Source organism: Micromonospora sp. WMMD558, from assembly GCF_049315255.1.
Taxonomy (GTDB): Bacteria; Actinomycetota; Actinomycetes; order Mycobacteriales; family Micromonosporaceae; genus Micromonospora.
Genome location: NZ_CP186061.1, coordinates 2,539,367 through 2,767,104, shown reverse-complemented (window position 1 = coordinate 2,767,104; position 227,738 = coordinate 2,539,367). Strand labels below are relative to the sequence as shown.

Annotated in this window: 205 protein-coding genes, 1 tRNA gene and 7 pseudogenes (2 of these 213 running past the window's edge); 87 read left to right on the top strand and 126 right to left on the bottom strand. The window is 73.3% G+C overall.

Features of this window, described 5'->3' with window-relative positions:
- The 6 genes and pseudogenes from ACN26Y_RS13475 to ACN26Y_RS13450 form a co-directional block, all read left to right on the top strand.
- Window positions 1-338 carry the 3' portion of a class I SAM-dependent methyltransferase gene (locus ACN26Y_RS13475; protein ID WP_155330616.1) on the top strand. The gene continues 484 nt to the left of window position 1, outside the view, so 338 of the gene's 822 nt are visible here — the last part of the coding sequence; its start codon lies beyond the left edge, outside the window; it ends in the stop codon at window positions 336-338.
- A gap of 7 nt (window positions 339-345) precedes the next feature.
- A complete protein-coding gene (locus tag ACN26Y_RS13470; RefSeq protein ID WP_422734778.1) occupies window positions 346-738 on the top strand; it encodes a VOC family protein in 393 nt (130 codons plus the stop codon).
- Window positions 739-856: 118 nt separating this feature from the next.
- Window positions 857-2,080: pseudogene (locus tag ACN26Y_RS13465) on the top strand (sensor histidine kinase); the annotation flags it as partial.
- A gap of 33 nt (window positions 2,081-2,113) precedes the next feature.
- Window positions 2,114-3,292, top strand: a complete 1,179-nt coding sequence (locus ACN26Y_RS13460; RefSeq protein WP_155334069.1) for a hypothetical protein — start codon at window positions 2,114-2,116, stop codon at window positions 3,290-3,292.
- Complete coding sequence (locus tag ACN26Y_RS13455; protein ID WP_155330614.1) at window positions 3,265-3,978, top strand: response regulator transcription factor; 714 nt, start codon at window positions 3,265-3,267, stop codon at window positions 3,976-3,978. The genes ACN26Y_RS13460 and ACN26Y_RS13455 overlap by 28 nt, the downstream gene beginning before the upstream one ends.
- Window positions 3,979-4,076: 98 nt before the next feature.
- Window positions 4,077-4,799: a hypothetical protein gene (locus ACN26Y_RS13450; RefSeq protein ID WP_155334068.1), complete on the top strand. Its 723-nt coding sequence runs from the start codon at window positions 4,077-4,079 to the stop codon at window positions 4,797-4,799.
- Here the strand turns inward: ACN26Y_RS13450 and ACN26Y_RS13445 are convergent.
- From ACN26Y_RS13445 to ACN26Y_RS13425, 5 genes are all read right to left on the bottom strand, one after another.
- A complete protein-coding gene (locus ACN26Y_RS13445) occupies window positions 4,681-5,661 on the bottom strand; it encodes a GlxA family transcriptional regulator (protein ID WP_155330613.1) in 981 nt (326 codons plus the stop codon). The two genes, ACN26Y_RS13450 and ACN26Y_RS13445, sit on opposite strands and share 119 nt — an antisense overlap.
- Window positions 5,662-5,665: 4 nt before the next feature.
- Entirely contained in the window at window positions 5,666-6,334 is a 669-nt protein-coding gene (locus tag ACN26Y_RS13440) for an isochorismatase family protein (protein WP_155330612.1), read from the bottom strand.
- A 128-nt stretch (window positions 6,335-6,462) separates the two neighbouring features.
- A complete protein-coding gene (locus ACN26Y_RS13435) occupies window positions 6,463-7,191 on the bottom strand; it encodes a lysophospholipid acyltransferase family protein (RefSeq protein ID WP_155330611.1) in 729 nt (242 codons plus the stop codon).
- Between the two features lie 117 nt (window positions 7,192-7,308).
- The gene (locus ACN26Y_RS13430; RefSeq protein ID WP_155330610.1) at window positions 7,309-9,369 is read right to left on the bottom strand and encodes a glycogen debranching N-terminal domain-containing protein; all 2,061 of its coding nucleotides are present in this window, start codon (window positions 9,367-9,369) and stop codon (window positions 7,309-7,311) included.
- Window positions 9,369-9,740, bottom strand: coding sequence for an SCP2 sterol-binding domain-containing protein (locus ACN26Y_RS13425; protein WP_155330609.1), 372 nt, complete (start codon window positions 9,738-9,740; stop codon window positions 9,369-9,371). The genes ACN26Y_RS13430 and ACN26Y_RS13425 overlap by 1 nt, the downstream gene beginning before the upstream one ends.
- A gap of 186 nt (window positions 9,741-9,926) precedes the next feature.
- Here ACN26Y_RS13425 and ACN26Y_RS13420 point away from each other — a divergent pair, with 186 nt between their 5' ends.
- Complete coding sequence (locus ACN26Y_RS13420; protein ID WP_155330608.1) at window positions 9,927-10,703, top strand: DNA glycosylase AlkZ-like family protein; 777 nt, start codon at window positions 9,927-9,929, stop codon at window positions 10,701-10,703.
- A 143-nt stretch (window positions 10,704-10,846) separates the two neighbouring features.
- Here ACN26Y_RS13420 and ACN26Y_RS13415 read toward each other — a convergent pair whose 3' ends face one another.
- The gene (locus ACN26Y_RS13415) at window positions 10,847-11,263 is read right to left on the bottom strand and encodes a CBS domain-containing protein (protein WP_155330607.1); all 417 of its coding nucleotides are present in this window, start codon (window positions 11,261-11,263) and stop codon (window positions 10,847-10,849) included.
- 75 nt (window positions 11,264-11,338) lie between these two features.
- Window positions 11,339-11,809 (bottom strand): PPOX class F420-dependent oxidoreductase, encoded by a 471-nt coding sequence (locus ACN26Y_RS13410; protein ID WP_155330606.1) that lies wholly within the window; start codon window positions 11,807-11,809, stop codon window positions 11,339-11,341.
- Between the two features lie 53 nt (window positions 11,810-11,862).
- Between ACN26Y_RS13410 and ACN26Y_RS13405 the strand changes: the two genes are divergently transcribed.
- Complete coding sequence (locus ACN26Y_RS13405) at window positions 11,863-12,663, top strand: helix-turn-helix domain-containing protein (RefSeq protein WP_155330605.1); 801 nt, start codon at window positions 11,863-11,865, stop codon at window positions 12,661-12,663.
- Between the two features lie 46 nt (window positions 12,664-12,709).
- Window positions 12,710-13,168: a VOC family protein gene (locus tag ACN26Y_RS13400; RefSeq protein WP_422734777.1), complete on the top strand. Its 459-nt coding sequence runs from the start codon at window positions 12,710-12,712 to the stop codon at window positions 13,166-13,168.
- Between the two features lie 13 nt (window positions 13,169-13,181).
- Here ACN26Y_RS13400 and ACN26Y_RS13395 read toward each other — a convergent pair whose 3' ends face one another.
- The 3 genes from ACN26Y_RS13395 to ACN26Y_RS13385 all read right to left on the bottom strand — a co-directional run bounded on the left by ACN26Y_RS13395 (window position 13,182) and on the right by ACN26Y_RS13385 (window position 17,278).
- Window positions 13,182-14,207 carry an aspartate-semialdehyde dehydrogenase gene (locus ACN26Y_RS13395; RefSeq protein ID WP_155330603.1) on the bottom strand — a complete coding sequence of 342 codons (1,026 nt, stop codon included), beginning with the start codon at window positions 14,205-14,207 and terminating at the stop codon, window positions 13,182-13,184.
- Window positions 14,208-14,642: 435 nt separating this feature from the next.
- Window positions 14,643-15,989 carry a M16 family metallopeptidase gene (locus ACN26Y_RS13390; protein WP_155330602.1) on the bottom strand — a complete coding sequence of 449 codons (1,347 nt, stop codon included), beginning with the start codon at window positions 15,987-15,989 and terminating at the stop codon, window positions 14,643-14,645.
- The gene (locus ACN26Y_RS13385; protein WP_422734776.1) at window positions 15,986-17,278 is read right to left on the bottom strand and encodes a M16 family metallopeptidase; all 1,293 of its coding nucleotides are present in this window, start codon (window positions 17,276-17,278) and stop codon (window positions 15,986-15,988) included. The genes ACN26Y_RS13390 and ACN26Y_RS13385 overlap by 4 nt, the downstream gene beginning before the upstream one ends.
- 152 nt (window positions 17,279-17,430) lie before the next feature.
- On the opposite strand from ACN26Y_RS13385, the gene ACN26Y_RS13380 reads away from it, so the two are divergent.
- Window positions 17,431-18,174: a phosphodiesterase gene (locus ACN26Y_RS13380; RefSeq protein WP_422734775.1), complete on the top strand. Its 744-nt coding sequence runs from the start codon at window positions 17,431-17,433 to the stop codon at window positions 18,172-18,174.
- Here ACN26Y_RS13380 and ACN26Y_RS13375 read toward each other — a convergent pair.
- Window positions 18,149-18,364, bottom strand: a complete 216-nt coding sequence (locus ACN26Y_RS13375) for a hypothetical protein (protein ID WP_422734773.1) — start codon at window positions 18,362-18,364, stop codon at window positions 18,149-18,151. The two genes, ACN26Y_RS13380 and ACN26Y_RS13375, sit on opposite strands and share 26 nt — an antisense overlap.
- A gap of 95 nt (window positions 18,365-18,459) precedes the next feature.
- Window positions 18,460-19,614, bottom strand: a complete 1,155-nt coding sequence (locus ACN26Y_RS13370) for an alkaline phosphatase PhoX (RefSeq protein WP_155330598.1) — start codon at window positions 19,612-19,614, stop codon at window positions 18,460-18,462.
- Window positions 19,615-19,918: 304 nt separating this feature from the next.
- On the opposite strand from ACN26Y_RS13370, the gene ACN26Y_RS13365 reads away from it, so the two are divergent.
- The 3 genes from ACN26Y_RS13365 (at window position 19,919) to ACN26Y_RS13355 (ending at window position 21,676) form a co-directional block, all read left to right on the top strand.
- Entirely contained in the window at window positions 19,919-21,016 is a 1,098-nt protein-coding gene (locus ACN26Y_RS13365) for a 3-deoxy-7-phosphoheptulonate synthase (protein WP_422734772.1), read from the top strand.
- A 145-nt stretch (window positions 21,017-21,161) separates the two neighbouring features.
- Window positions 21,162-21,407 (top strand): hypothetical protein, encoded by a 246-nt coding sequence (locus ACN26Y_RS13360; RefSeq protein WP_422734771.1) that lies wholly within the window; start codon window positions 21,162-21,164, stop codon window positions 21,405-21,407.
- Window positions 21,408-21,478: 71 nt separating this feature from the next.
- Window positions 21,479-21,676: a hypothetical protein gene (locus tag ACN26Y_RS13355; protein ID WP_155330595.1), complete on the top strand. Its 198-nt coding sequence runs from the start codon at window positions 21,479-21,481 to the stop codon at window positions 21,674-21,676.
- Window positions 21,677-21,729: 53 nt separating this feature from the next.
- On the opposite strand, the gene ACN26Y_RS13350 is transcribed toward ACN26Y_RS13355, so the two are convergent.
- The 3 genes from ACN26Y_RS13350 to ACN26Y_RS13340 are packed head-to-tail and all read right to left on the bottom strand — an operon-like array spanning window position 21,730 to window position 22,934.
- Complete coding sequence (locus tag ACN26Y_RS13350; RefSeq protein WP_155330594.1) at window positions 21,730-22,260, bottom strand: DUF1360 domain-containing protein; 531 nt, start codon at window positions 22,258-22,260, stop codon at window positions 21,730-21,732.
- A 33-nt stretch (window positions 22,261-22,293) separates the two neighbouring features.
- A complete protein-coding gene (locus ACN26Y_RS13345; RefSeq protein ID WP_155330593.1) occupies window positions 22,294-22,614 on the bottom strand; it encodes a hypothetical protein in 321 nt (106 codons plus the stop codon).
- On the bottom strand, window positions 22,614-22,934 hold the full coding sequence (locus ACN26Y_RS13340; protein ID WP_155330592.1) for a DUF6158 family protein: 321 nt from the start codon (window positions 22,932-22,934) through the stop codon (window positions 22,614-22,616). Before ACN26Y_RS13340 ends, ACN26Y_RS13345 begins: the two co-directional genes overlap by 1 nt.
- Before the next feature lie 123 nt (window positions 22,935-23,057).
- Here ACN26Y_RS13340 and ACN26Y_RS13335 point away from each other — a divergent pair, with 123 nt between their 5' ends.
- Both ACN26Y_RS13335 and ACN26Y_RS13330 read left to right on the top strand, forming a co-directional pair.
- Window positions 23,058-23,483, top strand: coding sequence for a hypothetical protein (locus tag ACN26Y_RS13335; protein ID WP_155330591.1), 426 nt, complete (start codon window positions 23,058-23,060; stop codon window positions 23,481-23,483).
- Window positions 23,484-23,508: 25 nt separating this feature from the next.
- Entirely contained in the window at window positions 23,509-23,847 is a 339-nt protein-coding gene (locus tag ACN26Y_RS13330) for a DUF3817 domain-containing protein (protein WP_155330590.1), read from the top strand.
- Between the two features lie 6 nt (window positions 23,848-23,853).
- Here ACN26Y_RS13330 and ACN26Y_RS13325 read toward each other — a convergent pair whose 3' ends face one another.
- Window positions 23,854-24,381 carry a DUF6232 family protein gene (locus ACN26Y_RS13325; RefSeq protein WP_155330589.1) on the bottom strand — a complete coding sequence of 176 codons (528 nt, stop codon included), beginning with the start codon at window positions 24,379-24,381 and terminating at the stop codon, window positions 23,854-23,856.
- 486 nt (window positions 24,382-24,867) lie between these two features.
- On the opposite strand from ACN26Y_RS13325, the gene ACN26Y_RS13320 reads away from it, so the two are divergent.
- The gene (locus tag ACN26Y_RS13320) at window positions 24,868-25,839 is read left to right on the top strand and encodes a C40 family peptidase (protein ID WP_155334067.1); all 972 of its coding nucleotides are present in this window, start codon (window positions 24,868-24,870) and stop codon (window positions 25,837-25,839) included.
- Window positions 25,840-25,989: 150 nt separating this feature from the next.
- Here the strand turns inward: ACN26Y_RS13320 and ACN26Y_RS13315 are convergent, their stop codons facing one another.
- From ACN26Y_RS13315 to ACN26Y_RS13305, 3 genes are all read right to left on the bottom strand, one after another.
- Window positions 25,990-26,979 (bottom strand): sigma-70 family RNA polymerase sigma factor, encoded by a 990-nt coding sequence (locus tag ACN26Y_RS13315; RefSeq protein ID WP_196255847.1) that lies wholly within the window; start codon window positions 26,977-26,979, stop codon window positions 25,990-25,992.
- A 416-nt stretch (window positions 26,980-27,395) separates the two neighbouring features.
- Complete coding sequence (gene murQ, locus ACN26Y_RS13310; RefSeq protein WP_155330588.1) at window positions 27,396-28,340, bottom strand: N-acetylmuramic acid 6-phosphate etherase; 945 nt, start codon at window positions 28,338-28,340, stop codon at window positions 27,396-27,398.
- Entirely contained in the window at window positions 28,337-29,251 is a 915-nt protein-coding gene (locus ACN26Y_RS13305; protein ID WP_155330587.1) for a MurR/RpiR family transcriptional regulator, read from the bottom strand. The genes murQ and ACN26Y_RS13305 overlap by 4 nt, the downstream gene beginning before the upstream one ends.
- Before the next feature lie 307 nt (window positions 29,252-29,558).
- Here ACN26Y_RS13305 and ACN26Y_RS13300 point away from each other — a divergent pair, with 307 nt between their 5' ends.
- A complete protein-coding gene (locus tag ACN26Y_RS13300) occupies window positions 29,559-30,248 on the top strand; it encodes an SDR family NAD(P)-dependent oxidoreductase (RefSeq protein WP_155330586.1) in 690 nt (229 codons plus the stop codon).
- 7 nt (window positions 30,249-30,255) lie between these two features.
- On the opposite strand, the gene ACN26Y_RS13295 is transcribed toward ACN26Y_RS13300, so the two are convergent.
- Complete coding sequence (locus ACN26Y_RS13295; protein WP_422734770.1) at window positions 30,256-30,972, bottom strand: dTMP kinase; 717 nt, start codon at window positions 30,970-30,972, stop codon at window positions 30,256-30,258.
- A gap of 157 nt (window positions 30,973-31,129) precedes the next feature.
- Here ACN26Y_RS13295 and ACN26Y_RS13290 point away from each other — a divergent pair, with 157 nt between their 5' ends.
- The 9 genes from ACN26Y_RS13290 (at window position 31,130) to ACN26Y_RS13250 (ending at window position 39,009) form a co-directional block, all read left to right on the top strand.
- Window positions 31,130-31,714, top strand: coding sequence for a nucleotidyltransferase family protein (locus ACN26Y_RS13290; RefSeq protein WP_155330584.1), 585 nt, complete (start codon window positions 31,130-31,132; stop codon window positions 31,712-31,714).
- On the top strand, window positions 31,711-31,986 hold the full coding sequence (locus ACN26Y_RS13285; protein WP_155330583.1) for a hypothetical protein: 276 nt from the start codon (window positions 31,711-31,713) through the stop codon (window positions 31,984-31,986). The genes ACN26Y_RS13290 and ACN26Y_RS13285 overlap by 4 nt, the downstream gene beginning before the upstream one ends.
- Before the next feature lie 10 nt (window positions 31,987-31,996).
- Window positions 31,997-32,761, top strand: coding sequence for a metallophosphoesterase family protein (locus ACN26Y_RS13280; RefSeq protein ID WP_155330582.1), 765 nt, complete (start codon window positions 31,997-31,999; stop codon window positions 32,759-32,761).
- Between the two features lie 2 nt (window positions 32,762-32,763).
- Window positions 32,764-32,907 carry a GPGG-motif small membrane protein gene (locus ACN26Y_RS13275; RefSeq protein WP_168215290.1) on the top strand — a complete coding sequence of 48 codons (144 nt, stop codon included), beginning with the start codon at window positions 32,764-32,766 and terminating at the stop codon, window positions 32,905-32,907.
- Window positions 32,908-33,073: 166 nt separating this feature from the next.
- Window positions 33,074-33,568, top strand: coding sequence for a TspO/MBR family protein (locus ACN26Y_RS13270; RefSeq protein ID WP_155330581.1), 495 nt, complete (start codon window positions 33,074-33,076; stop codon window positions 33,566-33,568).
- 231 nt (window positions 33,569-33,799) lie between these two features.
- Complete coding sequence (locus ACN26Y_RS13265) at window positions 33,800-35,152, top strand: ABC transporter substrate-binding protein (protein ID WP_155330580.1); 1,353 nt, start codon at window positions 33,800-33,802, stop codon at window positions 35,150-35,152.
- A 100-nt stretch (window positions 35,153-35,252) separates the two neighbouring features.
- A complete protein-coding gene (locus tag ACN26Y_RS13260; RefSeq protein ID WP_155334065.1) occupies window positions 35,253-36,194 on the top strand; it encodes a carbohydrate ABC transporter permease in 942 nt (313 codons plus the stop codon).
- A complete protein-coding gene (locus ACN26Y_RS13255) occupies window positions 36,191-37,105 on the top strand; it encodes a carbohydrate ABC transporter permease (RefSeq protein WP_155330579.1) in 915 nt (304 codons plus the stop codon). The genes ACN26Y_RS13260 and ACN26Y_RS13255 overlap by 4 nt, the downstream gene beginning before the upstream one ends.
- A gap of 140 nt (window positions 37,106-37,245) precedes the next feature.
- Window positions 37,246-39,009, top strand: coding sequence for an alpha-amylase family glycosyl hydrolase (locus tag ACN26Y_RS13250; RefSeq protein WP_422734769.1), 1,764 nt, complete (start codon window positions 37,246-37,248; stop codon window positions 39,007-39,009).
- 54 nt (window positions 39,010-39,063) lie between these two features.
- Here ACN26Y_RS13250 and ACN26Y_RS13245 read toward each other — a convergent pair whose 3' ends face one another.
- From ACN26Y_RS13245 to xylA, 4 genes are all read right to left on the bottom strand, one after another.
- Window positions 39,064-40,485: an MFS transporter gene (locus ACN26Y_RS13245; protein WP_155330577.1), complete on the bottom strand. Its 1,422-nt coding sequence runs from the start codon at window positions 40,483-40,485 to the stop codon at window positions 39,064-39,066.
- 354 nt (window positions 40,486-40,839) lie between these two features.
- The gene (locus tag ACN26Y_RS13240; RefSeq protein WP_155330576.1) at window positions 40,840-41,100 is read right to left on the bottom strand and encodes a hypothetical protein; all 261 of its coding nucleotides are present in this window, start codon (window positions 41,098-41,100) and stop codon (window positions 40,840-40,842) included.
- Between the two features lie 267 nt (window positions 41,101-41,367).
- On the bottom strand, window positions 41,368-42,804 hold the full coding sequence (xylB, locus tag ACN26Y_RS13235) for a xylulokinase (protein ID WP_155330575.1): 1,437 nt from the start codon (window positions 42,802-42,804) through the stop codon (window positions 41,368-41,370).
- On the bottom strand, window positions 42,804-43,991 hold the full coding sequence (xylA, locus tag ACN26Y_RS13230) for a xylose isomerase (RefSeq protein ID WP_155330574.1): 1,188 nt from the start codon (window positions 43,989-43,991) through the stop codon (window positions 42,804-42,806). Before xylA ends, xylB begins: the two co-directional genes overlap by 1 nt.
- A gap of 75 nt (window positions 43,992-44,066) precedes the next feature.
- On the opposite strand from xylA, the gene ACN26Y_RS13225 reads away from it, so the two are divergent.
- Together ACN26Y_RS13225 and ACN26Y_RS13220 are read left to right on the top strand one after the other, a co-directional pair.
- The gene (locus ACN26Y_RS13225) at window positions 44,067-45,308 is read left to right on the top strand and encodes an ROK family protein (protein WP_230688980.1); all 1,242 of its coding nucleotides are present in this window, start codon (window positions 44,067-44,069) and stop codon (window positions 45,306-45,308) included.
- 192 nt (window positions 45,309-45,500) lie between these two features.
- Window positions 45,501-47,147: a PP2C family protein-serine/threonine phosphatase gene (locus ACN26Y_RS13220; protein ID WP_230688979.1), complete on the top strand. Its 1,647-nt coding sequence runs from the start codon at window positions 45,501-45,503 to the stop codon at window positions 47,145-47,147.
- A gap of 101 nt (window positions 47,148-47,248) precedes the next feature.
- Here ACN26Y_RS13220 and ACN26Y_RS13215 read toward each other — a convergent pair whose 3' ends face one another.
- Window positions 47,249-47,770 (bottom strand): MarR family winged helix-turn-helix transcriptional regulator, encoded by a 522-nt coding sequence (locus ACN26Y_RS13215; RefSeq protein ID WP_155330572.1) that lies wholly within the window; start codon window positions 47,768-47,770, stop codon window positions 47,249-47,251.
- A gap of 98 nt (window positions 47,771-47,868) precedes the next feature.
- Between ACN26Y_RS13215 and ACN26Y_RS13210 the strand changes: the two genes are divergently transcribed.
- Entirely contained in the window at window positions 47,869-48,999 is a 1,131-nt protein-coding gene (locus ACN26Y_RS13210; protein WP_155330571.1) for a PP2C family protein-serine/threonine phosphatase, read from the top strand.
- A 4-nt stretch (window positions 49,000-49,003) separates the two neighbouring features.
- Here ACN26Y_RS13210 and ACN26Y_RS13205 read toward each other — a convergent pair whose 3' ends face one another.
- The 9 genes from ACN26Y_RS13205 to ACN26Y_RS13165 form a co-directional block, all read right to left on the bottom strand.
- Entirely contained in the window at window positions 49,004-50,488 is a 1,485-nt protein-coding gene (locus tag ACN26Y_RS13205; protein ID WP_155330570.1) for a sugar transferase, read from the bottom strand.
- 215 nt (window positions 50,489-50,703) lie between these two features.
- Window positions 50,704-52,464 carry a substrate-binding domain-containing protein gene (locus tag ACN26Y_RS13200; RefSeq protein ID WP_155330569.1) on the bottom strand — a complete coding sequence of 587 codons (1,761 nt, stop codon included), beginning with the start codon at window positions 52,462-52,464 and terminating at the stop codon, window positions 50,704-50,706.
- Between the two features lie 134 nt (window positions 52,465-52,598).
- The gene (locus ACN26Y_RS13195; protein WP_155330568.1) at window positions 52,599-53,636 is read right to left on the bottom strand and encodes a lactonase family protein; all 1,038 of its coding nucleotides are present in this window, start codon (window positions 53,634-53,636) and stop codon (window positions 52,599-52,601) included.
- A 166-nt stretch (window positions 53,637-53,802) separates the two neighbouring features.
- A complete protein-coding gene (locus ACN26Y_RS13190) occupies window positions 53,803-54,405 on the bottom strand; it encodes a GTP-binding protein (protein WP_155330567.1) in 603 nt (200 codons plus the stop codon).
- Entirely contained in the window at window positions 54,386-54,772 is a 387-nt protein-coding gene (locus ACN26Y_RS13185) for a DUF742 domain-containing protein (protein ID WP_155330566.1), read from the bottom strand. Before ACN26Y_RS13185 ends, ACN26Y_RS13190 begins: the two co-directional genes overlap by 20 nt.
- The gene (locus ACN26Y_RS13180; RefSeq protein ID WP_196255846.1) at window positions 54,762-55,187 is read right to left on the bottom strand and encodes a roadblock/LC7 domain-containing protein; all 426 of its coding nucleotides are present in this window, start codon (window positions 55,185-55,187) and stop codon (window positions 54,762-54,764) included. Before ACN26Y_RS13180 ends, ACN26Y_RS13185 begins: the two co-directional genes overlap by 11 nt.
- Complete coding sequence (locus tag ACN26Y_RS13175; protein ID WP_422734767.1) at window positions 55,184-57,697, bottom strand: nitrate- and nitrite sensing domain-containing protein; 2,514 nt, start codon at window positions 57,695-57,697, stop codon at window positions 55,184-55,186. The genes ACN26Y_RS13180 and ACN26Y_RS13175 overlap by 4 nt, the downstream gene beginning before the upstream one ends.
- Window positions 57,698-57,968: 271 nt before the next feature.
- On the bottom strand, window positions 57,969-58,295 hold the full coding sequence (locus tag ACN26Y_RS13170) for a hypothetical protein (RefSeq protein WP_155330563.1): 327 nt from the start codon (window positions 58,293-58,295) through the stop codon (window positions 57,969-57,971).
- Entirely contained in the window at window positions 58,292-58,468 is a 177-nt protein-coding gene (locus tag ACN26Y_RS13165) for a hypothetical protein (protein ID WP_155330562.1), read from the bottom strand. The genes ACN26Y_RS13170 and ACN26Y_RS13165 overlap by 4 nt, the downstream gene beginning before the upstream one ends.
- Before the next feature lie 226 nt (window positions 58,469-58,694).
- On the opposite strand from ACN26Y_RS13165, the gene ACN26Y_RS13160 reads away from it, so the two are divergent.
- From ACN26Y_RS13160 to ACN26Y_RS13140, 5 genes are all read left to right on the top strand, one after another.
- Window positions 58,695-59,492: a helix-turn-helix domain-containing protein gene (locus tag ACN26Y_RS13160; protein ID WP_155330561.1), complete on the top strand. Its 798-nt coding sequence runs from the start codon at window positions 58,695-58,697 to the stop codon at window positions 59,490-59,492.
- Window positions 59,479-59,667, top strand: a complete 189-nt coding sequence (locus ACN26Y_RS13155; protein ID WP_155330560.1) for a DUF397 domain-containing protein — start codon at window positions 59,479-59,481, stop codon at window positions 59,665-59,667. Before ACN26Y_RS13160 ends, ACN26Y_RS13155 begins: the two co-directional genes overlap by 14 nt.
- A 241-nt stretch (window positions 59,668-59,908) precedes the next feature.
- Window positions 59,909-60,619 carry a hypothetical protein gene (locus ACN26Y_RS13150; protein ID WP_230688978.1) on the top strand — a complete coding sequence of 237 codons (711 nt, stop codon included), beginning with the start codon at window positions 59,909-59,911 and terminating at the stop codon, window positions 60,617-60,619.
- A gap of 10 nt (window positions 60,620-60,629) precedes the next feature.
- A complete protein-coding gene (locus tag ACN26Y_RS13145; protein ID WP_422734766.1) occupies window positions 60,630-61,709 on the top strand; it encodes a hypothetical protein in 1,080 nt (359 codons plus the stop codon).
- 106 nt (window positions 61,710-61,815) lie between these two features.
- Window positions 61,816-62,199 (top strand): hypothetical protein, encoded by a 384-nt coding sequence (locus ACN26Y_RS13140; RefSeq protein WP_155330558.1) that lies wholly within the window; start codon window positions 61,816-61,818, stop codon window positions 62,197-62,199.
- Between the two features lie 163 nt (window positions 62,200-62,362).
- Here ACN26Y_RS13140 and ACN26Y_RS13135 read toward each other — a convergent pair whose 3' ends face one another.
- On the bottom strand, window positions 62,363-64,156 hold the full coding sequence (locus tag ACN26Y_RS13135) for a glycoside hydrolase family 6 protein (protein WP_422734765.1): 1,794 nt from the start codon (window positions 64,154-64,156) through the stop codon (window positions 62,363-62,365).
- A gap of 536 nt (window positions 64,157-64,692) precedes the next feature.
- On the opposite strand from ACN26Y_RS13135, the gene ACN26Y_RS13130 reads away from it, so the two are divergent.
- Window positions 64,693-65,847 carry a hypothetical protein gene (locus tag ACN26Y_RS13130; protein ID WP_422734764.1) on the top strand — a complete coding sequence of 385 codons (1,155 nt, stop codon included), beginning with the start codon at window positions 64,693-64,695 and terminating at the stop codon, window positions 65,845-65,847.
- Between the two features lies 1 nt (window position 65,848).
- A complete protein-coding gene (locus ACN26Y_RS13125) occupies window positions 65,849-66,598 on the top strand; it encodes a class F sortase (RefSeq protein WP_155330555.1) in 750 nt (249 codons plus the stop codon).
- Window positions 66,599-66,656: 58 nt separating this feature from the next.
- On the opposite strand, the gene ACN26Y_RS13120 is transcribed toward ACN26Y_RS13125, so the two are convergent.
- Window positions 66,657-71,711, bottom strand: coding sequence for an NAD-glutamate dehydrogenase (locus tag ACN26Y_RS13120; protein WP_422734763.1), 5,055 nt, complete (start codon window positions 71,709-71,711; stop codon window positions 66,657-66,659).
- 288 nt (window positions 71,712-71,999) lie between these two features.
- Here ACN26Y_RS13120 and ACN26Y_RS13115 point away from each other — a divergent pair, with 288 nt between their 5' ends.
- Entirely contained in the window at window positions 72,000-73,958 is a 1,959-nt protein-coding gene (locus ACN26Y_RS13115; RefSeq protein ID WP_422734762.1) for a penicillin-binding transpeptidase domain-containing protein, read from the top strand.
- A 507-nt stretch (window positions 73,959-74,465) separates the two neighbouring features.
- Here the strand turns inward: ACN26Y_RS13115 and ACN26Y_RS13110 are convergent.
- The 5 genes and pseudogenes from ACN26Y_RS13110 to ACN26Y_RS13090 all read right to left on the bottom strand — a co-directional run.
- A pseudogene (locus ACN26Y_RS13110) lies at window positions 74,466-75,554 on the bottom strand (arginase family protein); the annotation flags it as partial.
- Window positions 75,555-75,623: 69 nt separating this feature from the next.
- The gene (locus ACN26Y_RS13105; RefSeq protein WP_155330552.1) at window positions 75,624-76,538 is read right to left on the bottom strand and encodes a tetratricopeptide repeat protein; all 915 of its coding nucleotides are present in this window, start codon (window positions 76,536-76,538) and stop codon (window positions 75,624-75,626) included.
- 187 nt (window positions 76,539-76,725) lie between these two features.
- On the bottom strand, window positions 76,726-78,414 hold the full coding sequence (locus ACN26Y_RS13100) for an acyl-CoA mutase large subunit family protein (RefSeq protein ID WP_155330551.1): 1,689 nt from the start codon (window positions 78,412-78,414) through the stop codon (window positions 76,726-76,728).
- 102 nt (window positions 78,415-78,516) lie between these two features.
- Window positions 78,517-79,518 (bottom strand): methylmalonyl Co-A mutase-associated GTPase MeaB, encoded by a 1,002-nt coding sequence (meaB, locus tag ACN26Y_RS13095; protein ID WP_155330550.1) that lies wholly within the window; start codon window positions 79,516-79,518, stop codon window positions 78,517-78,519.
- A gap of 100 nt (window positions 79,519-79,618) precedes the next feature.
- Window positions 79,619-80,818: an acetyl-CoA C-acetyltransferase gene (locus ACN26Y_RS13090; RefSeq protein WP_155330549.1), complete on the bottom strand. Its 1,200-nt coding sequence runs from the start codon at window positions 80,816-80,818 to the stop codon at window positions 79,619-79,621.
- Between the two features lie 62 nt (window positions 80,819-80,880).
- Between ACN26Y_RS13090 and mce the strand changes: the two genes are divergently transcribed.
- The 5 genes from mce (at window position 80,881) to ACN26Y_RS13065 (ending at window position 88,535) form a co-directional block, all read left to right on the top strand.
- Window positions 80,881-81,345, top strand: coding sequence for a methylmalonyl-CoA epimerase (gene mce, locus ACN26Y_RS13085; RefSeq protein WP_155330548.1), 465 nt, complete (start codon window positions 80,881-80,883; stop codon window positions 81,343-81,345).
- A 292-nt stretch (window positions 81,346-81,637) separates the two neighbouring features.
- Complete coding sequence (gene ccrA / locus ACN26Y_RS13080; protein ID WP_155330547.1) at window positions 81,638-82,993, top strand: crotonyl-CoA carboxylase/reductase; 1,356 nt, start codon at window positions 81,638-81,640, stop codon at window positions 82,991-82,993.
- 289 nt (window positions 82,994-83,282) lie between these two features.
- A complete protein-coding gene (locus ACN26Y_RS13075) occupies window positions 83,283-84,527 on the top strand; it encodes a DivIVA domain-containing protein (RefSeq protein ID WP_155330546.1) in 1,245 nt (414 codons plus the stop codon).
- A 166-nt stretch (window positions 84,528-84,693) separates the two neighbouring features.
- Complete coding sequence (locus tag ACN26Y_RS13070; RefSeq protein ID WP_155330545.1) at window positions 84,694-86,994, top strand: hypothetical protein; 2,301 nt, start codon at window positions 84,694-84,696, stop codon at window positions 86,992-86,994.
- Between the two features lie 386 nt (window positions 86,995-87,380).
- The gene (locus ACN26Y_RS13065; protein WP_422734928.1) at window positions 87,381-88,535 is read left to right on the top strand and encodes an AI-2E family transporter; all 1,155 of its coding nucleotides are present in this window, start codon (window positions 87,381-87,383) and stop codon (window positions 88,533-88,535) included.
- A 58-nt stretch (window positions 88,536-88,593) separates the two neighbouring features.
- Here the strand turns inward: ACN26Y_RS13065 and ACN26Y_RS13060 are convergent, their stop codons facing one another.
- From ACN26Y_RS13060 to ACN26Y_RS13040, 5 genes are all read right to left on the bottom strand, one after another.
- The gene (locus ACN26Y_RS13060) at window positions 88,594-89,400 is read right to left on the bottom strand and encodes an alpha/beta hydrolase (protein ID WP_422734761.1); all 807 of its coding nucleotides are present in this window, start codon (window positions 89,398-89,400) and stop codon (window positions 88,594-88,596) included.
- A 70-nt stretch (window positions 89,401-89,470) separates the two neighbouring features.
- Window positions 89,471-89,797, bottom strand: a complete 327-nt coding sequence (locus ACN26Y_RS13055; protein WP_155330543.1) for a hypothetical protein — start codon at window positions 89,795-89,797, stop codon at window positions 89,471-89,473.
- A 115-nt stretch (window positions 89,798-89,912) separates the two neighbouring features.
- Window positions 89,913-91,703: a 3-hydroxyacyl-CoA dehydrogenase family protein gene (locus tag ACN26Y_RS13050; RefSeq protein ID WP_155330542.1), complete on the bottom strand. Its 1,791-nt coding sequence runs from the start codon at window positions 91,701-91,703 to the stop codon at window positions 89,913-89,915.
- A gap of 231 nt (window positions 91,704-91,934) precedes the next feature.
- Window positions 91,935-93,005 (bottom strand): alpha/beta hydrolase, encoded by a 1,071-nt coding sequence (locus ACN26Y_RS13045; RefSeq protein WP_196255845.1) that lies wholly within the window; start codon window positions 93,003-93,005, stop codon window positions 91,935-91,937.
- 100 nt (window positions 93,006-93,105) lie between these two features.
- Complete coding sequence (locus ACN26Y_RS13040) at window positions 93,106-93,588, bottom strand: FHA domain-containing protein (protein WP_155330540.1); 483 nt, start codon at window positions 93,586-93,588, stop codon at window positions 93,106-93,108.
- Window positions 93,589-93,874: 286 nt separating this feature from the next.
- On the opposite strand from ACN26Y_RS13040, the gene ACN26Y_RS13035 reads away from it, so the two are divergent.
- The gene (locus ACN26Y_RS13035; RefSeq protein ID WP_155330539.1) at window positions 93,875-95,371 is read left to right on the top strand and encodes an aldehyde dehydrogenase family protein; all 1,497 of its coding nucleotides are present in this window, start codon (window positions 93,875-93,877) and stop codon (window positions 95,369-95,371) included.
- A 9-nt stretch (window positions 95,372-95,380) separates the two neighbouring features.
- Here the strand turns inward: ACN26Y_RS13035 and nucS are convergent, their stop codons facing one another.
- Window positions 95,381-96,040 (bottom strand): endonuclease NucS, encoded by a 660-nt coding sequence (gene nucS / locus ACN26Y_RS13030; RefSeq protein ID WP_155330538.1) that lies wholly within the window; start codon window positions 96,038-96,040, stop codon window positions 95,381-95,383.
- A 126-nt stretch (window positions 96,041-96,166) separates the two neighbouring features.
- Between nucS and ACN26Y_RS13025 the strand changes: the two genes are divergently transcribed.
- Entirely contained in the window at window positions 96,167-96,784 is a 618-nt protein-coding gene (locus ACN26Y_RS13025; RefSeq protein ID WP_155330537.1) for a DUF4126 domain-containing protein, read from the top strand.
- A gap of 117 nt (window positions 96,785-96,901) precedes the next feature.
- Here the strand turns inward: ACN26Y_RS13025 and ACN26Y_RS13020 are convergent, their stop codons facing one another.
- Entirely contained in the window at window positions 96,902-97,492 is a 591-nt protein-coding gene (locus tag ACN26Y_RS13020) for a hypothetical protein (RefSeq protein ID WP_422734927.1), read from the bottom strand.
- A gap of 460 nt (window positions 97,493-97,952) precedes the next feature.
- Between ACN26Y_RS13020 and ACN26Y_RS13015 the strand changes: the two genes are divergently transcribed.
- Both ACN26Y_RS13015 and ACN26Y_RS13010 read left to right on the top strand, forming a co-directional pair.
- The gene (locus ACN26Y_RS13015) at window positions 97,953-98,894 is read left to right on the top strand and encodes a polysaccharide deacetylase family protein (RefSeq protein WP_230688977.1); all 942 of its coding nucleotides are present in this window, start codon (window positions 97,953-97,955) and stop codon (window positions 98,892-98,894) included.
- Between the two features lie 62 nt (window positions 98,895-98,956).
- Complete coding sequence (locus ACN26Y_RS13010; RefSeq protein WP_155330536.1) at window positions 98,957-99,256, top strand: DUF1540 domain-containing protein; 300 nt, start codon at window positions 98,957-98,959, stop codon at window positions 99,254-99,256.
- Between the two features lie 63 nt (window positions 99,257-99,319).
- Here ACN26Y_RS13010 and ACN26Y_RS13005 read toward each other — a convergent pair whose 3' ends face one another.
- Window positions 99,320-101,326: a protein meaA gene (locus ACN26Y_RS13005; RefSeq protein WP_155330535.1), complete on the bottom strand. Its 2,007-nt coding sequence runs from the start codon at window positions 101,324-101,326 to the stop codon at window positions 99,320-99,322.
- A 151-nt stretch (window positions 101,327-101,477) separates the two neighbouring features.
- Here ACN26Y_RS13005 and ACN26Y_RS13000 point away from each other — a divergent pair, with 151 nt between their 5' ends.
- Both ACN26Y_RS13000 and ACN26Y_RS12995 read left to right on the top strand, forming a co-directional pair.
- The gene (locus ACN26Y_RS13000) at window positions 101,478-102,326 is read left to right on the top strand and encodes an ABC transporter ATP-binding protein (RefSeq protein ID WP_155330534.1); all 849 of its coding nucleotides are present in this window, start codon (window positions 101,478-101,480) and stop codon (window positions 102,324-102,326) included.
- Complete coding sequence (locus ACN26Y_RS12995) at window positions 102,323-103,168, top strand: ABC transporter permease (RefSeq protein WP_155330533.1); 846 nt, start codon at window positions 102,323-102,325, stop codon at window positions 103,166-103,168. The genes ACN26Y_RS13000 and ACN26Y_RS12995 overlap by 4 nt, the downstream gene beginning before the upstream one ends.
- Window positions 103,169-103,258: 90 nt before the next feature.
- On the opposite strand, the gene ACN26Y_RS12990 is transcribed toward ACN26Y_RS12995, so the two are convergent.
- Both ACN26Y_RS12990 and murA read right to left on the bottom strand, forming a co-directional pair.
- On the bottom strand, window positions 103,259-104,107 hold the full coding sequence (locus ACN26Y_RS12990) for a 3-hydroxyacyl-CoA dehydrogenase family protein (protein WP_155330532.1): 849 nt from the start codon (window positions 104,105-104,107) through the stop codon (window positions 103,259-103,261).
- Window positions 104,108-104,201: 94 nt separating this feature from the next.
- Window positions 104,202-105,629, bottom strand: coding sequence for a UDP-N-acetylglucosamine 1-carboxyvinyltransferase (murA, locus tag ACN26Y_RS12985; RefSeq protein WP_155330531.1), 1,428 nt, complete (start codon window positions 105,627-105,629; stop codon window positions 104,202-104,204).
- On the opposite strand from murA, the gene ACN26Y_RS12980 reads away from it, so the two are divergent.
- A complete protein-coding gene (locus ACN26Y_RS12980) occupies window positions 105,628-106,200 on the top strand; it encodes a cob(I)yrinic acid a,c-diamide adenosyltransferase (RefSeq protein ID WP_155330530.1) in 573 nt (190 codons plus the stop codon). The two genes, murA and ACN26Y_RS12980, sit on opposite strands and share 2 nt — an antisense overlap.
- Before the next feature lie 47 nt (window positions 106,201-106,247).
- Window positions 106,248-106,616, top strand: a complete 369-nt coding sequence (locus ACN26Y_RS12975) for a VOC family protein (RefSeq protein ID WP_230688976.1) — start codon at window positions 106,248-106,250, stop codon at window positions 106,614-106,616.
- Window positions 106,617-106,625: 9 nt separating this feature from the next.
- Here the strand turns inward: ACN26Y_RS12975 and ACN26Y_RS12970 are convergent, their stop codons facing one another.
- The 13 genes from ACN26Y_RS12970 to glyA all read right to left on the bottom strand — a co-directional run bounded on the left by ACN26Y_RS12970 (window position 106,626) and on the right by glyA (window position 117,610).
- Window positions 106,626-107,081, bottom strand: a complete 456-nt coding sequence (locus ACN26Y_RS12970) for a DUF2550 domain-containing protein (protein ID WP_155330528.1) — start codon at window positions 107,079-107,081, stop codon at window positions 106,626-106,628.
- A 13-nt stretch (window positions 107,082-107,094) separates the two neighbouring features.
- Window positions 107,095-107,379, bottom strand: a complete 285-nt coding sequence (locus ACN26Y_RS12965; RefSeq protein WP_155330527.1) for a F0F1 ATP synthase subunit epsilon — start codon at window positions 107,377-107,379, stop codon at window positions 107,095-107,097.
- A gap of 87 nt (window positions 107,380-107,466) precedes the next feature.
- Window positions 107,467-108,609: an LCP family protein gene (locus tag ACN26Y_RS12960; RefSeq protein ID WP_422734760.1), complete on the bottom strand. Its 1,143-nt coding sequence runs from the start codon at window positions 108,607-108,609 to the stop codon at window positions 107,467-107,469.
- A gap of 241 nt (window positions 108,610-108,850) precedes the next feature.
- Window positions 108,851-110,290 (bottom strand): F0F1 ATP synthase subunit beta, encoded by a 1,440-nt coding sequence (gene atpD / locus ACN26Y_RS12955; protein ID WP_155330525.1) that lies wholly within the window; start codon window positions 110,288-110,290, stop codon window positions 108,851-108,853.
- The gene (locus tag ACN26Y_RS12950; RefSeq protein WP_155330524.1) at window positions 110,290-111,219 is read right to left on the bottom strand and encodes a F0F1 ATP synthase subunit gamma; all 930 of its coding nucleotides are present in this window, start codon (window positions 111,217-111,219) and stop codon (window positions 110,290-110,292) included. The genes atpD and ACN26Y_RS12950 overlap by 1 nt, the downstream gene beginning before the upstream one ends.
- 2 nt (window positions 111,220-111,221) lie before the next feature.
- Window positions 111,222-112,874, bottom strand: a complete 1,653-nt coding sequence (gene atpA / locus ACN26Y_RS12945) for a F0F1 ATP synthase subunit alpha (protein WP_155330523.1) — start codon at window positions 112,872-112,874, stop codon at window positions 111,222-111,224.
- An 89-nt stretch (window positions 112,875-112,963) separates the two neighbouring features.
- Complete coding sequence (locus tag ACN26Y_RS12940; protein WP_155330522.1) at window positions 112,964-113,785, bottom strand: F0F1 ATP synthase subunit delta; 822 nt, start codon at window positions 113,783-113,785, stop codon at window positions 112,964-112,966.
- Window positions 113,785-114,324 carry a F0F1 ATP synthase subunit B gene (locus ACN26Y_RS12935; RefSeq protein ID WP_155330521.1) on the bottom strand — a complete coding sequence of 180 codons (540 nt, stop codon included), beginning with the start codon at window positions 114,322-114,324 and terminating at the stop codon, window positions 113,785-113,787. Before ACN26Y_RS12935 ends, ACN26Y_RS12940 begins: the two co-directional genes overlap by 1 nt.
- 30 nt (window positions 114,325-114,354) lie before the next feature.
- Window positions 114,355-114,597, bottom strand: coding sequence for an ATP synthase F0 subunit C (locus tag ACN26Y_RS12930; protein ID WP_155330520.1), 243 nt, complete (start codon window positions 114,595-114,597; stop codon window positions 114,355-114,357).
- A 69-nt stretch (window positions 114,598-114,666) separates the two neighbouring features.
- Window positions 114,667-115,464 (bottom strand): F0F1 ATP synthase subunit A, encoded by a 798-nt coding sequence (atpB, locus tag ACN26Y_RS12925; RefSeq protein ID WP_155330519.1) that lies wholly within the window; start codon window positions 115,462-115,464, stop codon window positions 114,667-114,669.
- Window positions 115,465-115,475: 11 nt separating this feature from the next.
- Window positions 115,476-115,712, bottom strand: a complete 237-nt coding sequence (locus tag ACN26Y_RS12920) for an AtpZ/AtpI family protein (RefSeq protein ID WP_155330518.1) — start codon at window positions 115,710-115,712, stop codon at window positions 115,476-115,478.
- Window positions 115,713-115,890: 178 nt separating this feature from the next.
- Window positions 115,891-116,325: a hypothetical protein gene (locus tag ACN26Y_RS12915; protein WP_370463326.1), complete on the bottom strand. Its 435-nt coding sequence runs from the start codon at window positions 116,323-116,325 to the stop codon at window positions 115,891-115,893.
- The gene (gene glyA, locus ACN26Y_RS12910) at window positions 116,318-117,610 is read right to left on the bottom strand and encodes a serine hydroxymethyltransferase (RefSeq protein ID WP_422734759.1); all 1,293 of its coding nucleotides are present in this window, start codon (window positions 117,608-117,610) and stop codon (window positions 116,318-116,320) included. The genes ACN26Y_RS12915 and glyA overlap by 8 nt, the downstream gene beginning before the upstream one ends.
- 35 nt (window positions 117,611-117,645) lie before the next feature.
- Here glyA and ACN26Y_RS12905 point away from each other — a divergent pair, with 35 nt between their 5' ends.
- Window positions 117,646-119,121 carry an SDR family oxidoreductase gene (locus tag ACN26Y_RS12905; RefSeq protein ID WP_155330517.1) on the top strand — a complete coding sequence of 492 codons (1,476 nt, stop codon included), beginning with the start codon at window positions 117,646-117,648 and terminating at the stop codon, window positions 119,119-119,121.
- A 10-nt stretch (window positions 119,122-119,131) separates the two neighbouring features.
- On the opposite strand, the gene ACN26Y_RS12900 is transcribed toward ACN26Y_RS12905, so the two are convergent.
- From ACN26Y_RS12900 to prmC, 4 genes are all read right to left on the bottom strand, one after another.
- Window positions 119,132-121,243 (bottom strand): transglycosylase domain-containing protein, encoded by a 2,112-nt coding sequence (locus tag ACN26Y_RS12900; protein WP_422734758.1) that lies wholly within the window; start codon window positions 121,241-121,243, stop codon window positions 119,132-119,134.
- A 93-nt stretch (window positions 121,244-121,336) separates the two neighbouring features.
- Entirely contained in the window at window positions 121,337-121,948 is a 612-nt protein-coding gene (locus ACN26Y_RS12895) for a phosphotyrosine protein phosphatase (protein WP_155330515.1), read from the bottom strand.
- The gene (locus ACN26Y_RS12890; protein ID WP_155334058.1) at window positions 121,949-122,593 is read right to left on the bottom strand and encodes an L-threonylcarbamoyladenylate synthase; all 645 of its coding nucleotides are present in this window, start codon (window positions 122,591-122,593) and stop codon (window positions 121,949-121,951) included.
- Window positions 122,593-123,540, bottom strand: coding sequence for a peptide chain release factor N(5)-glutamine methyltransferase (prmC, locus tag ACN26Y_RS12885; protein WP_155330514.1), 948 nt, complete (start codon window positions 123,538-123,540; stop codon window positions 122,593-122,595). Before prmC ends, ACN26Y_RS12890 begins: the two co-directional genes overlap by 1 nt.
- Before the next feature lie 73 nt (window positions 123,541-123,613).
- Between prmC and ACN26Y_RS12880 the strand changes: the two genes are divergently transcribed.
- Complete coding sequence (locus tag ACN26Y_RS12880) at window positions 123,614-125,164, top strand: GGDEF domain-containing protein (protein WP_155330513.1); 1,551 nt, start codon at window positions 123,614-123,616, stop codon at window positions 125,162-125,164.
- Between the two features lie 99 nt (window positions 125,165-125,263).
- On the opposite strand, the gene prfA is transcribed toward ACN26Y_RS12880, so the two are convergent.
- Together prfA and rpmE are read right to left on the bottom strand one after the other, a co-directional pair.
- Window positions 125,264-126,352, bottom strand: coding sequence for a peptide chain release factor 1 (gene prfA / locus ACN26Y_RS12875; RefSeq protein ID WP_155330512.1), 1,089 nt, complete (start codon window positions 126,350-126,352; stop codon window positions 125,264-125,266).
- 151 nt (window positions 126,353-126,503) lie between these two features.
- The gene (rpmE, locus tag ACN26Y_RS12870; RefSeq protein ID WP_155330511.1) at window positions 126,504-126,728 is read right to left on the bottom strand and encodes a 50S ribosomal protein L31; all 225 of its coding nucleotides are present in this window, start codon (window positions 126,726-126,728) and stop codon (window positions 126,504-126,506) included.
- A gap of 242 nt (window positions 126,729-126,970) precedes the next feature.
- Here rpmE and ACN26Y_RS12865 point away from each other — a divergent pair, with 242 nt between their 5' ends.
- A complete protein-coding gene (locus tag ACN26Y_RS12865; RefSeq protein ID WP_155330510.1) occupies window positions 126,971-127,867 on the top strand; it encodes an AAA family ATPase in 897 nt (298 codons plus the stop codon).
- 160 nt (window positions 127,868-128,027) lie between these two features.
- On the opposite strand, the gene ACN26Y_RS12860 is transcribed toward ACN26Y_RS12865, so the two are convergent.
- From ACN26Y_RS12860 to argS, 9 genes are all read right to left on the bottom strand, one after another.
- Entirely contained in the window at window positions 128,028-131,525 is a 3,498-nt protein-coding gene (locus ACN26Y_RS12860) for a phosphodiester glycosidase family protein (protein WP_155330509.1), read from the bottom strand.
- A gap of 170 nt (window positions 131,526-131,695) precedes the next feature.
- The gene (rho, locus tag ACN26Y_RS12855) at window positions 131,696-133,690 is read right to left on the bottom strand and encodes a transcription termination factor Rho (RefSeq protein ID WP_155330508.1); all 1,995 of its coding nucleotides are present in this window, start codon (window positions 133,688-133,690) and stop codon (window positions 131,696-131,698) included.
- Between the two features lie 293 nt (window positions 133,691-133,983).
- Complete coding sequence (thrB, locus tag ACN26Y_RS12850; protein WP_155330507.1) at window positions 133,984-134,928, bottom strand: homoserine kinase; 945 nt, start codon at window positions 134,926-134,928, stop codon at window positions 133,984-133,986.
- Window positions 134,929-134,999: 71 nt separating this feature from the next.
- The gene (locus ACN26Y_RS12845) at window positions 135,000-136,244 is read right to left on the bottom strand and encodes an MFS transporter (RefSeq protein WP_155330506.1); all 1,245 of its coding nucleotides are present in this window, start codon (window positions 136,242-136,244) and stop codon (window positions 135,000-135,002) included.
- Between the two features lie 252 nt (window positions 136,245-136,496).
- The gene (locus ACN26Y_RS12840) at window positions 136,497-139,811 is read right to left on the bottom strand and encodes an efflux RND transporter permease subunit (protein ID WP_155330505.1); all 3,315 of its coding nucleotides are present in this window, start codon (window positions 139,809-139,811) and stop codon (window positions 136,497-136,499) included.
- Between the two features lie 124 nt (window positions 139,812-139,935).
- On the bottom strand, window positions 139,936-140,985 hold the full coding sequence (gene thrC, locus ACN26Y_RS12835) for a threonine synthase (protein ID WP_422734756.1): 1,050 nt from the start codon (window positions 140,983-140,985) through the stop codon (window positions 139,936-139,938).
- A 111-nt stretch (window positions 140,986-141,096) separates the two neighbouring features.
- A complete protein-coding gene (locus ACN26Y_RS12830; RefSeq protein ID WP_196255903.1) occupies window positions 141,097-142,410 on the bottom strand; it encodes a homoserine dehydrogenase in 1,314 nt (437 codons plus the stop codon).
- 8 nt (window positions 142,411-142,418) lie between these two features.
- Entirely contained in the window at window positions 142,419-143,804 is a 1,386-nt protein-coding gene (gene lysA, locus ACN26Y_RS12825; protein ID WP_422734755.1) for a diaminopimelate decarboxylase, read from the bottom strand.
- A 3-nt stretch (window positions 143,805-143,807) separates the two neighbouring features.
- The gene (gene argS / locus ACN26Y_RS12820) at window positions 143,808-145,472 is read right to left on the bottom strand and encodes an arginine--tRNA ligase (RefSeq protein WP_155330501.1); all 1,665 of its coding nucleotides are present in this window, start codon (window positions 145,470-145,472) and stop codon (window positions 143,808-143,810) included.
- Window positions 145,473-145,572: 100 nt separating this feature from the next.
- Between argS and ACN26Y_RS12815 the strand changes: the two genes are divergently transcribed.
- The 4 genes from ACN26Y_RS12815 to ACN26Y_RS12800 all read left to right on the top strand — a co-directional run bounded on the left by ACN26Y_RS12815 (window position 145,573) and on the right by ACN26Y_RS12800 (window position 148,294).
- Window positions 145,573-146,358: a DUF3105 domain-containing protein gene (locus tag ACN26Y_RS12815; protein WP_155330500.1), complete on the top strand. Its 786-nt coding sequence runs from the start codon at window positions 145,573-145,575 to the stop codon at window positions 146,356-146,358.
- A gap of 8 nt (window positions 146,359-146,366) precedes the next feature.
- Window positions 146,367-147,035: a DUF305 domain-containing protein gene (locus tag ACN26Y_RS12810; RefSeq protein WP_155330499.1), complete on the top strand. Its 669-nt coding sequence runs from the start codon at window positions 146,367-146,369 to the stop codon at window positions 147,033-147,035.
- A 198-nt stretch (window positions 147,036-147,233) separates the two neighbouring features.
- On the top strand, window positions 147,234-147,926 hold the full coding sequence (locus ACN26Y_RS12805; protein ID WP_155334057.1) for a winged helix-turn-helix domain-containing protein: 693 nt from the start codon (window positions 147,234-147,236) through the stop codon (window positions 147,924-147,926).
- A 293-nt stretch (window positions 147,927-148,219) separates the two neighbouring features.
- Window positions 148,220-148,294, top strand: a tRNA-Arg gene (locus ACN26Y_RS12800).
- 83 nt (window positions 148,295-148,377) lie between these two features.
- Here ACN26Y_RS12800 and ligD read toward each other — a convergent pair.
- Both ligD and ACN26Y_RS12790 read right to left on the bottom strand, forming a co-directional pair.
- Window positions 148,378-149,337 (bottom strand): non-homologous end-joining DNA ligase, encoded by a 960-nt coding sequence (ligD, locus tag ACN26Y_RS12795; RefSeq protein ID WP_155330498.1) that lies wholly within the window; start codon window positions 149,335-149,337, stop codon window positions 148,378-148,380.
- 85 nt (window positions 149,338-149,422) lie between these two features.
- Window positions 149,423-150,886, bottom strand: a complete 1,464-nt coding sequence (locus tag ACN26Y_RS12790; protein ID WP_155330497.1) for an MFS transporter — start codon at window positions 150,884-150,886, stop codon at window positions 149,423-149,425.
- Window positions 150,887-150,966: 80 nt separating this feature from the next.
- On the opposite strand from ACN26Y_RS12790, the gene ACN26Y_RS12785 reads away from it, so the two are divergent.
- From ACN26Y_RS12785 to ACN26Y_RS12775, 3 genes are read left to right on the top strand one after another with little or no spacing between them, the layout of a single operon-like run.
- Entirely contained in the window at window positions 150,967-151,407 is a 441-nt protein-coding gene (locus ACN26Y_RS12785; protein WP_370463324.1) for a winged helix-turn-helix transcriptional regulator, read from the top strand.
- A 60-nt stretch (window positions 151,408-151,467) separates the two neighbouring features.
- Complete coding sequence (locus tag ACN26Y_RS12780) at window positions 151,468-152,016, top strand: TetR/AcrR family transcriptional regulator (protein ID WP_155330496.1); 549 nt, start codon at window positions 151,468-151,470, stop codon at window positions 152,014-152,016.
- 32 nt (window positions 152,017-152,048) lie between these two features.
- Window positions 152,049-154,265, top strand: a complete 2,217-nt coding sequence (locus tag ACN26Y_RS12775; protein ID WP_155330495.1) for an MMPL family transporter — start codon at window positions 152,049-152,051, stop codon at window positions 154,263-154,265.
- A 62-nt stretch (window positions 154,266-154,327) separates the two neighbouring features.
- On the opposite strand, the gene ACN26Y_RS12770 is transcribed toward ACN26Y_RS12775, so the two are convergent.
- Window positions 154,328-155,584, bottom strand: a complete 1,257-nt coding sequence (locus ACN26Y_RS12770) for an erythromycin esterase family protein (protein ID WP_422734754.1) — start codon at window positions 155,582-155,584, stop codon at window positions 154,328-154,330.
- Window positions 155,585-155,654: 70 nt separating this feature from the next.
- Here ACN26Y_RS12770 and ACN26Y_RS12765 point away from each other — a divergent pair, with 70 nt between their 5' ends.
- On the top strand, window positions 155,655-155,846 hold the full coding sequence (locus ACN26Y_RS12765) for a DUF2795 domain-containing protein (protein ID WP_155330493.1): 192 nt from the start codon (window positions 155,655-155,657) through the stop codon (window positions 155,844-155,846).
- 52 nt (window positions 155,847-155,898) lie between these two features.
- Here ACN26Y_RS12765 and erm read toward each other — a convergent pair whose 3' ends face one another.
- Both erm and ACN26Y_RS12755 read right to left on the bottom strand, forming a co-directional pair.
- Window positions 155,899-156,693, bottom strand: a complete 795-nt coding sequence (erm, locus tag ACN26Y_RS12760) for an ErmE/ErmH/ErmO/ErmR family 23S rRNA (adenine(2058)-N(6))-methyltransferase (protein ID WP_155330492.1) — start codon at window positions 156,691-156,693, stop codon at window positions 155,899-155,901.
- A gap of 425 nt (window positions 156,694-157,118) precedes the next feature.
- Window positions 157,119-158,021, bottom strand: a complete 903-nt coding sequence (locus ACN26Y_RS12755) for a Gfo/Idh/MocA family protein (RefSeq protein ID WP_196255902.1) — start codon at window positions 158,019-158,021, stop codon at window positions 157,119-157,121.
- 202 nt (window positions 158,022-158,223) lie between these two features.
- On the opposite strand from ACN26Y_RS12755, the gene ACN26Y_RS12750 reads away from it, so the two are divergent.
- Window positions 158,224-158,619 carry a hypothetical protein gene (locus ACN26Y_RS12750; protein WP_155330491.1) on the top strand — a complete coding sequence of 132 codons (396 nt, stop codon included), beginning with the start codon at window positions 158,224-158,226 and terminating at the stop codon, window positions 158,617-158,619.
- Window positions 158,612-159,110: pseudogene (locus ACN26Y_RS12745) on the top strand (hypothetical protein). The gene ACN26Y_RS12750 and the pseudogene ACN26Y_RS12745 overlap by 8 nt, the downstream one beginning before the upstream one ends.
- Here the strand turns inward: ACN26Y_RS12745 and fabG are convergent.
- Both fabG and ACN26Y_RS12735 read right to left on the bottom strand, forming a co-directional pair.
- Window positions 159,083-159,841: a 3-oxoacyl-ACP reductase FabG gene (gene fabG / locus ACN26Y_RS12740; protein WP_155330489.1), complete on the bottom strand. Its 759-nt coding sequence runs from the start codon at window positions 159,839-159,841 to the stop codon at window positions 159,083-159,085. The pseudogene ACN26Y_RS12745 and the gene fabG overlap by 28 nt on opposite strands.
- A gap of 67 nt (window positions 159,842-159,908) precedes the next feature.
- A complete protein-coding gene (locus ACN26Y_RS12735; RefSeq protein ID WP_155330488.1) occupies window positions 159,909-161,561 on the bottom strand; it encodes an alpha-amylase family protein in 1,653 nt (550 codons plus the stop codon).
- A 196-nt stretch (window positions 161,562-161,757) separates the two neighbouring features.
- On the opposite strand from ACN26Y_RS12735, the gene ACN26Y_RS12730 reads away from it, so the two are divergent.
- The gene (locus ACN26Y_RS12730) at window positions 161,758-162,438 is read left to right on the top strand and encodes a DedA family protein (protein ID WP_155330487.1); all 681 of its coding nucleotides are present in this window, start codon (window positions 161,758-161,760) and stop codon (window positions 162,436-162,438) included.
- Window positions 162,439-162,491: 53 nt separating this feature from the next.
- On the opposite strand, the gene ACN26Y_RS12725 is transcribed toward ACN26Y_RS12730, so the two are convergent.
- The 4 genes from ACN26Y_RS12725 to ACN26Y_RS12710 form a co-directional block, all read right to left on the bottom strand.
- Window positions 162,492-163,895, bottom strand: coding sequence for a chitinase (locus ACN26Y_RS12725; RefSeq protein WP_422734753.1), 1,404 nt, complete (start codon window positions 163,893-163,895; stop codon window positions 162,492-162,494).
- 154 nt (window positions 163,896-164,049) lie between these two features.
- The gene (locus ACN26Y_RS12720) at window positions 164,050-165,477 is read right to left on the bottom strand and encodes a carbohydrate-binding protein (protein WP_422734752.1); all 1,428 of its coding nucleotides are present in this window, start codon (window positions 165,475-165,477) and stop codon (window positions 164,050-164,052) included.
- An 82-nt stretch (window positions 165,478-165,559) separates the two neighbouring features.
- On the bottom strand, window positions 165,560-166,273 hold the full coding sequence (locus ACN26Y_RS12715; protein ID WP_155330484.1) for a YidC/Oxa1 family membrane protein insertase: 714 nt from the start codon (window positions 166,271-166,273) through the stop codon (window positions 165,560-165,562).
- 81 nt (window positions 166,274-166,354) lie between these two features.
- Window positions 166,355-166,684, bottom strand: coding sequence for a DUF6412 domain-containing protein (locus ACN26Y_RS12710; RefSeq protein ID WP_230688975.1), 330 nt, complete (start codon window positions 166,682-166,684; stop codon window positions 166,355-166,357).
- A 146-nt stretch (window positions 166,685-166,830) separates the two neighbouring features.
- Between ACN26Y_RS12710 and ACN26Y_RS12705 the strand changes: the two genes are divergently transcribed.
- The 3 genes from ACN26Y_RS12705 (at window position 166,831) to ACN26Y_RS12695 (ending at window position 170,970) form a co-directional block, all read left to right on the top strand.
- Complete coding sequence (locus ACN26Y_RS12705) at window positions 166,831-167,967, top strand: carboxylate-amine ligase (protein WP_155330483.1); 1,137 nt, start codon at window positions 166,831-166,833, stop codon at window positions 167,965-167,967.
- Window positions 167,968-167,993: 26 nt separating this feature from the next.
- The gene (locus ACN26Y_RS12700) at window positions 167,994-169,373 is read left to right on the top strand and encodes an FAD-dependent oxidoreductase (protein WP_155330482.1); all 1,380 of its coding nucleotides are present in this window, start codon (window positions 167,994-167,996) and stop codon (window positions 169,371-169,373) included.
- 175 nt (window positions 169,374-169,548) lie between these two features.
- Window positions 169,549-170,970, top strand: coding sequence for a WGR domain-containing protein (locus tag ACN26Y_RS12695; RefSeq protein WP_155330481.1), 1,422 nt, complete (start codon window positions 169,549-169,551; stop codon window positions 170,968-170,970).
- A 19-nt stretch (window positions 170,971-170,989) separates the two neighbouring features.
- On the opposite strand, the gene ACN26Y_RS12690 is transcribed toward ACN26Y_RS12695, so the two are convergent.
- The gene (locus ACN26Y_RS12690) at window positions 170,990-171,799 is read right to left on the bottom strand and encodes an Fpg/Nei family DNA glycosylase (protein WP_422734751.1); all 810 of its coding nucleotides are present in this window, start codon (window positions 171,797-171,799) and stop codon (window positions 170,990-170,992) included.
- A 140-nt stretch (window positions 171,800-171,939) separates the two neighbouring features.
- Between ACN26Y_RS12690 and ACN26Y_RS12685 the strand changes: the two genes are divergently transcribed.
- From ACN26Y_RS12685 to rocD, 3 genes are all read left to right on the top strand, one after another.
- A complete protein-coding gene (locus ACN26Y_RS12685) occupies window positions 171,940-172,674 on the top strand; it encodes a thrombospondin (protein WP_422734750.1) in 735 nt (244 codons plus the stop codon).
- Window positions 172,675-172,994: 320 nt separating this feature from the next.
- Window positions 172,995-173,810, top strand: a complete 816-nt coding sequence (gene ddaH, locus ACN26Y_RS12680; protein ID WP_422734926.1) for a dimethylargininase — start codon at window positions 172,995-172,997, stop codon at window positions 173,808-173,810.
- On the top strand, window positions 173,807-175,021 hold the full coding sequence (rocD, locus tag ACN26Y_RS12675) for an ornithine--oxo-acid transaminase (RefSeq protein WP_155330477.1): 1,215 nt from the start codon (window positions 173,807-173,809) through the stop codon (window positions 175,019-175,021). The genes ddaH and rocD overlap by 4 nt, the downstream gene beginning before the upstream one ends.
- A 58-nt stretch (window positions 175,022-175,079) precedes the next feature.
- Here the strand turns inward: rocD and ACN26Y_RS12670 are convergent, their stop codons facing one another.
- From ACN26Y_RS12670 to ACN26Y_RS12640, 7 genes are all read right to left on the bottom strand, one after another.
- The gene (locus ACN26Y_RS12670) at window positions 175,080-176,231 is read right to left on the bottom strand and encodes an FHA domain-containing protein (RefSeq protein WP_155330476.1); all 1,152 of its coding nucleotides are present in this window, start codon (window positions 176,229-176,231) and stop codon (window positions 175,080-175,082) included.
- Window positions 176,228-176,521, bottom strand: a complete 294-nt coding sequence (locus ACN26Y_RS12665; RefSeq protein ID WP_155330475.1) for a 4a-hydroxytetrahydrobiopterin dehydratase — start codon at window positions 176,519-176,521, stop codon at window positions 176,228-176,230. Before ACN26Y_RS12665 ends, ACN26Y_RS12670 begins: the two co-directional genes overlap by 4 nt.
- An 85-nt stretch (window positions 176,522-176,606) precedes the next feature.
- Entirely contained in the window at window positions 176,607-177,680 is a 1,074-nt protein-coding gene (locus ACN26Y_RS12660) for a fatty acid desaturase family protein (protein ID WP_155330474.1), read from the bottom strand.
- Window positions 177,681-177,863: 183 nt separating this feature from the next.
- Window positions 177,864-181,637, bottom strand: a complete 3,774-nt coding sequence (locus ACN26Y_RS12655; protein WP_422734749.1) for an SCO7613 C-terminal domain-containing membrane protein — start codon at window positions 181,635-181,637, stop codon at window positions 177,864-177,866.
- Between the two features lie 170 nt (window positions 181,638-181,807).
- Entirely contained in the window at window positions 181,808-182,128 is a 321-nt protein-coding gene (gene cutA / locus ACN26Y_RS12650) for a divalent-cation tolerance protein CutA (RefSeq protein WP_155330472.1), read from the bottom strand.
- A 9-nt stretch (window positions 182,129-182,137) separates the two neighbouring features.
- Complete coding sequence (locus ACN26Y_RS12645; RefSeq protein WP_155330471.1) at window positions 182,138-183,154, bottom strand: 1-acyl-sn-glycerol-3-phosphate acyltransferase; 1,017 nt, start codon at window positions 183,152-183,154, stop codon at window positions 182,138-182,140.
- On the bottom strand, window positions 183,154-183,984 hold the full coding sequence (locus ACN26Y_RS12640) for a patatin-like phospholipase family protein (RefSeq protein WP_155330470.1): 831 nt from the start codon (window positions 183,982-183,984) through the stop codon (window positions 183,154-183,156). The genes ACN26Y_RS12645 and ACN26Y_RS12640 overlap by 1 nt, the downstream gene beginning before the upstream one ends.
- A 119-nt stretch (window positions 183,985-184,103) precedes the next feature.
- Here ACN26Y_RS12640 and ACN26Y_RS12635 point away from each other — a divergent pair, with 119 nt between their 5' ends.
- Window positions 184,104-185,618: a protein kinase domain-containing protein gene (locus tag ACN26Y_RS12635; protein ID WP_422734748.1), complete on the top strand. Its 1,515-nt coding sequence runs from the start codon at window positions 184,104-184,106 to the stop codon at window positions 185,616-185,618.
- A gap of 61 nt (window positions 185,619-185,679) precedes the next feature.
- On the opposite strand, the gene ACN26Y_RS12630 is transcribed toward ACN26Y_RS12635, so the two are convergent.
- From ACN26Y_RS12630 to ACN26Y_RS12595, 8 genes and pseudogenes are all read right to left on the bottom strand, one after another.
- A complete protein-coding gene (locus tag ACN26Y_RS12630) occupies window positions 185,680-186,744 on the bottom strand; it encodes a glycosyltransferase (RefSeq protein WP_155334053.1) in 1,065 nt (354 codons plus the stop codon).
- Window positions 186,745-186,912: 168 nt separating this feature from the next.
- Window positions 186,913-187,581 carry a BON domain-containing protein gene (locus ACN26Y_RS12625; protein WP_155330468.1) on the bottom strand — a complete coding sequence of 223 codons (669 nt, stop codon included), beginning with the start codon at window positions 187,579-187,581 and terminating at the stop codon, window positions 186,913-186,915.
- A 176-nt stretch (window positions 187,582-187,757) separates the two neighbouring features.
- Complete coding sequence (locus tag ACN26Y_RS12620) at window positions 187,758-189,341, bottom strand: S1C family serine protease (protein ID WP_155330467.1); 1,584 nt, start codon at window positions 189,339-189,341, stop codon at window positions 187,758-187,760.
- Between the two features lie 62 nt (window positions 189,342-189,403).
- A pseudogene (locus ACN26Y_RS12615) lies at window positions 189,404-190,615 on the bottom strand (HAMP domain-containing sensor histidine kinase); the annotation flags it as partial.
- A 179-nt stretch (window positions 190,616-190,794) separates the two neighbouring features.
- Window positions 190,795-190,960: pseudogene (locus ACN26Y_RS12610) on the bottom strand (two-component sensor histidine kinase); the annotation flags it as partial.
- The gene (locus tag ACN26Y_RS12605) at window positions 190,957-191,658 is read right to left on the bottom strand and encodes a response regulator transcription factor (RefSeq protein WP_155330465.1); all 702 of its coding nucleotides are present in this window, start codon (window positions 191,656-191,658) and stop codon (window positions 190,957-190,959) included. The gene ACN26Y_RS12605 and the pseudogene ACN26Y_RS12610, both read right to left, overlap by 4 nt.
- A 65-nt stretch (window positions 191,659-191,723) precedes the next feature.
- Window positions 191,724-192,632, bottom strand: a complete 909-nt coding sequence (locus tag ACN26Y_RS12600) for a lysophospholipid acyltransferase family protein (protein WP_422734747.1) — start codon at window positions 192,630-192,632, stop codon at window positions 191,724-191,726.
- Window positions 192,629-193,402 (bottom strand): GNAT family N-acetyltransferase, encoded by a 774-nt coding sequence (locus tag ACN26Y_RS12595; RefSeq protein ID WP_155330463.1) that lies wholly within the window; start codon window positions 193,400-193,402, stop codon window positions 192,629-192,631. Before ACN26Y_RS12595 ends, ACN26Y_RS12600 begins: the two co-directional genes overlap by 4 nt.
- 175 nt (window positions 193,403-193,577) lie before the next feature.
- On the opposite strand from ACN26Y_RS12595, the gene ACN26Y_RS12590 reads away from it, so the two are divergent.
- From ACN26Y_RS12590 to ACN26Y_RS12580, 3 genes are all read left to right on the top strand, one after another.
- Complete coding sequence (locus ACN26Y_RS12590; RefSeq protein WP_422734746.1) at window positions 193,578-194,252, top strand: hypothetical protein; 675 nt, start codon at window positions 193,578-193,580, stop codon at window positions 194,250-194,252.
- 186 nt (window positions 194,253-194,438) lie between these two features.
- On the top strand, window positions 194,439-195,374 hold the full coding sequence (locus ACN26Y_RS12585) for an ABC transporter ATP-binding protein (protein WP_155330461.1): 936 nt from the start codon (window positions 194,439-194,441) through the stop codon (window positions 195,372-195,374).
- Entirely contained in the window at window positions 195,371-196,192 is an 822-nt protein-coding gene (locus ACN26Y_RS12580; RefSeq protein ID WP_155330460.1) for an ABC transporter permease subunit, read from the top strand. The genes ACN26Y_RS12585 and ACN26Y_RS12580 overlap by 4 nt, the downstream gene beginning before the upstream one ends.
- Before the next feature lie 72 nt (window positions 196,193-196,264).
- On the opposite strand, the gene ACN26Y_RS12575 is transcribed toward ACN26Y_RS12580, so the two are convergent.
- Window positions 196,265-196,672 carry a hypothetical protein gene (locus tag ACN26Y_RS12575; protein ID WP_155330459.1) on the bottom strand — a complete coding sequence of 136 codons (408 nt, stop codon included), beginning with the start codon at window positions 196,670-196,672 and terminating at the stop codon, window positions 196,265-196,267.
- Window positions 196,673-196,972: 300 nt separating this feature from the next.
- Here ACN26Y_RS12575 and ACN26Y_RS12570 point away from each other — a divergent pair, with 300 nt between their 5' ends.
- From ACN26Y_RS12570 to ACN26Y_RS12555, 4 genes are all read left to right on the top strand, one after another.
- Window positions 196,973-200,692, top strand: coding sequence for a multifunctional oxoglutarate decarboxylase/oxoglutarate dehydrogenase thiamine pyrophosphate-binding subunit/dihydrolipoyllysine-residue succinyltransferase subunit (locus ACN26Y_RS12570; protein ID WP_422734745.1), 3,720 nt, complete (start codon window positions 196,973-196,975; stop codon window positions 200,690-200,692).
- A gap of 78 nt (window positions 200,693-200,770) precedes the next feature.
- Window positions 200,771-200,950: a DUF6104 family protein gene (locus ACN26Y_RS12565; RefSeq protein ID WP_155330457.1), complete on the top strand. Its 180-nt coding sequence runs from the start codon at window positions 200,771-200,773 to the stop codon at window positions 200,948-200,950.
- Window positions 200,951-201,001: 51 nt separating this feature from the next.
- Window positions 201,002-203,089, top strand: a complete 2,088-nt coding sequence (pta, locus tag ACN26Y_RS12560; protein ID WP_155330456.1) for a phosphate acetyltransferase — start codon at window positions 201,002-201,004, stop codon at window positions 203,087-203,089.
- The gene (locus tag ACN26Y_RS12555; RefSeq protein WP_422734744.1) at window positions 203,086-204,207 is read left to right on the top strand and encodes an acetate/propionate family kinase; all 1,122 of its coding nucleotides are present in this window, start codon (window positions 203,086-203,088) and stop codon (window positions 204,205-204,207) included. The genes pta and ACN26Y_RS12555 overlap by 4 nt, the downstream gene beginning before the upstream one ends.
- Before the next feature lie 9 nt (window positions 204,208-204,216).
- Here the strand turns inward: ACN26Y_RS12555 and ACN26Y_RS12550 are convergent, their stop codons facing one another.
- Entirely contained in the window at window positions 204,217-204,384 is a 168-nt protein-coding gene (locus ACN26Y_RS12550) for a hypothetical protein (protein ID WP_196255844.1), read from the bottom strand.
- Window positions 204,385-204,542: 158 nt separating this feature from the next.
- On the opposite strand from ACN26Y_RS12550, the gene ACN26Y_RS12545 reads away from it, so the two are divergent.
- Together ACN26Y_RS12545 and ACN26Y_RS12540 are read left to right on the top strand one after the other, a co-directional pair.
- Complete coding sequence (locus tag ACN26Y_RS12545; RefSeq protein WP_155330454.1) at window positions 204,543-205,433, top strand: alpha/beta hydrolase family protein; 891 nt, start codon at window positions 204,543-204,545, stop codon at window positions 205,431-205,433.
- 95 nt (window positions 205,434-205,528) lie between these two features.
- On the top strand, window positions 205,529-206,500 hold the full coding sequence (locus ACN26Y_RS12540) for an alpha/beta hydrolase family protein (protein WP_422734743.1): 972 nt from the start codon (window positions 205,529-205,531) through the stop codon (window positions 206,498-206,500).
- An 11-nt stretch (window positions 206,501-206,511) separates the two neighbouring features.
- On the opposite strand, the gene ACN26Y_RS12535 is transcribed toward ACN26Y_RS12540, so the two are convergent.
- The 3 genes from ACN26Y_RS12535 to ACN26Y_RS12525 all read right to left on the bottom strand — a co-directional run bounded on the left by ACN26Y_RS12535 (window position 206,512) and on the right by ACN26Y_RS12525 (window position 209,221).
- The gene (locus ACN26Y_RS12535) at window positions 206,512-207,474 is read right to left on the bottom strand and encodes a zinc-binding dehydrogenase (RefSeq protein ID WP_155330452.1); all 963 of its coding nucleotides are present in this window, start codon (window positions 207,472-207,474) and stop codon (window positions 206,512-206,514) included.
- A 77-nt stretch (window positions 207,475-207,551) separates the two neighbouring features.
- On the bottom strand, window positions 207,552-208,727 hold the full coding sequence (locus ACN26Y_RS12530; protein WP_155330451.1) for an NAD(P)-dependent malic enzyme: 1,176 nt from the start codon (window positions 208,725-208,727) through the stop codon (window positions 207,552-207,554).
- A gap of 143 nt (window positions 208,728-208,870) precedes the next feature.
- The gene (locus tag ACN26Y_RS12525; RefSeq protein ID WP_155330450.1) at window positions 208,871-209,221 is read right to left on the bottom strand and encodes a S24/S26 family peptidase; all 351 of its coding nucleotides are present in this window, start codon (window positions 209,219-209,221) and stop codon (window positions 208,871-208,873) included.
- Window positions 209,222-209,305: 84 nt separating this feature from the next.
- Between ACN26Y_RS12525 and sodN the strand changes: the two genes are divergently transcribed.
- Window positions 209,306-209,710: a superoxide dismutase, Ni gene (sodN, locus tag ACN26Y_RS12520; RefSeq protein WP_155330449.1), complete on the top strand. Its 405-nt coding sequence runs from the start codon at window positions 209,306-209,308 to the stop codon at window positions 209,708-209,710.
- Window positions 209,711-209,903: 193 nt separating this feature from the next.
- Window positions 209,904-210,311, top strand: a complete 408-nt coding sequence (locus ACN26Y_RS12515) for an ATP-binding protein (protein WP_155330448.1) — start codon at window positions 209,904-209,906, stop codon at window positions 210,309-210,311.
- Window positions 210,312-210,346: 35 nt separating this feature from the next.
- Here the strand turns inward: ACN26Y_RS12515 and ACN26Y_RS12510 are convergent, their stop codons facing one another.
- On the bottom strand, window positions 210,347-210,736 hold the full coding sequence (locus ACN26Y_RS12510) for a hypothetical protein (RefSeq protein WP_155330447.1): 390 nt from the start codon (window positions 210,734-210,736) through the stop codon (window positions 210,347-210,349).
- A 43-nt stretch (window positions 210,737-210,779) separates the two neighbouring features.
- Here ACN26Y_RS12510 and ACN26Y_RS12505 point away from each other — a divergent pair, with 43 nt between their 5' ends.
- Complete coding sequence (locus ACN26Y_RS12505) at window positions 210,780-211,730, top strand: diacylglycerol/lipid kinase family protein (RefSeq protein ID WP_155330446.1); 951 nt, start codon at window positions 210,780-210,782, stop codon at window positions 211,728-211,730.
- Between the two features lie 444 nt (window positions 211,731-212,174).
- Window positions 212,175-212,432 carry a WhiB family transcriptional regulator gene (locus ACN26Y_RS12500; RefSeq protein ID WP_007072794.1) on the top strand — a complete coding sequence of 86 codons (258 nt, stop codon included), beginning with the start codon at window positions 212,175-212,177 and terminating at the stop codon, window positions 212,430-212,432.
- A 110-nt stretch (window positions 212,433-212,542) separates the two neighbouring features.
- Here the strand turns inward: ACN26Y_RS12500 and ACN26Y_RS12495 are convergent, their stop codons facing one another.
- The 6 genes from ACN26Y_RS12495 to ACN26Y_RS12470 form a co-directional block, all read right to left on the bottom strand.
- Entirely contained in the window at window positions 212,543-213,277 is a 735-nt protein-coding gene (locus tag ACN26Y_RS12495) for a sirohydrochlorin chelatase (protein ID WP_155334052.1), read from the bottom strand.
- 86 nt (window positions 213,278-213,363) lie between these two features.
- Window positions 213,364-214,125, bottom strand: coding sequence for a phosphoadenylyl-sulfate reductase (locus ACN26Y_RS12490; RefSeq protein WP_155330445.1), 762 nt, complete (start codon window positions 214,123-214,125; stop codon window positions 213,364-213,366).
- Window positions 214,122-214,280: an IS1 family transposase gene (locus ACN26Y_RS12485; protein ID WP_196255843.1), complete on the bottom strand. Its 159-nt coding sequence runs from the start codon at window positions 214,278-214,280 to the stop codon at window positions 214,122-214,124. The genes ACN26Y_RS12490 and ACN26Y_RS12485 overlap by 4 nt, the downstream gene beginning before the upstream one ends.
- Window positions 214,277-215,989, bottom strand: coding sequence for a nitrite/sulfite reductase (locus tag ACN26Y_RS12480; protein ID WP_155330444.1), 1,713 nt, complete (start codon window positions 215,987-215,989; stop codon window positions 214,277-214,279). The genes ACN26Y_RS12485 and ACN26Y_RS12480 overlap by 4 nt, the downstream gene beginning before the upstream one ends.
- Window positions 215,990-216,306: 317 nt before the next feature.
- Window positions 216,307-217,941 (bottom strand): PAS domain-containing sensor histidine kinase, encoded by a 1,635-nt coding sequence (locus tag ACN26Y_RS12475; protein ID WP_155330443.1) that lies wholly within the window; start codon window positions 217,939-217,941, stop codon window positions 216,307-216,309.
- A 25-nt stretch (window positions 217,942-217,966) separates the two neighbouring features.
- Window positions 217,967-218,998 (bottom strand): SIS domain-containing protein, encoded by a 1,032-nt coding sequence (locus ACN26Y_RS12470; protein WP_155334051.1) that lies wholly within the window; start codon window positions 218,996-218,998, stop codon window positions 217,967-217,969.
- A gap of 184 nt (window positions 218,999-219,182) precedes the next feature.
- Here ACN26Y_RS12470 and ACN26Y_RS12465 point away from each other — a divergent pair, with 184 nt between their 5' ends.
- Window positions 219,183-221,012, top strand: coding sequence for a tetratricopeptide repeat protein (locus ACN26Y_RS12465; protein ID WP_155330442.1), 1,830 nt, complete (start codon window positions 219,183-219,185; stop codon window positions 221,010-221,012).
- Window positions 221,013-221,221: 209 nt separating this feature from the next.
- On the opposite strand, the gene ACN26Y_RS12460 is transcribed toward ACN26Y_RS12465, so the two are convergent.
- The gene (locus tag ACN26Y_RS12460; protein ID WP_155330441.1) at window positions 221,222-222,802 is read right to left on the bottom strand and encodes an MDR family MFS transporter; all 1,581 of its coding nucleotides are present in this window, start codon (window positions 222,800-222,802) and stop codon (window positions 221,222-221,224) included.
- Window positions 222,803-222,908: 106 nt separating this feature from the next.
- On the opposite strand from ACN26Y_RS12460, the pseudogene ACN26Y_RS12455 reads away from it, so the two are divergent.
- Window positions 222,909-223,669, top strand: a pseudogene (locus tag ACN26Y_RS12455) (TetR/AcrR family transcriptional regulator).
- Here the strand turns inward: ACN26Y_RS12455 and ACN26Y_RS12450 are convergent.
- A complete protein-coding gene (locus ACN26Y_RS12450) occupies window positions 223,573-224,076 on the bottom strand; it encodes a GNAT family N-acetyltransferase (RefSeq protein WP_155330439.1) in 504 nt (167 codons plus the stop codon). The pseudogene ACN26Y_RS12455 and the gene ACN26Y_RS12450 overlap by 97 nt on opposite strands.
- Window positions 224,073-224,288, bottom strand: a complete 216-nt coding sequence (locus tag ACN26Y_RS12445; protein WP_155330438.1) for a biotin/lipoyl-binding carrier protein — start codon at window positions 224,286-224,288, stop codon at window positions 224,073-224,075. The genes ACN26Y_RS12450 and ACN26Y_RS12445 overlap by 4 nt, the downstream gene beginning before the upstream one ends.
- Before the next feature lie 266 nt (window positions 224,289-224,554).
- Between ACN26Y_RS12445 and ACN26Y_RS12440 the strand changes: the two genes are divergently transcribed.
- Window positions 224,555-224,629, top strand: a complete 75-nt coding sequence (locus tag ACN26Y_RS12440) for a 50S ribosomal protein bL37 (protein ID WP_369752275.1) — start codon at window positions 224,555-224,557, stop codon at window positions 224,627-224,629.
- A 90-nt stretch (window positions 224,630-224,719) separates the two neighbouring features.
- Here ACN26Y_RS12440 and rsrA read toward each other — a convergent pair whose 3' ends face one another.
- From rsrA to ACN26Y_RS12415, 5 genes and pseudogenes are all read right to left on the bottom strand, one after another.
- Window positions 224,720-225,007: a mycothiol system anti-sigma-R factor gene (gene rsrA / locus ACN26Y_RS12435; RefSeq protein WP_155330436.1), complete on the bottom strand. Its 288-nt coding sequence runs from the start codon at window positions 225,005-225,007 to the stop codon at window positions 224,720-224,722.
- Between the two features lies 1 nt (window position 225,008).
- Window positions 225,009-225,827, bottom strand: coding sequence for a sigma-70 family RNA polymerase sigma factor (locus tag ACN26Y_RS12430; protein WP_155330435.1), 819 nt, complete (start codon window positions 225,825-225,827; stop codon window positions 225,009-225,011).
- Between the two features lie 364 nt (window positions 225,828-226,191).
- Window positions 226,192-226,851, bottom strand: a pseudogene (locus tag ACN26Y_RS12425) (alpha/beta family hydrolase); the annotation flags it as partial.
- A 167-nt stretch (window positions 226,852-227,018) separates the two neighbouring features.
- Window positions 227,019-227,414: a WhiB family transcriptional regulator gene (locus ACN26Y_RS12420; RefSeq protein WP_422734741.1), complete on the bottom strand. Its 396-nt coding sequence runs from the start codon at window positions 227,412-227,414 to the stop codon at window positions 227,019-227,021.
- Between the two features lie 194 nt (window positions 227,415-227,608).
- Window positions 227,609-227,738 carry the end of an SOS response-associated peptidase gene (locus ACN26Y_RS12415; RefSeq protein WP_155330433.1) on the bottom strand. 590 nt of this gene lie beyond the right edge of the window, so only the last 130 of its 720 coding nucleotides appear in the window; its start codon lies beyond the right edge, outside the window; its stop codon occupies window positions 227,609-227,611.

The following is a 227,738-nucleotide window of genomic DNA, read 5'->3' as shown; positions in this document are numbered from 1 at the left end:
GGCAGGGCCGGGTGGACGACCGCACCCGGCCGGCCCTGCTAGCCGCCTACGAGACCGGCGTGAACGACCCGGTGAGCGGCTTCACCACCGCCTACTTCCACCGCCCCGACGAAATCGTCGACGAGATCCGCGCCGCCGGGCTGCCAGCGCCGCGACGGTACGGGATCGAGGGCCCGCTCTGGCCGCTGCTGCCGGTGACCGGCGGGCCGGATGAGGACGGGCCGCTCTTCGCGGAGGTGCTGCGGTGTGCGGCGCTGACCGAGTGCGACCCGGAGGTGCTCGGTGCCAGCTCACACCTGCTCACCGTTGCCCGGCTCCCCCAATCCCGCCCGGCATGATGGCCGCATGGCACATCTGGGACTGGTCGCGCTGGTGGTGCGCGAGTACGACGAGGCGATCGCCTTCTACACCGAGCGTGTCGGCTTCGAACTGGTCGAGGACACGCCCCGGCCGGACGGCTCCCGGTGGGTGGTGGTGCGGCCGCGCGGCGCACGAGAGACCGCAATCCTCCTCGCCCGCGCGTCAACGCCCGAGCAGCGGACGCGCGTCGGGAACCAGACCGGCGGACGGGTGGGGCTGTTCCTGTACACCGAGGACTTCGCCGCCGACCACGCCCGGATGAGCGCCGCCGGCGTGCGGTTCCTCGAGGAGCCACGGCACGAGGCGTACGGATCGGTCGCCGTCTTCGAGGACCTGTACGGCAACCGGTGGGACCTGATCCAGCCGCGAGGGAACTGACCGGCCGGCGACACCACGCATACGGTGGGTGATCGCGGAGCCTCGGGCATGCTATTCTCCGGCGTCGATTTCTGCCGACCGGACCCGTATCGGTCGTTTCGGAAGGACGTCTCGCCCGATGCCGGCCGTTCCCGCCGCGACCGCGCCACCCGGCACCGCACAAGCCGCCGCGACCGCGCTGCCCGGCACCCAAGCCGGCATCATCGCGGCACCCGGCACTCTGGACACGCCGGCCGGCGGCGCCCTCACCCTTATCTTCGCCACGATTCCGGCCCTGCTCCGGCTCAGCTGCGGCGTGGTGGGCGCGATCGTGGCGCTGTGGGTGCGTACGCCGCCGGTCGAGCCGGCGCTGCTGCTGCCGGCCGTCGCCACACTGACCGCCTGGTCGGTCTGGTACGCGGTCCGCGGGCTCCGGCACGGGGTCACCGCACCGCTGGTGGCCGGTGACGTCGCGCTGACCACGATCGCCTGCCTGGCCATCCCCGTGCTGGTGGCACCGGAGGTGCTGCCCGGCGAGGGGAGCTGGATCGCGGTCCTCGCGAGCACCACGATCATCAACGCCCAGGCGACCGCCCCGGCCCGCTGGTCGGTCCCGGCGGGGCTGCTGGTGACCGCCGCGTACGCGACCGGCGCGCACGCTGCGGGTGATCCCGTCGAGGCGGGCGCCCACGCGGCGACGCTGCTGGCGCAGACCGGCTGCACGGTGGTGATGGCCGTCGTCATGCGCCGCCGGATCGGCCGCGCGGACCGGGCGTTCGTGGACCATCAGCGGCTGACGCGGGAGAGCCGGGTCGCCCGGGCCACCCGGGAGGCCGAGCGGCAGCAGAACCGCGACCTGCACGACACCGTCCTGGCCACACTCACGATGGTCGGCCTCGGCGCGGTGTCCGGGTCGTCGGCGGCGCTGCGCGACCGGTGCGCCGGCGACCTGCGGACCCTCGACGCCCTCGCCGACGGCCGTGCGGCGGAGGGTGACGGCCGGTTGGACGAGCGGCTGCGGCAGGTGCGGGCCCGGCTCCCGGAGCTGCCGGTCACAGTGGAGCTGGCCGCGTGCGAGGTGCCGACGGCCGTCGCCGAGGCCCTCGCGGAGAGCACGTACGCGGCACTGTCCAACGTGGTCCAGCATGCGCCGGGTGCGACGACCACGCTGCGCCTGGCCCGGGCCGGCCGCGCCGTCGTGGTCGAGGTGGTCGACGACGGTCCCGGCTTCGATCCGGCGACGGTCCCGGCTCACCGGTACGGGTTGCGCGAGTCGGTCCACGGCCGGATGGCCGCTGTCGGCGGGCGGGCCGAGGTCCGCTCCTGCCCCGGGGCGGGCACGCGGATCCGGCTGGAGTGGACCGTCTCCGGGCTGACGGCACCACCGGTCACGGCGGTGCCCCTACCGCGTACTACCAGGGAGAGCCGGACCGGCGCGGACGCGGCGGCCGCGGTGGCCCGCGCCTCCGACCGCGGCGCGCGGATCGTCGTGGTGGTGATCGCGCTGGCGTGGCACACGGCGATCGGTCTGCCGGCGGTGCTGTCGGCCCGCGCGGACCTGGCGGCACCGGCGGCGGTGCTCGGCGGTTGGCTGCTGGTCGCGGGTCTGGGCGGTATCGCGGGGACGGGCCTGCTGCGCGGCGCCCCGTTGCCGGCCTGGCCGCTGGCGGCGATGCTGCTGGCCGTCGACGCGGTCGTCTTCGCCGCGGCGGACGAGCGGCAGCTCTTCACCGCCGCGAACTGGGTGTGGGGCACCATCGCCTGGTTCTTCGTGCTGGTCCTGTGGGGGCGCCGGCTGGTCGGGCTGCTGCTCCTGCTCACCGCGCACTCGACGATCGCGCTGGTGGCCGTCCTCGGGTACGGCGCGACCGCCCCCGCCGACCTGGCCCGCTGCGCGATGTACGTGTACGGCACGTCCTCGCTGCCGGTCGCCGTGTTCGCCGGTGGCGCGGCGATCGCCGCGCTGGCCCGGCAGCGGGCCGCGACGGCGGCCGCGGCGTACGCCCTGGTGGCCGAACGCGAGGCGGCCGAGCTGGCCCGGCGGGAGCGGCGCGAACGGCTCGCCCTGGCCGGCGCCGCCGCCCGGAAGGTCCTCGCCGAGCTGGCCGACGGCCGGGCCGACCCGGCGGACGCGGACGTGCAACGCCGGTGCGTGCTGGCGGCGGCGCGGCTGCGCCGGCTCATCGCCGAGTCCGACGACGTGCCCGACCCGCTGTTGCACGAGCTGCGGGCGGCGGCCGACCTGGCCGAGCGGAACGGCCTCCCGATCGATCTGGTGACCATCGGCACGCCGCCACCGCTGCCGGTGGAGATCCGCCGCCGACTGGCCGACCCGCCGACCGCGACCCTGGCCGGGGCCCGGGACTGGGCCCGGTTGACCGTCGTGGCCGGGCCGGACGAGGTGGCGGTCAGCCTCGTCACCCCGGACGGCGAGCACGCCGACCATCCCTCCGACGACAGGTCACCGGCAGCCGGCGGCGGTGTTCCGGCGCCGGACGGCGGTGGCGGCCGAGTGGAGCACCTCGACGAACGGGACGGGGAGATCAGATGGACGCAGACCCGGTGGCGGCGGTGAACGCGCACCGGCCGGTCGGGGTGGCGATCGTCGACGACCATCCGGTGGTCATCGACGGCGTACGGGCGTGGCTCGCCCCCGAGCCGGGCCTGGAGGTGGTCGCCACCGGGGACGACCCGGACGAGGTGCTGCGCGAGGCCCCGCACGCCGACGTCGTCCTGCTGGACCTGCGGCTGCACGGCCGGATGGCGCTGGACAAGCTGGCCGAGCTGAGTGCGGCGGGCCGGCGGGTGGTCGTCTACTCCGAACACTCCGACCCGGCGACGATGCTGGCGGCGCTCGACGCCGGAGCGGTCGCGTTCCTCGCCAAGCACGAGGGGCGGGAGCACTGCGTGGCGACGGTGCTGGCCGCCGCGAGCGACCGGCCGTACGTGTCGCCGGCGCTGGCCGGCGCGATGGTCGGCGACCCCCGGCCGGACCGGCCGGTGCTGTCCGACAAGGAGCGGGAGGCGTTGCTGCTGTGGTTCCAGTCGATGTCGAAGGCGTCGGTGGCCCGCCGGATGCGCATCAGTGAACACACGGTCAAGCAGTACGTGGACCGGGCGCGGATCAAGTACACCCGGGCGGGGCGGCCGGCCGCCACGAAGGCGGCTCTGCTCGCCCGCGCGATCGAGGACGGCCTCGTCCGGCCGGAAGAGATCGGCACCTATCGGTCGCAGGCGTGGTACGACCGGCCGACCCCCTAACGGGCGTCATGACAGTGGTGCCGGGGGTCGGCGAGGCTGCACGGTGAACCAGGGGTGATCCGGCCGCCCCATCGCCGTCTGCACGAGAGGTCGTGACGATGCACGATGACGCGTCCCCCTTCTTCATCGCCCCGCACCGGTTCGACGCGCCGGACGACACCGGGCCGGTACTGGACCGGCGACACGAGCTGGTCCCCGAGCCGGGCGAGCGGGTGCTCGGCCGGTACCGGTTGCCCGCGGCGGGCTACCTGCTGGGCCCGACCGAGGCCTGGCGGCGCTGGACGCTGCCGGGGACGGTCGCGGTGACGGTCACCGACCGGCGGCTCGCGTACGTCGGGACGGCCTCGCAGCTGTCGGTCGTGGGCGTCGGCGCGGGCGAGCCCCGCCACCGGCGCGGGGTGCGGGTGCCGGGCCTGGTCAGCGGGCAGGTCCGCTGGCAGTGGCCGTCCCGGCTGGAGGTGGTGCCACCCGGTCCCGGGCGGCCGGGGCAGGTGCTGGTCGTCTGCGACGCGCTGCGGACGATCCACCAGCCGGCGCTCGCCCTCGCCGCCCCGGAGGGGGTCGTCGACCTGGCCCGGCAGATCCGCCGGGCGGTGGCCGCGTTCCGGCTGGCCCACCCTGAGCTGGTGGACCTGTCGCCGCCGGAACGTGACGTGTTGGCGCTGCGCGCCAACGCCGGCCCGCTCACCGTCGAGGGGCGGGTCACCCTGCCCGGGTCGCTGCCGGTGGAGTTCCGTTCGCGGGACGACTACTACCGGCGGGAGGGGTCCGAGGGGGTGTGGCCCGGGACCGCAGCCGGCGCAGCATCCGGGCATCGGTGAACCCGACCGCGCGGGCCGCCGACTCGACGGTCGTCCCGTGCCCGATCAGGTGTTCCGCGCGCTCGACCCGCAGGAGCTGCTGGTAGCCGAGCGGGGTCAGGCCGGTGGTCTGCCGGAACAGCCGGGTGAGGGTCCGCTCGGCCACCCCCACCTCGGCGCAGAGGTCGGCGAGGGGCAGCGGCCGGTCGTACCGGGCGTCGATCAGGTCCTGCGCCCGGTGCACCGCGTCGGAGAGGTGCGACCGGTGCCGCATCATCGCGCTGGCCTGCTGTTCGTGGCCGTTGCGGCGGGCGTACACGACCAGGACGCGGGCGATGCGGGCGGCCGCGGCGGGCCCGTGCCGGGTGGCCATCAGGTGCAGCGCCACGTCGATGCCGCTGGCGATGCCGGCCGAGGTGACCACCCGGTCGTCCACCACGTACAGCACGTCGCGGACCACACGCGCCGCGGGGTGGCGGCGGGCCAGGTCGTCCTGCACCTCGTGGTGGGTGGTGCAGCGCCGGCCGTCGAGCAGCCCGGCACGACCCAGGGCGTACGCCCCGGCGCACACGCTGGCCACGGTGCCGCCGGCCGCGTGGTGGGCGGCCAGCCGCCGCAGGTCCTCCGGGCCGACCGGCCCCTCCGGGCCGTGCGCGCGGGGCCGCCATCCGGGTACGACCACCAGGTCGTCGCGGGTCAGCTCGGGCCACTCGCGCCCGGCCACCAGCGGTACGCCCTGCACGGTCGGCACCACCTCACGGTCGGCGACGTAGTGCAGGTGGTAGTCGTACCCGAGGTCGGCGGCGGTGGAGAAGACCTGGGCCGGCCCGGCGAGGTCCAGCAGGTGCAGCTGCGGGACGAGCAGGAAGACGACCCGGGCCATGCGGTCAGCCTCGCACGCCGACGGGTTCGGGCCGCGACGCGCCCGTGCCGGTACCCGCCGCGGCGGCGTCGGCGGCCCGGTCCGGGACCGTGCCGGTCACCTCGTCGACGGTACGGACGGCGGCGAAGCGGCCGGCGAGGGCGTACTCGGTACGCGCGGTCATCTCCTCGACCGACAGGGTGCGCGGGTCGGCGAGGATCTCGGCGAGGGTGGCGGTCGCCGGCAGGTCCCGGTGCGGCGTCGGGAAGGTGACGGTCGCGTCGGTCACGAACGTCATCTCGTACCCGAGGTCGCAGCCGACCCGGGCGGTGGTCTCCACGCACTGCTCGGTGCGGATGCCGCAGACGGTGATCTCGCGGGCGCCGGCGAGGGTCAGCAGTTGCTGGAGGTTGGTCGTGGTGAACGCGTTGTGCGACGTCTTGACCAGCGTGGGCTCCCCGGGGACGGGAGTGAGACCGTCGATCAGCCGCACGTGGCCGTTGGCCGGGTCGAAGACGCCGCCGGTGCCGGGCTCGGCGTGCAGGACCCAGACCACCAGGTCGCCGCGGCGCCGGGCGGCGGTGACCAGCCGGTCGACCTGGCCGACGATGTCCGGCTGCGAGGCGTACGCCCAGATGTCGCGCTGCCGGAAGGACTCCTGGACGTCGATGACGACGAGTGCTGCTCTGTTCATGACCTGACTCTGCCGTCCGGCAGCCCACCGGCACGAGACACCATCCCGCCCGACACCGGACCGATCCGGCCACGAGCGCCACCACCCCGTGCCGCGTGTCCCCAGCCGCATCCGGGTCGCGGGGAGGGTCAGGCGCGGTCGAGAGCGGCGGCTTCCGCCGGGGTCGGGGCGGTGCCGCCGAGGTGGGCGGGGAGCCACCAGGTGTCGTCCGGGCCCGACGGGCGGTCCGGGTACTCGCGCTGCACCCGGTCGACCAGGGCGGCCAGCCGGGTCCTGAGGTCGTCGGCCATCGTGGTGGCGTCCGGGTAGCCGGCCGGGTCCATCGGCTCCCCCACCAGGATGGTGATCGGCGTGTGCCGCCTGGTCAGCGTGCGCGGGCGGCCCTTCGTCCAGAGCCGCTGGGTGCCCCACAGCGCCACCGGCAGCACCGGCACGCCGGCGTCGCGGGCCATCCGGGTGGCCCCGCTCTTGAGGTCCTTGACCGTGAACGAGCGGCTGATCGTGGCCTCCGGGAAGACGCCGACCACCTCACCGCGCTTCAGCGCGCCGACCGCCTCGGCGAACGAGCCGGCGCCGGCCCGCCGGTCCACCGGGATGTGCCGCATGCCACGCATCAGCGGGCCGGAGACCTTGTGCGTGAAGACGGACTTCTTCGCCATGAACCGGACCAGGCGCTTCGACTGGCGCGCGCCCAGCCCGCAGAAGATGAAGTCCAGGTAACTGACGTGGTTGCTGGCCAGCACCGCCCCGCCGGTACGCGGGACGTGGTGGGCGCCCTCCACCGTGATCTTCAGGTCGAGGACCCGGAACATCGTCTTGGCGGCGGCGATCACGGGCGGGTACACGAGCTCCGGCATCCGGCGACTTTACCCCGAGTAAGTTACGCCACCGTAGGGCGGAGCGCCGGGGAGTCCCGGCTGCGGAAGGGCCCCGTCCCGAGGGTCGACATCGGGGAAGGAGCCCTCCCGCACCGCTCAATCCGAGAGCTGGTGCAGGTCGAGGCGACCGCGGGCGAACGCGTCCACCCGGCCCCACCGGCCCGGGATGTCCAGCACCTCGATCCGGCCCATGCCGACCGGCAGGCGCGGCTCGACGGCGAGGTGGCCCTCGTGCGGCTCCAGGCCGAGCATCGTCCGCAGAAGCAGCAGCGGCGCCCCGGTGGACCAGGCCTGCGGGCTGCACGCCGTGGGGTACTCGACCGGGAACTTCGTCAGCTCCCGCGGGTAGCCGCCGAAGGCCTCCGGCAGCCGGCCGTCGAAGTACCGGGCCGCGTCGAGGATGCCGTTGGCGATGGTCGCCGCCTCGTCGGCGAAGCCGTAGTTACGCAGGCCCCACGCGATGAAGGAGTTCTCGAACGGCCAGATCGTGCCGTTGTGGTAGCCGATCGGGTTGTAGCGGACCTCACCCTCGGCGAGTGTCCGCACGCCCCAGCCGGAGAAGAGCCGCGGCCCGACCAGGTGCTGGGCGATCTTCCCGGCGCGGTCGGCGTCGACGATGCCGCTCCACAGCAGGTGGCCGACATTCGAGCTGAGCACGTCGCACTGCCGGCCGTCCGGGTCCAGGGCGAGCGCGTAGTACTCGCCGTCCTCCACCCACCATTCCCGGTTGAACCGCTCCTTCAACGCGGCCGCCTCCCGCTCCAGCCGGTCGGCGAACTCCGGGTCGCCCCAGAACTCGCGCGCCAGCCGGGCGGCCCGCACCTTCGCGTCGTACGCGTACCCCTGCACCTCGCAGGTCGCCCGCGGGAACGGGGGCAGCTTGCCGTCACGGTAGGAGATGGAGTCCCAGGAGTCCTTCCAGCACTGGTTCTCCAGGCCCGTGTCGGTGTTGCGCCGCTCGTACCAGATGTAGCCGTTGCCGACCAGGTCGGCGTAGTTGTCGATCCACTTCAGCGCCGCCCGGCACTCGGCCTGCAGTTCCACGACCAGCGCGGCGTCGCCGCTCCACTTCTCGTACTCGTCGAGCAGCACGATGAACAGCGGCGTCGCGTCCACCGAGCCGTAGTACGGCGAGTGCGGCTGTTCCTCGAAGGCCGCGGTCTCGCCGTACCGCATCTCGTGCAGGATCCGGCCCGGGTCCTCGTCCCGGAAGTCGTCGAACCGGGTGCCCTGGAGGGCGGCGAGGATGCGGAGCGTCGTCTTGGACAGCTCCGGCGTGAACGGCAGCACCTGGAGGCAGGTCAGGATGCTGTCCCGCCCGAACATCGTCATGAACCACGGCAGACCGGCCGCCGGCAGCGTCGCCCCGCCCAGCGACAGCGGTGAGAAGCGCAGCGCCGCCAGGTCCACGAGACAGCGGCGGTACGTCGCGGCCAGGTCCTCGTGCTCGGTGTTGACCTTCGGCGCGTTCGCGATCCACTCCTCCAGATCCTGCTGGAGGGCGAGCCGCTCCGTGCCGTGGGCGCGCACCCCCATCCGCAGGTCCCGGCCCCCCGGGCCGACCGCGTGCGTCTGCACGTCGACCTGGGCCATCCACTGCTCGTTGGGTTCGAGATGGACGGTGTACCCGAAGCCGCCCTTGTCGTACCGGGCCGGCACCGACGACGCGATCACCGTCTCCCGCCGGAAGCTGCCGCGCCGGTAGCCCAGCCGCAGCCGGTCCGGCTCGACCTCGGTGTAGATCTCGCCCTTTTTGTTGAGGATCTCGTCCTTGACCTGGAACAGGTCGGCGAAGTCGGACGCCGCGTCCATCCGGATCTCCAGGTCGACCGGCTTCTCGTCGTGGTTGAGGATGGTGACCGTCTCCCGGAAGCTGCCGCCCACCGCCCGTTCCCGGACGATCGACAGCTTGGCATCGATGTAGTGCGTCGCCAACCCCGGCACCAGGAAGAACCGCGCCTCGTAGTACTGCAGGTCGTCGTACGAGAGCGGGTTGAGCCGCTCCCCGTTGACGGTCAGCACCCAGGTCGACAGGAAGCGGGTGTCCAGGGAGAAGAGTCCCGTCGGCTCGGTCGGCGTGGCCTCGATGTCACCGGTGTCCTCGGAGACGACGAAGGTGTTTCCGTCCAGGATCCGGACGTGGTTGCTCTTCGACATCAGACCACCTCCCGGTGGAAGGCCCGGCGGGGGCCTCGGGAGTCGGGGTCACCGGGGAAGAGGCGCTCGACCTGGACGATCAGCCGCGGGTCGCCGGCGACCGTCACGTCCCCGCGCAGGATCGCCGCGATCCCGTGCTCGCGCCCCGAGGCGAGGTCCTCGAACAGCGCCGGACTCGTCCCCACCACCGTGTCCGCGTCCCGGTCCTCCTGGGTCACCCGCAGGTTTCCCCGGTCGATCCTGACCATCCAGTGGTGCGTGTGCGCTCCCTCGTGCAGATCGAAACGCAGGGTCCCCGAGGTCTTCGCCAGCAGGGGTTCGTACCCCCTCCGGTCGAGATCCTCGAAGAACCGCGTGGTCGCGTCCGCCATCGGGTCCTCTCCTCCCCGTCGGTCGTGTCCCTCACCGACCGGCGCGACGGCTCCCGCCCGGTCGGTGACTCGACGTCCGGACACGGGTCCCCGTCCGCGGCCCGGTCAACCTCGCCCGGATCGGGTGAGCCGGCGGGCGGAACCGTCCGACGGCGGCGGTAACCTGCCGACGACGGAGGGGATGCGATGACCGAGGTCGACCGCCGGCGGGTCCTTGGCTACCGGGCTGCCGCCCAGGAGCTGCACCGGCCGGGCGGCCGGGCGGCCGACCTGGCGGTGGCGGGGCTGGGCGTGCAGGACACGCCGTACGGGTCGGCGCGGCTCGCGCTCGCCGCCCGTGGAGTGCCACCGGAGGACGACCGGCTGGAGCTGATCTGGTCGATGCGTGGCGCGCCGCACCTGCACCGCCGCACGGATCTGCCCGCGCTCGCCACCGCCCTCTGGCCGCTGTCCGACGCCGACGCCACCCGGCGGATCGCCGGTCAGATCCGGACGGGTGCCGCGCTGGGCATCGCCGCGTTCACCGCCGCTGCCATCGCGTTCGCCGAGGTGGTCACCGGGCCCGTGCCCAAGGGCGAGGCGAGCCGGGCGGTCAGTGACCGGGTGCCGCCCGAGCTGACGTACGACTGCGGGCCGTGCGCCGCGCGGCACATCTCCGGGTCGCTCTTCCAGCAGGCGGGCCCCTTCCTCGCGGTCCGCGACCGCGGGGTGCTCGTGCCGGAGAAGGCCCACCAGGCGCAGGTGTGGCGGATCATCGGCAACCCGGGTGCGGTGCTGGTGGACGGTGACGTGGCCGGGACGTGGCGGGCCAGGCAGGCGGGCCGGAAGACGCTGGAGATCACGGTGACCCCGTTCGCCGGCCGGCTGTCCGCCCGGGTGCGGGGTCAGCTCGACGCCGAGGCCGCCCTCGTCGCCGGGGCACGCGGCGCCGCCGAGGCCCGCGTCGAGGTGGCAGCGACGTGACGCCCCGGCCCCCGGAGCGGCGGCACGAGCCGACCGGCCGGGCGGCGGGACCCCCGGACCCACCCTGACCGGCGGCACGGCGGCTCCCGGACGGCGTGCCGCCGGCCCCCGCGGTACGGGAGCCGGCGCGTCCGCGGCGGACGTCAGTTGTTGGGGTCGTCGGCGCTGATGTCGGCGAGCACGGACTGCGGTTCGCGCTCCACCGCCAGGTCGCCCATCGACACCAGGCCGACCAGCCGCCCGTCGTCGACCACCGGCAGGCGGCGCACGGCGTACGTCCGCATCAGGTCCGCGGCGGCCACGGCGTCGTCGTACTGGCTGACCGTGATGACGTCCTTGGTGGTGATCTGGTTCAGCTTCGTCGAGGCAGGGCTCATGTTCTCCGCCACGGCCCGGACGGTGATGTCGCGGTCCGTCACGATGCCGACCACGTTGTCGCCGTCGGTCACCACGACGTCCCCGATCGCGCTGTCCCGCATCTCCTGGGCCGCCGCGACCAGCGTGTCGTTGCCGTCCATGGTCACCAACCGGGTCGTCATGAACTCTCCGACCGTTGTCATGGTGCTCCCCTCTCGGTGTCGGCACCGCGGTCTACCCGCGCCCGGACGGCAGGTAACGCCGCGCGGAAGGGGCGGTCAGCCGCGCGGAGGCACGCCGTAGACGCGTTCGACGTGCAGGCGCAGCACCAGCCGCCGCTCCGCCACCATCGCCCGGCGGTAGTCGTCCCAGTCGGGGTGTTCGCCGCCGATCGCCCGGTAGAGCGCGACCAGTTCCCCGACCGTCGGGTCGTCCGGGCGCTCCGCCACCGGGGTCAGCTCGGCGCGCGCCTCGACCACCGCGTACGCCCAGCCGTCCTCGCTGCTGACGTGGAAGCTGGCGCGGGGGTCCCGGCGCAGGTTGGCCGTCTTGGCCCGGCCGTCGGTGACCGACACCCGGACGACGCCGGCCGCGCGGTCGTACGCGTAGACCACGTTGGACAGTTGGGGCCGCCCGTCCCGCTTGAGTGTCGCCAGCACGCCCAGCCGGCCGGCGGCGACGAGATCGGTCAGTGCCGCCTGGCTCCGGTCGTCGGACACGGCACCCTCCCTCGTCGAGTCACCACCCATCCAAGCACGCCGAGCGGATCGCCGGCGTCCTCCGGCGGTGGGAGGATGCGGTGGTGCCGCGGGAACTGGTGCCGCCCGGCGGGGCGCTCGCCCCGTACCTCGCCGGGCTCGGCTGGTGGGCGACCGACCTGCCGGCGGGTCGGGAGCGGCGGCTGCCCACCGGCGGGATGCAACTGGTGGTCAACCTCGCCGCCGACGAGGTCCGCTGGTACGACGCCGACGGCCGGGAACACCGGCGCGGCGGCGCCGTCGTCTGCGCGGCCACTCCCGGTCCGGTCACCATCGACACCGCCGACCAACGGATGGTGATCTGCGTGCCGTTCCGGGCCGGCGGCGCGTATTCCGTGCTCGGCGTGCCCGCGACGGCGCTCGACGAACCGGTCGTGGAGCTGGCGGCGCTCTGGGGCCGCACGGCCGTGACCCTGCGCGAACGGCTGCTGGCTGCCGGCGGGCCGAGCGCGGCCGTGTGGGAGCTGCGCCGGACGCTGACCCGGCGGCTGGGCCGCGGGCCGGGCCACGATCCGGCGGTGCCCGCCGCGGCGGCCGCCCTCGATCGTGGGATGGCGGTGGCCGACGTGGCGGACCGGCTCGGCCTGACGGCGGCCGGCCTGCGCCGCCGCTTCGCCGTCGGGACCGGGCTCACGCCGAAGCGGTACGCCCGGATCCGGCGGCTGCAACGGCTGCTGCGTCACCTGCCGGACGCACCGGTGGACTGGTCCGCGGTGGCCGTCGGGGGCGGGTGGTACGACCAGGCGCACCTGATCCACGACTTCCGCGAGTTCACCGGTGGCACCCCGGGCGCCTACCAGCCCCGGTCAGCGACGGAACCGAACCATCTCCCGGTGGTGAGGTGACGATTCTTCCAATCCGGGTGCGGACCGCGCGGTGAGGATGGGCGACATGACCACGTTCCGAGGCGTCTCGCCGTACCTCTACTACACCGATGCCGCCGCCGCGCTCGACTGGCTGGCGCGGGTCTTCGGCTTTGTCGAGCAGGTCCGTTACCTCGACCCGGACGGTGTCGTCCGTGAGGCGGAGATGACCGTCGGTGACGTGCCGATCCACCTCTGCGGGCTCGACCCCGACCACTGGCAGCGGCAGGGCCTGCCGGGCCCCACCGGCCAGCTGACGATCGTGTACGTCGACGACGTCGACGTACACCACGCCCACGCCGTCGCCGCCGGGGCCGTCGCCGACCCACCCGAGACGAAGGACTACTCCGCGCGGACCTACCTGGTCCGCGACCCGGGCGGCAACAGCTGGTGCTTCTGGCAGCCGCTCGACCGCCCGGTACGGCTACGCGACGGCTGGAGCGAGACGCGCCCCGAGCCCGTCACCGCCCGCCGGGGCGACCGGTGACGGGCGTGCGGCCCTACCGGCGTTCGGCGGCGACCAGTTCGGCGAGCTGCACCGCGTTGAGCGCCGCTCCCTTGCGCAGGTTGTCGTTGGAGCAGAACAGGGCGAGCCCGTGCTCCACGGTCTCGTCGGCCCGGATCCGCCCCACGTACGTCGGGTCCTGGCCGGCGGCCTGGAGCGGCGTGGGCACGTCGGAGAGTGCCACGCCGGGCGCGCCGTCGAGCAGGTCGCGGGCGCGCTGCGCAGTGATCGGGCGGGCGAACCGGGCGTTGATCTGGAGCGAGTGACCGGTGAAGACGGGCACCCGGACGCAGGTGCCGGAGACCTTCAGCCCGGGGATCTCGAGGATCTTGCGGCTTTCGTTGCGCAGCTTCTGCTCCTCGTCGGTCTCGTCGGAGCCGTCGTCGACGATCGAGCCGGCGAGCGGGAGCACGTTGAACGCGATGGGCCGGGCGAACGAGCGCGGCGCCGGGAACTCCACGGCGGCACCGTCGAAGGCGAGGCCGCTGGCCTGCTCGGCGACCTTGCGGACCTGCTCGTCCAGCTCGGCGACACCGGACAGGCCGGCGCCGGAGACGGCCTGGTACGTCGACACGACGAGCCCGACGAGCTCCGCCTCGGCGTGCAGCGGACGCAGCACCGGCATGGCGGCCATCGTGGTGCAGTTCGGGTTGGCGATGATGCCCTTCGGGCGGGCCGCCGCGGCGTGCGGGTTGACCTCGGCGACGACCAGCGGCACCTCCGGGTCCATCCGGAACGCGGACGAGTTGTCGATGACGACCGCGCCGGTCGCGGCGACCCGGGGGGCGAGTTCCCTGGCGGTGCCCTTGCCGGCCGAGAAGACGACGATGTCCAGCCCGGAGTAGTCGGCGGTGGCCGCGTCCTCCACGGTCACCTCCTCGCCCCGCCAGGGCAGGGTGCGCCCCGCCGACCGCGCCGAGGCGAACAGCCGCACCTGCTCCGCCGGGAACTTCCGCTCCGCCAGCACCTGCCGCATCACGCCACCGACCTGGCCGGTGGCCCCCACAATGCCGATCCTCATGACCGCGAGGCTACCCAGCGGGACGAGCCGACGGGGAACGCTTTCCCACCGCCCGGGCCACCGTCACACCGCCCGCCAGGGGCCCGGGCCTGGTCAGGGCGGCGCCGCCGACCCGCAACCCCACCGCCGATCGGCCGTCCCGACCGGAAGATCCCGGGCACCGGGCCCACCTGACCGCAGCATCGCCGACCGGCCCGGGGCCCACGCCACCCCCACCAGAACCGCTCCCGTTCCCGGGGACGCGACCGACATCACACCGGCCGCCGCTGGAGCGACCGCCACCCACCGCCGGGGGCAACCGCCACCCGCCGCGCCGCCGGAGTGGCCGCACTTTCACGGAAAGAGTGGCCTCGGGGCGCGGAATGAGCACTCTTTCCGGGAAAGTGCGCGAATCTTGGGGGCGCGTGCGCAGCCGCGGCGTGGCGCTGCGTCCCCTCACGGGGCTGTCGTGACGATCTCCCCCAGACCGGTAGCCATGAGGTCGTCGCGGATGAGGGCCGCGTCGCCCTCGATCACCAGCGTCAGCGACCCGGGGTGGAGGTGGGTGGCGGCGGCGGCCGAGACCCGGTCGACGTCGGCGGCCAGCAGCTCCTCGCGCAGGCGGGCGTGGTAGTCGTCGGGCAGGTCGTGGACGACCAGGGTGGCCAGCGCCCCGGCGATCGCGCGCGGGGTCTGCAACTCGACCGAGAGCTGCCCGGCCCGCCAGGACCGTGCGACCGCGAGCTCCTCCTCGGTCACCCCGGTCTCCTGGGTACGGGTGATCTCACCGACCGCCTCGACCAGGGCGGGTGCGGTCACCGCCGTCTGCACCCCGGAGGCGACCGCGAACCGCCCGAACCGGCGGGACGCGGCGAAGTCCCCCCGGATGCCGTACGTGTAGCCGCGCACCTCGCGGATCAGGTGGTTCAGCCGGGAGGTGAACGCGCCGCCGAGCACGGTGCCGGCGAGGGTCGTCGGCACGTGGTCGGGGTGGGCGCGGTGCGGTGACGGGTGGCCGAGCCGCAGCGTCGACTGCACCGAGCCCGGCCGGTCGACGAGGACGATCCGGCGCCCGTCGCGCCGGGTCACCGGGATCGGTCCGCCCCGGTCCACCGGCCCGCCGCCGGTGCCGGCGAAGGCGGCCGCTCCGAGGACGTCCAGGTCGAGCCGGTCCAGGTCGCCGGCGACGACCAGGGTGCCCGGCCGGATGAACCACTCGGAGTGGAAGACCCGTACGTCCTCGACGTCCAGCGCCGCGACCGAGTCCGGGTCACCGTAGAGGGGGCGACCCCAACGGTTCCCGGCACCGAACAGGTCGGCCCGCAGCGCCGCGTCCGCCCGCGGGCCCGGGTTCGCCCAGTCCATGCGCAGCGCGGTGGCCTCGTCGTCGCGGACCCGCCGGACGTCGTCCGGGTCCAGCCGGGGGGTCCGCACCGCCTCGGCGAGCAGCTCCACCGCGGCGGGCAGCCGGTCGACCGGCACCTGCACGCTCACCTGGAACGAGTCCCAGTCCAGCCCGGTCACCAGCTCGGTGCCCAGCGCCTCGATGGCCAGGGCGTACGCGGTCGCGTCGCGCTGGGCCGTCCCCTCCTCCAGGGCCTTGGCGAGCACCCCGCCGAGCCCCTCCTTGCCGCCCGGTTCGCGCCCGGCGCCGGCGTCGAGCAGCAGCAGCGCGACGGCGAGGGTCTGCCCCGGCAGGTGCGCGGCGACCACCTGCCCACCGGCCACGGTGCGCCGGACCACCTGCGGGAACCGGTACGGGCGGGCGGCTCCCGCGCCGGGACGGGTGGTGATCAGCGTCATGAGGTCTCCTCGGACACGTAGGTCAGGGTCACCCGGTCGGGACCGGCGAGCACGTCGGCGGCCACCTCCGCGATCTGCTCGGCGGTCACCGCCAGCCAGGCCGGCAGCCGCTCCGCGGCCTTCCTCGGGTCGCCGAACTGGGTGGCGTACCGACCGAGCACGTCCGCCCGGCCCTCCACACTGGACATCTGCCGCCACCAGGCCGTGCTGAGCAGCGCCTTGGCGCGGTCCAGCTCGGCGGCGGTGACCGGCACGGAGGCCAGCTCGTCGACCACCTCGGCGAGCCCGGCGGTCAACCGCTCGGCGGTCACGCCGGGCCGGGCGGTGGCGGTGGCGATCAGCGGTGCCGGGGCGTGGGCCAGGTCCACCCCGTACGCCCCGACCAGGTCCGGCTGCGCGATCCGCTCACCCTCGGCGAGCCGCTGGTAGAGGCGGCTGCCCCGGCCGCTGCCGAGGACGGTGGCGAGCACGGTCACGACGTCGTACCCGGGGCTGCCGAAGGGGTGGGTGCGGTGCGCGACGTACACGCGGGGCGCGGGCACGTCGGTGACGACGCTCTCCACCGCCGGCACGCCGGGGGCCGGGACGTGCCGGCCGTCCGGCGCGGACGGGATCTCCGGCCGGGGCGGGATCGCGCCGAAGTACTTCTCGGCGAGGGCGTACACCTCGGCGGCGGAGGCGTCGCCGACCACGGTGAGCACCGCGTTGTTCGGGGCGTAGTAGGTCGCGTGGAACGCCTGGAACGTGGCGAGGCCGGCGGCGTTCAGGTCGGCCATCGAGCCGATCGTCGCGTGGTGGTACGGGTGCCCGGGCGGGTACAGCAGCGGCAGGAGTCGCAGCCACGCGTCGCCGTACGGGACGTTCTCGTAGCGCTGCCGCCGCTCGTTCTTCACCACGTCCCGCTGGTTGTCCAGCGTCTCCTGGGTGAGCGCCGGGATCAGCCCGCCCATCCGGTCGGCCTCCAGCCAGAGCGCCAGCTCCAGGTGCTCGGCGGGGACGGTCTCGAAGTAGTTGGTGCGGTCCGGGTTGGTGGTGGCGTTGAGCGACCCGCCGCAGCCCTGCACCAGCTTCATGTGCTCGGTCTTGGCGACGTTGACCGAGCCCTCGAACATCAGGTGCTCGAAGAGGTGGGCGAAGCCGGTCTGCCCCTCCGGCTCGTGGCGGGAGCCGACGTCGTACCAGAGGTTCACGGCCACGGCGGGGGCGGTGCGGTCCTCGCTCACCACCACGCGGAGGCCGTTGTCCAGTCGGGTCGTCTCGATGGGCCAGGGGTAACCGCTGTCGGGCATGGCACGACGCTATCCGATCTCGCGGGCGGAAACGCGACACGCCGGTGCGGGGGGCTCGGCCCGGTGTCGCCGGATCGGCGGTCTCGCCGGGGACGGCGGGCGGCGCGGTGGGCGGCAGGTATCGACGGCCGGCCGTCGGGTACCGGAGGGGCATGTCGCCTGCCGCCGCCCTGGACCGGGCCGCCCTCGTCGTGGACGGGCTCACCACCGCTCTGACCCGGCTGCGCCGGGCGCGGTTGCTGCATCCGCGGGGCCGCTCGTTCACCGGCGAGGTGACGGTCTGGGGGTTGCCGGGGCCGCCGACCGGGGTGCCGCTGTTGGACCGGCCCGGTCGGTACCCGGCGGTGGTGCGGCTCTCCAAGGGGGTGCCGACCCCGGACGGCTGGCCGGACGTGCTGGGGCTGGGGGTCCGCGTGCGGCACGGCGCCGACCGACCCTTCGACCTGCTGGTCAGCTCGGCCGGGGCGGCGCCGGTGCTGCGTCACGTCCCACTGCCCCGACGCCGGGTCGCCGGGACCTACACGACGGTCATGCCCTACCGGGCGGGGCGGCGGCGGCTGTTCCTAGCGGCGCTGGCCGATCCGGAGTCGGTGGACCTCGGTCGTGACCTGGCCGAGGTGACCGCCGCGCCCCGCTCGGACGCGCCCCGCCTGGTGCTCGCGGTGGCGTCGGCGGTCGGGCCGTGGCGGCCGTTCGGCCAGGTGAGCATCGGCACCCAGGTCGGTGCCCGGGAGGACGCCGCCCTCGCGTTCGATCCGATCGGGAACCTGCCGCCCGGGCTCCGGGCGGTCGGGCCGCTCGCCTGGCTGCGCCAGGTCACCTACCGCGCGTCCCAGCGGACGCGGGGGGCGGCGCCGACATCGGGGCGGGTCAGTCCGGGGGCTCGCTCGGGGTGACCGTCTGGTCGGAGGTGCGCTGCTTCAGCACGGTGTCGGGGGCGGCGTTCCGGTCGGCCTCGCGGATGTCCGACTCGGCGAGGATGGCGTCCGCCTGCGCGTCCGGGTTGTCGCTGCCGACGCTCGCCTCCTCCGGCAGCAGGTGCGCGCGGGACTCGATCCGCTCCTGGTCGCTTCGCTCGTCACTCATGCCGGCCCTCATACCCCCCGCCCACCCCGTGCACGCGTGAAAGGAAGGGCCCCTTGTTAACGCCTGGCGTAGCGAAAGGGACCCTTCCTAACAGCTCAGGAGCGGAACGGCCCGCGCACCTCGTACGTGATGCCGCCGGACGACGAGCCGGACGTGCCCCGCTGCGACGAGAAGTAGAACCGGGTGCCGTCGGGCGAGAACGCCGGGCCGCAGATCTCCGACGAGGACTGGCCGGTGATCCGCAGGAACGGGGCCACCACCTCGCTGGGCGTGATGATGTTGATCTCCATGTTGCCGCCGTCCTCGGCGACGAAGAGGTCACCGGAGCGGGAGCCGGTGATGTTGTCCACGCCGGTCAGCGGCGCGGTCCCGGAGACGAGCGAGTCGTCGTACGCGAGGTCGATGCGCTGGTTGACCGCGTCGTACGCCCAGACCCGGTTGTCGCCCTTGGTGGTGAACCAGCAGGTCCCGTCGGCGTACCAGCAGCCCTCGCCGCCGTTGAACTTCTTCGCCCCGGAGACCTGGTTGCGCGTGTACGTCGGTGAGCCGTCCGGGTCGGGTACCCGGGCCCAGGTCACCGGCCCGCTGGTGGCGGTGCCGGCCACCAGCACCTCCAGGGTGCCGCTGGAGAGGTTGCCCCAGGTGGTCGGGCGGAACCGGTAGAAGCAGCCGCTGCTCTCGTCCTCGGTCAGGTAGATCACCTGACGGTCCGGGTCGCAGGCGGCGGCCTCGTGCTTGAACTGGCCCATCGCGGCTCGCCGCACCGCGGCCGTGCCGCCCTGCGGGTACGTCTCGTACACGTAGCCGCGGCTGACCTCCTCGCAGGAGAGCCAGGTCCCCCACGGCGTCGCACCGCCCGCGCAGTTCTGCCGGGTGTTGGACAGGATCCGGTACGCCGAGGCGATGCTGCCGTCGGAGTTGAACCGCACCGCCGACGCACCACCCCCGGGGTTGATCTCGGAGTTGGAGACGTAGATCCAGCCGGTGCCGGCGGCGAAGCAGGCACCGCCGTCGGGTGCGTCGTGCCAGGTGTACGACGTGCCGGTGACGGCCTGCCGGGACCGGGCGATGATCCGGCTGGTGAAGCCCGCGGGCAGTTGGATGCCGCGGGCGTCGGCCGGCTGGAGCGGGCCGTAGGGGCTGGCGCCGGGCTGGGCCGGGGCGGCCATCGCGGCGCCGGCCCAGAGACTGCCGGAGAAGGCGGCGGCGCCGCCGGCGACGCCGGCGCGCAGGAGAGTACGACGGTCCATCGGGAACCTCCGTGGGAGCAGCGAGCGGTGGCGCTGAAGTTACCGCCCACTCCATCGACGGAGGTGAACGTGAGGCGAGGCTTTCCGGACGTCCGGGTGAGCCCTCGCCGTCGGATCGGGTACGCTGGCCGACGTGACGCGGTCGTATCGATGGTTTAGGCAGCCGGCTCGCCAGCCGGTGACCTCATCGTGATCTGACGTCACCGCACACGAGCCGGCCGGGCAGGAGCTTGAAGTTCCTGCCCTTTCGCGTACGAGCAGCCGGCTCGTCCCGGGCACCGGCCCCGGCACGGTCGGCGGAAGGATGCCCACCGTGACGACCCCGGAGACGGACCGGGTCAGCGATCAGCGGATCGACCGCGTGGTGCCGCTGACCACCCCGGCACTGTTGCACCACCACCTGCCCCTGGACGACGAGCTCGCCTCGGCCGTGCTCACCGGCCGACGCGCGGTCGGCCGGGTGCTGGACCGCGCCGACGACCGCCTGCTGGTGGTGGTCGGCCCGTGCTCGGTGCACGACCCGGCCGCCGCCCTCGAGTACGCTCACCGGCTCCGCGAGGTCGCCGAGCGGCTCGCCGACGACCTGCTCGTGGTGATGCGGGTGTACTTCGAGAAGCCGCGGTCGACGGTGGGCTGGAAGGGCCTCATCAACGACCCGGGGCTGGACGGTTCCGGCGACGTGAACACCGGCCTGCGGAAGGCCCGCGCGCTGCTGCTCGACGTGCTGCGGCTGGGGCTCCCGGTGGGCTGCGAGTTCCTCGACCCGATCACCCCGCAGTACATCGCCGACACGGTGGCGTGGGGTGCGATCGGCGCGCGTACGGTCGAGAGCCAGGTGCACCGGCAGCTCGCCTCCGGCCTGTCCATGCCGATCGGCATGAAGAACCGCCCGGACGGCAGCATCTCCACGGCGGTCGACGCCATCCGGGCGGCCGGCGTGCCGCACGTGTTCCCCGGCATCGACGTCTCGGGCACCCCGGCGATCATGCACACCCGGGGCAACGCGGACGGTCACCTGGTGCTGCGCGGCGGCGGCGGCCGGCCGAACTACGACGCCGGGTCGGTGGCGGGCGCGCTGGAGCTGCTGCGCGCTGCCGGGCTGCCCGAGCGCCTGGTCATCGACGCCAGCCACGCCAACAGCGGCAAGGACCACCGCAACCAGCCGCTGGTCGCCGCCGACGTGGCCGCCCAGCTCGCGGGCGGGCAGCGCGGCATCGTCGGCGTGATGCTGGAGAGCTTCCTGCTTTCGGGCCGCCAGGACCTGGACCCGACCCGCGAGCTGACCTACGGCCAGTCGATCACCGACGCCTGCATCGGCTGGGACACCACGTCGGAGGTCCTGCGGGACCTGGCGGTGGCGGTCCGTTCCCGCCGCCGCACCCCCGCCCCAACCGCGGCCTGACCGCCCCGCCTCCCCCGCGCGCCGCGCCGCGCCCTGTTGATCAAGAGGTTCTGGTCACTACACGCCGGACCTCAGCACGAAACCCTCTTGATCGACAAGGCCGGCGCGGCGGGCGGAGGCGTTTGGGGGCAACGGCGGCGGGTAGGTGGGCGGCGTGACCGATAACCCACCTGTGACCCAGGCCCCGGGGACCGAGTCGGCCGTCCGGCGCCTCGACGACCTGCTCGAGGACCTCTACCGCGGTCAGGAGCGGATCAGCCAGAGCGACATCCACCGGCGGGCCGTCGCCGCCGAGTTGCCGGCGGAGCTGCTCACCCGGATCTCCGCGCTGCCTCAGGGCGAGTACTCGGTCGACGAGGCGGCCGACCTCCTCGGCGGCTCGGTCACCTGACGCCACGGCCCGCTCCCCGTCGGCGGGACCGTACGGACCCCCACCCCCAGCTCGGCGCGAAGGAGAGCGACATGTCGCACCACGAGGAGCAGCACGAGAAGCTGGCGGCGCTCGGCCAACCGCCGGGCGGCCGGGACACGCTGCCGGAGCCGGACTTCGCCAACGAGCACGACCGCACGGCGGTCGACCGGGACATCATCACCGGCGACGAGGACGAAGAGGAGCACGAGGAGGAGTCGCCGCGTGGCTGGTCCGGCGAGGAGAGCTGACCGATACACGTGGACGGGGGCCGGCGCGCCGACGCCGGGCCCCCTTCCACGTCTCAGTCCTCGTCGTCGCCCTCGGCGGCCTGCTGGGCGACCGCGTACGCCATCTGGAGGAAGTCGGACGCCGCCACGGCGGTGAGCGCGGTGGCGACGAGGCGGGTCAGCCGGGGCGCCAGCACCAGCCCGCCGGTGAGCCCGGTCGCCACCCACACGGCGAGGCAGAACGGGCAGCTCAGCAGCTCCCCGACCGCGTGCCGGGTGCCGCTGCCCGAGTCGCGGACCTCCTCCATCACCTCGCCGCTGCCGATCGGCCGCTCGTACCGCGTGAACGGCGCCCGCAACGGGCTCGTCACCGCGTCCTTCGACAGCAGCCGGCTGAGCTTGTGCGTCGCGATGGACAGCAGCACCACGTCGGCGGGCGCCGGACGCTCCGGCACCGGCCGGCCGGCGCCCTTCACCACCGCCGCGATCGTCGCGGCCACCCCGGCGTAGGTGCCCATGGCCACGAGGTAGCCACCGAGCGGTCGGTGCTCGTGCGGCGCGTACGCCCGGCGTAGCCGCGCCACCTTCTCGTTCAGGTCGGTCACCGGTCTCCCTCCGTACTGGTTCCCCGCACCGGCTCAGCCGGCCTGGAGGTTGTCCGCCACCTCGCGGGCGAGGCTCTCCAGGGCCTCGTCGGCGAGCCGGTCGGCGGTGTCGTCACCGGTCACGTCGAGCCGGGTCCGGGCGCCACCGGCATCGGCCGGATCGACCCGGAGCTCGGCGGTCCACTCCCCCGCGGCCCGCCAGCGGGCCGTCAGCTCCTCCTCGCTGACGTGCTCGGCCGGCGTCCCGTCGCCGCGCAGCGGCTCGGGGAGCCACGCCGACGCCCGGTCCGGGTCGGTGGCCGTGTTGAACACCACCTCCGGCGGCGCCGACATGCCCCGCTCGGCGGACGCCATCAGGCGTCCCTCAGCCGGCTCGGGTCGACTTCCCGCCCCGGGTGCCGGGCCAGGTACTCGGTCTCCAGCTCGGCCGTGCGCCGCAGGTGGTTCGCGAGCGCCGAGTCGGTGGCGTGGCGCAGGGTGTCGAGCCGGGTGCGGTGCAGGCTGTGCATCTCGCGGATCAGGTCGTCGTCGCCGAGCTCAGCGGGGTCGATGCCGACCAGCTCACCGTCGGTGTCCACGTCGCCGCTGGCCATGTCGTGCACATGGTCCCCGTCCCACTCGGGCATCCGCTGCTCCGGGCTCGGAAATTCGTCCTGTCGTACGGATCCGGTCATCGTCGCCCCCCTGGTCTGGTTTGGGCTGGCGTCTAGACGGTTGCCCACACCGGGTGCCACCAAACCCGCCCCGACTACGACACCGCGTCGGAGACCGTCTCCGGCCCCGGTACCCTCGATGCCATGAAGCGGCTCTGGACCCCGGCGTGGATCGCGCGCCACGTGGCCATGGTCGTGCTGGTCGGGGCCTTCCTCGGCCTGGGCTGGTGGCAGCTCAGCCGCGCGGCCGGCGGCAACGCGATCAGCTGGGGCTACGCCGTGGAGTGGCCGGTCTTCGCCGGCTTCGTGGTCTTCGTGTGGTGGCGGGAGGTCCGGCACGCGTTGCGTGACCCGACCGGGCCGTCCGAGGAGCCGGCGGCCGCCGACCCGCGGCCGGCCGGGGAGTCCCCGGCCGCCGTGACGCGTCCAGCGGTACGCCGACCCGTGCGGGTCCCCCGCACCACGGTTCCCGTGCCCGGGGGCGAGGACGCCGACCTCGCCGCCTACAACCGCTACCTGCGATGGTTGACCGACAACCCGGGCGCCCGGCCCGGCGACTACCCCGGTTGAGGCCGGGTCGGAAGGACGGACGACGGTGGGCGCAGCCCTGACCCGGTACCGAGTGATCGCCTGGATCGTCGGCGTGGCGCTGATCCTGCTGGTGGTGATCGGCATGCCGCTGAAGTACGGCTTCGACAACCCGGTCGTGGTGGAGACGGTGGGCCAGGCCCACGGCTTCCTCTACATGGTCTACCTGGTGGCCACGTTCGACCTGGCCCGGCGGGCGGGCTGGCCGCTGAAGCGCATGATCCTCGTGATGCTGGCCGGTACCGTGCCGTTCGTCTCGTTCTTCGCGGAGCGACGGGTGAGCACCTGGGTGACCGAGCGCGTCGAGTCGACCCCTGAGCCGGTCGCCGGCGCGCCCACTTCCTGACTCGGGTCAGCGCACCGGCCGCCACGGGTCGGCGGAGGCGAGCGGGTCCTCCCAGCCGCCGTACCGGTTCATCTCCACGGCCCGGCGCAGCGCGCGGGTCACCTGTCCGAACTGCCGCTCGTCGTCGCTGGAGAAGAGCAGTTCGTCGGCGCCACGGCGCCGGCCCCACAGCTCGTACGCGGGCGGCCGCCAGCGGTCGCCCACGATCGCCAGCAGCACCGGCAGCAGGAACACCGCCCCCAGGATCAGGTAGGCCCCGGCGGTGAGCCGGTGCAGGCCGCCGGTGAAGCCCACGAGCAGCCCGACGCCGGTGACCATTCCGCCGGTGACGACGACGGCCCGGACGGCGACGCGGTCGTGCGGCCCGCGGGTGGTGTGCAGGTGGGTGAGTTCGGCCACCGGCCAGCTGCTGCGGCCGACGGTGAACCGGTCGACGGTGACGACGATCCCGGGCCGGGCGTAGAGCAGCGTGGAGCGCGGCCGGGCGGCGCCGGTGGGTGACTGCTTCGGTCGGGTGCTGGTGTTCGGGTCCACGGCTGTCCTCCCGCGGCTCGGGGGCCGGGTCGGGGTGACACCCGCCGTATGCGGTATTGCCCGTCGACGGGACTCCCGGCTCCGGGGCCCATTGTGTGGCCCCTCCGCCAGCAGCCGGATCGGATTTGCCGAGGCTGGCGTCGTTTCGGATGGTGGCCGCCGCCGGATACGAGCCGGCAAGTCCGTCTTATCCGGCATAGCGCGCCAGGCACCGACAGCATCCGCCGAGAACGACGAAGGCGACACATCCGGCTCACCGGACAAGCCGCTCGCAGCCGTCCCGCGCGCCAAGCACGTACCGTGACGACACTCATGTTCACTTGCTGCTGTTTCGCAACATTCGCCCCTGCTTCCACTGCGGACGACTCCTGCCCCGGGTTAGGTTGTCCGGGTTGGCCTGTCGACCGCCGTCCATCCGGACGGCACGGGCCGGCGCCACCGGGGCCTCAGCACACCCTGGTGGCGGTGGGAGAGGAGCTCACGCTCTTGTCGTCCATCCGGAACACGCTGCGCGCCCTCGCGGTCGCGGTGGTGTCGGCCGCGCTGGTCGCACCGGCCGTGCCCGCCCGGGCCGAACCGACCCCCGCCGAGTTGACCCGGCGGATCGAGAAGGCCTCCGCGGACCTGGAACGCGTCGTGGAGGCGTACAACGCCGTCAACGAGCAGATCAAGGCGAACGAGAAGACGGTGGCCCGATTACAGGACCGGATCGGGCCCCTGCAGGAGCAGGCCGAGCGGAGCCGCGCCGACGTCAGCGAGCTCGCCGTTACCGCGTACAAGACCGGCAACCTCGACACCGCGGCGGCGCTGCTGCGGCCGGGCGACGCCTCGTCGCTGGTGGACCGGTTGGCGACCGTCGGGCACCTCACCCGCGAGCGGCAGCAACGGATCGCCGCGTTCACCGACGACCAGCGCCGCCTGATCGAGGAGAAGACCCACCTGGACGTGACGCTGGAACGGCAGGCGGCACAGGCACGGGAGCTGACCAACGCCCGCAAGCGGATCGAGCGCGACCTGGCGTCGCTGTACGAGCTGCGCCGGCAGGCGTACGGGCGGGCCACCGAGGCTCCGGCGGCACGCCGGGACAGCGCCCAGCAGGCGCCGGCGATCGCCGGGTCCGCCGGTGTCGCGGTCCGCTACGCGTACGGTGCCCTGGGCAAGCCCTACCGGTGGGGCGCGGACGGCCCCGACGGGTACGACTGCTCGGGGCTGACCTCGGCGGCCTGGCGCTCGGCCGGGAAGTCGTTGCCGCACAACACCCGGATGCAGTGGGGTGCGGTGGCCCACATCGGTCGCGGCGACCTGCGCCCCGGCGACCTGGTCTTCTACAGCGGCCTGGGGCACGTCGCCCTGTACGTCGGCGGCGGTCAGATCATCGACGCGCCCAGTGCCGGCCGAAACGTGCTCAAGCGGGACATGAACATCATGTCGATCGTGGGCTACGGCCGGGTCCGCTGATCCCGTCCCGGTACGACGAACGGCCGGCGTCCCCCTATCGGACGCCGGCCGTTCCCCGTCATTCCTATCAGTTCACCTGGTCAGAAGCCTGTCGTCCCAACTAGGCGGCCTGGAGCCGCGCGGCCTCGGGCGGCCTGGAGCCGCCCGGCCTCAGGCGGCCTGGAGCCCCTCGGCCCGCGCCAGCTCGCGCAGCCGGCCGAGAGCCTGGATCTCCAGCTGCCGGATCCGCTCCCGGGAGAGCGAGAACCGCGAGGCCACCTCGGTGAGCGAGTGCTCCCGGCCGTCCTCGAGGCCGTACCGCGCCCGCATGATGCCGGCCGAACGGTCGTCGAGGTGGTTGAGCAGACCCTCGATGCGCTGCCGCTCCAGCCCGGTGAGGACGATCTCCTCCGGCGACGGCGCGTCGCTGTCGGCCACCAGGTCACCGAGGTTGGTGTCGCCGTCGTCGCCGACCGGCGTGTCCAGGGACACGGTGTCCTGCGACCAGCGCACCAGCTCGTTGACCCGCTCGACGGTGACGCCGAGCGCCGCCGCGATCTGCTCCGGCTCCGGGTCGCTGCCCAGCTCGCGGGTGAGCTGCCGGGCCACGTTGCGCATCCGGTTGACGTCCTCCACGAGGTGCACCGGCAGGCGTACGGTGCGCTCCTGCTGGGCGATCGCCCGGCTGATGGCCTGACGGATCCACCAGGTCGCGTAGGTGGAGAACTTGAAGCCGCGCTCGTAGTCGAACTTCTCGACGGCCCGGACCAGGCCGGTGTTGCCCTCCTGGATCAGGTCCAGCATGGGCATCCCGGAGCGGACGTACCGCCGGGCGATCGACACGACCAGCCGCAGGTTGGCCCGGATGAACAGGTCCTTGGCCCGATCACCCTCGGCGACCACCCGCTCGAGCTCCTCCCGCTCGACACCGGCCGGGACGCGGTCCTCGTCGAGCAGGTGCTCGGCGTACAGACCGGCCTCGATCGCCTTGGAGAGGTCGACCTCCGTGGCGGCGTCCAGCAGCGGCGTCCGGGAGATCTCGTGAAGGTAGACGCCGACCAGGTCGCGCTCCTCGGCGACCTCGTCGGTACGCATGCCGATGTTCTTGTCCACGTTGCCCACGGTCCCCTCGCTCGCGCCGGTTGCCCGGTTCCTTGCCATCCCCACGTCCGTCAGCTCCCTCCCCGTAACTTCCGCTGTGCCCATCGGTGCTGACACCTACACAACAGATGAGACGCGTCGGGGATTCCATGTCGTGAGTCGAAAGTGTCACGAATGCCTGATAATCAGCTGAGAGCGCGGTCCATGTTTGCTGTCAGCGCCCATGTGGCGGCTCTCCGGCGGGTACCACGTACGGGATGATGGATCGACGGTTCACCGTCCCCCTGCGGTCCATGGCAGCACTGCCCGGCCCAGGGGCACAGCGACCCGGGTCACCACCGAGCTGCGATCCTGGTCACTGCCAGATACGCGTCGGTGGACCGGTCGGTTCATCCACACCCGTGGTAATACCCCACGCCCCGATGAACAATCCGGGGGGTCGATCTATGCCCGGCGCCGCGCGGGCCGGCGTGGGCTCAGGACGCGAGCAGCGCGAGGGCGTCGCGGACGTGGTGCTCCGAGCGGGCGAGAGCGGCCCGTGCGGCGCTGACGCCGGCCCCGGACACGAGCGAGACCAGGGCGGTCTTCAGGTCACCGTCGGCCTCGTGCAGCGCCCGCCGGGAGATCTCCTCGCTGCACCCGGTGGCCTCCATCAGGATCGAGATCATCCGGCCCCGCAGCTTGGCGTTGGTGGCCACCATGTCGATCATGAGGTTCGAGTAGACCCGGCCCAGACGGACCATCACCGCCGTGGAGAAGGTGTTCAACACCAGCTTCTGCGCTGTGCCCGCCTTCATCCGGGTCGACCCGGTGACGACCTCGGGTCCGGTGTCCACCCCGATGAACACGTCGACCGACCGGGCGGCCTCGGCCTCCGGGTTCGCGCAGAGCAGCACCGTCGCGGCCCCCTTGGCCCGAGCCGCGGCCAGCGCACCCAGCACGTACGGGGTGCGCCCGCTCGCGGCGAGCCCGACCACGACGTCACCGGCGTCGACACATTCGGCCACCTCGGCCGCCCCGCCCCGGTCGTCGTCCTCGGCGTTCTCCACGGCGCGCCACATCGCCTCCGTCCCGCCGGCGAGGTGCGCGCAGAACCAGTGCCGCGGCGAGTTGAAGGTCGGTGCGAGTTCGGCCACGTCGAGGACGCCGAGGCGGCCCGAGGTGCCGGCGCCGAAGTAGTGCACCCGGTGGCCGGCACGCAGCGCGGCCACCGCCAGGTCCACGGTGGCGGCGATCTGGTCGAGGACCCCGGCGACCGCGGCCGGTACCCGCCGGTCGGCCTCGTTGATCACCGTGACGACGTCCCGGGTCGTCATCAGGTCCAGGTCGACACTGCGCGGGTTGCGTCGCTCGGTGGGCGCGCCGACCCGGATCGCCGGGGGTGCCGTATCGGTCACCTCGTCCGGCTCCACCGCGGTCATGCCCGCCTCCGGGCCGAGCCGACCCGGTGCGACTGGACCGCGTCGGCGGTCACCTCCAGCGCCTTGCGGGCCCGGGCCCGGTTGCGCGCCGCCACGCCGACGAACAGGCAGTCGACGACGGTGAGCTGTGCGAGCCGGCTGGCCATGGCACCCGAGCGGTACGTGGTCTCCCGCGCGGCGGTGGTCAGGACGAAGTCGGCGACATCGGTGATCGGCGAGCGGGGGAAGTTGGTCAGGGCCACCGTGGCCGCGCCGCGGGCACGGGCCTGCTCCAGCACCTCGATCACGTCCGACGTGGTGCCGGTGTGCGAGATGCCGACGGCGATGTCGCCCCGCCCGAGCAGCGCCGCCGACGTGAGGGCCGTGTGCACGTCCGGGAAGTAGAAGGCGGTCCGGCCGATGCGGTGCAGCTTCTGCTGGAAGTCGGAGGCGACGAAGCCGCTGGCGCCGGCGCCGTAGACGTCGATGCGGCCAGCGGCGGCGATCGCCTCGACGACCTGCTCGCAGACCGCGGGGTCCAGTTGCTCCGCCGTCTCCTCGACGGCACGGGCGTCGTTGAAGGCGATGGTGGCGATGATCTGCGCCAGGTCGGCTCCGGGCGGGATGTCACCGCCGACGACGCGGGCGTCCGGCGGCTCGACCCGGCGGGCGGCCTCGGCGGCGAGGCGGATCCGCAGCTGCGGGTAGCCGTCCATGCCGACCGAGCGGCAGAACCGGATGACGGTCGCCTCCGAGGTCTCGGCGGCGGTGGCGAGGTCGGTGATCGTCCGGCGTGCGGCGTCGGCCGGGTCGGCCACGACCAGCCGGGCGACCCGCTGTTCCGCGGGGGACAGCGACGGCAGGAGCCCGCTGATGTGGACGATCAGTCCACCGGGCTCGTGACTCGCAGAAATCTTCGGACTCTTCGCCACGGATGAAACTTACTTTCATGAGGCGTGAGCGTCAACCACCACCGCCCGTGTCGGGCGAAGTACCGCCGATCACGGGACGTCGCTCGTGGCCCAGCCTGCCACCTGCCCGGTGCCGGCGCCTCCGCCGGGCGGCCGGCCGGGGCTGCCGGACCGGCCGTGCGACCAGGCCCGGAGGACACCTCCTCCGGCCGACTGAGTGCGGCCGGCCCCCGGAGGCGTCGACCGGCGGGCCCCCGGACGCGTCGATACGACGGTACCGCCGGGGCCCGGCACCCGGGACCCCGGGCGCGGCACTAGCGTGTGGCACATGGCGGATCGGAGTGTGCTGATCACCGGAGGCACCGGCGGGCTCGGTGGGGCGGTCACCGCCGCCTTCGTCGAGGCGGGCTGGCGGGTGGTCGTACCGTCGCGGGCGAGCGCGCCGGAGCCGGCCCCGGCGGCCGGCGACGTGGTCCGGCTGACGGCGGACCTGGCCGACCCGGCGGACGTCCGGCACGCGGTCGAGGTCGCGGCCGGCGACGCGGCCGCGCCACTGCGCGCCGTGGTCAACCTCGTCGGCGGTTACGCGGCCGGTGGCCGGGTGCACGAGACCCCGGTGACGGAACTGGAGCGCATGCTCACCCTCAACCTGCGACCGACCTGGCTGGTCACCGGCGCCGCCCTGCCGCACCTGACAGCCGGCGGCGGCGCCGTGGTCTGCGTCTCGTCCCGTGCGGCGGTCGCCCCGTTCCGCGGAGCGGCGGCGTACGCCACCGCGAAGGCAGCCGTGCTCGCGTTCGCCAACGCGGTGGCGGTGGAGTACCGGGCGGACGGGGTGCGGTGCAACACCGTCCTGCCGAGCGTGATCGACACCCCGGCCAACCGGGCCGCCCAGCCGGACGCCGACCACTCCCGCTGGGTCACGCCGGCCGAGATCGCCCCCGTCGTCCGGTTCCTCGCCTCCCCCGAGTCGGCACCGACCAGCGGCGCGAGTGTGCCGGTGTACGGCCGCGCCTGAGCCGCCGTCAGGCCCGCAGCGGCACCGGCTCACCGTCGGCGGCGCGGGGCGGCACGGGATCCGCCGGGGCGACCGGCTTCGCCCGGCCGGCGGCGGCCAGCCAGGCGTCCAGGTGCCCCCGGATCTGCCGGGCCACCTCGTCGGCGGGGCGACCCGCGTCCACCAGGACGAACGTCGGGTACTCCGGCAGCGTCCGGTACGCGCGGTCGGCCGCCCTCAGGTAGGCCATGCTCTCGTGGTCGGTGCCGCGCCGCTCGATCCGCCGGTACGCCTCGGCCGGGTCCACCGACAGCAGGAACGTCACCTGGGGTCGGGGGAACATCCGGTAGCCGAGCCGGGCCAGCCGCTCCCAGCGCTGCCCGCCGTGCGCACGGATGCTCGCGTACTGGCAGACGGCGTACCGGTCCATCACCGCGATCCGGCCGGTCAGCAGGCGACTGAGCAGCGCGGTGACGATGGCGAGCCAGCGCAGCACGGACTCCGCGGCCAGCAGGCCGGTCCGTCCGAGCAGGCGCTGGGCGTCCGCACGCCCGAGCCGCTGCGCCACCCGGCCGAGGAACCGGCGGCCGCCGGCGTTGCGGTGGTAGGTGGCGGGGTGACCCACCGCGGTGAGCGCCTCGGCGAGCCGGTGCGCCTGGGTCGTCTTGCCCGAGCCGTCGATGCCGATCAGGGCGACGGCACGCAATCGGGCCCTACCGCGCCGCGCCACCTTCGATCTGGCCACCCTGCCCAGGTTATCCGACCCACGCTCGCCGCTCCGGCGATATGTCGTGTTTGGGAATGGTTGCTAGCTACCCGCGCGCCTGCCAGGTGTGGCCGACGGCCATGCCGGGTACCCGACTTCGAAGCCTTCCCCCTGACCACCACGACGGGAGATCCAGATGGCCGAGCGCGGGGACGAGACCCTGTTGCACACCTTGAAGAAGGTCGCCGCCGTGCTCAAGCAGGAAGACATCCCCTTCGCCCTCGGCGGCAGCTTCGCCGTGTACGCCCACGGCGGCCACTCGAGTGAGCACGACGTCGACTTCCTCATCCGCGAGGTGGACGTCGACCGCGCCCTGGAGTCCCTCGTGGCGGCCGGGTTCACCGCCGAGCGCCCGCCGGAAGACTGGCTGGTCAAGGTCTTCGACGACGGCCGCATGGTGGATCTCATCCACCGCCCCATCGAGACCCCGGTGACCGACGAGACGTTCGGCGACACCGTGATCCGCCCGGTCGACGCGATCCACATGCCGGTGCTCTCGGCGACCCAGTTGATGGTGCACAAGCTGCTCAGCTTCTCCCAGCACTACTGCGACTTCGCCCGCGGCCTGCCACTGGCCCGGTCCCTGCGGGAACAGATCGACTGGGAAGGGGTACGGAAGGAGACGCAGCACTCGCCGTACGCCGAGGCGTTCCTGGTGCTGCTGGACCGGCTGGAGGTGGTGCCGTACGCCGGCACCCCGGAGGGAGAGGGGACACCGTGACCGAGCATCGCGACGTCGCCACGGGACCACCCGACGAGTACGTGGAGGCGGAGATCCACCGGTTGCTCACCGAGGACCCCGCCGTCGCCGAGCAGGGGATCACCGTGGCCCGCAAGGAACGCGGTCTCGTGCTGTCCGGCGAGGTGGAGAGCCCGCACCGCCGCGAGGAGATCCTGCGCCGGGTGGCCGAGCGCTTCCCGGACGTGCCGATCACCAGCGACATCGGGGTGATCCGCGCGCAGGCGCCCACGCAGATCGAGCAACTGCCCTGAGGGAGGCACGATGGTGATCCGGATCGCCGCCGTGGGAGACGTGCATCTGGACGAGGACGTCGTCGGCCGCTTCCGGCCGGCCCTGGAGGAACTGTCCGACTGCGCCGACGCGCTGCTGCTCGCCGGGGACCTGACCCGGCACGGCACCGAGGCCGAAGCGCGGTGCGTGGCACAGGAGTTCGGTGGGCTGGGCGTGCCGGTGGTGACCGTGCTCGGCAACCACGACCACCAGTGCGACCAGGTGCCGCAGGTGGTCAAGGTACTGGAGGACGCCGGGATCACCGTGCTGGAGGGCACCGGCGTGGTCCTCGAGTGCGCGGGCGGGCGGCTCGGCATCGCCGGGGTGAAGGGGTTCGGCGGTGGGTTCGCCGGACGCTGCGCGAGCGACTTCGGGGAACCGGAGATGAAGGCGTTCGTCCGGACCACGACGGACAGCGCCGACGCGCTCGGTGCCGCCCTGCGCTCCCTCGACTGCGACGTGCTGGTGGCCCTCACCCACTACTCACCGGTTCCGGACACGCTGGCCGGCGAACCGCTGGAGATCTACCCGTTCCTCGGCTGCTACCAGTTGGGGCAGGCGATCGACTCGGCAGACACCGCACTGGCCCTGCACGGGCACGCGCACCACGGGACCGAGCGGGGAACGACGCCCGGCGGCGTACGGGTCCGCAACGTGGCGCACCCCGTCATCAAGCAGGCGTACAGCGTGTTCCACCTGGGTGACCATCTCGATCAGGGCGAGGTTTCCCGGATCGCTGCCTCGGGTACTCGATGACCATGGAGCTGATTCTCTGGATTCTCGCAGTCGTGCTTGTGGTCGCCGGCATCCTCGCGCTGTTCCGGCGGCAGATTCTCTGGGGCGTCGTCCTCATCATCGTCGGGCTGCTGGTCGGGCCGGGTGGTGTCAGCATCTTCAGCTGAGCCGGCGTCGGCCGCCGCGCGCGCCGGCCGACGCCGCCGACCGAGGGACCCGCCGGGGTCGTCGCGACCGGAAGCTCCGTCCTCCCGACAGGAGCAGGCCGGACGCGGCGACCCCGGCGTCGTCGGTTCGGGTTTCGCCCCTCTCCAGGACGGAAACATCTCGATGATGGAGATTTCTCGGAGCGACCGGCGCGCTGACGACGCCCGGCAGTGGTGGGTTCTGCTCGGCTTCGGCGCGGCCGTGTTCGTCGCCGCCGCGATCGGCGGTCTGGGCGTCCGCGGCACCGCCGCCGAGTACGCGAACCTCGACCAACCCTCCTGGGCCCCGCCGTCCGGGCTGTTCGGGCCGGTCTGGACGGTGCTCTACGCGATGATCGCCCTGGCCGGCTGGCTGGTCTGGCGCCGGGCCGGCTTCGGGCCGGCGCTCTGGGCCTGGACCGCCCAGCTCCTGCTCAACGCGATCTGGACCCCGCTGTTCTTCGGCGCGGGCCGGTACGGGCTGGCGTTCGCCGACCTCGTCCTGCTGTGGCTGACGATCGGCGTGACGGTCGCCCTCTTCTGGCCGGTCTCCCGGGCCGCCACGGCGCTGATGCTCCCGTACTGGGCCTGGGTGACCTTCGCCGGAGCCCTCAACCTCGCCATCTGGCAACTCAACAGCTGACGCCCGAAACCCCACCTCACTGCCGCCCGCGGTCGCCCGCCGACTGCGGGCGGCGGCGCGTCCGGCGACGCTCCGCCCCTGCACAATGGCCAAATCGTTACCGATCCGATCAACCTTTCACCGTTGCGCCACAACCCTGTAACGGATTGACTGACGGCCTCGAACTCCTCTGTCCGAGGCCGGCGGTGATCCCCCGGCCCGGGCGGCGCTTGACGAGAAAGGAAGGGCCCCATGCCATTTCGTGCCACGAAGTCGCGCCTCGCGGCTGCGTCGGCCGGCGTTCTCGGCCTCACGCTCACTCTCACCGCCTGCGGTGGCGGCTCCGACAACGACACCTCGGCGGACGCCCCGTCCGTCGACTGCGCGCAGTTCAGCCAGTACGGCGACCTGAAGGGCAAGACCGTCACCGTCTACGCCGGCATCGTCACCCCCGAGGACAAGGCGTACGTCGACTCGTACAAGCCGTTCGAGGAGTGCACCGGGGCCACGATCAAGTACGAGGGCGACAAGTCCTTCGAGACGCAGATCCTCGTCCGGGCCAAGGCCGGCAACCCGCCGGACATCGCGATCGTCCCGCAGCCCGGTCTGCTGGCGCAGCTGGTCGAGACCGGCCGGGTCAAGGCGGCACCGCCGGAGGTGGGCGCCAACGTCGACAAGTTCTGGGGCGCCGACTGGAAGTCGTACGGCACCGTGAACGGCACCTTCTACGCCGCGCCGTCCGGCGCGAGCATCAAGTCGCTGGTCTGGTACTCCCCCAAGGAGTTCAAGGACAACGGCTACCAGGTGCCGAAGACCCTGAACGAGTTGGTTCAGCTCTCCGACAAGATCGCCGCGACCGGCAAGAAGCCGTGGTGCGCCGGCATCTCCAGCGGTGAGGCCACCGGTTGGCCGATCACCGACTGGATGGAGGACATGATGCTCCGGCTCAACGGGCCGGAGACCTACGACAAGTGGGTCAAGCACGAGATCCCGTTCAACGGCCCCGAGTCGACCGCCGCGCTCGACGAGGTGGGCAAGTTCCTGAAGAACGACAAGTACGTCAACGGCGGTCTCGGCGACGTCAAGAGCATCGCGACGACGACGTTCCAGGACGCCGGGCAGCCGATCCTCGAGGGCACCTGCTCGCTGCACCGGCAGGCCAGCTTCTACGCGGCCAACTTCCCGGAGAACACGAAGGTCGCCGAGGACGGGGACGTCTTCGCCTTCTACCTGCCGGGCAAGGACGCCAACTCCAAGCCGCTGCTCGGTGGTGGCGAGTTCAACGTCGCCTTCGCCGACCGGCCTGAGGTCAAGGCGTTCCAGACGTACCTGTCCACCGACACGTGGGCGAACGTGAAGGCGCAGGTCTCGCAGGGCTGGGTGAGCGCCAACAAGGGCCTGGACGTCGCCAAGGTGAGCAACCCGATCGACAAGCTCGCCGCCGAACTCCTCCAGGACCCGAACTCGGTGTTCCGCTTCGACGGCTCGGACCAGATGCCGGGCGCGATCGGCTCGAACGCGTTCTGGAAGCAGTCCACGAGCTGGATCACCGGGCAGAGCACCAAGCAGACCGTCGACAACATCGAAGCCGCCTGGCCGAAGTGAGCTGACGGTCTCGGGGCCGGCCGGAGCGGACGCTCCGGCCGGCCCCGAACCGTCGGAGGGAGGTGAGTTCCGGGTGACCACCGCTGAGAAGTTCCTCGAGATGGGCATCGCGATCGGGCTCTTCGTGGCGATCGTGGGCGTCATTCTCTTCGTCGCCGGCCGGATCGGTGGCGGGCGCGGCGACCGCTGGGTCGCGTACCTCTATCTCGCGCCCGTCGTGCTCATGCTCGCCGTCGGGCTGATCTACCCGGCTGGCCGCACCATCTGGCAGTCCTTCTTCGACGCCGCCGGCACCTCGTTCGTGGGGATCGACAACTACCACACGATCTTCACGTCCCCCGATCAGCTCACGGTGCTGCGCAACACCGTGCTCTGGGTGGTGGTGACGCCGTTCGTGGCCACCGCCGTCGGCCTGCTCTACGCCGTCCTGGTGGACAAGGCGCGGCTGGAGGCGTTCGCCAAGGCGCTGATCTTCCTGCCGATGTCGATCTCGTTCGTCGGCGCGTCGATCATCTGGAAGTTCGTCTACGAGTACCGGCCGGACCAGCCGGGCGTACGGCAGATCGGCCTGCTCAACCAGCTGATCGTGTGGGCCGGCGGCACGCCGCAGCAGTGGCTGGTGGAGTCGCCGTGGAACACGCTGTTCCTCATCGCGGTGATGATCTGGATCCAGGCCGGCTTCGCGATGACGGTCCTGTCCGCCGCGATCAAGGCGATCCCGGACGACGTGGTCGAGGCGGCCCGACTGGACGGCGTCAGCCCGGTGGGCATGTTCCGCTACGTGACGCTGCCCAGCATCCGCCCCGCCGTGGTGGTCGTCCTCACCACGATCGGCATCGGCACCCTGAAGGTCTTCGACATCGTGCGGACGATGACCGGCGGCCAGTTCGACACGAGCGTCGTGGCGAACGAGTTCTACAGCCAGAGCTTCCGCAGCGGCAACGAGGGGCTGGGCGCGGCCCTGGCGGTGCTGCTCTTCGTGCTGGTCATCCCGATCGTCGTCTACAACGTCCGGCAACTGCGCGCAGCGGAGGCGTCATGACCGCGACCAGCACCCCACTGTCCACCACGCCGCCGGTCAAGCCGACCCGGACCAGCACCGCCCGCGCCCGCAAGCGGCTCACCTCGCCGTGGGCGTCCCTCGCCGCGGTGGTCATCGCCGTGCTCTGGACGCTGCCCACGTTCGGCCTGGGCATCTCCTCGCTGCGGCCGGAGCGGGAGATCAAGACCACCGGCTGGTGGACCTTCTTCACCGAACCGACGATCACGCTCGACAACTACCGGGACGTGCTGGCGGCCGAGGGCTCGGAAGGGCTGGGCGCCTTCTTCGTCAACTCGTTCATCATCACGATCCCGTCGGTGATCATCCCGATCTGCCTCGCCGCGCTGGCCGCGTACGCCTTCGCCTGGATCCGCTTCCCGGGTCGCAACGTCCTGTTCGTGGCGGTGTTCGCGCTCCAGATCGTGCCGATCCAGGTCACGCTGATCCCGCTGCTCACGCTCTACGTGGACGCGGGCCTGGTCGGGTCGTTCTGGACCATCTGGCTCTCGCACTCGATCTTCGCGCTCCCGCTGGCGATCTTCCTGCTGCACAACTTCATGCGGGAGATCCCGGCCGGGTTGCTGGAGGCGGCCCGGGTGGACGGGGCCGGCCACGTCCAGATCTTCTTCCGGGTGCTGCTTCCGCTGCTGACCCCGGCGCTGGCCGCGTTCGGCATCTTCCAGTTCCTGTGGGTCTGGAACGACCTGCTGGTGGCCCTCACCTTCGCCGGTGGCGGCGACGAGGTGGCCCCGATCACCGTGGCGCTGGCCAACCTGAGCGGCACCCGGGGCACGGCCTGGCACCTGCTGTCCGCGGGCGCGTTCGTCTCCATCATCGTGCCGGTGGTGGTCTTCCTGCTGCTCCAGCGCTACTTCGTGCGCGGCCTGCTGGCCGGCGGCCTGAAGGGCTGAGCCCGGCGCACCGCGCCCGGCAGCCGCTCGGCGGCGGGCGCACCGACGGCGCGGTGGCGGGTGCGCACCGACGGCGCGACGGTGATCCGCGGCATACCGGTCCGCTGTCCACCCGGCGGCACGCCGCCGGGGGCCGGACAATGGAACGCGCAGATGGTCCGTCCGTCCCGGGGATCCGGGGCGGGCGGGCCGCGGACCGCACCGGACCGGCACGAGACACGGGAGTAGACCTGAACACGCACCCGACGCACCCGGACCCGACCGAGGCGCCGGTCACCGGCTGGTGGACCGAGGCCGTCATCTACCAGATCTACCCGCGCTCCTTCGCCGACGCGAACGGCGACGGGATCGGTGACCTGCCCGGCATCACCGCCCGGCTCGACCACCTGGTGGAGCTCGGCGTGGACGCCGTGTGGCTCTCCCCCTTCTACCCGTCACCCCAGGCGGACGCCGGGTACGACGTCGCCGACTACCGGGGCGTCGACCCGCTGTTCGGCACGCTCGCCGACGCGGACAAGCTGATCACCGAGGCGCGCTCGCGGGGCCTCCGGGTCATCGTCGACCTCGTCCCGAACCACACCTCGTCGGCGCACCGGTGGTTCACCGCCGCCCTCGCCGCCGGCCCCGGCAGTCCCGAACGCGACCGGTACGTCTTCCGGGACGGCAAGGGCGCCGACGGCGACCAGCCGCCCAACGACTGGCAGAGCGTCTTCGGTGGGCCGGCCTGGACCCGGGTCACCGGGGCCGACGGCCGCCCCGGTCAGTGGTACCTGCACCTGTTCGACCCGGGTCAGCCCGACCTGAACTGGGACAACCCGGAGGTGCGGGCGGAGTTCCTCGACGTGCTGCGGTTCTGGCTGGACCGGGGCGTCGACGGGTTCCGGGTGGACGTGGCGCACGGTCTGATCAAGCAGGCCGACCTGGCCGACTGGCAGGAGCCGCAGGAGATCCTCTCCGGCCGGGAGGTCGACAAGCCACGACCGCCGATGTGGGACCAGGACGGCGTACACGAGATCTACCGGGACTGGCGGGCGCTGCTCGACAGCTACCCCGGCGAGCGGATCCTGGTCGCGGAGGCCTGGGTCGAGCCCGCCGAGCGGCTGGCCCGGTACGTGCGCCCGGACGAGATGCACCAGGCGTTCAACTTCGAGTACCTGCTCGCCTCGTGGACCGCGCCGGCCCAGTACGCCGTCATCACCCGCTCGCTGGAGGCCACCGACGGGGTCGGCGCACCGACGACCTGGGTGCTGTCCAACCACGACGTGGTCCGGCACGCCTCCCGGCTCGGCCTGCCGGTCGGCACCCCCCGACCGCACGGGATCGGCATCGGCGACGAGCAGCCGGACGCCGCCCTCGGCCTGCGCCGGGCGCGGGCGGCCAGCCTGCTGATGCTGGCCCTGCCCGGCTCGGCGTACCTCTACCAGGGCGAGGAACTGGGCCTGCCCGAGCACACCACGATGCCGGACGAGGCCCGGCAGGACCCGACGTGGGAGCGCAGCGGCCACACCCTGCGCGGCCGGGACGGCTGCCGGGTGCCGATCCCGTGGGAGGCCGACGCGCCGTCGTACGGCTTCGGGCCGACGGACGCGAGCTGGCTGCCCCAGCCGCCGGTGTGGGCGGAGTTCGCGCTGGACCGGCAGCGCGGGGTGCCCGGCTCGACGTACGAGCTGTACCGCACGGCGCTACGCCTGCGCCGGGAGCACGGGCTGGGCCGGGGCACGCTGGCGTGGCTCGCCACCGGGGACGAGGTGCTGAGTTTCCGCAACGACGGGCTGACCGTGCTGACGAACTTCGGCGGGGTCCCGGTGCCGGCGCCGGCGGGCGAGGTGGTCGCCGCGAGCGCCCCGCTCACCGACGACGGCCGGGTGCCCACCGACGTCACGGTGTGGGTGCGCTCCGCCTGACAGTGTTGAGAGGGGCCCCTTGTACAACGCCAGGCGTTAACAGGGGGCCCTTCCTTACAGCCGCTCGGCGCGGGTGTGCAGGAGGTCGCGTACCTCGGCGATGTCGCGCGGTGAGGTCCGCGCCGCCAGCCAGTACATGATCCCCGTGGGCACGAAGAAGAGCTGGAAGGCCGCGAGCCCGACCGCGTAGTTCAGCGGCGGTGGGAACGCGACCCGCAGGCCGTGGAAGGCCACCCCGACCAGTCCGTTGCCGGCCGCCCGCCCGACGCCGTTGACCAGGTTGCCCAGGCTGTAGACGGTCCCCCGGTGCTCGGGCGGGTTGACGTCGGCGATCAGCGCGAACCAGTTGGGCGAGTTGGCGGAGGTCAGCGCGAGCGCCAGCAGCGCCGTGAGCAGGCTGAGCCCGACCGTCGGTTCGGTCAGCACGCTGGCCAGGACCGCACGGACCACGGCGCCGGCGCCGGCGCCGTCGGGCACGTCGATGCGGATCGGCACGAAGAAGAGCACCAGGTAGAACGGGAGCGCCGCGAGGATGCCGACCGCCGCGACCAGCGCCCGGCCGGAGGGCGTACGCCGTTGCAGCGCGTCCCCGACCAGCCCGCCGACGATGGAGAAGACGCCGCCGAGCTGGAACAGGGTGGCGAAGACGCTGCCCACCACGACCGCGGTGGCGGTCGAGTAGCCCTGGGCCTCGGCCCGCTCGGTGAAGAGCACGGGCAACCACACCAGCGATCCGAACGCGGCCTGCGCGGTGAGCCCCTGCAGGATCAGCCAGCGGTTCGTCCGCCGGCCCACGATCCGCGGTAGGTCGGCCCGGCTGATCCGGTAGTCGTACTCGGCGCCGCCGGCGAGCACCTCGGCGAGTTCCGGTTCGCTCTGCCCGCGCCGGATGTCGTACGTGAACAGGTAGGCCGCGGTGGCGGCGAGGCCGACCACGGTGAGCACCACGAAGGGCCGGCGCCAGTCCGCCGCGCCGAGCAGCCCGCCGACCAGCGTGCCGGCGAGCGTACCGACGCCCTGGGACAGCCCCCAGAAGCTCATCACCAGGCCCCGCCGGCGGGGCGAGATGAGGTCGGTGACCACGGAGAACCCGACCGACCCGACCGCGCCGAGCCCGACCGCCCCGATCAGCTGGGCGGCCAGGAACGCGGGGTACGTCCCGGCGACCGCGCTGCCACCGGTGCCCACCGCCCAGATCAGGGTGCCCAGCATGAGCAGCGGCTTGCGGTTGGCACGGTCCCCGACGTACGCCCAGCCGACCGCCGCCACCGCGCTGACCAGGAAGCTGACGGCGGTGACCAGACCGAGCAGGCGCGGCGGCACCTCGAACGCCGCGGCGATCGAGCCGTACAGCGGGGGGACCAGGCCGATCGCCACGTTGTCCAGCGAGGCGAGCAGCACGAACACCACCACGCTGTAGATCCGGTGCGTGCGGCCGCCGCCCCACGCCCGTGGGCTCGGCCCGATCAAGGTCATGACCCGCAGCCAACCAGGACCAGATAACAACCGGGTGACTTCCCCGAGCTACCGGTAGCCGAGCCGGCCTCGCCGGCGCGCGGGGCGGGCCGACGTACGCGAGGCCCTTCCGCGGCCTGGCCCCGAGAACAACCAGGTGCTCTCCTCGACGGCCGGCGCCAGGCGGTGGTCTCCCGGCACCAGGTCGTCGCGGGGACAGTAAGAAGGCAAGCCCCGACTCTCCTGATGTGAATGCAGTTTTCGCATCCACTGCCGAGTCAGCTCGGACGCCCAGCATTCCCGAACAAAGCAAGGAGAAAGCCGCGCTTCACTCACGCGGCTTTTTCCTTTACCGTATTCCGCGGCGGCGCTATTTCAGCGTCGGTCGTAGCCGCTCGACGTAAGGTACGGGTACGTCGAGTTGCAGTAGGCGTCCGACCAGCCCCCACCGACTGAGATCCAGGGACCGTATCGCCAGGTGCCCTTGTTGTAGTCGTTCAGGCAGTAGACCTTGGCACGGTACTGGCCGGTGCCGTTGTAGCACTTGACGGTGGCGCCCTGGGGTTGCGAGTACCAGGTGCCGGTGGAGCAGTTGCTGGGGATCGCGAGCGCCGGGCCGGCAGCCACTCCGATCACACCCAGGCTCGTCGTGGTGGTCAACAGTGCGGTTGCGGCAAGCAGACGTAGTGCCTTCTGAGGGCGCATGTTCGCCACGAATTGCCGTCCTCTCCCCGTGGTCGCCGCCGCCTTACGCTGCGACGTTCACCTATTTCTATCGTATGGCAAATACGTCGCGCAAGAGCCGATCACGCAGTCTGCTCTCACGACCGGTATTCCGGCGCCACGGGCTACCACCACGCTCGTCGCACCCGCCCCCTTATTCACCACTAATGTCCGTCACGCTCAATTCGTGGCGTCTCGGCACTCGGCGTACCTGGCGCGGACGGCGGGCAGCGGTTCGCCGTCGTACCGCTCGCCGGCGCCGCTGGCCCAGACGGGCGGTTCCGCATCCCCGAGGGCGACCCAGGCGGCCTGGCGGGCGGCGCCGTCGGCGACGTATTCGCCCGGCGGCGGAACGACCACCGGGACACCGAAGACCTGCGGGGCGATCCGCCGTACCGCCGCCGAGCGGGCCCCACCGCCGACCAGGATCACCCGGCGCACGGTGGCGCCCTGCGCGACCAGCGCGTCCAGGCCGTCGGCGAGGGCGCAGAGCATCCCCTCGACCGCCGCCCGGGCCAGGTGCGCCGGCGTCGACGTGCGCAGGGTGAGGCCGTGCACCGAGCCGGTGGCATCCGGTCGGTTCGGGGTCCGCTCCCCCTCCAGGTACGGCACCAGGACCAGCCCGTCCGCCCCGGGCGGCGCGGTGAGCGCCAGCTCGGCCAGTTCGTCGAGGCCGACCCGGAGCAGCGCGGCGGCGGCGTCGAGCACCCGCGCGGCGTTGAGCGTGCAGACCAGCGGCAGGAAGCGGCCGGTGACGTCGGCGAAGCCCGCGACGATGCCACTCGGGTCGGCCGCCGGGGTGTCCGCGACGCTGAAGACGGTGCCGGAGGTGCCGATCGAGACGACCACGTCGCCGGGGCCGGCGCCGGCCCCGAAGGCCGCGGCGGCGTTGTCGCCGGCCCCGGGACCGAGCAGCGCCGCCCCGGCGCGCACCGGGACGGCGCCCGCGAACACCGACCGGTCGAGGTGACCGGCGGTCTCGGCCGGGCCGAGCACCCGGGGCACCGTCACGACCCGGCCGAGCGCACGTTCCAGCAGGTCCGGGCGGTACGCGCCGGTCGCCGGGGACCAGTAGCCGGTGCCGCTGGCGTCGCTGCGGTCGGTGCGCAGCGCGTCGAGGCCGGGGGCGCCGGCCAGCCGCCAGGTCAGCCAGTCGTGCGGCAGGCAGACCGCCGCCACCCGGGCGGCGTTCGCCGGCTCGTGCCGGGCCAGCCAGCGCAGCTTGGTGACGGTGAAGCTGGCCACGGGCACCGCGCCGACCGCGTCGGCCCAGAAGCGGCGGCCCTCCTCCCCGCCCCCGGCCTCGGCGACCAGGTCGGCGGCGGCACCCGCCGACCGGGTGTCGTTCCAGAGCAGCGCCGGGCGGACCACCTCGCCGGTCTCGTCGAGGCAGACCATCCCGTGCTGCTGTCCGGCCACCGAGATCGCCGCCACGTCGGCGAGCCCGCCGGCCGCCGTCACCGCCTCCCCGAGCGCCGACCACCACGCGGCGGGGTCGACCTCCGTGCCGTCCGGGTGCGGCGCCCGGCCCTCGCGGACCAGGGCGCCGGTCTCCGCGTCCCGGACGACCACCTTGCACGACTGGGTCGACGAGTCGACCCCGGCTACGAGCGGCATCAGCGGGCGCCGAGCAGGTGCTCGACGGCGAGCTGGTTGAGCCGGACGAAGCCGAAGCCGCGGGCGGCGGCGGCGTCGACGTCGTACTCCTCGAAGGCGGACCGGTCGGCGAGCAGGTCGGTGTAGCTCTCGCCGTCGGCCAGCGTCGGCGTGGCCAGGTCGCCCACCCGGCTGGCGGCGAGGGCCTCGGCCACCTCCGGGTCCGCCCGGAAGGCGGCGGCCCGCTCCTTGAGGAGGAGATACGTGCGCATGTTCGCCTCGGCCGAGGCCCACACGCCGGTCATGTCCTCGGTGCGGGAGGGCTTGTAGTCGAAGTGGCGGGGACCGTCGTACGCCGGGCCACCGTTCGGGCCACCGTGCTCCAGGAGGTCGACCAGGGCGAACGCGTTGAGCAGGTCGCCGTGGCCGAAGACCAGGTCCTGGTCGTACTTGATGCCACGCTGGCCGTTGAGGTCGATGTGGAACAGCTTGCCCTGCCAGAGGGCCTGCGCGATGCCGTGGGCGAAGTTCAGCCCGGCCATCTGCTCGTGACCCACCTCCGGGTTGAGGCCGACCCGCTCCGGGTGCGCCAGGGTGGAGATGAAGGCGAGGGCGTGGCCGACGGTGGGCAGCAGGATGTCGCCGCGCGGCTCGTTCGGCTTGGGTTCGAGGGCGAAGCGCAGGTCGTAGCCGCGGTCGACGACGTACTGGCAGAGCAGGTCGACGGCCTCCCGGTACCGGTCCAGGGCGGCGCGCACGTCCTTGGCCAGGTCGTACTCGGCGCCCTCCCGGCCGCCCCACATGACGAAGGTGCGGGCGCCCAGCTCGGCGGCGAGGTCGACGTTGCGGAGCACCTTGCGCAGCGCGTACCGCCGCACGTCGCGGTCGTTGCTGGTGAAGCCGCCGTCCTTGAACACGGGGTGGGTGAAGAGGTTGGTGGTGACCATCGGCACCACCAGCCCCGTCTCGTCCAGCGCCTTGCGGAAGCGGGTCAGGTGGGCGTCCCGGGTGGCCGCGTCCGCGCCGAAGGGCACCAGGTCGTCGTCGTGGAACGTGATGCCGTATGCGCCGAGCTCGGCGAGCCGGTGCACGGCCTCGACGGCGTCCAGCTCGGGACGGGTGGCGTCGCCGAACGGGTCACGGGCCTGCCAGCCCACCGTCCAGAGGCCGAAGGAGAACTTGTCGGCAGGGGTGGGACGGGGTGCCATGACAGACCTCCGGGGTGTCGTCCACTATTTGTTCAGTGGTTGAATTATTTGACCGGCATATGGCACTGTCAAGGGGTGAGCCGCACCGCCGCCGTACCCGCCGGGGCCGCCCGGCAGGGCAGCCTGCGCGAGCTCAACCTCGCGCTCGTGCTCGGCCGCATCGCCGACGCCGACCGCCCGCCCTCCCGGGCCGACCTCGCCGCCCACACCGGGTTGACCCGCGCCACGGTCTCGGCGGTCGTCGAGGACCTGCTGCTCGGCCGGCTGGTGACGGAGGTGGAGCCGGCGCCGCGCGCCGGCGCCGGGCGGCCCGCGCGCGGGCTGGTCCTCGCCGGCGACGGCCCGGCCGGGCTGGGCCTGGAGGTGAACGTCGACTACCTCGCCGTCTGCGTGGTCGACCTCGCCGGCCGGGTACGGCACCACACCGTCGAACGGGCCGACCTGCGCCCGGTCCCGCCCGCCGAGGCGCTCGACCGGCTCGTCGCCCTGGCGACGACCGCCCGCGCCGACGCGGCCGACCAGGGCCTCACGCCGGCCGGCGCCGCGCTCGCGGTGCCCGGGCTCGTGGACGACGCCGGCCTGGTCCGCCTCGCGCCGAACCTGGGCTGGCGGGACGTGCCGGTGGCCACGCTGCTGGCCCGGCACCCGGCGCTGACCGAGCACGTCGACGGCGTACCGCCGCTGGTGGTCGACAACGAGGCCAACCTCGCGGCCCTGGGCGAGCTGCACGCCGCCCCGTCCGGGGCGGCGAGCTTCCTGCACATCTCCGGCGAGGTGGGCATCGGCGCCGGCATCGTCCTGGACGGGACGCTGTTCCGGGGAACGCGCGGCTGGAGCGGCGAGATCGGCCACGTCCCGGTCCGTCCGGACGGGCGGCCGTGCCGCTGCGGGGGGCGCGGCTGCCTGGAACGGTACGCGGGCCAGGAGGCCGTCCTCGCCGCGGCCGGCCTGGCCGGGGCCGACCTGCCGGCCGACACCGCGGCGTACCACCTGGCCGAACTGGCGCGGGCCGGCGACCCGGCGGCCCTGGCCGCGCTGCACGACGCCGGGACCGCGCTCGGCGTGGCGGTGGCCGGCGTGGTGAACCTGCTCGACCTGGACACCGTGGTCCTCGGGGGCGGATATGCCCCGCTCGAGCCGTGGCTGCGCCCACCGGTGCTGGCCGAGATTGCCCGCCGGGTGCTCACCGCCGCGTGGTCGCCGGTGACCGTACGACCCGCGACGCTCGGCACCCAGGCGGCGGCCGTCGGGGCGGCCGGTTCGGTGGTCCGCCGCATCCTGGCCCGGCCGGGCGGCTGGCTGGCGCACCGGTCCTGACCGCACGGGCCGGCCGCCGGGCCACGGCCGGGCCGGCGCGGTCGGGGCCCACGACGCCCACCGGCCCGGACTCCGGCGCGGGCGTCCCGCCGCCCGCCTCGGTACCCTTGTCGCCGAGCAACGACGTCCAGCCGAGGAGTGCACGACCAGCATGCGGACAGGTCGACGGACCCGGGCGCCCGGCGCCGCCCGGTGACCGGGCCCCCGCGCGAAGGCGTCACCGGGCCGGTCGGCACCCGTGGGCAGACCACCCGCCGCGACGCCCCGCCCTCCCCCGGGACACCCCAGCCGGCCGGTACCCAGCTGGCGCGGGAACTGCTGGACGGGCTCGCCGACGCCGTGCTGACGACCGACGGCACCGGTGTCGTGACGTTCGTCAACGCGAGGACGGCCGAGCTGCTGCCGGAGATCGTCCCCGGCACCGACCTGTCCGCCAGCGCCCTGCCCGCCCTCGCGGCGGCGGAGACGTTCGACGCCGAGCACCGCGGCCGGCGGCTGCGGGGAGTACGGCGATGCCTCACCGGCGGCCGGTACGCCTGGTACGTCCGGGACGTCAGCGAGGAGTACGCGCGGACCACCGCCCTGCTGGCGGAGCGGTCGCGGACGGCGTTCCTCACCCGGGCCGGCAGCCGTCTCGGCATGTCGCTGCACCGGGACCACGCGTTGCGTACGGCGGTCACGCTCGCCGTTCCCCACCTCGCCGACCTGGCGCTGGTCGTGCACCGGCCGCCGGCACCGACGGAACACCTGCCGCACTGGCTGCGGTACGCCGACGGCGACCCCGCCCCGGTCGCCGGCGTCGCCCCGTGGGCCGTGACGAGCGCCCTGCCCGGCCTCCCGGAGGCCTTCGCCGGTGACACCAGCGACCCGGGCCCGTGGCCCGACGCCGACCTGACCGACCTGCTCCCGGCCGGGTTCGGCCGGCCCGGCGCGGTGCTGGTCAGCCCGGTGCTCGCCGCCGGGCGACCCGCGGGGGCGCTGGTGCTGGTCCGCCGGGTCACCACGTTCGACCCGCGCGACGTGGAGGTGGCCCGGGAGTTCGCCGCCCGGGCCGGCGCCGCCCTCGCCACCGCCGACCTGTACGGGGAAAAGGCCCACCTGGCACGCGTCCTGCAGGCCAGCCTGCTACCGCCCGAGCTGCCCGCCGTGCCGGGCATCGCCCTCGCCGGCGGCTACCGCGCCGCCGGGGACACCCTGCGGATCGGCGGCGACTTCTACGAGGTCTTCCCCACCGCCCGGGGCGCCCTGTTCACCCTCGGCGACGTGTGCGGCAAGGGTGTCGGCGCCGCCGTCCTCACCGGCCGGGTCCGCCAGTCCCTCCAGACCCTGCGCCTGGTCGAGCAGCGCCCGGCGGAGCTCGTCCGGCTGCTCGACCGGGCGCTGCTCCACACCCCGGACGCGGCCCGCCGCAGCCAGTTCACCACGGTGCTGCTCGGGACGCTGGACCGCGAGCCGGACGGCGGGGTACGGGCCACGATCGCCGGCGGCGGACACCCCTCGCCGCTGCTGGTGCGGCCGGACGGCACCGTCGAGCCGGTCCCGGTCGGCGGGATGCCGGTGGGTGCGCTCGCCGCCGCCCGCTTCGGTCGGGCCACCGTCCGGCTGGCCCCCGGTGAGCTGCTCCTCGCCTACAGCGACGGGGTGATCGAGGCGCGCGGCGGGCCCCGCGACGTCGAGATGTTCGGCGAGGGCCGGCTGCGCCGCGCGCTCGCCTCCGCCGTGGGCCTGCCTCCGGCGGCGCTGGTCGATCGCCTGCTTCAACTCGTCGACGAGTGGCTGGGCGGCCAGAGCCAGGACGACGACATCACGATGCTCGCCATGTCCGCTTCGCCCGGCTGACCAGGGCACCGGCCACGATCCCCGCCGGGCGCGTGCGCGGGGCGTACGGCCGCCAGGAAGGTGTCGGCCACCCGGCGACGGCCGGTGCCGCCGGGAGCCGCTCAGGCCGTCCGGGCCGCCGGCGGCTCGTCCGCCGTCCACTCCGCCGGTGGCGGCTCGACGTCCCCGAGCGGCCAGGGACCGGGCGGTTCGGCGTACGGGATCGACTCGTCCTGCCGGCGCGCCGCCTCGTCGAACTCGCGCAGGCCGCGCAGCAGGGCCTCGCGGCCCTCCGGGCTCATCCCGGCGAGGATCTCGGTCAACCGGCGCCGCCGGTGCTCGCGCAGCTCGGTGAGGAGACGGCGGGACTCCACCGTCAGGTGCAGCGCGATCTCCCGCCGGTCGAGGCGGCCCGGCTCCCGTTCCAGCATCCCGGCCGCCACCAGCCGGTCGCAGAGCCGGCTGGCCGAGGAGAGCAGCATGCCGAGACGGTTCGCCAACCTGCGCAGGTTGATCCCGTCGTGCTGCTCCACCACCATGACCACCCGGAGCTGCGCCCCGGAGACCCGGCTGGTCGTGCTCTCCCGCGCCGTCTCCCAGACGGTCAGCAGCGCCTTCGCCGCGGCGTCGACCTCGGCAGCCATACTCGTCTGTGGTCCCGGTGGACCCTGTACTTCGACCATGGTGGGCCCGAGCGTACTCCGCCTCGGGAGGAAAGCGGACCTGCGATCAAGGAGCGGTGATGAGCGAACCGGTCAACCGGGCACGAAGGGCGCTCAGCCAGGCACCCGCCGACCTCCTCCTGGACAAGGTCGCCGAGGTCATCGGGCGGGCGTACGGCATCGAGGACGTGGAGCTACTCCAGGTCGACTACCGCCTGTCGGTGCTGCTGCCGCTGACCGGCGGTGAACCGGTCAGCGGTCCGGGGCACCCGGCGTGGCGCTGCTACGACCACCAGGTCCCGCTCGTCGCCGACGGCTACGCGTACCTGCCGGTCTCCATGCGGGGCGAGCGCCGCGGGGTGCTGCGGGTGGGCCCGGCGCCGGACGACGGCGCGGTCCTCGCCGAGCTGGCGGAGATCGCCACGGTGCTGTCGCACGAGATCTCCGCCGTGACCGACGGCACGGACGTGTACCGGGTCGCCCGGCGCAGCCGGCGCCTCACCCTCGCCGCCGAGATGCAGTGGGAGCTCCTGCCGGGCCGCAGCCGCGTCCGCTCCACGTTCAGCCTGGCCGGGCAGTTGGAGCCGGCGTACGCGGTGCGCGGCGACAGCTTCGACTGGTCCGACGACGGCGACCGGGTGTGGGTCGCCACGATCAACGGGTCGGGCACGGGCGTGGCGGCGTCGCTGCTGACCTCGCTGGCCACGTTCGCCCTGCGCAACGCGCGGCGGGCCGGCCTCTCCCTGGCCGACCAGGCGGCCCTGGCGGACCAGGCCGTGTACGAGGTGCACCGGGGCGAGCGGCACCTCGCCGTGCTCCTGATGGAACTCGACCTGCACTCCGGGGTGCTGACGGTGGTCGACGCCGGGTCGCCCCGCCTGGTGCTGCTGCGCGACGGCGAGGTTCACGACCAGCCGTTGGAGAAGCAGTTTCCGCTCGGCATGTTCGAGGACACCGACTACCGGGAGCAGCACTTCGCGCTCCGCCGTGGCGACCGGCTCTTCGTGGTCAGCGACGGCGTGGTCGAGGCGACCGGCCACGACACCCGGTACGGCGAGACGGCGCTGGACCGCTTCCTGCGGCGCACCGGGCCGATGCAGCCGCTGGACGCGGTCCGCTCACTGATCGGCGACCTGCGCGCGTTCGTCGCCGGCGACCTGGTGGACGACGCGGTGGTGGTGTGCCTGGACTGGACCGGGCCCCGGAGCTGACGGGTCAGTACGCGCCGCGGCTGTTGAGCACCGCACCGAAGGTCTTCCACAGGATCGTCAGGTCGGCGGCGAGCGACCAGTTCTCCACGTAGTAGAGGTCGAGCCGGATCCCGTCCTCCCAGCTCAGGTCCGACCGGCCGCTGACCTGCCACAGGCCCGTCATTCCGGGCTTGACCAGCAGGCGGCGCGCCACGTCGCCGTCGTACCGGGCGACCTCCGACGGCAGCGGCGGGCGCGGACCGACCAGGCTCATCTGCCCGAGCAGGACGTTGACCAGCTGGGGCAGCTCGTCCAGCGACCACTTGCGCAGCAGCCGGCCGATCCGGGTCACCCGCGGGTCGTCGCGCATCTTGAACATCAGGCCGTCGGTCTCGTTGCGGGTGGACAGCTCCGTCAGCAGGGCGTCCGCGTTCACCACCATGGTGCGGAACTTCCAGACGCCGAACTCCCGGCCCCCCTGCCCCACCCGGGTCTGCCGGAACATGACCGGGCCCCGGCTGTCCAGCCGGATGGCGGCCGCGATGACCGCCAGCAGCGGCAGCAGCACCGTCAGCGCGAGGAACGCCGCGGACCGGTCGACGAGGCCCTTGACGAGCTTGCGGGCGCCCCGGAACTCGGGCGCCTCGACGTGGATCAGCGGCAGGCCCGCGACCGGCCGGGTGTGGATGCGCGGGCCGGCGACGTCGGTCAGCGCCGGGGCGACCACCAGGTCGACACCGGTGCCCTCCAGCTGCCAGCCGAGCCGGCGCAGGCGGGTGGCGGTCAGCTCACCGGAGGCGGTCACGGCCACGGTGTCCGCGCCGATCGCGGTGGCGGCCTCGGGGATGCCCCGGAACGAGCCGACCACCGGCACGTCGCCCAGCCGCTGCGGGACCGGAGCGAGCAGCGCGTCCGGGATGCACGCGCCGACCACCTGGTAGCCCGCGTACGGCTCGCGGCGCAGCGTGTGCACCAGTTCCAGCACGTGCGCGGTGTCGCCGACCACGAGCACCTTCCGGGACCAGCCGCTGCCCCGCGAGCGGGCCCGGTGCAGGCTCTTGCGGGCGGTGAACCGGGCCACCTCGAGCCCGAGCGTGCCGACCGCCACCGAGATGCCGAGGAACCCGCGCGAGACACCGACGTCGAAGATGTAGCCGGCGATCGCGATGCCGCCGGCGAGCCGCAGGCTGGCCGAGCTCACCCGCCGGTACTCGTCGGCGCCGTACCCGAGGACACGGTCGTCGTAGCACCGCAACGCCTTCAACGAGACCAGCCAGGCCAGCACCAGGCCGGGGGCCACCACGACGTACGGGATCTCGGCGCCACGCGGCAACTCGTCGCCGAAGCGGGCAACGTAACCCACCAGGACGGCGACGATCAGCACGGTGGTGTCCAGCACCACCAGGGCGCGGACGTAGGACCGTTCAGCGGCGCGTGCCGCGGGCCGGGACGGCGGGCCGCCCGCGGCCGACGACGACCGGGCGGGGGTCATCAGCGTCGCCGACGTCACCGGCCCCTCCCCACTTCACCGTCACCGGCCGCGAACCGGCCGGACCGGAGTCGACCCGGTCGCCGTCCGGAGCACGACGCCATCCTGCCCCGAGAATTATGGCGGCCGATTGCTTCGGACGTATTGCCGTCACTTTTCCCGGCTCGCAAGGAGCCGGAAAGGGGCCTGTCGTACGGAATTCACCGCCACGACAGGCCCCGTCGCTGAGCGGCCGGTCAGGCGCCGGTCTTCCGGAGCGCGATGGCCTTCAGGAAGATCGTGCTGATACCGGTCGGATCCTCGGTCACGAACGACCCACCACCGGTGATGTCGGTGATCGACTTCAGCTCGGCCTTGCTGACGTCCCGGCCGATGCCGATCAGCACGACCTGCACCGGGCGCTCCGGGTCCTTGATCCGCTCCAGCTCGGCGAGCAGCTGCTGCTGGCTGATGCCGCTGTCGTCGTCGTTCTTGCCGTCGGTGAACAGCACGAACGAGTTGACCTGGCCCGGGTCCCAGTCGTTCTGGACCGCCTTGTACGCGGCGAGCACCGTGTCGAACAGGCCGGTGTCGCCGTTCGACGACTGCATCCGGGCCAGCGCCTGCTCCAGCGGGGCGCGCCGGGTGGTCAACGGGCCGATGTCGACCAGCTTCCGGTAGTCGCGCGGACCGTCCAGGTTGGTGGAGAACTCCCAGAGGCCGATCTCCCAGCGGTCGTCGAACAGGTTGAGGCCACGCCGGGCCGCGTCGATCGTGACCTGCTGGCGGGTGGCGCCGTTGGCGCTCGCCACCTTCTCCTTCATCGAACCGGAGACGTCGATGACGCAGAGCATGCGGCCGGACGCGGTGGCCACCGACCAGCTCGTCACCGCCCGGTCCACCGCCTGCGGGTCGAGGTCGCCGGCCGCGTTGCCGCCGCCGGCCTGCTGGGCCGACGCGCCGCCGGCCTCCGGGCTCGGGGCGCCCGGCGGGGCGCTGAACCCGACGCCCCAGTTGCCGTCCGGGGCGCGCAGCGACAGCGGCGCCAGCCGGTCACGGAAGGATGCGGTGGTGAGCCCTTCCTCGAACAGCACCCGGGCCGCCGACGCCTTGGCCGGCTCGATGCCGGGCAGCACCGCGTACGGGTAGTCCAGCGGCATCGCCGCCGGCTGGAGGTAGAGCGCCGCCAGCGGGACCGCCGGCTTCTTGCTGTTGTACGAGATCACGTCCTCCTCCGACAGCGCCGCGGCACCGAGGCTGCGAGCCACCGTGGTGGGGTCCGCGGCCGTCGGGAACTTGGCGAGGAGGTCCTGACGCAGGTTGGAGCTGCCCGTCGACAGTGCGCGCAGCGCACCGACCGTGTCCTTCTGGGCGTCCTTGCTGGCGGCGGCCGCGGCCGTGGTCAGCGAGAGCAGGCCGGAGAGGCCTGCGGCGTCACGGGTCGGGTTGACGATGCCCGCCTTCAGCGGCTTGGAGTTGTTGACCTGGCCGACGAGCTGCGCCCAGGTCAGCTCCTTCTGCGGCCAGCCGAGCCGGGAGGCGATCGGCTCCGGCATCGCCACGACCACCGGGCTGCGGGCGATGGACGCCCCGTTGCCCGGGTCGAACGCCGTCGCGCCACCGGTCTTCAGCCGCAGCAGCCACGTGGACGAATCCGGCACCCAGACGTCCGGGCTGACCGCCGTGCCCGGGGCCTGCCCCACGCCGGCGAGGATCGCGCCGTGCTTCGCGGCCACCGTGGCGGCCACCTCGACCGGGTCGGACGCGGACACGTTCACGTCGATGCAGGTGCCACCGACCGCCGCGCCCTTCTCCTCCCACTCGGTCGCGGCGGCGTCGACCGCCGGAGCGAGCTCCGTCGCCACGGCGACCGACAGCTCGATCTTGCCGGAGCAGTCGGGCGACGCGAGCTGCTGATAGCCGAAGTACCCGCCGGCAGTGACGACGAGTACGCCGACGGCGGCTGCGGCTCCCGCGGCATGGATATTCGTGCGCATACGATGGCGGCCTGCTGACACGGAGACCATCTTGCGGATCCGATGCGGGCGCCGCCACGTCCGTTCGGACGAAAGTTACGCAGAAGCAACAGTTGATCGCAGATTTGTGACACTGTGTAGCCAGTCAGCCTCAGGCCGTTGCCCTGAACGGCGGCTCAGGGTAGGACGCACGTCGGACTCGGCACCACCACGGGCTCGCCCACCGGGGCCGGCACACCGCTCGTGGGGTCCACCAGGAAGACGCGGATCATGTCCGCCCGCTCGTCGGCGACGTACAGGTGCTCACCCGTGAACGCGAAGTGCCGGGGCCACTCCCCGCCCGTGTCGACCTCGGCCACCGGTCGCGGCAGCGTGCCGTCGAGGGCGAAGACCGCGATCGTGCCGACCCCCCGGTTGGCGACGTAGAGGAAACGTCCGTCCGGGCCCACCGCGATCTCGGACGGCTGCACGTGGCCCGGCCGCTCGCTGGCCTCCACGCGACCCCGCTGGCGCATGCCGCCGTCGGCGGTCAGCTCGTACTCGACGACCGAGGCGTCGAGTTCCCCGACCAGCCAGCAGCGCCGCCCGTCCGGGTGGCGGGCCAGGTGCCGGGGACCCGCCCCGGCGGGCGTCCGCACCCGTGGCGCCCGGGGCATCAGCCGTCCGGTCGCCGGGTCGAGGTCGTACCGGTAGACCGAGTCGGTGCCGAGGTCGACCGCGAGCAGCGGGCCGCCGCTCCGGTCCGGGTTGACCATGTGGGTGTGGGCGTGCTCCTGCCGGTCCGGATCCGGGCCGTGCCCCTCGTGCCGGACCAGGTCGCTGCGCTCGCCGGGGATGCCCTGCTGGTCGAGCGGGAACACCGTCACGCTCCCGCCGCCGTAGTTGGCCACGAAGAGGTGCCGGCCGTCCGGGGCGACCGCGAGGTGGCACGGCTCGGCACCGCCCGTGGGCCGCGCACCGAGCAGGCTCAGGTCGCCGTCGGGGGCGACCCGGAACGCGCTGACCTCACCGGTGGTCAGCTCGTTGACCGCGTACAGCACGGGCACCCGGGGGTGCCGGGCCAGGAACGACGGCGACGGCGTGACCGCGACGGTGCCGAGCGGTGTGAGCGCGCCCGAGGCGGGATCCCGCCGGGCGGCGACGATGCCGGTGCCCCGCCCGCCGCTCGCCGCGGTGTAGCCGCCGACATGGACGATCACGCCCTGACCTGTCACGGGTCCGCCCTCCGCCGATTGTTCCCCGATCAAACCAGAGGCTTCCCGATCCGCCGCCTTGTCACGCCCGAAGTCCACCCTCGATTTCCGACGGGTGGCCGGCGGCGGGGCGGCCTCAGGCCGACGGCGGGCCGGCCTCAGGCCGACGGCGGAAGCGGGGGCCGCCTCAGGCGGTCGGCACCGGCTCGCCACGCTGGCGCGCCACGTGCTCGACGAGCGCGATCAGCGCCTGCTTGCCCGACTGCCGGTCCCGCGCGTCGCAGAGCAGCAACGGCACGTCCGGGTCCAGGTCCAGCGCCTGGCGTACGGTCTGCAGGCCGAACCGGCGCGCCCCGTCGAAGCAGTTGACCCCCACCACGAACGGGATGCCGCGCTGCTCGAAGTAGTCGATCGACGGGAAGCAGTCGGCCAACCGCCGGGTGTCGGCGAGCACCACCGCGCCGAGCGCCCCGAACGCCAACTCGTCCCAGAGAAACCAGAACCGGTCCTGCCCCGGCGTGCCGAACAGGTAGACCTGGAGGTCCTCGTTGATGGTGATCCGACCGAAGTCCATCGCCACCGTCGTCGTGGACTTCGTCTCCACGCCGGAGAGGTCGTCGGTGCCGATGCCGGCGCCGGTCAGCACCTCCTCCGTCTGGAGCGGCCGGACCTCGCTCAACGCACTCACCAGCGTGGTCTTCCCGGCGCCGAAGCCCCCGGCGATGAGGATCTTCAGCGCGACCGGGATACGCGTACCGGTTCTCGCCAGGTCAGAGCGCACGGAGTCCACTGACCACCGCCTTGAGGATGTCGTTGTCGGGCAGGTACGGGGCGGTCGGGGGCTGGTGCACCGTCACCAGTCCCCGGTCCACGAGGTCGCCGAGCAGCACGCGGACCACCCCGACCGCGAGGTCGAGGTCGGCCGCGAGTTCCGCCACCGGCACCGGGCGACCGGCCAGCGCCACCAGCCTCCGGTGCTCGGGGTGCAGGTCCGGGTGCGCGGCCGGGTCGGCGTCCGGCTCGGCCACCACGTACGCGACCAGGTCGAAGCCGTCGACGGCGGACCGGACGCGACCCCCGGTCAGGGTGTAGGGGCGCACCACCGGGCCGGCGTCGTCGTCCAGCCACTCGTGGCGTCTGCCCCCCTCAGCCCGCATCGCCGGTGCCCGTCGTGGACCGGGCCGGGGCGCTCATGTTCTCCCCGACGCGGGTGACGAGCATCGCCATCTCGTACGCCACCAGCCCGATGTCGGCGTCGGCGTCGCTCACCACCGCCAGGCAGGCGCCCTGCCCGGCCGCGGTCACGAAGACGTACGCCGACTCCATCTCGACGACCGTCTGCCGGACCGGGCCACCCGCGACGTGCCGGCTCGCGCCCCGGGCCAGGCTGGAGAAGCCGGACGCCAGCGCGCAGAGGTGCTCCGCGTCCGCCCGCTCCTGCCCGGCGGACGCGCCGAGCAGCAGCCCGTCGGCGGAGAGGACCACCGCCTGGCGCGCGGACGGCACCCGCTCCACCAACTCGTCGAGCAACCAGTCGAGACCGGCACTCTGCCTCGTCGAATGCAGCATCACGCGTCCCTCTCAGTCACGGTCGGGTGTTCAGGGTCCGCCGACGCCGCGCCCCGGGGGCCGGCGGCCGCCCGTCCCCGGGCGGTGCCGGCCTGCAGGGCCGACATGACCCGCCGCGCCTCCTCCGGGGTTCGCGGGGTCGGGTCGGCCACCGGCGCCCACCAGGCGGGGCCGCCGACGGCGGGTTGCCGGAGCGTGGGACCGTCCACCGCCGGCCGGCGGACCTCGACGGTCGTCCCGCCCGGATCCGTCACGTCCGCGGCGGTGGTCGGCGCCACCCCGCCGCGCGGGGCGCCGTCGGCCGGCGGGTCGCCGCCCTCGTGCCCGGGCGGGGCCGTGGTGACCGTCGGGTCGGGCACACCGGCTTCGCCGTGGTCCGTCACGTCGCCGGCCGTCCGTTTCCGGACGGGGGCACGGAGTGGCGTGACCGGGCCGCGGTGGCGGACCCGGCGGGGCAGCCCGTCGATCTCACCGGCCACCTCCGCCCGAGCCGGGCCGCCACCGGGCTGGGCGTCGGCGGGAAGGGACGTGGCCGCCTCCGGGGCACGCGGGCGCGGGGGACGCGGGAGCGTCTCCCGCCGGCCGGCCCGCCGCCCGTCCCGCCCCGGGTCCGACGACTTTGCGGGCAGCAGCGGCGGCTCCTCGGTGACCAGGTCGTTCGGGACGAGGACCACGGCGGTCAGGCCGGCACCGTCGGACGGGCGGAGCCGGACCCGTACCCCGTGCCGGGCGGCCAGCCGGGCCACCACGAACAGGCCGAGGCGGGCCGTGCGGGTCGGGTCGAACTCGGGCGAGGACGCCAGGCGGCGGTTGGCGTCCTCCAACGCCTCGCTCGGCATGCCGAGCCCCCGGTCGGTGACCTCCACGGCGTAGCCGTTGGGCAACCGCTGGCCGGAGACCAGGACCCGGGTGCCCGGTGGGGAGAACGCCGTCGCGTTCTCGACCAGTTCGGCGAGCAGGTGGATCAGGTCGCCCACGACGCGGCCGGTCACACCCGCGGGCTGGACGTCGGCGATGTCCACCCGGTCGTACGCCTCGACCTCGGAGATCGCCCCCCGGATCAGGTCGACCATCGCGACCGGGTTGCGCCACCCGCGGCCGGGCGCCGCGCCGGCCAGGATCACCAGGTCCTCGGCGTGCCGGCGCAGGCGCGTCGCCAGGTGGTCGACCCGGAACAGCTCGGCCAGCTCGTCCGGGTTCTCCGTACGCCGTTCCATCCGGTCGAGCAGGGCGAGCTGCCGGTGCACGAGGCCCTGGCTGCGCCGCGCGATGTTCAGGAACACCTCGTTGAGGCCCCGTCGCAGGTTGACCTCGTCCTCGGCGGCCCGGATGGCGGTCCGCTGCACGGAGGTGAACGCCCGCCCCACCTGGCCGATCTCGTCCGCGCCGTACTCCAGCGACGGCGCCTCGCGGGCGACGTCCACCTCCTCGCCGCGCCGCATCCGCGCCACCACGCCGGGCAGCCGGCGTTCCGCCCGTTCCAGCACGGTGCGGACGCGGACGAGCCGGTACGCGAAGGAGCGACCGACCCGCAGCGCCACGACGAGCGAGACGACGACGGCGACCAGGCCCAGCACCCCGGCGGCCGCGAGCCGGACCAGGATGCCCACGGCGGTGGGCACCGACCGTTCGGCGAGGCCGTCGGCCTGGGTCAGCTCGAACTCGCGCAGGGACTGCTGGACGGTGTCGTAGTCGGTCCGCCAGGCGTCCGCCGCCACCTGGGGGCGGCGGCCATCGGTGGTGACCAGCGCGTCCTGCATGGCGCGCAGCCGAGAGAACGCCGCCTGCTCGGTCAACCGCTGGTACGCCCTGTGAGCCGCCTCGGGCAGGTCCGCCACCGCGGCCTCCACCAGCAGCCGCTGGTTGCCGATGGTCTGCACGAGCCGGGTGTGCTCGTCGTCGGCGAGTCGACCGGAGACGAACGCCCCGGCCAGCAGAGCGTCGGTCTGGCCGAGCAGTTCCCGGGCACGGCCGAGCGCGGTGATCGCCAACGCCTGGCGGTTGAGTTCCGGGTCCGGCAGCGCGGCCATCCCCTCGTACGCGAAGAACGCCGACGAGATCATGCCGCTGTAGAGGCCGAGCGCACCGGAGCGGTCCACCGCCCGCCGGTCGATGAACTCACGACCGGCGGGCAACGCCTCCAGGGCGACGACGAGATCGTCCAGGCGCTCGTCCAGCAGGTCGTCGGCGGCGTCGCGCAGCTCCTCACCGTTGATCCGGCGGAGCAGCTCGGAGACCGCCCGGTCGGTCCGGCGCCGCTGCTCCGCGAGGCCGGGCTGGGCCTGGTCGGTCGACAGGTGGATCACCGAGAGGCGGCGCTCGCGTTGCAGCTCGACCACGACGGCGTCACCGGGCCGGCCGAGGTCGTACAGGAGCGTCCGGGCGGAGAGCAGGTCCAGCGCGGGCCCGAAGGTGAGCGTGACGGCGAAGATCCAGAGCGCGAGCAGGGCGGTCACCGGCACCACGACCAGCGCGGTCAGCTTGGAGCGGATCGGCCAGTCGCGGGTGTTCACTCAAGACCTCGCCCGGAAGGTGTGGCTGCGGGGGTGCCGGCGCCGGCCGGGCAACGCCCGGCGCAGCGCACCCGGCGGTGGCGCCGGGACGCCATCGACGGACGCCTTGGGCAGGATACGTAATCAGCGCCGGTTGCACTACCGTCCGTCCATCGTGCCGCAGCGGTACGGACTCGCGGCTGTCCCCCGGCGCGCGACTCCGCACCGTGGACGGTGCCGGCGGGTCAGCTCCGACGGCCGCCGACCGAGGAGACGCTGGCTGTCCTCTCCCCTAAACGCCCGACCTGCGGAACGGCCCCCACGCGACGAACCGGTCGAACAGCTCGCGCGGGCGTGGCCCGTCGTGCGGGTTGAGGTGGTAGAGGTCGTGCATGGCCTCGTAGAGCAGACCGGCGAGATAGATGGAGAGGCTGGGCATCCTGCCCTCGAACTCGGCCTTCAGCAGGAGCCGGGCTTCGGCGCACGGCCACGGCTGACCGCACGACCGGCACGCCCACATCGGTCGCAACGGGATGTGCGGGGGTCTGGTTTCGGTGCGGTAGCGGGGATGCTCGGGGTGCGGCCCGAGTCGGGGCTGCGGAAGCTGGGCGAAGATCACCACCGGCCTCCGTTCGCCCGCCACCGCTGGGCGGGGGTCAGCCAGCCGGCGCGGCCGGGCCGGGGGTACGCCTGGGTCGGCTCGGTCATCCAGGCCGGCAGGTTCCGGCCCCGAACCCGTTGCGGCAGCTCCGGCGGTTCTCCGCTCCGGCACCGGAACCAGCTGATACGCACATCGACCTCCTCGACGGTGGGAAGGGCCGCCCCGCCTGGGGGTGCGGGGCGGCCCCGGCAGGACCCGCCCCACCTCACCCCTCGGCGGAGCGGGTCCGCATGGGTGACAGTCTGCTGAGGACACCGCTACCCTCGAAAGGCATCGACGCAGGTCACGGCGGGGGTCTGGGGATCACCCGCGCCGACTGGCGACGGCTGGCGATCTTGACGGCTCTCTGGAGGTCCGGTGGAAGGCGAGCAGAACGCCGATCTGATCCGCGCCCAGCTCCGTAGGCAGCGGACGCTGGTCGGCATGAACCAGGAGGAGTTCGGCAAGCGCGCGAACTACTCGGCGTCGACGGTGTCCGCTGTGGAGACCGGAACCCGGCCGATCGACCTGCCGTACGCCCGGCGGGCCGACGAGATCCTGGGAACGGGCGGCCTCTTCGAGTCCCTGCTGCGGTCGGCGCAGCGGGACAGCCTGCCGACCTGGTTCAAGCCCTGGCTGGAAGCCGAGCGCGAAGCCCAGCAGCTCCGGTATTTCAACCCACTGTTGATCCCGGGCCTGTTCCAGACGGAGAACTACGCCCGCGCGGTGTTCCGGCTCGTCGACACCCGCCCGGAGCAGGAGGTCGAGCAACACCTGGCCGCCCGGCTGGAGCGGCAGGAGATCCTGAACCGGGAGCACCCGCCCCAGGTCGTCGCCGTGATCGACGAGTCCGTGCTGCGCCGGGCCGACGCCATCATGGGGGAGCAGCTCGCCCACCTGCTGCGCATGGCCGAGCTGCCCTACGTCCACATCCATGTCGTCCCGGCGGGCGCCGGCCTGTACATCGGCCTGGACGGGCCGCTGGCTTTGGCGATGCTGCCGGACGGCGGCTGGGTCGGATGTCTCGACCACCAGGCCGGCAGTGCGGCGGTTGGCACCGAGGAAAAAGTGGCTACGCTTCTGGCCAGGTGGGAAGGCGTGCGCGGCGCGGCCCTTCCCGAAGCGATGTCGGTCGCCCTGGTCAAGGAAGTAGAGAGCCAGCATGGACCTCAGTAACGCCCGGTGGCGGACGTCCACGCGGAGCACCTCGGCAGGCGGCGAGTGCGTCGAGGTGGCTGACAACCTGCCCGGCGTGGTGGCCGTCCGCGACAGCAAGGACCCGGCGGGCCCCGTGCTCGCCTTCGGGCCGGCGACCTGGAGGGCGTTCGTCCGGTTCGCCAAGCAGCACTGACCGAACCGCACGGACAGGCCCCCAAGCGCGAGGCTGGGGGGCCTCTCCATGCCAATCGGAAGATCTTGGAAGATTTCGGCCCTTCCAGGGGCCGTTTCCCTCCAAGATCCCGACACGAGACGGCCGCGCCCGGCTCCGGAAACGCCCGGAGCGGGACGTTTCACCGCTCGGCGAGGAAAGTGCCCCGGATCGGGATTGGCGATCAGCAGGAAGAGGGAATACCGGGGGCGAAGGAGGAGCCATGTCGCCCACGCAGGTAATCGTCATAGTCGTCGTCGTACTGGTGATCGTGGCACTGGCCGTCGCGGGCCGGACGTACGCCCGCCGCCGGGCTTTGCGGTCCCGGTTCGGTCCCGAGTACGACCGTCTCGTCGCGGAACAGGACAGCCGCACGGCCGCCGAGCGGGAGCTACGCGACCGGGAGCGCCGCCACGCCGAGCTGACCCTCGTCCCCCTCTCCCCCGAGAACCGGGCCCGGTACGCCGCCGCCTGGGAGGAACTCCAGGTCCGCTTCGTCGACTCCCCGGGGGAGACCGTCGGCGAGGCGGACGAACTGGTCACCCGGCTCGTCGCCGAGCGGGGCTACCCGACCGGTGACTTCTCCGACCAGATCGCCCACCTCTCCGTCGAGCACGCCCGCACGCTGACCCACTACCGCGACGCCCACGAGATCCACCTGCGCAACTCGCGTGGCGAGGCGAGCACCGAGGAGCTCCGCCAGGCCGTCGTCCACTACCGGGCGCTCTTCGCCGACCTGCTCGGCGAGGACCCGGTCGGGCAGGGCACGACCACCGACGAACCCGACGGACACCGCCCTCACGCCGAACAGCCGGCCGCGCAGCGCACGACCACCGACGAGCCGGACGGACACCCCGCCCACGCCGAGCAGCCGGCCGGGCACCGCCTGCCGGAGCAGCGGGACCCCGAGCGCCCAGACGTCACGAGCCGCTGAGGAGACCACCATGCGTCAGGACGAGCAGCAGGCGACCGACCACCCGGAGGCCGTACGCTCCGCACCCGTACCGGTGCCACCGCCGGATGACAGCGCCGGCAAGACCGACACGGGCGGCAAGGCCGACCCGGCGGACCGGACGGAGGTGCCCGAGGACGCCCTCGACGACCGCGGGACGTTCGACGATCCGCGGGTCACCGGCGACCGGGACACGGGCGACGACGACCGGAACGCCGGCGACCGCGACCGGGACCGGCGGGCCGATGCCGAGAGGCGCCCGGAGTTCCACGAGCCCGGTCCGGTGCCGACCGCCTTCGGCGCCACCACCGTGGGCGGTGCGGTCGCCGCGTCCGCCCTGGCCAGCGGCCGGCCGGAGGACGAGCCGGACCCGCGGACGGAATCGACCGCCCGGCCCGGCGACGGCGCCGAGAGGGGCGAGCGCGAGGGTTGGCGCGCGGACCCGACCGCCGAGTTCCGCGGTGGCCCGGGCTGGGAGGAGCGCCGGCACGAGCGGGCGGCGGCGTTCGACGGTGACGGGGCGACGGGCACGGCGACCGTGGTGCCGCCGGGCGCCACCGAGGGCCGGCCGGAGCGGCGCGCCGACCTCACGACCTGGGGTGGCGACCCGGACGCCGCCGCGGCCGGCGCGACCGGGTACGGCAGCGCGAGCCCGAGCATGGTCGACCCGGACTCCGTCTCCCCCGACGCGGACCCGACGCTGGCCGGCACGAGGGCCGACATCGACGCCGCCGGTGCCGGCACGACCGGCTCGCTCGGGGCGGCCGGGACGGCCCGGCCGGCCGGGTCGACGGTGGCGGCCGAGCCGGCGACGCTCTTCGACACCGGCGAGGCGCAGGGTTTCCGCGACCGCTGGCGGGACGTCCAGCTACGCTTCGTCGACGACCCGCGCGCGGCGGCCGGCGAGGCCCAGGCGCTGGTGGACGAGGCCATTCAGGCGCTCGCCTCGGCCCTGTCGGCGCAGAAGCAGAAGCTCGGTGCCTGGCAGGACGCCGGCTCGGCGGACACCGAGCAGCTGCGGATGGCGGTACGGCAGTACCGGGACTTCCTGGACCGGGTGCTCGGCCGCTGAGGTGTCGCGGCATGCGCGGACCGGCCGGGCCGGTCCGCGCATGGCGTCCGCCGCACGGGGTACGCGAGGAGGTAGCGAACGCGCGTGCGGACAGGAGGGCGACACCATGACCGATCGTGACCGGGACCGACCGCTGGAGGAGAGCCCCGAGGTGGCCGCGGCGGTCGAGGACGACACGGGGGTCCCCCAGTTGATGACGGGCGGCGCCGCCGATCGGGACAATCCGGCCTTCACCGAGCCTGGCGACCGCCCGATCGGAGGTGGCGGGCCGGACGACATCATCGGCGACCCGTACGCCGCCGGCACCGGCGCGACCGGCACCGGCACGGGCGCCGGCGCGGACAACATCCGCACCGGCGCCGAGCAGCCCTGGGAGCCGGAGGACCTGGTGGCCGCGCGCGGTCAGGACCTGACGCCGGAGAACATCGAGAAGGCCCGCCGGGATCTGGCCGAGCTGGGCCAGGCGGCGATCGAACGTACGGTCCCCTGACCGGCCGGGCCACGCCCGCCGGCAGGCCGCGGCCGGCGCCGGTACCGGCGGGCCGGCACGCACGAGGGGGCCCCTGGCCCGACCGGGACGGTCGGACCAGGGGCCCGGGGAACCTGCCGCTGGAGCGCCTCACCTGAGTCCAGCGGCGGGTGGGCGCCGGAGGTCAGGACAGCGGCGGGTACGCGTTCTGCATGAGCTGCTGGAACTGCGCCGGGAACCAGGCCCCGGAGATCGGCGCGTCGGGCAGCGCGCCGGTCGCGTTGTTGCCGTTGCGGGGGTTGCCGCCGTACGTCGGGTCGCACATGCGGTCGAAGCCCTTGCCCTCGTTGTTCGGGATCTCCTTGCTGGAGCCGTCCGACTCGCCCGGGGGCTTGACCCACACGTACGCGTCGATGCCCGGCTCCGGCGCGGCCTTCGGCCGCTCGCCCAGTCCGGCGCCGGACTGGTTGCACCAGTTGCCGGCGTGGATCCGGCGGTCGACCCGGCCACCGTCGACGTACGCGTCCACGCTGGTCGACGGGCCGGGGCCGGTCGGCCGGGCGGTGCCGCCCCAGCCGTTGCGGGACGTGTCGATCAGCATGCCGATGTTGGCGTCGAAGCCGACCTGGACCAGCTTGTTCCGGAACGCCTGGGCGAACGACAGCTCGTCGACGTACTGGTTCCAGTCCACCCACTTGGACTGCCGCACCGTCTGACCGTTCACCGTGTCGGTGATCCGGACGTACGGCTCGCGCAGCGCCGAGTAGTTGGCGGTGTTGACGATGAAGCCGTGCACGTTGGCCACGGTGCTGCCGGAGGCGACGGCCGCCGACTTCAGCATGTCGGCGGTGGGGCCGAAGTTGCTGTCCCAGCCGATCCAGCCGTGGTGCGCGGCGTCGATGTAGTTGTAGACGTTGGGGACGGCGCCCAGCTTGGCGAGGGCGTACCCGACGCCGTTGACGTACGCGCCGTTGGCCTTCACGGTGTCGCACATCGCGGTGCCGCCCGGGTTGCCGGAGGTGTTGGTCACCAGGTTCGGCAGCGAGTCGATCTCGATGATGTTGATGATCCGCAGGTTCCGGTACTTCGCGTCACCCTGGATCGCGGCGATCGGGTCGATGTACTCGGCCTTGTAGCGCGGCAGTTCGTCCGGGCCCAGTTCACCGTTGGAGGCCAGTGCGGCGCAGTCCCGGCCGGGCAGGTTGTAGATGACGAACTGGATGTAGCTGGCGCCCTGTGCGAGCGCCGCGTCCAGGTGGTCCCGCACACCCATGGCGCCGTTCGAGCTGCTGTCGGGCGTGCCGTTGATGGCGGCGATCCGGTCCAGCCAGACGGCGGTCGGGTTGTTCGAGACCCGGTTGCCGCCAGACACCGACTCGGCCTTGGCCTTCCACTCCGGGTTCACGTACCCCCGGGCGTTCAGGTACGGGTTGTCGACCCGGGGACCGCCGGGCGGCGGTGTCGTGGGCGGCGGGGTGGTCGGCGGCGGCGTCGTGGGCGGTGGGGTCGTCGGCGGAGGGGTGGTGGGCGGCGGGGTGGTGGGTCCGCCACCGCCGTTGCAGGTGACCCCGTTGAGGGTGAACGAGGTCGGCTTCGGGTTGCTGCCGCTCCACGAGCCGTTGAACCCGATGCTCACGGTGGCGCCACTGGCCACCGAGCCGTTGTACGACTCGTTCTGCGCCGTGACGTTCTGGCCGGACTGGGCGTACCGGGCCGACCAGCCCTGCACCACCCGCTGCGAGCTGTTGGGGAACGTGAAGCCGAGCGTCCACCCGTTGAGCGCGTCACCGATGTTCCTGATGTTGACGGTCGCGGTGAACCCACCCGGCCAGTCGTTGGTCGTGTACGACACCTCGCACTGCGTCGCCGCGTGGGCCGTGGTGACCGGTAGCGTCACCAGCCCGCCCGCGACCAGGGCGCCCGCGCCGGTGAGCGCGAGGGCCCGGCGTGGGCCGGAGAGCCTTCTCCACACATTCATGCCACAGATCTCCTTGGGCGAGACCGGGACCGCAAGCGGCCCGGCGGAACGGCCCGGCGGGCACGGACGGCCTACCGGCGCCATCGGGGATGTGTTCGGGGGTGCCCGACCCGGACGGGCGGTGGTGGTGTGCCGGACCGGCGACGCTACGACGGTCGGCCGGCGGGATCGTCGTCCGGCGGACCGGTTGCCCTCGACTCCCTGCCGATGCGCGGTGCGTGGCTCCCCGCGTTCGACGATTCTTGCATGGGAGCGCTTCCATAGCAATGCCCCGATGGCTGTCGGTCCGGTGGCGCGGGGACGTTTCCCCCATCCGCCCCGGCCGGCGTCGGCACCTCCCAACAGGTCTGGAACGCCCCGGGAACCGGCAACATCGGCGGTCGGTCCCGGTACCGGTCGTACCGGCCCTACCGCCCGTGACCTCCACAAAGTGGAAAAGACGAATCTTTCCCTTCATACGTCGTGAATCGGTCTAACGTCGGGCGTAGCTCGGTTGTCGCCGAGTCCAGGACAAGAGGGATGGAGTGACGCAGGTCATGGCAAACAAGATGCTCGGGAAGGTCGTAGCGGGTGCCGCTCTCGGTGGCGCCTCCCTGCTCGTATTCACGCCAGGGATCGCGTTCGCGGACGACCACGACCACCACCGCAACGACAAGGACGGCAAGGTCATCGCCAAGCCGCACGTCGTCAAGCCGGGTGAGAAGGTCAAGCTGCTGCAGATCTGCGAGGAGCCGCAGAAGCACGCGTTCGCCTGGTCGAAGGTGACCGGCAAGGTCAAGCTCGAGCCGGTCAAGCACGACAAGGACGACAAGCGGCACGACGACGACAAGCGCCACGACGACAAGCGCCACGACGACAAGCGGCACGACGACGACAAGCGCCACGACGGCAAGCGCCACGACGACGACAAGCGGCACGACGACGACAAGCGCCACGACGACAAGCGGCACGACGACAAGCGGCACGACGACAAGCGGCACGACGACAAGAAGGACGACTGGAAGAAGGACGACCACCGCAAGGACGGCAAGGACGACAAGCGTCCCGAGCCGGACGAGACCATCACCATGCGGCCCGACGGCTACGGGGGCGGCGCTGCCGACGACTCGGAGCACGGGAAGGACCGCAAGGACTGGAAGGGCGACGAGTACGGCCAGGACGCGGAGGGCCGTGACTGGAAGGGCCACGAGGACGACAAGAAGCGCGAGGACGACAAGCGTCACGACGACGACAAGCGTCACGACGACAAGCGGCACGACGACGACAAGCGGCACGACGACAAGCGGCACGACGACGACAAGCGGCACGACGACGACAAGCGGCACGACGGCAAGCGGCACGACGACGACAAGCGGCACGACGACAAGCGGCACGACGACGACAAGCGCCACGACGACGAGAAGTCCAAGGACCACGGCAAGGACCGGTGGGAGCACAAGAAGGACTTCGTCTACTACGGCGAGGCCAAGGTCGACAAGTGGGCCAAGCCGGGCGTCTACAAGATCGAGGGCTCCTGCGGCGATGGCAAGCTGGTGGTATTCCCCAAGGGCGGGGTCGACGGCGGTGACGGTGGCATGACCGCCGGCACCGACCAGGGCCTGGCCGCCGGTGGGGCGGGCCTGCTCGGTGCCGCCGCCCTGGGTGGCCTGGTGCTGCTGCGCCGGCGTCGGACCGACGGTGCTCTCGTCTGACATGACGACGACACGCGCCGGCGGCCGTCACGGGTTTCCGTGGCGTGCCGCCGGCGCCGCGGTCGTCGTCCTGCTCGCCATGGTGGGCTCGGGCCTGATCGGGGCCTCGCTCAAGGACGCCCCCGCTCCCCGGCCCCCACAGCCGCTCGCCCAGGCCGGACCCGCCTCCAGCGGCCCGGTCGAGGCCGAGCCCGACGCCGCCGGCCCGATCGAGGCCGACCTTCCGGCCGAGGGCGGCGATCCGGCCGAGGGCGGCGATCCGGACGTGGTCGCTGCGCCGACCCCCGCCGGACTGCCCCGGTCCGCCCCCACCCGGATCGCCATTCCCCGGATCGACGTCGACGCGTCGATCATGAAGCTCGGGACCAACCCGGACGGAACGGTCGAGGTGCCTCCTCTGAAGCAGGCACACCTGGCCGGCTGGTACGAGCCGGGACCCAGCCCGGGCGAGGTCGGCAACTCGGTGATCGTCGGGCACGTCGACTCGGCCGCGATGGGCCCGGCGGTCTTCTTCTCCCTCGGCGCATTGCAGCCGGGTGACCGGATCGACGTCACCCGGGCCGACGGGCGGCAGGTCGGCTTCACCGTCGAGTCGGTGAAGGCGTACCCGAAGACCGCCTTCCCCACCGAGCAGGTCTACGGCCCCACCGACAAGGTCGGGCTACGGGTGGTGACCTGCGGCGGCATCTTCGACCGGACCGCCGGCAGCTACCCCGACAACATCGTCGTCTTCGCCAGCCGGGCGGAATGACGCGCGGTGCGACGCGGCCCGGCGGTCGGACGAGCCGACCGCCGGGTCGCGTGCGGCATCACGAGGCCGCGGAGGTTCGCACCAGCGTCCGGATCTGGCGCAGCAGCACCGACAGGGCCGCCAGGTCGGCGCGGGATTCGTCGAACTCCCCCATCGCCCGTTGTGCCCGGTGGATGGAGGTCGCGTTCGACTGCTCCCACTGGTGCACCCTCTCGTGCGGCGGCAGGGTGTCCGGCGTGGAGTCCAGCACCTCGGCGGTGAGCGCGGCCAGCGCCGCGTACAGGTCGTAGCGCAACGCCATCCGCGCGAGGGTCTGCCAGCGGTCCTCCCTCGGCAGCAGGGAGATCTTCGACAGCAGCGAGTCCACCCGGAACCGGTCGGAGAGCACGAAGTAGACCGACGCCACCTCGCCCACGTCCCGGCCACTGCTCGCCGCCGTCTCCACCACGTCGAGCAGGCCGAAGCTGTACATCAGCCGGACGGCGTGCTCGGCGAGGTCCCGCGGCAGGCCCTTGGCGGCCATCGAGTCGATGTGCGCCGCGATGGCCTCCCGCTCGCTGCCGTAGAAGAGGGTCTCCATCCCGGGCAGGAGGCGGGCCACCCCGTCGCGCAGACGGGCGATCTCCGCCGGCACGTCGATCGGCGACCGGCGGTTGGTCACCAGCCACCGCACCGCCCGGTCGAGCAGCCGCCGGGTGTCCAGGTAGACACCCGTCTGGAGCTCGGGGGCGATCCTGTCGTCGAGGGCCTCCACCGCGGCCCACAGGTCACGCAGCCCGAACACCTCGCGGACCACGACGTACGCGCGGATCACGTCGGCGGCGCTGGCGGCGGTCTCCTCGACGACCCGGAAGACGAACGAGATGCCGCCCCGGTTGATCGCCTCGTTGACCAGCAACGTCGTGACGATGTCCCGGCGCAGCCGGTGCCGGCCCATCCGGTCGGCGAACCGCTCCCGCATCGGGGTGGGGAAGTAGTTGACCAGGACGTCGGTCGTCCACTCCTCGTCCGGGAGCCCCTCGGTCAGGATCTCCTTCTCCAGCGCGATCTTCACGTACGCGAGCAGCACCGCGAACTCCGGCGCGGTCAGGCCCGACTCGGTCCGGATCGCGAGTTCCTCGTCCGGCGGCAGGGCCTCCAGCGCGCGGTCCAGCGCCCCGGATCGCTCCAGCTCGCTGATCATCCGCCGGTGCACCGGGAGCAGGGACGCGGCCTGGGCCTGGGCGTTGTTGATCGCCCGGGCCTGGTCGTAGTTGTCCCGCAGCACCAGGTCGGCGACCTCGTCGGTCATCTGGGCGAGCAGCTCGTCCCGCTCGGCGACGGTCAGCTCCCCGTCGGCGACCGCCGTGTTCAGCAGGATCTTGATGTTCACCTCGTGGTCGGAGCAGTCCACCCCGGCCGCGTTGTCGATGAAGTCGGTGTAGATCCGGCCGCCCGCCAGGGCGTACTCGATCCGCCCGTGCTGGGTGAAGCCCAGGTTGCCGCCCTCGCCGATCACCCGGCAGCGCAGGTCCTTGCCGTTGACCCGGATCGCGTCGTTGGACTTGTCGCCCACCTCCGCGTTGGTCTGGCTGGACGCCTTCACGTAGGTGCCGATGCCGCCGTTCCAGAACAGGTCGACCGGCGCGGTCAGGATCGCCTTCATCAGCTCCTGCGGCGACATCTGGGTGACGTCGTCGTCGAGGCCGAGCACCGCCCGGACCTGCGGCGTGATCGGCACGGACTTGGCCGTACGCGGGTGCACCCCGCCGCCCGCCGAGATCAGCTCGGGGTTGTAGTCCTCCCAGGACGACCGGGGCAGGTCGAACAGCCGCTTGCGCTCCTCCCAGGAGGTGGCGGCGTCCGGATCCGGGTCGAGGAAGATGTGCCGGTGGTCGAACGCGGCCACCAGCCGGATGTGCTTCGACAGCAGCATCCCGTTACCGAACACGTCGCCGGACATGTCGCCGACGCCGACGGCGGTGAAGTCCTGCGTCTGGGTGTCGTGCCCCAGCTCACGGAAGTGCCGCTTCACCGACTCCCACGCGCCGCGGGCGGTGATGCCCATCTTCTTGTGGTCGTAGCCGGCGGACCCGCCGGAGGCGAACGCGTCGCCCAGCCAGAAGGTGTGCGCGGTGGAGATCTCGTTGGCGATGTCGGAGAACGTCGCCGTGCCCTTGTCGGCGGCGACCACCATGTACGGGTCGTCGCCGTCGTGCCGGACCACGTCCTCCGGCGGCACGATCTCGCCGCTGACGATGTTGTCGGTGACGTCCAGCAGCGCGGAGACGAACTCCTTGTAGCAGACCACCGCCTCGTCCCGGTCGCCCGGCTTCTGCTTGAGCACGAAGCCGCCCTTCGCGCCGACCGGCACGATCACCGCGTTCTTCACCATCTGCGCCTTGACCAGGCCGAGCACCTCGGTCCGGAAGTCCTCGCGCCGGTCGGACCAGCGCAGACCGCCACGGGCCACCGGCCCGAAGCGCAGGTGCACGCCCTCGAAGCGGGGCGAGTACACGAAGATCTCGAACTTGGGCCGGGGTGCCGGCAGGTCCGGGATCGCCTGCGGGTCGAGCTTCACCGCCACGTACGCCTTCGGCCGCCCGTCGGCGCGCTTCTGGTAGAAGCTGGTCCGCAGCGTGGCCTGCATCAGCGTCAGGAACGACCGGAGGATCCGGTCCTGGTCGAGGCTGGCCACGTCGTCGAGCGCGGCGTGGATCTCGCTCACCAGCTCCTTGCTCTGCTGCTGGCGCTGCTCGGCACCCATCGCCCCCGGCGCGAACCGGACCTCGAAGAGCCGCACCAGCAGGGCCGCGACCCGCGGGTACGCGATGAAGGTGGACTCCATGTAGTCCTGCGAGAAGACCGTGCCGGCCTGCCGCAGGTACTTTGCGTACGCCCGCAGCACGACCACCTGCCGCCAGGTGAGGCCGCCGCGCAGGACCAGCTCGTTGAACCCGTCCACCTCGGCCTCGCCGCGCCAGGCCGCCGCGAACGCGTTCTCCACGTGCGGGCGCACCTCGGCCAGGTCGTGGTGCCCCTCGGGCAGTCGCAGGCCGAAGTCGTACAGCCAGATCCGGCCGTCGACGCGCTCCACCTCGTACGGGTGCTCGTCGACCACCTTCACGCCGAGCGAGTGCAGCACCGGGAGCACCGCCGACAGCATCATCGGCTCGCCGTACCGGTAGACCTTGAACCGCACGTCCATCGACTCGTCGACGTCCGCGCCACGGCCGGCGCGCGGCGCCACCTGCTTGCGGAACAGGTGCATCTCCAGCTGGCCGGGCTCCTCCAGCAGCTCCAGCTTCGCCAGGTCCTTCATCGCCTCGTACGGCGTGTGCCCGTCCTTGTAGCCCTCGGGGAAGGCGTCGGTGTACCGGGCGAACAGGTGCTTGGCCTGCTCGTCGCCGAGCTTGCGCTCCAGTACCAGCCGGTAGTCGTCGTCCCAGAGGCGGGTGGCGTCGGCCAGCTCCTCGGCGAGCAGGTCGGCGTCGATGTCACCCGGCGGCTTGGTCGGGTCGGTGCGGACGATGAAGTGCACCCGGGCGAGCATCGACTCGGTGACCCGGGTGGTGTAGTCCACCCCGACACCGTTCAGCTCCCGCAGCAGGATGTCCTGCATGCGGAGGCGGTTCTGCGTGGTGAACCGGTCCCGGGGCAGGTAGATCAGGCAGGAGATGAACCGGCCGTACGCGTCCCGCCGCAGGAACACCCGCAGCTGCCGACGACCGGCCATGCGCAGCACACCGATCACCGCGTGGTACAGGTCGTCGGTCTTGATCTGGAACAGCTCGTCGCGCGGGTAGGTCTCCAGGATCTGGAGCAGGTCCTTGCCGGAGTGGCTGCGCTGGCTCAGGCCGGACCGGTCGAGCACCTCCGCCACCTTGCGCCGGACCACCGGCAGCTCACGCACGCTGGTGCGGTACGCGGCGGTGGAGAACAGGCCGAGGAAGCGGCGCTCCCCGACCACCTCGCCGGCCTCGTCGAACACCTTGAAGCCGATGTAGTCGAGGTACGCGGAGCGGTGCACGGTGGCCCGCGAGTTCGCCTTGGTGATGATCAGCAGGCGCTTCTCGGTGACCTTCTCGTGCGCCTCCGGCGTCATCGACGCCAGCGCCCGGGCCTCCGTGGAGTCCGAGCGCAGGATGCCGAGGCCGGTGCCGAGGACGGCCTGCAACGCCTTGCCGTCGCCCGCGCCGGGCGCGTCCACCAGGCGGTACTCCCGGTACCCGAGGAACGTGAAGTGGTCGTGGGCGAGCCAGCGCAGCAGCTCGACCGAGTCGGTGATGTCCTTCTCCGGCACCGGCGGTCGGTTGTCGCTGGTGCGGGCGGCGGCCAGCTCGTCGGCGAGGGCCAGGGCGCGCTGGCGCATCTTCGGCCAGTCCTCCACCGCCTCGCGCACGTCGGTCAGCACCCGCTGGAGCTCCCGGCGCAGCGTGTCCCGCTCGCCGGCGTCCCGGACCGGGTCGATCTCGATCCGCATCCAGCTCTCGACCAGGTCACCGGCGATCGCGTCGTCGGGCTCCACGTCGGCGGCCACCTCGACCAGCCGGCCGAGCGGCTCGCGCCGGACCACCAGCAGCGGGTGGACCAGCAGGTGCACGTCGAGGTGGTGCGAGTTGAGCAGGGCGGTCACCGAGTCCACCAGGAACGGCATGTCGTCGGTGACGATCTCCACGACCGTGTGGTGCTGGTCGGTGTCGGGTGAGTGGATCCGCAACTTCAGCTCGCCCGGTACCCGCTGCTCGGCCAACTCCCGGTGGGTGCGGGCCGCGTCGATCATCTCCTCGGCGGTGAAGCCGATCAGCTCCTCGTCCGGCGCGAACCGCCAGTAGCGGCTGACCAGGGTCGCCAGGTCATGATCGTCGCCGGCGAGCGCGACCGCCTGGGCCACCAGGCGCTCCGCGTTGGGTACCGGTTCGTCGAGTTCCGCGTCCTCCACGTCCTCGGCCAGCGCGTCGGCGGGCAGGCCCAGGTCGTAGATCGTGTCGACGCTCGAACCGGTCAGACCGGTCACGCCGGTGTCGACCTCGCCGTAGCCGTCGGAATCGGTTGCCGAATCGAAGTTGTCGTCCCGGCTGGTGTCAACCTGCCGGAGATCGGGTCCCGGTTTAGTAGCCGGACGCCGGTCCATCGGTGCCACTCCCCTCGACCCACCGCGTTGTGGGTCACTCTGCCGCCAGCCTAGGCCCTGCCGAAACGCGCCTTGGTCGGCGGACCACAGTGCGGACGTCCGGATCGGGACTGTCGTCCTTTCACCTGGTTGCGGGTACGCGGTTGGCCCGTCCCGGGATACCCCGCCGCGGGTTGTTCATCACACCGTCACGGGTCCGTCTTTCCGCCAACCCGCCCCGAGCGGGGACGATGCGGACGGCGGGGGCGTACTACGGTGCAGGAAGTCCAGACCTCGGGGGATCGTTCCATGCGCCTGTCGTACCGCCGCCGTCACCATCCGTCACGTTCTTCGTACGCGCTCCTCACCGCAGCCCTGCTCGTCGCCGGCGGGCTCACCGCCTGCTCGGGCGAGGACGGGCCGGCCCGCAGCGTGGACGCCTTCCTGAAGGGCTGGCGTTCCGGGGACCTCCAAGCCGTCGGCTTCGTCGACGCCACCGGCGCGCGGGTGCCGGCCGCCGACGTCACGCGGGAGATCAAGGAGCTCTCCGGTGAGCTGGCGGCCACCCCGCCGGAGCTGCGCCGTACCGGCGAGCCGACGGTCACGTCGGGCACCGCGACCGCCACCGTACGCGTCGAGTGGACGCTGCCCGGCGACACCCGCTGGGCGTACGACCGTCCGGTGCGGCTCGCCCGGGGCGGCGACGACGAGTGGCAGGTGATCTGGGAGCCGCAGGTCGTCCACGAGCAGCTCACCCGGGGCGACCGGCTGGGGCTGCGCCGGGAGTCCGGTCCCCGGGCGACGGTGCTGGACGCGGCCGGCCAGCCGCTGGTGGCGCCCCGGCCGGTGGTCCGGGTCTCCCTCGTGCCGCAGGAGGTGAAGGACGTACCCGGCGTGGTCCGGAAACTCGACGCGGCGTTCAAGGCGATCCGGCCGGCGCTCGTCCCGCCGGTGGACCTGTCCGACCTTCCGAAGCGCCTCGCCGAGGCCAAGCCCGACGCGCGGGTCGAGGTCGTCACGCTGCGCGACGAGGCGTACCGGCAGATCAAGCCCCGCATCTACGAGCTGCCCGGCACCCGCTTCCCGACCGACAAGCTGGACCTCGCGCCGACCCGCGAGTTCGCCCGCGCGGCGCTCGGCACGGTCGACCCGGCGCAGGCCGACGACCTGGCCAAACACCCCGACCGGTACGCGCGTGGCGACCTGGTGGGCCACGGCGGCCTCCAGGGCCGGTACGACGAGCGGCTGCGCGGCACCCCGGGCCTCACCGTCGTCGTCAACCGCCCCGGCCCGGAGGGCACCCTGACCCCCACCGGCACCGAACTGTTCCGCCGGGAGTTCCGCCCGGGCGAGCCCCTGAAGACCACGCTCGACGTCGCGACGCAGAAGGCCGCCGACACCGCGCTGAGCGCCGAGAAGCGACGCGCGGCCCTGGTGGCGGTCCGCATCAGCGACGGCGCCGTGCTCGCCGCCGCCAACGGCCCCGGCCCGGCCGGGGAGAACCTGGCCTTCACCGCCCAGGTCCCGCCCGGCTCCACCTTCAAGATGGTCAGCGCGCTGGCCCTGCTCGACCGGGGCGCGGTCACGCCGGACCAGCCGGTGGAGTGCCCCAAGACCCGCGAGGTCGACGGCCGGTCCTTCAAGAACTCGGACGACTTCGCGCTCGGATCGGTCCCGTTCCGCACCGACTTCGCGAAGTCCTGCAACACGGCCTTCGTGGCGCTGGCGCCGCAGCTCGGCGCCGACGGGCTCGCCGTCACCGGCCGCGCGCTGGGCCTGGAGGGCACCTGGGACGTCGGCCTGGACGCGTTCTCGGGCAAGGTCTCGGCGAACGGCGGCCCGACCGAGCAGGCCGCCGCGGCCATCGGCCAGGGCACCACGGTGGTGAGCCCGCTGGCCATGGCCTCCGCCACCGCGGCGGTCGCCCGCGGCCGGTTCGTCCAGCCGAAACTCGTGCTCGACCCGGCCCCGGCGAAGCCGGCCGCCGACGGGCCGGAGCTGAAGGCCGAGTCGCTGACCGCGGTACGGGCGATGATGCGCGAGGTGGTCACGGCCGGCAGCGGCAGTGCCCTGGCCGACGTGCCGGGCGGCCCGGTCCACGGCAAGACGGGCACCGCCGAGTACGACGACAACCCGGCGAACACGCACGCCTGGTTCGTGGGCTGGCAGGGCGACGTCGCCTTCGCGGTCTTCGTCGAGCGGGGCGGCTCCGGCAGCGGCACGGCGGCCCCCATCGCCGAGCGCTTCCTCCGCGCCCTCCCCCGCTGACCGCCGGCCCGACGACCGGGTCCCCGCCGCCCGACGGCGAGGACCGGGTCGGCGCTGCCCGCCGGCGAACGGCGGTCCACACCGTGCCGCCGGTACGGCGGTGTCCCACGCGGGGGACACCGCCGTGCCGGCGGCGTCGAGTCGATCATTCCGCCAGCGGCGGACGGAGAGCGGTCAGACGGCGCCGGCCGCCGCCTGCGGCGGGTCGTCGTCGGTCGCCGGCCGGCCGTCACCGCCCGGGTCGAAGCCCGGCGGCAGCGTACGGCGCAGCAGGCCGGGCCCGGCCGAGGCGGGCGGCCCGACCGGCTCCAGCCGGTCGGCGGGCGGGATCTCCGGCACGCCGGGCCGCTCCCGCCGGTCGTCCTTGGGAACGGCCGGCTGCTCCCGCCGGTCGGAGCGCAGCCCGGCAACCGCCGGCAACGTCCGCGGGTCGACGCGAGGCTCGGGAACGGCCGGTGACTCCCGCCCGTCGACACGCGATTGGGGAACGGCCGGCGACTCCCGCCCGTCGGCGCGCGGCTCGGGAACGGGCGCCGACTCCCGCCGGGCGTCCTCCCGGTCGCCCAGGAGCCCGGGCCCGGGCGCGGGCAGGGATTCCGGGTCGGCCGTGGGCCGGGCCGTACCCCGCCGTGGGGCGGGAGCGGCGGGTGCCTCGGGCAGCAGCCGGGGCGGCACCGATCCCGGCGCGGAGACCGGCCGCAGACCGGCCACGAGAGTGTTGACGATCTCGGCGGCGTACGACCCGTCCGGGTCGTAGTCGGGGTCGAAGACGGTCAGCTCGACGCCGAGGCAGTGCGGGGTGTCGACCAGGCCGGCGAGCAGGATCTCCAACTCGGCGAAGGCGATGCCGCCGGGATCGGGGGCGTCGACCGCCGGCAGCACCGCCGGGTCGAGCACGTCCACGTCGACGTGCACCCAGTAGCCGGCGCAGTCGGCGAGTTGCTCGTGCGCCCACTGGGCGGTGCGGGCCGCGCCCTCGGCGCGCAGCGCCGGCACCGGCCGGGTGGTGATCCCGGCGGCCTGGAGGTCGAGCCGGTACTCGTCCTGCGCGCGGATGCCCAGCACCACCACGTCGATGTCCCGGAAGTACGGGCGCCGCCCCTCGATGGCCGCCAGGTCGGCCTGCCCCCGGCCGGTGACCAGAGCCAGGTCCTCGCCGGCCGCCGCGCCGACGTACGAGGCGTTGCCCGGGTGCCGGAAGTCGGAGTGGCCGTCGACGAAGACCAGCCCGATCCGGCCGCCGACCGCCTCGCCGAGCCGGTGCATCGCCAGCGCCGAGCCGAGCAGCACCGAGCAGTCGCCGCCGAGCACCAGCGGGAACTCCCCCCGGTCGATGATCGCCCCGATCCGTTCGGCGAGCGCCACCGAGTAGTCGGCGATCTCATGGGCGTGGCACACGCCGTCGCCGGGCCGCCAGTCGCCGGGGTCGTACCGGGGCGGGGTCAGGCAGCCGGCGTCACGCGCGCGGAGCCGGGCGAGCAGCCCGTGGTCGCGCAGGGCGCCGGGGGCCTTGGCGCAGCCCGGCACCGAGGTGGGCGTGGGCGGGCGCAGGCCCAGGTTGCTGGGCGCGTCGAGGACGGCGATCCGGCGCATCATGGGCTCCCGTCCTCGAGGTGTCGGAGCGGGCCGGCCGGGGTGCACCGGCCCGCGCTGGCGTGGTCAGGGTCAGAAGAGGGCGCTGGCCAGTGCCCGGCGGGCCGAGGCCACCGCGGGGTCGTCGGGGCCGGCGATGGTGAAGAGGCCCACCAGGTGCTGGCGAACCTTCTCCCGGTCGTCACCGGCGGTGCGGCGGACCAGGCCGACGAGGCGCTGGTAGGCCTGCTCGGCCATGCCGCTGAGCACCTCGATGTCGGCGGCCAGCAGCTGCGCGCCGACGTCGTCGGGGTCCGCGGCCGCGGCGGCGAGCGCCGCCTGCGGATTCGCGCCGGCGACCCGGCGGGCCAGCCCGACCTGGGCGAGCCCCGCCTCCGCCGCGACGTCCGACGGGGTCTCGGCGAGGATCTTCCGGTACGCGCGCTCGGCGGCGTCGAGGTCGCCGCTCATCAGCGCGTCGTCGGCCTCGTCCAGCCGGGGGTCGGCGGGCTCGGCCACGGCCACGCCGCCGGCCTTGAGGATCGCCTGGATCCACTGCCGCAGCTGGGCCTCCGGCACCACTCCGGAGAACGCGTCGACCGGCTGGCCGCCGACGACCGCGTACACCATCGGGATGCCCTGCACGCGGAACATCTGCGCGAGCCGGGGGTTGGCGTCCACGTCGACCTTGGCGAGCACCCAGGCGCCGCCACCCTCGACGGCCAGCCGCTCCAGCACCGGGGAGAGCTGCTTGCAGGGCTCGCACCACTCGGCCCAGAAGTCGACCACGACGGGTGTGCTGAGCGACCGTTCGAGGACCTCGGCCTGGAACGTCGCCTCGGTCACGTCGACGACTGTGACGGCGCTGGCGGGGGCGCCGCCGGGCGCGCCGGCCGGTGGGCCGGACTGGACGGGCGCGGAGGCCGGGGTGGGGGCGGGGGTGCGCAGCGCGCTGAGGTCGACCGCGCCGCGGGTGAAGATCGACGAGGTGATCCGTGGGTCGCTCATGGTTATCTAGTCTCGCACGCGCTACGCCGATCTCCCTTCATCGGCGAGGCCGAAGGTCACAGTTCTCACCCCAGCTCAGGGCCCGTCCCACCGCACCCCCGCGATGGTGCGCTTCCGGTCGCCGGTTCGCGGCTTACGGGGGCTTTCGCCTCGGCAGCAAGGGCACGATCGCGGGGGCGCAAGGGGGTCAGAAGCGCGCGGGCTCCCGGTAGACGCCCCATTCGGCGCGGAGGGCGTCACAGATCTCGCCCAACGTGGCCTCGGCGCGGACCGCGTCGAGCATCGCCGGGATCATGTTCTCGTCGGTACGGCTGGCCGCCACCATCCGATCGAGCGCCGTCTTGACGGCCGCCTCGTCCCGGGTCGCCTTCCGTTCGGCGAGCACCCGGCGCTGCTCCAGCTCCACCTCGTGCGAGATGCGCAGGATCTCCAGGTCCTTGGCGACCGTGCTGGTGTGGCAGTTGACCCCGACGATCTTCTTCTCGCCCTTCTCCAGCGCCTGCTGGTACGCGAAGGCCGACTCGGCGATGTGCCCGGTGAACCAGCCGTCCTCGATGCCGCGCAGGATGCCGGACGTCATCGGCCCGATCTGGTGCGGCCCGTCGCCGCCGAGCTGCCTGATCCGGGCGAAGATCTCCTCCGCCTCGGCCTCGATCCGGTCGGTGAGCGCCTCGACGTACCAGGACCCGCCGAGCGGGTCGGCCACGTTGGTCACCCCGGTCTCCTCCATCAGCACCTGCTGGGTACGCAGGGCGATCTCGGCCGACTCGTCGGTGGGCAGCGCGAGGGTCTCGTCGAGGGCGTTGGTGTGCAGCGAGTTGGTGCCGCCGAGCACCGCCGCGAGGGCCTCCACGGCCGTACGGACGACGTTGTTGACCGGCTGCTGGGCGGTCAGCGAAACGCCGGCCGTCTGCGTGTGGAACCGCAGCCACTGAGCCTTCTCGCTGGTGGCGCCGTAGACGTCGCGCAGCCAGCGGGCCCAGATCCGGCGGGCCGCCCGGAACTTGGCGATTTCCTCGAAGAAGTCCACGTGGGAGTCGAAGAAGAAGCTCAGGCCCGGCGCGAAGACGTTCACGTCCAGCCCGCGCGAAAGGCCCAGCTCGACGTACCCGAACCCGTCGGCGAGGGTGTACGCCAGCTCCTGCGCGGCGGTCGAGCCGGCCTCGCGGATGTGGTAGCCGGAGACGGAGAGCGGCTTGTAGCGCGGGATCTCCCGGGCGCAGTACTCCATCAGGTCGCCGATGAGGCGCAGGTGCGGCTCGGGGTCGAAGAGCCACTCCTTCTGCGCGATGTACTCCTTGAAGATGTCCGTCTGGAGCGTGCCGTCCAGCTTCGACAGGTCGGCACCCTGCCGCTCGGCGGCGACCAGGTACATGCAGAACACCGGCACGGCGGGCCCGGAGATGGTCATGCTCGTGGTGACGCCGGCCAGGTCGATGCCGTCGAAGAGCACCTCCATGTCGGCGGCGCTGTCGACGGCGACGCCGCAGTGCCCGACCTCGCCGAGCGACTGCGGGTCGTCGGAGTCGCGGCCCATCAGGGTGGGCATGTCGAACGCGACGGACAGGCCACCGCCGCCCGCGCCCAGGATCATCTTGTAGCGCTCGTTGGTCTGCCGCGCGTTCCCGAAGCCGGCGAACTGCCGGATCGTCCAGGCCCGCCCGCGGTAGCCGGTCGGGTGCAACCCCCGGGTGTACGGGAATTCGCCCGGCCAGCCGATCCGCTCGAAGCCCGGCCAGGCCACTCCCTCCGGCGGCCCGTAGACCGGGTCGACGGCCATCCCGGAGAGGGTGGTGAAGTCGGCGTCCCGCTTGCGCGCGGCGTCGTAGCGGGCCTGCCAGCGTGCCCGTCCGGCGGCGATCTCGTCGGCGTTCATCCGCGGGGCTCCTCCTCGAGTCCTCGACTGCACCCCGAGTGTAGAGCCCCGACCTGAACGATCGCTAAGGAAGTTCGTACCGGCGGGTAACGTGCCCCCTCGTCAGGAGGCGATCTGGGTCAGCAACTGGTCGGCCGCCGCGTACGGATCCAGGGACCCCTCCGCCACCTTGGCGGCGAGCGCCGGCAGCTCCGTACCGTCGCGCAGTGAGCCGATGCGGTCGCGCAGCGCGCCGAGAGCGATCGCCTCGATCTCGGCGGCGGCCCGCGCCTCCTGCCGGCGGCGCAGCTCGCCGTGCTCGACCAGCCAGCCGCGGTGCTTGTCGATCGCGGCGGCGATGTCGTCGATCCCCTCGCCGCGCGCGGCGACCGCCCGCACCACCTGCGGCCGCCACTGCCCCGGCCCCCGCTCGCCCAGGGCGATCATGCCCTGGATGTCGCGGACCGTGGCGTCGGCGCCGTCCCGGTCGGCCTTGTTGACCACGAAGACGTCGGCGATCTCCAGGATGCCGGCCTTCACCGCCTGGATGGCGTCGCCCATCCCGGGCGCGAGCAGCACCAGCGTGGTGTCCGCGAGCGAGGCGACCTCCACCTCGGCCTGCCCGACGCCGACGGTCTCCACCAGCACCACGTCGCAGCCGGCGCCCTCCAGCACCCGGACCGCCTGCGGCGTGGCCGCCGAAAGCCCGCCCAGGTGACCGCGGCTGGACATCGAGCGGATGTAGACGCCGGGGTCGGTGGCGTGGTCCTGCATGCGGACCCGGTCGCCGAGGATCGCCCCGCCGGTGAACGGGCTGGACGGGTCGATGGCCAGCACCCCGACCCGGTGGCCACGCGCCCGCAGCGCCCGGACCAGCTCGTTCGTGGTCGTGGACTTGCCCACGCCGGGCGAGCCGGTCAGGCCGACCACCTGGGCCTGACCGGCGTACGGCGCGAGCGCCGCCGCGATGCGCGGCAACGCCTCGTCGCCGGACTCGACCAGCGTGATGAGCCGGGCCACCGCGCGGGGGTCACCCGCGCGGGCCCGCTCGACGAGCATGGGTACGTCCCGGCTGCGGCGCACCGGCGTCGCCGCGGCCGGGGCGTCGTCGACGGCGTCAGTCACCGCACCTCTTCCGTTCACGACTGCGGGCTCGGTGGGCCCGATTCACTCTCGCCCACCGTGCCCCTTCCGGATCAGGCCCGCGGGGCTCGCGGGACCGTGCTCACTCCTGGCTCTCGGCACCGGCCGGAACGTGGATGATCAGGGCGTCGCCCTGGCCGCCACCGCCGCAGAGCGCCGCCGCGCCGGTGCCGCCACCACGCCGCTTCAGCTCCAGCGCCAGGGTCAGCACCAGCCGCGCGCCGGACATGCCGATCGGGTGGCCCAGCGCGATGGCGCCGCCGTTGACGTTGACCTTCTCCGGGCTGATCCCGAGGTCCCGCGTGGACTGGATGCCCACCTGGGCGAACGCCTCGTTGATCTCGATCAGGTCGAGGTCGTCGACGCCCAGGCCGGCCTTGCGCAGCGCGTGCTGGATCGCGTTGGACGGCTGCGAGTGCAGCGAGTTGTCCGGGCCGGCGACGTTGCCGTGCGCGCCGATCTCGGCCAGCCAGGTCAGCCCCAGCTCCTTCGCCTTGGCCTTGCTCATCACCAGCACGGCGGCGGCGCCGTCGGAGATCGGGGACGAACTGCCGGCGGTGATGGTGCCGTCCCTGGTGAAGGCCGGGCGCAGCTTGGCCAGGGACTCGGCCGTGGTGTCCGGGCGGATGCCCTCGTCCTCGCTGACCACCAGCGGGTCGCCCTTGCGCTGCGGAATGACCACCGGGGTGATCTCGTCGGCGAAGTGGCCGTTCTTCTGGGCGGCGGCGGCGCGCTGGTGGCTGGCCGCGGCGAAGGCGTCCTGCTCCTCGCGGCTGATGCCCTTCGTGGTGCCGTGCCGCTCGGTCGACTCGCCCATCGAGCAGCAGTCCCAGGCGTCGGAGAGACCGTCGAGCGCCATGTGGTCCTTGATCACCACGTCGCCGTACTTGTAGCCGCCGCGCTGGCCGAGCAGCAGGTGCGGGGCGTTGGTCATCGACTCCATGCCGCCGGCCACGACGACGTCGAACTCGCCGGCCCGGATCAGCTGGTCGGCCAGCGCGATCGCGTCCAGGCCGGAGAGGCACACCTTGTTGATGGTGAGGGCCGGCACGGACATCGGGATGCCCGCCTCGACGGCCGCCTGGCGGGCCGGAATCTGGCCGGCGCCGGCCTGGAGCACCTGCCCCATGATCACGTACTGGACCTGCTCGGGGGCGACGCCGGCGCGCTCCAGCGCCGCCTTGATGGCGATGCCGCCGAGCCTGGTCGCGGGGAGGTCCTTGAGGTTGCCCAGCAGGCGCCCCATGGGGGTCCGAGCGCCGCTGACGATCACCGAAGCCATACCTGCCTCCGAGGGGGGTGCCGACCTGTACGCCTTAACGATTGTTCGGCCAGACTAGCGCCATGGCTGAGAACTCCCCCGTCGAGTCCGCTGCGGACTACATCACAGACATCGGGCTGCGCCGCATCGACCACGTCGGCGTCGCCGTCCCCGACCTGGACGCCGCGATCGACTTCTACCAGCGCACCTTCGGGATGCGCTGCGTGCACACCGAGACCAACGAGGAGCAGGGCGTCCGCGAGGCGATGCTGGCGGTCGGCCCGACCACCGAGGGCGGCTGCGTGCAGCTGCTCGCCCCGCTGAGCCCGGAGAGCACCATCGGGCGGTTCCTCGACCGCAACGGGCCCGGGGTGCAGCAGGTGGCGTACACCGTGGCCGACATCGACGTCGCCTGCGCGAAGCTGCGCGAGCGCGGCGTCCGGCTGTTGTACGAGGAGCCGAAGCGGGGCACCGCGAACTCCCGGATCAACTTCGTCCACCCCAAGGACGCCGGCAACGTCCTGGTCGAGCTGGTCGAACCCGCCTGAAAGGAAGGGCCCCTTGTTAACGCCTCGTGCATAGCAGGGGGCCCCTCTTAACACCCCGCCGAGCACGGCGCTGCGCGGTTCACCGCTCACCCGGGCAGCTTCACGCATCGGCCGATGCGGTTTTTCACAGAGGACTTCCGACTCTAGCTACCGTTCAGTAACGTCCGGCCCCACAGCAGCGCGGCCGGTGCCGGATGTGTCGGATGCCGACATGGTGGAGCGGCCGCACCGGCGCCGACGATGGCAGCACCCGTGCCCGCGACGCGCGGGTGCGGACGAACGGGAGGTCGACGTGCAGGACATCCTCGAAGCGATCATGGCGGCGGAGGGCTCGGCGCAACCGGAGCGCGAGCTGGCCGGCGTCGCCGGACTTCCGGTACCGGAGTCCTACCGGGGCGTCGTCGTGCGCGCCGACGAGGCGCGGATGTTCGACGGGATGACGTCCCGGGACAAGGACCCACGCAAGGCGCTGCACGTGCAGGAGGTGCCCACCCCGGAGCTCGGCCCCGGTGAGGCGCTGGTCGCCGTGATGGCGAGCGCGATCAACTACAACACCGTCTGGACCAGCATCTTCGAGCCGGTGTCGACCTTCAAGTTCCTCCAGCGCTACGGCCGGCTCTCCGAGCTCACCAAGCGGCACGACCTCCCGTACCACGTGGTCGGCTCGGACGCGGCCGGCGTCGTCCTGCGGACCGGCCCGGGCGTGACCCGGTGGAAGGCGGGCGACGAGGTCGTCGCGCACTGCCTCTCGGTGGAGCTGGAGGACGCGGCCGGTCACGACGACACGATGCTCGACCCGCAGCAGCGGATCTGGGGCTTCGAGACCAACTTCGGCGGCCTCGCCGAGCTGGCCGTGGTCAAGGCCAACCAGCTCATGCCGAAGCCGCGTCACCTGAGCTGGGAGGAGGCGGCGAGCCCGGGCCTGGTCAACTCCACCGCGTACCGGCAGCTCGTCTCCCACCACGGCGCCAACATGAAGCAGGGCGACGTCGTCCTGATCTGGGGCGCCTCCGGCGGCCTCGGCAGCTACGCCACCCAGATGGCGCTGAACGGCGGCGCCATCCCGGTCTGCGTGGTCTCCTCGCCGGACAAGGCGGAGCTGTGCCGGAAGATGGGCGCCGAGCTGGTCATCGACCGAGCCGCCGAGGGCTTCCGGTTTTGGAAGGACGAGCAGACCCAGGACCAGGACGAGTGGCGCCGCTTCGGCGAGCGGATCCGGGAACTGACCGGCGGTGAGGACCCGGACATCGTCTTCGAGCACCCGGGCCGGGAGACCTTCGGCGCCAGCGTCTACGTGACCAAGAAGGGTGGCACGATCGTCACCTGCGCCTCGACCAGCGGCTACCAGCACCAGTACGACAACCGCTACCTGTGGATGCACCTGAAGCGGATCGTCGGCAGCCACTTCGCCAACTACAAGGAGGCGTGGGAGGCGAACCGACTCATCGCGCTCGGCAAGATCCACCCCACCGTCTCGAAGACGTACGCGATGGAGCAGACCGGCCAGGCCGCGTACGAGGTGCACCGCAACGCGCACCAGGGCAAGGTCGGCGTCCGCTGCCTCGCCCCGGCCGACGGGCTCGGCGTCCGCGACCCGGAGTTCCGCGCGCGGCACGAAGAGCGCATCAACCGGTTCCGCGGCCACTGACCGTACGGACGAGGCGCCGGCGACCATTGCGGTGACCGGTGATTGCCTTTCCACCGGCCGCGCCGGCCGCCATTCGAGTGGTACGAGGTCACGACGAGAAAGGGCCGCGGGGTCTTCTCCGCGGCCCTTTTCCGTGCCCCGCCGCAGGATCTCCGCCGCGGCCGGGAGCTGCCAAGATCGCCGGCCGGTCCGGCCCCTCCGGACGCCACCGAGTTGACCATGTAAAGAGGACACGAAAGCTCGCGGACGCTCTTGCGAAGGACCCCGGGGCGTCTGCCAGTATGTCCCAATGCCCCAGCAACAGTCCTCCCCTCTTGCGTTCTTCGATAACGCGAACACCCAGCCCGATTTCACTGTCGGCCTCCGCGGTTACAACACCGGCCAGGTGGACGACTTCATCGGCCGGCTGACCGCCGCACTGACCCAGTCGGAGCAGGCGCGGGCCGAGGCCGAGCAGCGGATGAACGACGCCCAGCGCCGGCTTCGCCAGGCCGAGCAGCGCATGGGCGCCCTGGAGCAGAAGCTCACCGAGACCAACAAGCAGCTCGAGGAGAACAGCCGGCCGACCCTCTCCGGCCTGGGCACCCGCGTCGAGCAGATCCTCCGGCTCGCCGAGGAGCAGGCCAACGACCACCGCAACGACGCCAAGCGGGAGTCCGAGGGCATCCTCTCCGCCGCCCGCCTCGAGGCGCGGGAGATCACCGACAAGGCGCGCGCCGAGGCGGCGGCGATGAAGGCCACCGCGGAGCGCGAGGCGGGCAACGTCCGCACCGCCGCCGAGCGGGAGGCGGCCGAGGTCCGCGTCCAGGCCCGCCGCGAGGCCGAGACGCTGCGCGCCGACGCCGAGCGGGAGACCAAGCAGCTGCGCACGGTCACCGCGCACGAGGTCGCCGAGCTGAAGTCGACGGTCGAGCGGGAGGTGGCCACGCTCCGCGCGACGGCCGAGCGGGAGATCACCCAGCAGCGGGCGAAGGCCGCCCGCGAGGCCGAGGAGAAGCGCGCCGAGGCGACCAAGCTCCTCACCGACGCGCGGGACAAGCGCGACAAGGACCTGCAGGCCCTGGAGCTGCAGCTCGCCGAGCGCCGCGAGAAGGCCGAGCGTGAGGAGTCGGAGCGGCACGCCACCCAGGTCGCGCAGACCCAGAAGCTGGTCAGCGAGGCGGAGCAGCGGGCGCGGGCCGCGCAGGAGCGGGCCAAGGAGATCGAGCAGCGGGCCGAGGCCCGCCGGGTCGAGTCGGAGCGCACCGCCACCGAGACGGTGGAGAAGGCGAGGGCGCACGCCGAGAAGACCCTCAGCGAGGCGAAGGCCGAGGCGCAGCGCCTGCTGACCGAGGCCCGCACGGAGGCCGAGCTCACCACGCAGGCGGCGCGCCGCGAGGTCGAGGACCTGACCCGCCAGAAGGACGCCGTCACGTCCCAGCTCGGTCAGATGCTGTCCGGGCTCGCCGGCATCGTGCCGGGCGTTCCGGCCGCGAAGCCGGAGGCGAAGACCGAGGGTACGGAGGCGCGGGCGACCGCCGAGGCGTCCAGCTGACCGGCCCGACCGGGGCATGATCTACGGCGCGGGGTGACACCGGGTGACCGGTGCCACCCCGCGCCGTTACGCGTTTCCCAACAGGTGAAACCGGCGCGGTGAAGCCGCTCCTATCCGACGCGTCCGTATCGCCCCAGGAGGGGCCGTTGCGTGTGAGGATGGGGGCATGTCGCACGGCGAGGAACTGTTCGCTCTCGGCGGGGATGTGACCACGGAGCCCAGCTTCGAGTCCGCGCTGCGGGGGTACGAGAAACGACAGGTCGACCGGTACGTCGCTCGCGCCGAGCACGAGATCGCCACCCTGACCGCCGAACGGGAACAGGCCTACACCCAGATCCACAAGCTTGCCGGCCAGGTCGAGGTGCTCCAGCGGGATCTCGCCCAGGTACGCAAACAGGTCGGCGTCGTCGACCGCGCCGCGTTCCGCCACCTCGGCCCGCGGGTCGAGCAGATCCTGACCCTGGCCGAGGAGCAGGCCGAGGACATCCTCGCCGCCGCCAACGAGGAGATCGAGGCCCGTCGGGCGGCCGCCGAGCACATCATCGACGAGGCGCGGGAACAGGCGGCCAAGGCCCTCAAGGACTTCGAGATCGCGCTCGCCGCCCGGCGCGCCGAGGAGGACCGGCAGACCGCCGCCCGCAGGGCCGAGGCGGACGCCGCGGTCAAGGCCGCCACCGAGGAGGCGGCCCGGCTGCGCAAGGCCGCGCAGGAGGCGCTCGCGAAGGCCCAGCAGGAGGCGACCCATCTGCGGGACACCGCGAAGGAGATCCACACGCGGGCCCAGCAGGAGGCGACGAAGCTGCGCGAGGCCGCGAAGGAGACGCACGCCAAGGCCCAGCAGGAGGCGACGGAGCTGCGCGAGGCCGCGAAGGAGGTGCACGCCAAGGCGCAGCAGGAGGCCAAGCGCCTCGTCGAGCAGGCCACCGAGGCGAGCCGGGCCACCCACGCCAAGGCCCAGCAGGAGGCCAAGCAGATCATCGACGACGCCAGCACCGCCGGCCGGGCCACCCGCAACAAGGCCCGCCAGGAGGCGGAGCGGCTCACCACGCAGGCGGCGGAGGCCGCGAAGCGCCAGCGCGCGGAGACCGACGCGTACGTCCAGCGGATGCGCACCGAGACCGAGGCGTACGTGCAGCACGCCCGCGCCCAGACGCAGCAGGAGCTGGGGGCCTGGCGGGCCGGCGTGGAGAAGGAGGTCAACAGCCGACGCGAGGCGGCCGACCGCGAGCTGAGCCAGCGGCGTGCCGCCGCCGACCACGAGTTCGCCGAGCGCCGCGACGCGCTGGAGAAGCAGTACAAGACGCGGCAGGTCGAGCTGGAGAAGCAGCACCGGTCGCGCCAGCAGGAGCTGGAGTCCGGCTTCACGGCCCGCCGCACCGAGCTGGAGTCGGGCTTCGAGACGCGCAGCGCCGAGCTGGAGTCCGGCTTCGAGACCCGGCGCGCCGAGCTGGAGTCGCGGTACACCGCCCTGAAGAACGAGATCGAGGGTGCGGCCGCCGACATCCGCCAGGCCGCCGAGCAGGACGCCCTGACCATGCGCCGCGAGGCTGAGGAGGAGGCGACGGCGCTGCTCAGCCGGGCCGAGGCGGAGGCCACCGAGAAGCGGCGCACGGCCGACGAGCACGTCGCGACGTCCCGGCGGCAGTTCGAGGAGTACGCGGCCACGACCCAGCAGGCCCTGGCCACCACGCAGCAGCACCTCGCCGCCACGCAGCAGGAGGCGGCGGCCGGCCGCCAGCAGCTCGCGCAGGTGATGCTGGAGATCGCCCAGGCCCAGCAGCAGCTCGCCGACCTGCGGCAGGAGACCTGGCGTTCGCGGCAGGAGTCCGACGAGCTGCAGCGGCAGGTGACCGAGCTACGGCTGGAGCTGTCGGGCGCACCGACCGGCGCCGGGAGGCCCGGCTCCGACGGCGTGACGGCGGCGGTCACGGTCCGGCCCCCGACGCCGGTCTCCGGCGACGGTGCGGGCCCGGCGAAGGCCACCGCGGCGCCGGTCACCGGCAACGGTGCGGGGCCGGCGAAGGGGTCCGCGGCACCGGTCACCGGTGACGGTGCGGGTTCCGCGAAGGGCTCTGCGGCGGTAGCGCGTGCCGGGGCCGCCACGACGTCGCCCACCGACGTGCGGGGCATCTCGACGTCGCAGCCGGAGGCGGCTGACCGGGGCCGGTCGGACGCCGGCAAGGTCGAGCCGGCCGAGGCCGGCCAGCCCGCCCGTGGGCGGATGGAGCCGACCACCGGAGCACCGGACCGGGACAAGGTGGCGTCGGTGACCACCAAGGACGGCGGCGGCACCGCCAGCGCCGGGGTGGACGGCGAACCGACCGTCGCGGCCGTGCCGGGCGAGGGCGGCCGGGACGCCGCACGCGCGAAGATCACCAGCGCCGGTGAGAACGGCAACCGCCCCGCGAAGCCGACCACCGACGAGCGCGGCGCCAAGCCGAGCAAGGTCGTCGTCGAGAAGGACTGACCGGCCCGGACGGGCCGCTCCCCGGGGAGGCCGGGCGCGCCACGATCTGCTGCCGGCCGGCCGGGGCGGCTACGCTCCCGGTGGGACCCGCAGTCGCGGGCCGGTGTCGGGGTTCTCCGGCGGTCGCCGGAGCCTGATCCTCGGGAGGTCCGGTGGCAGAGCGCGAACCGGGGTCGCACGAGCCGGCCGACCGCCCCGATCGTCGGCCGCCGGGGCCGGACGGCGTCACCGACCCGAACGCCCGGTCCGGGCCCGACGACCCGCCGCACTCCGACCCAGGCCCAGGCCCAGGCCCCGGGCCCAGCCCCGGCCCCGGCCCCGACCCCAGCCCCGGCCCCGACCCCAGCCCCGGCCCCGACCCCGGCCCGGACGACCCCGGCCCGACGCTGCCGGACGGCCCCGGCCCGGACGACGACCCGGGCGCAACGCGCGCCGGCGGCTCCGCGCCCACCGGTTCGGACGCTCCGGACGACGCCCCGCCGGACAACGGCTCGGGACGGTTCGGCACACCGGGGCGGCCGTTGCGGCGCAGCAGCTTCCTGGTCGGCTTCACCGGCGGGCTCGGCGTTCTGCTGGCGTACGCGCTCTTCCTGGGGCTGCGCAACGCCGCCGGCGTCCTCGTCCTGGCGGTGATCGCCCTCTTCCTCGCGGTCGGGTTGTACCCGGCGGTGGCGCGGCTGCGCCTGCTCGGGCTGCCGCACGGCCTCGCGGTGACGGTGGTCGCCCTGACCGTCCTGCTGCTGCTCTGCGGTGGCGTGTTCGCCCTGGTGCCGCCGGTCGTCACCCAGTCCGGCCAGTTCGTCGAGCAGTTCCCGAGCTACCTGGAGTCGCTGCGGCGCAACGAGACGATCAACGAACTCGTCGAGCGGTACGGCCTGATGGAGCGGGTGCGGAACGCCGCGAGCGCCGACGTGGTGGGGCGGGCGCTCGGCGGGGTGCTCGGTGGCGCCCAGCTCATCTTCGGCACCGTCTTCCGGACGCTGACCGTGCTGGTGCTCACCATCTACTTCCTGGCGTACTTCAACCGGCTGCGGGCACTCGCGTACGCGCTGGTGCCCCGGTCCCGTCGGCAGCGGGTCCAGCTCATCGGCGACGAGATCATCACGAAGGTCGGCGCCTACATCGTCGGCGCGCTCGCCATCGCGGTGCTCGCCGGGACGTCCACGTTCGTGTTCGCGTTGATCGTGGGGCTGCCGTACCCGTTTGCGTTGGCCGTGGTGGTGGCGGTGACCGACCTGATCCCGCAGATCGGCGCCACCCTCGGCGCGGTGATCGTGACCGTGGTCGGCTTCGCCACCGGCCTCCCGGTGGGGATCGCCTGCGCGGTCTTCTTCCTGATCTACCAGCAGTTGGAGAACTACCTGATCTACCCGAAGATCATGCGCCGGTCGGTTCAGGTCAACGAGGTGGCCGCCCTGGTCGCCGCGCTGCTCGGGGTCGCGCTGGTGGGCGTGATCGGAGCCCTCATCGCGATCCCGACGGTCGCGGCGATCCAGTTGGTCCTGCGGGAGGTGGTCCTCCCCCGCCAGGACCGGCGCTGAGCCGATCGACAGCGGCTGCCGGAGGCGCTGTCCCCGGTTCGGCCGCCAGCGTGGGTCGTCAGTCGGTGCCGGTCTCCGGGCGGGGCACCGGACGGTCCGCGAAGGCGGCGACGGTGCGGTCGGCGTACGCGCTGACGTCGCCCGTCTCCATCGGGCCGTCCCAGGTGGTCGGCAGCGGCACCGGCACGGCCGGGTTGACCCGCCGGACGATCTCGTCGAGCACGGTCTCGGCGTCGCCGACCCAGAGGTGCTTGGCACCGGGCACGCCGACCACCTCGGCCTGCGGCACGGCCCCGAACCGCTCGCGGGCCTCGTCGGGCCGCAGGTAGTCGTCGAACTCCGGGACCAGCGCGGTGAGCGGCTTGCCGGCGCCGGCCCACCGGGCCAGGTCCTCCGCGGTGGAGTACCGCAGCGGCGGGGAGAGCAGGATCGCTCCGGTCACCGCCGGGTCGCAGCCGTGCTTGAGGGTCAGGTCGGTGCCGAACGACCAGCCCAGCAGCCAGATGTCGGGCAGCTCGTGGAACTCCGCGTACTCGATGGCCGCGGCGACGTCGTACCGCTCGCCGACGGCGTTGTCGAAGGCGCCCTCGCTGGTGCCGCGCACGCTGCTGGTGCCCCGGGTGTTGAACCGCAGCACCGCCAGGTCGGCCAGGGCCGGCAGACGCCAGGCGGCCTTGCGGAAGATGTGGCTGTCCATCATCCCGCCGTGCGTGGGCAGCGGGTGGAGGCAGACGAGCGTCGCCACCGGCTCGCGGTCGGCCGGGCGGGCCAGGTCACCGACCAGGCGCAGGCCGTCGGCGGTGTGCAGCTCGATCTCCTCCCGGCGGCCGGGCAGGATCGACGAGGCGCGGATGGGTGTGCTCACCCGTCCAGTCTCCCGCGCCACCGGCGCGGCCGCCCGTCCGGGCGGAAACACGGTGATCCAGATCGCCCGCTCACCCGTGGCGGGGCGCGCTGCGACCGCGCTGCACGACCGGCGAACGCCGGTCCCGGGCCCGCCAGCAGCCGCTGTGCCAGTGCCGGCGGTCGGTCAGGTCGCCCCGCCCGTCCGCCGGCCAGGCCACGACGTGCGCCACGCCCGGCCGGATCTCCTGGTCGCAGCCGGGGCAACGGTACGTCTTGACCGACGCCCCGCCGCTGATGCCCCGAACCTGCCAGTCGCCGTCCCGCCACTGCTGGACCGACGCGACGCCCTGGCGTACCCGCTCGGAGTCCAGGTGTGCGGTCTCGTCACGGCGGGGTCGGTTGCGACGGGGACTCACGCATCCCAGCGTACGGCCGGGCCGGCGGCGGCCCGCTCACCGGCCGGCGCGCTGCGGTGTTAAGAAGGGCACCTTCACCTACACCAGGCGTTAACAGGGGGCCCTTCCTTACACCTCAGCGGCGGGTGTGGTCGCGGAAGCCGCGGCCGGTCTTGCGGCCGAGGTACCCGGCGGTGACCAGGTGCTCCAGCAGCGGTGCGGGCGCGAAACCGGGCTCGCGCAGCTCCAGGTACAGCTCCCGCTGGATGGCCAGCGACACGTCCAGGCCCACCACGTCGAGCAGCTCGAACGGGCCCATCGGGTAGCCGCAGCCCAGCTTCATCGCGTGGTCGATGTCGTCGGCCGTCGAGTAGCTGGCCTCCAGCATCTTCACCGCGTCGTTCAGGTACGGGAAGAGCAGCGCGTTGACGATGAACCCGGACCGGTCCCCGCAGACGACGCCGGTCTTGCCCAGCTTCGCGCAGACCGCCTTGGCGGTGGCGGTGGTCTCCGGCGAGGTGCGGATGGTCTGCACGATCTCCACCAGCGGCATGATCGGCGCGGGGTTGAAGAAGTGCAGGCCCACCACGTCGGCCGGCCGCTGGGTGGCCATCGCCACGTCGATCACCGGCAGCGACGAGGTGGTGGTGGCCAGCACCACGCCCGGCTTGCAGATCTCGTCCAGGCTGGCGAACAGCGCCTTCTTGACGCTGAGTTCCTCGACGACGGCCTCGACCACCAGGTCGACGTCGGCCAGGTGCTCCAGGGTGGCCGACCAGGTGATCCGGCCCAGGGCGGCGTCCCGGTGGGCCTCGCTGAGCTTGCCACGCACGACACCCTTGTTGAGCGAGGTCTTGACCGCCTCGAAGACCTTGGCGGACTTCTCCGCGCCCCGGGTCACCGAGACGACCTCGTACCCGGCCTTGGCGAACACCTCGATGATGCCGGTGGCCATCGTGCCGGAGCCCACCACGCCGACCTTCGCGGTGCCGCGGGCGCCGTCGGCGAGCGCCGACTCCGTGGTCACGGGCGTCTGCTCGTCGGGTACGACCACCGGCGAGCCCGGCCGCTCGTAGGTGTAGAAACCGCGGCCGGACTTGCGGCCGAGCAGCCCCGCGGTGACCATCTGCTTGATCAGCGGCACCGGGGCGTGCCGGCGGTCCCGGCCGCCGCGCCGGTACATCGTGTCGAGGATCTCGTACGCGGTGTCCAGGCCGATCAGGTCCATCAGCGCGAGCGGCCCCATCGGCAGGCCGCAGCCGAGCTTCATCGCGGCGTCGATGTCCTCGCGGGTGGCGTACCGCGACTCCAGCATGCTGACGGCGTGGTTGAGGTAGCCGAAGAGCAGCGCGTTGGCGATGAACCCGGCCCGGTCGCTGATCGTCACGTCGACCTTGCCCAGCCGCTCGCAGAGCGCCTCCACGTCGGCGACCACCTCCGACGAGGTGACGACGGTGCGGACGATCTCGACCAGCTTCATGACCGGTGCCGGGTTGAAGAAGTGGATGCCGATGACCTGGTTGGGGCGCGTGGTCGCCACCGAGATCTCGGTGACCGAGAGCGACGAGGTGTTGGTCGCGAGGATGGTCTCCGGCTTGCAGACGCGGTCCAGCTCGGCGAAGATCCGCTGCTTCAGGTCCAGGTGCTCGGGGACGGCCTCGATCACCAGGTCGACCGAGCGCAGCGCGTCCAGCCCGACCTGCCAGTTGACCCGGGCCAGCAGGGCGTCGCGGTCGGCCTCCGCCAGCTTGCCCTTGGCCACCGCCCGGTCGGTCGAGCCGGTCAGGGTGACCCGGCCGCGCTCCAGCGCGGTCTCGGACACCTCGACCGCGACGACGTCGATGCCGTTGCGGGCGAAGACCTCGACGATGCCGGCACCCATGGTGCCCAGACCCACCACACCCACACTGGTGAACTCGCGCGCCACGACCGGCCTCCCCTGGTTCGCTCCGCGCAGCCGACATGAACGGCCGCTAAGTTAAGCGGAGTCTGCCACGTGACGCATGGTTGTCGAGACGCCGTGGGATATTTCACGGCTCCGCCGCCGTCGATGGACGCCGGCCGTGCCGGCCGGTTCCGGGCGGCGCCGCCGGCCGCTCTCCGGTCGCTCTCCGGTCGCCTCGGCGCGGCCGTCGCCGCCGATCACGGACGGTGGGCGTCAGCGCCGGCGGTCGACCAGGGCGAGCAGTTCGGCGACGAACTCGGCCGGCCGCTCGATGTGCGGGCTGTGGCCGCAGCCGGGCAGCACCACCTCCCGGTACGCGCCGCCGGCCGCCACGTACCGCTCCAGCACCGCCCGGGTCTGCCCGACCATCGGCTGCGGCGGGCAGTCCGCCTCCCCCGGCCAGCCGGGCACCACGCCCAGCGCTCCCAGGTGCGCCAGGTCGAACAGCGAGGTGTCCGAGACGATCACGTCGGCGTCGCCGCGTACCCAGGTGACCGGCGGCTTCCCGGGGACGGCGACCAGTTCGTCGGCGATCCGGAAGTACGCCGGTGCCAGGGCGTTCAGTACTCCGCGCCGGCCGGGGGCGGTCCCCGGCCAGTTGGTGGACGGCTCGGCGGTTCCCGGGTAGTTGTCCTCGCCGGTGGCGGTGGACAGGACGGTGTCCAGCAGCAGCTCCTCGTCGTCGCCGAGCGAGGCGGGATCGGCGACGTACGCGCTGCGTAGTACCGCCCGCGGGCTGGTCGGGGCGTCGTCGCCGCGGTCCTTGCCGGCCAGCCGGCGGACGAAGTCCGAGTTGGCGGTGCCGGCACCCGTGCCCGCGAAGTCGGGCGTGGTCGGGGTGCCGTCGAGGTCGCGGGTGCCGCCGAAGCCGTACGGCGAGACGGGTGCCTCCAGCAGCAGCCCGGCCACCCGGTCGGGGTGGTCGACCAGCAGCCGCATGGCCACTCCCGCGCCCAGCGAGTGCCCGACGACGACCACCGGCCGCGCGCCGGCCGGCAGGAGTGACCCGTGGTCGAGCAGGGCGGCGACGTCGTCCGCGAGGTCGGCCAGCCCTCGCGTCGCGTCGACCGGCGCGGTGTCGGTGTCCCCGTAGCCGCGCAGGTCCGGCGCGATGACCCGCAGGTTGCCCGGCAGCCGGCGCACCAGGGGCTCCCAGAAGAGGGCGGACGAGCAGTTGCCGTGGATCAGCAGCACCGGTACGCCGTCCGGCGGCCCGGCCACCCGCACCGCCTGGGTGATCCCGTTCGCCGTGACGACCTGCTGCTGGCTCTCCATCCGCGGCATGCTGCCAGGCCGTCCACCCGCCCGTCCATGGGCCGCACCGACATGACGCGGTCGTCGGACGTGTGGCGTCCTCACCCGGCCAACCGGGTTCCGCCGCTGCTCAGGCGGGCACGGCGTCGGCCGGCTCCGGGACGGCGGCCACCGGCTGCGCCGCGGCCGGCAGTTCGGGAGCGACCGGACGCTCCGGAGTGGCGATCGGCAGCGGGAGGGTCGGCCGGTGGTCCCGGCGCGCCAGGCCGAAGGTCAGCCCGACCGGGTCGGTCAGCGCCACCCCCGGGTCGTAGACCCGGAGTTCGGTACGGCCGATCCGGATCACGTCGCCGTCGGCGAGCCGTTCCACCCCGATGATCCGCCGGTCGTTGAGCCAGGTGCCGTTGGTCGACCCGAGGTCGGCCACCGATGCTCCCTCCGGAGCGAGCCACATCTCGGCGTGCCGTCGGCTCAGGTGCGCGTCGGTCAGGACGACGTCCGCCGTCGGCGCCCGTCCGATCACCAGCCGGCCCCGCCCGAGCCGGAAGCTCAGCCCCCGCATCGGCCCGCCGGCCACCGTCAACAACGGCAGAAACTCCGGATGCTCCTCCATGGACAGTCCGCCCTCCACCCCGCACGGTCACCCCACGCGTCAGCCTGCCACCACACGGTAGTCGTCTTCACCGCCCGGGCGGCCATCTCCCTGTCGCCAGCCGGACACCTCGTGTTCCGTTTTTCGGTCTCCGATGTCCGGTATCGAGGGATGTGCACCTCACCCGTCGCGGCCCCGCCCCGTGACACGGGTCAGGTGCCCGCTCCGTTCAACGGCTCGGTGCCGCCGGCGTCACCACCCCGCACGACCCCTACCGGCGAGTAATCCTCGGGTCTAGACTTCCGCCATGACGGCTGTGCATGTCCCGGGGACCCCGATCATCGAGGACGGGCGGCTCGTGTCGACGAGCCCGGCGACCGGCGCGGAGGCCGGGCGCCTGCCCGTCGCCAGCGTGGCGGATGTCGAGGCGACGGTTGCCCGCGCCCGCGCCGCGGCCCCCTGGTGGGCCGGGCTGGGCTTCACCGGTCGCCGGGAGCGGCTGCTGCGCTGGCGCGCGCTGCTCGCCAAGCGGATCGAAGAGCTCGCCGAGCTGGTGCACGTCGAGGGTGGCAAGCCGCTCGCCGACGCGATCGTCGAGATCGTCACCGCCGTCGAGCACGTCGACTGGGCCGCCCGCAACGCCCGGCGGGTGCTCGGGCCGCGCCGGGTACGGTCCCGACTGGTGCTGGCGGAGTTCTCCGCCCACCTGGAGTACCAGCCGCACGGCGTGGTGGGCGTGATCGGCCCGTGGAACTACCCCGTCTTCACCCCGATCGGCTCCGTCGCGTACGCGCTGGCCGCCGGCAACACCGTCGTGCTCAAGCCCAGCGAGTACACGCCGGCCGTCGGGCAGTGGCTGGTCGACACGTTCGCCGAGGTCGTCGACGAGCAGCCGGTGTTCAGCGCGGTGCACGGGCTCGGCGACGTCGGCGCGGCGCTGTGCCGGTCCGGTGTGGACAAGGTCGCCTTCACCGGCTCGACCGCCACCGGCAGGAAGGTGATGGCCGCCTGCGCGGAGTCGCTCACCCCCGTCCTGATCGAGGCGGGTGGCAAGGACGCGATGATCGTCGACGCCGACGCCGACCTGGACGCCGCCGCCGACGCGGCGGTGTGGGGCTCGCTCACCAACGCCGGCCAGACCTGCATCGGCATCGAGCGGGTGTACGCCGTCGAGCCGGTCTTCGACGCCTTCGTCGACAAGGTGGTCCAGCGGGCCGGCCGGCTCACCGTCGGCGCCGACGGCGCGGACATCGGGCCGATCACCATGCCGAGCCAGCTCGACGTGATCCGCCGGCACATCGACGACGCGCTGGCCCGGGGTGGTCGCGCGGTGCTCGGCGGCGCCGAGGCCGTGCAACCGCCCTACGTCCGGCCGACCGTCCTGGTGGACGTCCCCGAGGACTCGGCCGCCGTCCGCGAGGAGACCTTCGGCCCGACGCTGACCATCAACCGCGTACGCGACGCCGACGAGGCGGTGACGCTCGCCAACGCCCTCCCGTACGGCCTGGGGGGTTCGGTCTTCGGCCGGCGGCGGGCCGTGGCGCTCGCGCGCCGCCTGCGCTCCGGGATGGCCTCGGTGAACTCGGCCCTGACCTTCGCCGGGATGTCCACCCTGCCCTTCGGCGGGGTGGGCGACTCCGGCTTCGGGCGCATCCACGGGGAGGACGGGCTGCGCGAGTTCGCGCGGGCCAAGGCCATCACCCGCCGCCGGGCCCGGTCGCTGCTGCCGGCGATGACCTTCGACCGCACCGACGCCGACGTCGCCCGCCTGGTCAAGGTCATCAAGATGATGTACGGCCGCTGAGCCGCCGGCTCAGAAGAGGGTCAGCTCGTCGCGTTCGATGCCGCGGAGCTTGTCGTAGTCGACGACCACGCAGCGGATGCCGCGGTCGGTCGCGAGAACGCGCGCCTGAGGCTTGATCTCCTGTGCCACGAAGACGCCGCTGACCGGTGCGAGCAGCGGATCCCGGTTCATCAGCTCCAGGTAGCGGGTGAGCTGCTCCACGCCGTCGATCTCACCGCGGCGCTTCACCTCGACGGCGACGGCCGCGTTGCTGGCGTCCCGGCAGAGCAGGTCGACCGGCCCGATCGCCGTCATGTACTCCCGGCGCACCAGCGTGAAGCCCTCGCCCAGCGTCTCCGGGTTGGCCGCCAGCAACTCCTGCAGGTGCGCCTCCACGCCGTCCTTGCGCAGCCCCGGGTCGACCCCCAGGTCGTACGACGTGTCCTGGAAGACCTCCTCCAGGGTGATCCGCAGCTCCTCGCCGGCCTTGTTGACCACCCGCCAGACGCCCGGCGCCTCCTCCAGCCGGCACGGCGGGCTCATCCAGTTCAGCGGCTTGTACGCCCGGTCGTCGGCGTGGATCGACACCGACCCGTCCGCCTTCACCATCAGCAGCCGGGTGGCCGGCGGCAGGTGGGCCGAGAGCCGTCCGACATAGTCCACCGAGCACTTCGCAATCACCAACCGCACCCGACGAGGGTAGCGGAGGGCCGGCCCGGAGGCTGTCGGGCAACCCCGGGGCGAGCGAGGTTTCCCGTCCGCCGCCCGCCGCCGACGCAGCGAGCGCCACTGGCGTGCCGGTGCGATGCTGAAACGGTGCTCGAAGTGCTCACCGGTACCGGCCTCGCCGCCTCGGCGGGGCTGAACGCGTACATCCCCCTGCTCACCATGGGTCTGCTGGCCCGCTACACCAGCCTGATCGACCTGCCCTCGGGGTGGCAGTGGCTCGGCAACGGCTGGGTGCTCACCATCCTGGCGGTGCTGCTCGCGATCGAGGTGGTGGCCGACAAGGTCCCGGTGGTCGACCACGTCAACGACGTCGTCCAGACCGTGGTCCGGCCGACCGCGGGCGGTCTGGCGTTCGGGGCCGGCGCGAGTTCCGAGACGGTGACGGTGAGCGACCCGGCGAGCTTCTTCTCATCGAACCAGTGGGTGCCGGTGGTGACCGGCGTCCTCATCGCGCTCGGCGTTCACCTGCTCAAGTCCGCGGTTCGGCCGGTCGTCAACGCGACGACGGGCGGGGTCGGTGCGCCGGTCGCGAGCACCGCCGAGGACGCCACCAGCGTGGTGATGTCGGTGGTCGCCATCGTCCTGCCGGCTCTCGTTCTGGCGTTCCTGCTGGGCCTGGCGCTGGTCGGCTTCGGGTTCCGTCGCCGCCGCGCCGACCGCCGCCGCGAGCGGGAGGCGGCCCGCGCCGCGGGCTTCCGCGTCTGATCCGGTACGCGGCCGGCCGGTGCCCCCGTCGGGAGCGCCGGCCGGGCGTGGAGACGCCGCTGGCCGGCACCCGGGTTCGGGTGCCGGCCAGCGGCTTGGTTCCCCCTATGAGGAAAGTCAGTTCCAGTGCTCGGCGACGAGGTCGGCGGCCTGGGTCTCCCACTGGGCGTAGTGGAACGGGTAGGCCGACACCTGCACCGTCTGGGCGGCCTTGGTCAGCGGCATGTCCTGCCAGCCGTCGACCTGCTTGAGACCCTTCAGGAACGCCAGCGTGGAGTATTCGGGGTCGGTGATCTGCTCGACCGTGCCCCACCCGCTGGACGGGCGCTGCTGGAACAGGCCCTGCGAGTCGTGGTCGTTGCGCTCACCCAGGTGACCCAGGTTGACCAGCTTCGACTCCTGCAACGCGGTGGCGATGGCCACCACGGCGGCCCGCTCGTCCATGTCGGCCTTCTTCGTCGCCGCGATGATCGCCTTCACATTCGCGGTCTGCTCGTCGTCCAGGTCGATACGCGACTGCTTGCCCTGCACACCGTGCGGGATCAGCGTGTTCTTGTCCACCGTGTCAGCCTGCACGGTGGCGGCGAGCGACGTGGTGCCGACCGTGCCGGCGGTGGTGGTGTCGTGGTTCAGCGGGCCGGCGGCGAGACCACCGGCGACGGCCAGACCAGCGATACCGAGAACGCTCTTACGCAGCATCGTGTTCATCACGAGAAGCTCCATTCGGGGGAAGGGCACCCGCGCCGACAAGAAGGGGGGATCAGCGAACGGATGCGACGTCCGGGCTCGCAGGCACGGTCCGAGGGGGTCGGACCGGCGATGTCCCGGGTGTCCGGACCGGCGACCACGCGGGGCGGGGGGCCCTCACGGCGCCGGGACCATGTGTAACGACCGCCGGGCCGCCATCATTCCGGCCGGTGGGCCGGGGATCGCGCCCGCTCGGGGCGGCGGCCCTGCTCGATCGTCCAGGTGATGTAACGACCCCGGCCCGGCCACCATTCCGCCGCGACGGTGCCGCCGGTCACCCGCCGAACCGGACATCCGGCACACCGGGCGACAGCCGACTCGGGCGAATCGGTCATCGCACCCGTGACGTGGAAAAGGTCTCGGAGTTCAGAGCGGGCGCCCGGGGCCCCCGCGAGACCGGTGATGTTGGGATCATCTCCCGGTGCCCGTGAGAATCTCCCGCGTTCCGCTCGCCGCGACCCTCACCGCCGTGGTCGGCGCGGTCGTCCTGCTCACCGTCCCGGCCCACCTCCGCGAGCCGGTGAACGCCAGCATCCTCTGGGTGCCCGCCCCGAGTGGGCCCGCGGGCACAGGGACGCCCTCGAGGCCGACCGACGGGCCGGTCGACACTGCGGAGAGCCGGCCCTCGCCGACGGTTCCCGCGACGCCGCCGGACGCCCGCACCCTGCCCGGCGCGACGCCGCCGGGGACGCGACCGCCGGTCGTCGACCATGGTCCACGGACCGGCAACAAGGTGGCCCTCACCTTCGACGCGGACATGACCGACGCCATGCGGTACCAGTTGCGCAGCGGCGCCGTGCGGTCGTACGCGAACCTGAGGATCCTCGACCTGCTGGAACGGGAACGCGTGCCGGCCACCTTCTTCCTGACCGGCAAGTGGGTCGAGCAGTACCCGCAGGTGACCCGCCGACTCGCCGCCAACCCGCGCTTCGAGTTGGCCAACCACACGTACGCGCACCTGGCCTTCACGTCCGACTGCTACGGCCTTCCGCGGTTGCCCCAGCGGCAGATGACCGCCGACGTGGCCCGTACGTTCGACATCGTGGCGCCGTACGGCGGCCGGCAGACCCGGTACTTCCGCTTCCCCGGGCTCTGCCACGACCGTGCGGCGCTGGACGCGCTGGCGCCGCTGGGCGTCACGGTGGTGGACGGGGACGTGGTGAGTGGGGACCCCTTCGCCACGTCGTGGCGGCCGATCGTCCGGGCCGTGCTGGACGGCGTACGCCCCGGCTCGGTGGTCGTCCTGCACGTCACCGAGGCGAACGCACCGATGACCGACGAGGCGCTGCCGCACATCCTGGCCGGCCTGGCCGAGCGCGGGCTGGAGCCCGCCCCGCTGTCGGAGGTTCTCCAGCACCGCTGAACCTCGCTCACGAACGCCGGCAAAAGCCTAAAATCGGGGCAAGACTCTAGAGGAGGTCGGCGATGACCGCAGCGATCGAGATGCCCCGCGTGCAGGAGTGCGTGGTCACGGCGTGCGGGTACAACCACACCGGCGACTGCCACGCCTTCGCGATCACGATCGGCAGCATGGATCACGCCCACTGCCACACCTTCATCGAGATGCCCGCGGTCCGGGCCGGGGTGGACGGCCTGATCGCGCAGGTCGGCGCCTGCCAGCGGGCGGACTGCCAGCACAACGACCAGTTGGAGTGCCACGCACCGGGCATCAAGGTCGGCCCGGACAATGACATGGCCGACTGCCTGACGTACGCCAGCCGCTGACCGCCTCAGCTGTTAGGAAGGGACCCCTGTACCACGCCAGGCGTTAACAGGGGTCCCTTCCTTTCACTTCAAGCCGTTGGCTTCGCGGACAACCGTGACCAGTTCGTCGATGATCCCGGTGAGAGCGAAGTCCTTCGGCGTGAACACGCGCGCCACGCCGGCCCTCCGCAGCGCCTCGGCGTCGACCGCCGGGATGATGCCGCCCACCACCACCGGCAGGTCGCCCCGGCCGGCGGCGCGCAGGCCGTCCAGCACCGCCGGCACCGCCGCGAGGTGCGAGCCGGACAGCACCGACAGCCCGACCAGGTCGACGTCCTCCTCGACGGCGGCGGCCACGATCTGCCCCGCGGTCAACCGGATGCCCTGGTAGACGACCTCGAAGCCGGCATCGCGGGCGCGTACCGCGATCTGCTCCGCGCCGTTGGAGTGCCCGTCCAGGCCGGGCTTGCCGACCAGCAGCCGCAGCCGGCCGCTGCCCAACTCCCGGGCGGTGGCCGTGACCCGCTCACGCACGGCGGCCAGGGTGGCGTCCCCGCCCACGCCGGCAGCGCCGGACAGGCCGGTGGGTGCCCGGTACTCGCCGAAGACCTGCCGCAGCGCGCCCGCCCACTCGCCGGTGGTGACGCCCGCGCGCACGCACTCCAGCGTGGCGGGCATCAGGTTCGTCGTGGTCGCGGCCTCCGCGCGGAGCCGGGCCAGCGCCGCGTCCGCGGCCGCCGGGTCCCGGCCGGCCCGCCACTCGCGTACGCCGGTAGCGGCGGCCTCCTCCACCGCCGGGTCCACCTGCTCGATCGCCTCGGCGCCGGCCGCGGTCAGCGGGGACGGCTCGGTCTCCACGAACCGGTTCACACCGACCACCACGTCGGTGCCGGCCTCCATCCGACGGCGCCGGTCCGCGAGCGAGGCCACCAGGGCGCTCTTGAGGTAACCGGTCTCGACGGCGGCCACCACGCCGCCCATCTCGAGTACCTTCTCCAGTTCGACGCGGGCCCCGGTGACGATGTCGTCGACGAGCGCGGTCATCACGTGCGAGCCCTCGAACAGGTCCGGGTACTCCAGCAGGTCCGACTCGTACGCGAGCACCTGCTGCATACGCAGTGACCACTGCTGGTCCCACGGGCGGGGCAGGCCGAGCGCCTCGTTCCACGCCGGCAGTTGGACCGCGCGGGCCCGGGCGTCCCGGGAGAAGGTGACGCCGAGCATCTCCAGCACGATGCGCTGGATGTTGTTCTCCGGCTGCGCCTCGGTCAGGCCCAGCGAGTTGACCTGCACGCCGTACCGGAAGCGGCGCTGCTTCGGGTTCTCGACGCCGTACCGGTCGCGGGTGATCTCGTCCCAGAGCGCGCCGAACGCGCGCATCTTGGCGATCTCCTCGACGAAGCGGACACCGGCGTTGACGAAGAAGCTGATCCGCTGGACGACGTCGCCCATCCGCTCGGCGGGCACCTGGCCCGAGTCGCGGACCGCGTCGAGCACCGCGACCGCGGTGGCCAGCGCGAAGCCGACCTCCTGCACCGGGGTCGCCCCGGCCTCCTGCAGGTGGTAGGAGCAGATGTTCACCGGGTTCCACTTCGGCATCTCGCGCAGCGTGTACGCGATGACGTCGGCGGTCAGCCGCAGCGACGCCGCCGGCGGGAAGATGTACGTCCCCCGGGACAGGTACTCCTTGATGATGTCGTTCTGCGTGGTGCCGGCGCAGCGGGCCAGCTCGGCGCCCTGCTCGGTGGCGACGGTGCCGTAGAGGCCCAGCAGCCACATGGCCGGTGCGTTGATGGTCATCGAGGTGTTCATCTCGGCCAGCGGGATGCCCTCGAAGAGCGCCCGCATGTCGCCGAGGTGCGCCACCGGCACACCCACCCGGCCGACCTCACCGGCCGCCAGCTCGTGGTCGGGGTCGTACCCGGTCTGGGTGGGCAGGTCGAAGGCGACCGAGAGCCCGGTCTGCCCCTTCGCCAGGTTGCGGCGGAAGAGCGCGTTGGTCGCGGCGGCCGAACTGTGCCCGGCGTAGGTGCGCATCACCCACGGGCGGTCACGCTCGGGCAGCCGACCCGGGAGAGCCTTCTCGTCCATGGCCGGAGTTTAAGTTACCGTTCAGTAAAACGGGTTGTGGAAAACCACACAGGTCCATGTCGCGGACGCCGGGTCGGGAAGCGCCCGGTATGGCCGCAACCGCCACACCCCGGACGGCCGCCGCCGGCGGCCAGGCCGCACACTTGACGGCATGGATGACGAGCTCGCGATCTCCGTCCGGGGGCTGCGCAAGGCGTACCGGGAGACCGTCGCCGTGGCGGGGGTGGACCTCGACGTCCGCCGGGGCGAGGTGTTCGCCCTGCTCGGCCCGAACGGCGCCGGCAAGACCACCACCGTCGAGATCCTCGAGGGGTACCGCAAGCGCGACGCCGGCGAGGTCTCGGTGCTCGGCAGCGACCCGGCGGCCCCCGCCCCCGACTGGCGTTCCCGGGTCGGGATCGTGCTCCAGGGCACCGGCGAGTTCGACGAGCTGACCGTCTCCGAGGTGGTGCGCCACTTCGCCGGCTTCTACGCCGACGCCGAGGACCCGGACAAGGTGATCGCCCGCGTGGGGCTGGCCGACAAGGCGAAGGCCCGTACGCACAGCCTCTCCGGCGGCCAGAAGCGCCGCCTGGACGTGGCGCTCGGGATCGTCGGCCGCCCCGAGCTGCTCTTCCTGGACGAGCCGACCACCGGCTTCGACCCGGAGGCGCGGCGCGAGTTCTGGGAGCTGATCCGGGACCTGGCGGCGGCCGGCACGACGATCGTGCTGACCACGCACTACCTCGACGAGGCGGAGGCCCTGGCCGACCGCGTCGGGGTGATCGCCGGCGGGCGGCTGGTCGAGGTCGCCGTACCCGAGCGGCTGGGCGACCGGCACGAGGCTCTCGCCACGGTCTCCTGGCGTACGCCGGAGGGGGCCGTGGAGAGCGTGGCGAGCGCGACGCCGACGGCGCTGGTGGCGGAGCTGGCCGCGCGCTTCGGCGGCGAGGTGCCCGGCCTGACGGTGACCCGGCCGACGCTGGAGGACGTCTACCTGAGGATGATCGGACACAGATGAGCACCACGATGACGCCGGCCACGCCGGCCACCGCGACACCGCGGCGCCGGCCGGGCCCGGTCGCCCTGGGCCTGCGACAGGGTCGGCTGGAGATCACCCAGTTCCTGCGCAGCCGGGAGTCCGTCGTCTTCACGCTGGGCTTCCCGGTGATCATGATCATGATCTTCGCGTCCATCTTCGACGGCGAGATCGCGCCGGGCGTGCGCTTCACGCAGTACTTCGTCACCGGCATGATCGCGACCGGTCTGATGACGGTCAGCTTCCAGAACCTCGGCATCTGGATCCCGATCGAGCGGGACCGGGGGGTGCTGAAGCGTTACCGGGGCACGCCGATGCCGAAGTGGGTCTACTTCGCCGGCAAGGTGATCCTGGTGGTGGTGGTCGGCGTCGCCGAGACCGCGCTGCTGCTCGCCGTCTCGGCCGCCCTGTTCGACCTGGAACTGCCCGGCACGGCAGCCAAGTGGCTGACCTTCGGTTGGGTCTCCGCGCTCGGGATCACCGCCTGCACGCTGTGCGGCATCGCGATCTCCTCGCTGGCGCGCAGCTCGCGCAGCGGCTCGGCGGTGGTCACCCCGGTCGCCCTGGTGCTCCAGTTCATCTCCGGGGTGTTCTTCGTCTTCACCCAGCTGCCGAGCTGGATGCAGCAGGTGGCGGCGCTCTTCCCGCTCAAGTGGATGTGCCAGGGGCTGCGCTCGGTGTTCCTGCCGGACGCCTTCGGCGCCCAGGAGCCGGGCGGCTCCTTCGAGCTGGGCCGGGTCGCCCTCGTGCTGGGCGCCTGGTGCGTGATCGGCCTGCTGCTCTGCCTCGGCACCTTCCGCTGGACGACCAACCGCGACGGCTGACGTGCAAGGAAGGGCCCCTTGTTAACGTCTGCGGTAGAGGAGGGGCCCCTTGTTAACACAAGCTGTCAACAAGGGGCCCCTCCTTGCATCTCAGTACGAGTAGAAGCCCTTGCCCGTCTTGCGGCCCAGGTCGCCGGCGGTGACCATGCGCTGGAGCAGCTCCGGCGGGAAGAACTTCTCGTCGGCGGTGTCGGTGTAGATGTTCTTCGCGGCGTGCAGCAGCACGTCCACGCCGGTCAGGTCGGTGGTCGCCAGCGGGCCCATGGCGTGACCGAAGCCGAGCCGGCAGGCCGTGTCCAGGTCCTCCGCCGAGACCACGCCGGACTCGACCAGCTTGACCGCCTCCACCACCAGCGCGGCGATCAGCCGGGTGGTGACGAAACCGGCGATGTCGCGGTTCACGACCACCACGGTCTTGCCGATCTCCTCGGCGAACGCCTTCACGGTGGCGAGGGTCTCGTCGCTGGTCTTGTAGCCGCGGACCAGCTCGCAGAGCTTCATCATCGGCACCGGCGAGAAGAAGTGGGTGCCGACGACCGCCTCCGGGCGCTCGGTGACGGCGGCGATCTGGGTGACCGGGATGGCGGAGGTGTTGGTGGCGAGCACCGCGTCCGCCTTGCAGATCTTGTCCAGCGCGCGGAAGACCTCGTGCTTGATCTCCAGGCGCTCGAAGACCGCCTCGACGACGATGTCCGCGTCGGCGACCGCCTCCAGGTCGGTGGTGGGGGTGATCCGGCCGAGCGTCACCTCGACGTCGGACGCCGGGATCTTCCCCTTCTCGGCGAACTTCTCCAGCGACTTCCGGATGCCGTCCACGCCGCGCTTCGTGGCCGCGTCGTCCAGGTCCCGCAGCGTCACCTGCCAGCCCGCCTGCGCCGCCACCTGGGCGATGCCCGAGCCCATCAGCCCGGCCCCGACGACCGCGAGTCGACCCGCCATCTGCTCACTCCCTCGCCTGATTGGGTGTCTGCCTGCACCCTAGTCGGCGGGCCTGAACGAGTGCTAAGGGCGGTGCCCGGCGCAGCCCGACCCGTCAGATGGTGACGGCCGGCTCGTCGGGCGCGGTGTCACGCTCGACCTCGACGCCGAGCGCCCGCAGGTCCGCCACGAAGTCGGGGTAGCCCCGGTCCACGTGGTGCACGTGGGAAACCTCGGTGACCCCGTCGGCGCAGAGCCCCGCGATGATGAGGCCCGCCCCGGCCCGGATGTCCGTCGCGTGCACCGGCGCCCCGGAGAGGCTGTTCCGGCCCCGGACCACGGCGTGGTGCCCGTCGGTCTTGATGTCCGCCCCCAGCCGCATCATCTCGTTGGCGAACATGAACCGGCCGTCGAAGATGTTCTCGGTGATCAGGGAGGCGCCGTCGCTGACCGCGGCGAGCCCGATCGCCATCGGCAGCAGGTCGGTGGCGAATCCCGGGTACGGCAACGTCACCACGTCGACGGCGCGCGGCCGGTCGTCCATCCGCATCCGGAAGGCGTCCTGCCGCGTCTCCACCAGCCCACCCGCGGACACCAGCTTGTCCAGGGCCAGCTCCAGGAACGCCGGGGGCACCCCGGTCACGGTCACGTCCCCGCGGGTCATCGCCGCGCCGAAGGCCCACGTGCCGGCGACGATCCGGTCCCCCACCGTGGCGTGTCGCACCGGGCGCAGCCCGGGGACCCCGACGATCGTCAGGGTCGACGTGCCCGCGCCGTCGATCAGCGCCCCCATCTGGTTGAGCATCGTGCAGATGTCGACGATCTCGGGCTCGCGGGCGGCGTTGTCGATGACCGTGGTGCCCTCGGCGAGGACCGCCGCCATCACCAGGTTCTCGGTGGCGCCGACGCTGGGGAAGTCCAGCACGATCTCGGCGCCGCGCAGGCCGTGCGGGGCCGAGGCGATCACGAATCCGTGCTCGCCGGCGATGTCGGCGCCCATCCTCGTCAGCCCCGAGATGTGCATGTCCAGCCCGCGTGAGCCGATCGCGTCGCCGCCCGGGTGCGCGACCCGGACGCAGCCGCGCCGGGCGAGCAGCGGACCGAGCACGCAGATCGACGCGCGCAGCCGGCGGACCAGGTCGTAGTCGGCCTCGGCGCCGGGCAGCTCGGGCACGTCGATGGTGACCGAGCGGGACCGGGCCACACCGCCGTACGCCACCATCGGGTCCACCGGGTCGTCCGCGTCGAACCGGACGTCGCAGCCCAACCGGCGCAGCACCTCCCCCATGATGGCGATGTCGGTGATCCGCGGGACGTTCGTGATCACGCTGCGGCCCGGCGCGAGCAGGGCGGCGGCCATGAGTTTCAGGGCCGAGTTCTTCGCGCCGACCACGTGCACGGTGCCGGCCAGGCGGGCGCCGCCGCGGACCCGGATGACGTCGACGGCGTTGGCCGCCGGGTCACCGGGCCCGACGCCGGCCGGCCAGGCGGGCTCCGGCCGGGCCGGGATGGTCAGGTCCGGTATCCGTAGGCTGTGCGTCATGGCCGTCCACCTCACGCGCATCTACACCAAGGCCGGCGACGCCGGCATGACCAGGTTGAGCAACAACGAGCAGGTGCCGAAGACAGATCCCCGGATCGCCGCGTACGCGGACGTCGACGAGTGCAACGCGGCGATCGGCGTCGCACTCGCCCTCGGGCAGCTCGACGAGGAACTGCGCGACGTGCTGGGGTCGATCCAGAACGACATGTTCGACGTGGGCGCCGACCTGGCCACCCCGGTCGAGCCGGATCCGAAGTACCCGCCGCTGCGGGTCACCGAGGAGTACGTCGAGCGCCTCGAGGGCTGGTGCGACGAGTACAACGCACGCCTCAGCAAGCTCGACTCCTTCATCCTCCCCGGCGGCACCGCGGGCGCGGCGCTGCTGCACGTGGCGCGGACGATCGCCCGACGCGCCGAGCGTGCGGCCTGGGCCCTGGTCGCACACGACCCTGATCGGACCAGCCCCCTCCCGGCAAAGTATCTCAACCGGCTCTCCGATCTGCTCTTTATCCTGGCAAGAACGGCAAATCCGGCGGGAGATGTGCTATGGGTGCCCGGCGGTAACCGCTGACCGGGCGACCGCCGCCCGCCCGCACCGGCGCGCTGCACCACGTCGAGGTGTGGGTCCCCGACCTGCCCGGCGCCGTCCGCAGCTGGGGATGGCTCCTCGGGGAACTGGGCTGGAAGCCGTTCCAGGAGTGGCCGGCCGGCCGCTCCTGGCGGCTCGGCCCCACCTACCTGGTGCTGGAGGAATCGCCCGCGCTGTCCGGCCGGGTCCACGACCGGCTCGCCCCGGGCCTCAACCACCTCGCCTTCCACGCCGGCCCGCCGGCCGCCGTCGACCGGCTGGTCGCGGCGGCGCCGGCGCACGGCTGGTCGCTGCTCTTCCCCGATCGCCATCCCCACGCCGGCGGCCCGGAAACCTACGCCGCCTACCTCAGCGACGGTCAGGGGTACGAGGTGGAGCTGGTCGCGGCGATCGGCTGAGGGGGTGCCTCAGGCGGCGGGCCAGTCCTGGGAGGCCAGACGCGGCGAGACCGCCCCCGGAGGGGCGGCCTCGAGCCAGGAGAGGAACCCGGTGACGGTGGATCGCGCCATGGCGATCTCGACCGGAGCGTGATGACTGGTACAGCGGAGGATGACCCAGTCGGCGGGCATCGCGAAGCGCTCCTGCCCCTCGGGCAGCCGGCGACGCTCCACCGCCAGACCCTTCCGGGAGAGGACCCGCTTCGGGCGGAGGGCGAAGCTGAACATCCGGTACCACCGGAGCTCGTCACCCACGAAGCGGCCGAAGCCGGGAGCCCAGCCTCGGCCGTCGAGCATGGTGGAGGTCCGGACGCTGAGCCGGATGATGCCTCCGCTGCGGGTGACCAGTGCCCGCCGGACGAAGAGAATCAGGAGCGCGCCGAGGAGGACGGCGACGCCGATCCCGATCCCTTCGACGATCTCCATCTCCGGTGTCGGCTCAGCGACCGTGCGCGGCGGAGACCGGGGTGGCGCTCTCGGCCAGGACGGTGACGCCCTCGGCGCTCACCGACAGGAAGCCGCCGGCCACCTCGTACGCGACCTGCTCACCGCCGGCCAGCTTGATGCGGACCTGGCCGGGCTCGGCGAGCTGGCCGAGCAGCGGCGCGTGCCCCGGCAGCACACCCAGCTCGCCCTCGGTCGTCCGCGCGACGACCATTTCGGCCTCGCCGGACCAGACCTTCTCCTCGACGGCTACGAGCTCGACGTGAAGCTGCTGTGCCACGCTGTCTCCTTGCTGCGGCGGCGGTGTGCCGAAAGTCTAATCGCGCCGCCGGCCCGCCCGTAACGCGGGTGGCGAGACCTGCCTCACTCAGCTCGCCTTGTTCTGGAATTCCGGGTGCTCCAGCAGGAAGGCGTCGAGCTGCTCGTTCTTCAACGACGCGAAGAAGTCCTGTACGGCGGGCTCGAAGCGCTCGCCCAGGTACTTCCCGTTCTCCATGATGCCGCCGCCCGGCAGCTTGATCATCTGGATGTTGTTCGGGCGCAGGTTCTTCAGCGCCAGGCCGTAGTCGACGACGCTGTGCCCCCGGCCGTTGAAGACCAGGGACTGGCCGGCCGCCCGGAGCACCTTGTCCAGCTTGATCGGGTTGGTCACCACGTCGGCGCTGAACGCCTGGCTCGCCATCGCCTTGACGAACTGCTGCTGGTGGCGCTGCCGGCCGTAGTCGCCGTCCGGCACGCCGTTCTTCGGGTAGCGCTGCCGGACGTAGTCCAGCGCCTGCCAGCCCTTGAGGTGCTGGGTGCCCTTCTTGTACTCGGCCTGCGGTCCCAGGTAGCCCCCGCCGCCCGGCCTCAGCTCCCGGTGCGTGCCGTCCGGCCTACGGTGCTCGGAGCGCACGTCGCGCTCGATGTTCATCGTGACGCCGCCCATCGCGTCGACGATGCGGATGAAGCCGCTGAAGTTGATGATCGCACCGGCGTCGAACCGCTCGATGCCGGTCACCTGCTCCACGGTCTTCGACAGAAGCTGGAAGCCCTGCGCCGCGTCCGGGTTCTGCCCCTGCCTGCGGCTGCCGTGCGACATCGCCGCATTCAGCTTCTCCCGGCCGCCGTTGTAGCCGGCCTGGCTGAACGCCGGGATGTCGACGTAGAGGTCCCGGGGCAGGGAGAAGAGGTACGCGCGGTCGAGGCCCGCCGGCACGTGCAGCACCATGACCGAGTCGGCCAACGGCGGCTGCTCCGCCTTCCGGGGGTCGACGCCGACGAGCAGGATGTTGAGCGGGCCCTTGATGTCGCTCTTGCGCTCCTTGGCGCCGGCGGCCTGGTCGCCGAAGAGGTCGGCCTTGCCCACCGCGCCCTCGTAGCGGGCCATCAGCGCCTCGGTGCCCACCAGGACGGCGCCGCTGAGGAACATGAGGACGGCACCGAAGACGGTGCACACCCGGGCCCACCGCGGCACGCCTGCCCACACGGACGGCTTCCCACCGCCCTTGCCGGCCTTACCCACGATCATCTCCGTTCGTCACGCCCACGATGAGGAGACGGGCGTACGCAGCCGTTGGTTGCACGGTTCCGCGCGCAATCGGGGGAGCGCGCGCATGAACGGTACCTCGCGTGCCGGATGATTGCCGACCGCGTGGAACCGGGCAGCGGCGATGCTAGGTCCTGAAGATGAACGAAAGGCCGCCCCGGCGTTAACCGGGACGGCCTTTCATGTCGTCGACGGGCGAGCCCGACGACGGTCGGCAGCGGGCTCAGCCCTGCGCCATCAGCTCCTTGGCCTTGCGCTCCAGGTCCTCCAGGCCGCCGCACATGAAGAAGGCCTGCTCGGGGAAGTGGTCGTACTCGCCCTCGCTGATCTTCTTGAACGCCTCGATGGTCTCCTTGATCGGGACCGTCGAGCCCGGCACGCCGGTGAACTGCTCGGCGGCGTAGGTGTTCTGCGACAGGAACCGCTCGATCCGCCGGGCACGGCCGACGGTCAGCTTGTCCTCCTCGGAGAGCTCCTCGATACCGAGGATGGCGATGATGTCCTGCAGGTCCTTGTAGCGCTGCAGGATCCGCTTCACCTCGGTGGCCACCGCGAAGTGCTCCTGGCCGACGAACTCCGGGGCGAGGATCCGGGACGAGGACGCCAGCGGGTCCACGGCCGGGTAGATGCCCTTGTCGGAGATCGACCGCTCCAGGTTGGTGGTCGCGTCGAGGTGGGCGAACGTGGTGGCCGGCGCCGGGTCGGTGTAGTCGTCGGCGGGCACGTAGATCGCCTGCATCGAGGTGATGGCCTGGCCCCGGACGGAGGTGATCCGCTCCTGGAGCTCGCCCATCTCGTCGGCCAGGGTCGGCTGGTAACCCACGGCGCTCGGCATCCGGCCGAGCAGGGTGGACACCTCGGAACCGGCCTGGGTGAAGCGGAAGATGTTGTCGATGAAGAGCAGCACCTCCTGCTTCTGCACGTCGCGGAAGTACTCCGCCATGGTCAGCGCGGAGAGGGCGACCCGCAGCCGGGTGCCCGGCGGCTCGTCCATCTGGCCGTAGACCAGCGCGGTCTTGTCGATGACGCCGGACTCGGTCATCTCGGCGATGAGGTCGTTGCCCTCGCGGGTGCGCTCACCCACGCCGGCGAAGACCGAGGTACCACCGAAGTTGCGGGCGACACGGGTGATCATCTCCTGGATGAGCACCGTCTTGCCCACGCCGGCACCGCCGAACAGGCCGATCTTGCCGCCCTTGACGTACGGGGCGAGCAGGTCGATGACCTTGATGCCGGTCTCCAGCATCTCGGTCTTCGGCTCCAGGTCCGCGAAGGCCGGGGCCTTGCGGTGGATCTGCCAGTGGTCGTCCGGGCTGAGCGTCTCGCCCTCGGTGAGGTTGAGGCACTCGCCGATCGCGTTGAACACGTGGCCCTTGACCGCGTCGCCCACCGGCACCTTGATCGGCGAGCCGGAGTCGCGCACCTCGGCGCCGCGGACCAGACCGTCGGTCGGCTGCATCGAGATGGCACGGACCACGTTGTCACCCAGGTGCTGGGCGACCTCGAGGGTCAGCGTCTTCTCGCCGCCGGAGAGGGTCACGTCCACGTTCAGGGCGTTGAACAGTTCCGGCATGGCGTCGCGCGGGAACTCGGCGTCGACGACCGGGCCGATGACCCGGACCACGCGACCGGTGGCCGTCTTGGTCTCTACTGGGGCAGTCATCACACTTCACTTCCCGACGCGGCCAGCGCGTTCGCGCCGCCGACGATCTCGCTGATCTCCTGGGTGATCCCGGCCTGGCGGGCCGAGTTCATCTCGCGCGTGTACTTCTCGATCATCTCTTCGGCGTTGTCGGTGGCGCTCTTCATCGCCCGCCGCCGCGCCGCCGACTCGCTCGCCGCCGACTCCAGCAACGCCGCGTAGATCCGCGTGTTGATGTACTTCGGCAGCAGCGCGTCGAGCAGCGCATCCGCCTCCGGCTCGAACTCGTACGCCGGGAGCAGGCCCTCGGACCGCGGCCGGTCCTCCACCTGCATCGGCCCGATGATCTTCGCGACCGGGTTCTGGGTCATCAGGGACTTGAACTCGGTGAAGACGATGTGCAGCTCGTCGACACCGAGCACGCCGTCCGCCCCCGCACTGCCGTCCACGTCGTCCGCGCCGGCCGAGAACGCCTTGATCAGGGTCTCGCCCACCTCGCGGGCGTCGGCGAACGTCGGCTGCTCCGAGAAGCCCGTCCAGCTCGCCGCGATCTCCCGGTTACGGAACCGGTAGAACGACACGCCCTTGCGCCCGATGACGTAGAGCACCGGCTCCTTGCCGTCGGCCTTGAGCCGGGCGACCAGCGACTCGGCGGTCCTGATCGCGTTGGAGCTGTACCCACCGGCCAGGCCCCGGTCGCTGGTGATCAGCAGGACACCGGCCCGCCGGACCTGGGGACGCGGCGTGAGCAACGGGTGGTCGATCCGCGCGTTGGACGCCAGCGCCGTGAGCACCCCGGTGATGGCCTGGGCGTACGGCAGCGACGCCTCCACCCGGGCCTGGGCCTTGGCGATACGGCTCGTCGCGACGAGCTCCATCGCCTTGGTGATCTTCTTCATCCCCTTCGCCGAGCGGATCCGCTGGCGAAGGACGCGCACCTGGGCGGCCATCGTCAGCTCTCAGCCGGGCGGTCGGTCGTGCTCTCGCGGAACCGGGTCACCGTCTCGCGGCTCTCCTCGCCCTCCAGCGGCTGGGCCGCGGGCTCGTTGATCCGCCGCTCCTCCTCCTTGCCGAGGAAGAGCTTCTTGAACTCGGTGATCGCCGAGTCGAGCGACCCGACGATCTCGTCGTCCCACTTGTTGTCCGCGATCGCCGCCAGGACGCCCTCGTGCTTGTGGCGCAGGTACTGGAGGAACTCGGACTCGAAACGCCGGATCTCGCCGACCGGGATGTCGTCCAGCTTGCCCTCGGTGCCGGCCCAGACCGAGACGACCTGCTCCTGCACCGGGTACGGCGAGTAGTTCGGCTGCTTGAGCAGCTCGACCAGGCGGGAACCGCGCTCCAGCTGGGCCCGGGAGGCCTTGTCCAGGTCGGAGGCGAAGGCGGCGAACGCCTCCAGCTCGCGGTACTGGGCCAGGTTCAGCCGCAGCGAACCGGCGACCTTCTTCATCGGCTTCACCTGCGCGGCGCCACCAACCCGGGAGACCGAGGTGCCGACGTTGATGGCCGGCCGGACGCCCTGGTTGAACAGGTCGGTCTCGAGGAAGATCTGGCCGTCGGTGATGGAGATGACGTTGGTCGGGATGAACGCCGAGATGTCGTTCGCCTTGGTCTCGATGATCGGCAGACCGGTCATCGAGCCGCCGCCCATCTCGTCCGAGAGCTTCGCGCAGCGCTCCAGCAGGCGGGAGTGCAGGTAGAAGACGTCACCCGGGTACGCCTCACGGCCCGGCGGGCGGCGCAGCAGCAGCGACACGGCCCGGTACGCCTCGGCCTGCTTGCTCAGGTCGTCGAAGACGATCAGGACGTGCTTGCCGCCGTACATCCAGTGCTGCCCGATGGACGAGCCGGTGTACGGGGCGAGGTACTTGAAGCCGGCCGGGTCGGAGGCCGGCGAGGCGACGATGGTGGTGTACTCCATCGCACCCGCCTCCTCCAGGATGCCCTTGATCGAGGCGATCGTGGAGGCCTTCTGACCCACGGCGACGTAGATGCAGCGGACCTGCTTCGTCGGGTCGCCGGAGCGCCAGTTGTCGCGCTGGTTGAGGATGGTGTCCAGGGCGACCGTGGTCTTGCCGGTCTTCCGGTCACCGATGATCAGCTGCCGCTGGCCCCGGCCGACCGGGGTCATCGCGTCGACGGCCTTGATGCCGGTCTGCATCGGCTCGAAGACGGACTGGCGGGCCATCACGTTCGGGGCCTGGAGCTCCAGCTCGCGGTAGCCCTCGTTCGGGATGTCGCCGAGACCGTCGATCGGCTGGCCGAGCGCGTTGACCACGCGGCCGAGGAAGGCGTCGCCGACCGGCACCGAGAGCACCCGCTCGGTGCGCTTGACGCGCTGGCCCTCCTCGATCCCGGCGAAGTCACCGAGGACGACGACACCGATCTCCCGGACGTCGAGGTTCAGCGCCACACCGAGGGTGCCGTCCTCGAACTCCAGGAGCTCGTTGGTCATGGTCGAGGGAAGGCCCTCGACGTGGGCGATGCCGTCGCCGGCGTCAGCGACGGTGCCGACCTCCTCGCGGGAGACGCCGGCCGTGTAGGAGGAGACGTAGCGCTCCAGGGCGCCGCGGATCTCCTCCGTCGAGATGGTCAGCTCGGCCATCCTCTGCTTCCTTAAGTTTCAGGGCCCGGGATACCTAGTACCGACCGGTCCGAATGGCGTCTAGTCAGGGCGCTGCGCGGCGGGGCCGCTCAGCGCTTCGCGAGCGCGTTGCGGGTCTCGTTGAGGCGGCGCAGGACGGTGCCGTCGTACAGGTCGGAGCCGACCCGCACGCTCACCCCACCGAGCACCTCCGGGTCCACCGTCTGCTTGACGGAAACCTCTCGACCGTACATCTCGGAGAGGCGGGCGCCGAGGCGTCGCTCCTCCTCGTCACTCAGCGGGGCCGCGACGGTCACGTACGCGACCTGCCGATCCCGCCGGTCGGCGGCCAGCTCGACCAGCCGGGTGAGCGCGCCGACGAACGAGCGCCCCCCGAACCCGCCGAGGGCCACCTCGACGAGGCGGACGGTGACCGGACGGGCCTTGCCGGCCAGCAGCTCGCGGGCCAGCTCGGCGCGCTGGGCGACCGGGGCGATCGGGTCGGAGAGCGCGTTGGAGAGCGCCGACTGGCCGGCGACGACCTGACCGAAGCGGAACAGCTCGTCCTCGACCTCGCCCAGGTCCCCCGCCTTGTCGGCGGCGGCCAGCAGGGCCTCGACACCGAGCCGCTCGGTGCCGTCGAGGAGCTCCGACGGGGCCGACCAGCGACCGGAGACCAGCGCGGTCAGCAGGTCGAGCGCACCCGCGCCGACCTTGCCGCCCAGGATCCCGGTGAGCAGACCGGCGCGGTCCGCACCGGAGCGGGCCGGGTCGGAGAGCGCCCGGCGCAGCCGCGGCTCCCGCCGCAGCAGGTCGGCGACGGAGAGGAGCTCGTCGGCGGTGGAGGCCACCGCCGACGGCTCCGCGCCACGGACGTACGCGTCGAGGCGCTCGGCCGCGACCTTGTACGACTCCCGGCTGGCGGCCTGCATCAGCGGGCCCCCGCGCTCTCGAGACCGCTCAGGAACCGGTCGACGGTGCCCTTGCGACGCGCCTCGTCGGCGAGCGACTCACCGACGATCTTGCTGGCCAGGTCCACCGCGAGGGTGCCGACCTCGGTGCGCAGCTCGCGCACGATGGTGGCGCGCTCGGCGGCGAGCTGCTCCTTGCCGGCGGCGATGATCCGGTCGGACTCCTCCCGCGCCTTGGCGAGGATGTCCTGGCGGATGCCCTCCGCGTCGGCCCGGGCGTCGTCCCGGATCTTGGCGGCGTCGGTACGCGCCTCGGCGAGCTGCGCCCGGTACTGCTCGAGCAGCTGGTTCGCCTCGGCCTGCGCGGCCTCGGCGCGCTTGATGCCACCCTCGATCGCGTCGACCCGCGCCTGGAACGTCTGCTCCATGCGGGGGAAGACGAACTTCATCAGCACGACGGCGAGCAGGATGAAGGCGATGCCACCGACAACGATCTCCTGCCAGATCGGAATGATCGGGTTGTGGGCGGACTCACCACCCTCAGCGGCGAGGTAGAACATGGAAGACCTCCCGGTCAGAGGGGGGCGAAATTACTGGATCGGGCCCTGCCAGATGAAGCCGAACGCGATACCCAGCAGCGCGAGCGCCTCGATGACGGCGAAGCCGATCCAGACGTACGGCAGGGTCATCCGGGACGACTCCGGCTGGCGGGCGGTCGACTGGATGTAGGCGGCGAAGACCAGGCCGACGCCGATGCCGGGGCCGATGGCGGCGAGGCCGTAGCCGATGGCGGCGGTGCTGCCCTCTACCGCGGCGAGAACGCTAGCGTCCATTGGTGTGGTTCCTCCTGGTTATCACGCGTGACGGTCACGCGGGACGACAACGGGTTGGTGCTGGGTGGATCAGTGTTCCTCGGCGAGCGCGCCCTGGACGTAGCTCGCGGTCAGGACCGTGAAGACGTAGGCCTGCAGGACGATCACCAGGAACTCGAGGAAGGTGAGCGCGACGGTCATCGCCCAGGACAGCACCGAGACCGGCGCCAGCCAGACATTGGCGTTCAGCATCGCGAAGCCGCCGAGCGTGAAGACCAGCAGGAGCATGTGGCCGGCGAACATGTTCGCGAAGAGACGGACGGCCAGCGAGAACGGCCGGACGAGGAAGGTCGAGAAGAACTCGATCGGGATCAGCAGCGGCAGGATGTACCAGGGCGCCGGCGGGATCAGTGAATTCTTGAAGAACTTCCCGGCGCCGTGGTGGCGGATGCCGACCCAGATGAACATCACGTAGCTGATCACGGCGAGGAACGCCGGGAAGGCGATGTGCGAGTTCGGTGAGATCTGCAGGAACGGAACGATCGCGAAGAAGTTGGTCAGCAGGATGAAGCAGAAGAGCGTGGTGAAGTACGGCGCGAACCGCACCCCCGCGTGCCCGATCATGTCGACCGCGATGTTGTTCCGCACGAAGCCGTAGATCGACTCGGCGTACCACTGCTTCTTCGTCGGCACCAGCTGCGGGTTCCGGTAGCTGGCCAGGAAGAAGATGATCAGGACGCCGACGGCGAGCCACACCATCGCCGTGATCTTGGTGAACCAGTAGGAGTTCTCCGCACCCCACGGCAGGATGCTGGGCAGGTAGAAGTCCTCCACGCTGGGAGGGAATACCGCCTCGCCCTGTGCCAGGACGTTCGCCTGTCCGAACACCGCGTCCCTTCCTATTTAGGCGTGCCGAGCTTGCGGACGACCAGGATGATCCCCCCGGCCATGCCGAGCACGACGCCGATCCCGGTGGCGACGCCACCGGTGCCGAGCCACCGGTCGACCAGCCAGCCGATGACCCCCCACACGAGCATGCCCGCGATCAGGTAGGAGAGCGCGGTCCAACCCTGGCCGGCACCGGACGGAACATCGTCCGGGCCGCCGCTGGGTCGGGGGGTTTGGTCACCAGCCATGACGGGGCGAACGATATCAGCCGGGAAGACGAGGCTGTGCCTCACCCCCCGCACAACCGTCGTTGTGTGGGCGTCCGGCGGGCAGCGTCGTCTGTGGGCACGCTACTCCCGTTCGGCCAGCCAGGAAATGACCCATGCCGGACACATTTTGCCGGCGTCCGAGGTGTGGGACGGCGACCTAGCGTGACCGGCGAGCGTGGACGGTCGTCAGCCACCAGATGTGCACGCCGGTCCAGACCACCACGCCGGCGGCGATGCCGAGGCAGAGCGGGACCAGCCCGGCCCAACCGGTCGAGGCCACGCCGACCATCACCACGCCGAGCAGGGTGAACTTGGCCGCGTACAGGCCGAGGCCGAACGGCAGCACGAGTTGCGGGTTGACGCTGTCGGCCCAGGCCAGCACGACGGTGGTGAGGGTGTAGCTGGCGGCGGTCACACCCACCCCGAGCGCGGCGCCGAGAGCCGCGTCGGGGCCGCCGGTCAGCGCGCCGACCACCGCGGCCGCCGCCGCGAGCAGGCCGGTCGCCGCGAGCAGCAGCGGCAGGTGCCGCAGGCGCCACCGCCGGTCGCCGCCCGTCCGCGCCACCGGCTCGCGCACCCCGCGCTCAGCCACGGGGGTACGCCGGGAAGGCCCCGACCAGCTCAGTCACCTCGGCCGCCACCCGGCGCAGCGCGTCGCCGCCGCCCGGGGCCTCCGGATCGGTGCGCACCGCGCGCGCGATCAGGTCGGCCACCCGCCGCATCTCCGGCTCGCCCATGCCCTGGGTGGTGACGCTCGGCGTGCCGACCCGGATCCCGGAGGCGGTCATCGGCTTCTGCGGGTCGTACGGGATGGCGTTCTTGTTGAGCGTGATGCCGGCGGCGTCGCAGCGGGCCTCGGCCTGGGCGCCGGTCACGCCGACCTCGCGCAGGTCGAGCAGGGCGAGGTGGGTGTCGGTACCGCCGGAGACCGGACGCATCCCCTCGTCGGCGAGACCGGCCGCGAGCGCCTGGGCGTTGCGGACCACCTGGGCGGCGTACGCCCGGAACGCCGGCTGGGCGGCCTCGCGCAGCGCGACCGCCTTCGCCGCGACGGCGTGCATCAGCGGGCCGCCCTGGGTGAACGGGAAGACGGCCTTGTCGATCCGCTGGGCCAGCGGCTCCCGGCAGAGGATCATGCCGCCGCGCGGGCCGCGCAGCACCTTGTGGGTGGTGAGGCAGACGACGTCGGCGTACGGCACCGGCGACGGGATGGCCCCGCCGGCCACCAGGCCGATGAAGTGGGCGGCGTCCACCATCAGGTACGCGTCGACCTCGTCGGCGATCTCGCGGAAGCGCGCGAAGTCGATCAGCCGGGGATACGCCGTCGCCCCGCAGATGATCATCTTGGGTCGGTGGGCGAGCGCCAGGTCGCGCACCTCGTCGTAGTCGATCAGCTCGGTGTCCCGGTGGACGGTGTAGCCGACCGTGGCGAACCACTTGCCGGAGAAGTTCACCCGGCTGCCGTGGGTGAGGTGACCGCCGTGCGGCAGGTCCATGGCGAGCACGGTGTCCCCCGGCTGGACCAGCGCGGCGTACGCGGCCAGGTTGGCGCTCGCGCCGGAGTGCGGCTGGAGGTTGGCGTGCTCGGCGCCGAACAGCTCCTTCGCCCGGGCGATCGCGATCTCCTCGGCGCGGTCCACCTCCGCGCAGCCGCCGTAGTAGCGGCGGCCGGGGTAGCCCTCGGCGTACTTGTTGGTCAGCGTCGAACCGAGCGCCGCGAGCACGGCCGGGGAGGTCAGGTTCTCGCTGGCGATCAGCTGGAGGCCGCCGCGCAGCCGGGCCAGCTCGCCGAGCACGACGTCGGCGATCTCCGGGTCGGTCGCCCGCAGCTGGTCGAAGTCCGGCCCCCAGAAGGTCGGCGTCCTCTCGATGTCCACAGCGCCAGAGTCTATTGGGCCGCAGACTGGAGGCCGTGCGATGCCTGGTGACCGGAGCGACGGGGTACATCGGCGGGCGGCTGGCGCCCCGCCTGCTGGAAGAGGGGCACACCGTACGCTGCCTGGCCCGCAAGGCCGGACGGCTGCGGGACGTACCGTGGGCGTCCCAGGCCGAGATCGCCGAGGGCGACCTGCGCAGGCCGGACACGCTGGCCGCCGCGTTCGACGGCGTCGACGTCGCGTACTACCTGGTGCACTCGCTCGGCCAGTCCGGGTTCGAGGCCGCCGACCGGGAGGCGGCCACGCACTTCGCCGAGGCGGCGCGCGCCGCGGGCGTACACCGGATCGTCTACCTGGGCGGGCCGGAGCCGACGGCGGAGGCGGGCGTCTCCTCCCCCCACCTGCGCTCGCGGGCCGAGGTGGGGCGGATCCTGCTGGCGAGCGGGGTGCCGACGGTGGTGCTGCGGGCCGCGGTGATCATCGGGTCCGGATCGGCCTCGTTCGAGATGCTGCGCTACCTGACCGAGCGGCTGCCGGGCATGGTCGCGCCGCGCTGGGTGCGCAACCAGATCCAACCGATCGCCGTCCGGGACGTGCTGCGTTACCTGGTCGGCTGCGCGACCCTGCCGCCGGAGGTGAACCGGGCCTTCGACATCGGCGGGCCCGACGTGCTGACCTTCCATGACATGATGCAGCGGTACGCCCGGGTGGCCGGGCTGCGCCGGCGGATCATCCTGCCGGTGCGCGCGCTGAGCCCGTCGCTCTCCTCGTACTGGGTCGGCTGGGTCACCCCGGTGCCCAGCTCCATCGCCCGGCCGCTGGTGGAGAGCCTGATCCACGAGGCGGTGGCGCGCGAGCAGGACATCGCGGCCTACGTGCCCGACCCGCCGGAAGGGCTGACCGGCTTCGACCAGGCGGTCGCCCTGGCGCTGGCGAAGGTGCGCGACGCGCAGGTCGAGACCCGCTGGTCCACCGCGAGCGGGCCGGACGCGCCGGCCGAACCGCTGCCCACCGACCCGAAGTGGTCCGGCGGCACCGCCTACACCGACGTCCGGGAGCGGACGGTCGATGCTCCGCCGGAGCGGCTGTGGCAGGTGATCGAGGGCGTCGGCGGCGAGCACGGCTGGTACTCGTTCCCGCTGGCCTGGTCGGTGCGCGGCTGGCTGGACCGGCTGATCGGCGGGGTGGGCCTGCGCCGGGGCCGGCGCGACCCGCACCGCCTCCAGGTCGGCGAGGCGCTGGACTTCTGGCGGGTGGAGGAGATCGTCCCCGGCGAACTGCTGCGGCTGCGCGCCGAGATGCGGCTGCCCGGCCGCGCCTGGCTGGAGATGCGGGCGATACCGGCCGGCGACGGCCGGAGCCGGTACCACCAGCGGGCGGTGTTCCTGCCGCGCGGCCTGTCCGGTCACGCGTACTGGGGCGCGGTGGCGCCGTTCCACGCGGTGGTCTTCGGTGGGATGGCCCGCAACATCGCCAAGGGCGCCGAGACCGCCGACCCCGCCCTCCGGTGACCCGGGCCCGCTAGTCGCCGGTCCGGGCGCCGGTGATCTCGTGGGCGGTCACCTCGCTCGGTGGGACGAAGTCGCGCACCGGCTGCCCGCGCAGGGCGAACGACATCAGCTCCGCCACCGCGTCCACCATCCGCGCCTGCACCGTCTTGCCGACCGCGTCCCGCGGGTCGTCCGGGTTTGTGGCGATGGCGGCCACCGCCAGCTGCGGGGTGACGGCGACGACGGTCTCCGTGCCGTACCCCTCCGAGCTGCCGGTCTTCCCGGCGACCGGGCGGCCCACCTTCTCCCGCAGGCCCTCCGCGGTGCCGCCGTCACAGCCCCCGTACATCGACCGGTCGCCGACCGGGCAGCGCGCCGCGTCCGCCGCCGCCCGGGCCACGTCCCGGTCCACCACCTGGCGGCAGTCCGGCTGGGCGGCGGCGACCGGACGCCCGGCGGCGTCGGTGATCGACACCACCGGCAGCGGCGCGCACCAGCTCCCCTCGGCCGCCACCGTGGCGTACGCGTTCGCCAGGTCCAGCGGCGTGGTCGCCGAGACGCCGAGGGTGAACGGCCCCCACTCGCGGGCCCCGTGCCGGGCCAGCCGGGCGTCGTCCTCGGCCCGGAACACGATGCCGAGCCGCTCGGCCATCTCCACCACCCGGTCGGCGCCGACCCGTTCGGTGAGCCAGGCGAAGTACGTGTTGACCGACCGGCCGAACGCGCTCCACATGGTGTGCCGGCCGTCCATGGACGAGTTGGCGTTACGCGGGCACCAGTACCCGTCGCAGCTCCCCGGGCCGCTCGCCGGGTAGTCGCTGAGGATCCGCTCGGGTGCGTCGAACTCGGTGTCCAGCGGCAGGCCCGACTCCAGCGCGGCCAGCACGGTGAACAGCTTGAAGGTGCTGCCGGCCTGGTAGCCCTGGATCGCCCCGCCGCCGGCAACCAGCTGGTTGACCGTGTTCGGGTGGTTCTTCCACCCGCGCGGGTTGGCCTCCACGCTGTAGTTCCGGTTCACCGCCATGGCCAGCACCCGCCCGGTGCCGGGCTGGACCACCGCGGTCGGCATGGCGTACCGGTCGTCCGTCGCGTAGATCCGCCGCACCTGCTCCATCGCGGTCCGCTGCACCGCCGGGTTGAACGACGCCACGATCGAGTAGCCGCCCCGCCGCAGGGCGAGCTGCCGCTCGTCGACCGTCGACCCGAACGCCTCCTGCGAGTTCCACCAGCGCGTGAACCAGTCGCAGAAGTAGCCCCAGTCCTTGTGCGCCTCGGGCACCGCCGTGCAGTCGTTCGGCGTCTCGCTGGTTCGCAGGGCGAGCGGCTGGGCCTTCACGGCGGCGGCCTGGGCGGCCGGGACCTGGCCGGACTCCACCATCTGGTCCAGCACGTACCCCCGGCGCCGCAGCGCGGCGTCCGCGTCGCCGTTGATCGGGTCGTCGCTGTGCGGCGAACGGACCAGCCCGGCCAGCAGCGCCGACTCGGCCAGCGTCAGCTCGGCCGGCGACTTGGAGAAGTAGCGCTTGCTCGCCGCCGCCACCCCGTACGCCCCGGCGCCGAAGTACGCGATGTTGAGGTAGCGGGCGAGGATCTCGTCCTTGCTCAGCTCGCGTTCCAGGGCGAGCGCGTACCGCATCTCCTGGACCTTGCGGGTGGTGCTCACCTCCGTGGCCGCGCGGCGCTGGCGCTCGGTCAACCGCGGGTCGTTGGAGAGCACGTTACGGACGTACTGCATGGTCAGGGTCGAGGCGCCCTGCCGCGTCGTGCCGCCGCTCCGGTTGACGGTGAATGCCCGGACGACGCCGCGCAGGTCCACCCCGCTGTGCTCGTGGAAGCGCACGTCCTCGGCGGCGATGATCGCCTGGCGCATGACGGGGGCCACCTCCGCCAGCGGCACGTCCACCCGGTCCTCCTGGTAGAAGGAGGTGATCAGGGTGGTGCCGTCGGCGGCGTACAGGTTGGACCGCTGCGCGCTCGGCGGCGTCCGCAGCGTGTTGGGCAGCTCCGAGTAGGGCGCGGCGAGCGCCGAGAACCCCACTCCGAACACCAGCGCGGCCGGTAGGGCCGCCGCCGCGAGCACGAGGCCGGCCAGGACGCCGGCCAGCAGGATGGTCAGGAGCTTGTCGAGGTGTGCCCGGGTCATCAGCTCTCCCCGCAGGAGCCGTCAGGACCCACACAGAATGACCTGAATGTGCCTCTTGTCCGCATCGTTCGGCGGACGGGTAACCCGGGTGGGTTACGGGAGCAACGCCGCCGCCAACGGGTGGACGGTCTCCTCGATCTCGTCGGCGACCCGGCTGAAGCACTGGTCGCCACGACCCCACGGGTCGTCGAGGTCGTCGGTGGTCAGCGGGGTGGCGCCCGCCCGGGCGGCGTGGACCGCCTCGACCAGAGCCACGCCCCGCGCGTACACGGCGTCCGGGGTCACGTCGGCCGCCGGCAGGCCGGCCGGATCCGACGCGGCGAGCAGGCGGCCGAACTCGCCCAGCACGAAGGTGCGCGCCGCCGCGTCCGGGCGTAGCGCCACCACGTACTCCTGCTGGTCGGCCGTCGCGGTGAGCACGAGGTCGGCGGCGTCGATGTGGTCGGAGCGGAGCTTGCGCGCGGCGAAACCCTCGGCGCTGCCGCCGCGGGCGGCGACCTGCCGGGCGGCCGGCGGGTTCATCTCCTCGCCGGCGTGCCAGCCGCCGGTGCCGGCGCTGTGGCTGTGCAGCAGGTCGTCCGCGCGGCCCGGGTCCGCCCCGCGCCGCTCCAGCCGCTCCCGGACGGCCAGGGTCAACAGCCGCTCCGCCATCGGCGAGCGGCAGATGTTGCCCATGCACACGTGCAGAACGGTGAACGGAGGCACTCAGGCCACCCGGCTCTCGGCGATGTCCGGCACCACGTCGCGTAGCTTCTCCAACCCGATGGCGCCCGCGCGGACCAACTGGGGCACCTCGCCGGTAAGATCCACGATCGTGCTCGGCACCGGGTCGACCGCGGGCCCGGCCTCCAGGTAGGCACGCACCGAGTAGGCGAGCTGGTCCCGTGCCGCCTCGGCCGTCGTCGCGGCGGCCAGGCCGGCCTTGTTGGCCGAAGCGACCGCCATCGGGCCGGTCTCCCGGAGCACCTCCAGCGCCACCGGATGCAGGGGCATCCGCACCGCGACCGTGCCCGAGGTCTCCCCCAGGTCCCACCGGAGGCTGGGCGAGTGCTCGACCACGATGGTCAGCGGGCCCGGCCAGAACGCCTCGACCAGGTCCCGGGCCGCCCGCGGCAGGGAGAAGACCAGGCCGTCCAGCGTGTGCCGGGAACCGATCAGCACCGGCGGCGGGGCCGGCCGGCCACCCTTCGCGTCGAGCAGGGCCTTGACCGCGTACGGCGTGAACGCGTCCGCGCCGATCCCGTAGACCGTGTCGGTCGGCAGCACGACCAGCTCGCCGTTCTTGACCGCCTCGATGGCCGCAGCGATGCCGCGGTCCCGGTCGGCGGGCGACCGGCAGTCGTAGAGCATCACGAGGATGCAGTCTGCCACGCCGGGCCAGCGGCGGCGTGCGGGCCGTCCGCACGCCGGGACGCGGTGGCGAAGCGGGGCCGGCCGGCGAGATCGGCGTGATCGGCGATCGAGGCGTACCCGCCGGCCCCGGCGAGCAGCCGGGGCACCGCCTCGCCGTGCGTGTCGTCGTGCTCGATCCCGAGCACACCGCCCGGACGCAGCAGCACCGCCGCCCGGGCCACCACCGGCCGGATCACCGCCAGGCCGTCGCCGCCGCCGAACACGGCGTTCGCCGGGTCGTGCCGACCCACCTCGGGCGGCACGACGACGTCCGCCGGCACGTACGGCGGGTTGCAGAGCAGCACGTCCACCCGGCCCGCCAGGTCGGCGAGGAGGTCCGGCGCGGTGACGTCGGCCGCCACCACCTCGATCGGCCGGTCCCCCGCCGCGGCCCGGTCCGCCGCGTTGCGCCGCAGCCAGGACAGCGCCCCCGATGCCCCCTCCACCGCCACCACGCGCGCCGCCGGCACCTCCTGCGCGACCGCGAGGGCGATCGCGCCGGACCCGCTGCACAGGTCCACGACCAGCGGCTCCGGGATCCGTCGCGCCTGGTCGACGCCCCAACCGGCGAGCAGTTCCGTCTCCGGCCGGGGCACGAAGACGCCCGGCCCCACCGCCAGCTCCAGGTGCCGGAACCCGGCGGTGCCGGTGAGGTGCTGCAACGGCTCCCGGTCGGCCCGCCGGGCCACCAGCGCGTCGAACCGGTCGCGCTGGGCCCGGCTGAAACCGTCGGCCAGCGCCAGCCGCCCCCGCGACACCCCCAGCACGTACGCGGCCAGCAGCTCGGCCTCGGCGCGCGCACCCTCGACACCGGCGTCGGCGAGCACGCGGGCCGCCCGCGCCACCGCCACGGTGGGGCGCTCCCGGTTCGTCCCTTCGGACGGCTGTTGCGGCAGGGTGCTCACGAGATAATCATGAAGCGTCGCGGAGCCCACCACGAGCTGGTGCGGCCAGGCGCACACCGACGGGAGGTCAGGCGTGGGTTGGCTCGACCGGGTCGGCGACCAGGTTGACGCCCTGACTCGGGCACGGGCGCTGCAGGAGTCGAGCCGTTCCGCCGAGGCGTACACCGTCCTCGACCAGGTGCTCGCCACCACCGCCGACCCGTACGCCCGGGCCGACGCGCTGGTGCAGCGCCTCTCCGCGGTGCTCAACCTGGGCCGCACGGCCGAGTACACGAGGGCCATCGAGGCGGCCACCACCGCCGTCCGCGATCTCGCGGAGCCGTACCTGCACGGGCACCTGAACGCGCTCGCCGCGCTCGCCGCCCACCACCAGGGCGCGCTGGACCGCTGCGTCACCCACCTGGTGCGGGCCGCCCGCGCACTGGGTGCCGTGGAGGACCCGGACCGGGACACCGCGTGGGGCTGGCACGACCTGGCGATGGCCTACTCCTACCTGAGTTTCCACGGGTACGCCCTCGGCGCGATCGAGCGCGCGCGCCAGCTCGGGCTCGCCGCCGGCATCCCGGAGGAGACGTTCGCCGCCCCCGGCATCCGGCTGCGCAACGCCGTCGCGCTGGACCACCACGGCGACAGCGACGGCTGCCTGCGGGTGCTCCGGGACGTGGCCGGTGACCTGGAGCGCTTCCTGCGGGCGGGACGGGCCGGCCGGCTGCGCCCGAGCAGCCTCGCCGCGTACGGCTACGCGGCCGCACGCCGGGCATCCCTGGGCGACCGGCTGGAGGTCGAGACGGACGCGGCCCCCGCCCGGCTGCTCGGCCACGGCGGTGACAGTTCCCGGGCCCGGGACATGCGCCAGCTCGGGCAGGTGTGCCTGGCCATCGCCGTGGGACGCCCGATCGAGGCGGTCACCCGGCTGGACGGCGTCCAGGTCTCCACGGAGACGCTGGGCGCGGCCGAGCCGGCCCGGCTGCGCAGCATCGCCTTCGGCCGCGCCGGCGACCACGCGGCCGCGCACCGGGCCGACCGGCTGGCCTTCCGGCTCGCCGCGCAACGCAACGACCGCCTCCGGGACGTCTACATCGACGGCATCGCTGCCCGTATCGACCACGAGGACCTGCGCCGCGAGGCGGCCCGCTTCGAGGGCGAGGCGCTGTCCGACCCGCTGACCGGCCTGCCGAACCGGCGCCGGTTGGAGCGGTACATCGCCGCCGTGGTCGCCCGGGGCGAGCGGGTGGTGATCGGCGTGTGCGACCTGGACGGCTTCAAGGCGGTTAACACCCGGCACGGGCACCACTCCGGCGACCTGGTCCTGCAACGCGTCGCCGGGGTGGTCAACCGGGTGATGCGCCGGGGCGACTTCGTGGCCCGCTACGGCGGGGACGAGTTCGTCGTGGTGCTGTCCGGCGCGGGCATGGCCGAGGCGGCCGACGTGGCCCGCCGCATCGAGAGCGCCGTCCGGGCGGAGGACTGGGAGTCGCTGGTCCCCGGCACGCCGGTCGGGGTCAGCATCGGCTTCGCCGAGGTGAACGCCACCGGGCCGGGCCCGCACGACGCCCTCGGCGCCGCCTTCGAGGCCGCCGACCGGGCGATGCTGATCGCGAAGAGCCGCCCCCGCGCGTCCTGACCGCCCCGCGCGCGCCCCGCGAGCCCGCGCGCCGCTGATCGCCCCGCGCGCGCCCCGCGAGCCCGCGCGCCGCTGATCGCCCCGCGAGCCCCGCGGCGGTCAGCGGCGGGACAGCTCGGCGTCGCCCGCGAGACGGGCGGCCCGGTCGGCCTCGGCGAGCGCGTCCAGCACGCCGTCGAGGTCCCCGGCGAGCGCCAGGTCCAGGTTGTACGCGGTGTAGCCGATCCGGTGATCGGTGATCCGGTTCTGCGGGAAGTTGTACGTGCGGATCCGCTCGGAGCGGTCCACCGTCCGCACCTGCGCCTTGCGGGCGTCCGAGGCGGCCGCGTCGGCCTGCTCCTGGGCCGCCGCCAGCAGCCGGGCGCGCAGGATCCGCATCGCCTGCTCACGGTTCTGCAGCTGGGACTTCTCGTTCTGGCAGGAGACCACGATGCCGGTCGGCAGGTGGGTGATCCGCACCGCCGAGTCCGTGGTGTTCACCGACTGGCCGCCGGGGCCCGACGAGCGGAACACGTCGATCCGCAGGTCGTTCGGGTCGATCGTGACGTCGACGTCCTCGGCCTCCGGCAGCACCAGCACGCCGGCCGCGCTGGTGTGGATGCGGCCCTGCGACTCGGTGACCGGCACGCGCTGCACGCGGTGCACGCCACCCTCCCACTTGAGCCGGGACCACACGCCGTTGCCGCCCTCCGGCACGCCCTTGGTCTTGATGGCCAGCGAGACGTCCTTGACCCCGCCCAGGTCCGAGTCCTGCGCGTCGATCACCTCGACGAGCCAGCCGCGGCGCTCCGCGTACCGGGTGTACATCCGCAGCAGGTCGCCCGCGAAGAGGGCGGACTCCTCACCGCCCTCCCCCGCCTTGATCTCGACGATCACGTCCTTGGCGTCGTGCGGGTCACGCGGGATGAGCAGCTCGGCGAGCCGCTCCTCCAGCGCCGGCAGCGTCGCCGCGATGGCCTCCGCCTCGGCGGCGAAGGCCGCGTCCTCAGCGGCCAGCTCCTTCGCCGCCGTCAGGTCCGCCCGGGCCTGCTCCAGCTCGGCGGCGGCCTTGTGCAGCGGCACCAGCTCCGCGTACCGGCGGCCGACCCGGCGGGCCGTGTTCTGGTCGGCGTGGATGGCCGGGTCGGCCAGCCGCTTCTCCAGCTCGGCGTACTCGTCGAGGAGGGCGGCCAGACGCTCGCTGCTCATGGGCGATGCTCCTTCGACGACGGCGCTGGACGGTTGATGCCCCGATAGCGGGCGGGTGGCGGCCCCGGGCGGGCGGCGGCGCCCCGGGGGGTCGGAATACGGACGGCGCCCGCGTCCGGCGGGAAACCGGACGCGGGCGCCGAACGGAAGGTTACTTGCCCTTCTTGGCCTGAACCTTGGCGTACTTCTGCTGGAACTTCGCCACCCGGCCGGCGGTGTCCAGGACGCGCTGCTTGCCCGTGTAGAACGGGTGGCAGGCGCTGCACGTCTCGACGTGGATGGTGCCGCCCTTGGCGGTGCTACGGGTGGTGAAAGTGTTGCCGCAGGAGCAGGTGACGTCGGTGGTCACGTACTCCGGGTGGATGTTGGACTTCATGTCGCCTCGGTCCTCTCGTCGGTGGTCGCCGGGTCGCCCCCGTCACGTGCTCCGACGGTGCAGGGCGTGAACCGGTACCGGTGGCCGATTGACCAGTGTGCCATGGGCGTACGCCGACCCGGCAATCGGGCCGCACAACGGGTCCGGCATCGACAACGTACGCCCGTCCTCCCGCATTCCCGGCCCGGGGCCGGGCATTCACCGGGACACGGCCGACCCCGACGGACGACACGGAGTGACTGATGGCCCGCCTGATCGCCACCCGGGGGCTCCCCGCCTCCGGCAAGACCACGTTCGCCCGGAAACTGCAACCGTCCGTGGTCCGGGTGAACCGGGACGACCTGCGCCGGATGCTGCACGGCGAGCGGTTGTTCACCCAGCGGGCCGAGTGGCAGGTGACGCTCGTGCAGCGGGCCCAGGTGGAGGCGCTGCTGCGCTCCGGGGCGGACGTCTGCGTGGACGACACCAACCTTCGGTCGCGGACCCTGCGGGACTGGGCCGACCTGGCCGCCCGGTACGGCGCGGAGTTCGAGGTGCACGACTTCACCGACGTGCCGCTGGAGGAGTGCCTGCGTCGCGACGCCACCCGGCCGGAGGCCGACCGCGTCGGCGAGGCGGCGATCCTCCGCCTGCACGAGCGCTACCTGGAAGGGCGACCGCTGCCGTTACCGGTGCCCACGGCACGGGCGGGGCGGCCGGCACAGGTGCACCCTCCGTCCGACGAGCCGCCCGAGATCGTCCTGGTCGACATCGACGGGACCGTCGCGTTGAACGTCTCCCGCAGTCCGTACGACATGACCCGGGTCGGCGAGGACGAGCCGAACCCGGCGGTGATCTCGGCGGTCCGGGCGATGCACGCCGCCGGATACGGCGTCATCTTCTGCTCGGGCCGGGACGCGTCGGCCCGCGCCACCACGGAGGCGTGGCTGGACCGGCACGTCGAGGTCCCCTACCTGGCGCTGCACCTGCGGGCGGTCGGCGACTCGCGGAAGGACTCGATCGTCAAGCGGGAGATCTACGAGCGCGAGGTCAAGGACCGGTACCGCGTCGTCGGCGTCTTCGACGACCGGATGCAGGTGGTGCGGATGTGGCGTGAGCTGGGCCTGACCGTCTTCCAAGTCGCCGACGGCGACTTCTGAGGGGTAAGGAAGGGCCCCCTATTAACGCCTCCGGTAGAGCAAGGGTCCCCTGTTAACACCTGAGGGCCCGCACCGGGTTCGGTGCGGGCCCTCAGGGTGTGGTGTTAATAAGGGGCCCTTCCTCTGCATGAGGCGTTAATAGGGGGCCCTTCCTTACGCCTCAGGCGGCGGGTGCCTCGGCTGCGGCGGTGAGGGCGACGGTTGCCTCGGCGCGGACGCCGTTGACCTCGACGGCGAGTTTCACCGAGGCGCCCGGGCGCAGCGCGGTGAGCCGGCCGGTGGCCGGGTCGAACCGGGCCACGTGCCAGGGCCGGAGCCCGAGCAGCGAGCCGACGTGCACGTTCGGCGACGCCGACCAGTCCGCGCTGACCGGGGCGGCCACCGGCACCGTACGGCCGCCGGGCTGGGTCACCGTCGCGGTGACGGTCGCCGGGGCGCCGACCGGGACGGTCGGCGGGGCGGTCACCGTGACCTGGTCGGCGTGGGCGTGGAACTCCGCGTCGACCCAGCGCGGGCCCTCGGCGAGCGGGTTCCGCCGGGCCCGGTCGGCCTCCGCCGGGGTCACCGGGTCCACGCCGTACTCGCTCCAGCCGGTGAAGCCGCCCTGGTCGGCCGGGCTGGACGGGTTCTTCCCCGAGTTGCCGTTGACGACGTACGGCACCCCGTCCACCCGGTCGGCGTGGAACGTGCCGACGTGGGCGCCGATGAAGAGCGCCCCCTTGCCGGTCCGGTGCTGGAAGTCGGCCAGCCACTGCTCCAGCAGGGCCGCCTCCTTGCGGTCACCGAGCTGGCTCGCCTTGACCGGGCTGGGGTCGCGGGGCGGGTGGTGGTGCAGCACGACCACCGAGCCGACGGTGGGATCCTTGGCGGCCGAGTCCAGCGCCTCGCGGAGCATCCGCACCTGCTCGAATCCGCCGCCGCGCAGGGTGCCGGTGGACGAGTTGAGGGTGACGAAGCGGGTTCCCTTGTGGTCGAAGACCCGCTCGGTGGCGCCGAACACCGCCCGGAAGTTGTCGATCGGCGCGCCCATGATCTCGTGGTTGCCGGGGACGTAGTGGTAGGGCACCTCCCCGCCGAGTTCCTCGTCGAACAGCCGCTTCGCGAGGGCGAAGTCCGCCGGGTACGCGGTGTCCACGAAGTCGCCGTTGACCAGCACGAAGTCCGGCTTGGCGGCCTTGACCTCGCGGAGCGTACGGCGGGCCTGGGCGACCAGGTCGCTGTCCGGGTTCGCCGCGACGAACTGGGCGTCGGAGAGCACCGCGAACCGCCAGGGCGCCCCGTCCACGGTGCCCTCGCGGACGACCACCCGGTCGGTCCGCGGCGCCTCGGCCGGCACGTCGACCGTCGGCGGCACCTTCGCCACCAGGTCGTCGATGACGACCTCGCTGCGGTACTGCGCGTCCGCCCGGGTCTCGGCGACGTAGAAGCGGCGGACCCGCAGCGGGTACTGCACGCCGGAGGGCACGGTGAACTCGACGTACCGCCAGCCCGTCCAGGTCACCAGCGGCCCCCGCAGCACGTGCTGCGTGTTCTGCGCGTCGTGCAGGTGCAGGCTCGGCCACTCCCCGGTGCCGTTGCCGTGGATCCACATGCCGAACGCCTGCGGCTGACCGGGCACGTCGATCCAGGTGGGCGGGTCGGCGTACGCGGCCCGGGTGCCGGTGGACTGGCTGAAGTCGTACGTCATCCGCAGGCCGGCGCCGGTGCGGCCCGGCGCCGGCGCGACGGAGCCGCTGGCCCGGGCCTGGCTGAACCGCCACGACGCGGCGTCGTCGAAGGTGGCCACCGGCACGTCGTCGAGCCCGACGGTGACGGGGACGACGGTGGTGCTGCGCCCGACGCGGACGGTGACCAGCGCGGAGCCGGTGTCCCGCAGCGCCGTCACCGTCAGGTTGCCGTCGGCGGTCGGCGTGATGCGCAGCAGGTCCCGGTCGTAGTCGAGGGTCAGGTCGGCGGGCTCGATCGGCGCGGTGTTGCCCTCGGCGTCGTAGCCGACCACACCGAGGAGGGCCGTTCCGTCGGTGCCGTCCAGGCCGACCCGGTCCACGGTGGAGTCGATCCGGCTCAGCGGCCCGAGCACGGTGAGGTCGAGGGTGCCTCGCGCGCCGCCCCGCGACGCCGTGACGGTGACCTGGCCGGGCAGGCCGGCCCGGAACACGCCGTCGTTCACCTTCCCGTGCCCGGCCGGGTTGGCCCGCCAGGTCGGCTCGCCGGCCGCCGGCCCGTACGTCTCGTCGTGCCCGGCGGCGGTGATCCGGCGGGTCAGGCCGGGGAAGACCCGGTCGGGCCGGCCGCCGCGCACGGGCGAGACGCCCGGCGCGCTGGTGGGGTCGCTCGCGGTCTCCAGCCAGTACCCGGTGAGCCGGCCGCTGCCCTGCGGGGCGTAGAGGGCGAGGCCGTTGGGGACGGCGCGCTCGGTGCCGTCGGACGGGCTGTTCTCCACCTGCACGCCGGCCGCGCCCGGTTCGCGGGCGAGCAGCGTCGAGGAGCCGCCGCCGTCGAGGTTCAGCGCGTGGTGGGCGCCGAGTTCGGCCATCATCCGGCCCATCTCGGTCTGGGTGACGCCGCGGCTGTCGACCTGCCGCCCGTCCACCGTCAGCATGATCATCTTCTGGCCGTCGGCGGAGAAGCCGACCGCGGTCCGCGGCGCCAGCGTGGGGTCGGCGATGCTCTGCACCACGCCGTCGCGGACCAGCACGTTGCCGCCGCCGACCGCCGCGTGCAGGGTGCCGCCGTCGGCGGGCCTCGGCCGGTAGGCGACGGTCACCGGGTCGCCGGGGTGCAGCCCGGCGAGGGCGTCGGCGCCGGCGTCCCGGCCGAGCAGCACGGTGGTGCCGGCGGGGATCGGGCCGCTGCCGGCCGTGGTGGCGACGCTGGTCACGCGACCGTCGACCACCGCGACCTCGGTGACGCGGGTGGCGCCCGCCACGGGACGTTCCCGGGTGTACGCCCCCCAGAGCGCGGTGAACACGCCGATCCCGTTCGCCTGGACCATGTTGTTGAACTGGGTCAGTGGCACCGGACCGGTGGGCAGCGTCGCAGTGCCCTCGAAGTGCACCTCGACGACGCGGCCGAGCCCCTCGGTGGTGACGGCGACCGCGTTGCGGTGCCCGGCGACGGCGGACTGGACGAGCTGGCCGTCCTGGATGCCGACGCCCTGGGCGGCGCCCGAGTTGTTGATGTCGAAGAAGTCGCCGTTCACGGCGGCCACGGCGCGGGTGCGGTCGGCCGCAGCGCGCAGGGGCTCCGCCTTGCTGACCACGCCGGAGTTGACGTAGTCGACGGTGACACCGCCGGACAGTTCGGCGGTGAGCGCGTCGGCGCGCAGCCAGCCGTCGGCGTCGTACCGGTCGACGGAGGTGAGGTCGAGGCCCGGCGCCACCGGGCGGGTGGTCTTCGTGGTCTCCAGGCCCCCGGCCGGCTCGACGCCGGTCGTGGTCCGGGCCGCGCGGGTGGCCCCCGCCGGGTCCGCCGCCAGCGTGACCGCGCCTGCGGGGTGGGACGAGGCGCGGGGTGTGTCCTCGGCGGCCGTGGCGGACAGGGTGTTGGCGGGCGCGGCCACCGCGGCGGCGGGGATCGGGACGGCGGTGGCCGTGGTGAGCAGCGGCGTCAGCAGCAGGACGCCGGCGAGCCGGGTGGATCGTCTGCGGGTACGCATGGACCACAGTCAACCCGACGATGAACAGAAGTTTCAATACTGGATAGCTGAAGCGAAGGAAAACTTCGTCACCGGCGGCTCGGGCGCCCGTCCGCCCGGGTGGACCGACAGCGAGGGGGCGCGGCCGACTGGCCGCGCCCCCTCGTCTCATCCCGCCCCGGCAGGGAGGGTCACTCCCCCGGCGTCGACTTCGCGATCTGCATCAGGAACTCGATGTTCGTACGCGACTGCTTCAGCCGGTCCAGCAGGAGGTCGAGCGCCGCCTGCGAGTCCAGCGAGTGCAGCACCTTCCGGAGCTTGTGGACGATGGCCAGTTCCTCCGGCGCGAGCAGGATCTCCTCCTTGCGCGTGCCGGACGGGTGGATGTCGATGGCCGGGAAGGTCCGCTTGTCAGCGATCTTCCGGTCCAGCTTCAGCTCCGCGTTACCGGTGCCCTTGAACTCCTCGAAGATGACCGTGTCCGCCATCGAACCGGTCTCCACCAGCGCGGTGGCGAGGATGGTCAGCGAGCCGCCGTTCTCGATGTTGCGGGCCGCACCCAGGAACCGCTTCGGCGGGTACAGCGCGGTCGAGTCGATACCACCCGACATGATCCGGCCGCTGGCCGGCGCCGCCAGGTTGTACGACCGGCCGAGCCGGGTCACCGAGTCGAGCAGGACGACCACGTCGTGGCCCAGCTCGACCAGGCGCTTCGCCCGCTCGATCGCCAGCTCCGCGACGGTGGTGTGGTCCTGCGGCGGACGGTCGAACGTCGCCGCGATGACCTCGCCCTTCACCGACCGCTGCATGTCGGTGACCTCTTCGGGCCGCTCGTCCACCAGCACCACCATCAGGTGGCACTCCGGGTTGTTGCGGGTGATCGCGTTCGCGATCGCCTGGAGCACCATCGTCTTACCGGCCTTCGGCGGCGAGACGATGAGCGCCCGCTGGCCCTTGCCGATCGGCATGACCAGGTCGATCACCCGGGTGGTGAGGATGTGCGGCTCGGTCTCCAGGCGCAGCCGATCCTGCGGGTAGAGCGGGGTCAGCTTGTAGAACTCCGGCCGGCGCTTCGCCTCCTCCGGCTCCATCCCGTTGATGGTGTCCAGCCGGACGAGCGGGTTGTACTTGTCGCGCCGCTGCTCGCCGTCGCGCGCCGCACGCACCGCACCGGTGATCGCGTCGCCGCGCCGCAGACCGTACTTCTTGATCTGGGACATGGAGACGTAGACGTCGTTCGGGCCGGCCAGGTAGCCGGTGGTCCGGACGAAGGCGTAGTTGTCGAGCACGTCGATGATGCCGGCCACCGGAACGAGCACGTCGTCCTCGCTGACCTGCGGCTCGCGGCCGCCGTCGCCGCCCTCGGCCCGCTCACCACGGCCCCGCCGACGGTCCCGGAAACGGCTGCGCCGGCCGCGCCGGCCGCCGCCCTCGCCGTCGTCGTCGCCGTCGCCGTCGCGCTCGGCGCGCTGGCCCCGGTCACCGTTGCGGTCGCCGCGCTCGTTGCGGTCGCCGCGGTCAGCACGCTCGGCCCGCTCGTTACGGTCACCGCGCTCGCCGCGCTCGGCCCGCTCGTTACGGTCACCGCGATCGGCCCGCTCACCGCGCTCGGCCCGCTCACCGCGCTCACCGCGCTCGGCCCGCTCGTTACGGTCACCGCGCTCGGCGCCGCGCTCGGCCCGCTCACGGCCGCCACGGCCCTCGCCCCGCTCGCCGGCCTCGGCCTCCTCGGGCCGGGTCTCGGCCCGCGTCTCGCCGGCCTCGCCGCCCCGGGCCTCGCCGGCCCCGCGGCCGCGCCGGCCGCGGGTGCGACCGGTCGTCTCGGCGGGCGCCGACTCGGCCGGCTGCTCCGCCCGCCGCTCAGCCGCCTCCGGCCGCTCGGCCGGCTCGCGGACCTCGGCGTGGACCTCCTCCCGGGCAGGGGCGGCCGCAGCCGCCACCTCGGCCCGCGGTCGAGGGGTTCCGGTGGCGGCCCCGCCGCCCTGGCGCTCGGAGATCGCGCTGATCAGCTCGCCCTTGCGCATGCGAGCCGTGCCCGAGATGCCGAGCGACGCGGCCAGGCTCTGGAGCTCCGGCAGCAGCATCGCCGACAGGCCGGTGCCACTGCGTCGCCGACGGGTCGGAGCAGCGGACGTGGCATCAGCGACGTTGGAAACATCCGACGTCACGTCGGTGGTGTCGCTCAATGGATTCCTTCCCTCGATTGGCCGGGACTGCCCGGATCGACATGCAGGTGGCCGGGCGGCCTCGGTGCACCCGCCTCGCAAGGACGCGTCGCGGGAGTCTGTGACACAGCAGCCGGTCGCTTTCCCGACTCACCGTCGTGGTGGGCGGGATCCGCCGTCTGCGGCGACCTGTGAAGACTGCGGTGCGGCGTGGGCCTAGGCAGGGGTGACGGGCTGACCGCCGAAAGCTTCGGGGGTGCGCCGACCCGCAGGAAGATCGCATGCTTCGCGGCTGTGCTAAGTCTAGAGCGTAATCAACTCTTCCGACCTGCGGCAACAGGGTCCCGCTCCGCGTGTCCCAGTCTACCCCGGACGACCCGGGCGCCGTGTGCCTCTATCGGCAACCGCCAGACCTGCCAATCTGTTCCCGGATGCAGGTCGGCGGGCGGCTCGGACAACGCCAGCACGGTCGGCCCCGCACCGGAGACCACAGCCGCCACACCAGCCCCACGCAGCTCATTCACCAGTGCAGCCGTCTCCGGCATGCCCTCGGCCCGGTAGCCCTGGTGCAGCCGGTCGACCGTGGCCGGCAGCAACAGCTCCGGCGCCGCGGTGAGAGCGTGCACGAGCAACGCGGCCCGGCCCGCGGTCAACGCCGCGTCGCCGTGCGGCACCGTCGGCGGCAGCGCGGCCCGCGCCGCGGCCGTGAGCCCACGCCCGGCCGGCACGAAGACCGTCGGCCGGACGCCGTCGGCGACGGGCAGCGACACCGCCCGGGCACCGGCCGGCTCCGTCCACGCCACGGTGAACCCGCCGAGCAGGCAGGGCGCCACATTGTCCGGATGGCCCTCGATCCGGGCGGCGAGCCGGAGCACCGCCGCGTCGTCCATCCGGCGGCCCCCGTCGACCACCAGCCCCCGGGCCAGCAGCACACCCGCGACGATCGCCGCCGACGAGGAGCCGAGCCCGCGTGCCTGCGGGATGCGGTTGACGCACTCCACCGACAGCCCCGGTGGCTGGCCACCGAGCTCGTCGAAGGCGGCCCGCATGGCGCTCACCACCAAGTGCCGCTCGTCGTCGGGCAGGTCGCCGGCCCCCTCACCGGTCACGCTCACGGTGACACCGTCGGTGGTGACCTCGGCGGCGACGTCGTCGTGCAGCGCCAGCGCCAACCCCAGGGCGTCGAACCCGGGCCCGAGGTTGGCACTGGTGGCGGGGACCCGCACCCGGACCGGGTCGGGCGTGAAAATTGTGGGCACGGGCTCATGCTAGGGCCGGGCACCGACGTCCCGGATCTCTGCCCGCACCGTGGGACCGGCCGGAACGGCGCCTACCGCGCGACCGACGGATCCGGCTCGGGGACCGGGTCGGTGAGGGAGAGCTTCCGGGTGGCGATCCGCCAGCCGACCGCGTAGACCAGGGTGACCAGGCCGCAGCCGGCCAGCACCACGCGCTCGTCGACGATGTCGACCACGGACGCCACCACAAGCTGGCTCACCGAGATGGCCAGCGTCGCCAGCATCATGTCGGTGGCGAAGACCCGGCCCCGCAGCCGGTCCGGCACCTCGCCCTGCAGGGCGAAGTTCGACATCACCCAGTTGCTGCCACCCGCGAAATGCGCCACGAAGACCAGCGCGAGCACCAGCGGGAACCAGTCGACGACCGAGGTGCCGAGATAGGCCAGCCCGTAGAGCGACATGGACAACGCCAGGCCGGGCAGCAGCCAGGCCCGGTTGCCCAACACCCGCCGCATCAGGATCGGGCCCACCAGCGCCCCGGCGCCGCGTACCGCGAAGAGCAGGCCGGCGCCGGCCGCGCCCGCGCCGTAGACGCCGGCCAGCAGCGGGAACACCGTCAGCACCCCGTTGCCGAGACCGACCGCGGACTTCACCGTCACCAGAGCCAGTACCCGGGGCCGGTGCCCGATGTAGCCGAGCGCCTCGCGGACGGCCACCCAGGTCTGCTGCACCGGCCGGTCCCGGTCCCGGGGCGCCTGCAACGGCCGGCGGATCCGCGTCGCCAGGCCCGCCGCCAGGGCCAGGCCGCCCACCCCGACCCAGAAGCAGGCGTACGGGCCGACGGCGCTGCTCAGCACACCGCCGAGCGACGCGCCGACGATCGTCATCGTGCCCCAGGCGGAGCCCGCGACCGCGTTGCCGGCGGCCAGCTCGTCGGCGTCGAGCACGTTCGGCAGGGCGGCCTGGGCGGCCGGTGAGTAGAAGGCCTTGGCGACCGCCACCACGCCGATGCCGACCATCGCCAGCCACGCCGTGCCGGCGCTGCGTACGCCCAACAGCAGCAGCACGCCGAGCAGGGCGGCGATGTTGGCCCCGATCATGATCTTGCGGCGGTCGAAGCGGTCGGCCACCGTCCCGGTGTACGGCAGCAGCAGCGCCACGATGCCGGTGTCCACGGCGAGGACCAGTGCCCCCCACACCCCGCTGCCGGTCAGCGACGGCAGGAGCACCAGCAGCGGGACCATGACGAACCAGTCGGCGCCGAAGACCACCAGCTCGGCCAGGAAGAGGTTGCGGAAGTTCCGGTTGCGGCGCAGGACCGAGAGGATGGACGGCACGACCGCACCCTACCCAGCCGGCGCCTCACGTTCCGTCGGTGCGCGGACAGCACGCAGACCTGGATCGCCACGCCGTGGTCCGGACCCGGTTGTCCGCAGGCCGCGGTGGCCTGCCGCCGGTCGGCCACCGCCCACCGGGGGGTCCGGGCGCTCGGACACCCCCGGCCCGGAGTCGGTCAACGCGGCTCCGCCGGGGCCCGGAGCCGGCGGACGCCCCCGACCGCTGGTCGGGGGCGTCCGAGGCGAGCAGCCCTACTCGGTCGGCGGCAGCGGCGACGTGCGGCTCTTGGGCAGCCGCAGCACCTCGAACTGGTCGGTGCCGTCGACCAGCGCCGCCGAGGGAGCCGGCCGCCCCGTGGACGCGCTGCCCGACCCGGCGGCCGACGCGGCGGTCCCGGCGCCCGACCCGGTCCTCCCGGCGCCGGTCGCAGCCGGCTCCGGCTCGGCGGTCGGCTCGGCGGTCGGCTCGTCCGGCGCCGACCCGGCGTCCGTGGACGGGCCGGCCGGAGCCCCGGGCACCACCCCGCGTCGGCGGTCGCGGCGGGCCCGGAGCGACTCCTTCGTGTGCTCCACCATCGCGTACAGGGTCGGCACCAGGACCAGGGTGAGCAGCGTCGAGCTGAGCAGACCACCGATCACCACGATCGCCAGCGGCTTCGAGATGAAACCGCCCTCACCGGTGAGGCCCAACCCCATCGGCAGCAGCGCGAAGATCGTGGCGACGGCGGTCATCAGGATCGGCCGCAACCTGCGGCGACCGCCCTCGACGACCGCCTCCCGGACGCCCATGCCCTGCGCCCGGTACTGGTTGATCAGGTCGAGCAGCACGATCGCGTTGGTCACCACGATGCCGACGAGCATGAGCACGCCGATCAACGCGGGAACCCCCAGCGGGGTGCCGGTGGCCAGCAGCAGGCCGATCGCCCCGGTCGCCGCGAACGGAACGGAGACCAGCAGGATCAGCGCCTGGGTCAGGCTCCGGAACGTCGCCACCATGATCAGGAAGACGATCGCGATGGCGGCCAGCACCGCCAGGCCCAGGTCGGCGAAGGCCTCCTCCTGGTCCGCGCTGACCCCGCCGATCGCGAAGGTCGCCCCCGGCACGTCGATCGCGTCCAGCTTCTTCTGCAGGTCCTGACTGATCCCTCCGAGGTTGGAGCCGGTGGCCGTACCGCTGACCGACACGCTGCGCTCGCCGTCGATCCGGGTGACCTGCTGCGGCCCGCCGACCGTGGTGACGTCGGCGATCGCGCCCAGCGTGACCGTACCGACCGGCAGGGCCTTGAGCTGGTCGAGCGAGAGCGGCGGCTGCGCCGTGGAGCGCAGCACCACGGCCTGCTGCCCGCCGTCGAGCGTCACCTGACCCAGCGGCGTGCCCCGGTACGCCTGTGCGACCAGCTGCCCCACGGCCGCCTCCGAGAGACCAACCCCGGCGGCCTTCGCCCGGTCGACGGTGACCTCGACCCGGTCCACCTGCGTGGCGAGGCTGGTCGTAACGTCCTCGACGCCGGCGATGCCCCGCATCGCCGCCGTGGCCTCGTCGGTGGCCCGGGTCAACGTCGCCGGGTCGGCGGCCTGCACGACCACCTCGAGCTGGTTGGCCGAGGCGCCGCCCTGCCCGGCCCCGAACCGGAACTCGCCGACGCCCGACCCGAGCGCGTCGAACTTCTCCCGCAGGACGCCGCGCATCTCCTTCGCGTCGGTGTCCCCGCCGAGCGCGAGGTTCCAGGTGGCGACGTTGTTGCCGCCGGTGCCGGCCCACGGGGTGTCCCCGGACCCGGCGGTCAACTGGTACGTCTCGACGCCCTCGGTGCCGGCCAGCACCGCCTCGACCTTGCGGGCGGCCTCGTCCGTGCCGGTCAGGCCGGTGCCCGCCGGCAGCTCCTGGGTGATGGTCAGGGTGTCCTGGCCGGAGTCGTCCAGGAAGTTGGTCTCCAGCTGGCGGGACAGGCCGAACGTGCCGAAGAGGACCAGCACGCCGAGCCCGAGGGTGATCCAGCGGGTGGCCCGGGTACGGGTGGCGAAGCCGATGACCGGCAGGTACCCCCGCTGCAACGGGCTGCGCAGCTCCTTCTCCTCCGCCGCCCGGCGTACGTCCGCCTTCATGTCACCGGCCGGCTTGAGGAACCAGTACGCCAGCACCGGGATGACGGTCAGCGACACCAGCAGCGAGGCGAGCAGGGCCACCGTGACCGTGATCGCGAACGGCGCGAACAGCTGCCCGACGAACCCGCCCACCAGCGCGATCGGCGCGAACACGGCGACGGTGGTGAGCGTGGAGGCGGTCACCGCGCCGGCCACCTCGCGGACGGCGGTGAGGATGGCCTCCCGCTTGGCCTCGCCGTACTCCAGGTGCCGTTTGATGTTCTCCAGCACCACGATCGAGTCGTCCACCACCCGGCCGACCGCGATCGTCAGCGCGCCGAGGGTGAGCAGGTTGAGCGAGTAGTCGCCGATCCACAAAGCGATCAACGCGACCACCACCGACAGCGGGATGGAGACCGCGGTGACGACGGTGGACCGGACCGAGAGCAGGAAGACCAGGATCACCACGACCGCCATCACGAGACCCAGCAGGCCCTCGGTGGTGAGGCTCTCGATCGACTTCTCGACGAAGGGCGCCTGGTCGAAGACGACGGTCAGCTCGGCGCCGGACGCGCCGCGCAGGTCGGCGAGCCGGTCCCGGATCTCGTGCGAGATCTCCACCGCGTTGCCGTCCGGCGCCGCGGTGACGGCGACGCCCAGGCTCTCCTTGCCGTTGGTCCGCGTGATCGCCGTGGCCGGCACGGGCTGCTGCTCGACGGTCGCCACGTCCCCGAGGCGGACCGCGGGCGGGGCGAGCACCAGGTTGCGCAGGTCGTCGAGGTCGGCCAGCGGCGTACCGACCTGGACCGGGAGCGTCCGGCCCTCGACGACCACCGCACCGGCGGGGACCACGACGCCGTTGGCCCGCAACGCCTCACCGATCGCGCTCGGCCGGATCCCGGCCGCCGCGAGCTTGGCCTGGTCCGGCGTGACGGCCACGACCTCGTCGCGGGTGCCGGTCACCTCGACGGTACGGACACCCTCGATCGCCTCCAGCTCGGGCACGACCGTGTCGCGGAGCTTCTCGCCGAGCGCGCGCAGGTCGCCGCCGGACGCGGCGAGCACCACCGCCGGCAGGTCGTCCGTGCCACCGGCGATGACCTGGGGGTCGACCCCCTCGGGCAGTTGGGCGTCGACGCGGTTGAGCGCGGTCTGCATCTTGTTGACCACGTCGTCCAGGTCGGTGCCGAACTCGTACTGCACCTGGACGGTCGTCGAACCCTCACGCGAGGTCGAGGTGATCTTCTCCAGCCCCGGGATGCCCTGGAGGCTGTTCTCGATCGGCTCGGTGACCTGCGACTCGACGACCTCCGGACCGGCACCGGGGTACGCCGCCACGACGAACGCGGCCGGGAACTCCAGCGACGGCAGGAGTTGCTGCTTCAGCGACGGCACGGCGAACGCTCCGAACGCCGTGGCCACCACCGCGATGAGGGCGACCAGCCCTCGGTTGGCGAGACTGAATCTGGCGAGCAGCGACATCGGCTGGACTCACTCCTGGAGAGGACCTGCGGGCGGGGTGGGGAAAGTGTGCCCCACCCGATCTCGGCGGGTTTCTGTGGGGCTCCACAGCGGTCCCGCCGACGGGACCGTCACCGGGAGCGGTTCACACCAGGTCGAGAGAGCGGGCCGCGGCCAGCGGATCGTTGGCGATGGTGACCGGTGCCGGGGCCGTGGAGATGGCCCACTCCGGGTCCTTCAGGCCGTGACCGGTGACGGTGCAGACCACCGTCGAACCGGCCGGCACGGCGCCGGCGGCGGCCTGCTGGAGCAGCCCCGCGACGCTGGCCGCGCTGCCCAACTCGACGAAGATCCCGACCTCCCGGGCGAGTAGCCGGTACGCGGCCAGGATCTCCCGGTCGGTGACCGCGGCGATCAGGCCACCGGAGGCGTCCCGGGCGTCGAGCGCCTTCGTCCAGCTCGCCGGGTTGCCGATCCGGATGGCGGTGGCGATGGTCGACGGCTCACGGACCACCTGGCCGGTGACGATCGGCGCCGCCCCGGACGCCTGGAAGCCGTACATCTTCGGGGCCCTCGTGACGTTGCCGGCGTCCCGCTCCTCCGAGTAGCCCAGCCAGTAGGCGGAGATGTTGCCGGCGTTGCCGACCGGCAGGCAGTGGATGTCCGGGGCGTCGCCGAGCGCCTCGACGATCTCGAACGCGGCCGTCTTCTGGCCGTGCAGCCGGTCGATGTTCACCGAGTTGACCAGGGCGACCGGGTAGTCCTGGGCGAGCTTCGCGGCCAGCGCCAGGCAGTCGTCGAAGTTGCCGCTCACCTGGAGCAGCCGGGCGCCGTGCACGAGCGCCTGGGCGAGCTTGCCCAGCGCGATCTTGCCCTGCGGCACGAGCACCGCGCAGGTCAGGCCGGCGCGGGCGGCGTACGCGGCGGCCGAGGCGCTGGTGTTGCCGGTGGACGCGCAGATGATCGCCTTGTTGCCGGCCTCGACCGCCTTGGAGACCGCGACCGTCATGCCCCGGTCCTTGAAGGAGCCGGTCGGGTTGGCCCCCTCGACCTTCAGCCAGACGTCGCAGCCGATCCGGGACGACAGCACCGGCGCGGGCAGCAGCGGCGTGTTCCCCTCATGCAGGGTGACGACCGGAGTGGCGTCGGTGACCGGCAGCCGATCCCGGTACGCGTCCATGAGACCCCGCCACATGTCGTACTCCTCCGCCTCTGCTCCCGGCCGCGCCGGGTCACGTCAAGCCTGGACCAGCGGCCCCGGGCGGCCTCCGGTGGACCCTGCGCCACCCACCAGGCGGGACACGGGTCAGGCCCCGCCCTCGACCCGCAGCACGCTGGCCACCGACCGGACGATGTCCAACCCGCGCAGCTCGCGGACGGTCGCGGCGAGCGCGGCGTCCGGCGCGACGTGGGTGACGATGACCAGGTCGGCGTCCTCGCCACGGCCGGCCGCGCCGCCCCCCGCGGGGCCCTGCCGGACGGTGGCGATCGAGACGTCGTGCCGGGCGAACACACCGGCCACCGCCGCCAGCACACCCGGCCGGTCGGTCACGTCGAGGCTGATGTGGTAGCGCGTCAGCGCCTCCCCCATCGGCCGCACCGGCAGGTCGGCGTACGCGGACTCACTGGCCGCCCGGACCCCGGCGAGCCGGTTGCGGGAGACCGCCACCACGTCGCCGAGCACGGCGCTGGCGGTCGGCGCGCCCCCCGCGCCCCGGCCGTAGAACATGAGCTGCCCGGCCGCCTCCGCCTCGACGAAGACCGCGTTGAACGCATCGCCGACGCTGGCCAGGGGGTGGGTCAGCGGGATCATCGCCGGGTGCACCCGGACGCTGACCGTCTCGCCGCCGGCCGCGTCGGCGCCCCGGGCGGCGATGCAGAGCAGCTTGATGGTGCAGCCCATCGCCTTGGCGCTGGCCACGTCGGCGGCGGTGACCTCGGTGATGCCCTCGCGGTGCACGTCGGCCGCGCTGACCCGGGTGTGGAACGCCAGCGAGGCGAGGATCGCGGCCTTCGCCGCCGCGTCGAAACCCTCCACGTCGGCCGTCGGGTCGGCCTCGGCGTACCCCAGCTCGGTCGCCTCCTCCAGCGCCTCGGCGAAGCCGGCGCCGGTGGCGTCCATCGCGGAGAGGATGAAGTTGGTGGTGCCGTTGACGATGCCGGTGACCCGGGTGATCCGGTCGCCGTGCAGCGACTCGCGCAGCGGCCGCAGCAGCGGGATCGCGCCGGCCACCGCCGCCTCGTAGTAGAGGTCGCCGCCGCCCTCGGCCGCCGCGTCGTGCAGCGCGCCGCCGTCCTCGGCGAGGAGCGCCTTGTTCGCCGTGACGACGCTCTTGCCGGCCCGCAGCGCCTCCACCAGCCAGCCCCGGGCCGGCTCGATGCCGCCGACCATCTCCACCACGACGTCGACGTCGTCGCGTTTGATCAGGCCGAGCGGGTCGGTCGTGAACAGCGTCGGGTCGACCGGCAGGTCGCCGCGGTCACGGCCGACCCGGCGGACGGCGATGCCGGCGATCTCCAGCGGCGCGCCGATCCGGGCGGCGAGGTCGGCGGACTGCTCGTGCAGCAGCCGGACCACCTCGCTGCCGACCGTGCCGCAGCCGAGCAGCGCCAAACGCACAGGTGACGTCATCCCACATCCAAAGCGAGCAGGTCCTCTTCGGTCTCCCGCCGGACGATCAGGCGCGCCTGGCCGTCCCGCACCGCGACGACCGGCGGGCGCGGCACGTGGTTGTAGTTGCTGGCCATGCTCCGGCAGTACGCACCCGTGCCCGGCACCGCGACAAGATCTCCGGGCTGCACGTCGGCGGGCAGGAATTCATCCTTCACCACGATGTCCCCGGACTCACAATGCTTTCCCACCACGCGGGCAAGCATCGGCTCGGCAGCGCTCGCCCGGGAGGCCAGGGTCGCCGAGTACGACGCGTCGTACAGCGCGGTGCGGATGTTGTCGCTCATGCCCCCGTCGACGCTCACGTACGTCCGGATCCCGTCGACGTCCTTGACGGTGCCCACCTCGTACAGGGTGAACACGGCCGGCCCGACGATCGCCCGGCCCGGCTCGATGGACAGGTGCGGCACGGCCAGCCGCTCGGCGGCGCACTCCGAGTCGACGATCTTGCGCAGCCGCTTCGCCAGGTCGGCCGGCGTCGCCGGGTCGTCCTGGGTCGTGTACGCGATGCCGAAACCGCCGCCCAGGTCCAGCTCGGGCAGTTCCACGCCGCGCGCGTCCCGGATCTGCGCCTGCAGCGCGAGCACCCGGCGGGCGGAGACCTCGAAGCCGCTCGCGTCGAAAATCTGCGACCCGATGTGCGAGTGCAGGCCACGCAGCTCCAGCACGTCCTCGTCGAGGATGCGCAGCGCGGCGGCGATCGCCGCGCCGCCGGCCAGCGAGAAGCCGAACTTCTGGTCCTCGTGGGCGGTGGCGATGAACTCGTGGGTGTGCGCCTCGACGCCGACGGTCACCCGGACCAGCACCCTCGGCCGGACGCCCCGCTCCCGCGCCAGCGCCGTCAGCCGGTCGATCTCCTGGAACGAGTCGACGATGATGCGGCCCACCCCGGCGTCCAGCGCCCGGGTCAGCTCCCCGACCGACTTGTTGTTGCCGTGGAAGCCGATCCGCTCCGGCGGCATCCCGGCCGAGAGCGCGGTGGCCAGCTCCCCACCGGTGCAGACGTCGAGGTACAGGCCCTCCTCGGCGATCATCCGGACCACCGCGCGGCAGAGGAACGCCTTGCCGGCGTAGTAGACGTCCTCGGTGGGGAACGCGGCGCGGAAGTCACGGCAGCGGCCGCGCAGGTCGTCCTCGTCCAGCACGTACACCGGGGTGCCGAACTCGGCCGCGACGTCGCGGACCGGGAGGCCCGCGACCGCCAGCGCGCCGTCGGCCCCGCGCGCGACGTTGCGCGGCCACAGCGCCGGCACCAGGGCGTTGACGTCGACCGGCGTACGCAGCCAGGCCGGCCCCCGGCTGCCGATGTCCCCGTGCAGGGCACCGGCCTCGTGAGCGCGCATGGGTTACATCCTCTCCGGGGCGGAGACGCCGAGCAGGTGCAGGCCGTTGGCGATGACCACGCGGGTCGCGTCGTTCAGCCAGAGCCGGGCGCGGTGCAGGTCGGTGACCTCCTCGTCGCCGCGCGGCAGGATCCGGCAGTTGTCGTAGAACCGGTGGTACGCCCCGGCCAGGTCCTCCAGGTACCTCGCCACCCGGTGCGGCTCGCGCAGCTCGGCGGCGGCCGCCACCACCGCGGGGAACTCGGCGAGCGCCTTGAGCAGCTCGTTCTCCTTCTCGTGGTCGAGCAGCTCGGGTCGGAAGGCCGCCGCGTCGCCCCGGGTCAGGCCGACCTCCGCGGCGTTGCGCCCGACACTCGCCGTACGGGCCGCGACGTACTGCACGTAGTAGACCGGGTTGTCGCGGGTGGCCCGCGTCCACAGCTCGATGTCGATGTCGATGGGCGAGTCGCTGGAGTAGCGCGCCAGCGCGTACCGGGAGGCGTCCACGCCGATCGCCTCGACCAGGTCCTCCAGGGTGACGACGGTGCCGAACCGCTTGCTCATCCGCACCGGCACGCCGTCGCGCACCAGGTTGACCAGCTGGCCGATGAGGATCTCCAGGTTGCGGGCCGGGTCGTCGCCGAAGCAGGCGGACATCGCCTTCATCCGGCCGAGGTAGCCGTGGTGGTCGGCGCCGAGCATGATCACGACCCGCTCGAAGCCCCGCTCCCGCTTGTCCAGGTAGTACGCGCAGTCGGCGGCGAAGTACGTCCACTCGCCGTTGGACTTGCGCAGCACCCGGTCCTTGTCGTCGCCGAAGTCGGTGGTGCGCAGCCAGACGGCGCCGTCGGCCTCGTACGTGTTGCCCTGCTCCCGCAGCCGGTTGAGCGCGTGGTCCAGCTCACCCCGGTCGTGCAGGTCCTTCTCGTTGAAGTAGGTGTCGAACTCCACGCCGAAGTCGCGCAGCGAGGACTTGATCTCGGCGAACATCAGCTCGACGCCCTCGACCCGGAACACCTCCTGGGCGGCGGCGTCGTCGAGCGTCAGCACCTCCGGCCGCCGGGCCTTCACCTGCTCCGCGATCTCCGCGATGTACGCCCCGGCGTAGCCGTCCTCGGGGGCGGGCTCGCCCTTGGCGGCGGCGAGCAGTGACCGGGCGAAGCGGTCGATCTGCGAGCCGGCGTCGTTGAAGTAGTACTCCGTGCCGACGTCGGCGCCGGTCGCGCGCAGCAGCCGGCTCAGCGCGTCACCCACGGCCGCCCAGCGGACCCCGCCGATGTGCACCGGGCCGGTCGGGTTCGCCGACACGAACTCCAGGTTGATCTTCTGCCCGGCGAGCCGGTCGCTCCGGCCGTACTCCGCGCCCGCCTCGACGATCGCGCGGGCGAGCTGGCCCGCGGCGGCCGCGTCGAGACGGATGTTGAGGAAGCCCGGGCCGGCGATCTCCACCGACTTGACCCCCGGGGCCCGGCCGAGCTGCTCGGCCAGGCCGGCGGCCAGCTCCCGCGGCGGCACGCCCACCTTCTTGCTGAGCTGGAGCGCCAGCGTCGAGGCGTAGTCGCCGTGCTCGGGGTTTCGGGGTCGCTCCACCGCCGTCCGCTCCGGCAGGGCGGAGCGGTCCAGGCCCCGCTCGGTGAAGACGGCGTGGGCTGCGGTGAGGACGACCTCGGCGAGTTCTGCGGGAGTCACCGAACCATGTTATCGGGGGTAGACTCGGTCCCCGCGGCGGCGACCCAGCATGTGAACCCGGCCCGCCAGATCCCCTGACCGACCGACCTGACGAGGCACGATGAGCATCAGCACCCCGGGCGGCCCGGAGCGCCGTCCGACCGTGGTCAGCACCGGCAAGAGGCCGGGCGCGGGCAAGCCGGCAGCCGGTAAGGCCGGGTCCGGCAAGCCGGCGGGTACCCCGCGCGCGGGCGGCAAGGGCCCCCGCAAGCCGATCGCCCCGGTGAAGGTCAGCCAGGGCCGCAGCTGGGGCCCGATCGCGCTGTTCGTCGCCGTCGGCGTGCTCGCCGTGGCGATCATCGGCTACGGCGCGTGGGCGACCTTCCAGGGTTCGAAGCCGTGGGACGACCGGGCGAACGCGATCGACGGCATCGTCAACTTCCGCGAGAAGGACCCGGACCTGGTCAAGGGCGGCAACCACCAGCAGGGCTCGATCACGTACCCGGTGCTGCCCCCGGTCGCCGGCCCGCACAACGACGCCTGGCAGAACTGCATGGGCGACGTCTACGACGCCCCGATCGCCAACGAGCACGCGGTGCACAGCCTAGAGCACGGCGCGGTCTGGATCACCTACCAGCCGAACCTGCCGGCGGACCAGGTCGAGAAGCTCGCCGAGAAGGTGCGCGGCAACGAGAAGCTGTTCATGAGCCCGTACGAGGGCCTCGACAAGCCGATCTCGCTGCAGGCGTGGGGCTACCAGCTCAAGGTCGACAACGCCGACGACGGCCGGATCGACGAGTTCATCAAGACCCTGAAGGTGAACGCCTCGATCGAGGGTCCGACCGCCCTCTGCAACCAGGGCGTCACCGCCACCGGCACCACTCCCCGTCAGTTGCAGCAGCAGTAAGGACTGCCATGACCGCGCCCACGACCCTCGACAGCGACAGCGGCGAGACCACGGCCACCGGGGACGGTGACCGGGTGTCCGCCCGCCGGTTCGGCACCCTCGCGGTGGCGCTCGCCGTCGTGGTCGGTCTCCTGCTCGGGTACGCGGGGGGGCTGCTAACCCCCCGCGTCACCCGGCCGGGGGACGCCTCGGTCGAGGCGGGCTTCGCGCGGGACATGACCACCCACCACGCCCAGGCGGTCGAGATGGGGCTGATCGCGTTCCAGCGCGGCACGGACCAGGAGGTCCGGACGATCGGCGGCGACATCGCCCTCGCCCAGCAGGGCGACATCGGCACCATGCAGACGTGGCTGCGGTCCTGGGGGCTGGACCCGACCGGCTCCCAGCCCCGGATGGCGTGGATGCCGGACGGGACCGAGATGGTCCGTAACGGGCTGATGCCCGGGATGGCGACCCCGGAGCAGATGGCACAGCTGCGCGAGGCGCAGGGCAAGGAGTTGGACGTCCTCTTCCTGGAGCTGATGATCACGCACCACCTCGGCGGCATCCACATGGTCGACGCCCTGCTCGACGCCAGCGACGAGCCGGACGTGGTCCAGGCCGCGCAGACCATGAAGAACACGCAGCAGACCGAGCTGACCAACCTCCAGAACGCGCTGAAGCGCATCCAGGGCTGAGTCCGCTCCGGCGCCGTGGAGAGGCCCGCACCGCCCGTCTGGTGGTGCGGGCCTTCTGCGTCGGGGGGACATGGTGCGCCAGAACGCGGTCGACTTGCCCGTTTCGGGCGCTGTGGGTCACTCGACCGAATCCATCGCTAAGAGAAGTTTCTCCACACATATCGTGACCAGTTGCGATTCGGGCTCGTTGCGCAGGACGTGGGGGTTGCACTGAGAGACGCGCGGCGTTCGGTCACCAGCTGGTGCCGGCGCCACACCATCGGCGGTGACGGGGCGGTGGCGGCCGTCCGTCGCGGACAGCGGCAGGGCGAGCCGGGAATGCTCAGCCGCGAACAGGAACTCGAACTGATCGACACGCTGCGGGGCAGCTACCCCGACGCGTTTGGCCTGGACGAGGAGCTCTGGACGCGACAGAGCCTGCACACCCTCATCCAGAGCCGGTTCGAGCTGCCGATGGACGCGGGGGCGGTCGGGGCGTACCTGCGGGCCTGGGGGTTGGGTCCGCGAGAGCCCCGCGAGCGCGCCTGCGGGCTCTGCGTGGGCGCGGTCGAGCGGTGGGTACGCACCGAGTACCCGGCCATCACCCGCGCCGCCCAGGAGCACCTGGCGGAGGTGTACTGGCTCGGGCGGGTCCGGCTGCGGGGGACGATGCCGGCCGCCGACGTGATCTCCGCCGTCTCGTCCCGAGGCCGCGTCCGCTTCATGATCACCACGCCGTCGGTCGACCCACCGCTGCCCCGGGACTTCGTGCTCCGGCTGAGCGGTGCGGAGCAGCGCACCGTGCACCTGATCGTGGACGGCTCCTGGCCGCGCAACGAGTGGCCCCGCCGACTGCCCCGCCGGATCGTGCTGCACCCGCTGCCCAGCTGCGGCCGGGCCGTCGCCGCCTGAGCCACCCGGCGAGTACGCGCCGTCCTCCCTTTGCTCTGCTTCAACCGGCGCACCGGAATCGGCCCCGGACCGGTGCGTGGGTTGAAGCAGAGCAAAGGGGCCGGGTCGGGTGTGCTGCCCCACGCCCCGAGGCGGTTCGGCACGACGTTCCGGCCCTCCCCGCGGCCGGACCGCCGTGATCGACCGGAGTGCGAGGTCCGAACGGCGGGCAGGGCGCGGCGACACGGAGCCGATCTGCCGGATACCGATTCGGCGATCGCGGGCGGCGTTTGCTAGTCTTCTCCAGTCGCTGAGCCCCCGTAGCTCAGGGGATAGAGCACCGCCCTCCGGAGGCGGGGGCGCAGGTTCGAATCCTGCCGGGGGCACCAGAGAGACCGAGAAGCCCGGGCCACCGCCCGGGTTTTTCCATGCCCGGGGCCGTACGACGACCGGGCGAGGCTGTCCGCGTACCTCAGTCGGCGGCGCGGCGGGCGCGGGCCCGGCGCTTCCCCTCGTGCATGGCCTGGACGCGGGCGACGGGGATCGTGTGGCCCTCGGCGACCAGGTCGTCCGGGAGCTTCTGCGGCGCGGGCATCGCGTCCGCCCACGGGTCCTGCCCGGCCAGCAGCGCGGGCGCCGTCCCGATGGTGAAGTCGGCCGGCGTGACCGACGGCAGGTCGTCCCAGGAGACCGGGAACGAGACCGGCACCCCGGGCCGCAGCCGGGGGCTGTACGCGGCGACCACCGTCGCGCCGCCCGCCCGGGTGGAGTCGATGAAGACCTTCCCGCCCCGGTCCTCCCGGATGAAGGCGGTCGTCGCGAGGTCCGGGTCGAGGCGGGCGGCGCGGGAGGCGAGCGCCCGCGTGGCGGCGGCCATGTCCTCGGCCGTGGCGTCGCCCCCGACCGGGACGAACACGTGCACCCCCTTCGCCCCGCTGGTCTTCACCGCGCCGGCGAGACCCGCGTCGGCGAGCGCCCGGCGGACCAGCAGGGCGGCGGCCACCGCCGTGCCGAACGGCGCGCCCTCCGGCGGGTCGAGGTCGAGCACCAGGTGGGTCGGGCGGTGCAGGTCGGCGACCGTGGCGAGGGTCGGGTGGTACTCCACCGCGCGCTGGTTGGCGAACCAGAGCAGGGTGCGCCGGTCGTCGCAGAGGGCGTACGAGACCTCCCGGTGCGAGGCCTCGGCCCACACGCCGGTGCGGCGGACCCAGTCCGGCGTGTACCTCGGCAGGTTCTTCTGCATGAACGGCGGTTGACCGGGGCGCACCCGCACCACCGACAGCGGCCGGTCCCGCAGGTGGGGCACGATCCGCTCGCTCACCGCGTCGAGGTAGTCGACCAGGTCCCGCTTGGTCGCACCGGCACCGTCGAACAGCGGCTGATCCAGGTTGGTCAGCGTGACCCCGTCCCGGGTCTCCTCGGCCCCGCCCATCCGATCACCCTGCCGGCCGGCGCGCGGATGGTCAACCGGACACGGCGAAGGGGACGCCGCCGGCCCATCCCGGCTCCCCCGCCCGTCACGCCGCCGTGCGGCGGACCGGCTCGGCCGGGGTGCCGGCGACAGCCGGGGTGGCCACCGGCCGGCGCCGGCCCAGCGCGGCCAGGGCGACCAGCAGGGCGGCGGCGACCAGGGCGGCGGCCACGGCGAAGGCGGCCCGGTACCCGGCGGCGAGGGCGTCGGTCGCGGTTCGGCCGGCCTCGCGGACCGCATCGGTGCGGCTCGCGGCCAGGGTGGCCAGGACGGCCAGGCCGAGCGCCCCGCCGACCTGCTGGGTCGTGTTGACCAGTCCGGACGCCAGGCCGGCGTCGGCCGGATCGGCACCCGCCATCGCCAGGGTGGTGACGGCCGGCAGGATCAGCCCGCCGGCGATCCCGAACACCAGCACGGCCGGCAGCACGTCGACCGGGTAGCTGCCGTCGGCCGGGAGCCGGGCGAGGAGCAGGAAGCCGACCACGGCGAGGCCGAGCCCGGTGACCAGCACCGGCCGGGCGCCGTACCGCGCGGCCAGCCGGCCGGCGAGGCCGAGGGAGACCACCGCGATCGCCACCGGGGTGGGCAGAAAGGCGAGCCCGGCGGCGGTCGCGTCGAGGCCGAGCACCAGTTGGAGCGCCAACGCGAGCAGGAACTGGAACCCGAAGAGGGCGGCGACCGCGAGGAACTGCACGACGTTGGCGGCGACCAGATCCGGGGTACGCAGCACCCGGAGCGGCAGCAGCGGGGTCGCGGCGACCTGCTGCCGACGGACGAACGCGGCGAGCAGCACGGTGGCGAGCAGGGCGGCGCCGGCGGTGCGTACGGAAGTCCAGCCGTGCTCCCCGACACCGACGATGGCCAGCACGGTCACCATCAGCCCGGACGTCGCCAGCGCCGCGCCGGGGACGTCCAGACCGGCACGCAGGCCGGCGCCCCGGTCGGGGGCGACCCCGCGGAGGGCGGCGAGCAGCACCGCCAGCCCGATCGGTACGTTGACCAGGAAGATGGCCGGCCAGCCGGCGATTCCGGTGAGCACTCCACCGGCCAGCATCCCGATCGACGCGCCGGCGGCGCCGGTGAAGCTGAAGACGGCGATGGCCCGGGTTCGGCCGGCGGGCTCGGGGTAGAGCCGCACGATCATGCCGAGGCTGACGGCGGTGGCCGACGCGCCGCCGGCGCCCTGGAGGAAGCGGGCGGAGACCAGGACGCCCGGCGTGGTCGCCACGGCGCACAGCAGCGAGGCCAGGGTGAACAGGGCGACGCCGGCCAGGAACACCCGCCGGCGCCCGAGCAGGTCGCCGAGGCGCCCGGCGAGCAGGAGCAGCCCGCCGAACGCGACGAGGTAGGCGTTGACCACCCAGGCGAGGCCGGCGGCGGAGAAGCCGAGGTCCCGCTGGATCGCGGGAAGCGCGACCGCGACGACGCTGCCGTCGAGAATGACCATGAGGCTGGCGGTGCACAACACCAGCAGCGCCAGCCGGCGGGACGGCGCGGTACGGGTGGGCATGGGAGAACCCTCCTAGGTGCATGATTTGTTACCGAGACCATGCTCTGTGACCATGAGGCCGAGCGTAAGGAGGCACTTTCATGTCCCAGGGGAACAGCGATGTGTCCATGAGCGGGTGTGACGGCACGGCCGGCCCCTTCGCACCCGGCCAGGCGAAGGCCTGCACGGTCCGCGAGGTGCTCGACCGCGTGGGCGGCAAGTGGAGCATCGGCATCCTGGTCGCCGCCTCCCGCGGCCCGGTCCGCTTCACCGAGCTGGAGCGCTGCGTCGAGGGGATCAGCCGGCGCATGCTCACGCTGACCCTGCGCAACCTGGAGCGGGACGGCCTGCTGCGGCGGACGGTGTACCCGACCGTCCCGCCGAAGGTCGAGTACACCGCCACCCCGATCGCCCTGGAGCTGTACGAGTCGCTGGTGGCCCTGACCGACTGGGCCGACCGGCACCGCGGCGCGATCGCCGCCGCCCGCGCCGCGTACGACCGTGAACACGGCCGTGTGGCGAACGCCACCGAACCGGTCTGACCGATCGGTCAGCACCTGACCGATCGGTCAGGCATGCTGGTGTCCGGAGGTGGGACCGGCATGGCACGGGTGGTACCGGAGACGCGGGACGAGATCCTCGCGGCCGCGGCGCGGCGCTTCGCGGCGACCGGCTACCGGGGCACGTCGTTGCAGGACATCGCCCGTGACGTGGGCTGTTCCAAGGCGGCGGTGCTCTACCACTTCGCCAACAAGGACGCCATCCTCACCGCGCTGATGGCCCCGGCGATCGCGGTCCTGCAGGCCCTGGACGACCGCATCGTCGCCGCCGCCGGGCCGGCCGACGCGCAGTGCGTCGCGGCGGAAGGCTTCGTCGACCTGGCGGTCCGGTTCCGGCGGGAGATCGCGCTGCTGCGCGGCGAGTTCCCCGAACTGCTTCAGCAACCCGCCTTCGCGCACATCCAGGCCATCTCCGAACGGCTCATCGGCGCGTGCGCCGGACACTCCGACCGCCCGTCCGCACGGATCGCCGCGCTGGTGGTGCTCGCCGGCATCGCCGAGACGTGCGGGGAGTTCGTCGACGTGCCCGACGAGGAGCTTCGGCCGGCGCTGCTGGCACTGGTCCGGCGGGCGCTCGAGCCCGTCGACTGACCCATCCACCCACGACGGAGGACACCGAACCCATGGCGACCCTGCTCTACCGGCTCGGCCGGGGCTCGATGCGCCGGCGGCGACTCGTCGCCGCGATCTGGCTCGTCGTACTCGTCGGCCTCGGCCTCGCCGCCGCGACCCTGCGCGGCCCGACGGCGAGCAACTTCACGATGCCCGGCACCGAGTCGCAGCGCGCCCAGGACCTGCTCGCCGAGCAGTTCCCGGCGGCCAGCGGCGCGACCGGCACCATCGCCGTCAAGGCGCCCGCGCCCGGCCAGCTCGGTACGCCGCAGGGCCAGGCGGTGGTCAAGGAGCTGACCCAGGAGGCCGCGACGCTGCCCGGCGTGGTCGGCGCCGTGGACCCCTTCACGGTCCAGGCCCTCTCCCCCGACGGCCGGTACGCGCTGATCCAGGTCCAGTTCGCCGAGGGCGCCGACAAGGTGACCGACGCGCAGCGGGACGCGTACGAGAAGGTCGGCACGGCGGCCGAGGCCCGAGGCTGGCAGGTGGCCCCCGGCGGCGAGGTGCTCAACACCGAGCCGGAGGTCGGCTCGACCGAAGCCATCGGCGTGGCCATCGCGGCGATCGTCCTCGTGGTCACGTTCGGGTCGCTGGTTGCGGCGGGGATGACCATGCTGAACGCCCTGATCGGGGTGGGCGTCGGCATGGCCGGCCTGTTCGCGCTCAGCGACGTCGTGGAGCTCACCAGCACCGCACCGATCCTCGCCCTGATGCTCGGCCTGGCGGTCGGCATCGACTACTCGCTCTTCATCACCTCCCGCTACCGGCAGAACCTGCTCGACGGGCTGCCCCGGGACGAGGCGGTCGGTCGGGCGGTCGGCACCGCCGGCTCGGCCGTGCTCTTCGCCGGCGCCACCGTGGTGATCGCGCTGGCCGGCCTGGCGGTGGTGAACATCCCGTTCCTCACCGTCATGGGTCTCGCCGCCGCCGGTACCGTCACCATCGCCGTGCTGGTCGCCCTCACGCTCCAGCCGGCGCTGCTCGGCTTCGCCGGCCGGCGGGTCCTCCCCCGCAAGCTCCGCGCCGCCGCCGGGCAGGCCGGCGCGGACGCCACCGCCGAGGGCGGCGACGCGACCGGCGCGGGCGCCGGCACCGAGGACCGTTCCGCCTTCGGGTTCCGGTGGGCCCGCCTGGTGACCCGGTTCCGGCTGCCCGTCATCCTGGTCGGCCTGGTCGGGCTCGGCGTGCTCGCGCTGCCCACGCCCGACATGCGGCTGGCCCTCCCCGACGCCGGCACCGCACCGGCCGGGTCGCCGGCCCGGGTCTCCAACGACCTGATCAGCGAGGGCTTCGGACCGGGCTTCACCGGCCGGCTGGCGGTCGTCGTCGCCGGCGACGACCAGCAGGCCACGGCGGCGGCGGTACCGCAGGTCACCGCGCTGGTCCAGCGCACCGAGAACGTGCTGGCGGTGGCACCGCCGCAGTTCAGCCCGGACGGCCGGACCGTGCTGCTCGGTGTGGTCCCGAAGACCGGGCCCACCGACCCGGCCACCGAGACCCTGGTGGACGACATCCGGGGCGCGGTCGGCGGCATCCAGGGCGCCGACGTGCTGCTCACCGGCGTGACGGCGATCGGCATCGACGTCTCCGAGAAGCTCTCCGCCGCGCTGCCGATCTACCTGCTGCTCGTGGTCGGGCTGTCGGTGCTGCTGCTGATGCTGGTGTTCCGCTCGCTGCTGGTGCCGGTCAAGGCCGCGCTGGGCTTCCTGCTCACCGTCGCCGCGACGTTCGGCCTCACCGTGGCGGTGTTCCAGCAGGGCCGCCTCGCCGACCTGGTCGGCCTGGACACGCCCGGCCCGCTGATCAGCTTCCTGCCGATCCTGCTCATCGGCATCCTGTTCGGCCTCGCCATGGACTACGAGGTCTTCCTGGTCTCCCGGATGCGGGAGGACTTCGTCCACGGTGACACCGCCCGGCAGGCAACCATCAACGGCATGGGGCACGGCGCGCGGGTGGTCACCGCCGCCGCGCTCATCATGATCGCGGTCTTCGGCGGCTTCGTCTTCATGGACGACCCGGTCATCAAGTCGATGGGCTTCGCGCTCGCGGTCGGCGTCGCCATCGACGCGTTCGTGGTCCGGATGACGATCGTGCCGGCGGTCATGTCGCTGCTCGGCGACAAGGCCTGGTGGCTTCCGCGCTGGCTCGACCGGGCCCTGCCCAACGTCGACGTCGAGGGCGAGGGCCTGCGCGCCCACCTCGCCGACAAGGAACCCGCCCGCGCCTGACGCGCAAGGAAGGGCCCCTTGTCAACGCCTGGCGTTGTACAAGGGGCCCTTCCTAACGCCGCTCAGACGCCCGCCGGGTACGTCTCCATCTCGCCGGGGGCCGACAGGGCGGGAAGCGGGTGCAGGGCCGTCGTATCGTCGCACCAGATGAACGCGTCGTACCGCGAACCCAGCCGCGTCGGGACGTAGTTGCCCCACGACTCGAACGACGGGTCGTACACCACGCCGATCGCCCGGTGGTCGAGGACGTCCGTGACCCAACCCGGCTGGTCGTCCCCGCCGAACACCAGCACCGCCCGCTCGGGCATCAACTCGTGCAGCCGCTGCTCGACCGACCCCTCCCGGGCCGGCGGCACGATCATCGCCTCGGCCGGCGAGCCCCAGCGCGGCGCGGCGATCACCGTACCCCGGTAGCTGCCGAACCCGACCAGCACGACCGCGTCCCGGCCGTGCCGCTCCCGACCCAGCTGGCCGATGTTCAGCATGCCGTCGGCGGCCATGTCGGTCGCCCGCGCGTCCCCGACGTGCGTGTTGTGCGCCCAGACGATTCCCCGCGACCCCGGGCCGTAGTGGTCGAGCAGCCGGTCGAGGGTGTCGGCCATGTGGATGTCCCGGACGTTCCACGACTCCGGCCCGCCCGCGACCATCGCCCGGTAGTACCGCTCCGCGCCGGCCACGACCTCCGCGTTCTGCCAGGTCGAGAAGGCGTCCGCGCCGTCGGCCGCGGCGTGTTCCCGGGTACGCGCCAGCAGCCGCACCACCTCGTCCTCGCACCGCGCCGAGACGAACCGGCTGGCCATGCCGTACTCCTCGACCCGCTTGCCGTACGGCTCGAAGCAGCGGTACGCGTCCTGCGCGGCCTCCAGCGACGCCGGGTCCTCCTCGCCCAGGTAGTCGAAGATGGCCTGCATCGATTCCCACAGGCTGTAGACGTCCAGGCCGTGGAAGCCGGCCCGCTCCGACTCGGGCCGCTCCACGTTCCAGGCGCGCAGCCAGCGGCCGAAACGCGCCACCTCGCCGTTGGCCCACATCCAGGTGGGCCACCGCTCGAACCGTTCCAGGGCGGCCTGCGGCTCGGCGACACCGCCGGGGGCCGCGGTGACCGCCCGGTTCACGCGGTCGCAGTCCGGCCAGTCCCCCTCCACGGCCACGAACGAGAACCCGCACTCGGCGATCAGGCGTCGGGTGAGCTGTTCCCGGAGCCGGTAGTAGTCGTAGGTGCCGTGCGTCGCCTCTCCGATCATCACGATCCGGGCGTCCCGGACGCGCTCCAGCAACGGGTCGAAGTCGCTCGGCGCGCCGAGCCGCTGAACCAGCATGGCGAGCGGCTACCCGGCGCGTCGACGGGCAAACCGGTGTGTCGGCGCGCGGAGCGGGTAGGCGGCGGCCATGACCGTCACCGGGGTGCAGTTGCAGGAGTACCTGGCCGGGCTCGACTACCCGATCTCCCGCGCGGACCTGGTCCGGTGGGGCCAGGAGAACGGGGTGAGCACGGAGATGCTCCAGATGCTGCGGGCGCTGCCGGCGGAGGACTTCGACTCCCCCGCCGAGCTGGCGGAGGCGTTGAACACGCTCGCCTGAGTGTTAGGAAGGGACCCTTCTACTACCGAATGCGTTAACAAGGGGCCCTTCCTTACGTCCGCAGCAGGCGGAACAGGACCAGCCACTGCTCGGGCCAGACGTGCCCGACCGGCGTGGCGGGGTCCAGGCGGGTGGCGCGCAGGGCCCCCGCCAGGCGGGCCCGCGGGTGGTGCCGGCCCAGCGACGCCGCGAGCGATCCGCCGGCGCCGTCGAAGCCCAGCTCCACCATCCGGCGGTACGCGGGCAGGTCCACCACCGGTAGCAACGGCTCGCCGCGCCGCTCGATCCGGAGGATTCCGGCGTCGACCCGGGGCACCGGGCGGAACGCGGTCCGGGGCACCCGCCCGGCGAGCCGCCAGCCGAACTCCGGCCAGGTCAGCACGGTCAGCCGGGTCCACCGCCCGTAGTCGCCGCTGCGCCGGCGGGCGAATTCGAGCTGGGTGAGCAGGGTCGCGGCGCGCAGGCCCGGCGCGGTCAGGCACCAGCGCACCACGGCGGACGTCAGCGACCACGGGATGTTGCCGACCACCCCGAACGGCTGCCGGGGCGGCGCGGCGGCGAGGAAGTCCGCCTGCCGGTGCGTCACGTTCGGCAGGGCGGCGCTGACCCGGGCCAGCTCGGCGCCGGCCGCCGGGTCCACCTCGTAGGCGACCAGGTGCCGGCAGCGGGCGGCGAGCGGCCGGGTCAGCTGGCCGCGTCCGGCGCCCACCTCCAGCAGCAGGCCGTCGGGGTCGGGGCGGGCCGCCCGGACCAGCCGGGCGATCGCGGCCGGGTCGGCGAGGAAGTTCTGGGAGAGTACGCGACGGGACCGGTCGCGTTCGGTTGCTGGGGTACGGCGGGGCGCCACGGGTCGTCGTCCTGTCTGTCGCCGTACGGCGACGTGGCGGACAGGCGGCCGCGGGTTTGAGTCCCGGCGCGAAGCGCGCCGAGGCCGGGCCCGAAGGGTTGCCTGTCCGGGGGATCGGGACACGGACGGCCCTGGGCGACGGCGCGGGACGGTCTCGACGCACGGGAGACCGGGTCACCTCGGGCGGGGCCCGGGGTTCACCGGTCGCGGCGGCCCACCCGGTGCTCGGCCGGGGTGGGAACGCGGTGCGTGGGTGGAATCAGTCGCGGGGCGCGCCGGCCAGGGCCGGACGCCGGACGCGCGGGCGGGCCACCAGCAGCGGCCCGAAGGCGGCCGGCGCGGCGGCCCCCTCGATCAGTGCGTACGCGGACATGACGCCGACCCTAACCGGGCCCGCCGGTCCCCGACCACCGCTTTCCCGCCGGTCAGGGGACGTCGACCGTGCGGGCCTCGCGCCGGGCGGTCTCCGCCGCCTCGAGGACGGCGACCACCTCCCGGCCGAAACGCACGTCGCAGCGGTGGTCGCGGGTGCCCGAGTCGACCTCCTCCAGCAGCTGGTCGATCGCCGTCCCGTACGCGTCCGCCACGGTGCCCTTGCCGAGCGGGGCGGTCTCGATGCCGCTGACGCCGTAGAAGCGCAGATCCCGCGTGACCGCCTCGCCCGGCGCGTCCAGGGTGAGCGAGACGCTGCTGGTGGCGCCGCCGGCGTGGGTGAGCAGCAGGTGCACGAGCCCGCGCGGGCCGTCCATCGCGGCCACCCGGGTCACCCGCCCCAGCACCGGCAGGATGATGGACAGCGCGTGCGGGCCGACGTCCCAGAGAGCGCCGTGCTGGCGCCGCCACGCGGAGCCCTCGTACGGGTTGCCGGGCTGGTAGATCGAGGCGAAGAAGGTGGCGGCGCAGTGCTGCCAGCCCTCCTCGGCGGCGGTGGCGGCGAGGAACGTGGTGACGTTCGGGTGGTACCGCTGGGTGAAGAAGATCAGGGAGGCGACGCCGGAGGACTGCGCCGCGGTGACCACCCGGTCGGCGTCGGCGACGCTCAGGGCGAGTGGCTTGTCCAGCAGCAGGTGCCGTCCGGCGGTGGCGGCGCGGACCGCGATGTCGGCCTGCACGTCCGGAGGAAGGGCGACCGCGACCGCGTCGGACGCCTCGATGAGCGCGTCGACGTCGTCGAACGCGGGCACGCCGTACCGCTGCGCGAGCGCGGCGGCCTTGGCCGGGTCCCGCCCCCAGACGCCGGCGAGCGCGGTCCGGGGATGTGCGTTCAGCCCCGCGCCGTGCGTCTCCGCCGCCCAGTGCCCGGTGCCGAACAAGCCGAACCGCATCACCACGAGAACCCCCAAGCCGTCGTCCCGCCGCAGCACCTCGCATCATGCTAGGGCCTGCGTCGGAGTCCCGGCACGAGTCGCGCCCAGGCCAGGCCCTGAGGCCCCGTGCTGGAGTCGCGGCGCGGGCCGCGCCCGTACGTCACCGCTACTACGCCGATTAGTAGAGTGTGGCGGTGACCGAACCGCGCCCCCGGTGGACCCGATGACCAGCGCCGCACCGGCCGGATCGCCGGTGGACGGGCTGCTCGCCTCCGCCGCCATCGTGCTGTGCCTGCTCGTCGCGGCGTGGGCTCTGGTGGCCACGCTGCGGCACCGCGCTCCCGACCGGGTGCAGTTCATCGGTCTGGCCGCGCTGGAGGCGGTCCTGCTGGTGATGGCCGTGGTGGCACTGGTCGCCCTCGCCGGGGGCGAGCGGCCGGGCGAGCCGGGGGCCTTCGCGGGCTACCTGGTGACGCTGGTCTGCCTGCCACCGCTGGCCTGGGTGCTGGCCCGGATGGAGCCGACCCGCTGGGGTTCGGCGATCGTCTGCGCCGTCTGCCTGGTCGCCCCGGTGGTGGTGGTCCGGCTCCAGCAGACCTGGGCGGTGCTCGGTGGCTGACGCGCCGGCCGCGGAGCGCACGCGGACCAACGCCGGCCCGGGCCGGCTGCTGATCGCCGTCTACCTCTTGTTCGCGATCGCCGCGACCAGCCGCGCCGGCCTCCAGATCGCCACGAAGTTCGACCAGGCTCCGGTCGCGTACCTGCTATCGGCGCTCGCCGCGGTCATCTACATCGTGGCCGCGGTGGGCCTCGCCCGCGCCGGTGCGGCCGGCCGGCGGATCGCCCTGACCTGCTGCACGGTGGAACTGGTCGGTGTGGTCGGTGTCGGCGCGTTCAGCCTGGCCCGGCCGGACCTGTTCCCCGACGAGACGGTCTGGTCCGGCTTCGGCAGCGGGTACGGCTACATCCCGCTGGTCCTGCCGGTGCTCGGTCTGCTCTGGCTCTGGCGCACCCGCCGCGCACCGTCCTGACCCGCCCCCGCCCCGCGACGCGCGCGGGGCGGAGCGGGGCGGGGGCGGCCGTCAGTCCTTCGGGCCGCCCGCGACGTAGACCACCTGACCGGACACGAAGGACGCGCCCTCGCTGGCCAGGAACGAGATGGTGTGCGCCACATCCTCGGGGCGGCCCACCCGGCGGACCGGGATCTCCGCCTCGGCGTGCTTCTGCAGCGCCTCGAAGTCCACCTTCATCCGGGCGGCGGTCGCCGCGGTCATGTCGGTGACGATGAAGCCGGGGGCGACCGCGTTGACGGTCACCCCGAACGGGCCCAGCTCGATGGCGAGGGTCTTGGTGAAGCCCTGGAGGCCCGCCTTTGCGGCGGAGTAGTTCGCCTGGCCGCGGTTGCCCAGCGCGGAGGTGCTGGAGAGGTTGACGATCCGCCCCCACTTCCGCTCGACCATGTGCTTCTGGGCGGCCTGGCTGAACAGGAACGCACCCCGCAGGTGCACACCCATCACCGTGTCCCAGTCGGCGTCGGTCATCTTGAACAGCAGGTTGTCCCGGAGCACGCCGGCGTTGTTGACCAGCACGGTGGGCCCGCCCAGTTCGGCGGCGACCCGCTCCACGGCCGCCTCCACCTGGGCGCGGTCGGACACGTCCGCACCGACCCCGAGCGCCCGGCCACCGGCGGCGGCGATCGCGTCGACGGTCTCCTTGGTCGCGGACTCCTCGATGTCCACCACGGCCACGGCCAGCCCGTCGGCCGCCAGGCGCTTGGCGGTGGCCGCCCCGATGCCCCGCGCCGCGCCGGTCACGATGGCGACCCGCTGCTCCTCCGACATGCCTACCTCCCGGTAACTTCACTTGATCGAAGGAGCTTAACCCAGGGGTACGGCGAAGCCCGCCGGCCTAGAACCCGCCGCCCCGGCACAGGCGGATCCAGCGGTAGCCGTAGCCGGCCAGCTTGAGGCGGTCGAGCTTGCCGACCGGCTCGTAGCTGCGGTCGCCGAGCACGTCGATCGGCAGGTCGGCCTGCGCCGCCAGGTGGCTCAGGTCGACCTCGGCGTCCTCGGTGCCGAGGTTGTGCAGGAAGACCATCGTGCCGGTCGGCCCGTCGGCCCGGTGCGCCAGCACTCCCGGCGGAGTCGGCACGTCGATGTGGGTGGTCGAGCCGGACCCGATCTCGGGGGCCTCGCGGAGCGTACGGATCATGCGCTCGAACCACGCGAGCAGCGAGGTGCGGTCGGCCCGCTGGGCGGTGACGTTGACCTTCTCGTAGGAGAACTCACCCTTGTCGATCACCGGCCGGACGAGCTTCTCCGGGTCCGCCGTGGAGAAGCCGGCGTTGGGCTGGTACGACCACTGCATCGGCGTACGGATGGCCTGCCGACCGGGCAGGGCGAGATCCTCCCCCATCCCGATCTCCTCGCCGTACCGCAGCACCGGCGTGCCGCGCAGCGAGAACTGGAGCGAGTACGCCAGTTCGACACGCCGCCGGTCGTTGCCGAGCATCGGGGCCAGCCGGCGGCGGATGCCCCGGTCGTAGATCCGCATGTCCTCGTCGGGGCCGAACTGCGCGTACACCTCGTTGCGCTGCTCGGAGGTGAGCCGGGACAAGTCGATCTCGTCGTGGTTGCGCAGGAACGTCGCCCACTGCCCGCCCTCGGGCAGCGCCGGGGTGTCGCGCAGCGCCTCGATCACCGGCTCCGGGTCCCGCCGCGCGAGGGCGAGCATGAGGCGCCCGTTCAGCATGAAGTCGAAGAGCATGTGCAGCCGGTTCGCGGATCCGCCGCTGTCGCCGAAGAACGTGGGCAGCTGGTCCGGTTCGACGTTCGCCTCGGCGAGCAGGACGGCGTCGCCGCGGCGCCACTGCACGTGCTGGCGCAGCTCGGTGAGGAACTCGAAGTCCTTCGGCGAGTTCGGGTTGCCGGGCTCGGTCAGCTCGATGATGAACGGCACCGCGTCCATCCGGAAACCCGAGACGCCGAGCTGGAGCCAGAACGACATGATCTTCTTGACCTCGGCCCGCACAGCCGGGTTGGCCATGTTCAGGTCGGGCTGGAACTGGTAGAACCGGTGGTAGTACCAGGCCTTCGCGGTCCGGTCGTAGGTCCACGTCTCGTGCTGCTCCCCGGGGAACACCATGCCCTGGTGACGGTCGTCCGGCTCCCGGTCCGACCACACATACCAGTCCCGGTAGGGCGAGTCCGGGGAGGACCGTGCGGAGACGAACCACGGATGCTGGTCCGACGTGTGGTTGACGACCAGGTCGATGATCACCCGAATGCCCCGGTTCTGCGCCTGGTGCAGCAGCTCGGCGAAGTCGCCGAGGGTGCCGAAGCGTGGGTCCACGTTGTAGAAGTCGGTGGCGTCGTACCCGTCGTCCTTGTTCGGCGACGGGTGGATCGGATGCAGCCACAGGCACGTCACGCCCAGCCGGGCCAGGTAGTCGAGCCGGCCGATCAGCCCCCGGATGTCGCCGACGCCGTCGCCGTCGGAGTCCGCGTACGTGTCGATGTCGAGGCAGTAGACGACGGCCTCGGAGTACCAGCGGTCACCCATGCCCCGGATATGTCTCCGGCGACGCGAGCCGGCAAACGCGAGACGGGGGTACGGTTCCCGGCGCGTCCGCTTCTCCGGCTGGCGGCGCGGGCCGGCGGACACCGCCCTGCACTGAGGCGTACGACATGTCCGGGTGTAAGTGGTGACCTGCCGGGTACCTCCTTCCGATCCCCCGGTCGGCAGCGGAAGGATCGCGATGGCACTCGCCCAGGACGTCCCCCCGGAGCAGTTCGGCGGGTTGACCGGCTGGGTGGCCGGTGTCATCGACGCGCTGGGCGCGGTCGGTGTGGCGCTGCTGGTGGCGCTGGAGAGCATCGTCCCGCCCATCCCCAGCGAGATCGTCCTCGCGATGGCCGGGTACCTGGCCGGCGAGGGACGTTTCAACGTCGTCCTGATCGTTCTCGCGGCGACCGTCGGGTCGCTGGTCGGGGCCCTCGCGCTGTACTGGCTCGGCGCCGGTCTCGGCGAGGACCGGCTGAAGCGGTGGCTGGACCGGCTGCCCCTGGTGGACCTCGACGACCTGGAGCGGGCGGACCGCTGGTTCGAGCGGCACGGCCGCTGGGCGGTGCTGTTCGGTCGCCTGGTGCCGGTGGTCCGCAGCCTGGTCTCCATCCCGGCGGGGGCGAACCGGATGCCGCTGGGCGAGTTCGTCGCGTTCACCACGCTGGGCAGCGGTGTCTGGAACGCGCTGATCGTCGGCCTGGGGTACACGCTCGGCACGCGCTGGGAGGACGTCGACCGCTACAGCAACTGGTTCAACTACGCGATCTTCGCGGTCTTCGCCGTCATGGTCCTCACCTGGGCGGTGAAGAAGGTCCGCCGGCGGCGTGCCCGGCGCGCCCGGCGCGGCCGCGAGTCGGTCCGCGCCGGGCGCTGACCGGGCCGCGCACCCCAGCGGGTACGCGGCCCGGCGCCGCGGGTCGGGTCAGGTCAGGGCAGGGTGTCGAGGTGCGGGCCGACGGTACGGGCGAAGTTGTTGCCGTTGGTCACGTCCCAGTTGACCGACCAGGTCATCGCGCCCCGCAGGCCGGGGTAGGTGCGCGGCGGGCGGAAGCTGCCGCAGTTGGTGCCCCGGGTCAGGCAGTCGAGGGCCGCGTTGACCACGCTGGGCGCGACGATGCCGCCGCCGGCCGCGCCGGGACCGGCCGGCAGGCCGAGCCCGACCTGGTCGGGCCGTAGCCCCGCCTCCAGCTGGATGCAGGCCAGCGCGACGATGAAGTTCACCGTGCCCTGGCTGTACGCGGCGTTGTTGTCGCAGCCGAGCATCGAGCCGGAGTTGTAGAACTGGGTGTTCACGACGGTGAGGATGTCCTTGATGTCCAGCGCCAACTTGAAGTAGCTGGTGGCCGGGTTCTGCATGTCGATGGTCTGTGGTGCCATCGCGATGATGAGTCCGGAGCCGACCTTGGCGCGCAGCGACCGCAGGGCCTGCGCCATGTACGTCGGGTTCAGGCCGTTCTCCAGGTCGATGTCCACGCCGTCGAAGCCGTACCGCTGGATCAGCGCGTGCACCGAGTCGCTGAAGGCGACCGCGGAGGCGGCGTCGTTGACGGCGACCCGGCCGGTCTCGCCGCCGACCGAGATGATGACCTTCTTGCCCCGGCTCTTCAGGGTCCGGACGTCGGCTGAGAAGTCCGCGTCGGTGTAGCCGCCCAGCGCGGCGGAGAGGCCGGGGTCGACCGCGAACGTGACCGCGCCGGGGGTGGCCGTCGCCTCGGCGAAGGCGACCGCGACCACGTCGTACTCGGCGGGGACGTCCCGCAGGCGCAGTTCCACCGCCGGGTTGTCGAAGTTGTGCCAGTAGCCGGTGAGGATGTGCTTGGGCAGGCCGGTGACCGGCGGCGGACTGGTGGGCGGCGGCGTGGTCGGGGGCGGGGTCGTGGGGGGCGGCGTGGTGGGTGGCGGGGTGGTGGGCGGAGGCGTGGTGGGGGTCGTGCCGCCTCCGCAGGCCGCACCGTTGAGCCGGCAGTTGGTCGGCGAGCCCGGCCCGCTGCCGAGGAAGCCGAAGGAGACCGACGCGCCCGGCGCGACCGTGCCGTTCCACGACCGGTTGGTGAACGTGTACCGCTGGCCGGACGAGGTGAGCAGCGCGTCCCAGTAGGTGCCGACCGACGTGCCGGCGGGCAGGTCGAAGGTGAGGCTCCAGCCGTTGATCGTGGTCGTGCCGCCGTTGGTGATCGTGTACTTCCCCTCCCACCCGCTGCCCCAGTCGGATGTCTTCACGAAGGTGGCGGTCGGGCCGGCGGCGTACGCCGGCATCGCCACCCAGGCGGCGCCGAGCGCGGCCGTCACCACGGTGACCAGGGACAGGACTAGGGATCTGGAACGCTTCATGCGACCCTCCACACCCGGACAGGCATCCACGGACGTCTACGTTGGCGCTTATTATTAAGACTGTTAACTGTTCCTGTCCAGGGGTGGGGGTCGAGTGATTGGAAGGGCCCCCTGTACTACGCGAGGCGTTAACAAGGGGCCCTTCCTTGCACGCTCAGCGGCGGAAGGTGAACCAGTTGACGTTGACGAAGTCGTTCGGCTGGCCGCTGGTGAAGGTCAGGTAGACCGTCCGGCGGCCGGTGGGGCCGGCGACGTTGCCGGGCACCGAGCGCCAGCTCTGCCAGCCCCCGGTGTTGGCGAGGGCGAAGCTGCCGATCGGCGGGCTGGTCGGACTGTCGAGGCGGACCTCGACGAGGCCGCTCACCCCGCCGGCCGCGCCGGAGGCGACCCGGGCGACGAAGTCCCGCGGTGGCATGGCACCGAACTCCACGTTGTCGAAGCGCACCCAGTCGCCGTTGCGCAGCGCGCCGATGTTCTGGCCGCCCTCCGAGCAGGCCTCCACGATCACGCCGTTCTGGGCGTTGAACGACTCGGCCTGGATCGTCGCGTACGCGTCACGGACCCCGCCCGGCGGCGGCGTCGTCGGGGGCGGGGTGGTCGGCGGCGGGGTGGTGCCGCCGCCTCGGCTGTACACGGCGACGTAGTCGACGACCATCGGCCGACCGGGGACGGTCGATGCGGTGGGTGTGGTGAAGCCGGCCACCCCGTTCGGGAAGCCGCCGCCCATCGCCACGTTGAGCAGCAGGAAGTAGCCGGCGTGCGACGTCATCTGGGTCCAGTACGGCTCACCGACCTGGCTCTGGGTGACGGTGTGGTAGAGCTGCCCGTCGACGTACCAGCGCAGTTGCTGGGGGCTGACCGAGGTGTCCCACTCGAACCGGTAGGTGTGGAAGGCCGACTGGCACGTGCTGCCGGGGCAGGCCCGGGAGGCGCCCAGCCCGTTGAACTCGTTGCACGGTCCGCCGGGCGCGACGCCGCAGTGCAGCACTCCCCAGACCGAATTGATCCCGTTGACGTTCTCCATGACGTCGAACTCACCGATGCCCGGCCAGTTCTGGTAGTTGCCCCGGTACGGCGACCCGAGCGCCCAGAACGCCGGCCAGTAGCCGAGCGCCTCCGCGCCGGTCACGTTCGGCATCTGGATGCGGCCCTCGATCGCGAGCACGCCACCGGACGGCGCCTTGAAGTTGCTGCGGACGGTCTCGATCCGCGCCGACGTCCACTGGCCGGACGCGTTGCGCAAGGGCGTGATCCGCAGGTTGCCGGAACCGTCGTGGCTGACGTTGGCGGTGCTGTTGGTGTACGTCTGGATCTCCCCGGTGCCCCAGTTGGGCGGGCCGCCGGGGTAGCTGGTGCCGGTGTCGATGATCCAGTTGGCCGAGGACGGCAGGGTGCCGGCCGCGCCCGTGAAGTCGTCGCTCCAGACCAGGCTCCAGCCGGACGGCGGCGGCGGGACGGCGGCGTTCGCGGTGACGGTCAGGCCGGCCAACGCGGTGGTGGTGGCGGCGGTGAGCAGGGCCAACGCCAGTCGTGTCCGGCGTCTTGCGGGCAGGGCGGCAGGCGCCCCGGATGGCGTGTGCATGGCTGTGCCTCTCTGCGGGACGGGTCGAGAGAGCGCTCTCTCAGGAGTTGTACGTGCCGTTCACCCGGATGTCAATATCGATCTACGTCGAGGCGGATGGACGGCGCAGCACCGCCTGTTCGAGCCCCGACCATGCCGTCGTGGTCGCCAGGTAGATCACCGCGGCCAGCGGCAGCACGAGCGCGACCAGCACGGTCGCGTACGGCAGCAGGGGCAGCAGGCGGGCCAGCGCGTCCGCGCCCGGCGTACCGGCCGGAGCCGGCACGGCGGCGCGCCGCATCCGGCGCGACGTCCACCAGGCCAGCACGACCAGGACGGCCAGCAGAGCGCCGAACAGCGGCACCACCGCGCCGCCGAGCCCGTCGCCGAGTTGGTGCCCGAGCGGCACCTCGGCGAGCTGTTCGTCCAGCAGGCCGGTGCCGCCCTCGTCCGTGGTGAACAGCCGGTACGCCACCAGCAGGAACGGGGCCTGGAGCAGCAGCGGCAGGCAACCGGCGAGCGGGCTCGCCCCGGCGGAGCGGTAGAGCGTGGCCAGCTCGGCCGGGAGCCGGGCCGGGTCGTCCGCGTACCGCCGCTGGAGCTCCCGGACGCGGGGGGCGAGCGCCGCGCGGCGCCGCTCCCCGCGCACCTGCGCGACGGTCAACGGGGTGATCAGCAGGCGGAGGGTGACGGTGAAGACGACGATGGCGGCGGCGGTGGCCGCGCCGCCGGTGAGCGGTTCGAGCAGGGTGGCGAGCCCGGCCAGGACGGCGCCGGCGGCGCCGACCACATCCGACAGCGGTGCGAAGGCGTGCATGGTGGAGGACCCCTCGGGTGCGATTCCGGGTACGCGCCGACGGCGCGCGAGGACGGCGGAGCCGGCCGCGCCGGGCTGTGCCTACGCGGCCGAGGGGAGGACGCCGGGTGCCCGCGGGCGGGGTCGGCCGGACGCGTCCGGGTCCACCTGGCGCGGCACCCGGCGGGCCCGCGCCCGCGCCCGGAGTGCGCACACCGCGCGGGTCGCCCCGGCGGCCGGCACCGCGACGATGCGCACCGCGAGCAGCGTGGCGAGCAGCACGAGCGCCGCGCCGGCGAGCAGCCCGGACGGATGGTCGACGACGACGGTCAGCCCGGCGAGCGTGACCGCCCACCACCCGAGCAGCACTCCGCGGGCGTACGTCGAGGTCCCGGCCCAGCCGGGCCGGGAGGTCGACGCGCGTCCGGTCACGGAGACCAGGCTATGCGGACGTGTCACGTCACCCGCTGTGATGACGACACGCCGCTGCCGCGTTTCCGGGCGGCGCCACCGTGGGTAACGACGGACCGATCCGGCGCGGAGGGACCGCGTCCGGCCGAGACGGACGGTGATTCCCGATGACCGGTCAGGTGGTGACGGCGCCGAGCGCGTCGGCCGACGGGACCGACCTGCTCACCGTGGGTGTCGAGGAGGAGTTCCTGCTCGTCGACCCGCACACGGGGGTCGCCGTGCCGGCGGTCGACCTCGTCATGGAGCAGGTCCCGCCCGAGCTGCGCGGCCAGGTCGAGCGGGAGTTCCAGACCAGCCAGATCGAGATCGGCAGCCCGCCCGGCCTGGAACTGCGCTCGATCCGCCACTCGCTGGGCGTGCTGCGTGGCGCACTCGCCGACGCCGCCGAGCGGGCGGGCGTACGCCTGCTGGCCATCGGGACCGGCCCCGCCGACGGGCCGGTGCCACCCGTGGTGGACAAGCCCCGCTTCGACCGGATGATCGAGCGGTTCCGGCTGCTGGTGCCCGGTCCCGGCAACAACGGCATGCACGTGCACGTCGGGGTGCCGGACGGCGAGACCGGCGTGCAGGTGCTCAACCACGTCCGGCCATGGCTGCCGGTGCTGCACGCGGTGACCGCCAACTCCCCGTTCGCCCGGGGCGCGGACACCGGCTACGCGAGCTGGCGGTCGGTGGAGTGGGAGCGCTGGCCGTCGGTGGCGCCGACGCCGTTCCTGGAGTCGCACGAGCACTACGAACGGTTGATCCGGCAGCTCATCGCCAGCGGCGTGATGCTCGACGAGGGGATGCTCTACTGGTACGCCCGCCTGTCGGCGAAGTACCCGACCGTGGAGATCCGGATCGGGGACGTCTGCCCGTCGGTGGACGACGCCGTGCTGGTCGCCGCCCTGGTCCGGGCGCTGGTCGCGACCGCGATGGCGGACATCGCGGCGGGCCGCCCCGCCATCCGCACCGACCACCACCTGCTCGTCGCCGCGCACTGGCGGGCCGCCCACGACGGCCTGGAGGGCGAGGGCGTCGACCCCACCGACGGTGAGCTGCGACCCGCCTGGGACCTGCTCGACCAGCTCGTCGACCAGCTGCGCCCGGCGCTGCAGCGGCACGGCGACCTGGCCGAGGTGACCGACCTGCTGGGCGAGCTGCGCCGGCACGGCAGCGGCGCGGCGCGGCAGCGTGCCGTCTTCGCCCGGACCGGGAAACTGACGGATGTGGTGGAGGACGTCGCCCGGCAGACCCGTGGCTGACGACGTTCCGTGACAGGATGGTGCACGTGACGCGACGACTGATCGTTATCGGTGGTGACGCCGCCGGCATGACGGCGGCGTCCCAGGCGCGACGCCGCCGTGGCCCGGACGAGCTGGAGATCGTCGCGTTCGAGCGGGGCCACTACACGTCGTACTCGGCGTGCGGCATCCCGTACTGGATCAGCGGCGTGGTGCCCGACCCCGAGCAGCTCATCGCCCGCGACCCGGAGACGTTCCGGAGCGACTTCCACATCGACGTGCGACTGCGGCACGAGGTCACCGCCATCGACCTCGACCGGCGCGAGGTCGTCGCCCGGGACCTCGAGGGCGGCGGCGAGGTCCGCGAGCGGTTCGACAGCCTCATGTACGCCACCGGCGCGACACCCATCAAGCCGGACTGGGCCCGCACCGACGTGGCCGGCGTGTTCGGCGTGCAGACCCTCGACGACGGCGCCGCGCTGCGCGAGTGGCTGGAGGCCGCCCCGAAGCCACGGAACGCGGTGGTCGTCGGCGGCGGCTACATCGGAGTCGAGATGGCGGAGGCGATCCTCCGGCGCGGGCTGTCGGTCACCCTCATCGAGCGGGCCGAGCAGCCGATGTCGACGGTGGACCCGGACATGGCCGAGCTGGTCAGCGACGCCATGCGCAGCCTGGGGGTGCAGATCCGCACCGGCCTCTCGGTCATCGGGCTGGAGGAGCGGGACGGGCGGGTGTCCGCCGTCGTCACCACGGAGGGGCCGGTCCCCGCCGACGTGGTCGTCCTCGGCCTCGGCGTCCGCCCCAACGTCGGGCTGGCCGAGGCGGCCGGGCTGCCGATCGGTCCCAGCGGGGCAATCCGGGTGGACCGGCGCATGCGGGTGCCCGGTGTCGAGGACGTGTGGGCCGCCGGGGACTGCGTGGAGTCCCTGCACCGGGTCAGCGGGATGCCGGTGCACATGCCGCTGGGGACGTACGCCAACAAGCAGGGCCGGGTCGCCGGCATCAACATCGGCGACGGGTACGCGACGTTCCCCGGGGTGATCGGCACGTCCGTCACCAAGGTCTGCGACCTGGAGGTGGGGCGCACCGGGCTGCGCGAGCGGGACGCCGTGGCGTCCGGTTTCGAGTTCGTCTCGGTCATCGCCCAGTCCACCAACCGGGCCGGCTACTTCCCCGGCGCCCGCCCGATGGCGGTGAAGCTGATCGCCGAGAAGACCAGCGGGCGGCTGCTCGGCGCGCAGATCGTCGGCTGGTCGGAGGCGGCGAAGCGGATCGACCCCTTGGCCGTGGCGCTGTGGAACAAGATGACGGTGGACGACATGACCGCGCTCGACCTCGGTTACGCGCCCCCGTTCGCGCCGGCTTGGGATCCGGTGCTGATCGCCGCCCGCAAGGCCGTCGACGCCCTCGCCGCCGCCAACCGGTAAGGAAGGGTCCCTACTTAACGCCTCCGGTAGCGAAAGGGCCCCTTCTTAACGACGTCAACGCCCCTCCTGCGTGGCAGGGTGCCGTGTCCACACCCGATCCTGTCGGTGGGCGCGGTTAGCGTGTGCGCGCTGTCGCAGTGCCGGTTTCCGGCGCCGATCCCCCTCGGAGGCACCCATGTCGCAGGAGACGACCTACCTCGAACTGTCCGAAGTGGACGGAAGCGCGCACAAGTTCTACGAGGTCGTCGTCGCCGACACCGCGATGACCGTGCGCTACGGCCGGATCGGCGACCAGGGCCAGGTCAAGACCACGACGTACCCGGACAACGCCCGGGCCCGCGCCGCCGCCGCCAAGAAGATCGGCGAGAAGGTCCGCAAGGGGTACGCCCCGGCGGTGCGCGGCGTCCGGCAGAAGCGCGCGGTGTCCCGGCGGCAGATCGTCAGCACCCGGTCCACCGCCCGCACCGCGCCCGTGCTCTGGCGGTACGACTCCGGCGCCCCGGCGTTCGGCATCTTCGTCGACGGGCGGACGTGCATGGTCGGCAACGAGCACGGCGTCATCACCACCCTCGGGCACGACGCGCGCGTGCTCGACCAGGTCCGGCTCCCGGACGGGGTGAAGTGCATCGTCGCCGACGACGCGTGGATCTACGCCGGTTGCGACGACGGCAACGTCTACGACCTCTCCGGCAAGGTGCCCCGGGCGGCGTACGCGATCGCCCCCGAGATCGACATCTACTGGCTGGACATCCACGACGGCGTCCTGGGTGTCTCCGACGCCGACGGCGGCATCGCCGCGATCGACCACGAGGACGAGTTCCTGTGGCGGCGGGCGGGGCGCGGGCGGTCGGCGTGGATGGTCCGCTGCGACGCCGACGCGCTCTACCACGGCCACTCGCAGGGCGTGACCGGCTACGACTGGCGTACCGGGGCGGAGTTGTGGCACACCCGCACCGGTTCGGTCCTCTTCGGCTGGCAGGAGCGGGACGCGGTGTTCGCCGGCACCGGCAGCCGGGAGGTCGTCCGCCTGCGCAAGGACGGCCGCGCCGAGCGGACGTACCACTGCGACGCCCCGGTCTTCTCCTGCGCCACCGCGGAGGGCGGCCGGTACGTCTTCGCCGGCGACAGCCAGTCCTCGATCTACTGCTTCGACGCCGCCGGCACCCGGCTGTGGAAGCTCGGCACCGGCTGCGGCTCGGCGTACTCGATGCAGTACCACGACGAGCGGCTCTACGTGGTCACCACCAGCGGGCACCTGGCCTGCATCGACGCCAGCGAGCCGGCGATCCGGGCCGCCGAGGCGGGCGACGTCCCGGAGGTGGTCGACGTCAAGGCGCCGGCCCGGCTGCCCGAGCCGGCGGCCTGGGCGACGGTCGAGGTGACCAGCGACGACCGGCACGGCGTGGTGGTGCAGTGCGTCGACGACCGCGGGCGGCTGCGTATCCAGGTCCTCTCCCCCGGCTACCACCGGGACTGGGCGGTGCAGTTCCCCAAGGGCATCCGGGAGGTCGGCGCGCGCTACGTGGTCACCGAGGTCCGGGAGGCCGGCCGGGGCGGCTTCTACCGGGCGTACGGCGACATCCGCCGCCTCCGCTGACCCGCCGGCCGCTCGGTGATCAGGCGGCCTGGCAGGTGGGGCACCAGTAGAGGTTGCGGCCGGCGAGGGTGCCCCGGCTGACCGGAGTGGCGCAGACGTGGCAGGGCGCGCCGGGACGGCGGTAGACGTAGACCTCGCCGCCGTGCCGGTCGACCCGCGCCGCCCGGCCCATCGCCTCGGGCAGGTGGGCGTCACGGACGGTGTCGATCCGGCCGCGCTCGACGGCCTGCCGCATCAGCGTCACCAGGTCCGCCCAGAGCCGGTCCCAGCCGGCGGGGGTGAGCCGCCGGCCCGGCATCGTCGGCGGCAGGCCCTCCCGGAACAGCGCCTCGGTGACGAAGATCAGCCCGGTGCCGGCCACCACCGACTGGTCGAGCAGCAGCGCCGCGAGCGGCGTCGCGCTGCGGGAGATCCGGGCGTACGCCCGCTCCGGGTCGGCGTCGGCGCGCAGCGGATCCGGGCCGAGCCGCCCCCGCAGCGCGGCCACCTCCGGCGGGGTGAGCAGCTCGCACGCGGTGGGGCCGCGCAGGTCCAGCCAGTGCCGGTCGGACGTGAGCCGCAGCCGGATCTGGCCGACCGGGTCCGGTGGCTCGCCGGCCCCGTCGGTGACCTTGCCGTACAGGCCCAGGTGGACGTGCAGGGTCAGCTCACCCGGGTAGTGGTGCAGCAGGTGCTTGCCGTACGCCTCGGTGCGCTCCAGGACGGACCCGGTGAGCCGCGCGGCGCCCTCGGCGAAGCGGCCCTGGGGGCTCGCCGCGTGCACCTTGTCCCCGGCGAAGAGCTCGGCGTGCCGGGCCGCCAGGCGGTGGATGGTGTGTCCCTCTGGCACGGCGGCAACGGTAGCGCCGCCCGCCCGGCGTCCCCGACGGGGTGGGTGTCGCGATCGTCACGTCTGGGTACCTCTCCACCGTTACCGCGCGGGCGCCACCCGTTCCACCGGCCGCCGGCGCATTCCTCAGGAGGTGTGACGTGGTTCGAATTCCTTCCCTCTCGCGCCGGACGGCACCGGCGCCTGACGACACCGGCCGCACCGGCGAGGCGGCCGCCAGCCACGACGGCGCCACCGACCGCGCCGACGACACGACCCGGACCTCGCGCCCGGTGGTGACCGACCGGACCGACGAGCAGACGACGTACCGCAGCACCGCGGGGCCGGCCGAGGGCCGGGACACCGACGCCGCCCGCCGGGCCGCCGTGGCCCGCGCGGCGACGGCCCGGTCCGACGAGGGGACCCGCCGTACTCCGGTCGCGGACCCGGCCCAGGAGCGGACGCTCGACGGCCGGACGGTCGACCCGGACCGGGACGCCGCCGCGGCGCGGGTCGACCGGGACCGCGACGGTGTGCCGGACCGGGCGGAGCGCCCGGTGGTCGCCGGCCCGAAGCCCCGGTCCAGCCTGCTCGCCACGCTCGGCCTGATCGCCGGTGTGGCCGGCGTGCTGTTCGTGCTCACCGGCACCCTCGCCGGGTACGGGATCGGGCTCGGCGCCGTCGGCGCGGTCCTCGCCGTTCTCGGCCTGGCCGCGACCCGGCGCCGGCACGTCGCCGGGACGACCGACGCGCTGCTGGGCATCGTGGCCGGCCTGGGTGCCGTGGTCCTGGGCGTGCTGGCGATGACCGGCCAGTTCGACTGGCCGACCACCGACGGCGACTGGGTGGCGCGCTTCCGGGAGTGGCTCGACTCACAGTTTGTGGATCGCTTCTAGGGGGCACTGTCCGGCTCGCCGGCGGTGCGCCGGCGACGCCGGTGGTGCACCGGCACAGCCCGACCAGCCTGGTGGTTCACCAGCCGGGCACACCCTGATTCGGGGGCGGCGGTTCGCCGCCCCCGAAGTGGTTCCGGCGTCGGGACGCGGTGACGCAACGAAACGCCGCCGACCCACGGCTACACGCAACGATCCGACGTCCTGTGCAACTTCCTGCGGTGGATCCCGCCGGCCGGCGCCGCATACCGTTGAGCAACGGCGCCAGCCCGCGGGCCGAAGGTGGCCGGGCGCGCCCGACCCCTGGGAGCAGGACAATGACGATGGACGCCACCAGCCAGCGCTTCCTGATGTGCCGGCCGACGTACTTCGCCGTCGACTACGCGATCAACCCCTGGATGGACCCGACCGCGCCGGTGGACGCCGACCTGGCGATCCGGCAGTGGGAGCAGCTGCGCCAGATCTACCGGGACCTGGGCCACACCGTCGAGGAGATCACTCCGGTGCCGGGCCTGCCCGACATGGTCTTCGCCGCCAACGGCGGCACGGTGATCGACGGCAAGGCCATGGCCGTGCAGTTCCGGGACCCGCAGCGCGCCGACGAGGCGCCCGCGTACCGGGCCTGGTTCGAGAGCGCCGGCTTCGAGATGTACGACCCGAAGCACGTCAACGAGGGCGAGGGCGACGTCCTGCTGGTCGGCGACCACCTGCTCGCCGGCACCGGGTTCCGCACCGCGCACGCCTCGCACGCTCAGCTCCAGGAGGTCTTCGGCTACCCGTTGATCACCATGCAGCTGGTCGACCCGCGCTTCTACCACCTGGACACCGCGCTGACCGTGCTCGACGAGCGGACGGTCGCGTACCTGCCCGAGGCCTTCTCCCCCGGCAGCCAGGCCGTGCTGCGCCGGCTCTTCCCGGACGCGGTCCACGCCACCATGGCCGACGCCGAGGTGCTGGGCCTCAACGCGGTGAGCGACGGCCGGCACGTCGTGCTGCCGGCGCAGGCCACCGGCCTGGCGGCCAAGCTGCGGGACCGGGGCTACGAGACCATCGGTGTCGACCTGTCCGAGCTGCGCAAGGCCGGCGGTGGACCGAAGTGCTGCACGTTGCGACTCCGTCAGGGAAAGGCGAGCAAGTGATCGAGGACAAGCTGCGGACGCCCGAGGCCGTCCGGGACGCGGAGCGGTGGACCGCGCACAACTACCACCCGCTGCCGGTGGTGATCTCCTCCGCCGAGGGCGCCTGGCTGACCGACGTGGACGGCCGTCGCTACCTCGACTGCCTCGCCGGGTACTCGGCGCTCAACTTCGGCCACCGGCACCCCGAGCTGATCCGCGCCGCGCACGAGCAGCTCGACAAGTTGACGCTGACCAGCCGGGCGTTCATCCACGACCAGTTCGCCGACTTCTGCCGCGAGCTGGCCCAGCTCTGCGGCAAGGACCTGGTGCTGCCGATGAACACCGGCGCCGAGGCTGTCGAGACCGGCATCAAGGTGGCCCGCAAGTGGGGCTACCAGGTCAAGGGCGTCGCCCCGGGTCAGGCGAACATCGTGGTGGCCGAGGGCAACTTCCACGGCCGCACCACCACCATCGTCTCCTTCTCCACCGACGAGGACGCGCGGGCGGACTTCGGGCCGTACACGCCCGGCTTCACGGTCGTCCCCTACGGCGACCTCGACGCGCTGACCGCCGCCATCGACGAGAACACCGTCGCGGTGCTGCTCGAGCCGATCCAGGGCGAGCAGGGCGTGGTCGTACCGCCGGAGGGCTACCTGCCGGGCGTACGCCGGGTCTGCACCGAGCGGAACGTGCTGTTCATCGCCGACGAGATCCAGTCCGGCCTGGGCCGCACCGGCGCGACCTTCGCGTGCGAGCACGAGGGTGTCGTGCCGGACATGTACCTGCTGGGCAAGGCGCTCGGCGGCGGCATCGTCCCGGTGTCGGCCGTCGCGGCGGACGCCGAGATCCTCGGTGTGCTCAAGCCGGGCCAGCACGGCTCCACCTTCGGTGGCAACCCGCTCGCCTGCGCGGTGGCCACCGAGGTCGTCCGGCTGCTCGCCACCGGGGAGTTCCAGCGCCGCTCCGCCGAGCTGGGCGCCCGGCTGCACGCCGGCCTCCAGGCGCTCGTCGGCAAGGGTCTGCTCGCCGTCCGGGGCCGGGGTCTGTGGGCCGGCCTGGACATCGACCCGGCGCTGATGAGCGGCCGGGAGGCGTGCGAGCGGCTGATGGAGCGCGGCGTCCTCGCCAAGGACACCCACGGCTCGACCATCCGCCTCGCCCCGCCGCTGGTCATCACCGAGGAGGAGATCGACCACGCGGTGGCGCAGCTGGCGGCCGTGCTGGCCGGCTGATCGTCGTACGCCACGAAGGGCGCCGGGAATGATCCCGGCGCCCTTCGTCGTCCGGATGTCAGCGGGGCAGGCGCATCGCCATGGTCGGCGCCTCGGCCATCACCGACGCCGGCGTGTACGGCGCGCCGGCCGGCAACTCGTCGGGGCGGCCCACCTGGACGCCCGGGTAGAGCTCGACCATGTCCCCTTCGGCCAGCACCCGGGACTGCTGCGGCTTGAGCGGGATCCGCTCCGCCTCGGCCATCGACCCGCCCGGCCGGATCCCGGAGCCGTTCGTGCTGACGTCGGTCACGATGATCTCCCCGACGCGCAGCTCCAGCTTCAGGTGGCTACGGCTGATCCAGCGGCGGGCCTCGTCGTTGAGCCACTGGCCGAGCACGATGCCGTCGGCGGCGTCCGGCGCGCGGCCGACCAGCACCGGCTCCTGGTCGGTGAGCACGAAGCGGCGGCGGATCAGGCCGCCGATGCGGACCGCCAGCACCTCGGAACGGGGTCGCGGGCCGGCGTCGCTCAACCGGGCACCGTGCCGGGGGCAGGTCGGTACGCCGTTCCGCAGGCTGGGCGGCGGCTGCGTCACCGGGCTCCGGTCGGTGACCGCCGCCAGGTCGGCGAACGCACCACCCCCACCCCCCTGGCCGAACAGCGCGCACGGGGACTCCGGGCACCGCCAGTTCCGCGCCAGCAGCTTCGCGCCGGCGGGCGACCGCTCCCCGGCGACCGGCGTGTCCCCGCCGCCGACGTGGGCGACGAAGACCGGCCCGCCCGCACCCGGCACCGGAGCCACCACCCGGCCCGGCTGGTCGGTCACCCACGGGTAGCGCCCGCGCAGCCCGTCGAGGCGAGCCCGGCTGAGCACCGGCAGGCCGAGCAGGTCGGCCACCTCCAGCATCCGGTCACCCGGGTTGTCGAGCACCTCGACCAGCCCGTCGTCGGCCCACCGGCGCACCACCATGCGCTCGTTCGAGGTGAGGTCGGCGTCGGAGAGCAGGGCCCGGTGCACCACGGCGTAGACCGGAACGCTGTCCTCCTCGAACTCGCGGGAAAGCGCGTCGATCACCATGCCGAGCCGGAGCAGGCTGGCGGGCCGGCCACCGTCGATGTCCTGGTACCGGATCACCTCGGCCAGGTCGAGTACCGCCCGGACCAGCGAGGGGTCGGTGCACACCCGGCCCTCGATGGCGTCGAGCACCTTGCTGATCTCGAATCTCATCGGACCTCCCCCACGATGCCGTCGATCCGCCGCGCGAGGTCCAGATCACGGTGGGTGACGCAGCCGGCCGAATGGGTGACACAGAAGAAGGTCACCGTCCGCCAGCGGATGTCGATGTCGGGGTGGTGGTCGAGTTCCTCGGCCACCACGGCCACCCGGTCCACCAGCGTGATGGCGTCCGGGAAACTGGCCAGCTCCACGGTGCGGGCGATCCCGGCCTGGTCACCGGACCAGTCGGGCAGCCCGGTCAGCTCGTCTCGTACCGCCTCCGCGGTGAGCGCCTCTGCCATGGGGAGACCCTACCGGCAGCCTCAACCGGCACGCTGACCAGCGGCGGCGGCGTGTGACGCGCGGACGTCGGGGGCGCGCCGCAGTTCAACTCCTGGGAGGCACCCGACCCCGAACGCTTCGAATCGGGCGGCCGACCTCGTGCAGGTGCGCCAGCGCCTGCCGGTACGACTCGACCAGCCCCACCTCGACGTACGGGACCCCCCGCTCGGCGCAGTACGCCCGGACGACCGGCCGGGCCCGGCGCAGGTTCCCGCGCGGCATGTTCGGGAACAGGTGGTGCTCGATCTGGAGGTTGAGGCCGCCCAGCGCCGCGTCGACGATCCGCCCGCCCCGCACGTTGCGCGCGGTCAGCACCTGCTTACGCAGGAAGTCCAGGTCGTCGTCGGCGGACGGCATCGGCATGCCCTTGTGGTTCGGGGCGAACGAGCACCCCATGTACAGCCCCCACAGCCCCTGGTGGACGGCGGCGAAGACCAGCGCCTTCACCGGCGACATCGCCAGCAGCAGGCCGCCGGCGTAGAGGACGGTGTGCGCGGCCAGCAGCGCTCCTTCGACGGTCCGGTGCCGCATCGGCGTACGGAACCGCCCGTCCGGATCGCGGCCCAGCACCGCCCGCAGGCTCGCCACGTGCAGGTTCAGCCCTTCCAGCAGCAGCATCGGGAAGAAGAGCACCGCCTGCCGCCGGGCCAGCCACCGGGCGAAGCCCCGGGTCGCCCGGGCCTGCTCCTCCGTCCAGACCAGCGCGCCGGCACCGACGTCCGGGTCCTCGTCGACGTGGTTGGGGTTGGCGTGGTGCCGGTTGTGCTTGTCGACCCACCAGCCGTAGCTGAGTCCGACGGCGAGGTTGCCGGCGAGCAGGCCGACCAGCTCACTCGGCCCACGCCGGCGGAACATCTGCCGGTGTCCGGCGTCGTGACCGAGGAAGGCGACCTGGGTGCTGGCCACCGCCATCAGGACGGCGACCGCCACCTGGGCCCAGGAGTCGCCGACCAGCGCGACCGCGGCCCAGGCGGCGGCGAACAGCCCGGCGGTCAGCGCGATCCGGGCCGCGTACCGGGCCGGACGGCGGTCCAGCAGGCCCGCCGATCGGATCCGCCGGGACAACTCCGCGTAGTCACTGCCCTGCCGCGCCGGTCGTTCCGCCACGAGTTCCCGCATGCTGCACCGCCCCTGCCTCGGTCGCGCCGGACTGCCCGACCCCCGTCACCGAGTCTCGCGGAACCGGATGCGCTGGGTAATCCCGCATGCCCCCGGATCTTTGGTAGGGCGTGCCCTACCGGTGCCGGGGAGCCACCACCACCGCCCGGACGAGCGAGGGTGCCGGCGCCCCGGCCCGGCCGGTCAGCTCATCCGGCCAACGGCGGCCCGCAGCCGGGCCAGGTCCCGCCGCCGCCGCTCGTACGTGGCGGCCAGGCCGATCAGCGCCAGCCCACCGGCGGCGAGGAAGATCCACCGGGGCAGCAGGTCCCAGGTGCGGGCCAGTTCGTGCAGCGCGAGCGGGGTGAGCGTCAGCGCGCCGAGCACCACCGGCGCCTGCCAGCGCCGGATGGCGCCGGCGAGCACCGCCGCGAGCGCCGCGAGCCCGAGCAGGAGCCGCCGCAGCGGCTGCGGATCCGAGGCGACCAGCACCGACGCGAGGGTCGGCAGCAACCCGGCGGCGAGGCCCGGCCCGATGGCCAGCCAGCTGGTCAGGCCGGGCCGGGTCCGCAGCGCCACCGCCCCGGCGACCAGGGCGAGCGCCGCCGCCGGCAGCGTGTACGCCTCCAGCACCGCGACGTCGCCGGCGGCCAGGAGCAGCCAGGTGCCGAGCAGTTCGCTGCCCCCGGCCACGGCGGCGAGCAGCCAGCGCAACTCGACCGGCTCGCCCCGGCGCAGCAGGCGCAGCCCGACGGCCGCGCCCCACAGCACGCAGACGGCGGCCACGTGCCGCAGCGACTCCACGGCGAGCAGGAACGCCACCACCGCGACGGCCTGCGCGGCGGCGTCCAGTGCTTGTCGCGTCGTCACGGCCGTTCCGGTCGCCCCCGAGCCGCCGCCCGCCGGGACGGCGGAGCCCGGTGCGGCCGGGACGGCGGAGCCCGGTGCGGCCGGGACGGCGGGGCCCGGCGCGGCCGGGGTGCCCTGCCCGCGGCCGGCGTCCGCCGGACCCGGCCCGCCCGGCACCGGACGCGGCAGCGCTGCGGCGACGGCGAGCGTGAGCACCGCGACGGCGAGCACCGAGAACGCCGCCGCCCGCAGCGGCAGGCCCGCGGCCAGCGACGCGGTGACCGCGAGGGCGGTCACCGCCACGACCGCCGCGAGAGCCCCGGCGAGCCGGGCGACGGCCCGCCGACCGGCGACCCCGACCACGGTGCCGGTCACCACGAGCGCAGCGAGGCCGGTCAGGGTGCCGGCCCGGGTGGCCAGCAGGCCCGACAGCCCGGCGCCGGTGAACACCAGCCCGAGCGGCAGGGCGACCGGGACCAGCAGCGGACGCGGGGCGGGCAGGGCGGCGGCCAGCACGGCGACCACCCCGACCAGCAGGACCGCGGCCGGCAGCACCGGCCAGGGCGCGCCCGCCGACCGGAGCAGCACCGGGAGCGCCGCCGCCAGGAACGGCGCCGCCAGCAGCGCGGCCGACCACCGCCAGCCGCCGGGTTGTCCGACCCCGGGAGCGACAGGCGGGGCCGTCCCGCCCTCCGATGGCCCCGGAGTGCCGCGTTCCGGGTCGGTCGACCGGCCGGACGCGGACACCCCGCCGTCGCCGCGGGCCCGTATCGCGGCGGCCAGCGCCACGGCGGCGGCCAGCACCGGCAGCGCAAGCCCGGCCGGGACGTCGTCCGGCGCCGCCTCGACCGCCGGCACCCCCGACCAGACCGGCACGTCGCCGTACGGGGCGAGCAGCGCGGTCAGCACCACGGGCAGGAGGGCCGCCACCGCCACCACCGACAGGCTCCGGCCGACGGCGCTCGGGGCGGCGTGGTCCCCGCCCAGGACGGGGCCGAGCATGGCGAGCAGGGCCGCCACGGCGGCGTACAGCGACAGCGGTTCACCGTCCACCAGCGCCGGTGCCAGGCCGACCGGAACGACCGCCACGGCGAGCGCGGTCGACGCGTACCGGGTGAGGTCCGGCCAGTGTCGACGGACCGCGAGCAGTCCGGCCGGCAGCAGTGCGGCGGCAGCGAGCGCGGCCCGGGCCTGCCACCACTCCGGCGCGCCCCCGGCGAACGTCGCGAGGGTGGCGCCGGCCGGCACGACCAGCAGTACGGCGGCGAGGCCGGCGCCCGCGACGCCGCGTTGGACACCGGTGCCGCGCCGGCCGAGCGCGGCGACGACGAGCCCGACCAGCCCGGCCACCGCGAGCGCCGCTCCGGCGCCGGCCGGCGCGGCGAAACCGACCAGCAGCCCGTGCCCGAGCAGAACGGCCCCGGTCACCGCCGACGCGAGGACCGGCCCGGACCGGGCCGGCCGGCGACCGACCGCGAATCCGAGCAGCGCCACCGCCGCCACGAGGTCCAGCGTCACCACCGCCGGCCAGGGCGCGGCCCACCCGGCCGGCACGGCGAGCACCGTCGCGCCGGCGCCGGCCGCGGCGAGCGGAAGCCGTACGGCTCGGGGCAGCAGCAGGCCGGCGGCGGCCACGACGGCCGCCACCGCGACCGGCAGCTGCCATCCCCAGTCGAGCACCGGTCCCGGCCCGGCGCCCTGCCACGGCGGCAGCGAGCGGACGACCGCACCCCCGGCCAGGGTCACCACCGTCACCGCCGCGACCTGCGCCAGGATGCCGGTCACCACCAGCGCCCCGACCAGGGGACCGGTGCGCCACCGGGCCGGCAGCAACCGGACGACCCCGGCGAGGAGCAGCACCACCGGTGCCGACAGCCCCAGCAGCAGCCCCTCGCGCAGCTCCGCGACCGGGCGCAGCAGTGCGCCCGCCAGCACCGGCACCAGCAGCGCGCCCGCCACGCCCCGGAACACCGGCCCGCCGGCCAGTAGGGCCGCCGCGAGGAGGGTCGCCGACACCAGCAGCAGCGGCAACCCGGCCAGCAGCGGCGTACCGGCGAACCGCCCGGCCGCCAATGGCACCAGCGCGCAGCCGGCGGCGAAGGTCAGCGCGGCGGCGTACCCGAGCCAGGCGACCACGAGCCCGGCCAGGACGACCGGCCCCCCGCCGATCGTGCCCGGCACCGTGCCCGTCCCCGGCACCGTGTCGGGTTCGGACTGCGCCGCCGTACCGTCGTGCTCGGCCTCCGACGCGACGGCAGCCCCCCGGCCGGCGCGCAGGGCGACCACCACCAGCAGGTTCACGACGGCCACGCCGACCAGCACCACCGCCCAGCCGCCCGCCGACGGCCGGACCTCGGCCGCGGACAGGGGCAGCACCGGCTGCACCGCCAGCAGGGCGGCGAACCAGGGCACGGTGAGCCGGCTGAGCCGGGCGTACCCGGCGGCGACCGCCGCGCCGGCCCCCCCGACCAGCGCGGCGTACCGGGTGCCCGGCCAGCCGGTCACCCCGCCCAGGTCCACCGTCCAGGCGGCGTACCCGTCCAGGAACACCAGCAGCAGGCCCACCGCGGCGATGGTCTCCGCGGTCCCCCGCAGCCCGCGCCGCACCGCGACCAGCGGGACGGCCAGGAACAGCGCGGTGACCGCCGCCAGGATCAGCGCCCGGCCGGCGACCCCGACGGTCGCCCAGGCCACCGCCGTGAAGACGACGGCGGCGGTGCCGAGCAGCAGTCCACCGAGGACGAACAGCACGCCCTGCACGGTGCGGGTGGAGGTCTCCGCGCCACCGGGCCGCGCCGGAACCGGCCCGGCCACCGGCAGCGCGGCCGGACGGCCCGGCGCCGGTGGCCGAGCGGGAACCGGCACCGCGGACCGCGCCGGTGCCGGGAACTCCGCGCGGATCGCGGCGGCCAGCTCCGTCCGGCGCCGCCGGGCCGCACCCAGCCGGTCCGCGATCTGCTGGTACGCCTGGCGCGCCCGCTCCACCTCCCCGGCGAGAGTGACGATCTCCCGGTCGAGCCGGAGCACCTCGGCCGCGGGCGGGTACGGCGGGCGGCCGCACCCGGAGCAGCCGGTGCCGAGATCGGCCGGCGCACCGCAGGCGGGACAGGGGTAGGCGGAGTTCTCCACGCGGCCATCCTCGACCAGCGGAGATCACCGGACCAGAGTGCGCGTACCTAGTCCCGACCGACGATCGACAGCGGCAGCTCGTGGGTCTCCGCGTCGGCGGCCGCCACGAGCCCCCCGGCCCGGGCCGCCGCCGATGCCGCCGGCATGGAGTCGATCAAGCGATCGAGTGGTCAGGGGCGGGTGTGTTCGTACACCCAGGCGGCGTAGTCGGGGTTGCCGCTCTCCACCCGGGTCACCAGGATCTCCGGCACCTCGTACGGGTGGCTGGCCCGGATCTGCTCCACCAGCGCGGCGGCCCGGTCGGGGGCGGTCTTGAACTGCACGGACCACTCGGTGCTGGTCTCCACGCCCTGCCGCCACCAGTAGGTGCTGTCCACCTGGCCTCCCACCTGGGCACACGCCGCCAGCCGGCCGGCCACCGCCGCGGCGGCGAGAACGTCCGCGACGGAGCGCGCATCCACCACCGTCGTCACCACGCAGATCTGGTCCACGACCGCACCCTACGCGGGGCCGTCCCGGTTGGCGGCGATCCACGCGTCGATCCGGGCCCACCAGTCGAAGAGCCAGTCGATGCGCTCCTGCCGGCCGGCCGGCACCTCCTCGGGGGGCACGGACCAGAAGCGCATCACGATCCGCTTGTCCATCGGCAGCTCACGCCACACGTCGGTGACGGTGAGCATCCGGTCCAGCCCGGTGTGCGCCACGAAGATGATGCCGGCGTCCGGGGCGGCGTCCAGCGCGGCCAGCAGACCGCCGGGTTGCGGGGCGAGGACGTGCTGCATCCGCTCCGCGCGCAGCGCCATCCGCTCCAGGCCCAGTGAACGCAGCCGGGCGATGGCCCGGAGCCGGCGGCGCGGGGTGAAGTTGCCGCCCTCCGGGAAGATCACGAACGCGTCGTCGTCGTCCAGGCCGGTCGCCAGGTGTCCGATCTGCTCGGTCACCGAGCCGCGGCCGTCGTGGCCGGGCGCGATGAAACGGTTCGGCAGCCGGTTGAGCAGGACGTCGATCGCCGGGTCCCACTGGAGGCTGTCCTTCAGGACGATCCGCGGCTCCCGCCGGAACCAGTTCACCAGGGCGTGGATCAGGATGAACGAGTCGCCCGGACCGGCGTGCCGGCACAGCACGAGTTCCGGCCGGCCCGGGAGCGCCGTGTCCGGGTCGGTGCCGGCCACGTCGATGGAGAGCCGCAGGGTCCACCGGGCCTGCCAGAACAGCACCCGCAGGAACCAGCCGGCGAGCAAGTAGTGCGCCCGCTGGAAGGCCGGGGACCGGACCCGCCAGCCGAAACCGGAGGCCACCCAGAGCAGGAAGAGCGCGAGCAGCGCCGCCGCGTCCCAGACCAGGTAGACGGCGGCCACCCAGAGCACCCGCAGGGGCCGCAGCCGGCCCGGGACGAACGGCGAGGCGGCCAGGGCGAGCAGGGCCCACGCCGGCACCGTGGTCACCACCGTGACGGCGAGCAGCACGACGCCGGGGGCGAGGAGCAGCCGGCGCAACCACCGGGGCGGCAACGGCATCAGCTGTCCAGTTGCGCCAGGTAGTGCCGGGTCGCGGTGTACGCGCGGCTGATCCGCCGCCCCACCGCCGCCATGTCCCGGTACGCCCAGGGCGAGTCGTCGCGGGGTCGGAGGCCGCCGGTGGGCAGCACGTGCACCTCGACCCCGTCGGGCACCGCCGCCATCTCCCGGGCGAACCGGTGCCGGCGGGCGATCTCGAATGCGACCTGGGCGATCTCCCAGGGCCGCCGCGGCGGGGTGAGCTCTCGTTCGATCCGGCCCACCTGGAGGACGAAGATCCGGCCGGCCCCGGACGCCACCGCCTCGCCGATGGGGATGGAGTTGACGATGCCGCCGTCGATGTAGTGCTGGTCGGCGATGCGGGCCGGCGGCAGCAGCCCCGGCACGGAGGCGCTGGCGAGCACGGCCGGCACCAGTGGCCCGCTGTCGAACCAGTGCTCGGCGGCGCGCTCGATGTTCGCCGCGCAGCAGCGGAACGGCACGCGCAGGTCGGCGAAGGTGGTGTCCACGCCGAGCTCGTTCTCGAGCAGCTTGCGGAGGGGGCGCGGCGAGTGCAGGTGGGTACGTGCGGCGAACCGGCGAAGCTGCCGGGCGACCGAGTCGCCGTACACCTCACTCGCCTCGGGCGACGCCCAGAGCCGGACCAGGCGGTCGGTGACGGCCTCGGACGGGTCGGCGGCCACCAGCGCGCCGTTCACCGCGCCGATGGACGTGCCCAGTACGAGGTCGGGCTGGATCCCGGCGCGGAACAGGGCACGCAGCATGCCCACCTCGACCGCGCCGAGGACGCCGCCGCCCCCGAGCACGAACGCCACCGGTCCCCGCGCCATGCCGTTCATCCTGGCACGGCCGCGCCGCACGCCTCTCCCGGTGGGACCGGGGGGCCGTTGACAGGGCGGAAACATTCACGCAACCTGATAGCGCTCCCACCCCGAGGCAGGTGTGATCCGTGAAGCCGGCACTCCATCCCGGCCGGTTGCTGTCCCGCAGGTACCGGCTCATCGACCAGATCGGCGCCGGCGGCATGTCGGTCATCTGGCGGGCCCGGGACGAGGTACTCGACCGGATCGTCGCGCTGAAGGTCCTGGTGCCGTCGCTCGCCGCCGACGCCCGCTTCCGGGACATGGTCCGGGAGGAGGCCCGGGCCGCCGCCCAACTGGTCCACCCGCACGTCACCGCGGTCCACGACTACGGCGAGACGGTCGCGCCGGACGGCTCGATCACGTCGTACGTGGTGATGGAACTGCTGGCCGGTGAGGAGCTGGAGCTGCGCCTGACCGAGGGCCCGCTGCCGTGGGCGGAGGCCGTCGAGATCGGCGCGCAGGTCGCCGACGCGCTCGCGGCGGCGCACCGGCTGGGCATCGTGCACCGGGACGTCACCCCGGCCAACGTGATGATGACCCGCACCGGTGCGAAGGTGCTCGACTTCGGGATCGCCACGCGGATCGGGGCACCGGACGAGGACGAGGACGGCGGCACGTTCGGCACACCCGCGTACGTGGCACCGGAGCGGCTCGACGGCGCGTCCGCCCAGCCGGCCACCGACGTGTACTCCCTCGGCGTTCTGCTGCACGAGGCGCTCACCGGCCGGGTGCCGTACCCCGCCGACACCTGGGAGCAGCTCAGCGCGGCACTGGCCGAGGGCGTACCACCCTCGCTGACCGACGTGCCGGGCCTGCCGCCCGAGGTGGCGCGGATCTGTCTGCGGTGTCTGGCCCGGGATCCGGCTGCGCGGCCGACCGCCCGGCAGGTCGCGACGGTCCTGCGCGATCAGCTGCTCCCCGCCGATCCGCAGGCCGCCACGATGCTCGCGCCCACCGTCACCCTGCCCGCCCTCGCCCCACCGGCCCTTGAGGACGTCCGGCCCGAGCCGGCCGGGGAGACGGCCGTCCCTCGGGGCGAGGATGCTGACGCGGGTCCGACCGGGGCGGCCAGCAGGACGGAGAGGCGAGGAGGGCCGGGCCGGCTCCGCGGGCGCCGGCTGCGACCGGTGCTGATCGTGCCGGTCGTGCTCGTCGTAGGCGTGACACTGGCGACGCCGGCGCTGCGGCAGGAGGATGATCACGCCCCGCCCCGGTCGTCGCCCACCACCGGCCCGGCGGGACCGGTCCCCTCGGCGGTGCCCGACCACCCGCCACCACCGACGCGGACGCCGCCGGCACGCCCGGCCGACCCGGCGCACAGCCCCGACCCCGGGACCCTGCTGGACGCCGCCAACCGGCTCGACGGCGTGATCGGCGCCGGGCTCAGCGACGGCGGCATCCGCTCCGACGTCGGCCTGGACTTCCGCAACGAGCTGCGCAACCTCACCGGCGCCGCGCGCACCGGCGGAGACGACCTCGCCGAGCGGGTGGCCAGGCTCCGCGAGAAGGTCGCCGTCCGCCTCGGCGAAGGCGCGATCAGCGAGTCGTACGCGGAGCAGCTCGACGCCGCGATGGCCGACCTCGCCGCGACGCGGGCCTAGCACCCGGGTCGAAGTCCCGGCCGGGCCGGGCTGCGACTGCCGGGCAGGCCCTACGGACGGGTCAGCGAACGGCGACGCGGGCGGGCTCGCGGGCGCTACCGGGGACGGCCGGCGCGGTGATGAAGCGCCGGTAGACCTCCTCGTAGCCGGCGGCCATCCGAGCGGTGGAGAAGCGCTCCGCGACGTGGGCGACGCAGGCCGCCGGGTCGAGGTCGATGGCGGCGCGCAGCGCCCCGGGCAGTTCGTCGGCCCGTTCGCACACCAGGCCGGTCACGCCGGGGCGGACCAGCTCCGATACGGCTCCCCGGTGGAGTGCCACCACCGGCGTACCGGTGGCCATCGCTTCCAGCATCACCATGCCGAACGGTTCCTCCCACTGGATCGGCATGATGAGGCACCGGGCCTCGACGAGCAGACGCAGCGCCGCCCGGCGGTCCGCGTCGAGCACCAGCGTCACGTCGTCGTCCAGCAGCGGCCGGATCACCTCGTGGTAGTAGCGGCGCTCGGCCGGCTCGTTGCATTTGCCGGCGAGCACCAGCGGCAGGCCGGCGGCGCGGGCGGCGCGGATCGCGATGTCCGGTCCCTTGTCCGGGCTGAACCGGGCCAGCCAGAGCACCGGCCCCTCGGCGGCCGGGGCACTCTTGTGCGGGATGCCGGGAATGTCCAGCGCGTTGTGGACGGTGCCGACCCAGGGCAGGCGCGGGTTGAGCCGCCGCTGGGCGTGCGAGATGGCCACCAGGCCCACGCCGTGGTCGGTGTAGCCGAGCACCGTGCCGTACTCCCCGACCGGGTTGCCGTGCACGGTGGCGACCGTCGGCACGGCGCGTCGCCCGGCCAGCAACGGACCGATGGTGGTGTGGTCGTGGACGACGTCGAAGTCGGCCGGGCCGATCAGGTCGTCCACCCGGGCGAGATGGGCCAGTTCGGGCAGCGACTCGCCGAGCCGGTCGTACTGGAGCGTGGGGACCGTGGAGACGAAGCTCGCGCCGGTGCCGTGGTGCTCGCCGGCGCCGAACACGGTCACCGCCTGACCCCGGTCAACGAGCGCGTCAACCAGGCCGGCGACGGTCTGCTCGACCCCGCCGTACCCCGGCGGGGGCACGGACAGCCAGGGCGGGACCACCATCGCGATGCGCAACGGCCGCTCGGCCGAGCCGGCGTCCCGGTGGTTCCCAGCCACGCGTCCTCCCCCTCGGTCTTCGGCGGACGGCACCCACCCGACAACCGGACCGCTGCCGCCGCGTGGCGGTCGGTTTCCCGGCGACGACCCGGCTAAACCGGACAAGCCGGGCAGTCAGCCGCCCATGAGCAGCTCGTCGCGTACGTCGCGGACACCGTCGGCGGACCACGCCACACGCTCGGCCTGGTCCCGTTCCCACCACGAGCGCACCACCCCACCGAGGATCACCGTGTCACCGTCCACCTCGACGGTCACCCGCTCGGTGCCGATCCCGCGCAGCAGCGCCCGCTGGACGTCGCCCCGGATCCGCTCGCCGTCCGGCCGGGCCGCCGGCCGCACCTCCACCAGGTTCGTCACGCCACGTACGCCGCGCAGGCGCCGAACCTCCATCTCGGCGGTCCGCCGCTGCCAGCCGAACTCCACCTCACCGCGGAGCATCACCCACCCGTTCGCCACGGTCACGTCCAGCCGCTCGGCCGGCACGAAGCTGTCCCACTCCAGCGCCCGGCTGACGGCGATCGCGATCTCCCCGTCGGTGTACTGCTCGTCGCCGAGGATGCGGACCTCCAGGTCGTCGGCGATCCCCCGGACGCCCCGGACGCGCTGCGCGCACCGCCGCGCCGCCCACTTCCGGGCGTAGCTGTCCACGCAGCCGGTCAGCGTCACCACCCCGTCGTCGACACTGACCCCGATCTCCTGCGGCTCGACGCGGGGGTCCCAGGCGAGTTCGTCCAGCACGTCCCGTTGGATCTGCGCGTCGGTCCGGACGGCGGTGGTGGTCATCGCTTCCTCCGTACGCCTCACGGGTCCTCGTGCTCCCACGGTGCCCGCGGTACGGGTGACGGCGGCTCACCCGCACCGGGTGAACCGCCGCCGGCGGAAGGAGCGCGGCGGGTGGCGGAGCCAACCCCCTTGGCTCCGCCACCCGCCGCAGGAGGGAGGAGGAAAGTTCGTAACCGTTAGGACGCTTCAGCGAGCGTCACGGTTGCCGTCGATTCGGCGCCGTTGCGCTTGTAGGTCACCTCGACCCGGTCCCCGACCTTGCCGGCCTGGACGGCACCGACCAGATCGTCGGAGTCGTTGATCACCTTGTCGCCGAAGCGGGTGATCACGTCGCCGCGCTGGAGGCCGGCCTTCTCGGCGGCGCTGCCCGGGGTGACGGCGGCCACCAGCGCCCCGCCGCCCTCGGCGGCGTTCACGCTGACGCCGAGCGTCGGGTGGCTGACCTTCTCGCCCCGCTGGAGCTTGACCGCGACGTCCTTGGCCTTGTTGCTCGGGATGGCGAATCCGACGCCGATGTTGCCCGTGCTGCCCTGGCCGGCGGTGGCGATGGCGGTGTTGATGCCGATCACCTCGCCGCGCGTGTTCACCAGCGCGCCGCCGGAGTTGCCGGGGTTGATCGGCGCGTCGGTCTGGAGCAGCCCGGAGATCGAGCTGACCCCCTGGCGCGGGTCCTGCTGCTGGGGGCGGCCGGCCTGAATGGTGCGGTCCCGCGCGCTGAGGATGCCGGCGGTCACCGACCCCTGCAGGCCAAGCGGGCTGCCCAGGGCGAGGACCTGGTCGCCGACCTGCATCCCGTCGCTGTCGCCGAAGGTCGCCGGCTTCAGCCCGCTCACCCCGGACGCCTTCAGGACGGCCAGGTCGGTCTTCGGGTCGGTGCCGACGATCCGGGCCTGGGCGGTCTCGCCGTCCGCGAAGATCACCCGGACGGTGTTACCGCTCGCCGACGCGATCACGTGGTTGTTGGTCAGCACGAAGCCGTCGGCGGTGAGGATCACGCCCGAGCCCTCGCCGTTGCCGGTGGTGATCGAGACCACGCTCGGCTGCACCTCGGCGGCGATGCGCGGCAGGTCGGCGCTGTTGATGACCGGCGCGGCCGAGTAGGTGCGGGTGATGCCGGAGTTGCCGTCGAGGGCGAGCGCCAGCGCGCCGCCGGCGACGCCGGAGCCGAACATCAGGGCGAGCACCGCGACACCCGCTCCGGCGAACTTCGCGACGCGGCCCGGACTGGTACGCGGGCCGGTCTGCGGCGCCGCCCACGGCGGCAGGGGCTGCCCGGCGAGGTGCGGCTGCGGGCCGGCGTGGTGGTGCGCCGGGGCGCCCGGATGCTGCGGCTGCGGACCGTACGCCGCCCCCGGCTGGCCCCCACTCCAGCCGGGCTGGTTGCCGGGGTACCAGGGAGCAGCCGGGTAGCGGCCCTGCTGGTAGCCGCCGTACGGGTGGCCGCCGGACGGCGCGGCGCCGGGCTGGCCGGACGCCGGGTACGGCGGGGCGGAGGGGGTGGCTGCCGGCGGGGTGCCGGGGGCGGCCGGTGAGCCGGGGGCAGCGGTCTCCGGGGTACCGGAGGTCGCCGGACCGGCCTCGGCGGCGAGCGGGGCGGCGGGGCCGGTGGTGCCCGGAGCGGCGGGGTCGGTGACCGCGGGGCTGCCCGGGGCGGAGTCGGACTGCGCGCGCTCGACGCGGAGCAGCTCGGCGGTGGGGGGCGACGGCTCGGCGTCGGTGGGGGCCGGCCGGCGCTGCGGGTCGGACTCGTACTCGGTCATGGATCCACCTTCTCCCCCGCCACTGCGACCAGCCTGGAACCCGCCTGAAGGTTGGCTGAAAGTCACAGGTCGTCGCCGTCCGTGTCCGGTACCAGGGGCAGCCGCACCCGGAACGTGGCGCCCCCGCCCGGCGTCTCGACCACCTCGACGGTGCCGTGGTGGGCGGCCACCAGCGCGGCGACGATCGCCAGCCCGAGCCCGGTGCCGGTGTTCCCGCCGGGCCGGCGGGTCCGCGCCGCGTCCGCCCGGTAGAAGCGCTCGAAGACCCGCTCCGCCTGCTCCGGTGAGAGCCCCGGGCCGGTGTCGGCCACCTCCACCACCGCGAGGTTGCCCGGCTCGGACCGCAGCCGCAGGGTCACCGACGCGTCCGGCGGGGTGTGCGTCAGGGCGTTCGTCACCAGGTTGCCGATCACCTGCCGCAGCCGGGCGTCGTCGCCGTACACCACCAGGCGCCCGGAGCCCGGGACGATGTCCAGCTCGATCCGGCGGTCCGGGGCCACCGCCCGGGCGGCCTCGATCGCGTCGGTGGCCAGCACCGGCAGCTCGACCGGGGCGAGCGAGAGCGGGCGTTCGCGGTCCAGCCGGGCGAGCAGCAGCAGGTCCTCGACGAGCAGCCCCATCCGGGCTGCCTCGTCCTCGATCCGGCGGAGCAGGTCGCCGGTCTGCTCGGGCTCGCGGGCGGCGCCCTGCCGGTACAGCTCGGCGAAGCCCCGGATCGTCGTCAGCGGGGTGCGCAGCTCGTGCGACGCGTCCGCGACGAACTGCCGCATCCGCTCCTCGGAGCGACGGGCCCGGGCCTCGGACGCGCGGGCGTTCGCCGCGGCGTCCCGGGCGGTGGACTCGGCGGCCCGGGCGGCCGCCTCGGACGTGGCGCGGGCGGTGAAGGCCGCCTCGATCTGGGTGAGCATCGCGTTGAGCGCCCGGGACAGCCGCCCGAGTTCCGAGGTGGGGCACTCCTGCCCCGCCTCCGGGTCGGGCACCCGCCGGGTCAGGTCGCCGCCGGCGATGGCGGCGGCGGTCTGCTCGATCTCCACGAGCGGTTTGAGGCTGGTCCGGACGATCGCCGCGCCGATCGACGCGAGCAGGATCAGCACCGCACCACCGACCAGAAGGTCGATCCAGACCAACCGTTTGACGGCCAGGTCCACGTCGGTGAGGTGCTGGCCGACGGCCGCCACCTGACCGTCCGGCAGTTCGAGGTAGAGCATCCGCCACCGGCTGTGACCGTCCTGCGACCGGACGGTGCGCGGGTCCCCGACCAGGTCCCGGAACCCCTCCTCCGTGCGCGGCCAGTTCGGCAGGTCCTGCTGGTCCATCTCCGGGTTGTAGAAGAAGGCGGTCGCCTGGCCGTCCGCGACGGTGAGCAGCACGTAGTCGCTCGGCAGGCTGAACTGGACCTTCTGGCCCGGCCGCAGCGTCGCGGCCCAGCTCGTCACGCTGCCGCTCGCCGAGCGCAGGTCCGCGTCCACCTGGTCGATCAGATAGCTGCGCAGGAAGTAGGTGGTCAGCGAGCTGATCACCAGCAGCGCGGCTGCCACCAGCGCGAGGACCGCGGTGACCAGCTTGACGCGGAGCGGGACGCTGCGGAGCCGGAGCTTCGCCTGCTGGACGACGTTCACGCCGCCGGCTTGCGAAGGACGTACCCCACCCCACGGAGCGTGTGGATCAGCCGGGGCTGGGTGTTGTCGACCTTGCGCCGCAGGTACGAGATGTACGACTCGACGATGTTGTCGTCACCCCGGAAGTCGTAGTTCCACACGTGGTCGAGGATCTGCGCCTTGGACAGCACCCGGTTGGCGTTGAGCATGAGGTAGCGCAGCAGCTTGAACTCGGTCGGCGACAGCTGCACCCGCTGGCCCGCCCGGTACACCTCGTGGGTCTCCTCGTCCAGCTCCAGGTCGGCGAAGGTGAGCCGGGACGGCGCCTGCTCGCCGGTGCTCGTACGCCGCAGCACGGCGCGGATCCGCGCGGTCAGCTCCTCCAGGCTGAACGGCTTGGTGACGTAGTCGTCGCCGCCCAGGGTGAGGCCGCGGATCTTGTCGTCGGTGGCGTCCCGGGCGGTGAGGAAGACGACCGGCGTCCGGGTGCCGCCCTCGCGCATCATCCGGATGACCTCGAATCCGTCGAGGTCGGGCAGCATGACGTCCAGCACGACCAGATCGGGGCGGTGGTCCTTCGCGACGTTCAGCGCGGCGCTGCCGCTGGTGGCGGTAGCCACGTCGAAACCCGCGAACCGCAGGCTCGCGGAGAGCAGTTCGAGGATGTTGGGGTCGTCCTCGACGACGAGCAGTCGCGCCTCGGTCTGGGTAGCGGCCATGCGGCCCATCATCCGCGCTCAGGCTGCGCCCCGCCTGGGCGGTCGCTGAAAAGAATCTGTGAGGCTCAGGCCGCCAGGTCGAGCTCCCGCTCCGCGACCACCAGCCGGGTCGGCAGCGCGTGCAGCGCCGCGGCCCGGGGCACCCGGGACGGCACCAGGTGCACGGCCGACTCGGCGGCCCGGGCCAGCACCCGCCGGTCGGCGTCCGCCGCCGGATGCAGGGCCGCCGTGACGGTCACCGTCACCACCAGGTCGCGGGCGGCGAGCACCCGCCGCAGCGACCGCCACAGGGTCTCGTCGCCCAGGAAGGCCGCCGCGGTGGTGGCCGTGTCGGTGGCCGCGCACCGGTAGCCGATCCGCAGCGGCACCACCGGGGCACCCGCGTCGATCGCGGCCTGGAACATCGCCGGCCGGAACCCGCCGGCCGGCCGGCAGTCCCCCGCGTCGCCGCACCAGGTGGTGCCCTCCGGGAAGACGGCGACCGCCCGCCCGGAGCGCAGCAGGGCGGCCAGCCGCGTCACCGTGTCCGGCAGGTCCCGGGGCCGGGCCCGGTCCACGAAGACGGTCCCGGCGACACCGGCGAGCTGACCGATCAGCGGCCACGCCCGCACCTCGCTCTTGGCCATCATCCGGGCCGGCGACGCGGCCAGCACCGCCAGGATGTCCAGCCACGACACGTGGTTGGCGACCAGCAGCGCGCGCCGCCGGGGCAGCCGGCCCCGGACCACCAGGCGCACGCCGACGGCCCGGGCGGTGGCCCGCGCCCAGCGGCGGATCGCGGCCTCCCGCTCGCGAGCGGGCAGCAGCGGAAGCAGCACCGCCAGGCCGGCACCGGCGAGCAGCATCCCCAGCCCGGCGACCATCCGGCCCAGCCGCCGCGCGGCGGAGACGTCGGGCACGTCGCCGGGCACCGGCAGGCAGGTCGGGCCACACCCGGAGGTCGGCCGCCAGAGGTCGTACACGACGGCGGTCACCGCTCCACCTCGCCCAGGAAGTGCCGCAGGTAGCGGGGATTCATCCGGTCCAGGGAGAAGAGCACGTAGAAGTCGGCGACCCCGAAGTCCGGGTCGTAGGCCGGCGCGCCGCAGACCCACGCGCCGAGGCGCAGGTAGCCGCGGAGCAGCGGCGGGACCAGTGCCCGCGCCTGCGCGCCCCCGACCGCGCCGGTGGGCACGCCGGGCTCGGCGAACCAGGGGCGCAGCGGGCGGACCCGCAGCGGCGGCGGAGCCAGGTGCTTCGCCTGCGCCAGGGCCCACACCTCCGCGACCGCCCGTCCCCCGTCGGCCACCGGGACCGAGGCGCAGCCGCCGAGCCAGCGGACGCCACGCAGGTGCAGGTAGCGGGCGATGCCGGCCCACATCAGGTTGATCACGGCGCCGGAGCGGTGGTCCGGGTGTACGCAGGACCGGCCGGCCTCCACCAGGTCGTCGCGGAGCGGGTCCAGCGGCGTCAGGTCGAACTCGTCCTCGGCGTACCGGCGGTCGGCGCGGCCCGGCGGCAGCAGGCGGTACGTCCCGACCACCTCACCGCTGCTCTCCTGCCGCACGATGAGGTGGTCGCAGTACTGGTCGAAGTCGTCGACGTCCAGGTCACCCGCGCCGGGGCGCAGGGTGGCGCCCAACTCGGTGGCGAAGACCTCGTGTCGGAGGCGTTGCGCGGCCGCGACCTGGTTGGGGTCGTCGGCGATCAACAGCGTGTACCCGCTGGTCGTGAGGGGTGCGCCAGCGGCGGGCAGAACGGCCATGAGTTCTGTGTAGGGGGCTCGGGTTGCCGGTCACGGTGGTGAGGAGTGTCGATCGGGTGAACGGCGGTGGGCGGCCGGCTGCCGTGACCGCCCGGCGACGTCGACGGGCGGACGTGGGAGGCTGCCCCCGGGTGGGCCGGCGACGGGGCCGGCGCCGCCGACCGGAGGTGCGGGCATGATCATCGGTGCGCGGTACAACGGGCCGCCCGGCTCGGGCAACGGCGGGTGGAGCGCGGGGACGTTCGCGGCCGGGGACCCGGGCCTGCGGGCAGGCCGGCCCGGCGCGGCCGACGCCGCGGTGGAGGTGACCCTGCGGCGGCCGCCGCCGCTGGAGACCCCGCTGACCCGGCACGGGACCGAGGTCCGCGACCCGGACGGGCAGCTGGTCGCGGAGGTCCGTCCGGTCCCGGGGTTCCGCACCGTCGTGCAGCCGGTCGACCTGGCGACGGCGCGGGCGGCCGCGGCCGGGTACGCCGGGCTGGTGGACCACCCCTTCCCCGGTTGCTTCGTCTGCGGCCCGGAGCGGGCCGACGGCCTGCGGATCTTTCCCGGTCCGCTGCCCGACGGCCGCACCGCCGCGCCGTTCCGGGTGCCGGACGACGTCGACGCGGTGACCGTCTGGGCGGCGCTGGACTGCCCCGGCGGCTGGTCGGTGATCGCGCCCGGCCGGCCGTACGTGCTGGGTCGGATCGCCGCCGTGGTCGAAGCGCTGCCGCAGCCGGGCGCCGAGTGCGTGGTGACCGGGCTGACGGCGGGCGCCGAGGGCCGGAAGGCCGAGGTGCACAGCAGCCTGTACGCCCCGGACGGGACCCTCCTCGCCTGGGCCCGCGCCACCTGGATCGCGGTGTGACGGCGGAGGAGGGGCTCCTGGCCGACGGAACCCCTCCCCGACACCACGGCGGGTCGTTCCTCAGGAGTAGCCGCCTCCGCCGCGAGACGGAGGTGCGGGTACGGACCGCGCCTGATTGATTTGGTTGCGCCGGCCGGTCACGCTGTGCAGCGGCGTACCCCGACGCCACCACACGAGGGGAGAAGAATGTCTGACGGGCAGCGAAGCCCCACCAGCGACGGTCAGATCGTGGTGTCCGGCCTGACGAAGGTCTACCGCAACGTCCGCGCGGTCGACGACCTGTCCTTCACGGTCGAGCCGGGCCGGGTCACCGGCTTCCTCGGCCCGAACGGCGCCGGTAAGACGACCACGCTCCGCATGCTGCTGAACCTGGTCACCCCGACCGGCGGCCAGGCGACCATCGGTGGCCGGCGGTACGCCGACCTGACCGATCCGCTGCGGCACGTGGGGGCGGTGCTGGAGGCGTCCAGCGCGCACAAGGGCCGCACCGGGATCAACCACCTGCGGGTGATCTGCGCGGCCGCCGGCCTGCCGAAGTCCCGGGCCGACGAGGCGCTGGCGCTGGTCGGGCTGACGCCGGCCGCGAAGCGCAAGTTCAAGGGCTACTCGCTCGGCATGAAGCAGCGGCTGGGCATCGCCGCCGCGATGCTCGGCGACCCGCGGGTGCTGATCCTGGACGAGCCGGCGAACGGCCTCGACCCGGAGGGCATCCGGTGGATGCGCGGCTTCCTCAAGAGCCTGGCCACCGAGGGACGCACGGTGCTGGTCTCCAGCCACCTGCTGTCCGAGATGCAGCTCCTCGCCGACGACGTGGTGATCATCGCCGCTGGCCGGCTGGTCCGGCAGGGCCCGGTGGACCAGGTGATCGGGTCGATGGCGCAGGGCGTGCGGGTACGCGTCCGCACGCCGCAGGCCGACACGCTGACCGCCGCGCTGAAGGACGGCCCGGCCACCGTGGACGTCGACGAGCACGGGACGCTGCTGGTCGGCGGTGTGGACGCGCCGACGGTGGGCCGGGCGGCCCTGGCCGCCGGTGTCGAGCTGCACGAACTCACCACGGAACGGCCCGACCTCGAGGGCGTGTTCCTGGAGCTGACGGCCGGAAAGGCGGACATCCGATGAACCTCGTCCGAGCCGAGCTGGCGAAGATCCGTACCACCAACCTGTGGTGGATCCTGGCGCTGATCTACCTGCCGCTGTGGGGCCTCACCCTGTTCTTCAACTACATCCAGACGGATCAGCTGGTGAACGGGAATCTCGGCCAGGTGCCGGAGGACCAGGCCGACACCGTGGCGGCGGTCGCCCTCCCGGACAATCTGGCCGCGAACCTCTACACCAACGGCCAGTTCTTCGGCCTGCTGATGGTGATGCTGCTCGGCATCCTGGTGGTGACCAACGAGTTCTTCCACCAGACCGTCACCACCACGTTCCTCACGACACCGCACCGGAGCGCCGTGATGGCGGCCAAGTTGGTGGCCACGGCCGTCCTGGGGCTGATCTTCTGGTTGGTCACGACCGGCGCGAACCTGCTGGTCGGCTCGGCGGTGCTGGAGTCGGTCGGGGTCGGTGCCCGGTTCGGGAGCGCGGCGTGGGAGGCGGTCGGGCTGAACGCCCTGGCGTACCTGCTGTGGGCGATCCTCGGCGTCGGGATCGGGGTGCTGATCCGCAGCCAGATCGGGGCCACCGTCACCGGCATCCTGCTCTACCTGGGTGGCACGATCGGCGCGGTCATCGTCATCAGCACGCTGGCAGCCCGCTTCGGGGACTGGATCAACAACCTCCAGCTCCTGGTGCCCTCCCTCGCCTCCGGCCTGATGGTCACCGGAGCCGAGATCCCGGGCAACCCGCCGCGCTGGGCGGGCGCCGCGGTGCTGATCGGGTACGCGGTGGTGGCCGGCGTGATCGGCACGCTGACCGTACGTCGGCGGGACATCTCCTGACGCGCGTGGTGGCGGGGGCGGCACCGTTCCCGCCACCGCGTCGCGGGCCGGCCCCCGGCCACGTCGCCCGCGTCACCCGCCGGGGCAGCCCCGGCCGCCGCTGACCGGGATGCACTGGGTGACCCTCGGCGCCGGTTCCTCGTCCGCCGGGGTGTGGCCGATCAGGGTGGTGGCCACCATGCTGCTCGCCACCGCCGTGACCAGGTAGACCGCCACCACGCCGACGCCCGCGCCGACGAAGTGCCGCCGCCAGTACGCGTCGTCGGCCCGTGCCGCGAGCAGCAGCCCGACCAGCGGGAGCACCGCGTTGAGGACCAGCCCGCCGATCAGCAACGCGTCGGTGGTCGCGCCGAACGCCCGCGCCGCCTCGCGGGTCGGTGCGTACGGGTCCGAGGCTCGCCGGATCAGGCCGGTGATCAGCAGGAACGGCACCCCGTAGAGCCAGCCGAAGAAGAGCGCGGGAAGGCCGAGCCTCCTCACGAGCCCACCCCGAGGGCCGCCGCCCCGACAGCGCTGACCGCCACGGCGACCGCCACGGTCAGCGTGCCGGCACGCCCGGGGTGCGGCATTCGGTACGGATACTCAGTTCCGCATACCAGTCATCGACGGCGTACGCAGCGTTTGCCGAACTTCTGGCATCTTCTGTGAAACGGACCACGCGACGGAGGCGGAAATGCCTGCGGGTTCCGTACGGCGTAGCCTGGGACCCGACTCCGCGCGCCCGGAGGAAAGGGCGCACCGCGTGACACACAACCCGCGTGAAAGAGGCGATTACCGGCCGTGTCGACCCAGCAGACTTCGCAGGAGAACCCACTGGCGGGTTTCGGCCCGAACGAGTGGATCGTCGAAGAGATGTACCAGCGGTACCTCACCGACCCCACCAGCGTCGACCCGGCCTGGCACGACTTCTTCGCGGACTACCGGCCCGCACCGGGCGCCGCGACGCCGCGTGCCGAGCAGCCCGCCCCGAAGCCGGCCGCCAAGCCCGAGCCGTCCGGCCAGCAGGAGGCCGCCGCGACCGTCGCGCAGCCCGCGCGCAAGGAGGAGGCGAAGCCGGCTCCGGCCAAGCCCACGGCGCAGAAGGCCGCCGCCAAGCCGGCCCCGGCCAAGGCCGCACCGGCGAAGGCCGCCGCCCCGACCGCCGCCGGCCCGCAGACCACGCCGCTGCGCGGCGTCGCCGCCAAGATCGTCCAGAACATGGACGCGTCGTTGAGCGTGCCGACCGCGACCAGCGTGCGCGCCGTCCCGGCCAAGCTCCTGGTCGACAACCGCATCGTGATCAACAACCACCTGGCCCGCGGGCGGGGTGGCAAGGTCAGCTTCACCCACCTGATCGGGTACGCGCTGGTCCGCGCGCTGGTGGCGCACCCGGAGATGAACAACTCGTACGCCGAGGTCGACGGCAAGCCGGTGCTGGTCCGCCCCGAGCACGTCAACCTGGGCATCGCCATCGACCTGACCAAGCCGGACGGCAGCCGCAACCTGGTGGTGCCCTCCATCAAGGCCTGCGAGCAGATGGACTTCCGGCAGTTCTGGCAGGCGTACGAGGACGTCGTCCGCCGGGCTCGGAAGAACGAGCTGACGATGGAGGACTACTCCGGCACCACCATCTCGCTGACCAACCCGGGCGGCATCGGCACCGTGCACTCGATGCCGCGACTGATGACCGGCCAGAGCGCGATCATTGGCGTCGGCGCGATGGAGTACCCGGCGCCGTACCAGGGCATGAGCGAGGCCACCCTCGCGGAGCTGGCGGTCAGCAAGGTCATCACGCTGACCAGCACGTACGACCACCGCATCATCCAGGGCGCGCAGTCCGGCGAGTTCCTGAAGGTGATGCACGAGCTGCTGCTCGGCGAGCACGGCTTCTACGACCAGATCTTCACCTCGCTGCGCATCCCGTACGAGCCGGTGCGCTGGATGCGCGACGTCGCGATCGACGGCGAGGGCCAGATCAACAAGACCGCGCGGGTGCACGAGCTGATCCACGCGTACCGGGTGCGCGGCCACCTGATGGCCGACACCGACCCGCTGGAGTTCAAGATCCGCAAGCACCCGGACCTGGACGTCCTCCAGCACGGGCTGACCCTGTGGGATCTGGACCGGGTCTTCCCGGTGAACGGCTTCGCCGGCCGGCAGCGGATGAAGCTGCGCGAGGTCCTCGGTGTGCTGCGCGACTCGTACTGCCGCCGGGTCGGCATCGAGTACATGCACATCCAGGACCCGGAGGAGCGGCGCTGGATCCAGGAGCGGGTCGAGCGCCGGTACGAGAAGCCGTCGCCGGAGGAGCAGAAGCACGTGCTCAACCGGCTCAACGCCGCGGAGGCGTTCGAAACCTTCCTGCAGACCAAGTACGTGGGCCAGAAGCGGTTCTCGCTGGAGGGCGGCGAGTCGCTGATCCCGCTGCTGGGCGAGGTGCTGGAGGCTTCCGCCGAGGGCGGGCTGGACGAGGTCGTCATCGGCATGGCGCACCGGGGCCGGCTCAACGTGCTGGCGAACATCGTCGGCAAGCCGTACGAGAAGATCTTCTCCGAGTTCGAGGGCCACCTGGACCCGCGTTCCACCCAGGGCTCCGGCGACGTCAAGTACCACCTCGGCCAGAACGGCAAGTTCACCACGCCGGACGGCGAGCACGCGGTGAAGGTCTCGGTGGTGGCGAACCCGTCGCACCTGGAGGCCGTCGACCCGGTGCTGGAGGGCATCGTCCGGGCCAAGCAGGACCGGATCGACCTCAAGCTGGAGGGTTACACCGTGCTGCCGCTGGCGGTGCACGGTGACGCCGCGTTCGCCGGCCAGGGCGTGGTCGCCGAGACGCTCAACCTGTCCCAGCTGCGCGGCTACCGCACCGGCGGCACCGTGCACGTCGTGGTCAACAACCAGGTCGGCTTCACGACCGCCCCGGAGTACAGCCGCTCCAGCCTCTACAGCACCGACGTGGCCCGGATGATCCAGGCGCCGATCTTCCACGTCAACGGTGACGACCCGGAGGCCGTGGTCCGGGTCGCCCGGCTCGCCTTCGAGTACCGGCAGGCGTTCAACAAGGACGTCGTGATCGACCTGGTCTGCTACCGGCGGCGCGGACACAACGAGGGCGACGACCCGTCGATGTCCAACCCCCAGATGTACAAGATCATCGACTCGAAGCGCTCGGTGCGGAAGCTCTACACCGAGGAGCTGATCGGGCGGGGTGACATCACCGTGGAGGACGCGGAGGAGCTGCTGCGCGACTACCAGGCGCAGCTGGAGCGGGTCTTCAAGGCCACCCGCGACGCCGCCACCACGCCGCGCCAGCTCTCCCGCCCCAAGCGAAAGGAGGAGCCGGAGCCGCAGGTCGAGACCGCCACCGACACCGCGGTCGTCAAGGCGATCGGCGAGGCGCACGTCAACCTGCCGGAGGGCTTCACCCCGCACAAGCGGATCCAGCAGCTGCTCGACCGGCGGGCCAAGATGTCCGTCGAGGGCAACATCGACTGGGGCTTCGGCGAGATCATCGCTTTCGGCTCGCTGCTGCACGACGGGGTCACCGTCCGGCTCGCCGGCCAGGACTCGCGCCGCGGCACGTTCGTGCAGCGGCACGCCTCGGTCGTCGACGCTCGGACCGGCGACGACTACCTGCCGCTGAAGTCGCTCACCGGCGACGGCGAGCGGTCCCGGTTCTTCGTGCACGACTCGCTGCTCAGCGAGTACGCGGCGATGGGCTTCGAGTACGGCTACTCGGTGGAGAACGTCAACGCGCTGGTCTGCTGGGAGGCCCAGTTCGGCGACTTCGTCAACGGCGCCCAGTCGGTCATCGACGAGTTCATCTCCTCCGGCGAGGTGAAGTGGGGCCAGCGCTCGGCGGTCACCCTGCTGCTGCCGCACGGCCACGAGGGCCAAGGCCCGGACCACACCTCCGGCCGCCCGGAGCGGTTCCTCCAGCTCTGCGCCGAGGACAACATGCGGGTGGCGATCCCGACCACCCCGGCGAACTACTTCCACCTGCTGCGCCGCCAGGCCCTGTCGCCGAAGCGGAAGCCGCTGGTGGTGTTCACGCCGAAGTCCCTGCTGCGGCACCGGCTCTGCATCTCGCAGGTCGAGGACTTCACCACCGGCACCTTCCAGCCGGTGCTGCCCGACGGCGGGGCCCCGGCACCGGAGCAGGTGAAGCGGGTGCTGCTCTGCTCGGGCAAGGTCTACTACGACCTGTTCCAGGCCCGGCAGGAGCGCGGCGTCACCGACACCGCGATCATCCGGGTCGAGCAGCTGTACCCGATCCCGGTCGACGAGATCCGGGCCGCCCTCGCGACGTACCCGAACGCGGAGGACTTCGCCTGGGTCCAGGAGGAGCCGGCCAACCAGGGCGCCTGGTCGTTCGTCGCGCTGAACATGCTGGAGCACCTCGACGGTGTCCGGCTGCGCCGCATCTCCCGTCCGGCCGCGGCCGCCCCGGCGGTCGGTTCGGCCAAGATGCACGACGTCGAGCAGCAGGCGCTGATCGAGGCGGCCCTCCCCCGCCCGTAACGCACCACGCACGGCGGCGGGGCAGGGACGGTCGTCCCTGCCCCGCCGCCGTCGCGCCACCACAGACGAGGAACGCACATGTACTTCACCGACCGTGGGATCGAGGAACTGGTCGAGCGACGCGGCGACGAGCAGATCAGCATCGAGTGGCTGGCCGAGCGCCTGCGCGACTTCGTCGACCTGAACCCCGAGTTCGAGACGCCGATCGAGCGTCTCGCCACGTACCTGGCCCGTCTCGACGACGAGGACGACGAGTGACCGACGGCCCGGGACGCAGGACCCGGGCGGGGGGCACGCCGATCTCCTAGGGTGGATCTCGTGGCCCGGAGTGTGTACGTCACCAGCGTGGGGTCCGGCGGGGGCAAGTCGACGGTCGCCCTCGGCCTCGCCGAACTGCTGTCCCGGCAGGTCGAACGGATCGGGGCGTTCCGCCCGCTGGTCGGCGGAGCCACCCCGGATCCCATCCTGGCCCTGCTCGCCGACCGGTACCGGATCGAGCTGCCGCCCGCGGATCTGGCCGGCGCGACGTACGCCGAGGCCACCGCGATGGTCGCCGACGGGCGGCGGGAGCAGTTGATCTCCGGGATCGTGGCGCGCTACCGCGAGGTGGAGCGCCGCTGCCCGGCGGTGGTCGTGGTGGGCAGCGACTTCGCCGACGGCGGCGCCGGCGCCGGCCCCCGCGAGCTGGCCTTCAACGCGCGGCTCGCCACCGAGTTCGGCAGCGTCGTGGTCCCGGTCGTCGACGGGTACGGGCAGCAGCCGGCCGCCATCTCGGCGTCGGCGCGCCGGGCGTACCACGATCTGGAGGACCTCGGCGCGACGGTGCTGGCGGTGGTCGCCAACCGGATGGCGGAGCCGATGCCGCTGCCCGACCTGCCGGTCCCCACGTACGCGATTCCGGAGGTGCCGAGCGTGTCGGCGCCGACGGTCGCCGAGGTGGCGGCGGCGCTCGGCGCCACGCTGCTCGCCGGCGACGACGCCGCCCTCAGCCGCGACGTGCTCGACTACGTGGTCGGCGCGGCCCACGTGCCGACCCTGCTCGACCACCTCACCGAGGGCGCCCTGGTGATCATGCCGGGCGACCGGGACGACCTCCTGGTCGCCACGAGCGCGGCGCACGTGGCCGGGCAGGTCTCGCTGTCCGGGCTGGTCCTCACCCTCGGCGAGCGGCCGGACCCGCGCGCGATGCGGCTGGTGGAGCGGCTGAAGCCGGGGCTCGCGGTGCTCTCGGTGCCCAGCGACAGCTACGACACGGTCGCCGCGTCCAGCCGGATCGAGGGCCGGCCCAGCGCCGGCAACCCGCGCAAGGTGGAGGCCGCGCTCGGCGCCTTCGAGCGCTGCGTGGACACCGACGACCTGGCCCGCCGGCTGCGGGTCAGCCGCTCCGAGCGGGTTACGCCGCTGATGTTCGAGTACGACCTGATCGACCGCGCCCGGGCGCGGCGCCGGCACCTGGTGCTGCCCGAGGGCTCGGAGGAGCGGATCCTGCGGGCGGCCGAGATCCTGCTGCGCCGGGGCGTCGCCGACCTGACCCTGCTCGGCCGGCCCGACGACATCGCCCGGCGCACCCGGGAACTGGGTGTCGACATCGCCGGCGTCCGGGTGGTCGACCCGGTCACCAGCGGGTGGCGCGACGAGTTCGCCGCCGGGTACGCGAAGCTGCGCGCCCACCGGGGGGTCACGCTGGACCTGGCCCACGACATCGTGGCCCAGCCCAACTACTTCGGCACGATGATGGTGCAGACCGGGTACGCCGACGGCATGGTCTCCGGCGCGACCCACACCACCGCCGCCACCATCCGCCCCGCCTTCGAGATCATCCGGACCATGCCGGGGGTGTCCGTCGCGTCCAGCGTCTTCTTCATGCTGCTCGCCGACCGTGTCCTGGTGTACGGCGACTGCGCGGTCAACCCCGACCCGGACGCCGCCCAACTCGCCGACATCGCGATCTCGTCGGCCGACACCGCCGCCCGGTTCGGCATCGAGCCGAGGGTGGCGATGCTGTCGTACTCCACCGGCGCCTCCGGCGCCGGCGCGGACGTGGAGAAGGTCGCGGCGGCCACCCTGCTGGTCCGGGAACGCCGACCGGACCTGCTGGTGGAGGGCCCGATCCAGTACGACGCGGCGATCGACCCGGCGGTGGCGGCGACGAAACTGCCCGGCAGCGAGGTGGCCGGCCGGGCGACGGTCTTCATCTTCCCGGACCTCAACACCGGCAACAACACGTACAAGGCGGTGCAGCGGTCGGCCGGCGCGGTGGCGGTCGGGCCGGTCATGCAGGGCCTGCGCCGGCCGGTGAACGACCTGTCCCGGGGCGCGACCGTTCCCGACATCGTCAACACGGTCGCGATCACCGCGATCCAGGCCGCCGCGTCGTCGGAGGAGGAGGTCGCGTGACCGAGCGGGTGCTGGTGCTCAACTGCGGGTCGTCGTCGGTGAAGTGGCGGCTCTACGACGGCGACGAAATCCGGGGCAAGGGCACGGTCGAGCGGATCGGCGAGCCCGGCGGCGGTCCGCCCGACCACGCGACGGCGGTCCGGCAGATCCTCGACGGTCTCGACCTGGCCGGGCTGGTGGCGGTCGGGCACCGGGTGGTGCACGGCGGGCGGCGCTTCGGCGAGCCGGTCCTGATCGACGACGAGGTGCTCGCCGCCATCCGGGCCCTGGTGCCGCTGGCGCCGCTGCACAACCCCGCCAACCTGGCCGGCATCGAGGTCGCCCGGGCGGCACTGCCGGACCTGCCGCAGGTCGCCGTCTTCGACACCGCCTTCCACACCACGCTCCCCGAGGCCGCCGCCACGTACGCGATCGACCGGGACACGGCCACCCGGTACGGCGTCCGGCGGTACGGCTTCCACGGCACGTCGCACGCGTACGTCTCCCGGCGCACCGCGGAACTGCTCAGCCGCCCGTACGAGGAGATCAACACGATCACCCTGCACCTCGGCAACGGGGCCAGTGTCACCGCGGTGGCCGGTGGGCGGAGCGTGGCCACCTCGATGGGCATGTCCCCGCTCGAAGGCCTGGTGATGGGCACCCGCAGCGGCGACCTGGACCCGACGGTGATCTTCCACCTGCGCCGGGAGGGCGGGCTGGGCGTCGACGAGATCGACGACCTGCTCAACCACCGCAGCGGCCTGCTGGGGCTGGCGGGCGCCAACGACATGCGCGAGGTGCTGGCGCGCCGGGCCGACGGCGACCGGGACGCCGCCCTCGCCTTCGACGTGTACTGCCGGCGGATCACCGCCTACGTCGGGGCGTACTACGCCCTGCTCGGCCGAGTGGACGCGGTCACCTTCACCGCGGGCGTCGGCGAGCACGCCGCCCCGGTGCGCGCGGCGGCGCTGGCCGGCCTGGAGCGGCTGGGCATCGCCGTCGACCCGGGCCGTAACGCCGGCAGCGGCGACCGTGTCATCTCCCCGGACGGCGCGGAGGTGACGGTCTGTGTGATCGGCACCGACGAGGAGCGGGAGATCGCCCGCGCGGCGCGCGCGGTGGCCGCGGGCTCGCGCTGACGCGCCGGCTCAGCCCAGGGCCAGCCAGGCGGCCAGGACGACCAGCACCACCGCGGCCACCACCGCGCCGACGAGCAGCGGCGCCCGACCGGCGGCCGGCGCCGGCGGCTCGGGCGTGTTCGCGAAGGCGCGGAACGCCTCGGTGTTGCCGGCCGGGTCGGAGTAGTTCTCAGGCATGCGCCCGACCATAGCGAAGGGCGTCGACGTAGCCGGGCCCCGGCGCGCGTGGATCCCACAGGTCGAGCCGGGCGGTGGAGGTGTTCCGGCCGGGTGGTGCGCGGACGCGGACCGGTCGGCGGGACCGGCCGGGGCACCCGGAGACCTACCGTGGATCCGTGGGAGTGCAACGGCTGGTCGCCGCGCTGCTGGCGGCGCTGCTGCTGGCGGGCTGCGCGCCGGCCACCTCCGTCACCGGGGGGCCGCCGCCGGCGCACCCGGCGCCCGGGAGCCCGTACGCCGTCGGCGTGCGTACGTTCACCCTCGACCCGGGTTCGGCGCGGCCCCTGCCGGTGACCCTCTGGTACCCGGCCGAGGGCGCCGCCGTGGCCGACGGGCGGTTCCCCGTCGTCGTCTACAGCCACGGGCTGGACAGCCTGCCGCGCCTGCACGCCGGCCTGGTCACCCGCTGGGCCGCCGCCGGGTTCGTGGTGGCCGCACCGGCGTACCCGCACACCCGGCGCGGCGCTCCCCGGTTCAGCCGAGCGGACGTCCGGCACCAGCCGGCCGACGCATGGCGGCTGATCCGGCATCTCGTCCGCCTGGACACCCGGCGCGGTGACCCCCTCGCCGGGCACCTGGACGTGGCCCGGTTCGCCGCCGCCGGCCACTCCGCCGGCGGCTTCACGACGGCCGGCATGTTCACCCCGGGCCACTCCGCCCGGTTGCGGGCCGGCATCGTGATCGCGGGCGGCGGGATGGCCGGTGGTCGCGCCGATCCGGCCGCGCCGCTGCTCTTCGTGCACGGCACGGCGGACCGCGTCGTCCCGCTGCGGGTCGGTCGTGCCGCGTACGACCGCGCCTCCGGGCCGGCGGCGTTCCTGAGCCTGCTCGGGCAGGGCCACGGCGAGTACCTGGGGCCGGGCCGGCGGGGCTTCGACCAGGTCCTCGCCGCCACGACCGAGTTCCTCCGCTGGACCCTCTACGGCGACCCGGCCGCCCGCCGCCGGCTGACCGGCGCGGCGCTCTCCCCCGGCGTGACGGCGTTCGAGCACCGGCTGACGACCTGAGCCGGCCCCGCCCGACCTCACCCGCTGCGGCCGGCACCGGCACAGCCCGTCGATCTCCGATGGGCGGGCCCGCCGGGCGAGGCACAATCGGAGCCATGTCGCGTCGCCTCACCCCTGCTCTGCTCGCCGGCGCCCTGGTCGCGGCCGGCCTGGCCGGGTGCTCCACGGACCGGCCGGCCGCCCCGGCGGCACCGCCGACCCTGGCCACCCCGACGCCACCCGCGGCCACCGGCGCACCGGCGCTCGCAGGCAGCGCGCCCGAGCGCACCTTCGCCGTCGGCGTACGGCAGCTCGCCCTGACCCGCGACGGGAGCCGGAAGCTGCCGGTGACCGTCTGGTACCCGGCGGCCGGCGCGACCGGTGGCGCCCCACGGAAGTCCGTGGACGCGGCCGACGGGAAGTTCCCGGTGGTCATGTTCAGCCACGGCCTGGGCGGGCGGCCCGCGGACTACGCGCCGCTGCTGACCCGCTGGGCGGAGGCCGGGTTCGTGGTGGCCGCCCCGACGTTCCCGCACACCGCCCGGGGCGGCGACGGCAACGTGCTCGACGTGCTCAACCAGCCCGCCGACGTGTCGTACGCCCTCGACGCCGTCCTCCGCCTGGACGCGACGGCGGGTGACCCGCTGCGCGGCCGGCTCGCCACCGAGCGGGTGGCGGCGGCCGGGCACTCGGCGGGCGGGGTGACCACGATCGGGCTGTTCACCGCCGGCCGGGACGAGCGGCTCGACGCCGGGGTGGTCTTCGCGGGCACCGCCCTGGGTGTGGGCACCGCGTTCGCGGGTGCCGCCGCCCCGCAGCTCTTCGTGCACGGCGAGGCCGACGAGGTGGTCGAGTACGCCGCCGGCAAGGCCGTGTACGAGAAGGTGCCCTGGCCGAAGGCGCTGCTCAGCCTCCCGAAGGGCGACCACGGCCGCGCCCTGCTCAGCGACGGCACCTCGCTGCGGGTGGTCTCCGACACGACGGTGGAGTTCCTGCGCTGGACGCTCTACGGGGACGAGACCGCGAAGCGCCGCATCCCGACCGACGCCGCCCGCGGCGACATCGCAACCCTGGACAACCGCCTCTGAGCGCCGCGGCGTCAGGCCGTGTGGTCGACCACGACCTTGCCGAAGACGTCGCCGGAGTGCAGGCGGGCGAACGCGTCCTCGACCTTCGAGAACGGCACCACGCTGTCCACGACCGGGCGCACGCCGCGCTCGGCGCAGAAGGCCAGCAGGTCGGTCAGCTCGTCCGGGGTGCCCATCGAGGTGCCCAGGATCTCCAACTGCATGGCGAACACGCGGCGCAGGTTGACCTTCGGCTCGTGCCCGGCCGTGGCGCCGGAGACGACGATCCGGGCCCCCGGCGCGGCGGACTTCAGCGAGTGGTCGAAGGTGGCCGCGCCGACCGTCTCGACCACCACGTCGACCCGCTCCGGCAGCCGGGCGCCCGGCTCGACGGCGGTCGCGCCGAGCGCCGCGATGCGCTCCCGCTTGGCGGCGTCGCGACTGGTGGCGTACACCCGCTTGCCCATCGCCGCGGCGAGCGCGACGGCCGCGGTGGCCACGCCCCCGCCGGCGCCCTGCACCAGCACGGCGTCGGCCTCGTCGACCCGGCCCTTGGTGGTGAGCATCCGCCACGCGGTCAGCCAGGCCGTGGGCAGGCAGGCCGCGTCCGCGGGCGCGAGGCCCGCCGGCAGCGGCAGCAGGTTCGACCGGGGTACGGCCACCCGCTCGGCCAGGGTGCCCGGGAAGTGCTCGGAGAGGATCGAGATGCCACGCGGGTCGCCGGGGGTGGGGATCACCGGGTAGACGACCACCTCGGCGCCGTCCGGGTCGACACCGGCGGCGTCGCAGCCCAGGATCATCGGCAGCTGCTCCGCACGCAGCCCGACGCCGCGCAGGGACCACAGGTCGTGGTGGTTGAGCGAGCTGGCGGTGACCCGGATGGTCACCCAGTCGTCGGCCGGGTGCTCCGGCTCGGGCCGCTCGCCGACGGTGAGCGCGGCGAGCGGGTTGGCGTCGTCGAAGCGGGAGGCGAAGGCGGCACGCATGATCGGCACGGTAACAAGCTGAACGGGCGTGAAGAAGGGCCCCTTCCTGTGCGAAACGCGATAGGAAGGGGCCCTTGCGTACTCCGTCAGCGCGTCACGCCGTCGCGGCGGGCGGCCTCGGCCACCGCCTCGGCGACCGCGGGCGCCACCCGCGGGTCGAGCGGGGACGGGACGATCGCCTCCGCCGTCAGCGACTCGGCGACCACCCCGGCGATCGCGTCCGCGGCGGCGACCTTCATGCCGTCCGTGATCCGGGTGGCGCGGGCGTCGAGCGCGCCCCGGAACACGCCGGGGAAGGCGAGCACGTTGTTGATCTGGTTGGGGTAGTCGCTGCGGCCGGTGGCGACCACCGCGACGTGCCGGGCGGCCACCTCCGGGTGCACCTCCGGGGTGGGGTTGGCCAGGGCGAAGACGATCCCGCCCGGTGCCATGCCGGCGACCGCCGCCTCCGGGATCTCCCCGCCGGAGACACCGATGAGCACGTCCGCCCCGCGCAGCGCCTCGGTGATGTCGCCCTGCCGGCCGTCGGCGTTGGTCAGCTCCGCCAGCTCGGCCTTCGTGCCGGTGAGCCCCTCGCGGTGCGGCCCGATGATCCCCCGGGAGTCGCAGACCACCACCTGCTCCGGGTTGACCCCGCCGGCGATCAGCATCTTCGTCACGGCCACGCCGGCGGCGCCCGCGCCGCTGACTCCCACCCGCAGGTCACCGAGCTTGCGGTTGAGCAGCGTGGCGGCGTTGCGCAGCGCGGCGAGCACGACGATGGCGGTGCCGTGCTGGTCGTCGTGGAAGACCGGGATGTCCAGCGCCTCGTCCAGGCGTCGCTCGATCTCGAAGCAGCGCGGGGCGCTGATGTCCTCCAGGTTGATCCCGCCGAAGGACGGCGCGAGGGCGCGCACCACCGCCACGATCTCGTCCACGTCCTGCGTGTCCAGGCAGACCGGTACCGCGTCCACCCCGCCGAACTGCTTGAACAGCACGGCCTTCCCCTCCATCACCGGCAGCGCGGCGCGCGGGCCGATGTTGCCCAGACCGAGTACGGCCGAGCCGTCGGTGACGACCGCGACGGTGTGGCCGGTCCAGGTGTACTCGTCGGCGAGGCGCGCGTCGGCGGCGATCGCCTCGCACACCCGGGCCACGCCCGGCGTGTACGCGAGGGAGAGGTCCTCCCGGCTGGTCAGCGGGACGGTCGAGGCGACGGCCATCTTGCCGCCCCGGTGCAGCCGGAAGACGGGATCAGCGGGGTCCACGGTGGACGGTGACATTGGTGACTCCAGGATCTGTCGATGCAGACGGACCGACCGGTCGGGGCGCGAGGTGAGGCGACGAGCGGCGGTGCGAGGTGCGGGGGGTCACCCGGACACCTGCCGAGCATAGTGTCGAGCGCGCCCATGGGATGTGAGTAGGGTCATACTCGACGGCGACTGAAGAGCCGGGGGCGCGGCCAGTAGCGCGCCACCACCCGTGCCCGCACGTCCGCCACCCCGTACGCCCGCGAGTCGTCGGTGACCAGAGGGTTGTCGCCGGCGAGCCACCAGCCGCCCTCCTCGGGACGGACGGCGCGCTTGACGACCAGCAGGTCGGGGCGGCTGCGGAAAACCGCGACCACGACGTCCCCGGGGCGGACGCGACGGGCGCCGCGCCGCACCAGGACGGCGTCGCCGTGCCGCAGCGTCGGCACCATCGAGGGCCCGGTCACCAGCACGGCCCCCAGCGGCCACCGCAGCCGGGAGCCGCCGGCCGGACGTTGGGCGGACATGGGTTTCACCTCCACCGGCCTCGGTAGCCCGGTCCAGGAGTAATGTCGGCTTGGATCATCGCAAACTTCCCATGGAGGATCCCGATGCGACTTCCGCGCATCCTTACGCCCCGCGTGACCGCCAGCGCCCACTGCGACCTGCCGTGCGGCGTCTACGACCCGGCGCAGGCCCGGATCGAGGCCGAGTCGGTGAAAATGATCTGCGAGAAGTACCAGGCCAACACCGACCCGGAGTACCGCACCCGCGCCATCATCATCAAGGAGCAGCGCGCCGAGCTGGTCAAGCACCACCTCTGGGTGCTCTGGACCGACTACTTCAAGCCGGCCCACTTCGAGAAGTACCCGCACCTGCACCAGCTCTTCAACGAGACCACCAAGCTGGCCGGCGCGGCCGGCGCCAAGGGGGCGACCGACCCGGCCAAGGCCGACCAGCTGCTCCAGAAGATCGACGAGATCGCCAAGATCTTCTGGGAGACCAAGCAGGCATGACGCCCGGCGCTCCGGCACCGGCGCACTCCGGCCGGCACGTCCTCGGGGACGTGCCGGCCGGCCGCTTTCCGCGCGACGCCCCGGCGATGGAGCCGGTACGCGTCGGCCGGCCCCGCGCCCACCGGGCACGCCGCTCGCCCCCGCCGCACACGATGGACCGAGCGGGTAGAGTCCCCGACCGGGGGGATGACGCGTGACTCCAACGACCGGCGAGCCGACGACCGACGACGACGTGGTGCACCTGACGGTGCCCGCCGACGGCGGCTACCTGGGGGTGCTCCGCACCGCCACCGCCGGGCTCGCGGCGCGGCTCCAGTTCGCCCTCGACGAGATCGAGGATCTCCGCATCGCGGTCGACGAGGCCTGCGCGATGCTGCTCGCGATCGCCACCCGGGACGCCGAGCTGGACTGCCGGTTCTCGGTCACCGACGACGCGCTCACCGTCGAGGTCACCGTGCCGACCGTCGGTGGGGCGAAGCTGCCGGCCGAGTCGTCCTTCGCCTGGAAGGTGCTGACCGCGCTGACCACCTCGGCCTCCGCGACCGCCACCGACGGTCGGGCCACGATCTCGCTGCTGACCCGCCGCGCCTCCGGTTGGTGACGGGCCGGCCGGTCATCCGGTGACGGACGCGCCGGTCACTCGAAGCCGAGCGCCCGGGTGGTCGGGGTGCTCACCAGCAGGGCGGTCACGGCGAGGCCCAGCGCCATCAGGGGCACGCCGAGCCAGCCCAGCCCACCCTGGAGCATGAACCAGCCGATCGGCAGCAGCATGAGCTGAAGCACGATCGCCGGCGCCCGGGCACCCGCCCGCCGCCGGGCCAGCGCGCCGCCGAGCGCCCAGAGCGCGGCCGCGGAGCCGGCGGCGAACGCCGTCACCAGCAGCGCCGACGCCAGGTCGACGGTGGGTGCGGTGAGGTCGGCCCACAACAGCCAGACGGCCACCAGTCCGACGGCGACCGCCTCGCCGCGCAGCAGCAGGACGGCCCAGCGGAGCGGGCCGGGGATCGGGGCGGAGGCGACGGTCACGCGCGTCACGATACCGGTGGCACGGCGCGGTACAGTGCCGCCCATGCGGGCCGTCCTGGTGGTCAACCCGAAGGCCACCACCACCAGCGAGCGCAGCCGGGACGTGCTGGTCCGGGCGCTGCGCAGCGAAGTCGACCTCTCCGTGCGGTACACGCGACGCCGGGGGCACGCCATGGCCCTGGCCCGCGAGGCGGCCGAGGAGGGCGTCGACCTGGTGGTCACCCTCGGCGGCGACGGCACCGTCAACGAGGTGGTCAACGGCCTGATGGCGGCGCAGCCGCCGACCGTACCGGCCGGGGCGTCCCCGGCCGACCGGTTGCCCGCGCTGGCCACCGTGCCGGGCGGCTCCACGAACGTCTTCGCCCGGGCCCTCGGCCTGCCCCGGGAGTGGCCGGAGGGGACCAGCATGATCCTCGAAGGTCTGCGCCTGGGCCGGCACCGCACGATCGGTCTCGGCCGGGCGGACGACCGCTACTTCACGTTCTGCGCGGGCTTCGGCGTCGACGCGGCCGTCATCCACCGCGTCGAGCAGGCCCGCCGGCGGGGACGCGTCTCCACCCCCGCCCTCTACTTCCGGTCGACCGTCGCCCAGTACTTCCTCGGCTCAGACCGCCGCCATCCCGCCATCTGCCTGGAGCGGCCGGGCGAGGTCGCCGAGGAACAGCTGGCGACCGTCATCATCCAGAACACGGCACCGTGGACCTACCTGGGCGACCGGGAGGTGAACCCGAATCCGGAGGCGTCGTTCGACCTGGGCCTCGACGTGTTCGCGCTTCGCCAACTCCGGGTGGCCAGCACGACACGGACGGTGAGCCAGTTCTTCTCCCGGCAGGCCGATCCGCACGGCAAGCAGGTGCTCCGGCTCCACGACGTGGCCGAGTTCACCCTGGTGGCGCGCCGCGCCCAGGCCTTCCAACTCGACGGCGAGTACCTGGGCGAGCGGGAGAAAGTCAGATTTACCTCCGTACCCGCGGCACTGAGAGTAATCTGCTAGGTCTCGGGTAGTCCCCTAGGTTCACGCCGGTCCGCCGCACCCGGGCGGCGGGCGCGACACCGAGGGGGCGAGTGCCGGAAATGTCAGCAATGTCACGCGCACCGTACTATATTGATCCTCGACTGTGGTACTCCGGGTAACTGGATCACCGGCAAATCTGGACAAATGGGTTGTGGGCTTGCTCACCGCGCGGAGTTTTTCCGAGCGTCACCCTTGACATCGCGAGCGTTCGTGAAAGTATTCACAAGCGAACTTGAGTTACCGGGACATTGCCTGGATATGCTCGTCAGGTTGAGCTGTTCCAGCAGGTCCACGGGGCCAACAGCCTGCTCACGCACTGCCGAATAGTCGTACGCGAACCGTTACGGCCGGCACTGCGGACGCATATAGGAAAAGCACCACTGCACCATCTGCCACCCATCCAGAATGAGGAGTGTTGCCGCCATGGACTGGCGTCACCATGCTGTCTGCCGCGACGAGGACCCGGAGCTGTTCTTCCCGATCGGGACGTCCGGTCCGGCTCTCCTGCAGGTCGAGCAGGCCAAGGCCGTCTGCCGGCGCTGCTCCGTGACCGACCAGTGCCTGCAGTGGGCGCTCGAGTCGGGTCAGGACGCCGGCGTCTGGGGCGGGATGAGCGAGGAGGAGCGGCGCGCTGTCAAGCGTCGCGGCGGCCTCCGGGTGCTGCGCGCTCACTCCGCCTGATCACGAACCGAAGCACACGCCCCGGTCGGCCCAGCCGCCGGGGCGTTCTGCTGCCCGGCGGCGCCGCCACTCGGCCGGCGCCGCCGTCGCCGTCGACCGGGCCCCTTCCGCTACCGGACAGAGCGGGCCCGCCCCTGCACCGCGTCCACCCGGCGGAGGACCAGGTCGGCGAGTTCCGGGGCGTCGGTTAGCGGGGCGGCCACCGCCACGGCGCCGGCGTCCCGCGCCGACACGGTCGTCGCGTCATGGAACAGGCCGGGCGCGAGGAAGTACGCCGCGACCGCCACGCGCCGCGCGCCACGGGCCCGGAGGTGCGCCACGGCGGCCCCGGCCGCCGGCGGCGCGGCGGAGGCGTACGAGACCCGCGTCGGGGCGCTCAGCGCCGTACCGAGGGCCGCGGCGACCCGTCCCACCGAGGCACGCGCGGCCGGGTCCCGGGTGCCCGCCGCCGCGAGCACCAGGGCGTCGTACCCGCCGGGCCCGGCCTCGGCGAGACGCCGTCGCAGCCCCGCCAGCAGGGCGTGGTCGACGTCCGCGGTGGCCGGGCCCAGCACGTCGGTCACCCGTACCGCCAGGCCGGGCACCGTCTCGCGGGCCGCGGCCACCGCCGCCGGGATGTCCACCCGCCGGTGGTACGCGGCGGTGAGCAGCAGCGGCACCAGGACAACGCGGCGATGCCCGGCCGCGCCCAGCTCGCGCAGCACCTCGGTCGGCCCCGGACGGGTGTGGTCGAGCCAGCTCGGCAGCACCCGCAGGCCGGGCCGGGCGGCCGACACCGCCCGGGCCAGCGCACGGGTCGCCTCGGCGGCCCGCGGGTCCCGGCTGCCGTGTGCGACCAGGACCACCGGATCCGCGCCCTCCCCGGCGCCCGGGACCGCCGGGACGCAGCCCCGGACCGCCCGGTCGGCACGGCCCCGGACCGTCGCGAGGGTCAGACGTGCAGGCCGCACTCGGTCTTCTCGAACATCGCCCAGCGGCCGGCGCGCGGATCCTCCCCCGCCTTCGTACGGCGGGTGCAGGGCCAGCAACCGATCGAGCCGTAGCCGCGACCGAACAGCTCGTTGACCGGCACGTTCCAGCGGGAGACGTACGCGTCGACGTCGCCCTGCGTCCACGCCGCGATCGGGTTGACCTTCACCTTGCCCCGGCGGGCGTCGAAGGTCACCACCGGCGTGTTCGCCCGGGTCGGCGACTCGTCCCGGCGCAGCCCGGCCGCCCACGCGTCGTAACCCGCGAGCGCCCGCTCCAGCGGCTCCACCTTGCGCAGCTGGCAGCAGTCGTCCGGGGACCGGTTGAACAGCCGGGGGCCGTACTCGCCGTCCTGCTGGCCGACGGTCAGCCGGGGCCGGATCGACCGGACGGTGACCGGCAGGGTGCGGGCCACCTCGTCGCGCACCCTGAGCGTCTCCGGGAAGTGCAGCCCGGTGTCCAGGAAGACCACGTCCACCCCCGGCGCGACCCGAGACACCAGGTGGGCCAGCACGCCGTCGGCCATCGAGCTGGTGACACAGAACCGGGCGCCGAAGGTCTCGGCGGCCCAGCGGGCGATCTCCAGGGCGGGCGCGCCCTCCAGTTCCCGGCCGGCCTCCTCCGCCAGCGCGCGCAGCTCGTCCGGGTCACGCCGGGTCGAGTCGGCCGGGTGCGGCCCGGCGGCGCCGACCAGGCCGAGGTTCGCGGCGGAGACGAGACTCATCGGGTCACCGCCTTCGAGAGCAGGCCGGTGAACCGGACGGTGAAGACCCGGGCGCAGGCGTGGCACTCCCAGGCGCCGTGACCGGCCTCGCTCGGCCGCAGGTCCTCCTCCCCGCAGTACGGGCAGTACAGCGGCACGGACCTGGAATCGCTCATCTGAGTTCCTCCTCGTCGACCCTGATCACCCAGTTGGCGAACGTCTCGCCCTCGTTCCGGCCGGCCAGGTAGCGGCGGGCCAGCCGTTCCACGTACTCCGGAAGCTCCGCCGCGGTGGTCTTCAGGCCGCGCAGCTTGCGGCCGAAGCCGGCGGTCTGCCCCTGCGCCATGCCGAGACCGCCGCCGAGGTGCACCTGGAAGCCCTCCACCTGGCGGCCGTCCGGGCCGACCACCAGCTGGCCCTTGAGGCCGATGTCGGCGACCTGGGTGCGGGCGCAGGCGTTCGGGCAACCGTTGATGTGGATGGAGATGTCGGCGTCGAAGTCGCGCAGCCGCTGCTCGAGCCGGGCCACCAGCTCCTCGCCGCGCGCCTTGGTCTCGACGATGGCGAGCTTGCAGTACTCGATGCCGGTGCAGGCCATGGTGCCGCGCCGCCAGGCCGACGGCCGGGCCTCCAGGCCGATCCCGCGCAGCGCCTCGACCAGGGACTCCGTGCGCTCCGGCGCCACGTCCAGCACCAGCAGCTTCTGGTACGGCGTGAGCCGCACCCGGTCGCTGCCGTGCGCCTCGACCACGTCGGCGAGCTGCGCGAGCTGGCTGCCGGAGACGCGGCCGACGACGGGGGCGGCGCCGACGTAGTGACGCCCGTCGCGCTGCGGGTGCACGCCGATGTGGTCGATCGGCTTCGCCGGCAGGTCCGCCACCGGCCCGTCCAGCAGGGCCCGGCCCAGGTACTCCTTCTCCAGCACCTCGCGGAACTTCGCCACACCCCAGTCGGCGACCAGGAACTTCAGCCGCGCCCGGTTGCGCAGCCGGCGGTAGCCGTAGTCGCGGAAGATGCCGACCACGCCGGCCCACACGTCCGGCACCTCGTGCAGGGGCACCCACACGCCCAGCCGCTTGGCGAGCATCGGGTTCGTGGAGAGGCCGCCGCCGACCCAGAGGTCGAAGCCGGGGCCGTGCTCGGGGTGCTCGACGCCGAGGAACGCGATGTCGTTCGCCTCGTACGGGGTGTCGACCAGCCAGGAGATCGAGGACTTGAACTTCCGGGGCAGGTTGGAGAACTGCTTGTCGCCGACGTACCGGCGGACGATCTCGTCGATCGCGGGCGTCGGGTCGACCGCCTCCTCCCGGGCCACCCCGGCGACCGGGCTGCCCAGCACGATGCGGGGGCAGTCACCGCACGCCTCGGTGGTCTGGAGGCCCACCGCCTCCAGCCGGCGCCAGATCTCCGGCATGTCCTCGACGCGGATCCAGTGGTACTGGATGTTCTGCCGGTCGGTGATGTCGGCGGTGTCCCGGGCGAACTCGCGGGAGATGTCGGCGACCACCCGGAGCTGGGCGAGGCTGAGCTGGCCGCCGTCGACCCGCACCCGGAGCATGAAGAACTCGTCCTCCAGCTCATGCGGCTCCAGGACGGCGGTGCGCCCGCCGTCGATGCCGGCCTTTCGCTGGGTGTAGAGGCCCCACCAGCGGAACCGGCCGCGCAGGTCCTGCGGGTCGATCGAGGCGAAGCCCCGGTGGGCGTAGATGTTCTCGATCCGGGCCCGGACGTTCAGCGGGTCGTCGTCCTTCTTGATCCGCTCGTTGGGGTTGAGCGGCTCACGGTGGCCGAGCGCCCACTGGCCCTCCCCACGCGGACGGCGGGGCGCCCGCGCGGGACGGGGCGTCGGGCCCTCGGGCCGGGCCGGGATGCTGCTGACCGCCATCGCGGCGTCCTCCGTTGTCTGGTGCGGCTCATGGGTGCGCTGGGCGCGGCGGCCTGCCCGGTTACGGGCTGGAGACAACGGTGTCGGAACAGCCGGCGCGCAGCGCCCGAGACAGAGTGGTCGGGCGTCGTCAGTGGGCCGGACAGATCGCGCTGCGCACGCGGCCGTAATCGACGTGGCGACGGGCCACGAAGCGGCGGACGACAGCGGCGGTCATGACGTCATGCTGCCACAGCGCCGCAGGACCGGCCAATGCGTGCGTGCGGGATCCCACATCACGGGCCGAAGACCGCACGAACGCGCAAGGCGTCGGCGGGTCAGGCGCCGGTGCCGCGCGACAGCGGGACGACGAGCATCGCCTCGGTGCCGCCGCTGGCGCTGTTCCGCAGCTCGATCGTGCCGCGCAGCTCGCCGGTGACCAGCGCCCGGACGATCTGGAGGCCGAGGTTGCCGCCGCGCTCGGGGTCGAAGTCCGGGGGCAGGCCGCGCCCGTTGTCCGCCACCGACACGTGCAGCATCTTGCGGAACCGGTGCGCCGAGACGACCACCTCGGGCACCGGCAGGTCCGTCGTGGCCGACGCCGAGGGCACGACCGGTACCGCGGGCTCGCCCGCCACCGCGGGCTCGCCGGGTCCCGCCGTCGTGCCGCCGCCGGCCGGGACCGTTCCGTCGGGCCCGCCCACCGCCGCCTCGTCCGCCGGGAAGCCGTGTTCGACGGCGTTGAGCAGGAGTTCGTTGAGGACCATCACCAGCGACGTGGCGATCTCGGCGGGGAGCACGCCGAAGCTGCCCTGGCGGCGCATCCGGACCGTCGACTCGGTGGCCGCCACCTCGGTCGCCGCGCTGGCCACCCGGTCGACGATCCCGTCGAACTCGACCGCCTCGTCGCTGGACAGGGAGAGCGTCTCGTGCACCAGCGCGATCGAGGCGACCCGGCGTACCGACTCCTCCAGGGCGACCCGGGCCTCCGGCATGGCCACCCGGCGCGCCTGGAGCCGCAGCAGCGCGGCGACGGTCTGCAGGTTGTTCTTCACCCGGTGGTGGATCTCCCGGATGGTGGCGTCCTTCGTCATCAGGGCGCGGTCACGGCGGCGGACCTCGGTGACGTCGCGGACCAGCACCAGCGCGCCGATCGGCACCCCGGCGGGCATGAGCGGCAGCGCCCGCGTCAGCATGGTCGCCCCCCGCGCGTCGATCTCGCGGCGCGGCGGGGCCTCGCCGCGCAGGGCCGCGAGGACGCCGTTGGCCGCGTCGGTGCCCTCCAGCGGGTCGGCGGCGAGGCGGCGGTGCAGCGCCGCGAGATCCTCGCCGACCAGGTGGGAGGCGTGGCCCAGACGGCGGTACGCCGACTGCGCGTTCGGGCTCGCGTACGTGACCTTGCCGCTCGCGTCCAGCCGGACCAGCCCGTCACCGACCCGCGGCGCCGACGTGGTCTCGCCCTGGTGCCGGGGCGGCGGGAAGGTCCCGTCGGCGATCATCTGCGCGAGGTCGTCGGCGGTGGTCAGGTAGTTCAGCTCCAGCTGGCTGGGCGTACGCGCGGTCGACAGGTTGGTGTCCCGCCCGACCACGGCGATCACCTCGCCGTGCTCCCCCTCGGTGGTCCGCAGCCGCACCGGGATCGCCTCGTGCCGGGCGGGGACGTCCCCGTACCAGACCGGATCGCCCTCCCGCCAGATCCGGCCCTGGCGGTAGGCGACCTCCAGGTGGGCCACCTCGGGCCCGCCGATGATCCGGCCCACCTGGTCGTCCTGGTACGCCGTCGGCGCGGTGGTCGGCCGGACCTGCGCCACGCAGAGGAACGTCCCGTCGCCGTCCACCGGCACCCAGAGCAGTAGGTCGGCGAAGGAGAGGTCGGAGAGCAACTGCCAGTCGCCCGCGATCCGGTGCAGGTGGTCGATGTCGGCCGGGCGGAGCTGGGTGTGCTCCTCGGCGAGGTCGCGCAGCGTGGACACGCTGACCAGCGTGCCACGCCGGCACTCACATCGTCGCGGTGACCTTCTTGAGCCCCCGGGGCGCGTCCGGGTCCTCGCCACGGGCGATCGCGAGGGCCAGGGCGAGGCGTTGCAGCGGCAGGATGTCCAGCAGCGGGGCGTACCGCTCGTCGACCTCGGGCACGGCCATCCGGGTGGCGCCCGGGACGTCGGCCGAGCCGACCACGACCACGTCGGCGCGCCGCTCGCCGAGCCGCGGCAGCACCTCCCCCATCGACCGGCCACCGGGGCCCGAGCCGACCACGGCGAGCACCGGCACGTCCGGGTCGGTCATGGCGAGCGGCCCGTGCAGCAGATCGGCGCCCGAGAAGGCGAGCGCCGGCAGGTAGGACGTCTCCATCAGCTTCAGCGCCGCCTCCCGGGCGGTCGGGTACGCGTACCCCCGGCCGGTCGTGACGAGCTGGGCGGCGAACCGGTACCGGGGGGCGAGCTGGGTGGGGGTCTCGTCAGCGAGGGTGCGGGCGGCCAGTTCGGGGAGCGCGTCGAGGGCCGCCCGCTCGTCGGCGGGGAGCGCGCCGTCGCCGGCCCGGATTCCCTCCACGAGCATCAGGAGGGCCAGCAGTTCGGCGGTGTAGGTCTTGGTGGCGGCCACCGCCCGTTCGTGCCCGGCGGCGATGTCGACACTCAGCTCCGCGGCGTCGGCCAGTGGCGAGTCGGGCGCGTTGGTGACCGCGAGGGTGAGCGCCCCGGAGGCGCGGGCGGTCCGCAGCACCTCGGTGAGGTCCGGGGAGCCGCCGCTCTGGCTCACGCCCACCACGAGCGCGTCGGACAGGTCCGGCCGCGCGCCGTACACGGTGACCGCGCTGGGCGAGGCGAGCCCGGCGGGAAGGCCGAGGCGGATCTCGGTGAGGTACGCGCCGTAGAGCGCGGCGTGGTCGGAGGTGCCGCGGGCGGTGAACACCACGTGCCGGGGGCGACGTTCGGCGATGACGGCGGCGACCCGGGCGATCGCACCGGCCTGCTCGGCGGAGAGCAGTCGCACGTACCCCGCCGGCTGCTCGTCGATGTCGGCGGCCATGCCGGCCCCTGGACGCGTCACGGAAGCTCCTCCCAATGCGCGGTTGCCGCGCGTTTCCTGCTCAGTCTTGCACCTTTGATCTGATCCAAGCAATGCAACGAGCAGTACTGCGCAGACGATCACTAAGATTCCTCAACATCACCTACGCTGTCCCGACCTCACACAGCACTGGAGCGAAACGGACGTGTCCGAGCACGAGCGGGACCTGCCGGCGGCGGAGGAACTGGCCCTGGCCCGGTCGGCACTGGCCGACGGCGACCTGGCGCACGCCGCCGCGCACGTGGCGGGCGCACTCGCGCAGGCGCCCACCCTGCCCGAGGTGCACGAGGTCCTCGCCCGCCTCGCCGCCGCCGGCGGGGGCGGACTCGACCTGTTCCCCCTCCGCCACAACGTGTTCGTCGGCACCGTGGTCGCCCGAGCCCACCTGCTCGCCGCCGCCGGCCGCCCCGCCGAGGGATTGGACCTGCTCGTCGCGGCCACCGGCCACGCCCCCGCGACCCCCTGGGCGAAGGTGCCCTGGGTGACCGCGCCCGACCTGGCGGAACGTCTCGACCCCGACCGCACCGCCCGGATCCTCATGCAGGTGTGCGCGGCCGCGCCGGATCCGGTGCCCCGGGCCGGCCGGGCGGCCCTGACCCCGTACCTCGCGCTGGCCCGCAACGCGGTCACCGTCCACCCGGGCCACGCGCTGCTGCTCGGCGCGGCGTCCGCGCTCGCCCGGCGGATCGGCGAGGTCACGGTCGCGATCCGCTGGGCCAGCCAGGGCGTACGCGTGGAGCCGTCGAAGATCGGCGAGGTGTGGCTCGGATACGCGTACCGCAGCGCCGGCCGCATCCGGGAGGCGCTGTCCGCGCTCGAACGGGCCGTCGCGCACGATCCGGACGACCTGGCCGTGTACGCCGACATCGCCGGCACCCTCGCCGACCACGGCCGGCTCGACGAGGCGCTCGAATGGATCGACCGGGCTCTCGCCCGGGACCCGTCCTTCGACTGCGCGGTGCACACGGCGCACCGGTTGCGGTTCCGGCGCGACGGCGACGCGGCGCACCTCGTCGCGCTGGCCGACTTCACCCGGGAGCACCCGGACGACACCCACGAGCACGCCGACCTCGCCGAGGCGTGCGCCGGCCGCCCGTGGCTCGGGCAGGTCACGCCCGCCGTCGGGCCGGCGGTGGACGCGCTGCGCGCCGTCCTCGCCGACGACCATCGCGGACTGGGCGCCGCCGTCCGGCTGGAGTCGCCGACGCCGCCGAGCGCCCTGCGTACGCTCACCGCCGCCGCGCCCGGCCTGCGGGTGGAGATGGTCGGCGGGCCCGGCCCGGATCCGCGCGAGCCGCGCCGGGCGACGGGCCGGCAGCTGTGGCGGTACGACGGCGACTCGGTCACGCCCGCCGTCCCGGCGCCGTCGGCGGAGGCCGCCGCGCACCTCCGGCAGTTCGTGCACCCGGCGTGGCCGCACCCGCCGGCGGCGTACGACGCCGCGGTGGCACTGGCCACCCTCGACCTCGCGGACCTGCTCGGCCTGCTCGTCCACCCGCCGGCCGCCCCACCGACCGCGCTGGGCCGGGTACTCGACGGTCAGGACCCGGCGCTGTGGACCCGCAGCGTCCAGGTCTGGACCTGCCTCGGGCTGCTGCACCACCGCACCGACGAGCCGTGGGCCGGGTCGACCCGACGCCGGGTGCTGCTGGACCTGGCGTGGGGCGTCGAGGACTGGACCTCCGAGGCGGCGCTGTTCGCCCTGGTCACCATGGCCTGGGTGGACCCGTCGGTACGCCAGGACGTCGCGGCGCTCGTGGCGGAGCGGCTGGCCGACGCCGCGGAGGTGGCCCGGACGCGACCGGTGTCGATCGCCGCTTCCCTGGGTCACCTGGCGCTGGCCACCCCCGACCTGGCCCCGGAGGCGCGGGCGCTGGCCCACACTTTGACCGGTGGCCCGCCACGGGGCCCCGGCGGTCCCGGCCCGCTACGCCGCCTCTGGCGTCAGCTGACCACCCTCCTCCGCCGCCCCTGACCACCCCACCGGCCCACCACCGCCCGCCGTCCACCGCCCGCCCCACGCGGCGGCCGGCCGGCGCCCGGTCAAGATCCGCGCACTTTCCCGGAAAGTGCGGCCTCACCGCGCCGGGAGGCCGCACTTTCGGGGAAGTTGTGCGCTGCGGGTCGCGTGCGACGCGCAGCGCACGCCGCGCCGCCGGCGCGGCGTCGGGTCAGGGGGTCGGGTCAGGGGGTCGGGGTCTTGGCCAGGGCCGTCTCCGCCTCGTCGGCGGAGGCGGCCGGCGGGGTGTTCGCGGTGCGCAGCGGGATCTCCTTGATGAACCAGGCGAGCAGGGGCACCACGACGGTGAAGAGCACAGCCCACAGGAAGACGTTCGAGATCGCCTCGGCGAAACCACCGAGGACCACCTCGCGGGCCTGCGCCGGCAGCTCCCGGAGCCGCTCCAGGTCCATCGCCGCGCCGGCCTCGCCGCCCCCGCCGAAGGAGCCGCCGGCCGGGGAGTCGGCCAGCCGGTTGGCGAAGATGGCCCCGAACAGGGAGATGCCGAACGAGCCGCCGATCGAGCGGAAGAATGTGGCCGCGCCGCTCGCCGCGCCCAGGTCGCGCTGTTCCACGCTGTTCTGCGCGATGAGCATCGAGGTCTGCATGAGGAAACCCATGCCGACGCCGAACACCAGCATGTAGAGCGAGGACTCGATCTTGCTGGTGTGCACGTCCAGGCGGGTCAGCAGCGCCATGCCGGCGGTCATCACCACACCGCCGACGATCGGGAACGCCCGGTACCGGCCGGTCCTCGTGATCGCCCGGCCCACCAGCAGCGACACCACCAGCATCCCGAACATCAGCGGGAGCAGGAGCAGCCCGGAGTTGGTGGCCGAGGCGCCCTGCACGGTTTGCTGGTAGAGCGGCAGGAAGCTCATCGCGCCGAACATCGCGAAGCCCAGCAGGAAGCCGACCACCGAGATCAGCGCGAAGTTGCGGTTGGCGAAGAGCCCGAGCGGCAGGATCGGCTCGACCGCCCGCCGTTCGACGACACCGAAGGCGGCGAGCGCGATCAGGGCGAACGCGGCCAGGCCGAGGATCTGCGGGGAGGCCCAGGCGTACTCGTTGCCGCCCCACGTGGTGATCAGGACGATCGCCGTGATGCCCGCCGCGAGCAGCGCGGCGCCCCACCAGTCGATGCGGTGCTCGGTGCGGCGCCGGGGCAGGTGCAGGGTGGCGATCAGCAGCACCAGTGCGACGCCGCCCAGCGGCAGGTTGACGTAGAACGCCCACCGCCACGAGAGGTGATCGGTGATGAAGCCGCCGACGAGCGGGCCGGCCACCATGGCGATCGCCATGATGCCGGCGATCATGCCCTGGTAACGCCCCCGCTCGCGGGGCGGAACCAGGTCGCCGATGATCGCCATGACCCCGACCATCAGGCCGCCGGCGCCGAGCCCCTGGACGGCGCGGAACGCGATCAGTTCGACCATCCCGCCGTCGGCCCCGCCGAACAGCGCGGAGCCCGCCATCCCGCAGAGCGCGGAACCGATCAGGAAGATGACCACCGCAGTCAGGAAGACCGGCTTGCGGCCGTAGAGGTCGCCGATCTTGCCCCAGATCGGGGTGGAGACGGTCGTGCCGAGGACGTACGCGGTCACCACCCAGGTGAAGTGGTCCAACCCGCCGAACTCGCCCACGATCCGCGGCAGGGCCGTGCTGACGATCATGTTGTCCAGCATCGCCAGCATCATGGCGATCATCAGGCCGAAGAGCACGAGCCGGATGTTCGGTCGTACCGGTGCCTGCGCTGCCTCGCTCATCGGTAGGCTCCCCCCGAGATGTGTGCAACTTACTTGCCGCCCGGCTAGTCAGCTTACTAGCCGCACGGTAAGTTGGGCATCGGACAACGGTCAAGCGAATCGGGTGGTGAGGGTGAGGGAGAGCACAGGCGGCACGCGGGAGCGGATCAAGGCCATCGCGCTGGAGCTCTTCACCGAGCAGGGGTACGAGAAGACCTCGCTCCGGGAGATCGCCGAGCGGTTGAACGTGACGAAAGCGGCGCTCTACTACCACTTCAAGAGCAAGGACGAGATCGTCAGCAGCTTCGTCGAGGACCGCCTCGACCACATGGCCGAGCTCGTCGCGTGGGCCGAGGAGCAGCCGGCCACCCTGGAGACCCGGCGGGCGATCCTCGGCCGGTACGCCGACACGATGTTCGCCGGCGACCAGCCCTCGGTGATGCGCTTCTTCGAGCAGAACCAGACGGTGCTGAAGAGCCTCGCCGCCGGCCAGCAGATGCGGAACCGCATGTTCGGCCTGGCCAACGCCCTCTGCCGGGGTGACGACTCCCCCGGCGCCCAACTGCGGGCCGTGCTGGCGCTGTTCGCCGTGCACAGCAGCTGGTTCGCGGTACGCACCCCGGGCATCAGCGACGCGGAGCGCCGCCGGATCGCGATGGAGGTCGCCGAGGAACTGCTCGCGGCCATCGGCCCCCGGCCGGACGAGCCGTCCTGACCTACGGCTCGCCGGGCCCGCCGGCGCCGGACCGGCCAGCCCGCAGCCGGCGACCGCGCCCGCCCGCGAGGCGAGGTCAGCCGGTCAGGTCCAGCCGCAGGGCGAGCAGGTCCACGCCGGCCAGCGGCGACCAGTCCTTCTCCGGTACGCGGACGAAGCCCCGCCGCCGGTAGAGCCGCTGCGCCGAGGCGGCGTGGCCGTCCCGTACGCAGATCACCACCGCGGAGCAGCCCGAGCCGGTGGCGCGCGCCACGCACGCGTCGACCAGCGCCGCCCCGACTCCCCGGCCCTGCGCGGCCGGGTCCACGGCGAGCATCCGGAACTCCGCCTCGCCCGGGCCGGACAGCTCGGCGTACCGGCTGCCGGGCAGGACGAAGGTCACCGAGCCGAGGACGGCGTCCGTGACCGGGTCGACGGCGACCAGCACGTCGCCGTGCGCCGCCCGGGTGGCCACGTCGGCGAGCACCGCGCCGTACCCGGTCTCGCCCTTGAGCTGCCCGTCGGCCTCGTACGCGGCGACCGTCAGCCGCGCCACCGCGGCGAAGTCGGCCGGCCCCGCCGACCGCACGAGCACGCTCAACCGATCACCGCGATCAGGTCGCCGTCCTGCACCACGTCGCCCTCGTTGACGGCGAGCTGCTGCACGACGCCGTCGGACTCGGCGACGACCGGGATCTCCATCTTCATCGACTCCAGGATCACCAGGGTGTCCCCCTCGGACACGGCGTCACCGGCCGACGCGACGACCTTCCAGACGTTCGCCACCATCTCGGCGCGGATCTCCTCGGCCATCTCCCGGCCCTCCCTCTCGCGACTGCCTGCCGACGTATCCAATCATGTCGGCGGGCCGCGGTGGGCGGGAGCGGCCGGCCGGACCGTGGTCCACTCTCCGACGTGCCGCGCCCGGCGTGTCGGGCGGCGCGGCGTACCGGAAAGGGGCCCGGACGGGGGCCGCCGGCGGTGGCGGCACTAGCATCAGCGGGTCGGAGCCGGCCGGTGCGTGCCGCGGCGTCGCGGACGCCCACGGCGGTGGCAACGGCCAACACGAGGAGGTCACCATGGCGAAGAAGGCCCGCAAGAAGAAGGCTCGTAAGAAGAGCTCCGCCAACCACGGCAAGCGCCCCAACTCCTGAGGCGCCGGCCGGGCGGATCAGTTCCGGTGCGGACACGGCGGTGGCCCGGGTCGTCCCCGACCCGGGCCACCGGTGTCTGTGTCTCCAGCGTCAGTCGGCCAGTTCCCGCGACTCGCTGCTCTCGAAGACCACGAGCTCGGTCAGCTTGACCCGGAGCCGCTCGCGCAACTGCTCGGGGGCCGTCTCGTTGCCGCAGCAGCGGGCGACCAGCGCCTTGACCTCCTGCTCGATGCCGTACTCCCGCAGGCAGTGCCCGCACTCGTTGAGGTGGTACCGGATCAGCGTGCGGCGCTCCTCGGCGCACTCCAGGTCCAGGTAGAGGTAGACCTCCGCCAACACCTCGCGGCAGTCCGTCTCGTGCGGCTCTCCACAGCTCACGTCACACCTCCCGGCCGGCGGCAGCGGTCGAGCCCTTCGACGACGACGCGGAGCTGAAGCCCCGTTCGGCCGCGTACTGCTCGAGCAGCTTGCGCAGATTACGTCGGCCCCGGTGCAGGCGCGACATCACCGTGCCGATCGGCGTGCCCATGATGTCGGCGACCTCCTTGTAGGAGAAGCCCTCGACGTCGGTGAGGTAGACGGCCAGGCGGAACTCCTCCGGCAGCTGCTGGAGGGCCTCCTTGACGTCGCTGTCCGGGAGCCGGTCCAGCGCCTCCGTCTCGGCGGACCGCAGCCCGCTGGAGGTGTGCGACTCGGCCTCGGCGAGCTGCCAGTCGGTGATCTCGTCGGTCGGCGCCTGGATCGGCTGCCGCTGCCGGCGACGGTAGGAGTTGATGTAGGTGTTGGTCAGGATCCGGTACAGCCAGGCCTTCAGGTTGGTGCCCTGCTCGAACTGGTGGAAGGCCGCGTACGCCTTCAGGTACGTCTCCTGGACCAGGTCCTCGGCATCCGCCGGGTTGCGGGTCATCCGCAGGCCGGCAGCGTAGAGCTGATCGACGAAGGGCATAGCGTCCCGCTCGAAGCGGGCCCTGCGCTCGTCCGTCTTCTCGGTGGTCAACCGCACATCCCCTCGCGTCGGATGCTTTCCCGCCGAGGATACGCGCACGGACCTGCCCGCAGATTCACTTCCGGCGGGTGTGCCCGCGCTCACCGGGTCGACCGGCGGCACCGCCGCGGGCCAGTCCGGACCGTCCAGCAGCCGACGCAGCTGCCGCGCGCCCCGCTCGTCCCGTTCCCGGGCCTGCGTCTCGGTCGGCACCCGTCACCCCTCTCGCCAGAAATGTCGTCCGGGGAGTGCAACGCGGGACCCCGTGCCCGACATTCCGACCGCCGGCCCCGTTCCTGGTCCCGGCTCGACCTCGGCGGAGACCGACGCTGGGACCAGGAAGGGCCTGGGAGGACCGGCACCGCCGCCCCCAACCGGGCAATACGGCACCATCCGGTGCAACGAGGGTGCCCCACCCGGGTCACGCGCGGCCGCGCAGGTCCACCCGTCCGCCCGATACGAAGGCGGCTGACCGCGGTCGGTGCCCGCGGGTGGCCGAGCCAGCATCTTCCCCGAAGTTGCGCGGATCCTGGTCGCCCAAGGCCGCACTTTCCCCGAAGTTGTGTGGATGCCGGTCGCGGAGCCAGTCGAGCACCACCGCCGCCGTGCCGGCCGGATCCTTGCGCAGGTCGTGGCGCTCCCCGGGGCGGGTAACCACGCGCACCGCCGGCCCCGCCTCCGGCACCCCGAAGGGGTCGCGGTCGCCGTTGACCACGAGCGTCGGCAGGCCGGTGGCCAACTCGTCGGCCCGGGACCGCTCCGGGCGGCCCGGCGGGTGCAGCGGGAACGCCAGGGCGACCACGGCCACCGCGCCGACCGCCGTGGCGGTGCGGCAGGCTACCCGCGCGCCGCTGGATCGGCCCCCGACCACCAGGGGTACGCCGGGCCACCGCTCCCGCAGCGCGGACACCACGACCGTCCACGCCTCGTCCAGTTGTCCCGCCGGTGCGGGCGCGCGTCGGCCGGCCACCCGGTAGGGCTGCGTCACCCGCGCGACGACCAGCCCGGCGGCCACCGCGGCGTCCCGGACCGCGACCAGGTCAGGCGCGTCCACCCCGCCGCCCGCGCCGTGCCCGAGCACCAGCAGGGCGACCGGAGACCTGACCGGCGCAGCGGAACCGTCAGTCGGCGCGGTGCCGGACGGACCCGTGGCGTACGGACCGGTCGGCAGGTCGACGTCCACCCGAGCCGGCCCGCGTGGGGTGGCGATTTCCTCCGTCAGCGACACGGATCCCATTCTCGGCCGTCCCGCCGCCGTCTTGGGGACGCGCCACCGGATCCGCCGCGCCGGTCCGGCAGCTGCGGGCCCGGCACCTTGATCCACTCGACGTCCTGCGTATCGGGCTGACGCAGGATGCCCCGACTTCCGGCAAACCGAGTGGATCATGCGGTGGACGGGGTGGCTCAGCGGCTCAGCGGCACCAGGGTGAGCAGGCGGTCCCGGACCGGCGGGCCCGCCTCGTCGGCGGCGCCCGGGTCGGGCTGCACCTCGCTGCGCCAGGCGACCAGCATGGCCCGGCGCTCGCGGGGCGTGGTGCCGCCCCACACGCCGTGGCAGTCACCCACCTCCAGCGCCCAGGCCAGGCAGGAACCCTGGACGTCGCAGCTGCGGCAGAGAGCCACGGCCGCGTCGGCCGGCTCGTTCGGCGCCGGAAAGAACGTCTCCGGATCGACGCTCTGACAGGTGCCTCTGGTGCGCCACGCCTCGTCCTGCCGGCGCTCCCGTAGGGCACGCAACAGCCGTGGATCTCGTCGTGCTGCGGCCACTTCGTGCGGACGGGGCATACGTGCCCGGGTCATCCACCCACCTCCCCCGTGGGACCGGCAAGATCGATGGACGTCGTCCGCCCCCTGCGAATCGACGCCCACTACCGGCGCTGTGTTGTATCGCACTTCCGAACGTCAATACAAGGGGTTACGGCGAATGTGGGGCGACAAGCACGGAACTTTTCATCCGCAACTCTGGCAAATCACTCCTGCCAATGCCCCGGCCGTCAGAAGAGCGTCAACTCCCCGTGCTCGCCCGCGCGCGCGGGCGGGACCGGCACGGCCACGCGCTCGACGAGGTGCGGGCCGTCGTTGCGGACGTCCCCGACCGCCGGCCCCACCGGCCGCACCTCGAGC

Coding starts and splice junctions, on each gene's coding strand:
- ACN26Y_RS13420 (WP_155330608.1), top strand. CDS start 9,927: ATGACCGAGGTCGACCGCCGGCGGGTCCTTGGCTACCGGGCTGCCGCC.
- ACN26Y_RS13335 (WP_155330591.1), top strand. CDS start 23,058: ATGAAGCGGCTCTGGACCCCGGCGTGGATCGCGCGCCACGTGGCCATG.
- ACN26Y_RS13100 (WP_155330551.1), bottom strand. CDS start 78,414: ATGAACGCCGACGAGATCGCCGCCGGACGGGCACGCTGGCAGGCCCGC.
- ACN26Y_RS13000 (WP_155330534.1), top strand. CDS start 101,478: ATGGATGACGAGCTCGCGATCTCCGTCCGGGGGCTGCGCAAGGCGTAC.
- ACN26Y_RS13370 (WP_155330598.1), bottom strand. CDS start 19,614: ATGGACCGTCGTACTCTCCTGCGCGCCGGCGTCGCCGGCGGCGCCGCC.
- ACN26Y_RS12995 (WP_155330533.1), top strand. CDS start 102,323: ATGAGCACCACGATGACGCCGGCCACGCCGGCCACCGCGACACCGCGG.
- ACN26Y_RS13185 (WP_155330566.1), bottom strand. CDS start 54,772: ATGCGGGCTGAGGGGGGCAGACGCCACGAGTGGCTGGACGACGACGCC.
- thrC (WP_422734756.1), bottom strand. CDS start 140,985: ATGTGGCGGGGTCTCATGGACGCGTACCGGGATCGGCTGCCGGTCACC.
- ACN26Y_RS13345 (WP_155330593.1), bottom strand. CDS start 22,614: ATGGCGTCCGCCGAGCGGGGCATGTCGGCGCCGCCGGAGGTGGTGTTC.
- ACN26Y_RS13390 (WP_155330602.1), bottom strand. CDS start 15,989: ATGACGCTGATCACCACCCGTCCCGGCGCGGGAGCCGCCCGCCCGTAC.
- atpD (WP_155330525.1), bottom strand. CDS start 110,290: ATGACTGCCCCAGTAGAGACCAAGACGGCCACCGGTCGCGTGGTCCGG.
- ACN26Y_RS13250 (WP_422734769.1), top strand. CDS start 37,246: ATGGAACGCGCAGATGGTCCGTCCGTCCCGGGGATCCGGGGCGGGCGG.
- ACN26Y_RS12620 (WP_155330467.1), bottom strand. CDS start 189,341: ATGACCGAGTACGAGTCCGACCCGCAGCGCCGGCCGGCCCCCACCGAC.
- ACN26Y_RS13090 (WP_155330549.1), bottom strand. CDS start 80,818: ATGGCTTCGGTGATCGTCAGCGGCGCTCGGACCCCCATGGGGCGCCTG.
- ACN26Y_RS12670 (WP_155330476.1), bottom strand. CDS start 176,231: ATGAGATTCGAGATCAGCAAGGTGCTCGACGCCATCGAGGGCCGGGTG.
- rpmE (WP_155330511.1), bottom strand. CDS start 126,728: ATGAAGTCCAACATCCACCCGGAGTACGTGACCACCGACGTCACCTGC.
- ACN26Y_RS13155 (WP_155330560.1), top strand. CDS start 59,479: ATGGACCTCAGTAACGCCCGGTGGCGGACGTCCACGCGGAGCACCTCG.
- murQ (WP_155330588.1), bottom strand. CDS start 28,340: ATGACCGCGGTGGAGCCGGACGAGGTGACCGATACGGCACCCCCGGCG.
- ACN26Y_RS13375 (WP_422734773.1), bottom strand. CDS start 18,364: ATGAGTGACGAGCGAAGCGACCAGGAGCGGATCGAGTCCCGCGCGCAC.
- ACN26Y_RS12525 (WP_155330450.1), bottom strand. CDS start 209,221: ATGTCCGCCCAACGTCCGGCCGGCGGCTCCCGGCTGCGGTGGCCGCTG.
- ACN26Y_RS13385 (WP_422734776.1), bottom strand. CDS start 17,278: ATGCCCGACAGCGGTTACCCCTGGCCCATCGAGACGACCCGACTGGAC.
- sodN (WP_155330449.1), top strand. CDS start 209,306: ATGCGACTTCCGCGCATCCTTACGCCCCGCGTGACCGCCAGCGCCCAC.
- ACN26Y_RS12550 (WP_196255844.1), bottom strand. CDS start 204,384: ATGCCTGAGAACTACTCCGACCCGGCCGGCAACACCGAGGCGTTCCGC.
- xylB (WP_155330575.1), bottom strand. CDS start 42,804: ATGCCGCTCGTAGCCGGGGTCGACTCGTCGACCCAGTCGTGCAAGGTG.
- ACN26Y_RS12470 (WP_155334051.1), bottom strand. CDS start 218,998: ATGGCCGCCGACATCGACGAGCAGCCGGCGGGGTACGTGCGACTGCTC.
- ACN26Y_RS12665 (WP_155330475.1), bottom strand. CDS start 176,521: ATGGCAGAGGCGCTCACCGCGGAGGCGGTACGAGACGAGCTGACCGGG.
- fabG (WP_155330489.1), bottom strand. CDS start 159,841: ATGTCGGAGGAGCAGCGGGTCGCCATCGTGACCGGCGCGGCGCGGGGC.
- prfA (WP_155330512.1), bottom strand. CDS start 126,352: ATGAGCAGCGAGCGTCTGGCCGCCCTCCTCGACGAGTACGCCGAGCTG.
- ACN26Y_RS13210 (WP_155330571.1), top strand. CDS start 47,869: ATGAGCGAACCGGTCAACCGGGCACGAAGGGCGCTCAGCCAGGCACCC.
- ACN26Y_RS12715 (WP_155330484.1), bottom strand. CDS start 166,273: ATGCACGCCTTCGCACCGCTGTCGGATGTGGTCGGCGCCGCCGGCGCC.
- atpA (WP_155330523.1), bottom strand. CDS start 112,874: ATGGCCGAGCTGACCATCTCGACGGAGGAGATCCGCGGCGCCCTGGAG.
- ACN26Y_RS12935 (WP_155330521.1), bottom strand. CDS start 114,324: ATGTTCTACCTCGCCGCTGAGGGTGGTGAGTCCGCCCACAACCCGATC.
- lysA (WP_422734755.1), bottom strand. CDS start 143,804: ATGCGCGCTCACGAGGCCGGTGCCCTGCACGGGGACATCGGCAGCCGG.
- ACN26Y_RS13415 (WP_155330607.1), bottom strand. CDS start 11,263: ATGACAACGGTCGGAGAGTTCATGACGACCCGGTTGGTGACCATGGAC.
- ACN26Y_RS13395 (WP_155330603.1), bottom strand. CDS start 14,207: ATGAGGATCGGCATTGTGGGGGCCACCGGCCAGGTCGGTGGCGTGATG.
- ACN26Y_RS12930 (WP_155330520.1), bottom strand. CDS start 114,597: ATGGACGCTAGCGTTCTCGCCGCGGTAGAGGGCAGCACCGCCGCCATC.
- ACN26Y_RS13135 (WP_422734765.1), bottom strand. CDS start 64,156: ATGAATGTGTGGAGAAGGCTCTCCGGCCCACGCCGGGCCCTCGCGCTC.
- ACN26Y_RS13005 (WP_155330535.1), bottom strand. CDS start 101,326: ATGGACGAGAAGGCTCTCCCGGGTCGGCTGCCCGAGCGTGACCGCCCG.
- ACN26Y_RS12565 (WP_155330457.1), top strand. CDS start 200,771: ATGTACTTCACCGACCGTGGGATCGAGGAACTGGTCGAGCGACGCGGC.
- ACN26Y_RS13470 (WP_422734778.1), top strand. CDS start 346: ATGGCACATCTGGGACTGGTCGCGCTGGTGGTGCGCGAGTACGACGAG.
- ACN26Y_RS13040 (WP_155330540.1), bottom strand. CDS start 93,588: ATGGAGGAGCATCCGGAGTTTCTGCCGTTGTTGACGGTGGCCGGCGGG.
- ACN26Y_RS12605 (WP_155330465.1), bottom strand. CDS start 191,658: ATGGCCGCTACCCAGACCGAGGCGCGACTGCTCGTCGTCGAGGACGAC.
- ACN26Y_RS12645 (WP_155330471.1), bottom strand. CDS start 183,154: ATGCCGTTGCCGCCCCGGTGGTTGCGCCGGCTGCTCCTCGCCCCCGGC.
- ACN26Y_RS12485 (WP_196255843.1), bottom strand. CDS start 214,280: ATGAGCGATTCCAGGTCCGTGCCGCTGTACTGCCCGTACTGCGGGGAG.
- ACN26Y_RS13355 (WP_155330595.1), top strand. CDS start 21,479: ATGTCGCACCACGAGGAGCAGCACGAGAAGCTGGCGGCGCTCGGCCAA.
- ACN26Y_RS12970 (WP_155330528.1), bottom strand. CDS start 107,081: ATGGAGATCGTCGAAGGGATCGGGATCGGCGTCGCCGTCCTCCTCGGC.
- ACN26Y_RS13140 (WP_155330558.1), top strand. CDS start 61,816: ATGACCGATCGTGACCGGGACCGACCGCTGGAGGAGAGCCCCGAGGTG.
- ACN26Y_RS13435 (WP_155330611.1), bottom strand. CDS start 7,191: ATGCCGGAGCTCGTGTACCCGCCCGTGATCGCCGCCGCCAAGACGATG.
- ACN26Y_RS12960 (WP_422734760.1), bottom strand. CDS start 108,609: ATGATCGTGGGTAAGGCCGGCAAGGGCGGTGGGAAGCCGTCCGTGTGG.
- ACN26Y_RS12580 (WP_155330460.1), top strand. CDS start 195,371: ATGAACCTCGTCCGAGCCGAGCTGGCGAAGATCCGTACCACCAACCTG.
- mce (WP_155330548.1), top strand. CDS start 80,881: ATGGCTGAGAACTCCCCCGTCGAGTCCGCTGCGGACTACATCACAGAC.
- ACN26Y_RS12765 (WP_155330493.1), top strand. CDS start 155,655: ATGACCGTCACCGGGGTGCAGTTGCAGGAGTACCTGGCCGGGCTCGAC.
- ACN26Y_RS12750 (WP_155330491.1), top strand. CDS start 158,224: ATGACCAGCGCCGCACCGGCCGGATCGCCGGTGGACGGGCTGCTCGCC.
- ACN26Y_RS12840 (WP_155330505.1), bottom strand. CDS start 139,811: ATGTCGCTGCTCGCCAGATTCAGTCTCGCCAACCGAGGGCTGGTCGCC.
- ACN26Y_RS12490 (WP_155330445.1), bottom strand. CDS start 214,125: ATGAGTCTCGTCTCCGCCGCGAACCTCGGCCTGGTCGGCGCCGCCGGG.
- ligD (WP_155330498.1), bottom strand. CDS start 149,337: ATGGGCGGGGCCGAGGAGACCCGGGACGGGGTCACGCTGACCAACCTG.
- ACN26Y_RS13125 (WP_155330555.1), top strand. CDS start 65,849: ATGACGACGACACGCGCCGGCGGCCGTCACGGGTTTCCGTGGCGTGCC.
- ACN26Y_RS12480 (WP_155330444.1), bottom strand. CDS start 215,989: ATGGCGGTCAGCAGCATCCCGGCCCGGCCCGAGGGCCCGACGCCCCGT.
- ACN26Y_RS13290 (WP_155330584.1), top strand. CDS start 31,130: ATGGCCGAGCGCGGGGACGAGACCCTGTTGCACACCTTGAAGAAGGTC.
- ACN26Y_RS12590 (WP_422734746.1), top strand. CDS start 193,578: ATGATCATCGGTGCGCGGTACAACGGGCCGCCCGGCTCGGGCAACGGC.
- ACN26Y_RS12890 (WP_155334058.1), bottom strand. CDS start 122,593: ATGCTCTACGACTGCCGGTCGCCCGCCGACCGGGACCGCGGCATCGCT.
- ACN26Y_RS13340 (WP_155330592.1), bottom strand. CDS start 22,934: ATGACCGGATCCGTACGACAGGACGAATTTCCGAGCCCGGAGCAGCGG.
- ACN26Y_RS13260 (WP_155334065.1), top strand. CDS start 35,253: ATGGGCATCGCGATCGGGCTCTTCGTGGCGATCGTGGGCGTCATTCTC.
- ACN26Y_RS12445 (WP_155330438.1), bottom strand. CDS start 224,288: ATGGCCGAGGAGATCCGCGCCGAGATGGTGGCGAACGTCTGGAAGGTC.
- ACN26Y_RS13275 (WP_168215290.1), top strand. CDS start 32,764: ATGGAGCTGATTCTCTGGATTCTCGCAGTCGTGCTTGTGGTCGCCGGC.
- ACN26Y_RS13115 (WP_422734762.1), top strand. CDS start 72,000: ATGCGCCTGTCGTACCGCCGCCGTCACCATCCGTCACGTTCTTCGTAC.
- ACN26Y_RS12705 (WP_155330483.1), top strand. CDS start 166,831: ATGACCGGTCAGGTGGTGACGGCGCCGAGCGCGTCGGCCGACGGGACC.
- ACN26Y_RS12940 (WP_155330522.1), bottom strand. CDS start 113,785: ATGCAGGCCGCCAGCCGGGAGTCGTACAAGGTCGCGGCCGAGCGCCTC.
- ACN26Y_RS13070 (WP_155330545.1), top strand. CDS start 84,694: ATGTCGCACGGCGAGGAACTGTTCGCTCTCGGCGGGGATGTGACCACG.
- ACN26Y_RS12625 (WP_155330468.1), bottom strand. CDS start 187,581: ATGACCACCACCGCCGTCCGGACCGACGCGCAGATCCAACGGGACGTG.
- ACN26Y_RS12775 (WP_155330495.1), top strand. CDS start 152,049: ATGGCGACCCTGCTCTACCGGCTCGGCCGGGGCTCGATGCGCCGGCGG.
- ACN26Y_RS13315 (WP_196255847.1), bottom strand. CDS start 26,979: ATGGCAAGGAACCGGGCAACCGGCGCGAGCGAGGGGACCGTGGGCAAC.
- ACN26Y_RS12530 (WP_155330451.1), bottom strand. CDS start 208,727: ATGTCACCGTCCACCGTGGACCCCGCTGATCCCGTCTTCCGGCTGCAC.
- ACN26Y_RS13010 (WP_155330536.1), top strand. CDS start 98,957: ATGACCGCAGCGATCGAGATGCCCCGCGTGCAGGAGTGCGTGGTCACG.
- ACN26Y_RS13075 (WP_155330546.1), top strand. CDS start 83,283: ATGCCCCAGCAACAGTCCTCCCCTCTTGCGTTCTTCGATAACGCGAAC.
- ACN26Y_RS13045 (WP_196255845.1), bottom strand. CDS start 93,005: ATGCCGCGGATGGAGAGCCAGCAGCAGGTCGTCACGGCGAACGGGATC.
- ACN26Y_RS13020 (WP_422734927.1), bottom strand. CDS start 97,492: ATGAACACGATGCTGCGTAAGAGCGTTCTCGGTATCGCTGGTCTGGCC.
- ACN26Y_RS12460 (WP_155330441.1), bottom strand. CDS start 222,802: ATGAGCGAGGCAGCGCAGGCACCGGTACGACCGAACATCCGGCTCGTG.
- ACN26Y_RS13300 (WP_155330586.1), top strand. CDS start 29,559: ATGGCGGATCGGAGTGTGCTGATCACCGGAGGCACCGGCGGGCTCGGT.
- ACN26Y_RS12725 (WP_422734753.1), bottom strand. CDS start 163,895: ATGAAGCGTTCCAGATCCCTAGTCCTGTCCCTGGTCACCGTGGTGACG.
- ACN26Y_RS13270 (WP_155330581.1), top strand. CDS start 33,074: ATGGAGATTTCTCGGAGCGACCGGCGCGCTGACGACGCCCGGCAGTGG.
- ACN26Y_RS13365 (WP_422734772.1), top strand. CDS start 19,919: ATGCCCACCGTGACGACCCCGGAGACGGACCGGGTCAGCGATCAGCGG.
- ACN26Y_RS12980 (WP_155330530.1), top strand. CDS start 105,628: ATGGCCGTCCACCTCACGCGCATCTACACCAAGGCCGGCGACGCCGGC.
- ACN26Y_RS13120 (WP_422734763.1), bottom strand. CDS start 71,711: ATGGACCGGCGTCCGGCTACTAAACCGGGACCCGATCTCCGGCAGGTT.
- ACN26Y_RS12920 (WP_155330518.1), bottom strand. CDS start 115,712: ATGGCTGGTGACCAAACCCCCCGACCCAGCGGCGGCCCGGACGATGTT.
- xylA (WP_155330574.1), bottom strand. CDS start 43,991: ATGGCACCCCGTCCCACCCCTGCCGACAAGTTCTCCTTCGGCCTCTGG.
- ACN26Y_RS12865 (WP_155330510.1), top strand. CDS start 126,971: ATGGCCCGCCTGATCGCCACCCGGGGGCTCCCCGCCTCCGGCAAGACC.
- ACN26Y_RS12585 (WP_155330461.1), top strand. CDS start 194,439: ATGTCTGACGGGCAGCGAAGCCCCACCAGCGACGGTCAGATCGTGGTG.
- ACN26Y_RS13280 (WP_155330582.1), top strand. CDS start 31,997: ATGGTGATCCGGATCGCCGCCGTGGGAGACGTGCATCTGGACGAGGAC.
- murA (WP_155330531.1), bottom strand. CDS start 105,629: ATGACGCACAGCCTACGGATACCGGACCTGACCATCCCGGCCCGGCCG.
- ACN26Y_RS12420 (WP_422734741.1), bottom strand. CDS start 227,414: ATGACCCGGGCACGTATGCCCCGTCCGCACGAAGTGGCCGCAGCACGA.
- ACN26Y_RS12860 (WP_155330509.1), bottom strand. CDS start 131,525: ATGCGTACCCGCAGACGATCCACCCGGCTCGCCGGCGTCCTGCTGCTG.
- ACN26Y_RS12810 (WP_155330499.1), top strand. CDS start 146,367: ATGACCGCGCCCACGACCCTCGACAGCGACAGCGGCGAGACCACGGCC.
- ACN26Y_RS13215 (WP_155330572.1), bottom strand. CDS start 47,770: ATGGCTGCCGAGGTCGACGCCGCGGCGAAGGCGCTGCTGACCGTCTGG.
- ACN26Y_RS13265 (WP_155330580.1), top strand. CDS start 33,800: ATGCCATTTCGTGCCACGAAGTCGCGCCTCGCGGCTGCGTCGGCCGGC.
- ACN26Y_RS12900 (WP_422734758.1), bottom strand. CDS start 121,243: ATGACCCGGGCACACCTCGACAAGCTCCTGACCATCCTGCTGGCCGGC.
- ACN26Y_RS13425 (WP_155330609.1), bottom strand. CDS start 9,740: ATGGCGGACGCGACCACGCGGTTCTTCGAGGATCTCGACCGGAGGGGG.
- ACN26Y_RS13455 (WP_155330614.1), top strand. CDS start 3,265: ATGGACGCAGACCCGGTGGCGGCGGTGAACGCGCACCGGCCGGTCGGG.
- ACN26Y_RS12640 (WP_155330470.1), bottom strand. CDS start 183,984: ATGGCGCGGGGACCGGTGGCGTTCGTGCTCGGGGGCGGCGGCGTCCTC.
- ACN26Y_RS12950 (WP_155330524.1), bottom strand. CDS start 111,219: ATGGCCGCCCAGGTGCGCGTCCTTCGCCAGCGGATCCGCTCGGCGAAG.
- ACN26Y_RS12595 (WP_155330463.1), bottom strand. CDS start 193,402: ATGGCCGTTCTGCCCGCCGCTGGCGCACCCCTCACGACCAGCGGGTAC.
- ACN26Y_RS12500 (WP_007072794.1), top strand. CDS start 212,175: ATGGACTGGCGTCACCATGCTGTCTGCCGCGACGAGGACCCGGAGCTG.
- ACN26Y_RS13255 (WP_155330579.1), top strand. CDS start 36,191: ATGACCGCGACCAGCACCCCACTGTCCACCACGCCGCCGGTCAAGCCG.
- ACN26Y_RS12630 (WP_155334053.1), bottom strand. CDS start 186,744: ATGGTGGTCCCGCCCTGGCTGTCCGTGCCCCCGCCGGGGTACGGCGGG.
- ACN26Y_RS12770 (WP_422734754.1), bottom strand. CDS start 155,584: ATGCTGGTTCAGCGGCTCGGCGCGCCGAGCGACTTCGACCCGTTGCTG.
- ACN26Y_RS12720 (WP_422734752.1), bottom strand. CDS start 165,477: ATGCACACGCCATCCGGGGCGCCTGCCGCCCTGCCCGCAAGACGCCGG.
- ACN26Y_RS12505 (WP_155330446.1), top strand. CDS start 210,780: ATGCGGGCCGTCCTGGTGGTCAACCCGAAGGCCACCACCACCAGCGAG.
- ACN26Y_RS12660 (WP_155330474.1), bottom strand. CDS start 177,680: ATGCGGGAACTCGTGGCGGAACGACCGGCGCGGCAGGGCAGTGACTAC.
- ACN26Y_RS13245 (WP_155330577.1), bottom strand. CDS start 40,485: ATGACCTTGATCGGGCCGAGCCCACGGGCGTGGGGCGGCGGCCGCACG.
- ACN26Y_RS12695 (WP_155330481.1), top strand. CDS start 169,549: ATGTCGCAGGAGACGACCTACCTCGAACTGTCCGAAGTGGACGGAAGC.
- ACN26Y_RS13105 (WP_155330552.1), bottom strand. CDS start 76,538: ATGAGCGACCCACGGATCACCTCGTCGATCTTCACCCGCGGCGCGGTC.
- ACN26Y_RS13400 (WP_422734777.1), top strand. CDS start 12,710: ATGACCACGTTCCGAGGCGTCTCGCCGTACCTCTACTACACCGATGCC.
- ACN26Y_RS13145 (WP_422734766.1), top strand. CDS start 60,630: ATGCGTCAGGACGAGCAGCAGGCGACCGACCACCCGGAGGCCGTACGC.
- ACN26Y_RS13450 (WP_155334068.1), top strand. CDS start 4,077: ATGCACGATGACGCGTCCCCCTTCTTCATCGCCCCGCACCGGTTCGAC.
- ACN26Y_RS13430 (WP_155330610.1), bottom strand. CDS start 9,369: ATGTCGAAGAGCAACCACGTCCGGATCCTGGACGGAAACACCTTCGTC.
- ACN26Y_RS12790 (WP_155330497.1), bottom strand. CDS start 150,886: ATGCCCACCCGTACCGCGCCGTCCCGCCGGCTGGCGCTGCTGGTGTTG.
- ACN26Y_RS12730 (WP_155330487.1), top strand. CDS start 161,758: ATGGCACTCGCCCAGGACGTCCCCCCGGAGCAGTTCGGCGGGTTGACC.
- ddaH (WP_422734926.1), top strand. CDS start 172,995: ATGGACGCCACCAGCCAGCGCTTCCTGATGTGCCGGCCGACGTACTTC.
- ACN26Y_RS13035 (WP_155330539.1), top strand. CDS start 93,875: ATGACGGCTGTGCATGTCCCGGGGACCCCGATCATCGAGGACGGGCGG.
- ACN26Y_RS13445 (WP_155330613.1), bottom strand. CDS start 5,661: ATGGCCCGGGTCGTCTTCCTGCTCGTCCCGCAGCTGCACCTGCTGGAC.
- ACN26Y_RS12785 (WP_370463324.1), top strand. CDS start 150,967: ATGTCCCAGGGGAACAGCGATGTGTCCATGAGCGGGTGTGACGGCACG.
- ACN26Y_RS13380 (WP_422734775.1), top strand. CDS start 17,431: ATGTCGCCTGCCGCCGCCCTGGACCGGGCCGCCCTCGTCGTGGACGGG.
- ACN26Y_RS12815 (WP_155330500.1), top strand. CDS start 145,573: ATGAGCATCAGCACCCCGGGCGGCCCGGAGCGCCGTCCGACCGTGGTC.
- ACN26Y_RS12780 (WP_155330496.1), top strand. CDS start 151,468: ATGGCACGGGTGGTACCGGAGACGCGGGACGAGATCCTCGCGGCCGCG.
- ACN26Y_RS13130 (WP_422734764.1), top strand. CDS start 64,693: ATGGCAAACAAGATGCTCGGGAAGGTCGTAGCGGGTGCCGCTCTCGGT.
- ACN26Y_RS13410 (WP_155330606.1), bottom strand. CDS start 11,809: ATGGGTGGTGACTCGACGAGGGAGGGTGCCGTGTCCGACGACCGGAGC.
- ACN26Y_RS12990 (WP_155330532.1), bottom strand. CDS start 104,107: ATGGCGGGTCGACTCGCGGTCGTCGGGGCCGGGCTGATGGGCTCGGGC.
- ACN26Y_RS12540 (WP_422734743.1), top strand. CDS start 205,529: ATGTCGCGTCGCCTCACCCCTGCTCTGCTCGCCGGCGCCCTGGTCGCG.
- ACN26Y_RS13150 (WP_230688978.1), top strand. CDS start 59,909: ATGTCGCCCACGCAGGTAATCGTCATAGTCGTCGTCGTACTGGTGATC.
- ACN26Y_RS13440 (WP_155330612.1), bottom strand. CDS start 6,334: ATGAACAGAGCAGCACTCGTCGTCATCGACGTCCAGGAGTCCTTCCGG.
- ACN26Y_RS12735 (WP_155330488.1), bottom strand. CDS start 161,561: ATGGGTGACCGCTGGTACTCCGAGGCCGTCGTCTACTGCCTCGACATC.